Below are 222,916 nucleotides of genomic sequence, written 5' to 3' on the forward strand. Positions count from 1 at the left end.
CTGGCCGAAGCGCGCATACCAGCTCGCCTTCTCGAAATGCAGGTCGGCGACCAGCAGCGCCCGCTGCGCCGGCCAGTAGAGCGCGGCTTCGGGCAGCGCCATGAAAGCGTGGCCTGCGAACGAAAGGGGAACCATCGCCCGGCTATGCGCCTCTACGCCGCGGCTTTCAAGAGGGCGCGCAAAGGCCTATAGGCGCTGGCCATGTCCGCCATCCCATCTATTTACACCGTCGCCGCCCTCTATTGTTTCGCCCGCTTTCCCGATCCGCAGGCGCTGGCCGCAGATCTGCGCGCGCGCTGCGCCGATCTGGGCACGTGCGGCACGCTGATCCTGGCCGGGGAGGGGATCAACGGCACGGTCGCGGGCGATGCGGGCGCCATCATGGCTTTGATCGGGCATATCCGCACCCTGCCTGGCTGCACCGACGCCGACGTCAAATATTCCTGGGCCGATGCCGCGCCCTTCGCCCGGATGAAGGTGAAGGTGAAGGCGGAGATCGTGACGCTGGGCGTGGGCGATCTCGACCCGGCGACGCAGGCTGGCACCCATCTCGACCCGGCCGACTGGAACGCGCTGATCGCCGATCCCGATACCGTCGTCATCGACACCCGCAACGCCTATGAAGTGGCGGTCGGCACCTTCCAAGGCGCTATCGACCCGGAAACCCGGTCCTTCCGCGAATTTCCCGACTGGTTCGACGCCTTCGCCGCGGACCTGAAGGCGCAGGGTCGGAGCCCGAAGATCGCGATGTTCTGCACCGGCGGCATACGCTGCGAAAAATCCACCGCGCTGGTCAAGGCGCGCGGCTTTGCCGACGTCTATCACCTCAAGGGCGGCATCTTGCGCTATCTGGAGGAGATGCCCGAAGCCGACAGCCGCTGGCAGGGCGATTGCTATGTCTTCGACGAGCGGGTCGCGGTCGGCCATGGCCTCCAAGCCGGCGACTATGTCACCTGCCGCGATTGCGGCCTGCCCCATCTGCGCGATGCGGCGCATGACTGTCCGGGCGACGAGTCCGGTGTTTGGCCGCACCGGGGTTAAGCGGACGTCTCCACCAGTTCCGCTATCTCGAAATCATAGCGTTTCCATCCCCGCATCTTCGCCCCTTCCGCTGCGGCGGCGCGCTTCTTCTTCGCCTCCGCCAGCGAGCGGACATGGCCCCAGAAGACCTCGGTCCTGCCATTGTCCAGCACCGCGACGATCCGCCAATAATGGGTGAAGGGATCGGCGGTAGGTCCGATCGTCTTGACATAGCCGTCCGCCATGGTGGCGGTCAGGTAACGCTTCCTGCGGGCCATGCGTCAGCCCCGATAGCGATGCAAGCCCGCGCCATGCGCACGCAGCCATGCCCGCGCCGGGCGCGGGTCCGCGCCATAGATCCGCTTATGCGCCGCATGAAAGGCGGGGCTGTGATCCATGTGCAGCAGATGCGCCAGTTCATGCGCCACGGTCGCCCTGCGCACCTCGGGCGGGGCCAGAATCAGCCGCCAGCTATAGCGGATGGCCCCGGACGAGGCGCAACTGCCCCAGCGGCTGCGGGTATCGCCCACGCCGACCGATGCAACGATCAGCCCATGCTCGCGCGCGATTTCGTGGCTTTCGGTCTCCAGCACCGCCCTGGCGCGGCTGACGAGCCAGCGCTGCACTCGCACCCCCACTGATTCCGCCGCGCCGCCCAGCAGCAGCCGGTCGCCCTCCAGTCGGATCGTGCGGGTCGCGCCCGCGACCCAGTGGATCGTCACCTCGCGCCCCTCCAGCGGGAAGACCGCACCATGGTCGAGCCGCGTGACAGCGGGCTGCCTGGCCATCTGGGCGCGCACCCAGCCTTCATGATCCTGCGCCCAGCCGAGCGCCTTTTTCAGGTTTGCCCGCGCCGGCAGCGACAGGCGCAACGCCCCGCGCGTGCTGTCGATCGTCAGCCGGTAGGCCCGCGCCCGCGCCGATCGGCGCACCAGCACCGGCATGGCCACGCCATCGATCAGGATCGCCGCATCGGGATCAGAGTTCGCGGTCGACAAGATGATTTTCCCAATCGCCCGCATCGGCCTCCGCGATCGTCCAGCCGCGCACCGATTCCTGCGCCCGATGCACCGCTTCCCGGTCGCCGCAGATCAGATAATGCCAGTCGGGCAGCGGCAGTCCCTCTTCACGCAGCCGGTAGGCGCATGTTCTGGGCAGCCAGCCGATCTGCCTGACCTTGGCCGGGGTCAGCCGCACGCAATCCGGGACGAACGTTCGCCGATCCTTGTAATTGCTGCATTGCCCGCTCTGCCGGTCGAGCAGGCGGCAGGCGACATTGGTCGGATAGATCCGCCCCGTCTCCTCATCCTCGGCCTTGTGCAGACAGCATTTGCCGCAGCCATCGCACAGGGCTTCCCACTCGGCCTTGTCGAGCTTGTTAAGCGGTTTTTCCCAGAAGTGCGTCACTTGACCCATTTTTCCAAGAAGGCGACCACCTTGTCCGGCGCGCCTTCATTCACGTCCGCCGTGGCGGGATCATCCACCGGCACGAGCGCAACCGGCTTGCCCTCGCCGTCGAACAGATAGGGGGTGCGGCTGTGGCTGACCATATAATCGCTCGCGCCCCCGGCCTTTCCAGACCCTTCCTCGGGATTATAGATCACCACGAAATCCTTGGCGACCTTGGCGATCTGATCCTTCGTGCCGGTGAGGCCGATCAGGCGCGGATGGAAGGCCGCGACATAGGTTTTGAGCACGGCGGGCGTATCGCGTTGCGGATCGACGCTGATGAGCATCGGCTGGACCCTGGCGGCCAGGGCCGGCCTGTCCTTCTCGAATTGCGCGAACCCTTGCATGATCCGTTGCAGATCGACCGGGCAGACGTCCGGGCAATAGGTATAGCCGAAATAGACCAGCCGATACTGGCCCTTATAATCGTCCCAATGGGTCGGCTTGCCGTCCTGGTTGGTCAGGGTGAAGGGCGCGCCGATCCGCGCGCCGATCAATTCGCCCTGTTCGCTGTCGCCGCTTGATGCATTCCCGCCAGCACCCATATTGCAGGCAGCCAGCAAGGCGAGGAAGGGCAGGGCGATGGAAGGCAGGATGGATGGGGCGACGTCTTTGTTCATGGCATGGCCAGCCATGCCCTGCTAGGACGCGATTTGCAAATGCAACGGGGCGCATGATGAAGACGAAGCTTTTTTCCGCATTGCTGGGTTCGCTGGCGCTGGCGCTGCTGGTTCCCGGTCCCGCCCAGGCGCAATTTTCGGACAATTACAATTTTCTGAAGGCGGTGAAGGACAAGGATGGGGAGAAGGTCACCAACCTGCTCCAGAAACCCGGCTCCACCGTCATCAACAGCCGCGACGTATCGACCGGCGAAAATGCGCTGCACATCCTCGTCGCCCGGCGCGATGGAACCTGGCTGACCTTCCTGTTGTCGAAGGGCGCCAATCCCAACCTGACCGACAATGACGGCAACAGCCCGCTGATGGATGCGGTGCAGGGCCGGTTCGAGGAAGGCGTGCGCACGCTGCTCGCCTACAAGGCGCAGGTCGACAAGGTGAATGACAGCGGCGAAACCCCGCTGATCCGCGCGGTGCAGCTGCGCGACGTCGGTCTGGTCCGCCTGCTGGTGGCGCAGGGCGCCAATCCGGAGAAGCGCGACACCATCGCCGGCATGTCCGCCCGCGACTATGCCAAGCGCGACGGCCGCACCCCCGGCCTCACCGAAGCGCTCGACGCCGCCAAACCCGCAGCCGCGCCCAAGGGGCCGGTACAAGGCCCGGTGTTTTAGGGGACGCGGAAGGTCGGCTTTACCCAACGTCATGCCAGCGAAGGTCGTTAAGAGGCGCGTGACTCTCAACGACCTTCGCTGGAGTTACGACAGTCGGTGACCAAGAATGGTCGTCTATGGCCTTCAACCTCCCCAGCCCAGCTCGGCCGCATGGTCCGGATCGCTGAGCGCCGTCAACCGCCGGGCGGCGCGCCGGGCGAAGCGCAGCGTCTCCGCCTTGCGCCGAGCCGCCGCCAGCGGCTCCACCGGGGCCGGGCGCACCAGTTCGGCGTCATATTGGTCCGCGACGATCAGGCCTGTGCGCGTCGGCCACAGCGCCTCGCTCTCGAACGGGCCAAGGTCGAACCCCGCCGGCACAGCCCAGAAGAAGCGATCGCAATAGTCGAAATAGTCGGGCCATTTCATGTCGCCCAGCAGATCGGCGCGACTGCACTTGATCTCGACGATGGTCAGCCGTCCCGCACCGTCGATCGCCATGATGTCGGCGCGGCGCCCGTTGGGCAACGGCACTTCCAATATACCGCTCATGTCGTGGCGGAAGAAGAGCCGCAGCGTGCCGCGCGCCACCGCCATTGCGGTGCCGTCGGTCAGCGGCGAACAGGTGTCGACAGGGGCGCTATTCATCGGCTCATCTTAGAACAGAAAAGGAACAAATGAAAAGGCCGATTCGGATGAACCGAACCGGCCTGACGCTTTCGCTATCGCGAACCGGCGCGTTCCCGCGCCCGCTCCTCACCGATAGAAGATATGATTGTCGATCATCGCCAGCTTGGCCTTGCCCCAGCCCGGCGAAACCCGGCGGGCGTGGAAGAAGAGCGCGCCTTCCGCGCGGCTGTCCCAGCTGTCGTTCATCGCGATCTGGGCGATGGCGACGGCTTCGCGCCAGCTACGGCTGTCGGCGCGCACGGCCGGCATCGAATGGCCCCGCACGAAGCTGAACTGGCTGGGCTGATAGACGACGCCGCACAGGCTGTCGGCGAAGCGGCCGGACTTGGCCCGGTTGATGATGACGCGCGCGACAGCCAACTGGCCTTCCAGGCTTTCGCCCTTGGATTCGAAATAGACCGCGCCGGCCAGGCAATGCATGTCGCCTTCCAGCTCCTCGGGTGCGCCCTGGGCGTCGACCAGAGCAGCGAGGCTGGTTGCCTGCGTGTCGGAATCGGTGGAAAATTCGGTTGTGGCCTTGTTGGCCGATGCCAGCGGCTGCGTAACTTCACGCGGCGCGGCGAAAATGACGGCGGACTGCGCGCCAGTCGGAGACGTTTGCGGGAACGTCCGGGGGAGAGAGGTGGCCGTGGCGATCGATTCGCCAGCGATCGACATGTCGGACGCCGTGACCGCCGCGGCGGCGGACAGGGCAAAGGCTGCGGCGATGGCAGCTTTCAGACGAAAACTCATTACTACTCAAAAACATGCGGTTATTGGCCAGCAACGTCGTTTTCAACACATATTCTATGACGTTCGGCCGCCCCCCGTCTGCGTGTTTACCGGCCCCGCCCCCCAATGGGCGAATTCGGCAACCTGCGCGTTGGCGTGGGCGGCCTGTGCCCAAACCATTGCGATGAGTCAACGATCAGCAGAGTGTTTCAGCGGCAAACCGTTCCGCTTCCGGGATGTCGAGTTCTATTATCCACAGGTCGGGGTCCGACTTGCGCCGGCGCGCCACATAATCGGCGAGCGCCTCAGTCCCCTCTTCGACCGAAGGACCACAGCGCATCAACGCATGACCCCCGGCAAAGTTCGACACCCGCTCGAAAAGACCCGATTCCTGGCCTTTTTCCAGCGTCTGGACCAGAATCACGCCACTGATCGCGTCGCCTCTGACCAGGATCGTGGCAAAGCCGCCCGCGGCCGCGACCCGCCGCCGCAATGCACCCACCAGCATTGCGCTGGTAAGCCGGGCTTCAGGCGCCATAGCCCGGCAGCGAGGAGAGCGGAAATTGCGATCGCATGAAGGTGCCGGTGCCGCGCCCGACCTCTTCGCCATCGGAATCGATCAGGCTCGCTTCGGCGACATAGACCCGGCGCTTGCCGCTGATCCAGCGGCCCTCGGCGCGAATCCGGCCCGGCGCGATCGGACGGGTGAACAGCAGGTTGAAGGCGGTGGTCAGCAGGAAACGGTCGCTGACCAGGCTGTTGGCGGCGTAGAAGGCCGCGTCATCCAGCATCTTGAAATAGACGGTGCCATGTACCGCGCCCGCGGCGTGGAACTGGCTTTCGTCGACGTCGAAATCGATCACCGAGCGGCCCGGTTCACGGATGGTGAGGTCCGACCGGAACAGCCGGTTGATCGGCGCCGAACGATAGAGATTCTCCAGCGCGCGAAAATGCGCCGCTTCGCCGCTCGCGCCGCTGCCGGGGTGCAGCTCAGGCTGCGTCACGCGCCCCGCCGCCCGCCAGCAGCGCATGGAGCGCGCCGGTCGACTGAGCGCCGCGCAGCCGGGCCACCTGGCCTTCATCGCGCAGATAGCGCGACACGCGCGCCAGGGTCTTCAAATGCTCCGCGCCGCTGTCGACCGGCGACAGCAGGGCGAAGACGACGTCCACCGGCGCTTCGTCCACCGCGTCGAACGGCACCGCTGGATCGAGCAGCACGACTACGCCGCACATCTTGGACAGGCCAGCGATCTTCGCATGGGGAATGGCGACGCCGCCGCCAAAGCCGGTCGACCCCAGCCGCTCACGCTCGAACAGGGCGTCACCGACTTCGTCGGCATCCAGATCATAGGCGCAGGCGGCCAGCCCGGCGATCTTCTGGAACAATTGTTTCTTGCCGTTCGCCGACAGGCCCGTGGCGAGCGCTTCGGGCGAAACGATGTCGTTGAAATGAACCATGGTCAATCCGAAACGGCCGAGCCGCGCGGCATAGTCTTCGCGCTTTCCTCGGACAATGAAAGCCCGGCCCCATAAGCCGCCCGCACCATCAGGTCAACAGGCGGCCGGGGCCGGGCGTGGGGTCAGCCGCGCGGACCGACCCAGTCACCACCCATGGCGTCAGCCACGGGGCTCGACCCATCCAATGGTCCCGTCATGGCGACGATAGACCATGTTATAGGCCGATGTGCCGGCATTAAGGAACAACAGCGCATTGGTGTTGCGCAGGTCCAGCATCATCACTGCGTCCGAAACGCTGGCTTCGGGAATGTCGACGCGGGTTTCCGCCACGATCAGCGGCGCATCGGCGGCTTCTTCCTCGTCCTCCGCATGACCGGCGAAGATGGTGTAGCCGGCGCCGTCGATATCATCGACGCTATAACCGTTGGTCCGCTGTGCTTCGGCTGCGGCCGCCTGACTGCTGCGATCCTTGAGGCGGCGCATATAGCGACGCAATTGCTTTTCGATACGGTCGGACGCCTGGTCGAAGGATGGATGCGCCTCCTGCGCTTCGCCGGCTCCTTTCAGGATCAGGCCGGTCATGACATGGCACACGATATCGCAGTGGAAGGCGCCATGGGGCGCCTTGCGAAAGGTCACATGAGCGGAAATCGTGCGGGAGAAATATTTCTCGGCCATCGCCTCCAAACGGTCGGTGACATGGCTCTTGAGCGCCTCACCCGTTTCGACCTGATGCCCGGAAATGCGAATGTCCATATGCCTTCTCCTTATTCTTGCCGGATCGCCAGGAAGGCGACCCGGTTGGTGTGGAGACATGAGGACCAGTCAGGGACCGGCTTGTCTCAGGCCTCCTCCAGCCAGAGCGGCTTGGTGAGCGTCGCGATGAACGCCGCATGCCGCTCCAGCTCCTGCGCGCTGGCTGTAAAGACGCGTGCAGGACGAACAGGGCGAACCACGGCGCCAGCCGACAGTTCCACCCCGACGATCTCTTTCTCTTCCTCCTGTGCCAGACCCAGGCCGATCTGACGGCCGCCGGTCAGTTCGATATAAAGTTGCGCCAGCAATTCGGCGTCGAGCAGCGCGCCATGCTTGACGCGATGGCTGCGGTCGATGCCGTAACGGGTGCAGAGCGCGTCCAGGCTGTGCTTGGCGCCGGGATGCAGCGTCCGGGCGATCGCCACCGTATCGATCATGCGATCCATCGACACGTCGGCATGGCCGCAGCGCCGCAATTCATGATTGAGGAAGCCGAAGTCGAACCGCGCATTATGCGCGACCAGCGGACTATCCTCCAGAAAGGCGAGCAGGTCGGCGGCGCCGGTGTGGAACAGCGGCTTGTCCGACAGGAAATGGCTCGACAGGCCATGCACCGCTTCGGCGGCGGCGGGCATGTCGCGTTGCGGATTATAATAAGCGTGGAAGGTGCGACCGGACGGCACCCGGTTGATCAGTTCGATGCAGCCGATCTCGACCAGCCTGTCGCCGGACGCCGGATCGAATCCTGTCGTTTCGGTGTCGAAAATGATCTCGCGCATCGCCCTCTTCAATCGACTCTGTGGGCCAACCCTTATCGACCTGTCTGCGCGCCAAGGCAAGCGGCGAGACGCCGCACCTGCGCGCGGGTGTCGGTGAAGGTTGCGCCGGTGTGGATGATATGGTCCGCCCGCCGCCGCTTTTCCGCATCGGGCGTCTGCAACGTCAGAATCTGGCGGAATTTCGTCGCGGTCATGCCTGGCCGGGCCAGGACGCGCTTGCGCTGTTTCCATGCCGGCGCGGTCACGACGATGACGCCGTCCAGCCGTTTCTGCCCCTGGGTTTCGAACAATAGCGGAATGTCTAGGACCACGAATGCGCGCGACCGGTGCCGGCGCAGGAACAGCCGCCGCGCCGCCTGCACCGCGGGATGGACGATCGCCTCCAGCGCCCGCCGCTCCTGCGGATGGCCGAACACCGCCGCGCCCAGTTTCGCGCGATCCACCCCCTTCGGCCCGGTCGTGCCGGGAAAGCGCGCCTCGATCGCGGGGAGCAGCGCGCCGCCCGGTCCCTGAAGCCGATGCACCTGCGCATCGGCATCGAACACGGGCACGCCTTCGCGCCGCAGCATCGCCGCCACGGCCGACTTGCCCATGCCGATCGATCCGGTCAGGCCATAGACTTTCATCAGTCCGCCGCGAGCAGCAGCGCGCGCAATTCCTCGTCCAGATCGCGGGGCGCCTGCGCGTCGAAGAAGATGTCGAAGGCGAGCGCCGCCTGGCCGATCAGCATTTCCAGGCCGTCGAGCGTTTTCAGACCGCGCGCTTTTGCCGCCTTGAGCAACCCGGTTTCCAGCGGCGCATAGACGATGTCATAGACCGTCGCGTCCTCCGCCAAAAGGCTAAGGTCCAGCTCCAGCACCGGCTGGCCGACCATACCGAGCGAGGTCGAATTGACCAGCAGGTCGGCGGTGGGCACCCGGTCATCCATGGCGATCGCCCGACCCGGCGTACCGCTGCGGTCGAACAGCGCCTGCGCCTTGCCGACGTCGCGCGCCATGATACTGATGTCCGGCACGCCCAGACTGGACAGGGCGAACAGGATCGCCCGCGCTGCGCCGCCCGATCCGACGATCACGGCGCTCTGCCCCTTCCACTTGTCGCGCAGCAGCGGCTGGAGGAAGCCACCCGCGTCGGTATTGGTGCCGATCAGCGGCCCGCCGGTTTCGCTGGCGATGGTGTTGACCGCGCCGATCCGTTCCCGCACTCCACCCGGATCGTCGACATAGTCCATCACCGCGATCTTGTGGGGCAAGGTGACGTTGCAGCCCAGCCAGTCGGGATCGCTGCGCCGCATCAGGAAATAGGCGGCCAGCCCCTGCGGCGTCACATGGGTCTTCCTATATTCCGCCTCGATATCCAGCGCATTCAGCCAGAAATTATGGATCAGGGGGGATTTGCTATGGTCGATCGGATCACCGATGACCTCAGCATAGGGGAGGGTATCGCTCATGCCGCCAAAACGCCGCGCACGCGCAGAAAGTCAAGCAGCGGCAGCAACGGCAAGCCCTGAATCGCAAACTGGCTGCCCTCGACCTTGCTGAACAACTGCGCGCCCGGTCCCTCGATCCGGTAGCAGCCCACGCACCAGCGCAGTTCCTCCCAGTCACTATCGAGATAGGCGGCGATGAACGCGTCGGACAAAGGCCGCACCGTCATCCGTACCCGCTCGATATGGCGCCAGATCGGTTCGCCGTTCAGCACCATCACCGCCGCACTGTGGAGATGATGGACCCGGCCCGACAATAGCTGCAATATCCGTGTCGCATCGGCGCGATCCACCGCCTTGTCGATCATGGCGCCGCGATCCGGGCCATCGCCGATACTCAGCGTCTGGTCGCAGCCCAGCACCAGCGCGCCCGGCACCCGGCGCGACACCTTCAGCGCCTTCAACTCCGCCAGCGCATCGGCCAGCGCGCGCGCGTCCAGCCCGTCGGCGCGCAGCGCGTCCTTGGCGGCCTCCTCGTCGACGCCGGGCGAGAGGGTTTCGAACGGCACCTGGGCGGCGGTCAACATCGCCCTGCGGCTCGCGCTCTGGGACGCCAGCACGATCATGCCTCCACGCCTTCCGCCAGTTCGCGATCGTTGAACAGGTTGATGATGGCCGCGGCGGCCTCCTCGATCGATCGCCGGGTCATGTCGATCACCGGCCAGCCATTGTCGGCGAACATGCGCCGGGCGAAAGCCAGTTCCTCCTGCACCTTCTCATTATCGACATAGGCTGTTTCGGGCGCCTGGTTGAGCGAGAGCAGCCGGTTGCGGCGTATCTGGATCAGCCGTTCGGGGCTGACGGTCAGCCCGACGACCATGGGATGCTTGAGGCTATAGAGATTGCGCGGCGGCGGCGATTCCGGGACCAGCGGGATATTGGCGGTCTTGTAGCCGCGATTGGCGAGGTAGATCGACGTCGGCGTCTTGGACGCGCGCGACACCCCGGCCAGCACGATATCGGCCTCTTCCCAATTTTCATGCCCCACGCCATCGTCATGGGCGATGGTGAACTGAATCGCCTCGATCCGAGCGAAATAGGCTTCGTCCAATATATGCTTGCGCCCCGGCCGGGTCCGCGTCTCCTGCCCCAATATGTTGGACAGGGCGTCGGCCACGCTGTCGAGCGCCGCTACATGGGGCAGGCCGAGCGCGCGGCAGCGCGTCTCCAGCCGCTTGCGCAGGGGATGGTTGGTCAGGGTGAAGAGGACGAGGCCGGGATTGGCGCTGATTTCCTCCATGATCCGGTCGAGATGGACATCGGACCGCACCATCGGCCAGAAATGCCGGATCGCCTCGACATTTTCGAACAGGCCGATCGCCGCCTTGGCGATATTCTCCAGCGTTTCGCCGGTGGAGTCAGACAGGAGATGCAGGTGGATGCGCGCCATGGGCCTATCTCTGTGGGCAGGCTGTGGATAAAGCAAGGGATGAAATAGGGGATAAAAACACGCCTTTCCGCCATCCCCGGAGCCGGGAATCTTATCCACATGCCCCCAACAGACCCGTATTTTCATCCACAGCCTGTGGATAGCGTGGATGACCATGGTGACTCGGACGGCAAAGCGCGGCGTCCCTGAGTCAAGCTGTTGGCAAATCCGGGCGCAACGCATAAACCCCGCTGCCAACCGCCCTACTATCTCCATCATCCTTTTTGAATCTTAATAATAAGAGAGACTATAGATGAGCCCCGACGCGCCGAGCGACCGTCCCGCCAAACCGCTCATGGCCGTTCTCAGGGGCGAGCGTCCCGCCGTCCCGCCAATGTGGCTGATGCGCCAGGCCGGACGCTATCTGCCCGAATATCGCGCGCTGCGGGCGGACAAGGGCGGGTTCCTGGAACTGGTCTATGACAGCCCGGCCGCGGCGGAGGTAACGCTCCAGCCCCTGCGCCGCTTCGGCTTCGACGGCGCGATCCTCTTTTCCGACATTTTGATCGTGCCCTATGCCATGGGCCAGGATCTCTGGTTCGAGGCTGGAGAAGGCCCGCGTCTCGCCCCGATCCTTGCCGAAACCGACCTGTCCGCGCTGACGCCCGATTATAGCCGCTTCGAGGCGGTCTACGAGACGGTGCGGCAGGTGAAGGCGGCGCTGGACCCTGCGGTCACTTTCCTGGGCTTTGCGGGCAGTCCCTGGACCGTTGCGACCTATATGGTGGCGGGGCAGGGCAGCAAGGATCATGGTCTCGCCCGCCGCATGGCCTATAAGGAACCCGATCGTTTCGCCGCGCTGATCGACGCCATCGTCGATGCGACCGTCACCTATCTCTCCGGCCAGATCGACGCGGGCGTGGAAGCGGTGCAACTGTTCGACAGCTGGGCCGGCAGCCTGTCGCCCGCGCAATTCCAGCGCTGGGTGATCGAGCCGAACAAGCGCATCGTCGCGCAGCTCAAGGCGCTGCACCCCGATATTCCTATCATCGGTTTCCCCAAGGGCGCCGGCGCGAAACTGGCCGATTATGCCGCCCAGACCGGGGTCGATGCGGTCGGCGTCGACGAAACCATCGATCCGCACTGGGCCAACGCGGCGCTGCCGCAAGGCATGCCGGTGCAGGGCAATCTCGATCCGCTGGCGCTGATCGCGGGCGGGCGCGTGGTGGAGGAATCGGTCGACAGGATCCGCGCCGCCTTCGCCGACCGGCCGCACATCATGAACCTGGGCCATGGCATTTTGCCCGACACGCCCATTGCGCATGTCGAAGCGCTCATTAGCTATGTGCGAAGATCTTGATGTTGCGATTTGCGAGCCGTCTGACGTGACATCGATTAAGGGAGTTTACGCCTGATGGCCTATCTCGGCGCCGCCTATCTCTGGGTGAAGGCCGCCCATGTCATCTTCGTCATCTTCCTGATGGCGGGTCTGTTCATGATGCCGCGCTTCTTCGTCTATCATCAGGAAACCGCGCCAGGCTCGCCCGAGGACAAAAGATGGATCGAGCGCGAGGGACGGTTGCTCAAGATCATCCTCAACCCGTCGCTGGTGCTGGTCTGGCTGTTCGGGCTGATGCTGATGGTGGAAATCGGCGCCTGGCATTTCGGCTGGTTCCACCTGAAACTGCTCTTCGTCCTCGGCCTGTCGGGCTATCATGGCTGGATTGCGGGCTATGCCAAGAAGCTGGCGCGGGGCCAGCGTCCGCTCAGCGACAAGCAGTTGCGCATGATGAACGAAATCCCCGGCATCGCCGCCGCGGTGATCGTCATCGCGGTGATCGTGAAGCCCTTCTAAATCCTCCCCAAAGCTGTTTGGGGAGCGCCACAGCCGCTGAAGGCGGTATAGGCGGGAAGTGCGAAGTTAAGCCGGATCGACCGCGATATTGTCGATCAGCCGGGTCTTGCCCAGCTTCGCTGCGCCCAGCAGCCGCGCCGTGCGGTCCAGCACTGCCATCGGTTCCAGCGTCGCCGCGTCGCACAGCGTCACATAGTCGATCGGATCGAAGCCATGCGCCGCCAGCGTCGCGATCGCCCTGGCCAGCGCGCCATCGACCGGTTCGCCCCTCTCGATCTGTCGCTTCGCCTCGCCCAGCGCGCGGGGCAGGGCCAGCGCCGCCTTGCGCTCATCTTCGCTGAGATAGGCGTTGCGGGAGGAGAGGGCGAGGCCATCCTCGGCCCGCTGGGTCGGCATCCCGACAATCTCGATTCCCAGATCGAGGTCGATCACCATCCGCCGGATCACCGCCAGTTGCTGATAATCCTTCTCGCCGAAAATCGCGACATCGGGCCGCACCTGGTTGAACAGCTTGGCGACGACCGTGGACACGCCATCGAAATGGCCCGGCCGCGCCGCGCCGTCCAGCCCTTCGCTGACCCCCGACACGCCGATATTGGTGGCATAGCCGGCCGGGTACATGACATCGACGGTGGGCATCCACAAGATGTCGATGCCGGCTGCCGCCAGCAACTGCGCATCTTTCGCCTCGCGCCGGGGATAGGCGTCGAGATCCTCGTTCGGCCCGAACTGTCGGGGATTGACGAAGATCGATACGACGACATGCCGTCCGTGCCGCCGCGCTTCCTCCACCAACGCCATATGCCCGTCATGCAGCGCGCCCATGGTAGGCACCAGGACCAGCGGTTTTCCATCGCTTTTCAGCGCATCGACGGCGGCACGAAGGGCGGGCAGGTCACGCAGCGTTTGCACGGAAGGAACGGCTCCGATAAGGGCGACAGGATAGGGGTGTCCTGCTAGGCTCGTGCCGGCGCGACCGTCAACAAACATTGCGACAATCAACGGGGTTATCTGGGGTCAATGGGCAATCCGCAGCCGCATCTCATCGTCTTCGCCAATGAAAAGGGCGGCACCGGCAAGTCGACCACGGCGGTCCACACCGCCATCGCCTTGAGCGCGCTCGGTCATCGCGTCGGCATGATCGACCTCGATCCGCGCCAGCGCACCGTCACCCGCTATATGGAAAATCGCCTCGATACCGCGCGCCGCCGCAGCATCGACCTGCCCACGCCCGATTTCGCCGTCTTCACCGGCGACAGCATCGCCGCGCTGGACGATCAGGTCGTCACGCTGGCGGCGGACAAGGATTTCCTGGTCGTGGACACGCCCGGCCGCGACGATATCTATGCCCGGCATCTCGCGCCCCACGCCAACACGCTGGTCACGCCGATGAACGACAGTTTCGTCGATTTCGACCTGATCGGCCAGGTCGACCCGGAAACCTTCAAGGTCCGTCGCCTGTCCTTCTATTCCGAACTCATCTTCGAAGCGCGCAAGACGCGGGCAAAGGTCGACGGCGTCGCGATCGACTGGGTGGTGCTGCGCAACCGTGTCCAGCATCATGACGCGCGCAACAAGAAGCGCGTGGGCGACGCGCTGATGGAATTGTCCCGCCGCGTCGGCTTCCGCGTCATTCCCGGCCTGTCGGAACGCGTCATCTTCCGCGAACTCTTTCCCTCGGGTCTGACCTTGCTCGACAAGGGGCATCTGGGCGAACTGGGGGTCAGCCATATCGCCGCGCGCCAGGAATTGCGCGAGATGGTGGCGGGGCTCGCCCTGCCGACGCGCGATGGCATGACGTCTGTGGATCTGCTCGGCGCGGCCTGATGGGCATGTTCGCTCTTGCGCTGGCCGCCGTGGCGATCTGGCTGATCTGGACGGGAAAGCTGCAACGCATGACGGCTAAGGATGGCATGGCATTGGGGGCGGCGCTGGTGGGCGCGGTGCTGGCGGCCAAGGGCAAGCCGGTGATCGGCGCGCCCCTGTTGATCGGCGCGGCGCTCTTCTTCGCGAAGCAGGGCAATGCCAAGGCGAAGGTGAAGGTGCGCAAACGCCCCGCAGCGCCCGCCTCACCCCCGCAGGCGGATGCTGACGTCGCGAAAGCGCGCGCCCTGCTGGGCGTTGGTCCCGATGCCGACGCGCCCACGATCCGCGCCGCCCATCGCCGCCTGATCGCCTCGGTCCACCCCGACAAAGGGGGCACCGAAGCGCTTGCCGCCCAGATCAATGCCGCGCGCGACCTGCTGCTCGATGACCAGACCCCGCTTTGACCCATCGTTTCGACCCGACGCTGCTGCGCGACTATGATCTGCGCGGCAGGGTGGGTGACACGCTGCATGTCGCCGACGCCTGGGCACTGGGCCGCAGCTTCGGCACGATCGTCGCCCGCGCCGGCGGACGGCATATCGCGGTCGGTTATGACGGGCGACTCAGTTCGCCGATGCTGGAAAAGGCACTGGTCGCGGGATTGGCCGCGACCGGCATCGGCGTGCGGCGCATCGGCCTTGGCCCGACGCCGATGCTATATCATGCCGAAATGGCGAGCGATGTGGATGGCGGCGTCCAGATAACCGGCAGCCATAATCCCGGCGACCAGAATGGCTTCAAGCTGGTCCACCGTCACGCGCCCTTTTTCGGCGACGATATTCAGCGGCTGGGCGCCCTGGCGGCGGCGGGCGACTGGGAAAGCGGCGCGGGGCATGTCGAAACGGTCGATGTCATCGATGCCTATGTTGCGCGCATGATGCAGGGTTTTGACGGCCCGGCGCTTCGCATCGGCTGGGACGCGGGCAATGGCGCCGCCGGGCCGGTGGTGGAGAAGCTGGCGCAGCTCCTGCCCGGTGAGCATCATCTGCTCTTCACCGATATAGACGGCCATTTTCCCCATCATCATCCCGATCCTTCCCAGGAGCGGAATCTGGCCGATCTGCGCGCGCTCGTCCTTGCCAAACAGCTCGATTTCGGCGTGGCTTTCGATGGTGATGGCGACCGGATCGGCGTGATCGACGGGCTGGGCCGGACAATCGCGGGCGACCAGTTGCTCGGACTCTTCGCGCAGATCATATTGGAAAAGCGGCCGGGCGCGCCGGTCGTGGCGGATGTGAAGGCCAGCCAGACCCTGTTCGACCGCATCACCGCGCTGGGTGGACGGCCCGACATGTGGAAGACCGGTCACAGCCATATCAAGTCCAGAATGAAGCAGATTGGCAGCCCGTTGGGTGGCGAAACCTCCGGCCATCTGTTTTTCGCCGACGAGTATCCCGGCTATGACGACGGCCTCTATGCCGCCGTCCGCCTGATCCGCGCCGTGGGATCGCTGGGGCGGAGCCTGAGCGCGTTGCACGATGGGATGCCGACCAGCGTCATCACGCCGGAATGGCGCTTCCCTGTGGCGGAATCGCGCAAGTTCGCGGTGGTGGCCGATATCCTTGCGCGCCTTCAGGCCGCAGGCGCCGATATCTGCGCCATCGACGGCGTGCGGGTCCGCACCGACGATGGCTGGTGGCTATTGCGGGCATCCAATACCGAGGCTGCGCTGGTGGCGCGCGCCGAATCAGCCGACGAGGCAGGACTGGCGCGACTGATCGCTCAAATGGATGCGCAACTGGCCGATTCGGGTGTCATCCGGGTGGTATCAGCCTGAAAAACGCCTATCGACACCCTATAATTTGGTATCGCTATCAGTTTTTTTCTGCCACTTTCCCTTACGGAAAGCGTGTCAACAGATAACGATTGCAGAAAACGCAATCGTCCTACCATGTTTCGCATTTGCGACAATATGCGCTGCACCGCAAAAGGAACCCGCCTTTCAGGCATCCTCTCCTAAAACTTCAAGGCCGTCCTTCGGGGCGGCTTTTTTTTCGTCTCGCATCGTCCGCTCTCCGGCCCTGTTGCCGTAGCGTCCTGTCGTCCCGACGGATCCGTGGGCGCGGAAATGCGACGAATCGGGCGATCCGCTCACTGGAATTTAACCACAATCCTGATAATCGGGCTGGGTCCAAATAGCCGGTCGAGCGTTCGAACGCCCACGATCAAGGCCAATATCAAGTCCAGTAGAGGATCTGCCATGTTGCTTCGCGGTCGCTTTTTTCCTGCTCTTCTCCTGACCGGCGCCATGCTGGCGTCGACGGCTCCGGCTTTTGCCGGCGGCTTCTATCTGCAGGAACAGTCGCCCAAGGAAACGGGGCGCGCGCTGTCCGGCGGCGCGGCGGCTGGCGACGATCCGTCCACCATCTATTTCAATCCGGCAGCGATGACGCAGTTGTCGGGTATCCAGACCTCGGTCGGCGGCGTCGCGCTGATGGCGTCGGCGCACCAGACCAACCGCGGCACCCGTCGCAGCATCCCCGGCTCGCCCCTGTCGGTCCCGGTCGGCGGCAATGATGGCGGCAATCCGTTCGAAAGCGTCATCCCCATTCCCAGCTTCTACGCCAGTGCGCAGGTCAGTGACCGGCTCTGGGTCGGCCTTGGCGTCAACGCCCCCTTCGGCCTGAAGCTGGAATATGATGACGGCTTCTTCGGCCGCTATGACTCGCTCTACACCGACCTCAAAACCTATAATATCCAGCCCTCGGCTGCCTACAAGCTGACCGACAATCTCTCGATCGGCGGCGGCGTCGACGTGCAATATGTGAAGGCGACGCTGACCAACGCGCTGCCGCAGCTCTCTCCCCTCGTCACCACCGACGGCTTTGCCCAGCTCAAGGGCGACGACTGGTCGGTGGGCTGGAACGCCGGCCTCTTCTACACCACCGGCGACACCAATTGGGGCGTCCATTATCGCTCGGGCGTCAGCCACAAGCTGGCCGGCACCCAGACCGTATCCGGTCTGGTCGGGCCGATCGCGGCAGGCAACGGCGCATTCGCCGCCACCGCCCCGCTGGAACTGCCCGACATCGTCACCGTCTCCATGATGCACAAGCTGACGCCCCAGTTGCGCGCGATGGTCACCGGCAAATGGTATAACTGGTCGCGCTTCAAGGGCATCGCCGTCACCTCGGCCGCCGGCACCACCAACAAGGAACTGGATTATAAGGACAGCTATTCGGTCAGCGTCGGCGGCGAATATGATCTCAGCCCGGCCTTCACCGTGCGCGCCGGCACCATGTTCGACCGGTCGCCGACCAATCCGCAGCATTTGACCACCCGCGTCCCCGATGGCGACCGCGTCTGGCTGACCGGTGGCGCAACCTGGAACATGTCGGACGCCTTCGCGCTGAATCTGAGCTACGCGCACACCTTCGTGGAAAAGGCGAACATCATCCGGCCCGACAGCTATTTCCCGTCGCCCGCGACCGTCACCGCCACCACGCTGGCGCAGACCAGCGGCAATGCGGACCAGGTTGCGGCCTCCGCGACGCTGCGCTTCTGACGGCCTGATTTTCAGGGGGCGCTTCTAACCGTCACCGAAAATCCCTATAGGGGCTTCGTAGCTTACGGAGCCCCTTTTTCATGTCCGATCATAATCCCGGCCTGCGCCCCTGGCGCGACATAGCGCGGCGGCAGTCGCGCCAGATCATGGTCGGCAATGTGCCGGTCGGCGGCGGCGCGCCTGTCACGGTCCAGACCATGACGAACACGCTGACCCATGACGTCAAGGCGACGATCGACCAGATCCGCCGTTGCGAGGAGGCGGGGGTCGACATCATCCGCGTCTCCTGCCCCGACGAGGAATCGACGGCCGCGCTCAAGCAGATCGTCCGCGCCGCGCGCGTGCCGATCGTCGCCGACATCCATTTCCACTATAAGCGGGCGCTGGAAGCGGCCGATGCGGGCGCCGCCTGCCTGCGCATCAATCCGGGCAATATCGGGTCGGAAAAGCGGGTGAAGGAGGTGGTCGACGCAGCCAAGGCCAATGGCTGCTCCATCCGCATCGGCGTCAACGCCGGGTCGCTGGAGAAGGATCTGCTCGAAAAATATGGCGAGCCATGCCCCGAAGCACTGGTCGAATCTGCGCTCGACCATATCAAGCTGCTGCAGGATCAGGATTTCCACGCATATAAGGTCGCGGTGAAGGCCAGCGACGTGTTCCTCGCGGTAGCCGCCTATATGCAGCTCGCCGACGCGGTCGATTGCCCGCTGCATCTGGGCATCACCGAGGCCGGCGGCCTGATCGGCGGCACGGTGAAAAGCGCGATCGGCATCGGCAACCTGCTCTGGGCCGGCATCGGCGACACGATCCGCGTTTCGCTCTCCGCCGAACCGGAGGAGGAAGTACGCGTCGGCTATGAGATCCTCAAATCGCTCGGCATCCGTACCCGCGGGGTGAAGGTCATCTCCTGCCCCAGTTGCGCGCGCCAGGGTTTCGACGTCATCCGCACCGTCCAGGCGCTGGAGGAACGGCTCCAGCATATCCACACGCCGCTCTCGCTCTCGGTGCTTGGCTGCGTCGTCAACGGTCCGGGCGAAGCGCGCGAGACCGACATCGGGCTGACCGGCGGCGGCGCGGGCAAGCATATGGTCTATCTGTCGGGGATCACCGATCACACCGTGCAGGACGAGGGCATGGTCGACCATATCGTCCGTCTGGTCGAGGCCAAGGCGGCGGAAATCGAGGCGGCCAAGGCCGAATCCGACATGACCGATGCGGGCAAGGCGGAGGCGGCGGAATAAGCGGAGCGACGCGGTGCGCCCCACGCCCGGCGGGTTCGCCATTCCCTTCGCCATGTGCTGCATCGGCGTCGCGCTATTCTCTGTGATGGACGCGGCGATGAAGGGGCTCAGCCTTTCCATCGGCCTCTATAATGCGCTGTTCTGGCGCGCCGCGGCGGGCAGCTTGTTAGGCCTTGCGCTGATGCTGCTCACCCGCCAGCGCTGGCCGGACCGCGCCGTGCTGCGCCTGCACCTGCTGCGCGGCTCGGTCGTGGCGCTGATGGCGGCGCTCTTCTTCTGGGCGCTCATGCGGATGCCCCTCGCCGAAGCGATCGCGCTCTCCTTCATCGCGCCGCTGATCGCCCTCTATCTCGCCGCGTTGCTGCTGGGTGAGACGGTCGGGCGGCGGGCGATCGGGGCGTCGCTGCTCGGACTGGTCGGCGTGGGCGTGATCCTGTCGGGCAAATTGCAGGGGCGCTATGACGCCGATGCGCTGCTGGGCGCGGGCGCAGTCCTGTTCTCCGCTTTGCTCTTCGCCTGGAATCTCATCCTCCAGCGGCAGCAGGCGCAGCGCGCCTCGCCGATCGAGGTCGCCTTCTTCCAGCATGTCGTCATGCTGGGCGTGTTCGTGCTGGGCGCTCCGGCATGGGGTGCGCTGCCCGATCGCGCCGCTGTTCCGCTGGTGCTGCTTGCGGCCGGCCTCGCCTTCACCTCGCTGGCTGCGCTCGCCTGGGCCTATGCGCGGGCGGAGGCGCAGCGGCTCATCCCGGTCGAATATAGCGCCTTTCTCTGGGCAGCGCTGATGGGCTGGCTGGCGTTTGGCGAGCGATTGACCCTGACCACGGTGGCCGGCGCATTGCTCATCGTCGCCGGCTGCCTTATCGCCGCCCGCAGCAAAGGGGCTGATGGCGCCCATGTGGAAGCAGGAACGGCATGACCGACATCATCATTCGCGACGCGCAGGCCGACGATATCGGCACCATTCATGACTTCATCCTGGCGCTGGCCGATTATGAACGGCTCGCCCATGCGGTGAAGGCGGACCGCGCCACGCTCGCCCGCTATTTGTTCGGCCCGCGGCCGATGGCGGAGGTGCTGATCGCCGAACATGAAGGCCGGGCGGTCGGCTTCGCCCTGTTCTTCCACAATTTCTCGACCTTCGAGGCGCGGCCGGGCGTCTATCTGGAGGATCTGTTCGTCCTGCCGGACGCCCGCGGCCTGGGCGCGGGCAAGGCGTTGCTCGCCCGTCTGGCGCAACTGGCGATCGAGCGCGACTGCGCCCGGCTCGAATGGTCGGTTCTCGACTGGAACGAACCCTCCATCGCCTTCTACCGCTCGCTCGGCGCGACGCCGATGGACGAATGGACGGTGCAGCGGGTGGACGGCGATACGCTGGCGGCGCTCGCGCGGCTTTGATGTTAGGCGTGGGGATCGGTCGCACGGGACGAGCCGATCCGCCGCGCCCTTGACGCGGACTCGCCCTCGGGTTCATTGTGCCGAAACGGAACATTTGGGGGACAAGCAGGATTATGGCCGTCGGCCGCACCGTGAAACGCACGCCGGAATGGCGCGAGATGTTGAAGCGCAGCCTCATTCGCAGCGGCGCGCTCATCGGCGCGATCACGCTCATGCTGGCGACGCTGTTCTTGGCCCTGGCGCTGCTCAGCTATGCGCCGAGCGACCCGTCGATGAACACCGTCGCGGGCGATCATGTCGCCAACATCATGCAGGCACCCGGCGCCTGGGCCGCCGATTTCCTGCTCTGGCTGCTGGGCGTGCCCGTCGCCCTCATCCTGCCGCTGATGGCGGTCACCGCCCGCCGCATGTGGGGCGACCAGGATATGAGCGGGTGGAAGGGGCAGTTCGGCAAATGCCTGTTAGGCATCGTCCTGATCGGCATTGCACTCGCTTTGTTTCAGAGCGCGCCGCTGGTCGGCCTGCCCGCGGGCTGGGGCGGTGTGATCGGCCTGGTCGTCGCCAAGGGTATCGCCAGCCTGACCGCGCAGGCGCCCGCCGCCGCGCCCTGGATCACCGGCATTCTCATCGTCGTTGCACTGATCGCGGGCCTGTTCGCCAGCTATCGCAGCCTGGCGCTGGAAAAGCCGATCATCGCGCTGCGCCGCCCTTCGCTGCCCAAACTCAACTTGCCGCGCCCCACGCTGGGCTTCGCCGGTCCCTCGGCCGTCGATGTCGATGAGGATGCGGAGGACGAATTGACCGAGCGGGTCATCACCCCACGCAAGCAGGTATCGAACGAACCCAAGCCGCCGATCACCATCCAGTCGCCCAAGCCCGCGCCGGTCCAGCGCGCGATGGCGCCGGTCAGCCAGGACGATCTGTTCGGCCACAGTTCGCTGCCGTCGCCCGATCTGCTCAACCCCATCCCCGCCAATCAGGGCGGCAAGATCGACAAGGCTGCACTGGAACGCAACGCCCGCCTGCTCGAATCGGTGCTCGACGACTTCCATGTGAAGGGCAACATCACCGAAGTCCGCCCCGGTCCGGTCGTCACCATGTATGAACTGGAACCCGCGCCCGGCATCAAGGCGAGCCGCGTGATCGCGCTGGCGGACGATATCGCCCGCAACATGTCGGCGCTCTCGGCCCGCGTCGCGACCATTCCCGGCCGCACCGTGATCGGCATCGAATTGCCCAACGCCCATCGCGAGGGCGTATCCTTCCGCGAACTCATCACCAGCGAACAGTTCATGCAGGAAGCGACCCTGCCGATCATCCTGGGCAAGAATATCTCGGGTGAGCCGATCATCGCCGACCTGGCGCCCATGCCGCATCTGCTGATCGCGGGCACCACCGGTTCGGGTAAATCCGTCGGCCTCAACGCCATGATCCTGTCGCTGCTCTACCGCATGACGCCGGACCAGTTGCGCCTGATCATGATCGATCCCAAGATGCTGGAACTGTCGACCTATGACGACATCCCGCACCTGCTTTCTCCGGTCGTCACCGAACCGGCCAAGGCGATCCGCGCGCTCAAATGGGCGGTGGAGCAGATGGAGGACCGCTATCGCATGATGGCGTCCATCTCCGTCCGCAACCTGGCCAATTATAACGAGAAGGTTCGCGCGGCGAAGGCAAAGGGCAAGCCTCTGGGCCGCCGGGTCCAGACCGGCTACGACCCCGAAACCGGCAAGCCCATCTATGAGGAGGAGCAGCTCGATTTCCAGCCGCTGCCGCAGATCGTGGTGGTGGTGGACGAGCTGGCCGACCTCATGATGACGGCGGGCAAGGAAGTCGAATTCCTGATCCAGCGTCTGGCGCAGAAGGCGCGCGCCGCGGGCATCCACCTGATCCTCGCGACCCAGCGTCCCTCGGTCGACGTCATCACCGGCGTCATCAAGGCGAACCTGCCGACCCGCATCAGCTTCTTCGTCACCAGCAAGATCGACAGCCGCACCATATTGGGCGAACAGGGCGCCGAACAGCTGCTGGGCAAGGGCGACATGCTCTACATGCATGGCGGCAAGGGTCTGACCCGCGTCCATGGTCCCTTCGTCTCGGACGATGAAGTGCGCGTCGTCGCCGATCATTGGCGCGCGCAGGGCCAGCCCGACTATATCCAGGCCGTCACCGAGGAGCCGGAGGAGGGCAGCTTCGCGCTCGACGGCGTGGATCTGGGCGATGACAGCCCCGACGCGCAACTGTTCCGCAAGGCGTGCCAGCTCGTCTTCGAAAATCAGAAGGCCTCGACCAGCTGGCTGCAACGCCAATTGCGAGTCGGTTATAATTCGGCAGCGCGCCTGATCGAACGGATGGAGGAGGAAGGGCTGGTCGGCCCGCCCAACCATGTCGGCCGCCGTGAAGTGCTGCGCGACGAAAATGGCAATCCTCTGTGATACTGGCCTCTGTGACACTGGCCGCTCTGATCCGACCAAAAATGGTTATGATTGCGTATCGTGCAATCGCTCCTGCGGCCTTCGCATTTGCAGCATCAAGCGGGACCGGGCAATAGGATCAGGCCTTTCAGGCATCCTCTCCTAAAACTTTTCGGGCTGGTCTTCGGATCGGCCCTTTTTTTTGTTCGCGAATCGGTCTAGGCGAGTCCCGCTGCTGCCGCGCCGATAACATAATTGGAGCGGTGCCGCCGGTCAGACCGGCAGGGCGAGGCGGGAGCATGGGGGATCGAGCTGTCGCGACCGTCTGCGGATGCTCTCCCCCATCAAGCCCAAAGCTTGCTATTTCGGAACAGCCGGGTTCACAACGGGTTCAAGCCCGACCTTCTACCCCGTAAATTCCTGAACAACCGGAGTTGAACGCCATGCAGCGCAGCCTTGCGCCCCTGATCCTGGCCCTTGCCGCCGCGCCGGCCGCCCTGTCGGTCGTCGTGCCGACCGCGCCCGTCGCCGCGCAGCAGGCCTCGTCCGACCTGACCCAGGTCAATGCCTATATCCGCGGCGTCACCACCCTGACCGCCGATTTCACCCAGACCGACCGCAGCGGCCAGACCCTGACCGGCAAGCTGACCCTGAAGCAGCCAGGCAAGATCCGCTTCCAATATCAAAAGGGCGTGCCGCTGCTGATCGTGGGCGACGGCAAGGCGCTGACCATGATCGACTATGAAGTGCGGCAGGTGCAGCGCTGGCCGATCGGCAATTCGCCGCTGGGCGCCCTGCTCGACCCGAACAAGGATCTGTCGAAATATGGCAAGGTCGTTCCTACCGGCGACCCGTCGATCCTGAGCATAGAGGCGCGCGATCCCAAGCGGCCCGAATATGGCACCATCACCATGATCTTCAAACGCAACGCATCGGGTCCAGCGGGCCTGCAGCTTTACGGTTGGGTGGCGCTCGATTCGCAGAACAACCGCACCGCGGTGCGGCTGAGCAACCATGTCTATGGTGCGCCGGTGGCCGATTCCGCCTTCCGCTGGACCGATCCGCGGCCCAAGGGACGGTCGGCGGGCGGCTGACCCGAGCGCCTTGCAGGACGGATGGAAAAACATCCGACTTCGTTCATCTGACGCTCATATGGCGGCGGCTAATCAAGACCCAAGGCGAGAGACAAACCGGGATTTCCCCCCTGTTACCCGGTCCCCCCTCTCGCCGCGAAGCGCTTCAAGGGCGCGATCGAGACCCCCGTTCCACGCCCCCGGAGCGGGGGTCTTACTTTGTGCGGCCTTCTTTCAGCCGCTTGCGTGTCCGCCTGCGGCCTCCTAGGTGGAATCCCATGGCCGACACCCTCTCTATCTGCTCCTGGAACATCAACTCCGTCCGCGCGCGCATCGACATAGTCGAACAGCTGCTGCGGCTCGAAGCGCCGGACATATTGTGCCTGCAGGAAACCAAGGTGGTGAACGAGACCTTCCCCACCGAAATGTTCCGCCGCATGGGCTATGTTCATCAGGTGCTGAATGGCCAGCGTATGCACCATGGCGTCGCGATCATGAGCAAGGTGCCGGTGCATGAGGATGACCGGTTCGACTGGCAGGCCAATGGCGAAGCGCGCCATGTCGGCGTGCGGCTCGACAATGGCGTGCGGATCGAGAATGTCTATGTGCCCGCCGGTGGCGACATTCCCGACCGTGATCTCAATCCCAAATTCGGCCAGAAGATGGATTTCCTCGAACGGATGATCCAATGGTCGTCCGCGCTAGGCAGCCAACCCGCCATCCTGACCGGCGACTTCAACATCGCCCCGCTGGAATGCGACGTCTGGAGCCACAAACAGTTGCTCAACGTCGTCAGTCACACGCCGGGGGAATGTGAAATCCTCGCCCGGTTGCAGGCGTCGAACGACTGGGTCGATATCGGCCGCCATTTCCATCCCGCGCCGGCGCGCCTCTATACCTGGTGGAGCTACCGCGCGAAGGACTGGGCGGAATCGGATCGCGGCCGCCGCCTCGATCATATGTGGATGACGAAGGACGTGGCGAACAAGGCGACCAGCCATCGCGTGGTCGAACCCGCGCGTAGCTGGATCAAGCCGTCCGACCATATCCCCATCATCACCGAATTCGCTTTCTGATGCCTAGTGTCGCCAACGGGCGCGATGCCGCGCGCGCCATAGACGCGCTGCGTCGCGGCTGGGCCGTGCGCCTGTCCGCGCCCGATGGCGCGATTAGGCTGATGGCGATCGAGGGCGCGGATGCGGTCACGCTGGCGGACTTCGACCCGCGCGGCCAGGCCGACATCCTCATATCCGCCGCCCGCGCCGAAACCTTGAAGCTGGCCAACCAGTTGGCGGCGGCCGACCCCGACCTGCCGGTGCTGGTCGAACGCGCGCCCTGGATCGACGCCGATGTCGCCACCGCCATTTCCGACCCGGTGCTCGATCTCGCCTCGCCGCTGAAAGGGCCGTTTCGTGCCCGCCCGCTGCTTAGCCCCCAGGCCGCCAAGGCGGCGCTGCACCTTGCCCGGCTGGCCGGCATCCTGCCCGCATTTTTCCTGATGCCTGCCGACGGCCCGGTCGAAGCGACGTTGAGCGCCGACGCTATCGCCGCCTATGACGACGCCACCCACCTCGCCATCGCCACCCGCGCCCGCCTGCCGGTGTCGGCCAGCGAGACCGGCGAAATCATCGCCTTCCGCAGCCCCGACGAACCGCGCGAGCATGTCGCGCTGGTGGTGGGCAAGCGCGATAGCTCGCCGCCGGTCATCCGCCTGCACAGCGAATGCCTGACCGGCGACGTGCTGGGCAGCCTGAAATGCGATTGCGGCCCGCAACTGCATGAGGCGCTGCACCGGATCGCCGATGCGCCCTGGGGCATCCTCCTCTATCTTCGTCAGGAAGGGCGCGGCATCGGCCTGGTCAACAAATTGCGCGCCTATGCGATGCAGGATCAGGGGTTCGACACGGTGGACGCCAATGTGCGGCTGGGCTTCGCCATCGACGCGCGCGATTTCTCGGTCGCGGCGCGGATGCTAGATCTGCTCGGCGTGGGCGCGGTGCGGCTGCTCACCAACAATCCCAACAAGGTTGCGGGACTGGAGGCGGCGGGTATTCGCGTGACGGAACGCCTGCCGATCATCCTGCCGACCAACCCGCATAATGAACGCTATCTCGCCACCAAGCGCGACCGAACCGGCCACCAGCTGTGACCGTCCTTCGCGTCGATTGCGGCGCGGGCCGCCTGACCTTCGGCGAACTGGCGATGGATTGCACTATCGGCCGGGGCGGGGCCTGCCCGGCCGCCGACAAGCGCGAAGGCGACGGCTGCACCCCGCTGGGTGTCTGGCCGATCCGCGGCGTGCTGCTCCGTCCCAACAAGATCGAACCGACCGGCCTGCGCCTGCCCTGGCGCTGGGTCCGCGCGAACGACGGCTGGTCGGACGACATCGCCGACCCGGCCTATAACCGCCCGGTTCGGTTGCCCCGTTCTTTCTCCGCCGAAAGCCTGATCCGCAGCGACGGTGCCTATGACGTCATCGTCGTCCTCGGCCATAACGACGCGCCGCCGGTGCCGGGGCAGGGCAGCGCCATCTTCTTCCACCTGTCCGAAGGCCGTCCCACCGCAGGCTGCGTTGCGGTGGACCGCGACGACATGCTGCGCCTGCTCCCGTTGCTCGCGCCGGGCGACGTGGTGGAGATCCTGTAGCTGCCGTGTTCCCGCCTGCGCGGGAACACAAGATATGGTCAAGCCCGCTCCAGCGCCTCGCCCACTTCGCCGCCCGCCGCTTCCAGCAAGCGTCGTTCCAGAGTCTGCAACCGCGCCTTGCTCTCGATCTTCCCGCCCAGCAGGTCGGTGACATAGAAGGTGTCGACCGCGCGCTCGCCATAGGTGGCGACATGGGCGCTGTGGACCGTGACCTTGGACTGGAACAGCGCATTGGCCAGGCTGAACAGCAGCGCCGGCCGGTCGCGGGCGTTCACCTCGACCACGGTGAAGCGGTTCGACGCCTTGTTGTCGATCAGCACGTTCGGCTCGATGCGGAACGCCTCGGCGCGCGTGCGGGGCAGGGGGCGCGCCGACAGCTTGGTGATCATCCGGTGCCGGTTGGACAGCGAATCCTCGATCGCGTTGCGGATGCGCTTCAGCTGGTCGGGGCTGTGGAAGGCGCCGCCCAGCGGATCCTGCACCAGGAAATTGTCGATCGCCACGCCATCGCGCGTCGTATGGATTCGCGCATCGATGATATTGCCACCGGCCAGATGGATGGCGCCTGCGATCCGATAGAACAGCCCCGGATGGTCGGCGGCATAGACCGTCACCAACGTCGCGCCGCGTTGCGGATAATATTGCGCCGCGATCGACAGCGGCGATTCGCCCGCCGCCAGGATATGCTGCGCATTGTGGAAGAGAATGTCCTCGGGCTCGGCGATCCAGTAGGATTCGGGCAGCCGCTTGCTGAACGCCGCGAACGCCGCCTCGTCCAGGCCCAGCGCCTGCCGCAGTCCGTCCTGCTTGGCCGTGACCCGCTCGCTGCGGCCCTTCTGCTTGTGACCCAGCCGCAATACTTCTTCGGCGCTGTCATACAGGTCGCCGAGCAACTGGCGCTTCCAGCTGTTCCACACCCCCGGTCCCACGGCGCGGATATCCACCACCGTCAGGCAGAGCAACAGTCGCAGCCGCTCCGGGCTTTGCACCACATCGACGAAATCGAGGATCGTCTTGTAATCGGCCAGGTCGCGCTTGAAGGCGGTGGCCGACATCAGCAGATGATAGCGCACCAGCCAGGCCACCGTCTCCGTCTCGGCCGGGGTCAGCCCCAGCCGTGGACAAAGCTGCTCGGCCACTTCGGCGCCGAGCAGACTATGGTCGCCGCCGCGCCCCTTGGCGATGTCATGCAGCAGAACCGCCACATAGAGCGCCCGCCGCGACAGCAATTTGCCCATCAGGTCGGTCGCCAGCGGATGATCCTGCGGCAACGCGCCCTTCTCGATCTGCGACAGCAGGCCGACGGCGCGGATGGTATGCTCGTCAACCGTATAGTGATGATACATGTCGAACTGCATCTGCGCGACGACGCGGCGGAAATCGGGAACGAAGCGGCCGAATACGGTCGATTCATTCATCCAGCGCAGCACCGTCTCCGGGTCGCGCGGGGACGTCAGCACCTCCATGAAGGCGGCATTGGCGCGCGGGTCTTTCCGCACCCTGGCGTTGATCAGCCCCGCGTCACGGCTCGCCGCGCGGATGGCGCTGGGGTGGATCTGCAACCCGTGCTTGTCCGCCACGGCGAAGATTTCCAGCAGCCGCACCGGGTCCGCCTGGAAGAAATCGTCGCTCGGCAGGCTGAGGCGCCCGCGTTCCAGCACGAACCCGTCCAGCTTCTTGGGCCGGCGGAAGATGGACGGGATGTAGCGCCGGCCCTTTTCCGCCATCTGGTCGTCCAGATGCGCCAGGAAAACGGCGGTCAGGTCGCCCACGATCTTCGCGTTCAGGAAATAATAGCGCATGAAGCGCTCGACCCCGGACCGGCCGGCGCGCCCGGTGAAGCGCATCCGCGTCGCGGTCTCCAGTTGCAGGTCGAAGGTCAGCCGATCCTCGGCGCGGCCCGTTATGGTGTGCAGATGGCATCGCACCGCCCACAGGAAATCCTCGGCCTTCTGAAACTGGCGCAGCTCGACGTCGGTCAACAGGCCGACATCGACCAGTTCGGCGACCGACTTCACCCGGTTCACATATTTGCCGATCCAGAACAAAGTGTGCAGGTCGCGCAGGCCGCCCTTGCCTTCCTTCACATTGGGCTCGACCACATAGCGGCTGTCGCCCATCCGCTTGTGCCGCTCGTCGCGCTCCACCAGCTTTTCGGTCACGAAGGCGCGGGCATTGCCCTGCATCACTTCGGCGTCGAACCGCACCGACGTTTCCTCGTACAGCGCCCGGTCGCCCCAGACGTATCGCGCCTCCAGCAGGGCAGTGCGCACCGTCAGGTCGGCCTTGGCCATCCGCATCGTCTCGTCGATCGACCGGCTGCTATGGCCGACCTTCAGCCCCAGATCCCACAGCGAATAGAGCATGGATTCGATCACCTGCTCGGTCCAGCCGGTGGGCTTCCACGGGGTGATGAACCCGATATCGACATCGCTGTGCGGCGCCATTTCGCCCCGGCCATAGCCGCCGACCGCGATCAGGGCGATCCGCTCGCCCGTACTGCGATTGCCCGCCGGATAGAGATGATGCGTGGTCGCATCGTAGAGCAGGCGTAAAATCTGGTCGATCAGGAAGGCGAAGGCGGTCACGGATTCGCGCCCGCGCGTCGGTTTCGCCTCCAGCCGTTTGGCGACTTCGGCCCGGCCATGCTCCAGCGCCGCCTTCAATTCCTTGACGATTTCGGCGCGCAGCCGCGTGCTATCGCCCCGATGCTCCGTCGCCAGGGCGTTGATCGTGTCGGAAATCGCGCGCCGGTCGATGATCGCGCGGCGCGATCCCAGCGCGGGGAACTGCATGACCATCTGGTGTCTCTAGTCGGGCCGCCGCTCGGCAGCCAGTTGTTTCAACCGATATATGTGATCGAGCGCCTCACGCGGTGACAGGGCGTCGGCGTCGATCGCGTCGATCGCCGCCAGAAGCGGGTCGGGCGCGGCCTCCGCCTGCACCGCGACCGCCGCGAACAGCGGCAGGTCGTCCAGCCCCGCGGCGATCCCGCCGGTCTTCGCCTTGCCCGCTTCCAGCCGCGCCAGCACATCCTTGGCGCGCTTCAACACCGCTTGCGGCAACCCCGCCAGTCGCGCCACCGCCAGGCCATAGCTGCGATCGGCCGGGCCGTCGCTCAGTTCGTGCAGCAGGACGAGGTCGCCCTTCCACTCGCGCGCCCGCACATGATGCAGCGACAGCGACGACAACGTCTCGGCCAGCCGGGTCAACTCGTGATAGTGCGTCGCGAAGAGGCAGCGACAGCGATTGACCTCATGCACCGCCTCCACCACCGCCCAGGCCAGCGCCAGCCCGTCATAGGTGGATGTGCCGCGCCCGACCTCGTCCAGGATGACGAAACTCCGTTCGGTCGCCTGGCTCAGGATCGCGGCCGTCTCGACCATCTCGACCATGAAGGTCGACCGCCCCTTGGCCAGATTGTCCGACGCGCCGACCCGGCTGAACAGCCGGTCGACCAAAGTCAGCGTCGCCGCCTGCGCCGGGACATAGCCCCCCGCCTGCGCCAATATGACGATCAGCGCATTCTGCCGCAGGAAGGTCGACTTGCCACCCATGTTCGGGCCGGTGACGAGCCATAGCCGGTCGCCGTCGGACAGGCGGCAGTCGTTCGCGACAAAGGGCTGGCCTTCCTTGCGCAGTGCATCTTCCACCACCGGATGCCGCCCGCCGACGATATCCAGGCACGGACCGGCGCCGTCGTCGCCCACGAAATGCGGCCGCTGCCAGCCGCCCTCGGCCGCCCGTTCGGCGAGCGACGCCGCGACGTCCAGCCGGGCCAGCGCATCGGCCGCGCGCGCAATGTCGCTCTTGCGGTCCAGCACCGCGCCGATCAGCTCCTCCAGATGCGCGGCTTCCGCCACCAGCGCATGGGCGCCCGCCTGCGCCACGCGCCCGGCTTCTTCGTGCAGGTCGATCGAATTGAACCGCACCACCCCGGCCAGCGTCTGGCGATGGGTGAAGCCGCTGTCGGGCTGCATCAGCGTGTCGGCGGCGCGGGCGGGCACCTCGACATGATAGCCCAGCACGCCGTTATGCCGGATCTTCAGCGCGGATATACCGGTCTGCGCGCGATATTTCGCCTCCAGCGCGGCGATCGCGCGGCGGCCGTCTCCCGCCATGCGGCGCAGTTCGTCCAGTGCGGGATCATAGCCGTCGGCGATATAGCCGCCACTCGCCGTCTCGGTGGGCGGTGCGGGCACCAGCGCGCGCGCCAGCGCATCGACCAGCGCGCCATGGCCGTCCAGCGCCGGCAATATCCGCGCCAGCAACAGCGGCGGCTCGGCCAGCCGCCCCAGCCGCTCGCGCAGCAAGCGCGCTTCGCCGAGCCCATCGCGCAACTGGCCCAGATCGCGTGGGCTGCCACGTCCCACCGCCACGCGCCCCAGCGCCCGACCGATGTCCGGCAGCGCCCGCAACGCGCCGCGCAACTGATCGCGCAAGGTCGCATCGTCGTGGAATAGCTGCACCAGCCCCAGCCGCGCCTCGATCGTCGCCAGGTCCATCAGCGGCGCGGACAGATCCTGCCCCAGCAGCCGCGCACCCGCGCCCGTCACGGTGCGGTCGATCGCGCCCAGCAGGCTGCCCGCCCGCGCGCCCGCCATGGTCGCCACGATCTCCAGGCTTTCGCGCGTCGCCGCGTCGATCGCCACATGGCCGCCGCTCGCCTTGCGCAAGGGCGGCGCGAGGAAGGGCAGGGTGCCCTTGCCCGCATGATCGAGATAGGCGATCAGCCCGCCCATCGCGGCCAGCTCGGCACGGCCGAACTGGCCGAACCCGTCCAGGGTCGTGACCCCGAACAGGCGCTTCAACGCCTCGTCCGCTCGCGCGCTCGAAAAGGCGGCGCGATCGAAAGGATGGCAATCGGCCACGCCCAGCGTCGATCCCTCCGCTACCACCGTCTCGCTCGGCCGCAGCCGTGCCAGTTCAGCGGGCAGGTCGCCCAGCGGGCAGGTCATCGTCTCGAACCGGCCTGTGGAAATGTCGGCGGCGGCGATGCCGATCTCGCCCGCCTCCTCCCCGCCGACCTGCGCCAGCGCGACCAGCATATTGTCGCGCCGGCTGTCGAGCAAAGTCTCCTCGGTCAGCGTGCCGGCGGTGACGTAGCGCACGATCGCCCGCGCCACCAATGTCTTGCCGCCGCGCGCCTTGGCCTGCGCCGGCGTCTCGGTCTGCTCGGCGATGGCGACGCGATGCCCGCCCTTGATGAGGCGCGCCAGATACCCCTCGGCGCTATGCACCGGCACGCCGCACATCGGGATCGGCGCGCCGCCATGTTCGCCCCGGCTGGTCAGCGCGATGTCCAGCGTCGCCGCGGCTTGTCTGGCGTCGTCGAAGAAAAGTTCGAAGAAATCGCCCATGCGGTAGAAGAGCAGGCAATCCTGCGCTTGGCGCTTGAGCGTCAGATATTGGGCCATCATCGGCGTGGGGGCGGCTGTATCGGTCGAAAGGGCCATGGCACAAGCCGATAGCCTGAACCCCGCACCGAAACCAGAGCTTCGCCCAGACGCCCAGAAAATTGCGCGTCTCGCACTTGCCCACAGGATAATGTTACCGCTAGGGCCGCCCTGTTGTTCCAATATATGGGTGCCGCGATGTCCGATCGATCGAATGTGGAATTTTCCGAGCGCGAGGCGCTGTTCTTCCATTCGACCGGCCGCCCCGGCAAGATCGAGATCATCGCGTCGAAGCCGATGGCGACCCAGCGCGACCTGAGCCTCGCTTATTCCCCCGGCGTCGCGGTGCCGGTGCTGGCGATCGCGAAAGACCCCGCCACCGCCTATGACTATACCGCCAAGGGCAATCTGGTCGCGGTCATCACCAACGGCACGGCGATCCTGGGCCTGGGCAATCTCGGCGCGCTGGCGTCCAAGCCGGTGATGGAGGGCAAGGCCGTGCTCTTCAAGCGCTTCGCCGACGTGGACAGCATCGACATCGAACTCAAGACTGAGGATGTCGATCGCTTCATCGACGCGGTCGAGCTGATGGAGCCGACCTTCGGCGGCATCAACCTTGAAGATATCAAGGCGCCCGAATGCTTCATCATCGAACAGACGTTGAAAGAGCGGATGAACATTCCGGTCTTCCATGACGACCAGCATGGCACCGCGATCATCGCGGCCGCCGGCGTCATCAACGCCGCGCTGCTGACCGGGCGCGAGATGAAGGATATGAAGGTGGTGGTGAACGGCGCGGGCGCCGCCTCCATCAGCTGCACCGAACTGATCAAGGCGCTGGGCGTCCCCCATGAAAACGTCATCATGTGCGACAGCAAGGGCGTGATCTACCAGGGCCGTACCGAGGGCATGAACCAGTGGAAGTCGGCCCATGCGGTCCGCACCGACGCCCGGACGCTGGCGGAAGCGGTCAAGGGCGCCGACGTGTTCCTGGGCCTGTCGGTCGCGGGCGCGATGACGCAGGACATGGTGAAGTCCATGGGGCCAAAGCCGATCATCTTCGCCATGGCCAATCCAGATCCCGAAATCCTGCCGCCCGACGCCCATGCCGTGCGTCCCGACGTGATCGTCGCGACCGGCCGGTCGGACTTTCCCAACCAGGTCAACAACGTCCTGGGCTTCCCGTTCATTTTCCGCGGCGCGCTCGACGTGCGGGCGACCGGGATCAACGAAGCGATGAAGCTGGCCGCCGCCCACGCCATTGCCAATCTGGCGCGCGAACAGGTGCCGGAGGAAGTGGCCAAGGCCTATGGCCGATCGCACAGTTTCGGCCCGGACTATATCATCCCCGCGCCCTTCGACCCGCGCCTGATGGAGGTCGTGCCCGCCGCCGTCGCCCAGGCGGCGATGGAAACCGGCGTCGCGCAAAAGCCGATCGCGGACATGGCGGCCTACCGCCAGTCGCTGAAGGCCCGGCTCAACCCGACCACCACCGTCCTCACCACCGCCTATGAAGTGGCGAAGGCCAATCCCAAGCGCGTCGTCTTCGCCGAGGCGGAAGAGGAAGTGGTGCTGCGCGCGGCGATCCAGTTCCGCGAGCTGGGCTATGGCATCCCGGTGCTGGTCGGCCGTGGCGAGGTAGTCGAAAAGCTGAAGGAACTGGGCGTCCGCGACCCCGAAAGCTTCGAACTGCACAACAGCGTCAATTCGCCGCTGGTGCCCGACATGGTCGACCTGCTCTACGCCCGGCTTCAGCGCCGCGGCTATCTGCGCCGCGATTGCGAGCGGATGGTCAATCGCGACCGCAACATCTTCGGCACCTTGCTGGTCAAGATGGGCGTGGCCGACGCGATGATCACCGGCATGACCCGCCCCTATGCGCAGACGCTGCGCGAAGTGAAGCGGGTGATGGACCCCGCGGCCGGCCGCACCCCGTTCGGCATCCATGTGCTGGTGGCCAAGGACAAGACCGTGTTCCTGGCCGACACCACGGTCAACGAACGCCCCACCGCCGGCGAACTGGCCGACATTGCGGAAGGCACGGTGGCGGTCGCCCGCCGCATGGGGGTCGACCCGCGCGTCGCCTTCCTCTCCTATTCCAATTTCGGCAATCCGCCCGGCGCCTTCCTGGAAAATGTGCGCGGCGCGGTGAAGCTGCTCGATGACCGCGATGTCGATTTCGAATATGAAGGCGAAATGACCGCCGACGTGGCGCTCAACCCCGCCGTCATGAAAAATTATCCGTTCAGCCGCCTGTCCGGCCCGGCCAATGTGCTGGTCATGCCGGGGCTGCAATCGGCCAATATCTCGGCCAAGCTGCTGCGCGAACTGGGAGGCACGTCGATGATCGGGCCGGTTCTGGTCGGCATGGAAAAATCGGTGCAGATCGCCACGATGTCGTCCAACGCGTCCGAACTGCTGACCCTCGCGGTGCTGGCGGCGGGCGGCGTCGCGCTTTGATAGCGCCCCATTCTGCGCGAGAGGGGAAGGCATGAAATATCTCGGGAGCAACGCATGAGCATGGCCAGTTTCGACAGTGCGACTTTCCGGCGGGTGCTGGGCCATTATCCCACCGGCGTCTGCGTCGTGACCGCGGTGGAGGCGGACGGCGCGCCCGTCGCCATGGTGGTCGGCTCCTTCACATCGGTGTCGCTTGATCCGCCGCTGGTGGCCTTCTTTCCCGCCAAAAGCTCGACCAGCTGGCCGCGCATCCAGGCAGTCGGCAAATTTTGCGTCAACGTCCTCGCCAGCGACCAGAAGCCGCTCTGCCGCCAGATCGCCGGCCCCGGTCCGGACAAGTTCGCCGGCATCGCCCATCGCGTATCGGCCAACGGTTCGCCGATCCTCGACGATGTCGTCGCCTGGATCGACTGCACCTTGGATGCGGTGCACGAGGCGGGCGACCATGACATCGCGCTCGGCCGGGTCGTCGCGCTGGAAGTGGATGCGGTGGATGGCTCCCGCTCACGGCATCTAAGTGCCAAGATGGGTTGCTGTCATGCAACCCGAGAAGGAGCCACCCGCCATGGAGATTAGCACGATCGGCCTCGATTTGGCCAAGAACGTTTTTCAGGTTCACGGTATCAGCGCGACCGGTGAGGTCGTCCTTCGCAAGGCGCTGCGGCGATCGCAGATGCTACCGTTCTTCGAGAAGCTGCCGCCGTGCTTGGTAGGCGCCGAGGCCTGCGGCACGTCGCATCACTGGGCACGCGAACTGACCAAGCTGGGTCATGAGGTGCGGCTGATGCCGGCGGCTTACGTGAAGCCTTACGTAAAGCGGGGCAAAAACGACGCCGCCGATGCCGAGGCGATCTGCGAGGCAGTTACACGTCAGACGATGCGGTTCGTGCCCATCAAGTCGCGCGAGCAGCAGGCGGCGTTGTCGCTGCACCGCGTGCGTAGCCTGTTGATCAAGCAGCGCACGCAGCTGGTCAACATGATGCGCAGCGTGCTCGCCGAACTCGGCATCGCCATCCCGGTCGGGATCGTGAAGGCACTCCAGATGGCGCGGCAGATCGTCGACGGAGAGTCTGAGCTCGATCTGCCAACCGAAGCGGCGAACGTCGTCACAGTGCTGGCAGGGCAACTGCTCCAGCTTCACGCCCAGTTACGCAAGCTTGATCTGCGGCTCGCCGCTTTGCAGCGGAGCGACGACCGGGCCCGGCGCCTGGCGACGATCCCTGGTATCGGGCCGATCGGCGCGACCGCGCTCGCCGCGTCGGTGACCGATCCAAGCCAGTTCTCGTCAGGGCGCCAGTTCGCCGCCTGGCTGGGGCTGACCCCTCGGCAGAGCTCGAGTGGCGGCAAGGAACGCTTGGGGCGCATAACCAAGATGGGCGACAGATATCTGCGGCAGCTCCTGATCGTCGGCGCCACCGCGCTGGTCCGATATGCCAAGCAGAAACCCAGCACGGTCGATCCGCGCTTTGTCGCTCTGCTTGCCAGAAAGCCCGCGCGTGTCGCCTCGGTCGCCATCGCTAACAAGATGGCGCGGATCGCATGGGCAGTTATGGCGCGCGGCGGCGTCTTCGAGCGCGGGCATGCGCCTATGCTGGCGGCAGCATAGATCAAAAGCTTAGCTGAGGAGATCAGCTTCACGAGGTTGTGAGAGCGAAGGATGTGATGGCAAAACCGGTCGGACCGGGAACAAGGACAACCCAAGGACGGTCCTAGGCGTAATAGCCTGCAAAGCCGATCGGACCTTGTTCGCGAACCCCATCAGGGCCAGCAGTCTACACCGACTGCATCAACAGGCCGGACAGACGACTGCACCCGACGGAACGTCAGATCATCACTTTATGCTTGCAACGCGGGAGCCATCCACAGAGGACCGTCCGGGCAGTCCGCTGCTCTTCTTCCAGGGCAATTACGGGGAATTTTCCCTGCTCGAATGAAGGATATCGGTGCGGTGCGGCGTCTTCAGGGGATAGCAAGGTTCGGGCGCGCATTATTCGGCAGAAATATCTATCGGACATGCGGGGGAAATATTACCCCTCCTTAACGCAGATTATCTAATGCCCATCATCTAATGTCTTGCCCGTCGCCCCCTGACCGGACCGCCCCCATGACCGCGCTGCTCATTACCGTCGACACCGAACTCTCCTCCTCGCTGCACCAGCGGGGCGTCGGGTTGGCGGATAATGTGGATCGCTCGATCTGGGCGCAGGCGCAGGGCAAACCCTACGGCATCGGCTGGCAGATGGATCTGCTCGATCGCCATGGCCTCAAGGGTGCCTTCTTCCTCGATCCCATGCCGGCATTGGTCCATGGCGCCGATTTCCTGACGCCGATCGTGGGTGCTATCGTGGATCGCGGGCATGAGGTGCAGATGCACATCCACAGCGAATGGCTCGCCTGGGCGAACGACTCGCCGGTCGGTGGCCGACAGGGCCGCAATATCGGCGATTTCTCGTTTTCCGATCAGCTCGTCCTGCTGGGCCTTGCCAAAAGATTGCTGGAACAGGCGGGCGCCCCCGCCATCACCGCTTTCCGCGCCGGCAATTTCGGCGCCAATGACGACACGCTGCGCGCGCTCGCGACCCTGGGCGTCGCCTGGGACAGCAGCGTCAACCCCGCCTATCTCGGCCGCGAATGTCGCATCAGCGCCGACCCCGCGCAGATCGGCGCGACCCGATTGCTCGGCGTCGGCGCATTGCCTGTTTCCGGCATCGCCGACCGTCCTGGCGGCTTCCGCCCGGCCCAGATTTGCGCCATGTCGGCCGCCGAAATGCGCGCCGGGCTGCGCCATGCCGTGCGCGAAGGGCATGACGCGTTCGTCGTCGTCACCCATAGTTTCGAAATGCTCTCGCGCGACCGCCAGCGCCCCAACCGCGCCGTGATGGCCCGGTTCGAGGCGTTGTGCCGCGAAGCCGCCCGCTTGCCCGGCGTGCAGGGCGCGGGGTTCAACGACCTGCCCGCCGACCTGGCCGACCGCCCGGCGCGCCACCTCAGCCGCGCCGCGCCCAGCCAGTGGCGCACCGGCCTGCGCATCGCGCAGCAGGCCTGGGCGACCTGGCGCTACGAACATCGGCTGGTCCCTGCGTGACCGCGTTTCCGGGCGTACTGCTTCTGGGTCTGGAAAATGCGATCGGGCTGACGGTCGCGCGCGAACTGGGCGGTCATGGCGTGCCGGTCCATGGCATCGCCCGCAGCGCCGCCTCGATCGGCACGGCGTCGCGCCATTGCACCGACTGGACGCTGCGCCCCTCTGGTCCCATTGCCGACTGGCTGCCCGACCTGATCGACCGCACCGGGGCGCAAGCGGTGCTGGCGGTGTCGGAATCCGACCTCATCGAACTGGCCGCCCTGCCGCCGATGATCGGCGATTGCCATATTCTCGTCCCACGGCCGGAACCGCTGGAACGGGTGCTCGACAAGTTGCAGACGCTCCATGCGGCCGCTACCGCCGGATTGCGCGTGCCGCAGACCTGGCAGCCGCGCGCGGGCGAGGATTTCGCGGCCCGCGCCGCGCAGATGCGATACCCGCTTGTCGCCAAATGGGCCAATCCGCCTGAAATCATGGCGGTGTTGGAGCAGGCGGGGCTGGAATGGATCAAGACCGACTATGTCCGCACGCCGGACCAACTGGTCGCGCTGCTGGACCGCTACACCCCCGTCGGACGCTGGCCGCTGATCCAGCAATATTGCCGTGGCGTCGGCCTCGGCCAGATGCTCTACATGCAGGACGGCCAGGCCACGCTGCGCTTCCAGCATCGTCGACTGCACGAATGGCCGCCCGAAGGCGGCGTCTCCACCCTGTGCCGCGCCGAACCGACCGGATCGCATCACGCACAGATGGCGCTCTCGGAAAAGCTGTTGCGCGCGCTCGACTGGGAAGGGCAGGCGATGGTCGAATATCGCTACGAGCCCGACAGCGATCGTTATTGGTTGATGGAGGTCAACGGCCGCTTCTGGGGCAGCCTGCCGCTGGCGCGCCATTGTGGCGCCGATTTCGCCTGGGAAGCCTATCGGCGCAAGGTGTTGGGCCAGACCGATGCCGCGCCGCCGCCGCGCGACGATCTGCGCGCGCGCTACATGGTGCCTGAAACGAAGCGGCTGGCGCGCATCCTGTTCGCGCCCGGTCGCATCGGCGATCCGTTCTTCCGCCGTCGCCCGCTGTTCGACCTGGCCAGCTACCTGCTCGCCTTTATCGATCCGCGCGCGCGCTATTATGTCTTCAGCCGCTCGGACATGCGCCCCTGGCTGCGCGACATGGCGCAGATGGTCAGGAAAGCCGTGCGCCGGGAAAGGCGCTGACCAGCCCGTCGATCGCTCGCTCGATGCGGCGCAGACAGGTCGCCATATAGCGGTCGTCCAGTCCATAGGGATCGTGCAGATGCGGCACTATCGGCCGCGTCCAGCGCCCAAGCAAAACCCGTGGTAGACCCGCCAGGCGCGCGTCGGCGGCCAGCCGATGCAATTGCCGCACCTCCATGGCGAGCAACAGGTCGCCGTCTTGCGGCGCATAATCCTGCATGTCGATCGCCTTGTGGTCGGACAGGTCATGGCCCAGCGCCCGCGCCGCCATGATCGCGGGTTCATGCGCGGCCCGCCCGGTGGTGGTGGACAGGCCGAAGGAGGCCGTGTTGAGCCCCGCGCGCCGGCCCGCGACATCGGCAAAGGCGCTGCGACAGATGTTGCCCTGGCACACGAACACCAGCCGCCGCACCTGCGCCGGATCGGGCGCGCGGCTGGCCGACCGGCCGAGCATGAGCTGCGGATAGGAAAGGGCGAGGCGGACAAGCCCGCGAAAGGTGCCGAAGCGGGATCGGATCAACGCACGGAACCTGTAAAAATTGGCGGAGACGGAGGGTTTATAACCATGTCGGAGTCTCGCGATCATTTATCGGAAAATAGCCATTATATTCAGGTTTCTACTCATTCACTGTCCGCCGTCATTCGCCATAGATCGCATTGTGCCAAGTTGATAGTGGGCATCAAAATGGGCATAGTGGGCCATGAGCATTGGGGAGTGATATCATGGCACGGGCGATCAACATATTAACGGCAAGGGCGGTTTCAGCCTTGAAGGAGCCGGGCCGACATTCGGACGGCGGAGGGCTGTACCTTCGGATCACGACCGGCGGGGCGCGCTCTTGGGTGTTCATGTCGGCGGTCGGTGGCAAGCGGGTGGAGATTGGCCTGGGCGCAGCCTCGGCCGTCGGCTTGGCGGTAGCTCGAACCTTGGCCTCGGAGATGCGGGAGGCGGTAGCACTGGGCAATGATCCCCGCACCATTCTTGCCCCGAAGGAGATTGCGGAAGCGGCTCCAGTCAAAACCTTCAGCAGCTTTGCAGAGGATTATATCGCCAGCGTCGAAGGTGGATGGAAGAATCCCGTCCATAGGCAGCAATGGCGCAACAGCCTGCGCGACCATGCTGGCTCGATCCACGACAAGGCGCTCGATCAGATCACGACCGACGACATGCTGGCCGTGCTGCAACCCATCTGGCTGACCAAGCCAGAAACGGCTGGGCGCGTGCGAGGGCGTATCGAGCGGATATTGGATGCGGCTAAGGCAAGAGGCCTGATCCCCCGCGACACCGCTAACCCAGCTCGTTTCAAAGGGCATCTGGATTTCCTGCTCGCTCGCCAGCCCGGCATGGTCAGGGGCCATCATGCGGCCTTGCCTTACAAGGAAGCCCCCAGCTTCATGGTAGCACTGCGCGCCCGACCGGCATTGGCAGCCCGATGCCTTGAGTTCACCATCCTGACTGCCGCCCGATCGGGGGAAGCGCTTGGCGCGACCTGGGGCGAGATCGACCTTGCCGAGAAGCTATGGCGGGTGCCAGCCGATCGCATGAAAGCAGGCGCTGAACATATCGTACCGTTGTCGGATGCGGCCATGGCGGTGCTGGAGACGCTGCGCGTCGACGGTGCCAAGCCCACGGACCGTGCTTTCGTCATCAACGGGGCCACCCGGAGCAACATGGCCATGGCCATGCTGTTGCGGCGGATGAAAATGGACAATGTCACCACCCATGGATTTCGCTCGACCTTCCGCGATTGGGCCGGGGACTGCACCAGCTACCCGCGTGAGATCATCGAAGCGGCTCTGGCCCACACCATCCAGAACAAGGCAGAGGCCGCCTATCGTCGCGGCACCGCCATCGAGCGTCGTCGCCTTCTGATGACCGAGTGGGCGGACTATCTCCGGCAGGGGTAAAAATCGGGGATAGCTGCGGCGGATCTTTGGCGCACAAATAACTGTATTTACATGATAATCTGACATTTTGGCAGTTTTGTGCTACACTGGCATGGCGTTGGCTTGTCCAGCGCCGCGTTTCCCCCAACAGACGGATCAACCTCATGTCCAGACAACCTGCGAAGGTGCTGGAACCCGATGACGTGCGCCTTGCGCTGGCGCATGTCCGGTTCCAGCGTCACCCTGATCGTAACCGAGCCATCATATTACTCAGCTTCAAAGCCGGTCTTCGAGCCTGCGAGATAGCAGGGCTTACCTGGCCGATGGTCCTTGCCACCGACGGCAACATTGCAAGCCATATCAGCGTCACTGGCTCCATCGCCAAATATGGGTCTGGCCGACAAATACCGATCAACCGGCTGCTGCGCGCTGCGCTGGTCACGTTGCACGAAACCGAGGGCTATCCCGGCCAAGGCCCAGTCATCCGATCCGAACGGGGCGCGGCGATGATGCCCGGTGCTATCGTCAATTGGTTCAGCGCCACCTATCGCAGCATGGGGCTGACGGGCTGCTCTTCGCACTCAGGGCGGCGTACCTTCATCACCCGTGCCGCCCGGCTGTTACCCAAGACCGGCGGCTCCCTGCGCGACGTGCAGGAACTAGCCGGGCATCGCGCCATCACGACTACCGAGCGCTACATCCAGGGCGACCGCGACGCCCAGCACAAGCTGATCCGGCTGATCTAGCCGCCAATGCCGCTCCTGCCTGCCCAGGACGCCCAAGCCGCCGCGTCGGCACATTCTCCACCACCCCCTAATTCTATCCCGCTCCGGCACGTCCCGGAGCGCCCTTTGCCACGCCTATGAAAGGAGCATGATATGAACGCACAGGAAGAATCTGGCTATCAAAAGAACAAATCACGAACGATTGAATTGGAGGCCCGCGTTGCCCGCATCCGCGCCCTGAATGACGAACTGCGCGGCTTCCGGCGCGGCGGCTATGTCACGATCACCCCCGGCATACAGGCGCTTGGTCAGGATAGCTTGCAGGCCATCGTCTATAAGGTCGCAACCTTCGACAGCTTTACCGGCGACAACGACCCCCATGGTGAACATGATTTCGGCGCGCTGGAGCATGAGGGTAAGCGGATTTTCTTCAAGATCGACTATTATGACAAGAGCCTCGAATATGGATCGCCCGATCCTGCCAACCCCGATGTCACCGCACGGGTGCTCACCATCATGCTGGCGTCGGAATATTGAGCGAGGAAGCAGCCCTGGCGCTGATGGAAGCCAGACAGGAACTCAAGCCGCTTCGCCAAGGGCAGCTTGATGGTTTTTGCGGTGTCTATGCCGTCCTCAATGCGGTGCGGTTGCTGGCCTATCCAGATCGGCAGCTTCATCCGGCCGAGTTGCGGCGTATGTTTCACAAGGCCGTCCATATCCTCTCACGGCACCGGCTGCTGAAAATGGGGGCGACCTTCGGACTCGATCCCAAGCCATGGCAACAGATGCTCGACAGCCTCCTGCCCGACATCGAACATATTGCGGGATTTGCGATCAGGCAGCGCAAGGTCTTCAAAGCGAAAGCTGGATTGAAGGCATCGACCGCCATCGGCGCGATGCGCAACCAGATCGACCAGGGACGCCCCATCGTGCTGATATTGGATGGTGCCTATGATCATTGGACGGTGATCGCTGGTTACAGTCACCATAGGCTGCACCTGTTCGACAGCGATGGCTATCATTGGATCAACCCGGCATCGGTCGGGCTTGACGATACATTGCCGCACATATTGAGGGCGGACAGCACCTTTGCCTTCGAGCGGTTGCCGCCGCCATAAGCGCTGAGCCGCTCTTGCCAAAGTAACAGCCTACCGCCTAACACAGCTTTGCCTCCGCGATACTCGGGGGCGGGGCGTGAGAACCTCCAGCAAAGCATCTCGGTCACAGACATTTCTGGGGCCGGGTGGCGTGCGCGCATGTCCAGCCGGCAACGGTAAAGGCGCACGCGCCTTGAGCTTTGCCAGGGTTCTCAACATCCGGCTTCGGCCGTCGCCCCGATCGCAAGAAAGGGGCGGCGCCGGGGTGGATGATGATCATGATAAGGGCCGTCCTGCCATGGGATCGCCCGATCCATCCTACAGCATAACAGCCCATCGGGTCGCAGCGCATTACAGCGCACCGATATACTGCGCGCGTTCGGCAAGCGCCGAGCGTGCAATCCTCCACTTCATCGCAAAGGATTTTCCATGCAGGGGCTTCTTGCACTCAAACGCTATGTCCAATTCTTAGGTCGCGCCGACCGGAAGGAATATTGGCAGTTCGTCGGCATCACGTTCGCCGCCTACGCGGTCGCCATCATCGTGGGGAACGGCATCGCTTACATGCAGGTCGGATTGCTGCCGCCGAGCCTGATTTTCACCATGCTCTTCTTCATGCCGCCACTCTATTGCGCGACCATCCGCCGTTTGCATGATCGCGGCATCTCCGGCCTGTGGCTGGCAGCGATCTGGGTATTGAACGGCATCTATTATGCGACCGAGAATCTCCGGCTTCGCACGCAAGGCACAGCGGCCGACACGCCGCTCGCTCTGCTTGGGTACGCCAATGTTCTTCTGACACTGGGCTTTGCGATATGGGTGTTCCTCCACCTGATCCGTGAAGGCGACCCGCAACCCAATGAATTTGGCTCTCCGCCAGTAGAAGGCGATGAGACCACTCGAAACACCGAGTCCAGCCAGTTGGTCAATCAGGCGCTTCTCCGGCTGTTCTCCAGCGATCCCGTCAAGAGCGAACCTAAGCCTTAACGCAAGCGGCTGTCCGGTCCCGATCCAGACGCAGCTTTCCCACTATGCAGAGGAATATGCCTCATGTTTTCTAGCCTTCGCTTGCGGCTCCTGCTGCAACTTTCGCCCCATATCGCATTGCGTCAGATTGCGGCGCGCATTCCCCTTGTCCTCATGTTGGCCGCGACGGCCTGCTCGTCCGCCGATCAGCAGGCATTGGAAAATATCATTCGCGCTCGTGCCATCAATCCCGCCAAGGTGGAGATCAGCGAGGCCATCATCTATCGAGATAAGAACGACGCCCGCATGGCCTGCTTGATGGTCACCGATTATAATCAGTGGGGTGAGGCACTGCCGACGACGCGCGTCAATGCCTGGTATATCTTCAAGTCGCAGAGCTGGCATTTCGACAATTTCTGGGAAATAAGAGACGGCCTGACTTGCGAGAAATATGTTGCCGCTGATAGCAAAGACGGCGCTGGCACTGGGAGCCAGGCATCAAGCGCCGAGCCCACGCCGATGCCCATGCCACCGGCTACTAATGCCCCGGCACCGACAATCGCCACAACGGACCAACTCATCGACGGCTGCTACCATCTGGACAGTTGCACCTATTCCAGAGCGCTGGAAGTCGAGACGGTCAAGGAGCAAGGCGGCGACCGTCTGCTGCGCGCTTTGATCGAAAACGGTGAGGTCAGCGATGCGGCCGGGTCGCCGGATGATCTGCAACGGATACGCTGGAGTGGCGCGTCCTCGACTATCTATGCATTCTGCTCGGCCCGTTCCCCGGCGATCATCTGGTCCAACGGCGGTCCCTACATGGCCGAAGAGTTCGACTTTGCCGGTGGCGGCATTCCCGGTGCCCAGCAGAATAATGCCAACATCTATCAGGCACTATGTCATGGCATCTACGACAATAGCTTGAGCGATAGGGCGGCATCGCTCGGATACCGGCCGCTGGCCGAAACAGGCGGGCGCGGGCAGTTCATCGTCGCCAGTCCCGAGGCGCTATTTGCAGGCAATTGACGCGCGGCCGATCGCCAAAGTCCAGGATGCGCAGCGCCACCTGCTTGGCCTCCAGCGTGGCGACGATGCCCAGCAGGTCCGCCGTGGACCGGGCATGGCGATCAAGCCGGGTCACGACCAGCGTGTCCCCCTCGCGCACGAAGTCCAGTGCTGCCACAAGCTGGTCGCGCTGCGCGACCGAAGACGCCTGTTCGCTGAACAGCTTTTGGCAACCCGTTGCAAGGAGCGACGCCTCCTGCGCCTCCAGCCCCGCCACCTGATCCACCGTCGACGTCCGCGCGTAGCCGATCAACATATCCGCACCTCTCAATCTGATAGATCAAGCTTAGCCGGGTGCCAGGTGCCGTCCAGCATGATCGGCACATCACATTGATATTATTGACATTTTCTCACGGAAGCCTGGAACCGGCGATACTCCGCCTCAATGGCCCCGTTCCCCATGTTGCGAGACACTCCGCGCCCTCCCGGCCCGTTCTCACGGCAGCAGGACCGTGTGAGAAGAATACTTCAGGTGTTTGCGATCTTCAGCATAAACTGCGCCACGTCTCTGGGAGTAGCGATTAAGGCAAAGTCGAAGCCCTTGAAGTCGATCCCCTCCACGTCCAGCCCAAGCCGATCTAAAAGCGGTTCAACCAGATCATCTCTCACCTCTTCCGGCCCCATGGCATAGACCTTGGATAAGCTGTCCTCTGGCTCCGGCCTAAAATCTGGGACAAATGCTTCCTCGCGGAGCATCCCCCATAACAAATGGGCGATCTCGCTAGATCGACCACCGGCCTCCATCCGATTGGCGAACGCATCAGCATCAACATTGAGCCGTTCCTCTCGAAGCCGACTTTGAAGCCGGGAACGGAACGGCGCAATGAAGCGATACAGGGCGAACCTATTCATTCGCTTGCTGTGCAGACAGCGATTGAAGCGGCATCATAGGCCAGAAGCGCCCAACCAAGCACGGGCACTCCGCGTCCCGCTACGCGAGCAATGCTGCTGGTAAACTTCACTCCCACACCCCTACCAACTAACGGAAAACCTGTTAGCGTAGGAACTCGGAAAGGCAGCTTGGCGTCGCCGAACACCGCACTTGCCGCCCTACTTGCCAAAGAAGTGCCTGGTGTCGCCCCGGCGAACTTCCCCCTGGTAGGCAGCGCATTTGCGCCGGAGCCTGCCCCTCCAATCCCCAGAGCGGTCAAGCCAAGTTGATCACCTGCACAATCCTTGAACTTCTCCCACTTGTCCCTAGCGGTGACGACGATCTCCGCCTCCTCCTCCTTTTGCGGCAAACCGGATAGCGGGTCGGCAAACCTTTTTAAATCAGGAGCTTCAGGGAAATACATAAATAGTCCTCCAGTTCCCGAAAAGGAACTACACATGGTTCCCCCGCAACCTGTTACGATGATATGGTTAGGGTCATTGGGGTCAGATGCTAATCCGGTTGGATCACGGAGATTTATCGGATCGCTGCCAACATAATTATACCAATTCATGCCATCGCCATACCCAATCGGATCCGTCTGCATGAACCGTGCAAGCGTCGGTGAGTAGATCCGCGCCTTATAGCTATACATGCCCAGCTCCGGCATCCAGGCCTGGCCGGTATATTGGAACACACCGACATTGCCGCTCGCCGGAATGCCATATTCGTCATAGCTGTTGATCTTTACCACCGCGCCGCTGCTGTTGGTCACAGCCACGATCGACCCCCGCTCGTCTGCGGTGAGGAACTTCTTGACCAGACTGCCAGAGCTATAATCATACCACACCAATGCCTCGTCGTCACCGGGGCCAAAGACATAGCGATGCTGGATAGCCTGAGTCGCGGGCAGACGGTCGGTGACTATGTTGGGGCCGTCATAGTCGAACACCCGTGTCCAGGTCGCTGCGTTCCCGATCATCTTCATCCGGCCGACAGGATCCTGATAAAGCTGCGTGCCATAGCTCGACGTCACCAGTGCGTTGTTGACATTGTAGGCGAAGGTAGCGCCGCCCGCCTGGGTCAGGTTGCCCTTGCCGTCATAGCTAGGCACGATCGAGCCGACCTGTGTATATTGATTGAGGCCGTTAACTTGGTAGCCGCGCGCGGTCTCGACCGCTCCTGTCCAGGCATAAGCATTGTTGGAGCTGTCGCGCGCGATGATCTGCCCTGCAGCGTTGTAGCTGAAACCCAGCTTCTGGTCATAGGCCGTGTTCGTACCCACCAAGTCGATGTCAAAGTCCGACAGGTTGGGGCCGGTATAGCCATAGCTGGTCTTCGCACCATTGCCCAACGTCAAGAGCGAACGCCGACCGAGCGGTTCATAGGCAAAGGTTGCGAGTGACATCGTACCATTTTCGCGGATCGCCGTCATCGCCCCGGTAGCGTCATAATCGTAGGTCACATAAAAACCGTCGCCCCATGTCAGGCGCGTCCGTCGTCCCGCCGCGTCATAGGCCATGCTAAGCGACTGTTGCTGATTGCCCTGGCTCGTAACCCGGCCCAGCGCGTCATAGCCATAGGTCACCACATGAGTGCTGGCATCGGCCGCCTGCTTCAGCTGGCCGAAATTGTCGTAGGTGAAGCTTACATCCTGGTCAAAAAAGTCCGTCCCAGGATAATCAACGTTCGTCACCCGGCCGAGCGCGTCATAGCTATATCTGGTATAGACTGTTTCTGAGCTACCTCTCACCCCCTTTAGCAGAAGCCTTCCGTTATTATTGCCAGATGTGCCATAACCATAGATCACCTTATCTGTGGCGTTGGCATCGCAAGTTGCTGTGTTGAAACAGGTGCGCCGCAAGCGGTCGTGACCGTCATATTCATAAGACGTCGTATTACCTTTGCCGTCAACCATACGGATCACCGACCCGTTTTGGTTGCGCTCATAATGCACATCGTCGCGCTGGATACTCGTGCCATACCCACTGATTGTCCGATCGAGCGCTCCGGCCCATTCCCACATATATTTGGTGATGCGGTCCTCGCCGTTGCTGCCTGCACCGCTGTGCGCGCAGGCAGAGTTCGGAGAGCTTGATCCATATTGCGCGCTGTAGTTGGCGGGGTTCATGCGTTGGGCGACACAGTCCACTCGACCAAGGACGTCGTAGCTGGTTTGAGTCAGCGCATAATCGACATTGTTGGCTTGAATGCGATCGAAAATCTTCCGACCATAGCTGTCATAATAAAGGAAGCGATATTGAAGTGCGGTGAAGCTAGCACCGCTATAGTCAACCGTTCCGAGCGCGATCGAGTCCGGGAGGCCATATGCACCATAGTGGACCTGTTCGATGTAGGGGCGTTTAGAGCCGGCGCCATCCGGATCGGGCGTCCAACGGCTCTCTATCTGACGCGCTTTATTATAGCGCATTTGCGTCAGGTTACCGAGGCCATCACTTTGTGTCCGAAGGTTACCGATATCGTCATAGCTAAACGCGATTGTCTGCGTCTGGGTAGCGTCGTTGTCACCGGAGCGGATCTTAGCTGAGCCCATTAGCATATTGGTGCCACGTGTAGCGGTTTTGCCTTCGTAGGCAAATTCCGTAACTGTCTCGCTTGCGGTGCCCACGCATGCTGGCGTGCCTCCTGCAGCGCAACTCGAGGTGTTTAAGGGCACTCGTGTCACAGCGCTATTATCCAGCACGATCGCATTCGACGAATCTTTGACCCATGCCTGGAGATCAATGAACGTGGTGCGTGTCTCCGGGCGCGCCTGCCCGGTTGCAGGCGCAGGCGCAGTTAGCTTACTCACCAGGCCCGAATTGGCATCATATTCATAATTGGTTACTTTCGACGCTTGATCCGTCGTCGTCGTCGGCTGGTTACAGATTTTCGGATTGCCGCAGCTTGCAGCGAAACTTGCCTGATAAGCCACTAGGGCCGGATTGCCGAAACCCGATTTCGGTGTCAGCGTCGCTTTCGTCCGGTTCCCTCGAGCGTCATATTCATAACTGATTGAATTCGTTTCTGGATACGTGATCTTCTTTAAAAGATTGACAGGACAATTTGCTTCGCTAGCCCCGCAATATTCGTAGTTGGTCACATGACCATTCTCGTTGGCTCTTGAGGATATTAGCAGCGAGCTGGTATTAAAGGCTATCGAACGTGTGTGCGTCAAAGGATCTGCCACGCTAGTGCTGCCGGAACCATAGCTATATGTCCAAACTTGACCGCCACTCTTGATAGTATTTACTTTTCCGTTACTTAAGTATGAAATTTCCGACGTATTGATGCTAGCGCTTGGCAATTTAATCGACGAAAGCCCGCCGGGGACATATGCGTAAGTCGTTATTCTGCCTTCCGCATCCGTTGCTGTCGAAATCAGACGCTCCTGATTTACACCATAGCTCGCGCTTGGCCAAAAACTTGACGGAGTGCAGGGGCCTGTTGGAGAGCAATATTCAACGGCATTATTTATAGCTGTCACTTTTAATACAGTAGACCATTCTTTCAGCAAGGTATCGTCGAGCTGCCCACTATACATGTATTCCATCCTCAGCTGATATCCAGTTGAGCTGGTTACAGACGAAAGCCTAGAGATGTAACGAATACACCCCTGGCATGAAACAAGCCAATAACTGGCTGTCGTGTAGTGAAAATTGCGCTTGGTCCCATCCGGATAAGTTATCTTTTTTGCTTTACCTAAATTTGATTGAACAGTATATAAATCAGAACCCGTTTCAAATTCAACAACAGTTCCATTTGAAGAAGTATAAAATTTTCTATCTTGTGTTAAAGATGAACCGTCCTGTTCATCTGCAACATAAGATGATCCGTTCCACGAAAAATCTTTTGATTGCCCGTCAAAACTAATGGTCAGTGAGGCAGTGCTGCCACTTATTACTGGCACAAAAGATTGCCGCCATTGCGACGCAACCCACTGCCTAGTATATTGCAGTCCATGGTAATTATCGGGCCCGATCGAAATGTCGGTGGCGCTAGTAATGAATTTTCCTGTCGTCAAATTAACAGATTTGTCATCAATACTCGGCCGACTAGGCGGTGGGGGGGCTCCATCTTGCGCGTGCGATATAGACGCGAAAACAAAGCTCACTCCGATTAGACCAATAAGATAGCGTCCCATTGATTTAATACCCTCCCGCACTGCAATCATAGCGTCCCTCAGCTGAAAAATTTCAGTATCGTCATGATTTATTTCGACTTTTGGCGGGCCACCTCTTGATCTATCATCGAAGCTACTGATATTTTTACTTGATGAATTTCAATGTTATCTTCCGAATCGAGATGAGCGGTGATAATGCTTTCAGAAGCAAATTTCGAAAGGTCAACGGCCATTCCGTCGAGTCCAACTTCAGGTACCCTGCCGCTTTGGCGAGCCAAATCCCCAGTGACATTTTCGAGGAAGGCCGTGCCATCCTCGAGTGGGCGAACGACCAATACTTTGATGGAAGCGCCGCCCTTTATGACGACAGCTGCGCTTCCCGTTGCGACATGAACCGCGCTTTCGAAGCTTGTAACGGTTCCTAGCACTATCGCGCTTTTATCGCAGACGCCGATGAGACGGGTGCCGTCCCCGTGTTCGGTCCTCTCAGAAACAACCCTACATGATGCGGGTGGCAATGTCGCGGCTGCACCTAATGCCTGCGCGACAACCATCAAAAAAAAACCTAGCATGCTTCCCCCTTTTCGAGCGTACCGTTTTTGAGAATGGCACTCGATCAAAGTGCACAACGAAGTTTTTCACGCAATAAAATAATTTATTCGTCTGTTTCCATTCCTTGCGATTGAGGTGTCATTGCCACGGAGGCATTGACGCCTGGGCGATTCTCGTCGAAACATTTAAAACCAAACAGAGCCACGTGACAGATTTCGCGAAGCTCGCGGGCCGATTGCTAAGGGAAGGTATGCGAATTGATCGTCATGTACTGCTGGCATTCGGCCTCATGCCTATGTCGATGGAGCGAGCAGAGGGTGAGGCACTCTCATTTGCTTATGACGAACTGTACATCGTCGGATAGTTGCGCGGGGGAAAGATGCGGAATTTGTCGGGGGCGCTCCTAAGCGCCGCATTGTTGTTAGCGTCTGTCACCCCGGAAGCTTTCAGCTATGCCTATGACGAGCTAGGACGCCTCATTGGGCCGTTGCAGTCACAAGTGCGACGAAGATCGCTACGTCCATCTATCGTTATGACAATGCCGACAACCGCTCTATCGTCTGGGTGGCTAAGGCTGACGGGACCAAAAATCCTGTTTTCCGCATCTTCACAGTCGAGCGAGGGCATTTTTACACCACCGGCTTCATGGAAGGTTATGCCGGAGGCCTGGATGCGGAAGGCCCTAACTTCAATCTGTACACTTCTGGGGGAACGGGGCTGCAAACCTTTTATCGCTGCTATGGGGCCTCCACTGTTGATGATTTCATCTCGACGTCTAGCAAATGCGAGGGGCAAGCCGTCAATGGCGTGTTAGGCTATGCATCAACTGCGAGTGGCACTGGGCTGACCCAATTGCATCGATGTTATCGAACAAGCGATATGGATCATTTGATCACGAAAAACATGTCGGAATGCACGAACTACGGCTACACTTACGAAATGTCTTTGGGCTATGTGCCTTGAAGCACTGAACTCTGTGGAATGCCGCATTTGGCAGAGTTCGAGGCATGTAATAGCTGTTCTGTAGTGTTTCGGGTGCAGCGAGGGCGTTTGGCGCCTATCGTGCACAGTGAATGAAGGCCGAGGTTTCCTAATGTTTCGTGTGTCACGCTGGTCGAATTTCCTTGTTCGCCTTTGTTCGATCGTCCCGATTTTTTCGGCCTTCCCGGCACTGGCGCAGGCTGATTTTAGCGACCCCGCTGGCTCCGGCCCGATCGTAGGCGCGCTGCAATGGCTCCAGGGAACGATGCTCGGCACGGTCGCGACCGTCGCGGCGGTCATGGCAGTCGCTGCCGTGGGCTTCATGATGCTGACCGGCCGGATGAACTGGCGCTATGGCGCGGTCGTGATCCTCGGCTGCTTCATCCTGTTTGGCGCGGCTAGCATCGTAGGCGGCATCCAGTCCACCGCGTCGGCCGGTTACTGAGGTGAGCCATCTCGACCGCGACACTTTGTTCGTGGCTCTGGCACGTCCGCAAATGTTCGCAGGCGTCACCTACAGCTTCTTCGTCATCAATGCGGTCGTCACCACCGAGCTGTTCCTCGTCCTGAAGTCAGTCTGGGTGCCGCTGGCAGCGGTGATCATCCATATCACCGGCTATCTCGCCTGCCTGCGCGATCCGCACATCTTCGAGCTATGGCTGGTCAAGGCCGCCCGCTGCCCCCGCATTCCCAACCATCGGCGCTGGCGTTGCAATTCCTATCATCCCTGAGCGCAAGCGAGAAGGCGGCAAAGCGCGAGCGGTCGGTCGGCAGCAGGCTCCCCTATGCCGCGCAGGTCGATGACCACACGCTGCTGACCCGCGACGGCTTGCTGATGCAGGTTGTCCATCTGGGCGGCTTCCTGTTCGAGACCGCCGACACCGACGAGCTTAATTATCGCAAGGGTCTGCGCGATGCGATGCTCCAGGCGATCGGCTCCTCGCGTTTCGCCCTCTATCATCACATCATCCGCAGGCGTGTAGATACGTCACTGGAGGCGGACTATCCCGACAGCTTCAGCGCCCGGCTAGACGAGGCCTGGCGCGCGCGGCTTGGTTCGCGGCATCTCTATGTGAACGATCTCTTTGTCACCATCGTGCGCCGACCCATGCAAGGGCGCAGCGGCATCGCCGATCGCCTGTCACGCAAGCTGACTGGCAGCAGCACGATGGCGGCCGATCGCGCTGGAGATAAGCGTGCGCTCGACACAGCGACCGAGCAGATCGTCGCGGCGCTGGGCCACTATAAGCCGCGCGTCCTCAGCGTCTATGACACCGATCGCGGCCCTTGCTCGGAGCCGCTAGAATTTCTCTCGATGATCCTCAATGGCGAGATGCGCCCGGTGCGTTTGCCTGAGGGCGATGTCGGCGAGTATCTCCCCTACCGCCGGATCAGCTTCGGCCAGGACATGGTCGAGCTGGCGGCGGCCGGTGACATGCCCCGCGAGTTTCAGGCCATCCTTTCGATCAAGGATTATCCCGGCCAGACTACACCAGGGATGCTCGATGACCTGCTGCGCCTGCCTGCCGAGATGGTGGTGAGTCAAAGCTTCGGCTTCGTCGATCGCCAGGCTGGGCTTGGCCGCATGAACCTGGCGCTGCGTCGTATGCGTGCGTCGGATGATGAGGCGCTCAGCCTGCGCGGCGAACTGGGCGGGGCCAAGGATGATCTGGCTGCAGGACGGGCCGCTTTTGGCGAACATCATCTCACCATCGCCGTGCGCGGCACGGACATGAATGTCGTCGATGCCCATGTCGCCGAAGTGCAATCAGCCCTGACCGATCTTGGCCTGATCGCTGTGCGCGAAGAGATCGGCCTGGAAGGCGCTTATTGGGCGCAGTTCCCCGGCAACTTCCCCTACATCGCCCGGCGCGCGCTGATCTCGTCGCGCAATTTCGCAAGCCTGGCGAGCTATCATAATTTCCCCAGCGGCCGGGCCACCGGCAACCATTGGGGCGACGCCGTCACCATCTTGGAATCGACCGCCGCCGGTCCCTATCATTTCAACTTCCATCAGGGCGATCTGGGCAACTTCACCGTCATCGGGCCATCGGGTTCGGGCAAGACCGTGGTGCTCAACTTCCTGCTCGCCCAGGCGCGCAAGTTTGCGCCGCGCATCATCTTCTTCGACAAGGATCGCGGGGCTGAATTGTTCATCCGCGCCATCGGCGGGGTTTACGACATATTGCGCCCCGGCATGTCGGCCGCGCTCAACCCGCTCCAGATCGACGACAGCCCGGAGAACCGCCGTTTCCTCATCGACTGGATCGGCCGCCTCGTGACGCTGCCCGGTACGCCACTGACCCCGCAGGAACTGCTCCACATCCAGGAAGCGGTCGATGCCAGCTATGCCGTGCCAAAGTCGCATCGCCGTCTGCGTCATGTCGCCCAGCTGTTTCGGGGCAGCGAGCGGCCACACGCCAATGATCTCTGGTCTCGCCTACGTCCCTGGTGGGGTGAAGGCGAACATGCCTGGCTGTTCGACCATGCAGAGGATCGCACCGACATTGCTGCCATGACCGTGGGTTTCGACATGACCCGCATCCTCGACACGCCGACCTTGCGCACGCCCGCGATGATGTATCTCTTCCATCGGGTGGAAGAGCGACTGGATGGCACCCCGGCGATCATCGTCATCGACGAGGGCTGGAAAGCGCTCGACGACGATATCTTCGTCCACAAGATCAAGGACTGGGAAAAGACGATCCGCAAGCGAAACGGCATTGTCGGCTTCGCCACGCAGAGCGCTGAGGACGCGTTGTCGAGCAAGATCGCCAGCGCCATCGTCGAGCAGGCGGCGACCCAGATCTTCATGGCCAATGCCAAGGCACGTCGCGAGGATTACTGCGACGGCTTCGGTCTTACAGCCCACGAATATGATCTGGTCCGTAGCCTTGCCGACAATGCCCATTGTTTCCTGATCAAGCATGGCAATGACAGCGTGGTCGCGCGGCTCAACCTTTCGGGCGAGAGCGATATCCTGACCATCCTTTCGGGTCGTGAACGCACCGTCCGCCTACTCGACGAGATACGCGACCGCGTGGGCGACGACCCGCAGGCCTGGCTGCCCGAACTGCTCAAGGTCGCCTGATGGAGAGCTGCGCACCCTTCGACGCGGCCCAGGGCTATGCGATGGCGCTTACCCGCTATGTCGATTGCCAGGCCGCACTGCTGGGCGAAGGCGGCTATGCCGCGCTGTCGGCCAGCAACTCGCCGATCATCATTGCGCTGGGTGGGCTTCTCACCATCCTCATCGCGTTCCAGGGTTATCGGCTGCTTTTGGGCGAGCAACTGGTTCTGCGCGATGGCATATTGCTGGCCGCCAAGATCGGCCTCGTGCTGGCCTTTGCGACCCAATGGTCCGCCTATCGTTCGGTCGTTTACAATCTTGCCATCGAAGCGCCGCAGGAAGTGATGGCGTTGCTGCCTGGTGCTGGCGGCGGATCGGGGCGCAGCTTTCCTGCGCGGCTCCAGACCAGCTATCAGACCATCGCGGAACTGACCCGGCCGTCTCCCAATCCCGCTCCTATCGCGGTCGCACCACCTCAAGAAGGGGCGGCTGTAGCGCCAATTGCGACAGCATCGCCGCCGATCCTGTCTTACTCGCTCGCCGGTAATCCGTTGCTCACCACGGCAGGCATCCTGCTGCTGGTGTCGGGCCTTGTCGTCCTCGTCACGGTCCGGCTGGTCGCAGGCTTGCTCCTGGCATTGGGACCGCTCTTCTTTGCCTGCCTGTTGTTCGACGCAACACGCGGCCTCTTCGAAGGCTGGGTCCGCGCCCTGCTCGGAACGGCGATCGCCAGTGTCGCGACTGGCGTGTTGTTGGGCATCGAGATGTCGATCGTCGAGCCGCAGCTTGCCAATGTGATCGGGGCGATGATGGCGGGCACTCTGCCGGTGCTGGCCCCCGGCGAGATATTGGCGACCATCTTGATCTTCACCCTGGCAACCCTGATCGCGCTGGCCATTGCCCTGAAGATGGGGGCTGGCTTTCGCTTTCTGGAGCGCGGCTGGGCCTTGGGCGCTAGAATGTCGGAACGCTGGCGTGCCATGGCTCCAGCAGCCGCGCCAAATGCAGTGACGCTCACCAATCCTGCACGCTCGCAGGAAGAAGGCCGTTCGCGCGCTGCAATGATGTCGGACGCGATAAAGATTAGTGACCAGTGGGGGATGCGGCCCGCCCTTGCAGGAACGGGACCGGACCCGACGCGGAGGATCGAGATATCTGATCGGGGCGCTATCGAACCACGACCAACGCCCCTTGGGCAGAGCTACAGGCGCACAGGCAATCAGCGCAGGACGAAGAGTATGAGCCAGCGGAATGGCCGGACATGAACGACAAGATCAAGAAGACCGACCAGCCGGCATCTGACCGTCAGGTCTATTATGCACGGGCTGCAAGCTGGGCGGACGACAGCCAGGAGACGCTGCGCCAATCGCGCCGGATCGCCTGGATCATTGCGGGTATCGCCTGCGGCGTCGCTGCCTTTGCGGTCGTTGCCATCGCGCTCATGATGCCGCTCAAGACGATCGTTCCTTATACGCTGCTGGTGGATCGCACGACAGGCTACGTCCAATTGCTAAAGGGCGATGGCCGTCAGGCACTGGCCCCTGACGAGGCGCTGCTCAAATCGCTGCTGGCCCAATATGTGATCGCGCGCGAAGGGTTCGACATCACCAGCGTCCAGTCCGACTATCGCAAGGTCGGCCTTTGGTCGGCCGAGCGCGCGCGCAGCGACTATATGGCGATGATGCCCGCCTCCAATCCGGCCAGCCCCTTCCAGCGCTATCCCCGCACCACTGTACTTGCCGTCCATATCAAAAGCGTCTCGCCGCTTGGTCCGGGCACGGCGCAGGTGCGGTTCGAGACGGAGCGACAGGATCAGGGGCAGGTCGAAGGACCGCGTGACGCTTGGGTCGGGATTGTCCGTTACCGTTTCATCGACGCTGCCATGTCGATGGAGGATCGGTTGATCAATCCGCTGGGATTCCAGGTGGTCCATTATCGCAAGGATCAGGAGGCCATGCCCCAGCCGGTGGTCCAAACCGTACCGGTCCAGCAAGGCGCGACCGTCCAGCCTACGACCATGCTGCCAGCCTCGTCCTCAGCGGCAAGGATGCCGCAGCAATGATCCGCGCCGTCGTGCCTCTTTTGCTGTTGCTGCTTTGCGCGCCTGCCCAAGCAGAGGTGCTGCCACAGGCTTCTCCGGGCGACCCTCGCATTCAGACGGTTGATTATGACGCGGATCAGGTCGTGCGACTGCCTTTGCAGATGGGTTATGCGCTCAGCATCGAGTTCGCGCCGGACGAACGGATCGAGAATGTCGCAATCGGCGAAAGTGGAGGCTGGCAGGTCACGCCCAACAAGCGTGCGGATCACCTGTTCATCAAGCCGACCGAAGGCGCGATGGATACCAATCTCATCGTCCTGACCGATGCGCGCCGCTACAGCTTCCTGCTCGCGCCTGGATCGGCCGTTGGCATCAGTCCCTATGTGGTCCGATTCCGCTATGCCGGTATCGATATGGCTCCGCCGACCGTGGTCAGCGAAACCCGCAGCGCCTATCGCGTCAAAGGCGCGAAGGAGTTGATCCCATCCGAGATGTCCGACGATGGTCTGGCGACGATCATCCGCTGGCCGGCCGATGTCGCCATCCCGGCCATCTATGCGGTCGATGCGCAGGGTGATGAGACTTTGATCAATGGCGCTATGCGCGAGGGCATATTCGTGGTGGATTCCATCGCGCCGCGCTTCGTGTTCCGGTCGGGCAAGCGCAAGGCGGTAGCCGTGCGCCAGATTGCCAAGGGGCAGCTCTGATGCAGGACGGCGTGGATCCGAGGAGCGAGATGGATGACCGCACCGTCGAGCCGGTTGTTCGCATGCCATCAGCGGGATTGTCAGCTACTGCCATTGCCATCATCTGCGTCGTCTTGGGGATTGGGTTGTTTCTGATCCTCGACGGCAATCGCCGCCGTAACGCGCAGGCCAGTGCCAAGGCTCCACCCACTGAGGCCATGCTGGTCGCGCCGCAACCGCTGGCGGTGCCGCTGCCAATGCTCGAACCAGTGCAGGCCGTTGTGATGCCCGACAGCGCCGCGAGTCCGACCCCGCCCGTGCCGCCCGTGGTCGAGCGGTCGCAGCCCATGGCTTCAGGGCCGGTCTACATGCCACCGATGCCGCCAATGCAGACGGAAACATCGCCCCCCGCGCGAGCAAGGGCGCAGGGCAGTGATTCGCCGCTGATCATTGATCTGGCTTCGGGCGATGGCTTGGGCAATGCGGCTGCCGCATCCGGCGCAGCAGGCGATGATCAGGCCGTCCGCGCCAGCGTCATCCGCAATCGCGCCAATCTCGTACCCCAGGGATCGATGATTAGCGCCGTGCTGGAGACGCCGATCGACAGCCGCAGGCCTGGCCTGGTGCGCGCCATCGTGTCGCGGGATGCGAGAGGTTTTGATGGGACGCGCGTGTTGATCCCGCGCGGTAGCCGGTTGATCGGTGAGGCGGCAGGGGACTCGAAGCCGGGGCAAAGGCGGGTTCTGGTGACCTGGAACCGACTTATCCGACCCGATGGCGTCGCCATCCGTATCGGCTCCCCTGCTGCCGATGTGCTGGGCGGCGCTGGCATCCGCGGCAAGGTCAACAACCATTTCATCGAGAGGTTCGGCAATGCCGTGCTGCAATCGGCGCTGACCATCGGGGTCAACATTGCTTCGCAGCCTAAGAGCAACTCGGTGATTGTAGGGCTGCCTGGGCAGATTGGCGCGACGGGTCAGAATTTCCTGCCCAATGTCGATCCGTCGCCGACCATCAAGGTGGCCTCGGGCGCTGAGATATCGGTGTTCGTGGCGCGGGATCTGGACTTTAGCGGCACTGGGCTGCGCCGGTGAGTGAGCAGCATAGGTCGATCGACGCAGCGCCAGAAGGTGCGACCCTCTCGGACTTTCCGTTTCTGGACGCCTATCTGGCTCCCATCTCCGGCGTGCTGGTCCAGCCCGATGTCACCGACATCTATATCAATCATCCCGGCGAAATCTGGATCGAGCGACTGGGCGGCGGCATCGAACGGGAGGAAGTCCCTGCGTTAACCGAGGCAGGGCTTTGGCGGCTTGCTCGGCAGATTGCCAGCCTCTCGCATCAGGGCATCAATCGGGAGCATCCCTTGCTGTCAGCACGGCTCCCCGATGGATCGCGGGTTCAGATCGTTGCGCCTCCTGCGACGCGGGGACCGCTCGCCATGGCGATCCGTCGCCATGTATCGGCCAGCCTCACGCTGGAGGATTATGCCAGGAGCGGTGCGTTCGACGAACCGGAGCCGGAAGCGGCAGAGCTGCCAGCTATTAGTCGCGACGATCGGGTGTCGATGCTGGCTGACGCTGTGCGGCAGCGCAAGACGATCCTGATCTCAGGGGGCACTTCTACGGGTAAGACCACGTTCCTCAACGCCTTGATGCGCGAGATCCCGCGCGAGGAGCGGCTGATCCTGATCGAGGACACGCCGGAATTGCAGGTCGATCATCCCAATGTGGTCGGATTGGTGGCGGTCAAAGGGGAACTGGGTGAGGCCAAAGTCAACGCAGACGATCTTCTCCAGGCATCGCTGCGGATGCGGCCTGATCGTATCATCCTGGGCGAGCTGAGAGGCACGGAGGCCTATACCTTCCTGCGCGCCATCAATACCGGGCATCCCGGTTCGATGACCACCATCCATGCCGACAGTCCCGCCAAGGCGATCGAGCAATTGGCGCTAATCATCCTGCAATCTGGCACGCGGCTCACTCGGGACGACATTGCCCATTATATCCGTGGCACGGTCGATCTGTTCGTTCAGTTGGAAAGGCGCGGCGGCAAGCGGTTCATCCACACGATCGCAGACAAGGACGCGCTGTAGCAGTTACCAGCCGGGCGGTAGCGCCGCACCGGCATAGGGATCATAGTGTTGTGGCGCGCGGGGCGTCGGTGGCGTCACGAGGGGCTCCTCGCTGACCTGTCGCTTGGCAATCATGTTTGTTGACGCCGCACCCATCAGCCCGCCCGCGATAATAGGAGCGCCAAAAATCAGGAAGCAGCCCATGATAGTTGCTGCGCTACGCCTCCAATCAAAGCGACCACTGAACATCAGAAAGCCCAGCACGGCGATGGCAAGGGTAGCAATCGCAGTCGCCATGCTCCCGGTCATCAGATCGCTGATCCAAGCGGTGCTGGCGGTCAAACCCGATGGTGACAACGGTGCTTCCCCACTCACTGCGCGGTATTGGTAGCCCAGACCGCGACGTTATCGCCTGAGACGATTACGAGATTTCCATCATTTTGCATTTGCAGGCGAGCGCAGCGATTTCCGCCTGTGTTTGAGGCCCAAACAGGGATGCCGGCACCATTATAGACTACCAAATTTCCATCGCCCTGAAATTTGACAAACGATCCGGTTCCCACCGTGTTAGACGCCCATATTGCACCTGCCGGACCATAGAGAACGAGATTGCCATCGGATTGCATGCTCAGAACATATAGCCCGTTGGGGGAGGTATAAGTCTGTCCTGCGTTTAGTCTCATGCCCAGCAGAATGGACTTATAGTTCGTCCGGTTATCGGCCTGATCATAAGCGATATCGACGTCACGGCCGTCCTGCGTCGCCGAGTTGTATATGCAGCTTTCTGTCAAACGTCCCAATGCGTCATAGCGATAGCCGACGCTGTCGGCGGAAGCAGGGTTAGCTCCGATCAGCGGTGCAATCACTATCAACAGGTTGCGGACAGTCTTCTTGCTCCAAGCCATGGCTCCAACTCCCCCTAGTGGTTACCCTATCTTCCTCTAAGATCAGGTACCGATGGTCAAGGCACGGAATGGCATGCGCACCAGATACACCGTCATTCCCAGCGATTTAGACCCAACATATGGCAAATTCACACATTCGCCACCAGTCGCGGTTGGTCGACTTGGTTCGTACACGTTCGCTGAAGACCGTTTGGCGCGTATCGTCGGTTTTCAGGATGAATTGAGCTGTCGTAGCCGGTCCGTTTTATGGCGAGGGTGGGACAATTGCGACTGTCCGGAATCAGAATGGCACTTACGGTAAGCGGACATTGGACTGACTAGACACCCGTCAGCTGCTTCACGCCTTCGATCTTGGTCAGGTGCCTGCGGACAAACTCAAATAGGCCTATGACTGTTGCGATGAGACGCTCATGCGCCGTTATCGCACCGATTTTAAGACCCAAATGCGTACGCCCAAGTGAGCCCGCACAACTTTTGCGAGACGCATACTTGGCTAAGTGCCGCTTTTAAGTCGTAGACCGTCAGCCACTTTGCGCGACCTCTGGATTGTGTTGCGAGAAACGGCTTGCCTTGCGCCACGGAAGCGCTTAGAACATATCAAGAACGACTAGTTGCCTTTCGCAGCCCCTTGGGTCCAGCGTCGATCGCCGCAGCTTGGCTACTCTTGCGGATCGGCGGTCATTTTGTCATGCGATCGCGGCTTGGCTGTCGCATCGGGATATGACAATCTGACTTGCTCGGGGCGTATAGTCGCTTTGCTTCGGGAGGACCTGGGAGGCCATGACGGCGATCATTGCAAGTACTCCAGATCGCCGCCGCATCAATTCCTGGGCCGGATCGTGACCAGCCGTTTTCGTCTCGCGTTGCTTCCCGCTTCGGATGGCGATTGCATGATCTTGAGCTGGGGCCAAGATAGCGCTCTGCATCACATGGTAATCGACGGGGGACGATCAGGCACTTATCCGGCCTTGTTCGACCGGTTGGAGAGCATGGCGCAAAGGTGCGAAACCCTCGATCTGTATGTCCTCACATGTGGATCGGCGTGCAAAAAGGACCCCGTTAGCGGGGTGATCGGCGTCTAAAAGGGACCCCTCATTTCGATGGTTTAAGCAGCCGGCTGGATTTTCAGGCGGCGAGATCGGGATGTTGGTTTTGGAGACAGTTGTTCGGATCCGGCGCGAGTATGCCGGAGGCAAGGCGATCAAGGCGATCGCACGGGATCTGCATGTGTCGCGGAAGGTCATCCGCAAAGCGGTCCGAGCGCCGGAGGGCGCCTTTGATTATCAGCGCAAGGTTCAGCCGCTGCCCAGGATCGGTCCGTTCCAGGAGCGCCTGAACACGCTGCTGGAAGAGAACGAGCTGCGCGGCAGGCGTGACCGGCTGCGGATGACGCGGATCCATGACCTGCTGGTGCGAGAAGGCTTTGAGGGTTCTTACGATGCGGTGCGGCGCTATGCGACGCGCTGGAAGATCGAGCGGCGCAAGGATGCTGGCGATGGCGTCATCGCCTTCATCCCGCTGATGTTCAGGCCAGGCGAGGCCTACCAGTTCGACTGGAGCCACGAAGATGTTGAGATCGCCGGGGCACCGATGCGGGTGAAGGTCGCACATATGCGCCTGTGTGCGTCGCGCGGGGTCTATGTCCGGGCCTATCCTCGCGAGAGCCAGGAGATGCTGTTCGACGCGCATGCGCGCGGCTTTGCCTTCTTCGGCGGCGTGCCAGGGCGCGGCATCTACGATAATATGAAGACGGCTGTGACGAGCGTATTCACCGGCAAGGAACGCGTCTTCAACCGGCGGTTCCTGATCATGACCGACCATTATATGGTCGAGCCCACGGCCTGCTCGCCTGCGGCGGGATGGGAGAAGGGTCAGGTCGAGAACCAGGTGCAGACGATCCGGGGTCGCTTCTTCCAGCCCCGGTTGCGGTTCGCCAGTCTCGAAGAGCTCAATGGCTGGCTGGAGGCCGAGTGTCGGCGCTGGGCGGAACGGCAGCCCCATCCCGAGCAGGGCGAGCTGACCGTGGCGCAGGTGCTGGAGATAGAACGATCTGCGCTGCAGCCGATGCTGGGACCGTTCGACGGCTTCAATGAGAGCGAGCATGCCGTGACCGGCACCTGCCTGATCAGCTTCGACCGCAACCGCTACTCGGTGCTCTCGACGGTGGCACGACGCACCGTACAGGTCCGCGCCTATGCCGATCGCATCGTCGTTCGCTGCGGCGAAGAGGTTGTCGCGGAACATCCTCGCTACTTTGGGCGCAACCGCACAATCTATGATCCCTGGCATTATCTGCCGGTGCTGGCCCGCAAGCCAGGCGCGTTGCGGAACGGTGCCCCCTTCCAGGACTGGGATCTGCCACCGGCGCTTGCCCGCCTGCGCCGCAAGCTGGGTAATGGCGACGATGCTGATCGCCGGTTCGTCCGTGTGTTGTCGGCCGTACTGACCGATGGCCTGGAGCCTGTCGAAGCCGCTGTGCGTGAGGCACTGGCGACGGGCACGGCGAGCGACGACCTGATCCTCAACATCCTGGCACGACGCCGGGAACCGCCGCGTCCGCTGACGATCCTCACCTCCGAGGATGGGGCTCTGCGCCATCCCCCGATCGCCGACTGCGCCCGTTACGACCAGCTGAGGACCTTCGATGCAGCGGCATGATATGATCGAGGCCATGCGCGGGCTTGGACTCAAGGGCATGGCGGGCGCGTTCGACGATGCCGTCACCACAGGCCTTCAGCGCCAGCGCACCACCATGGAGATACTGACCGACCTCCTGCGAGCGGAGGCGACGCATCGTCATGCCGCGTCGATCCGATACCGGATGGCCGCTGCCAGGCTGCCAGTCGTGAAGGACATCGATGCCTTCCGGTTCGAGGGTGCCCCGATCAACGAGGGGCTGGTGCGTTCATTGCACAGCGGCGCGTTCCTGCCCGCACGGCGCAATATCGTCCTGGTCGGCGGCACAGGCACAGGAAAGACCCATCTGGCCATCGCCATCACCGCCAATGTTGTGCGCTCAGGCGCCCGGGGCCGCTACTTCAACACGGTCGATCTGGTGACCCGCCTCGAAGAGGAGGCCAGGATCGGCAAGAGTGGCGCTCTCGCCGCCCAGCTATCCCGTCTCGATCTGATCGTACTCGACGAACTGGGCTATCTGCCGTTCGCCCGATCAGGCGGCCAGTTGCTGTTCCACCTGATCAGCAAACTCTATGAGCAGACCAGTGTCATCATCACCACCAACCTCGCCTTTGGCGAGTGGCCCACCGTGTTCGGCGATCCCAAGATGACCACCGCGCTCCTCGACCGCGTCACCCATCATTGCGACATCGTCGAGACCGGCAATGACAGCTGGCGCTTCAAAAACCGCAGCTGATCCGCCCCAGCGGGCATCAATTAGAAGATGCCTTGCGCTGCGCGCGGCGTAGGGAGGGCGTAGCCCTCCCTACGCCGCGCGCAGCGCAAGGAAGCCCGTCACATCAACCGTGCGCAATCCAGACAGGGGGTCCCTTTTGCGCGCCGATAAGGGGTCCCGTTTGCACGCCGATTGACAGACATCGAGGAATATGGCGCCGAGCGGTGGCTGGCGGAACTGGCGCTTGCGCTCAGGGAGGAGACGTACCAGCCGGAACCGATCAGACGTGTCTACATACCAAAAGCCAACGGCAAACTCAGGCCGCTGGGCATTTCCACCGTGCGGGATCGGGTCTGCATGACAGCAGCGATGCTGGTGCTTGAGCCGATCTTCGAAGCCGACCTTCCACCGGAAATCTATGCCTATCGCGCCGGGCGCAATGCCCAGCAGGCCGTGGTTGAGGTGGAGGAGCAGCTGTTCCGTGGCCGTCCGGATGTCGTGGACGCCGACCTTGCCGACTACTTTGGCACCATCCCACACCTGGAGTTGATGAAATCAGTGTCGCGCCGGATCGTCGATCCGCGCGTGCTGCATCTGATCAAGTCCTGGCTGGAATGCGCTGTCGAGGAAACGGACGACAGGGGCCGGAAGAAGCGAACGACGCAGGCGCGCGATCAGCGGCGCGGTATCCCGCAAGGATCACCCATCTCACCGCTGCTGGCGAATATCTACATGCGCCGGTTCGTGCTGGGATGGCGGAAGCTCGGCCTTGGGCAACGCCTTGGCTCGCGGCTCATCACCTATGCCGACGACCTCGTGATCCTGTGTGAGAAGGGCAACGCGGAAGCTGCGCTCGATCACATGTGCGGGCTCATGGAGAAGCTGAAGCTGACGGTGAACGAGGAGAAGACACGCATCTGCAAGGTGCCGGACGAAACGTTCGATTTTCTGGGATACACGTTCGGTACGATGTACTCCGCGAAAACCGGCAAAGCCTATATGGGCCACCGGCCATCAAAGAAAAGCATTCAGCGCGTGATCGCAACGATCCACGAACTGACGGACCGAGCGCGTACATGGCAGGATACCACATATCTGGTGGCCAAGATGAACCGGGTGCTGCGCGGATGGGCCAACTACTTCTCGGTTGGCACTACCAGCAGAGCATATCGGGCCGTCGACAGCTACGCAGTGGTGCGGTTGCGTCGGTGGCTGCGCGCCAAATACAAGACCAGACGACGGCGAGAGGGAGCCTATCACGACCCTGAGCTATACGAGCGCTTCGGCCTCGTGCGTCTGGCTAACGTGGCCGCGGCCCGCCGTGGGTGAAGGCGTGATGTCTTGTCCGAGAGCCGGATGCGGGAGATCTGCACGTCCGGTTCGATGAGCAGGGAGTGGAAACGGACCGTCTGGCAAGCCCCACAGGCGCGCCGCACGACACCGCGCCACTTCCTGACTCTACCGGAAGGAGAAATTCCGGGTGACCGATTCGGTCACCCGGGATGCAAGTCAATCAACCAACGAAAGAACCGTTGGAAGACGGGCCGGACCTGGCATGACCTTTTCGTATTCGAATAAGCGCTGGGGTCCGGAGACGTCTAATTTTGATGTCCAACCGCCGCCGTAGTCGAAGTTCAGCGTCCAGTCCTCGTAAAATACCATGTGGATAGCATATTCTTCGGTGCGTACGATCCCAAGAGTCTTCCAATTGACGTAGCCGCCCGGTTCTACGAGCTTGATTTTCAGCCTCCATCCCTGATGGCAGATAATCGCAGGACGCCTCCGGAAGGGCAAAACGCCCTTAGGCATTTCGGCGCCCAACTGTAGCGATGCGGTGCCAGCATGACGACCATAGATCGGGTAGGCCTCGTGCTGCAGGTCAACGTACGAAAAAGGCGGTCGATGTTGTCCCTGACGTAGCTGAACAGCGAACTTTCCATGCGGTCGATTCACCACCCAGTAAGGCGTATGTTCGGAGTCCGTGGAGACAAATAGACCCGTCGGCGTGTAACAACCTAAGGGTTGAACTGATTCGAATGCGTCGGTCATAGGAAAATCCTTTGTCGGCTATTTGGATCAAAGCTTGTAGGCGGCACTCAGCGAGAGCTTCCGTGTGCGCGCGCTGGGCTGCCTTCGTTTGGGTTGGGCATAACGGTCGTTATCCGGCTGGAATTTGCTTCATCTGCGCCATCACTTGCCGCCGGACTGCCTTCGCCTCAGCACCGCTGATCATCATCAACTGCTTGATCTGCACCGACGACAGCATCCGGCACATGGCTACCGACAGATGCGGTGGAACATGTTTGAGGACATGGTAGAGGCAGTACCGGCCTCTGTTGGCGTCGAAGCTGCGGGACTTGCACTGGTACGGCGGCTTCAGAAGGTAGTAGCAGAGGTGGCTGAGGGTATGCCGGTGCTGTATCCGTCGCCCAGCCACGGTCATTGCCCCCATATCGCAGGTCAACCGCTCTGATGCCGCCAGACGAGCAGCCAGGTCCGATGGCCTCCAATCCTTCTCGGTCCAGGCAATCATATGGACATGGGGTAGCAGCCAACGGTCTTTGCCCGTCCGAGGCACGTTCTTCAGCGCATCGACCTCAATGATCGCTATCCATTGCAAGCCCTTGCCGTGCATCACGTTGCGCATCCGGGTGCAGATATCTTTAAGTGGCAAGACCGGTTCATTGCTCAGGCGGTGCCAGCCATCGTGGATGAAGGTCAGGAAGTAGAAGTTGAGGTGCCGGTTGCGTCGAAAGAACCGGCGCATCACCGTCGCCAGAGCAAACATCAGGTTCGCCCGCGCATCCAGGTCACAGCCACGTAAATCGCCGGTCCTCAAACCCAGCTGGGTATCCAGTTGCCGAGCATCATGCGGGGATAACCCATGCCGGTATCCTGCTATCCGCTCCTCCAATATCCTGCTGCTGATGGAACAGAGGTGCTCCGCCCTCCCGGGATTGCGAGCACGGGCGCATGTGCCGAATTGGATCTTCTTCTCCCGCTCGGCAGGAGTAAGGTCATCCCACCGCAGACCAGCCTCTAGGCTATATTGCCGTAGCATCGATTCCCGCTGCTCGCGTTCCTCCCGAGCGCGTGGAGGCCGGGGATAAATGATGGCGCGCGGCAATTTGCGCTTACGCTCGGGCGATGATTCCTTCTTGGCAGTTTCAGATTCACACGGAGGGGTATCAGCATGGATAGGTCCATGCTGTGGTGCGTATTTTCCCATGAGGCAGATTCCTCGATCTACCCCACCAACACCCATCATAAGGTAGGTAATAGGGGTATATTAGTGGGGGTATGGTAGTGCATAGTGCTCACCCAGCTTGGATAAGCAGGCGGGCATAGACGCATCGATGCTATGAGCATGGACGCGCACATGCTGATTTACAGGCCGCGTTTGCCGATCCGGGCACCCGGTGACCGTTTACGACGCGCGGCAACCGATATGTTCCGACGCACTTTCCTGCGGCGTGCGGCCAGTGCCTTATCGCTCAGCTTCGGCTTAGGTCTGGCAACCGGCACTGACGCGCGCGGTCCCTTCTCGAGAGCACGGCGTCGCTGGACCTCCTGGCTCCCGCCGATCTGATGGAGAAAGCCACCCACGAAGCGACTGGGCACACCGGCGTCGTAGGCATATTGGAGCTTGTGCGCGATGTGCCTGATCTGGTTGCGACGCGTCTTGCGCGTTTCGCGTGATCGCGGGCACTGATTTCATCTGATCGCGGGCAGCGATTTCACGGGAAGCCGGGCACCTATTTCACACGATCGCGGGCACTGATTTCGCGCGATCGCGGGCAGGCATGACCAACGAACTGCAGTTACTCCGCCTCCTGAAACACAGGAGGATTGGAATGCCGACAGGACGTTTGACCATGCGCCGTATTCGCGACGTTTTGCGATTGAAGTTTGCCCAAGGGCTGAGTGAGCGGGCGATTGCGTCCTCGCTTGGGCTTGGGAAAGGGAGTGTGGGCACGTACCTGCGGCGCGCCCGGGATGCTGGACTGGGCTGGCCCCTGCCGGAGGGGCTGGATGATGACAGCCTTGAGCTGCTGCTATTCCCGAACGCTTCAGACGTGGCCGATCCAGACCGGCCAGTTCCGGATTGGGCCGTAATTGATCAGGAACTGCGCAAGCGCGGGGTCACGCGCATGTTGCTGTGGCAGGAATACCGGGCACAGCACCCCCACGGATTTGGCTACACATGGTTTTGCACCCACTTTGACGCGTGGAAAGGCCGTGTACGGCCGAGCATGCGGCAAACGCATGTGGGCGGCGAAAAGGTGTTTGTCGACTTCTCCGGCGACACGATCGAGATCGTTGACCCGGCAACCGGTGAGGTGAAAGCGGCCAAGCTGTTCGTCGCAGCGATGGGGGCCTCAAGCTATACCTACGCCTTGGCTGTTGCCAGCGAAGGGCTGGAGGATTGGATTGCGGCCCATGTGGGGATGTTTGCCTATCTGGGCGGTGTGCCGAAGGTGGTCGTACCCGACAACCTGAAATCGGCTGTGATTAAGCCGGACCGCTATGATCCCGGCTTGAACCGGACCTATGCTGAAATGGCCGGGTACTACGGCACAGCAATCCTGCCGGCGCGCGTGCGAAAGCCAAAAGACAAGGCCAAAGTCGAGGTAGCCGTGCAAGTCGCCCAGCGCTGGATCCTGGCAAGGTTGCGCAATCGCAGGTTCTTCTCACTAGCCGAGCTGAACACTGCCATCCGGCCATTGCTCGACGAATTGAACATGCGCGTCATGCGTGACTATGGCGCCAGTCGCGCTGATTTGTTCGCCACATTGGATCGTCCGAACTTGCAGCCGCTGCCCGCCGATCCCTATGTCTTTGCGCGCTGGAAACGGGCCCGTGTCGCCCCCGATTATCACATCGAGGTAGATCGCTGCTGGTATTCTGTGCCGTTCAACTTGATCCGGCAGGACGTGGACGCGCGGGTTACTCATGCCACGGTAGAAATCTTCCATCGTGGCAAACGCGTCGCTAGCCATCTGCGCGATCCCGGACGGCGTAGTCATGTCACGGCGGCCGAGCATATGCCGTCGGCGCACCGCCGCTATGCCGAATGGTCCGCGACGCGCATTCTGAACAGCGCCGCAAAGCTGGGGCCCTCCGTGGCTGCGTTTTGCGATATCGTAATGCAGGACAGGCCGCACCCCGAACAAGGCTTCCGAACCTGCCTGGGCGTGCTGTCGTTGGCCAAAAGCTTCGAGCCCCGGCGGATCGATGCCGCATGCCGCCGGGCCGTCGCCATCAAGGCCCGATCGGTCGCATCCATCCGCTCGATCCTGAAGACCGGTCTTGATCAGGCTTTCCTGGAACCAGACCCCGAAGAGCTGCCGCTGCAACACCGCAACATCCGCGGCCAGAACTATTACCACTGACAGAGGAGATTACTGTTGCTGTCCCATCCCACTTGCGACCGTCTGGAGGCTATCGGGCTTTCCGGTATGGCAAAGGCACTTCATGAACAGCGGCGCGTTGGCGCGACGTTTGAAAGCCTCAGCTTTGAAGAAAGGCTGGGATTGCTCGTCGATCGCGAAGCTGCAGAGCGTGACGCCAAGAAGCTGGCTACGCGGTTACGTTTTGCCGCCCTGCGCCACGCGGCCTGTGTTGAAGATATCGACATGCGCAGCCCTCGCGGCATTGATGTCGCGGTGATGGCGCATCTGATCGATGGCAGCTGGATCAACCGGCACGAAAATTTGCTGATCACAGGGCCAACAGGGTTGGGCAAAAGCTGGATCGCCTGCGCACTGGGCAACAAAGCTTGCCGTGATGGTCGCCGGGTTGTCTATCATCGCGTGCCCCGCCTGTTCCAGATGTTGGCCATAGCCAAAGGCGACGGACGACATGCCCGCGTTCTCAAAGCCATCGAACGTACGGAACTGCTCATCCTTGATGATTGGGGGCTCTCAGTCCTGACGGCAACAGAGCGACGCGATCTGCTGGAAATCCTCGACGATCGACAAGGTCGGGGCTCCACCATCGTCACCAGTCAGCTTCCGGTGGATCAATGGTTCGAGGTTATCGGCGATCCCACCCTGGCAGATGCGATCCTCGACCGCCTGGTCCACAACGCTCACCGCCTAACCCTGAGCGGCGACAGCATGCGAAAAAAGATGAGCACCATGAAATTGCTTGACCAAAGCCTTCAGCCCTGACTCAATAACACCCGTTGGCCAGCCTGCCCGAGGGCGCGAAATGGCTGCCCGCGATGCCGTGAAACGCGTGCCCGAGATCGCGCGAAATCACTGCCCAACTTCCGCGAAATGCGCAGCGTCTTGGTGATCTCGCCCAGCATTCCGAAGAAGGCTGTCGCTAACCAAGCGAAGGCCATTGCTTGAAGCTCAGGCCCCGGCGACCAGCCTCTTCCGCTGGCATCTGTGATGAAGGATTGCAGTTCGACCGGGCGACGAATTGCTTGCCTCCCGACGCGGTTGATCATCCTATCGGCGTATCCGTTTGCCTTCTCCTGTGGGGCGCGAAAGCGGGGGTCTTTTGGATTGTCAATCCGGTGCTGATACTCTCGGGTATAATCGGCGAGCGCATCCATCAGGCTGCGACGCATTCTTCCAAATTTTCGAGACATGAGATGCTCCTGTCCGCCGCTCCGCACCCATTCGTAGGGCGCAAAAATGCATCTCCTGAACCCGGCGAGGGATCGGAGCGGCGCATATTGAAGGTGAAGGAATAGCGCGGGTTGCGCGCCGGAACGGGTGGCTAGGAGAGCCTAGCCGCCGGTCAAGGATTAGCTCTTCCGCGCAGCAGGATCAGCAGCACCTTGCGCAACCTCGCGCACACTTTCGACCGTGACGAATGTGCGCCGGCCAATCTTGACGCGCTTCAGCTTGCCCTGATTTATAAGAGCAAAAAAACTCGTATTGCCAATCCCGCCAAGGGCAGATCGGGCATCTTTGTTGTTGAGTAGCAGTTCCATACTTTCCTCCATCCCGCATGGCCGGAATGGCCTGCGGACGAGGGACGTAGTGCGCGACACGCAGCGAATTCGGCTGACCCTAGAACGACCCCATTCTGGCACGAATTGGCACTAATTCAGTAAGCACAGACCAATATGATGGTTTCAGTAGGAGGACACCGCGTGAACGGCAGGGGTTATTGGCACTGCCAGTTCAGGCTTTGAAGGTGATCCGATCAACCACTCGAACGCTGACGTTGGTCTTTCACATATTTGTCCCAGATCATGCGAACATCGGTACGAATAGCCCGTTCGCCAAAAGCAAAACCCATGTTTTCTCTAATTTCTAATGACAGCTCAGCCTGACTCGAAAATATGTCTCGATTCAACCTATCTTCACGCTCCAGATCAATCACCGCATGCCAAAAGCTTCGCCATTTTAACTCATCCCGTTTCGCGCCCCGGCGGCTGGCAATTTGGGAATCATCATCGTTGGACGCGATCAGCGCCATGACATCATTCAGAAAAAAATGAACGCCCTCGTAAAGATGAATCCAGCGAGGCTTCAAAGTTTCAGTGATGGAGAATTTGTCGACCGGCCATCGCCATTCCATTTGGTCGCTCGCCCACCTTTTGCTTGACCGCCATGTGAGCGCCGGAAGTTCGACATCATGTTCTAAAGTTTCGTCATCTAAAGCAGGCTGGCCCTTCCATGCAGCAACGATAGTATGTTCATCGGAGATCCAGCCTCGTCGAGCAGCGGACCTGACATGCCCATCTCGCAATTGGTCCGCCAGAATATCTTTGGCTTGGACAGAACCACCAAGCTGGCGCTCGACGAGCTTGAGGGCTTTAGATGCAGGAACCCAACTTTCGTCGAAGCAAACTGAATTGCTTTCTCCGCCGTCCGACATGCGTTCCCTCCAGGCAAAAGCTCCTGGCTGAAGTCAATATGAGAAGATTCTGGATTGGCAATGCAGAATTAAAATTTCGAGCGAGCGAAAGCCAGATCAGCGTCTACGTCCGTCAGTGATCGCCCAAAGCCAAACCAAAAGTGGGCATAAAAATGGGCATAGCTCCGCCGAAGCGGAAATTATCTAGCAAAATCAACGAAAAATGGCGGAGACGGAGGGATTCGAACCCTCGGTGGCCCCTTAAGGCCACGACGGTTTAGCAAACCGCTGGTTTCAGCCACTCACCCACGTCTCCGCACGAAATTTGCCCACCCAGACAGGAGAGCAATGGCTGGCAGGGGCTATAGCGAGGGCTTTGCAGCATGGCAACGGGCTGATTGCGGAATTTTCGCAGCCTTTCGTCTTTCGTTCCGGCGCGGAATCGACTCGGGTCGCCGTTCGTTCATTGTCGTTTCAGCTTGCTGGTCGCAATGCCCTATGATGACTAGGAAGCGGGCTTTTCGGGGAGTAACGGGCATGATCGGCATCAAAGGGCAGAGGGGCGGCCGCATCGCGCGCGCCACGGCGCTGGTCGCGGCGCTGGCGGGCATGGCGCTGACGCCGCTCGCCGCCTCCGCACAGGTGAAGACGATCGATCCCAATACGGCGATCGATTCCGACCTCGCGCCGCCGCCGCCGGCCAACACCACCCCCACCGATCCCGGCGTCGACGCGAGCGTCACCCCCGGCGTCGCTCCCTATGAGCCGCAGGCGGGCAGCGCCGCCGGCAACACCGCCACCGGGGCGCCGGTCACGACCAACTCGCCGCCCGCCGCCCTCTCGCCCGCCGAATCCTATCAGGAAGACGACTTGATCGGCGCGGCGGAAGGCGTGTTCGGCAAGGGCGCCGAAGGCCTCGCTGGCCTCATCGAAAAAGTGCTGAAGGATCAGGGCCGCCCCAACGCCTATATTTCCGGGCGCGAAGCGTCGGGCGCCTTCGTCGTCGGCCTGCGCTACGGCTCTGGCACCCTCAACCACAAGGTGGAGGGCAAGCGCGAAGTCTATTGGACCGGCCCGTCGATCGGATTCGACGTTGGCGGCAATGCGGCCAACACCTTCGTCCTCGTCTATAATCTCTACGACACCCAGGAACTCTACCACCGCTTCCCCGCGGCGGAGGGCACCGCCTATCTGGTCGGCGGCTTCACCGCTTCCTATCTGCGCTGGGGCAATGTCGTGCTGATCCCCATCCGGCTGGGCGTCGGCTATCGCCTGGGCGTCAACGCGGGCTATATGAAGTTCAGCGAAAAGCGGACCTGGTTGCCTTTCTAAAGCAGACTTAACACCCTTTCCGCCTGCGCGTAGCGCGTCAGTCGCAGCAAGGTGGGCACGGCGCGCGTCTACAATCCCAGCGCCAGTTGCCCGCCCTGCGCCGCGTTCTCTTCCTCCCCCTCCAGATTATGCACGCCCAGTCCCAGCAGCCGCGCCCCCATGCGCAGCGGCAGCTGCGCGACCAGCAGTTCCCGCCCGGCCTGCGCCAATTTGTCGGGCGACCGCACCGGCGTCGAGAAACTCCGCGACCGGGTGATGATCCGGAAATCGGCGAACTTCACCTTCAACACCACGGTCCGGCCCCAGGCCTGCGCTTTCTCGATCCGGGTCCAAAGGCTCGCCGCGATCCGCTCGATCTCCGCCACCAGCGCCGCTTCCTCGACCAGATCGTCGAAAAACGTGTCCTCCACGCTCACCGACTTGCGCCCCTCGCGCTCGCGCACCGGCCGATCGTCCTCGCCCCGCGCCGCGCGATAATAATAGTCCGCCGCACTGCCGAAATGCGCCTGCAGGAAGCGCATGTCGCGCGCGCGTAAATCCGCGCCCGTCTCGATCCCCAGCGCCTGCATCCGCTTCGCCGTCACCGGCCCCACGCCATGGATGCGCCGCACCGGCATCGCCGCGATGAAGGCCGGCCCCTCGTTCGGCCGCACCACGCACACGCCGTCGGGCTTGTTCTGGTCCGACGCCAGCTTGGCGATCAGCTTGTTGTAGGACACGCCGGCCGACGCGGTCAGCCCCGTCTCTTCCCGGATCATCCGCCTGATCTCTTCCGCCACCTGGGTCGCCGACGCGATGCCCGGCTTGTTCACGGTCACGTCGAGATAGGCTTCGTCCAGCGACAACGGCTGGACGATATCCGTGAAGCGGCTGAAAATCTCCCGCACCTGTCCCGACACCGCGCGATACACCTCGAACCGCGGCTTCACGAAGATGAGGTTGGGGCAAAGCCGCCGCGCCCGCGCGCCCGGCATGGCGGATCGCACGCCGAATGTGCGCGCCTCATAACTGCATGTCGCCACTACTCCGCGCGGCCCGCCGCCGCCCACTGCGATCGGCAATCCTCGCAACGAAAGATCGTCGCGCTGCTCAACCGACGCATAAAAGGCGTCCATGTCGACATGGATGATCTTGCGCAGCAGCGGCGGCGAGGCGTCCATGCGCCGCCTATGCCATAATCAGGAACGAAAGGGAAACAGAGTCGGCTGCGTCAATCCTGGAGGCGCAGATTGTCGAGCAGCGTCTCCAGATGGGCGCGGCTGATCCGGCTCCACACATTATAGGTGCAGCGCTGCCCGTCGATCCGCAGATATGCAAGCGACTGCGAGCCCTTGCCCTCCGGATTGGCCGCCGGATACGGTTCCGCGCCGATCAGCCCATAGCCGGCGAAGGCGGGGCCGGGCAGGGCGGCCAATGTGCGCCTGTACGGCCATTGCCTGTTCAGCCGCGCCCGCTGCGCCGCATCCGGCTCGGCATCCATGGGGATGATGCCGGGCCCGGCAAAGCCATAGGCGCTCCGTTTCCCCGGCAGGTCGAACGCGACCGCCCAGCCGCCGCTGAAATCGGCTGCGCGCGCCTTGCCCTTGGCGCCGCCGTCGGACAGCAGCGCCAGCGGCGCGCATTGCGCCCGATTCTCCGCCATGTCCCACTGGACCCGAGCCACATCCTCACCGATCATGGGCCGCGCCTGTGCCCCACCCGCGGCGCTCGCCAGCATGAGTGCGACCAGAATGGCGGACATGGGGAAATCCTATTCCTTGCCCTTGAGCGCCAGCAGCGCCGCGAACGGGCTGGCCTGTTCCTCGCTCAGCACGCCTGCCTCCTTCAGATAGGCGTCCGCGTCGGGCGCGCGGGGAAAGGGCGTCATCGCCAGCGCCATCGTCTCGGCCACCGCTTCGCCCATGTCGATGACATGGCCGTCATAGCCGATCGTGTCGCAATCCTCCGCGTCCAGCTCCAGTTCGTCGGCCGCTTGAACATCTTCGCTCTCGACCACGAAGCGCAGTATGAAATCGCTGTCGATCGTTTCGGGCACCGGCACGCCCGTCGCGACGCAGGGCTGGGCCAGTTCTGCGCGCACCCGGCCGCGCGCGACGATCGCGCCATCCTCGTTCGCCACGCCATAATCGGCCTCCAGCCGATCGAGCGCCGCTAGGCCGAATCGCTGCGCCAGCGCGTCGCGCTCCGGCTGCTTCGCCGCGATATGCAGCTTGCCCGCCAGCCGCGCGATCTGGTCGACCTTGTGGGTCCGCGAAAATTCGGGGGCCAGATTGGGGGAAGGATTGATGCTCATCCGATATCTCCCGTCAGCAGAGCGTCGCGCGATACGCAGCCCAGCCGTGTCCAGCGCGCCCGCAGCGCGCCCTCGACATGGGCGATCGCGGCGTCCTCCACATCCGCGCCGCGATAGAGGTTGCGCCGTAGCGCGTCCGCCAGATCGGCCTCGCCCGCCAGCGCCGCGCGATAGGCGCTGATCCGCCCGCCCAGCGCGCTCATCATCCGGCCGACATGTTTGCCGACGACGACGTCGCCAATGCCTTCCTGCCGCAACTGCCCGTCCATGTCGTCGACGAACAATTCTGTCAGCCACACGCTCTCCTGCGCGCCATTCTGCTGCTCCAGCCGGATCAGCACCTGCGCCAAAATCGCGACGATCATGTCGAATCGCCCGTCCAGCGTGTCGGGCACCGCGCCCTCGACATACCAGTGCGGCTGCCGTCCCTCCCGGATCACGGCGTTATAGAGCGGGCGCAGCCCCTCTTTGGGATCGGTGCGGCCAAAGAGGCGCTGGAGGAAGGAGGGGGAAGCGGACATCGGGCAACAGCTTTTCGTGACGGATCGGACGGCGACGCGCCGTCCGATGTTTTGCGCCCCTTGCCGGGGCTTGCGCATTTCCATATTGATCGCTGCGTCGCCCAATGCAATGGCGACATCAGTTTCTTGGGTTCGCGGGACGGCCCCCCGCAGGAGAAGTTCATGCGTCAGTTCAGCCGTCATTCGCCACGCGGGCGTATCCTGCTCGCGATCGGCCTCAGCGCGCTGGTGCTGGGCGCATCGGGCTGCACCCGCATCCGCACGCATCAGGGCTATTCGATCGACAAGCTGCTGGTCGATTCGGTCCAGCCCGGCATCGATAACCGCGCCTCGGTGGAAGGGACGCTAGGTCGCCCCAGCTTCGTGTCGCAGTTCGGCGAGCAGGACTGGTATTATGTCTCGCGCGAAATGCGCGCGCTCGCCTTTTCCAATCCCAAGCCGGTGGAACAGACCGTGCTGCGCGTCCGCTTCGACCCCGCAGGCAATGTCGCGGCAGTCGATCGCATGGGTCTGGACCAGGTCGCCCACATCTCGCCCATGGGCGACAAGACCCCGACGCTGGGCCGCAACCGCAGCCTGTTCGACGAGATTTTCGGCAATATCGGCGCGGTCGGCGCCGGCGGCATGGGCGGCGGTGGTGGCGGCAGCAACACCGGCGGCGGCCCGAACGGCAGCTAAAATCTCGCCGTTACCTCTCTCCCGTTCGGGCTGAGCCTGTCGAAGCCTGTTCTTCCTTTTGCCCTGTTCTTGCTTTTGCGACGTCGAAAGAAAGAATAGCCCCCTGCGACTGCCTGCCTGCGGCTGTCGCTCAGGACAGGCTTCGACAGGCTCAGGGCGAACGGGTTTACTTCAAACTCGATGCTTTCAATAGGCCGATCCAGCGACCGGCTTCACTCCCAGCCGCCGCCCAGCGCCAGGAAGATCGCAATCTGGTCCTGCACCAGTTGCGTCCGCGCTGCCGCCGCGGTGACCTCCGCACTGGCCAGGCTGCGTTGCGCGTCCAGCAGCGACAGGAAATCGCCCCGTCCGAATCGGAACAGCTTGCCCGCCTGGCTTGCGGACAGCGCCGCGCTGTCCCGCGCCCGGTCCAGCGCCGCCGCCCGCTCGGCATCGCGGCGATAGCTTTCCAGCGCCGTCTCGGTCTGGCGTAGCGCCTCCAGCACCGTACCGTCGAACCCGGCCAGATCGCCCTGTACCGCGGCATCGGCCTGCGCGATGCTCGCCCGCACCACCGGCCGGTTGGGGAAGCTCCAGCTGATGAGCGGCCCCAGGCTGAAGCCGAATCCCGTGCCCGAACCCAGATCCTTGAGCGGCCCCGACAGGCCGACCGACCCGCCAATGCTGATCTGCGGATAGAGGTCGGCGGTCGCCACCCCCAGCCGCGCGGTATCCGCCGCGATGGCGCGCTCGGCCTGGCGGATGTCGGGTCGCCGCCGGATCAGCGCCGCGCCGTCCCCGACGGGCAGGGCCATGCGCAAGGACGGTAGCGCGGCGCAACTCTCGACATCGCGTGGATAATCGGCGGGCGGTCGCCCCAGCAGGGTCGCCAGCAGGTAAAGCCCATTCTGCCGCTGCGCCTCGAACGCCGGCAGCGCCGCCGCGCTGCTGTCCACCGCAGCCTGCGCCCGGCTGACGTCAAAGGCGGTGCCGCGCCCGCCCTTCGCCAGCCGCCGCGTCGCGTTCAGCGTATCGCGCTGCAACGCCACCACCCGCCGGTTTACGCCCAGGCTGTAATTGGCCGCGCATATCTGCGCATAGGCCCGCGCGGTCGCCGCCGCGACGCTGACCCGCACATAGTCGCGCGCCGCCGCGCTCGCCTCGACATCCGCGCCGCTCGCCTCGATCGCGCGCTTGATCCGGCCGTTGAGGTCCAGCGGATAGCTGGCGGACAGGCCCAGATCATAGCCGACCACGCCCGGCAGGCTGTAGCCGGTGCTGGATGGCCGCGACAGCGACAGGCCGCTGCCGCTGACGCTGGTCGTGACGGTGCGCCCGGCCTCCGCCTCCCGCAATACCGCCTGTGCCTGGGCCAGATTGGCGTCGGCCTGGCGCAGGTCGGTATTGGCGGCCAGCGCCTGCGCGATCAGCGTATCGAGTTGTGGATCGGCATAGAGACGCCACCAATGGTCGGGCAGGTCGGCCTGGCTATATTGCCCGCCCTGCGCCGAATGAAACGCCCCGGTCGCGGCCGGCGTGGTGGCGGCGGACCGGGCCGGCGGGCGATAATCCGGCCCGGCGGTCGCACAGGCGGACAGGGCCAACACCAACAGCGCGCCCCCCAAACCCTTATGCGGTCCCGCGCAGGCGGGAACAGGCCGTCTTTTGGCCCGGTTAGCCTTAGCCATGACGGCAAACCCCCGCCTTGCCATCCTTGTCCCCATTTTTCTCAGGCGCCGCGGGCTGCACCGTCACCGTTGCGGTCCGGCCCGAAATCAGCCGCAACCCCGCCGGCGCCTTGTCCAGCTTCACCCGCACCGGAATGCGCTGGGCCAGCCGCACCCAACTGAAGGTCGGCTCGACGGAGGGGAGGAGGTTGCCGCTGTTGCTCCGGCTGTCGTCGTCGATGCCGAAGGCGATGCTCTCGACCCGGCCGTGCAGATCCTGCGCCTCGCCCATCAGTCGCACCGTCACCGGCGCGCCGATGCAGATCAGCCCCAGCTTGGTTTCCTCGAAATAGCCCTCGACCCGCATCGAATCGCTGTCGATCAGGGCCAGCGCCTGGCTCCCCGCGCCGACATAGTCGCCCGGATGCAGGTCCAGGTTCGTGACCACGCCATTGACCGACGCCAGCACCCGCGTCCGTTGCAGGTTCAGCGCCGCGCCCTCGCGCGCGCTCATCGCCTCGGTCAGCGCGGCCTGTGCCGTCTCGACCCGCGCGACATTCTGCTCATGCGTCTCCGCCGCCACCAGGTCGCCCAGCGCCAGGTCGCGCCGCGCCTCGCGCCGCGCCTGCGCCAGCGTCGCCTGCGCACTGGCGATCTGCGACCGGGCCTGATCCAGCGCCAGTGCGTAACGCGGCGTGTCGATCACGAACAGCAGGTCGCCGGCCTTCACCTGCTGGTTGTCATGCACCGCGACCGACGTCACCAGCCCGCTGATGTCGGGCGTCACCCGCACCACATCGGCGCGCACCCGCCCGTCGCGGGTCCAGGGGCTGCGCTCATAATGATTCCACATCCAGATCGCGACAAGCGCCGCGGCGATGACGAGCAGGATGGTGGCGGCGCTGCGGACCAGCCCCTTCCAAAACGGCGAATCGGACAGGCGGTTCATAGACGGATTCCAAAGGTGGGGACGAGCAAGGCGAGGCCGCCGAGCAGGAGGATGAAAAGGCTGAGGTCCACCGCCGCGCGATAGGCCAGGAAGCGATAGAGGCCGAAGGCGGCGATCAGCCGGGTCAGCGCCCAGCTCAGCACCAGCGCGACCAGCGCCAGCAGCAACAGGGTGGGGATGAAGATGCCCCCTAGGGCAATTTCGCCGGTCATGCGATGGCTCTCCGATAGGCATGGGCGTCGGGGAAGAGGTTGCGGCGCAGGCTCACCAGCCCCAGCACGCCCTCGCGGCGCACCGGCAGGCGGGGATGGGCGCTCAGCGCGTCGATGGCGCCGTCGATATCGTGGAGCAGTGCGGGGTCGGCGGGCACCGGCTTGTCCGGGTCCAGCCCGCGATAATGGCGGCTCACCCCGCCCAGCACCGCGGTCAGCGGAGCGCCTTCTTCCGGGGGCAGGTCCAGTCGCAACTGGCGCAGTTCGCCGATCGCGACGCCTGTACGCAGGTCGCGCAGGGCGTCGTAGAGCGGCTTGCCGCTGTCGGCACGGGTCGCCGCCAGCCGCGGGGCGAGCAGGGCGATGCGGTCGAGCATCCGGTTGATCCAGCCGCGCACGTCGGGCGGGCTCATCAATGTCGCGCGATTGGCGATGTCGGTCCAGCCGGCGCGCAGCGTGCGGCGGATCGCGCGTTCGACCCCGGCCGACTGCAACAGCCCGGCCATCAGGATCGCGAACCAGATGCCGACGATCTGCGCCACCGCGCCGTTGATATAGCTGCCAAAGGCGCTGACATAGCTGCTCGACAGCAGCACAGGACTGCCCAACCCCAGCAGGGTAGGCAGCGCAATCCCCGCCCAGCGCGGCGACGCCATCATCGCGCCCAGCAGCAGCAAAGCGGGCGCATAGGCCAGCGCCAGCATCAGGAAGCCGTCCAGCCGCGGCATGATCGCATAGCCGTACAGCGCGCCCAGCGCCGACGCCGCGACCGTGCCGACCATGAAGCCCCTGAGCGGGGCCAGCGGATTGTCGACCGCTGCGAACAGCGCCAGGAACACGCCCGCCAGCATCACCGCGGTGCCGCCATCCTTCCAGCCGCTCAATATCCAGATCGCGCAGCCCAGCGCCACCGTGACGAAGGCGCTGAACGCGCCGCGCGCTGCGCTGGCATAGTCGCGGTGCAGTTCGCGGTTGCGCCGGCCCTCCAGCAGTTGCGCGATGCGCGGCGTCACTGCGGCGCGACTGTGCGTCGCCATCTGGTCGTGCAGGTCGCGGCAGTCGCGATGCGCCGCGATCAGCGTGGCCAGCCGGGCGTAGAGGCTCAGGCGCATCATGTCGGCCCAGCCCATGTCAGGCGTCGCCGCGGGCTCAAGTCCGGCGCAGCGGTCGATCAGCGCCTGGGCCAGCCGCGCCCGGCTGTCATTGTCGACCGCCGGCGAATCCAGCCAGTCGCGGACATCGGCGATCAGCCTCTCGACCTGCGGCGGCACGGTTCCGCCATTGGCGGCCTTTAGCTGCGCCAGCCGGTCCTCCGCCGCCGCGCCCAGCGGCAGCAACAATGACAACTGGTCCTGCAACGCGCGAACCGTCCGCACCCGCGGCGCCAGGCGGCTGATGTCGAAGGGCAGGTGGACCGACATCTGGTGCAATTCGGTGACGTCCTGCGCCAGCCGGCGGCGCTCGGCATCCAGCCCCGCTACCGGTTCCGTCGCGATCGCGTCGCGGGTCCAGCGTTCCGCGTCGCGCAGCATCGCTTCCACCCGCGCCAGCAGCACGCTGCTGATCGATCCGGGCAGCACCACGCTATGGACCAGGCTGCCGCAGGCGATGCCGATCAAAATCTCCTGGACGCGCAACGACGCCACGGTGAAGATGGTCTGCGGCGTATCGACGTCAGGGAAGACGATCAGGCAGGCGGTATAGCCCGCCAGCACGAACATATAGGATCGCGGCGTGCGGTCCATCAGCGACACGAATACGCACAGCGCCAGCCATGATGCCATGGCCAGCACCAGCAATTCGGGCGCATTGACGAGCGGCGGAACGATGGCGACGGCGAACATCGCGCCGACCAATGTGCCGATGGCGCGAAAAACCGCCTTGGAAATCACCGCACCGGCCATCGGCTGGGCGACGATATAGCTGGTCAGGAATGCCCAATAGGGCCGCTCCAGCCCGATGCTGAACGCGAGGTAGAGCGCCAGCATGGCCGCAACCAGGCATTTGAGGGAAAAGAGCGCGACCGGTACGCCGAAGCGTTCGCCGAAGATCTTGCCGCTCATGGCCGGATGCTCACGCCGCGCTCTTCCGTTCGGCGATGCGCAGGCTCAGCAGGTCCAGCAGCCATACTGCGACCTCGATCGCCTCTTCGGGCACGTCCTTCAGCAACTCGGCCCGCAGGGCGTCGAGCTTCGCTTCGATCCTGCCGACCAGATCCCGCCCCGCCGGAGCCAGCCCGACAATATTGGATCTCTTGTCGTCGGGATGTTGCGCCCGCGTCACCAGTCCGCCGGTCTGCAACTGGTCCAGCGTGCGGACCAGCGATGGCTGGCTGATATCCAGCGACTCGGCCAGCGCGCTTTGCCCTACCTCGCCACCCAGCCGATCGATATGGATCAGGCACCATCCGGCGCTGTTGGATACGCCGAATTCCGCCAGGGCCGTGTCGGCCAGTTGCCGCCAGGCGCGGGCGACCGGAGCCATCTTGTGCGCCAGTGCGCGCTTGGGTTCTGACAGGGGCATTTCCATTAGATAGCTAACTAATGGAAATTGTCAACGGCGTATTGCTGTCTCGCTCGCTGTCGCGGATAGGAAGGTCGCGCCGCGATTATTAAAGCCAGAACCGGGCTCCCGCGCAGGCGGCAGCCCGGTTCTGTCGTCTGAACTACACGCCGCGCTTTAGCGGGAACCCGCTGCCGACGGCGGACGATGCCTAAGCCCGGCGCGTCCCGTTGAAGGCCGACGCGCCGAATGCGCCGAGCTGCATCGTGCCGGTGATGGCATCGCCCGCCACGTCGGCCTCGCATTCGAGCGTCATCGGCATGGGCATGGTCATTTCCATCTTCCATGTCAGCTTCGCGCCATCGACCTTGCCGTCGACCACATCCAGCGACCCCATCATCCCGGCAAAGGTGCCGTTGAAGCGGTCGCCGCTGCTGATGACGGTGAAGACCCCCTTCTGGTCGCCCATCGGCGTTTTGGCCACGCAATCATAAGCGCCATCCACTGCAGCCATCTCGATTCTCCTTTACGTTGGCGTCAATCAGCCAATGTGCCCATTTCCACCGGCAGCCCCACCGCGTCAAGCTGCGGTCGCACCAGCTTGGCGTCGCCGACCACGACCCAGATCAGCCGGTCGGGGTTGATGGCCTCGCGCGCGGCCTTGTCGAAATCGGCGGCGGTCATGGCGCGATAGGTTTTGGGCAGCGTCTCGTAATAATCGTCCGGCCGCCCGATCAGGTCGTTGCGCATCATCGCGCTCAAAAGGTCGGAGGACGTTTCGAAACTGCCGGGCAGCGACAGGATCTGGCTGTTGATCGTCTGGTTGCGCTCCGTCTCGGTCGTGCCCTTGGCGGTCAGGAAATCGCTGATGTCCTTGCGCGCGGCGACGATCGACTCGCCGGTCTTGTCGGTCTGCACCGGGGCGTAGACCAGCAGAGGGATCGTTTCCTTGACGCCGGGTAGCGCGGACCCGGCATAATAGGCCCAGCCCTTGGTTTCGCGCAGGTCCATGATCAGGCGCGAGGAGGATGATCCGCCCAGCACCTCATTGGCGGTCTGCAACGTCACGGGATTGTCGGTCCCGCTCTTGTTGGTCAGCAGCCCGGCCAGGATCATCGACTGCGGGCTTTGCGGCTTGTCGACCAGCACGATCCGCGACGGGCGCATCATCCGGTCCATGCGGAACGTCTTGACGCCCTTCGCCACGCCGGGGGCTTTCCAGTCGCCGAAGCGCTTTTCCAGCAGCGGCATCAGTTCGGCCAGCGTCGTATCGCCCGCGACGAAGATGGTCGCATTGTCGGGCCGCAGCCAGGCATCGTGGAATCCGGTCAGGTCCGCCCGCGTCACCGCCTTGACGCCCGTCTCCGTGCCGGACCCGGTGAAGGGAATGCCATAGGGATGGGCCTGCCCATAGAGCAGCGGCGGCAACATCCGCTGGGCGATCGCCATCGGCTCGGTCTTCTCCGACGCGATCTTGGTCAGCATCTGGCTGCGCAGCCGCTCCACCTCCGCCGGGGCGAAGGCGGGATTGCGGATCACATCGGCCAGCAGGTCCAGCGACGCGTCCAGATTGGGCTTGAGCGCGAACAGGCCCACCGTGGTCCGGTCCATGCTGTTGGCCGCGCTGATCGACGCGCCCAGCCGCTCCTGCTCCTCGGCGATCTGGATCGACGACCGCGTCCTGGTCCCTTCGTCCAGCAGCGCGGTGGTCAGCCCCGCCGTGCCCAGCTTCGCCTTGTCATCGGCCGCATTGCCGGCATCGAACGCCACCGACACGCGCACCGTCGGCACCGTAGTGCGTCGCGCCAGCGCGACCTTGATGCCGTTCTTCAACGTCGCATGTTCGATATCGGGAAAGTCCAGATCCTTGACCGGCTCGATCGGCGGTTCGGCGATCTTCGTCGGGGCCGCCAAAGTTCCTGCTCCCGTCGCGGCTTTGGGCGGGGCGGCGTCGGGATTGCGGAAGAAGGCGGGCTTGTGGGTCGCATTGCCCGCCAGCGCATTGTCAGCGGCCGACCGCTCGCCCGGCGCGACGGTCAGGCGCAACACCGGCCTTCCCAGCCATTTGCGCGCGGCGGCGCTCACGCTCTGCGGCGTCGCGGCGGCATAGACGGCCAGATCCTTCTTATATTTGGCCGGATCGTTGGAATAGACCGCCCCCTCGGCCAGCGTCACCGCCTTGCCGCTAAAGCCGCCGACCTTCTCCAGCCCCGAAATCGTCCCCGCCGCCTGGCCCGTCGCCGCGCGCAGCACCTCGTCCGCGCTCGGTCCCTTGTCCAGATAGTCGGCCAGCAGCTGGTCGAGCCTTTTGCCCACCGCGACCGGGTCCGCGCCGGGCTTCACGTCGACCGTGATCTCCGCGATCGACAGCTTCTCGAAAGGCTGGATGCTGGCCTTCACGCCCACCGCGACCTTCTCGTCACGCACCAGCGCATTGTCGAGGCGGGAGGATTTCAGCCCGCCGAACACCGTCATCGCCAGGTCCAGTTGCTGCAATTCGTCGGAATTGACCCCAGGCACGATCCAGTTGCGATAGAGGCGCGTCGCCGCGACATTGTCGTGCATCACCTTCTCGACATCCTTGTCGAGTGTCGGCACGGTCGCGTCCACATCCTTGGGCGCGGGGCCGGCGGCGATATTGCCGAACCACTTCTCCACCTTCGCCTTGGCCGTGGCGGCATCGATATCCCCGGCCAGCACCAGCACGGCGTTGTTCGGGCCATAATGGGTCTTGAACCAGCTCTGCACGTCGGCCAGGCTCGCGGCGTTCAGGTCCGCCATCGACCCGATGGTGGAGTGGCGATAGGGGTGGCCCGCGGGCAGCATCGCATCGAGCTGGGCATATTCGACCAGGCCATAGGGCTCATTCTCGCCCATCCGCTTTTCATTCTGGACGACACCGCGCTGGGTATCCAGCTTGGTCTGCGTCACCGCGCCCAGCAGATGGCCCATCCGGTCGGATTCCAGGAACAGCGCCCGGTCCAGCGCGCCGGTCGGCACCGTCTCGAAATAATTGGTGCGATCGAACCAGGTCGTCCCGTTCCAGTCGGTCGCGCCGATATCCTCCAGTCGTCCGAAGAAGGGACCATCGGCATTTTCCGACCCATAGAACATCAGATGCTCGAACAGATGGGCGAAGCCGGTCTTGCCGGCCGGTTCGAACCGCGATCCGACATGATACCAGACCGACACCGCCACCACCGGGGCCTTGCGGTCGGTGTGGACGATGACGCGCAGCCCGTTCTTCAGCGTAAATTCCTCATAGGGAATATCGACCTGCGACACGAGGCTGGCGACCGGGGCGGGAGCCGCCGCCGCAACGGGTTTGGCAGCCTGCGCCATCGGCGACAGCGCCAGGACGGACAGGCCCATCATCAGGGACAGGCGGCGCGACATCGGGGAAAGGGCCATGAGAACCTCATGAAAAGGGGGACTTTGCAGCGACAGAACACGGCCGCTGCACATAAGGCTGCAGCATAGCGGGCCGTTTTAGACGTGCAATACGCTTATTGCTGGACAGGGCGGGGGCAGGGCGGCAATCCTCCGCCCATCCCGCCATCCAGTGGACAGATATCTCCATGAAAACCCCCTTCGCCCTTGCCGCCATGACGGCGCTGCTGTTGCCCGCCGCTCTCCCGGCCCGGAGCGCCGCCGATCCGGTCTTCACCGCCGCCGCCATGCGCGCCCATGTCGAATTTCTCGCTGACGACCTGCTCCAAGGGCGTGATACTGGCAGCGAAGGGCATGAGATCGCGGCGCGCTACGTCGCCAGCCAGTTTGACGGCCTCGGCCTCAAGCCCGCCGGGGATGCAGGCGGCTGGCTCCAGCGCATCGCCTTCCAGCAGACCGAACGGACGAACATTCCCGCCGTCCTGACACTGACCGGGCCCGCCGGTGACAAAAGCTGGACTCACGGCACCGACGTCATCGTCGGCCTGAACCCCGACGAACCCAAAGTCGATCTGTCCGCGCCGCTGGTCTTCGTCGGCTATGGCATCGAAAATGCCCGCATGGGCCTCAACGACTATGCCGGTCTCGACGTGAAGGGCAAGATCGTCGTCACCCTGCGCGGCTATCCCAAGGGGCTGCCGAGCGAGGAGGGTGCGCATCTCTCCGCGACCAAGGCGAAGGTGGCGGAGGCGCACGGCGCGGTCGGCATGCTCTCGGTCGCCACGCTGCAATCGATGAAAGCGCGGCCCTGGGCGCGGATGCTGACGTTCGCCAACGAACCCGATTTCACCTGGGTCGATACCGACGGCCAGGCGCATGTCGATGCGCCCGGCATCCGCGCCGCCGCATCCGTGAACGAGCCGGTGGTCGCAGCGCTGTTCGCCGGCGCGCCCCAGTCGATCGCCGCCATCCGCAAACAAGCCGACAAGCCGGGCGGCAAGCCCAGAGGCTTCGCGCTCAAGGGCAGCGCCCGCATCCAGGTGGAAAGCGTGGGCAAGCGTGTCGCCAGTCCCAATGTCGTCGGCATCCTGCCGGGCAGCGACCCGGTGCTGCAGCGTGAATATGTCGTTCTGTCCGCCCATCTCGACCATATCGGGATCAGCGAGGCGAAGCCCGACGACAAGCCAGATACCGATCGCATCAACAACGGCGCGCTCGACAATGCGGCGGGTATCGCGACCCTGCTGGAGGTTGCCCGCGCCATGGCCCTGTCACCCGAAAAGCCGCGCCGCTCGATCATCTTCCTCGCCTCCACCGGCGAAGAAAAGGGTCTGCTCGGCGCGGATTATTTCGCCCGCCATCCGGCGGTGCCTGTCAGGCAGATCGTCGGCAATGTCGATCTCGACATGCCGTTGCTGCTCTATCCCTTCACCGACGTCATCGCTTTCGGCGCCAACCATTCCACCCTCGGGCCGATCGTGGCGAACGCAGTCGCACCGATGACCATCAAACTTTCGCCCGACCCGATGCCGCAGGAAGGCATCTTCGTGCGGTCGGATCATTATATGTTCGTGAAGCAGGGCGTGCCCGCCGTCTTCCTCGCCACCGGCTTCGCCAATGGCGGCGAAAAGGCGTGGGGCGATTTCCTGGGCGGCGCCTATCATCATCCGGGCGACGATATGAACCAGAAGATAGACTGGAACGCAGGCGCTCGTTTTGCGGAAGCCAATTACCGCATCACCCGCGCGCTGGCCGACAGCGATGCCGCGCCCCTTTGGTATCAGGCGGATTTCTTCGGCGACACCTTCGCGCCCAATGCGAAGAAAGCGGCGCATTAGGATAATCATGCGCCACCCCTTGTGTGCTTTTTAAGCAACACTACATCAATCCCGTCATATTGGGTGGACGTACATGAACATCGAAAAATTCACTGACCGCGCTAAAGGTTTCCTCCAGTCGGCGCAAACCGTCGCGATCCGCATGAGCCATCAGCGGATCGGCCCGGAACATCTGCTGAAGGCTCTGCTGGAGGACAGCGAGGGCATGGCGTCCGGCCTCATCAAGGCGGCGGGCGGCTCGGCGCAAGTTGCGCTGCGCGACGTCGACGCGGCGCTGGCCAAGGTGCCGGTCGTATCGGGCAGCGGCGCGCAACAGACCCCCGGCCTGGACAATGACGCCGTGCGCGTCCTCGACAGCGCCGAGCAGGTCGCGGCGAAGGCGGGCGACAGCTACGTCACCGTCGAGCGCCTGCTGCTCGCGCTCACCCTCGCCACCACCACGACGGCGGGCAAGGCGCTCGCCGCCGCAGGCGTAAAGCCCGAAGCTCTGAACGCCGCGATCAATGCCTTGCGCGGTGGCCGCACCGCCGACACGGCGGGTGCGGAGGATCGCTACGATGCGCTCAAGAAATTCGCCCGCGACCTCACCGAAGCGGCGCGCGCGGGCAAACTCGACCCGGTCATCGGCCGCGACGAGGAAATCCGTCGCACCATCCAGATCCTCGCCCGCCGGACCAAGAACAACCCGGTCCTGATCGGCGACCCCGGCGTCGGCAAGACCGCGATCGCCGAAGGTCTCGCGCTGCGCATCGCCAATGGCGACGTGCCCGATACGCTCAAGGACCGCACCCTGATGGCGCTCGACATGGGATCGCTGATCGCGGGCGCCAAATATCGCGGCGAGTTCGAGGAACGGCTGAAGGGCGTATTGGACGAGGTAAAGGGCGCCGATGGCCAGATCGTCCTCTTCATCGACGAGATGCACACGCTGATCGGCGCGGGTAAAAGCGAAGGCGCAATGGACGCGGGCAATCTGCTCAAGCCCGCTCTGGCGCGCGGCGAACTCCATTGCATCGGCGCGACCACGCTGGACGAATATCGCAAATATGTCGAAAAAGACCCCGCGCTCCAGCGGCGCTTCCAGCCCGTCTTCGTCGGCGAACCCACGGTCGAGGACACGATCTCGATCCTGCGCGGCCTCAAGGAGAAATACGAACTTCATCACGGCGTACGGATCACCGACGGCGCGCTGGTCAGCGCGGCGACGCTCTCCAACCGCTATATCACCGACCGCTTCCTGCCCGACAAGGCGATCGACCTGATGGACGAGGCCGCCTCGCGCCTGCGCATGGAGGTGGAATCCAAGCCGGAGGAGATCGAAAATCTCGACCGCCGCATCATCCAGCTCAAGATCGAGCGGGAGGCGTTGAGGAAGGAGACCGACAAGGCATCGGCCGACCGGCTCGACACGCTGGAAGAGGATCTCGCCAATCTGGAGGAGCAATCCGCCTCGCTCACCCAGCGCTGGCAGTCGGAAAAGGACAAGATCGCCGGCGAAGCGAAGGTCAAGGAGCAACTCGACGCCGCCCGGCTCGAACTGGAACAGGCCCAGCGCGCGGGCGACCTCGCGAAGATGAGCGAACTGTCCTACGGCACCATCCCCGCGCTGGAAAAGCGCCTCGCCGAAGCGGCAACCGCCTCGGAAGGGGCGATGCTGCGGGAGGAAGTGACGGCGGAGGATATTGCTGGGGTCGTCGCGCGCTGGACGGGCATCCCGGTCGAGCGGATGATGACCGGCGAGCGCGAAAAGCTGCTGGCGATGGAAGAAACGCTGGGCAAGCGGGTGATCGGCCAGGCCGATGCGGTCAAGGCGGTATCGACCGCCGTGCGCCGGTCACGCGCGGGTCTGCAAGATCCCAACCGGCCGCTCGGTTCCTTCCTCTTCCTGGGGCCAACCGGCGTTGGCAAGACCGAACTGACCAAGGCGCTGGCAGGATTTCTGTTCGATGACGACAGCGCCATGGTGCGCATCGACATGAGCGAGTTCATGGAGAAGCACAGCGTCGCCCGCCTGATCGGCGCGCCGCCGGGCTATGTCGGCTATGAGGAAGGCGGCGTCCTGACCGAAGCCGTCCGCCGCCGCCCCTATCAGGTCGTGCTGTTCGACGAGGTGGAGAAGGCGCATGGCGATGTGTTCAACATCCTGCTCCAGGTGCTGGACGATGGCCGCCTGACCGACGGACAGGGACGCACGGTGGACTTCACCAATACGATCATCGTGCTGACGTCGAACCTGGGCAGCCAATATCTCACCGGCCTGGCCGATGACGAGCCGGTGGAAAAGGTCGAGGATCAGGTAATGGACATCGTCCGCGCCCATTTCCGCCCGGAGTTCCTGAACCGGCTGGACGAAGTAATCCTGTTCCACCGTCTGGGCGCGGCCCATATGGCCCCGATCGTGGATATCCAGGTGGCGCGTATCGGCAAGCTGCTCAAGGATCGCAAGATCGTGCTCGATCTGACCGACGAGGCGCGTGCCTGGCTCGGCCGGGTCGGCTATGACCCGGTCTATGGCGCACGCCCCCTGAAGCGCGCGGTCCAGCGCTATCTGCAGGATCCGCTGGCCGACCTGATCCTGCGCGGCGAAATCCCCGACGCATCGACCGTCCGGGTCGAGGATGGCGACGGGGCGTTGAGGCTGGAGGTCGTGTAATGCACGCTCAAAGCCCTTTTGGTCTCGCCGGAGGCATTGATCGGAAAAGGCTGCGCGTCGATTACCAGCGTAATGGGCATGTCCGTATTGATCCGTTCCTGACGGATGCGGCCGCTTACGCGTTGATCGGCCATTTGGCGGCGCGCAAGGAGGATTGGCGAATCGTCCTCAATTCAGGTGAAAAGGTCTTCGAGATCGACCATACGGCTGCGGCCGCGATGAATGTAGCGCAACACACGGCGCTTGATAATGCCGTGCAGGAGGCGGCGCGCCACGGCTTCCAGTTCCGCTATAGCGCGATACGCGTGCCGGACGCTGCTGAAGCGCGGGTGCGATCGGCGCATTTGTTGGATAGTTTCGTCGCCTTCCTTTCCAGCCCGGCGACGCTAGACTTGATCCGCTTCATTACCGGCCAAGATGCGATTGCTTTTGCCGACGGGCAGGCGACTCGCTATTGCGGGGGAGATTTCCTGACGGCGCATGATGATGATGTCGCCGGTAAGAACAGGCACGCCGCCTATGTTCTAGGTCTGACCGAGCAATGGCGCGCCGAATGGGGCGGGCTGCTGCTATTTCACCATGACGATGGTGGCCTCTCCTGCACTACTCCTGCTTTCAACACACTAGATTTGTTCCGCGTTCCACAACTGCATAGCGTAAGCTATGTGGCACCTTCTGCCGGCGCGTCCCGCACCTCGGTAACGGGCTGGTTCAGGTCCGCCTAGGCATAAAAAGGGAGGAAAACGGGATGTCCGCCTTCCTCCCTTTTTACTGATAGATGGCCGACTGTCATATTAGGACGGTCGGCCTTCCCAATTTTAAAACTTCATGGTTGCGCTCATGAAGAAACGGCTACCCAAAACATCGTATAGTGTCGGGAAGGTATTGGTCTGTTCGCCATTACCACCGTTTTGCGTGCTGGCGGCCAAGCGCGGCTTGGTGTCAAACATATTCACGACGCCACCGCGCAGGGTGAAAATGTCGTTCACATGGAAGGCTGCCGACAGGTCAAAATAGTTGATCGCCTTGAAATGCTCTGAAGCATAAACGGCATCTGGATCGTCGTCATTGGCCGAACCGACATAGCGCCACAGCAGCGACAGGTCGAACTTCTCGGTCTGGAACGTCGTTCGCAACGTTGACCGCCACTTCGGCGTAGGAACGCCGCAGTTCGCACCGAACGCACCGGCACACTTATAGGTCAGGTCGATGCCAACGACGGGTGTGAAGTTGTTCTTGATGAGGCGCGTGCCATCAAAGGCGAAGATCAGGTTTGCGTCGTCTGCTCCAAGAACCGGGCCAAGGCCAAACTTATAATTGGCAGTAACGTCGATGCCGGAGGTCTTGAGACCACCGCTGTTGACATAACCATCGGTGAACGTATCGATTTCACCAATCGAGTTACGTGCGATCGCGTTGCAATAGTCTTGGTTGAACTGGGTGAAGCACAAGGTGCCGATGGCATCCGTACCTACGCCCGCAGTGATGTAATTGTCGATCTTGATATTATAGTAATCGACTGTGGCCGAGAAGCCTGGCAGGCTGGACGGTGCAACTACGACACCCAGCGTGTAGGTCTTGGCCGTTTCTTCACGCAGATTTGAGTTGCCGCCGATGAAAGTCAGAGGATTGACGTTGTTGGCGTCTTGAATTGCGGGATTGCCGATGTTGGACAAGGGGGCACCGGCCGCATTGAACTGCGCAACACAGATTGCATTGAGCTGACCGGAAGTCGCCGCAGCAGTGCCGCACTGATCGGCATTGCCGTTGAAGCTGACCGTCGAACCCAAGAACAGTTCGTTGACGCTCGGGCCGCGGACCGCTTTCTGATATTGACCGCGCAGCGTGATGCCGCGTACCGGCTCCAGTTCGGCGCCACCTGACCAGGTGAACACGTTACCGGGCGCATTGGAATATTTCGAGAAGCGGGCAGCGCCGCTCAGGTCGAACCGGTGGACGAAACTTTCCCGAAGAAGAGGAACGCGCGTTTCACCGAAGAATTCCGTTACGCTGTAAGATCCACCCGTGGCTTGGCCAGGATTAAAGCCAGCCACGTTGCCGCTGGCGAGATAAGTGTCGGGATCAACCGATCCTGCTTCTTTGCGATACTCGGCGCCCAAAGCAATGCCAACGCCGCCCGCGCCCAAATCGAATAGGCTGGAGTTAGTCACTGCGAAGGAAGCCACCTGCGTGGTGTATGTCTCGACGTTGGTAGCGGTGATGCCCAGATAATCGATCGCAGCCTGCGACAGATTATTAAGACCAAAAATATTGGCCGGAACGCAACCGGCGTCACGGGCAGACTGGCTGGAGCAAACCAGTTCCCCATCGACTAGCGTGTTGTTGGTCGCGTTGAGGAACCGATCAATGGCAATGTTACCGGCTTGGCGCTGCGTGTTTTTAGTACGAGCATACATATAATAGCCGTCATAGCTGAAACCGGCGCCGATATCGCCTTTCATGCCAGCAACAAATCGATAAGCGTTGCGGTCATCAAAGTTCGAGCGCGCACCGACTTGAACCGTCCGGTAATTGAAGTTTGCGTTGACGTAACCGTTGCCGTCCGTGTCCAGAGACCGGAGCGCGTTTTGGAACGCAGCCGTGAAATAGGGCGAATTTACATAGATTGGAAGTTGCCCAATCACGCCGTCGCCATAAGGGGTGCCGTTGCTGATGGGCGTCGCTGCCAACTGCGCGCTAACCCGATTGTTGACGAACTGAGCTTCCACATAAGGCTGGAAATTATCGTTGATTTCGTATCGAGCCTGCGCCGACATGACGAAACGCTCTTGTGGAACCTGTAGATAGTTGACCGGCGCATAATTATAGGCGTCCGTCGCGCCGACATAGCAGCTGTTCACATTGCCGGTAAAATCCTGAATGTCGCAACCCAGACCGGTCGCGGCACCGAGGCCAGGGATGTTCAGACGACCCTGCGGTACCGAGGGCGAACCGCCAAGAACGAAACCGCCTTCGCCGTCATCGACCAATGCGTCCTTGCCGAAACCGCGGGCACCGGCAAACACCGCTTTGCGCTTCGTGTAACCCACAAAAACGGTAGCGTTGCCGCGGTCGTCGTCAAAATTGCCGCCGATAACACCGTTGACGTCCCACACAGCGCCGTCGCCGCGGCTGGTGAGGTCGTAACTTGAGTTCAACTCCACGCCAGAAAAGTTCTTTTTCAGGATGAAGTTGACCGCGCCGGCGATGGCGTCGGAACCATAGACGGCGGATTGACCACCGGTGACTACATCAACCCGCTCGATCAGAGCGGAAGGAATTGTGTTCAAATCGACGATCTGTTGGACGTCGTATGACATGTAGCGACGGCCATCGACCAGCACCAATGTGCGCTGCGAGCCTAGGCCGCGAAGGTTGACGGTTGCGACGCCGCCGCCCGGATTGTTCGACGCCGATGTCGATGTCGCGGTAACTTGCGGTAAGTCATTGAGGACGTTCTCAATGTTTGCTGACCCGCCCTTCATAGCAATGTCGCTTGCGTTCACGACGTTCAATGGGCTGCTGCTCGACAGGTCGGGCCGCGCGATGCGCGAACCCGTAACGATGATGGTGTCGCCGGCATCGGCTTCCGCCGTCTGCGGCGCGTCCTGCGCGAATGCAGCCGTCGCGATCAGCGACGCGCCCAGGATCGCCGGTGCGGCGCTGGCACGCAATAGTGCCCTCTTCGAAAATATTTTCACGGTTCCAGTCCCTTGCTCTGGAGTTTGGCAGATAGCCTGCCACATAAGTGGCCCGTACGAAGGGATATGGTGCCCGACAGCGATCCCCCCGTATGGATGCGACGAAACTGCGCGGGCTTCGGGGCGCTGTAAAGCGGGGGAAAAGGGACATGGCCGCTTTTGAAGGCGGCTGTATCATAAATGCAACAAGGTGGGCGCGCCGCTGTTTTACGGCCGTATTGCAAGAAAATTACACGAAGTTACAAAAGGATGTAGCAATCATACATCATGAAGTGGATAGCCGACCTATTGTGGCGTTTGAGACGTCCGGTATCGGCGAAGACTGTCATATTGACGTCATATGCCGCGGGTGCATGTTAGTGGCGACACAGGGTTCGGAAGAGGAAGCACGAATATGAACGGCAAGCAGGGCTGGATTTTCGTAACCATGCTGTGCCTTGTAGCGGGGGCGGCCCAGGCGGCGCCACAGCGGCAGCAGCCCCGGCCGGAAATCTTCACCAACCTGCTCCAGTGTCGCGCCATAACGGACAATGCGGAGCGGCTCGCCTGTTTCGATCGGCAGGTCGGCGCGATCGACGCTGCTGCCCAGCGCGACGAGGTGGTGGTGCTCGACAAGAGCGAACTCAACAAGACGCGCAAGACGCTGTTCGGCTTCTCTTTCCCCAAACTGCCTTTCCTCGGCGGCGGCGATGACGACGGCGGCGACAAGCCGCAGGAAGAGGGCGTCACCCATATCGATGCGGTGATCGCGTCGGTCCGGAGCCTGGGCTATGGCAAGTGGCAGATTGTCCTGGAAGACGGTGCCCAATGGATGACGACCGAAGCGGTGACCGGGCGCGAACCCAAGCCCGGCCAGAAGATCGAATTGAAGCGCGCCGCCATGGGCAGTTTCATGGGCAAGCTCGAGGGCGGGCGAGCAATTCGTATGAAGCGGGTCAGTTGACGCTTGTTGCCGCCAGCGGGGGCCGACGACGGCTTGCTGCGCGCCGAATCTAAAGCCCGTTCGGCATCGGCCCGGCGAGCAGCATCGGGTCGATCCGCGCCTCGTTCCATTTCATTCCCCAATGAAGATGCGGTCCGGTTGCGCGCCCCGTGGCGCCGACCGCGCCGATGCGTTGCCCCTGGGCCACATGGTCGCCGACCCTTACGTCGATCCGCGACAGGTGCAGGAAGGCGCTGTTGAGGCCATGGCCATGATCGACCATCAGCAAATGTCCTTCCAGCGTGAAGGGTGTGTTGGCGGCGGCGAGGATTACCACGCCGTCAGCGGGGGCCACCACTGGAACGCCAGTCGCGCCCGCCACATCAACGCCGCCATGATAGGCGCCGGGCGTTCCCTGATAGACGCGCTGTGATCCGAACAGCCCGGATATTCGCCCTATTCTCGGCCAGATGAAGCGCTGCCGCCAGCCCTGCGCGTCGGTTACCATCGCGCGCGCGTTGGTGATCGCCTCCAGCTCCGGCTTGCGCAGCGCCAGAAACGCCTCTGTGCTCTTGGTGGGCCGCATCGGCGCGTCGATCCGCTCGATCCGCCAGGCGCGTGGCCCGACGGTCAATGCGCGTTCGATCGTCCGTCCATCAGGCAGGCGCGCAGTGAGGCGCGCGATCGGCGGGGCATCCCGGTCGAAGGCGATCAGGAAGCGGCCGTCGGCGTCCACTGGCACCAGTTGCGCATCCAGCTTCAGCGCGACCGTACCGGACGGCGCGGTGCCGACCAGCGTGCCGCCCTGCGTCGCCGTGCCGGTCAGCTGAAAATCGGTCTGCATCGTCCCGGAACGGGGGCCGGGCTGCGCGACGGCCGTTCCGGCGCAGGCCAGCAGCAGCGCCAGGCCGATCCGCCTCATCGCGGCCCAAGCGCCTTCAATTCCGCCTGTACCGACGCATCGGCATTGGCATAGGGTTCCTGCCGGGCGATGCTCCAGTAGCGCAGATCCTCCAGCGCGATCTTTCGCCCGGTCACGGCGCACAGGACATGGTCGCCCGCCTGCAGCACACGGAAACTATAGGGCATGTAGTGGAGCCGGGCGATCCGGTCGCGATTGGACATCAACATGGGTCAGGCCTTTCTTCGCTCGATCAGGAAAATAGATCCTGCTGCGGCGTTTCGTTCGCCTCGCGCGGCTTGCGGGCGGGCCGCGGTGATGATGGGGATATAGCGACGGGCGGGCGCTTCTCAAGCGGCGGCTTATCGCCGATGGCGGCCTCCACCGTCCCGTCCTTGAAATGCAGCGTCACCTGGCCAGCCGTCTGCGCTGCGGCCACCGACTGCACCAGCCGCCCCTGCGCCATCACCCGCGCATAGCCCTTTTGCAGCGGCCGGTCGGGATCGAGCGAGGCGAAATGGCGCGACATCCGGTCGAAGGCGATCGCGCGATCGGACAAAGCGCGTTGCAGATAATCGGGACGCAGCTTCAGCCGGTCGAGCCGTTCGCCCGCGCGCTGGACATGCTGGCGCAGCAGGGCCGGCCGCAATGCGCCGCCCGCTTGCCCCAGATGCGCGCGCGCATCGGCCAGCCGATGGCGCAACCCGCTCACCAGCCCGTCGGACAACTGATCCAGCTTTTGCCGCTGGGGGCTGAGCAGCATATCGGGCGTCGGCATCAACCGCGCCTGCATCTCCAGCCGTTCCCTGGCCTGCGCCGCGCCACGACGCACCGCGCGTCCGGCCCGCAAACCCATCTCGCCGAGGCCCGCCAGCAATTCCGCCCGTACCGGAACCGCCATTTCGGCGGCTGCGGTCGGCGTGGGTGCGCGCCGGTCGGCGGCATAGTCGCACAGGGTCGTGTCCGTCTCATGCCCCACCGCCGAAATAATCGGAATCGTGCAGTCGGCGACAGCGCGCACGACGATCTCTTCGTTAAAGCTCCACAGATCCTCGATCGACCCGCCGCCGCGTGCGACGATCACAAGGTCCGGCCGGGGCGTTGGCCCGCTGCCGTCCATCGCACTGAAGCCCCGCACCGCCCGCGCCACCTGTTCCGCCGCGTCCTGACCCTGCACCAGCACCGGCCACACGAGGACATGGGTCGGGCAGCGATCGGCGAGCCGGTGAAGGATGTCGCGGATGACGGCACCGGTCGGCGACGTCACGACGCCGATCGTGCGCGGCAGGAAGGGCAGCGCCTTCTTGCGCTCGACCGCGAACAGCCCTTCGCCCGCCAGCTTGGCCTTCAGCTTCTCCAGCAGCGCCATCAGCGCGCCTTCGCCGGCCAGTTCCATCCGTTCGATGACGATCTGATATTTGGACCGGCCGGGATAGGTTGTCAGCTTGCCGGTGGCGATCACCTCGACGCCGTCCTGCGGGGAAAAGGCCAGCCGCTGTGCGCCACCCTTCCACATCACCCCGTCCAGCACCGCATTCTCGTCTTTCAACGCCAGATAAAGATGCCCCGACGCCGCTCGCTTGAAGCCCGAAATCTCGCCGCGCAGCCGGACATGGCCGAATCGATCCTCGACCGTGCGCTTGAGCATGCCCGACAATTCGCTGACGCTGAGCGGCGGCGCGTTGTCCCCTGCGCGTTCCTCCGCTAACAGGCGGCCCGAACTGTCATAGGCATCAAATTCCGGGGACATGGGCGACATGAACATCCTTCTGCTTGGCGGCGGCGGCCGCGAACATGCGCTGGCGTGGAAACTGGCGCAATCGCCCCGGCTCGATACGCTCTACGCCGCGCCGGGCAATCCGGGCATAGCCGAGCATGCCACGCTGGTCGACCTCGACGCGACGGATCATCGCGCGACGATGGATTTCTGCATCCGCCATTCGATCGGGCTGGTGGTGATCGGGCCGGAAGCGCCGCTGGTCGATGGCCTTGCCGACAACCTCCGCACCATGGGGGTGCCCGTTTTCGGTCCCAACAAGAAAGCCGCGCAGCTTGAGGGGTCGAAGGGTTTTACCAAGGATTTGTGCCAGCGCGCGAACATCCCCACCGCCGCCTATGTCCGGGTCAGCAGCAAGGATGGCGCGCTCGCAGCGCTCGACGATTTCGCGCTGCCGGTGGTCATCAAGGCGGACGGGCTGGCCGCGGGCAAGGGCGTCATCATCGCCGAAACCCGCGACGAAGCGGTCGAGGCGCTGGACACCATGTTTTCCGGCGCGTTCGGCGCGGCGGGTGAGGAAGTGGTGCTCGAAGAATTCATGACCGGCGAGGAAGCCAGCTTCTTCGCGCTGACAGACGGCAGCGCGATCCTGCCCTTCGGATCGGCGCAGGACCACAAGCGGGTGGGGGATGGCGACACCGGCCCCAATACCGGCGGCATGGGCGCCTACAGCCCGGCCCGCGTGCTGACGCCGGAACTGGAGCGCCAGGTGATGGAAACCATCATCCGCCCGACCGTCGACACCATGGCGGCCGAAGGCATGCCCTATTCGGGCGTTCTCTATGCCGGGCTGATGCTGACCGTCGAAGGGCCGAAGCTGATCGAATATAATGCCCGGTTCGGCGATCCCGAATGCCAGGTGCTGATGACCCGTTTCGACGGCGACCTGATCGACCTGCTGCTTGCCGTGGCGCAGGGCCATCTGGCGGAACAGGGGCCGGTCCAGTTGGCGGACCGCGCCGCGCTTACCATCGTCATGGCGGCCAACGGTTATCCCGGCACGCCCGACAAGGGCGGCGCGATCGACGGGATCGACGCCGCGGAAAAGGACGGCGCGAAGATTTTCCACGCCGGCACCACGGAAAAAAATGGCGTGCTGATCGCCAATGGCGGGCGCGTCCTCAACGTCACCGCGACCGCAGATACGGTCGGCGCGGCACAGGTCGCGGCTTATGCCGCGGTCGACGCGCTCGACTTCCCGACCGGCTTCTGTCGTCGCGATATAGGCTGGCGGGAGGTCGCGCGCGAGGCGCAATAGGCCATGCCCTTGCAGCGCGTGGCAAACCGTCCTTAAATAGCGTCAGGATTTGGCAGGGGAGACGGAGCGCGATGCAGGAATTCTTCATGGACTATGGACTGTGGCTGCTGGTCGCGCTGCTGGTCATCATCGCGCTTGTCTTCCTGCTGTCGGGCAAACGCAAGGCGGAGCAGCCGGTCGAACCGGCCGCGCTACCCGCTCCGGTGGCCGCCCCCATCGCCGCACCGCCCCCGACGCCGACGCCCTTCGTCGATCCGATCATCGCGGCGCCGGTCGCTGCGGCCCCGGTCGTGGTGGAGCCTGTCGCCCCGGTGGTCCCCACAGAACCGGTCGTGCCAGTCACGTCCGTCGATCCGATTGTCGAGCCGGAGCCCATTCCCGTGTCGCCTGCCGTCGCGGCGGTCACGGATGAGCCTGACGACCTTCTTCGCCTCAAGGGCGTTGGCCCCAAGCTCAAGGCGTTGCTCGTCGAACTGGGCGTCACCCGCTATGCGCAGGTCGCGGCCTGGGGCGATGCCGATATCGCTGCGATCGACGCGAAGCTGGGCAATTTCAAGGGCCGCCCGGTGCGCGATCAGTGGGTCGATCAGGCCAAATATCTCGCCGCCGGCGACATTGCCGGCTTCGAAGCCAAATATGGCAAGCTCTGACATGATCTGAGGTGGGCGGGCCTGAATCAGGCCGGCTGCGGCGCGGCGTCCGACGGTTCCGGCGCGACCATGTGTATGCGCGGCGCGGGCGCGCTGCCGACCAGCCGACGAATCAGCGTGCTTGGCGCGAACAGGCGGCTGGCGAGCAGCAAGATCAGGATCGAAAGCGCCAGCGCCGCCATCGCGCTGACTCCGCCCGCCAGCGCGGCCCCCATCACCAACGGGTGCCAGAGGTAGAAGAACAGGCTGTCCCGGCCGATCCGGTTGAGTGGGGCGAAGGACAGGCGCAATGCCGACAGGCGGGGCAGCAGCGCGATCAGGCCCAGGCACATCATCAGCCGCGCGGGAACATAGGCCAGCCCGTTGCCGCTGCCCCGCAGGCCTGCCCACCAGGTGAGGCCCAGCGCCATGACGAGCAGCGCGATGCCCAGATAGCGCGTCGGCAATCCCTTCTCCGCCATCAACATACCGAAGAAGAAATAGACCGGAAAACGCAGGAAACGGCTGTCGGGAGACATCAGGCTGATCCCGACCGGGCCGTGGTCAAGACCAAAGCCATACATGGTCGCCAGGCTGATCGGCGCGCCGATCGCCAGCAGCAGCAGCGGCGGCAAGGGAAGGAGGCGCGTCACCAGGATCAGGAAGAAGAGAACCGGCACATACCAGAGGTGGAAAGGCGGGCGCAGCATCAGGTCCAGCGGGGTGATCCAGGACACGGACCAGCCGCTCACCAGCAGATAGACGATGAGGGCGACCAGCCACGGCAGCAACATGCGCTCGCCATAGCGGCCCAGCAACACCCCCGTCTGTTCTGTGCGGGTGCGGGTGAGGTTCAACAGATAGCCTGATATGCCGATCATCAACGGCATCCGGAATCCCGCGCCGATCCACAGCGCCAGATGCTGCTGATGGGCAAGCTCCATGGCGTGCCCGGCCATCACCAGAAGGATCAAGACCCCCTTGAGAAGGTCGATCGACGGATTCTTGCCCACGCTGATAAACCCCCGGCCCCGTATGAGCCTGCGCCATCTGTACTTGCAAACGCTTTAAAATATGTGGTGAACGGATAATGTGCCGAACCGTTGTGGATGGTGTTTCCGCCGAAATAGCGCCATTCCGCCCGCTACTTGGAGGTTGTCCTATTGCGAAGCATCGATTCCTCGCCTCTCGCCAAGCTCCTGACGGCGCTGCTCGTCTTCGCCGTGATCCTTGTCGGGTGGCGGCTCTATGGCCGCTATCGAGAATCCACGGCGACCCTGCCTGACAACATGGCCGCAGCGGGCAATTGCACGCTTTGGTTCGTCGGCAGTTCCTCGATCCATCGCTGGACCAGCCTCGATCGGGACATGGCGCCCTGGGCGACGGAAAATCGGGGAATCAACAGTGCGACGCTGGCGGACATTCTGCCGCGCTTCGCCAATATCAAGCCCCGCGAGGGGCGCCCGCGCGCACTGATTTTCTACGTCGGCGAAAATGACATCGCCAATGGCGTGCCCGTCCGCACGGTGATGCGCCAACTCGCCAGCCTGTTCGATCTGCGCGACCGGCTCTTGCCCGATGTGCCGGTACTGCTGCTGTCGGCGAAGCCCAGCCCCGGCCGGGCGACCTTCCTGCGCGAACAGCGCCTGTTCAACGCGGCGGCGCAGCAATTTCTGCCCCATATGCGGGTGGCCTATTATGGTGACATCACGACACCGCTCTTTGCCGGGGGCGTAATGGGCGACAATTATCAGCGTGATGGGGTACATATGAATGCGCGGGGCTATCGCATCTGGGCCGAAGTCGTGCGCCAACGCCTGCGTGACATCCTTCCCCCCCACGTGACGCACAATTGCGCGCCATAGCGCGGCAGCGGGGGCAGGAACCAGCGATTCACCCACCGTTTCGCGGAAGCAATAGCAGTCGTTCTTGGGATCACAGGCAGCTTGGCCTTGCCGAACGTGCCTTGCGGCTGGGCGAAAGGGGAAGTGCCGGCGCTAAGTAGATTGTTCGAGCCCGCTCAGCCGATCGCGTCCACCAAGGCACGCGGGATGCGCAGCAACGATCCGTGACGTGCGCCCGTCGGCATGGCCAATCGCGCGCTGACATCGGTCCACCGCATCATGTCGCGAGTCATCGCCGCGCCCCAGCGACCTTCCTTGTAGATATCATAATAGCAGAGCAGCGCGTCGCCGATCCGGGCCGTCATGGGCCCCTCGACCCAGGCGGGAGAAAAAGGCGGGGACAACGGGCCGAAGGGGCCGGTGGGGCTGTCCGCCTTAGCGACCTGCAGCCATTTGCGCGGTGGATCGACCGTCTCGTCCTTCACCACCAGCCAGAGGTCGCCTGCAGGCCCCCGCGTGAAGCTGCCGTCGATCACGCTGAAACCGGGGTCGTAGAGCGGTTGGGCCGGGGCGAACGTCTCGAAATCCGTCGTGCTGCTGTACCAGAGTCGATGATTATAGGCGGATTCGGATGTACCGGCGGTTTCGGTGAAGCGGCCGGTGACGGTGCTGGACCAGAAGATGTCGTATCGCCCGGTGCGGGGATCGCGGATCGCCTCGGGCGCCCAGCAATTGCGCGCGCCGGGTACGTCCGCCATCACCGGAATGGCCCTTTGCGCCGACCAGTGGACCAGATCGGCGCTGGTCGCATGGCCGATCGTCACGCCTTTCCAGGCCGTGGTCCACAACAGATGATAGGTCCGGCCGTCATGGAAGAGAAAGGGATCGCGCAGCAGTTTCTTCTCGCCCACCTGCGGAACCAGCAAACTGCGCCCGCCCGCCAGCGGACGAAAGGCGAAGCCGTCGTCGCTGACGGCGAGTTTCAGCCCGTCGGCTTCGCCCGTTAGGCCGGTAGTGAAATAGGCGAAGACCAGCGGGTCCTTGTCCTGTGCCATGCGCCGGGTGGCGCAACTCGTCAGCGCCAGCGCGCCAAGGCCCAGAGCGAAATCGCGCCGCCTCACCGGTAATCCTTCGCCATTTGGCGGTAGATATCCAACAGCGGATTGGCGACATAATCGCCACCATGGCCCATCGGACCAGTCGGTTCCGGCTGGAGCGCCACTGCCTGCTGCCCGGCGATGCCGCCGGGTGCTTCGGCGCTGTTCAGCCCTTGCGCAATCAGGTCTGGCTTGGCCCCTTCGCCGGCATTTTGGCCGTCCTGGTCGAAGATGGCCTCCTGATGCCGGGTCGGCTCCCAGATGAAGGCGCCCCAGCCATGTCTGGCCGGCAGGGCGTGGACCAGATCGTTGATATAGCGCTTGCGGCTGGAATATTCCGCGACCAGCAACCCCTTGTCGGGATAGCGTTTTACGAACTGCGCGAAGGTCGTCGCCCAGTCGCCCTGCGCGCGTTGCTGGTAGCAGGAAAAGCCGATGACGTCGAAATCGACCTTCCGCGCGACCAGCGCGTCGGTCCATTCGCGTACGATCGGCCAATGGCGGCCCAGATGATTATGCAACTGGATCGCAATCGCCGGTTCGGCCCGCCGCGCCCCGGCGATTCCGGCGCGCAGCAAGTACGCAAAAGCGTCGAACCCGCCGACTGCGCCGACGTTCGCATGATTGGCGTCGGTGACCGGATTGCCGGTGGGGGTGGATAATTGCACCCGGCCATGCGGCCAGAGGATGCCGAAGGTCGTTTCATTGCCGATCACCGCCATATCGACCGGCGCGCCGCCCGCGCGCATCGCGACCAGCGTGTCATGGGTGTGGGTGTCGACTGCCTTGGCAAGCTGCCCGAGATCGTAGCCTTCCCAGGCCGCGGGGACGCCCTGATGCTCGGGGTCGGCCCATATGTCGCTATAATGGAAACTCAGGACCAGATAGAGGCCGGCCTCCCGAATGCGCCGCCCCAGCATGATGGTTTGGGCCAGGCCGGCCCAGGCCTTGTCCGGCTCGCGCTTGGCATAACCCTTCGCCGGATCGACGAAGATGCGCAGCCGGATCGCGTTGAACCCGGCATCGCGCAGCAGCAGGATCGGGTCTTTCTGTACGCCATCCACGAAATAGCGCGCGCCCGCGGCCTCATCCTCGGGAATCCAGCTAATGTCCGCGCCGATCAGATAGGGGCCGGGACGGGCGCCCCGGCGCGTCGCCGCCTTGGTCGGCAACGTCAGCCCAAGGCTCGCAAGTCCCGCCGTAGCCAGCGCCGTTCGCCGGTCGAATGAGGGCATCGTTTCTCTCCTTTGCTGTGGACGGGGCAAGTCCTCCTCCCGACAAGCCGTGCTCCTGCGCAGGCAGGAGCCGAGTTCCAATCTCGCTGCCTGCCCAGGCAGGCGCGCCCCTTCAGCGCGCCAGCCAGCCGCCATCGACGGCCAGCACATGTCCATGAATATAGCCCGCTGCGCTGGATGAGAGGAACACGGCGGCTCCGCCGATGTCGCTGGCCTCGCCCCAACGCCCTGCCGGGATGCGCTCCTGAATCTGTCGATTGCGCTGTTCATCGGCCTGCAGGGCGGCGGTGTTGTTGGTGGCGATGTATCCGGGCGCGATTGCGTTCACATTGATGCCCTTGGACGCCCATTCATTCGCCAGCAGCTTGGTCAGGCCCGCCACGCCACTCTTGGCCGCGGTATAGCTCGGCACCCGGATACCGCCCTGGAAGGACAGCAAAGAGGCGATGTTGACGATCTTGCCCGATCCTTGGGCGATCATATGTCGCCCCGCTGCCTGACATAGGAAGAACAGCACTTTGAGATTCGTGTCGATCACTGCGTCCCAGTCCGACTCGGTGAAGTCGACGCTGTCGGCGCGGCGGATGATCCCGGCATTGTTGACGAGGATGTCGAGCCCGCCCAGCGCTGCAATCGTCTCGTCCACCACGCGTTGCACCGGCTCGATATTGGAAAGGTCGGCGGAGACGATCTCCGCCCTGCGGCCGAGCGCACGGACCTGCGCGACGGTCGCTTCCGCGGGCGTGCGGCCCACCGCGGCGATGTCGGCGCCTGCGGCGGCCAGCGACAGCGCGATCGCCTGGCCGATGCCGGTATTGGCGCCGGTAACGATGGCGACTTTGCCGGTGAGGTCGAAGGGGGTGGTCATAGAGATCCTGTTCCCCCTCCCTTCAGGGAGAGGCTAGGGGAGGGCGTGTCGGAAAGGGGCTTCATGGACATGCCCTTCCCCGATTCCTCCCCGAAGGGAGAGGAGATTCAGGCCAGCTGGCAGATATCCAGCACGTGCATGTCGGTATAATCCTGATTCTCGCCCGCCATCGCCCAGATGAAGGCATAGGCTCTGGTACCGCTGCCCATATGCACCGACCAGGGCGGGGAGATCACCGCTTCCTCATTGGCCATGACGATGTGGCGCATCGCTTCGCCCTCACCCATATAGTGAAAGACGCGGTCGGCCGGGCCGTCCAGCTCGAAATAAAAATAGATTTCGCTGCGCCGCTCATGGATGTGTGGCGGCATGGTGTTCCACACGCTGCCTGGCTTCAGCACGGTCAGCCCCATGACCAGCTGCGCGCTGTCGCAGATGCCGGGGATGACGAGCTGGTAGATGGTCCGCTCGTTCGATTCCTCCAGGCTGCCACGCTCCAGCGCATTGGCGTCGGCGATGCCCAGCTTGCGGGTCGTGAACGCTTTGTGCGCCGGGCAGGAGGCGAGATAATAGCGCGCGCCCGTACCGGCGAACTCAACGTCCTTCGCGCCCATGGTGACATAGAGGCAATCCTTGTTGCCGAGGGTGAAGACTTCACCATCGACGGTCACCATGCCTTCTGCACCGCTCACATTGACGATCGCCAGTTCGCGCCGCTCCAGAAAGGGATGGCCCGCCGCCGACGCCGGCTCGCTTTGCACCGGCAGCTTCACCGGCGTATCGGCCACCGAAACGCCGCCGATCACGAACCGTTCGGCATGGGTGTAGTTCAGGACGCATTCCCCGTCGCGGAACAGGCCGCCGATCAGATAGCGGTCGCGCAATTCCTCGTTCGATACGCACTCCATCATGTCCGGGTGCGTCGCATAATAGGTCTTGTCGAACATCGGGGGACTCCATCGCAGGCATTTTGCCCCCTTATAGCGGTCGACGATCCAAAAGTAAGTGTTTATTCCCTGAATGTGGAATTGAGGTCCGACATGCGGTCAATTCTGCAAGAGAATGACATGCAGGAAGCGCGGGCCGTGCGCGCCGCGGACATAGGTGCCTTCGATATCGGTGGTGCCCGATACGCCGGTGACCCAATAATGGGCGCGGGGTTGCGGGCCGGCCAGCGGCGCATCTTCAAGATAGGGCGCGATGTCGCGGACGGCCAGCAGCACGATATGGTGCAGCGCCAGGAAATTGGGCAGCATCGGCGCAGTCGGGCTGGTCTCGAAAATCAGTGATCCGGTCTCGGCGATCCCCTTGCGCGCGATGGCGAGGACGGCGGCTTCGTCGGCCGTGGCGCTTGCGTGGAGGGCGAACCCCTTCCAGTCGATAGCTTTCAGGCGCGGATCGGGTGGCAGGCAGAGTGTGAGCGCTTCACCCTGTTCCGCAAGATAGCGGGCAATGGCGGCGGGCAGGTCCGCCATTGCCCTGATGACGTCATGGCTGGCATTGACACTGGGCAAGGCGAGCCGGGAGAGAAATTCCGCTTCCAGCGCCGTTTCGTCCACTGCCGGACGCTCGGGCGCGACCAGCAGCAGCGCCATGGCTTCCGCCCGGTCGGGCGCCGGCCCTTTCAACCGGCCGAGGATCGTGCCGCGGGCGTTCATGGGCGGCGTTCCTTCTGATATTGCGCCATGAAGGTCCGGGCGGCGGGCTTGGGCATATCGCGATCACGGGTCCAGCCGCCGGCCAGCGGAAGTTTCGCGATCCAGCCCTTCGTCCCCAGCAGCCGCAGCGCCCGGACGGCGATGCCGGTGCCCAGCCGATAGAGCCGCGGCCGCATGGCGACCCAGGCCCACAGGCCCAGCCCTGCGCGGATCGATGCCGGCTCCAGCCCTTCGCGCCAGCTTTTCTCGCGCCAGCCTTTCAGCAGGGTGGGCAGCGGGATGCGCACCGGGCACACCTCCTGGCACTTGCCGTTGAGGGTGCAGGCATGGGCCAGGTCGCGATTGGGCGCCAGCGCGTCCAGCGCCGGAGTCAGCACCGCGCCCATCGGCCCCGGATAAGTGCCGCCATAGGCATGGCCGCCAATCTGGCGGAAGACGACGCAATGATTCATGCACGCGCCGCAACGAATGCAGCGCAGCATCTCCGCCAGCCCTTCCTCGCGCATCTTCGTGCGGCCATTATCGACCAGCACGATATGCATCGCGTCCGGCCCGTCGCGGTCGCCCGCGCGCTTCGGTCCGGTATAGAAGGTCGTATATTGGGTCAGCGCCGCGCCGGTCGCCGAACGCGCCAGCATGCGCAGCATATGGATGGCGTGCGGCGTGGACGGCACGATCTTCTCGATCCCCGCCGTCACGATATGGACGCGCGGCGGCACCAAAGACAGTTCGGCATTGCCTTCATTGGTGACGGTGCAGACCGCGCCGCTATCCGCGATCAGGAAATTCGCGCCCGATATGCCGACGTCCGCGCCCAGCATCTGCGTGCGCAGTTCCCGCCGGGCGCTTTCGGCCATGGCGGCGATCGTCTCTTCCTCATGCGGACTGCGATGCCTGGCCTTGAACAGCGCCGACACCTGTTCGCGAGTCTTGTGCATGGCGGGCCAGATGATGTGCGACGGGCGCTCGTCGGCCAGTTGTATGATATGCTCGGCCAAGTCGGTTTCGACGCGGTCGATCCCGGCCTCGGCCAGCGCATGGGGCAGGCCGATTTCCTCGCCCAGCATCGATTTGGATCGCGCGACGCTCCCTGCGCCTGCCGCCTTGCAGATATCGATGACGATCTTGCAGGCTTCGTCGGCGGTTTCGGCCCAATGCACCTTTGCTCCCGCAGCGATCGCATTCGCCTCGAACTGCTCCAGATACGCGCCCAAATGGGCGATCACATGGTCCTTGATTGCTGCGGCGCGGGTTCGTGCGGCCTCGAAATCGGGAAAGGCATCGATGGCGATCATACGCTTCGTCTCGGCCGTGCCCGTCGTGCGTTCGACCGCGATCTTGAGGATCGGATCAGCCAGCGCCGCATCGGCGCGCTCCTTGAAACCGCTCACGCCTCTTCTCCGATCGCCGGCCCGTCGCCCATGCCGGCGATCAGTTCGATCGCATGATAGGCGCGCACCTTGCTGCCCTTGCGATGCAGCTTCCCCGCGATGTTCATCAGGCAGCCCAGATCGCCTGCCAGCAGCAGGTCGACCCCGGTCGCGTCGATCGCGTCCGCTTTCTCGCCGACGATCGCGTTGGAAATGGCGGGATATTTGACGCAGAAGGTGCCGCCGAAGCCGCAACATGTCTCCTCGCCGGCCAAGGGCGCGAAGGTCAGGCCGTCGATGGTCCTGAGCAGCCGGCGCGGCTGCGCCTTGATACCCAGTTCGCGCAGTCCCGAACAGCTATCATGATAGGTCGCCCTTGCATCGACGCTGACGCCCTGGGGCTTCCAGCCGCAAATCTGGTCGAGATAGGCCATGACCTCCCATGTCTTCGCCGCCACCGCCTGCGCCCGCGGCAGCCAGACGGAGTCATGCGCGAAAATCTCGGGATAGTGGCAGCGGATCGTCCCTGCGCAGGAGCCGGACGGGATGACGACAGCTTCATAAGGTTCCAGCGCTGCGATCGTCTGCTTCGCCAGCGCAGCGGCATGGTCCCGGTCGCCGCTGTTGAGCGCGGGTTGGCCGCAGCAGGTCTGCCCCTCGGGCACGACCACGGCGCACCCTGCCGCCTCCAGCGCGCGGATCGCGGCGAACCCGATGCGCGGCCGCATCATGTCGACAAGGCAGGTGACGAAAAGGGCGACGTTTTTGGTCATATTATGTGGCGTTTCGCGAAATCGAGGAACAGGTCCGGCCAGGGCGCGGGCGCGGCGGGCGAGGCGGCCAGCCCGAAGCCATGGCCGCCATTTTCGAACAAATGGCATTCGGCCGCTATCTTGCGTGCGCGCAGCGCCGCCAGCATCGCCAGGCTGTTCTCGACCGGCACGGCAGGATCGTCGATCGCATGGGCCAGGAACACCGGCGGCGTGTCTGCGCTCACATCCTGGTCGAGCGAATAGGCTCGCATCCGCGCTGGGGAGGGATCAGCGCCCAGCAACTGGGTACGCGATCCCTGATGGACGAACGGGCCCTCCATCTGAATGACGGGGTAGAGATAGGCCGCGACCGCCGCCTTGATCGGCTCCCGGTCGGCGGAATCGACCGGCTTGTAGCTCTCCACCGGCGCGCGGCTGGTGAGCCAGGCGGCGAGATGCCCACCCGCCGAAAAGCCCATCACCCCGACCCGGTTCGCCTCGAAGCGCTCGCGGACACCCAGCGCCCGCACCAGCCGCAGCGCGCGCTGGGCATCCTGCAACGGGGCCTCCGCTCCCGCCGCCCATCCGTCGCCGGGCAGGCGGTAGAGCAGCGAGAAGCAGGCATAGCCCGCCTCCGCGAAGCGCCGGGCCACATTATATCCCTCATGACCGATGGCGACCCGGCTATATCCTCCGCCGGGGATCAGCAATATCGCCGCGCCATTGGGATTCTCCGGCCGCAGCAGCGTCAGAGTGGGCGTCACGACATGGGCGAAGACGCCATCGTCCGGGCCGCTGTCGGGCTGGCGCAGCGTCTCAACCTCCTGCACTTGGACGGTATCGCCGCCGGGCGCCCGGTCCGGCCAGATCGGGAAACGTTCGAACCCCGCGGGCAGCGGGAAGGGACCGGTCTTCACCGTCTGGCCCAATGCCGGACTGGCCAGTCCGGCGCTCGCCATGGCGCCGGCGATCAGGGTGCGGCGGTCGATCGGGTTCATGGCCAGTCGGCCCCTTCCAGCAGCGGCACGACGCGCCTATTGCAGATTCACATACATGCCGCCGTCCACCAGCAGCGCAGCGCCGGTGACATAGGCGGCCATGTCCGACGCCAGGAAAACGATCGGCCCGGCCAGATCCTCCGGCGCCCCAAGGCGACCGAGCGGCGTGCGCGCCTCCATATATTGACGCTTCTCGACATCGGCCAGATCATCCTTGTTGATCTCGGTCAAAATGGTGCCGGGCAGCACGCTGTTGCAGCGGATGCCATGCTTGCCCAGCGCAATCGCCGTGGACTGCATCAGCGAATGTACGCCGGCCTTGGTCGGGGTGTAATGGGTCTGGAACTCGCCGCCGACCAGCGCCGAGATGGAGGATACTGCGACGATCGACCCGCCATGACCCTGTTTCACCATCTGCTGTGCCGCCGCCTGCACCATGAAATAGGCGCCATGCAAATTCACCCTGAAGGTCCGCTCCACCACATCGACCGGCATGTCCAGAAACGCGTGGAAGGGGCAGATGCCTGCATTGCTCACCATCACGTCGACCTTGCCGAACGCTTCGACCGCCTTTGCCACGAAATCCTGCGCGGTCTGCGGATCGGCGACGTCGCCCTTCACCGCGATGGCGCGCTGGCCGAGCGCCTCGATCTCGGTCACGCAGCTTGCGGCTGGACCATCGCTGTTCGCATAGTTGATGACGACATCGGCGCCGTGCCGGGCCGCGCCGATGGCGGCGGCGCGGCCGATGCCGGTCGATGCGCCGGTGACGAGGACGGTCTTGCCTTCAAGCAGCTTCATGGGGCGGATTTTCCTTCGATGGTTAGCGCCGCGCCGGGCGGCGGGGGGATTTGACGCCGGGGGTCCAGCCCAGATCGGCGCTGACCTTGTGCGCGGCGGCGCGGACATCCTCGCTCAGCGCCGCCATGCGATCGTCGTCCATATATTGGGCGGCGCTCGACAGGCTGATGGCGGCGATGATCGCGCCCGACGCATCGCGGATCGGCGCGGCGACGCAGCGTATCTGGTCTTCATTCTCTTCCAGGTCGAATGCGCGGCCCGCGGCGGCATAGGCGCGCATCCGCTCCAGCCAGCCGTCATAGTTCTGCTGGTGGGTGCCGGTGGCCTGGTCTGCGTCGAACAGCCTGCGCCAATTGGCTTCCGCATCGTCGATCAGCAGCGCCTTGCCCAGGCCCGTGGAGGTCAGCGGATGGCGGTCGCCGATGCGGCTGCTGATCTCCACGCGGCGGCGGCCGGGAATCTTGTCGAGATAGAGGGCCTGGTCGCCATCGAGCCGGCCCAGATGCACCACATCCTCGCTCGCCGCGGCCAGCGCCTCCAGATGCGGCCGGGCGATCTGCACCACATCGGCCTGCGATTGCGCCAGAAAGCCGAGTTGCAGCAGCTTCGGCCCCAATTGATAGCCCTCGCGCGGCAGGAAGGTCAGGAAGCCGCGCTCTACCATGGCGTTGGCCAGCCGATGCGTGGTCGAGCGCGTGAGCCCCATCCGCTCCGACAGATCGGCCAGCTTGATCGGGCCATCGATCACCTGGTCGAGCAGGTCCAGCCCGCGCTGCAAGGTCTGCGACCCGCCCGCCTTCGCCTTTTCCTCTCGCCCCAAATTTTCCGGTGCGTCCGATTCCGGGTTTGACGTTTTCTGTCTCATCTAATAACACTCTATCCCACAAAATGAGAAAAACAAGGGTGATGGAGAGGCTGGGCATTGATTCTTGCGATCAAACTCCTCCCCAGATCCAACTTTATCGGTTTTTTATCATATGTTGAAATTTTCTGCCGAATATTCCCACATATTGGGTATCGGCGTGACTCAGGGAGTGTATGCGTGCCGATCGTGACGTTGCCGAAGATCAAGCATGTCCGTGCCTTCACCGTGCGCGGCGGCGGGGCGGATTATCATGACCAGGGCGAAGGCCACTGGATCGACGACCATATCGCGACGCCGATGTCGAAATATCCCGAATATCGCCAGTCACGGCAGAGCTTCGGGATCAACGTGCTGGGTACGCTGGTCGTGGAGATCGAGGCGGAGGACGGCACCGTCGGTTTCGCGGTAACGACCGGCGGCGAACCGGCCGCCTATATCGTGGAAAAGCATCTCGCCCGCTTCCTGGAAGGCCGCTCGCCGACCGATTATGAGAAGATCTGGGATCAGATGTATTTCTCGACCCAATATTATGGGCGCAAGGGTCTGGTCGTGAACGCGATTTCCGGTGTCGACCTCGCGCTCTGGGATTTGCTCGGCAAGCTGCGGCAGGAGCCGGTCTATCATCTGCTGGGCGGCGCGGTGCGCGACGAACTGCAATTCTACGCCACCGGCGCGCGGCCCGACAAGGCGAAGGAATTCGGCTTCATCGGCGGCAAGATGGCGCTGCACCACGGCCCTGCCGAGGGTGTCGAGGGCCTGAAGAAGAATATCGCCGAACTGGCCGACATGCGCGCGAAGGTGGGCGAGGATTTCTGGCTGATGTGGGATTGCTGGATGGCGCTCGACGTCAATTATGCCACCCGCCTCGCCATCGCCGCGCACGACCTTGGCCTCAAATGGATCGAGGAGGCGATCAGCCCGGACGATTATTGGGGCTATCAACAGCTCAAGCGCAACGTGCCCAAGGGCATGCTGGTCACCACCGGCGAGCATGAGGCGACCCGCTGGGGCTTCCGCATGTTGCTGGAAATGGACTGCTGCGACATCGTCCAGCCCGACGTCGGCTGGTGCGGCGGCGTCACCGAATTGCTGAAGATCAGCGCGCTCGCCGACGCCCATGGCAAGATGGTCGTGCCGCATGGATCGTCGGTCTACAGCTATCATTTCGTCATCACCCGCCACAACTCGCCCTTTGCCGAGTTCCTGATGATGCATCCGGGGCCGACCGAAGTGGTGCCGATGTTCCATCCGCAATTGCTGGGCGAACCCGTGCCGGAAAATGGCCGCCTGAAGGTGAGCGCGCTCGACAAGCCCGGCTTCGGCGTCGACCTCAACCCCGACATCGCGATGCACCGCCCCTATACCCATTGATTGCCGTAAAAGAGAGACTGATCCCATGAAATTCGTTCGTTTCGGCCAGCCTGGCCAGGAAAAGCCCGGCGTCATCGATACCGATGGCAACATCCGCGATCTGTCGGGCGTCGTCCCCGAATTGACCGTCGCAACGCTGGCCGCCGCCAAGGCCGCCGACATCGCATCGCTGCCGGTCGTCGAGGGCGAACCCCGCTACGGCGTGCCGGTCAAGGGCATCGGCAAGATCGTCGCCATCGGTCTCAATTATGAGGATCATGCGATCGAATCGAACCTGCCGATCCCGACCGAGCCGGTCATGTTCATGAAGGCGCTGTCGTCGCTGAACGGCCCGAACGACGAAGTGATGTTGCCCAGGAACAGCACCCATGGCGACTGGGAAGTCGAACTGGGCGTGGTGATCGGCGAAACCTGCCGCTTCGTCAGCGAAGAGGACGCCCTGTCGAAGGTCGCGGGCTACACCCTCGTCAACGACGTATCGGAACGTTTCAACCAGAAGCAGCGTGGCACCCAGTGGAGCAAGGGCAAGGGGCATGACACTTTCTGCCCCGTCGGTCCCTGGCTGGTGACACCCGATGAGGTCGGCGACCCGCAGGATCTGGACATGTATCTCGACGTCAATGGCGAGCGGATGCAGACCGGCAACACGAAGACGATGATCTTCAACGTCGCGCAGTTGATTGCCTATGTCAGCGAATATGTCACCCTCTATCCGGGCGACCTGATGATCACCGGCACCCCGCCGGGCGTGGGCGAGGGCAAGAAGCCCGACGCCATTTATCTGAAGGCCGGCGACGTCATGGAACTGGGCATCGCCAGGCTCGGCACCCAGAAGCAGCAGGTATCGGAATGGCGTCACCTCGGCGACGTGGTGCTCGGATGAGCGTCTATGCCGGCCGTTTCGCAGGCCGCAACGCGATCATCACCGGCGGTGCGTCGGGCCTGGGCAAGCAGGTCGCCGCGCGCATCGTCGCCGAAGGTGGTCAGGTGGCGCTATGGGATCTCAATCCCGATGTGCTCGCGGCCACCAGCGCCGAGATCGGTGCAGCGCATGTCGTGGCGCTCGACGTCAGCGACTATGCCGCCGTCGCCGCCGCCGCGAAGGAAACCGCCGCCGCGCTGGGCAAGGTCGATATCCTCATCTGCTCGGCCGGCATCACCGGCGCGACCGCGACGGTCTGGGACTATCCGGTCGACAGCTTCCAGCGGGTGATCGACATCAACCTCAATGGCCTTTTCTACTGCAATCGGGAAGTCGCGCCCTTCCTGCTCGAAAACGGCTATGGCCGGATCGTCAATCTCGCCTCCGTCGCGGGCAAGGAAGGCAATCCCAACGCCAGCGCCTATTCTGCGAGCAAGGCAGGCGTGATCGGCTTCACCAAGAGCCTTGGGAAAGAACTGGCCGGCAAGGGTGTCATCGCCAACGCGCTGACCCCCGCGACCTTCGAAAGCCCGATTCTCGCCCAACTGCCGCAAAGCCAGGTCGACTATATGCGCTCGAAAATCCCGATGGGCCGGCTCGGTCTGGTCGAGGAATCGGCGGCCATGGTCTGCTTCATGGCCAGCGAGGAATGCAGCTTCACCACCGCGTCGACCTTCGACACGTCGGGGGGGCGCACCACCTTCTGATATGAGAAGTTGCGCGGCGCGACTGGTCCCAGAGCCAGCGCGCCGCTTTGATCGGGGAGAGATGCCGTTGACGCCGATCCATGACCGCCGCGCGATGCTGACCGTCCTGCTCGGTTCGGCCTGCGCCATGGGCGTGGCGGATGTCTCTCTGGCCAATAGCCCCATGCGGCGCATCCAGCGCCCTTTACCGGAGAGGTCGATGATCCCCTTTGTCGATGCCCATATCCACCTGTGGGATCTCAAACATGTCCGCTACGACTGGCTGAGCGCTCCTTTCTCCGACGACGGACCGAACGGCAGCGTCGAAGCAATCGCTCATGACTATGGCGTCGCGCAATATCGCGCCGACCTTGCTCGCTGGAATGTCGTCGGCGCGGTCCATGTCGATGCCGGTGCCGCGGCGGACAGCGCCTTGCGCGAAACCCAGTGGCTCGACGGCCTCGCCGTGGTCGAAGGCCTCCCCACCGGCTTCGTCGCCTTCGCCGCCCTCGACGATCCCGATGTCGATGCCCTGCTCGCCGCCCAGGCGGCGCACCCGCGGGTCAAGGGCATCCGCCATATCGTCAACTGGCACCATGATCCCCGGCGCACCTATGGTCCGGTCGACCTGACCGTCGATCCGCAATGGCAGGCGGGCTATGCGTTGCTGGCCAAGCATGGACTGTCCTTCGACCTGCAATGCTATCCGGGACAAATGCCGGGCCTCGCTGCGCTGATCGCGCGCCATCCCGATATTCCGGTCATCATCAACCATATGGGCATGCCGGTCCTGACCGATGTCGATGGTCTGGAGGACTGGCGCAAGGGCATGAAGGCGCTCGCCACGCTGCCCCATGTCGCGGTCAAGCTGTCGGGCATGGGTTTCATCCGACGCGACTGGACCCGCGAGACGATCGAACCGCTGGTCCGCGAGACCATCGATCTCTTCGGCCCCGATCGCTGCGCCTTTGCCAGCGACACCCCGACCGACAAGCTGTTCGGCCCGATCGACCGTTACATGGACGCCTATCACGCCATCGTCGCGGACCTGCCCGATACCGACCGCCGCGCACTCTTCGCCGGCAACGCCAACCGCCTCTATCGCCTGGGACTTGACCTATGATCGGAAATCCATTGCTCGGCGTGCTGTTCCATTGGTTGGGCGGCCTGGCCTCGGCCAGCTTCTACGTTCCCTATCGCGGCGTGAAGCGCTGGAACTGGGAAATCTTCTGGCTCACCGGCGGTATCTTCTCCTGGGTGATCGCACCCTGGTTCTTCGCCTCCATCCAGACCAGCGACCTGATGGGCGTGATGCGACAGGTGCCGTCCTCGGTCGTCGGCTGGTGCGTCTTTTTCGGTTTCCTCTGGGGCTTTGGCGGCCTGACCTATGGCCTGACCATGCGCTATCTGGGCCTGTCGCTCGGCATGGCGGTGGTGCTGGGCCTGTGCACCGTCTTTGGCACGCTGATCCCGCCGATCGTCGACGGCAGCTTCATGACGGAGATCGTCGGCACCCTGCATGGCAAGATCGTGCTGCTGGGTCTGGCCGTCACCCTGCTCGGCATCATCGTCGTCGCCATGGCCGGCGCGCGCAAGGATGAGGCGCTGTCGCCCGAACAGAAGGCCGCCGCCGTCGCCGAGTTCGATTTTAGGAAGGGCATCGCCGTTGCCATCTTCTCCGGCATCATGTCCTCCTGCTTCGCCTTCGGTCTGGCGGCGGGGCAGCCGGTGAACGAACTCAGCCGCGCCGCGGGCACCGGGCCGCTCTGGGTCGGTCTCCCGACCCTGTGTATCGTCATGTTCGGCGGCCTCATCACCAACGCGCTCTGGTGCGGCTGGCTGATCGCCAAGAACAGGTCGGCGGGCCAATGGGTGGGTGGGCCCGACGCCAGTGGACAGCGGCCGGCACTGCTGCCCAATTTCCTGCTTTGCGCGCTGGCTGGCACCGCCTGGTATTTCCAGTTCTTCTTCTACACGATGGGGGAAAGCCAGATGGGCCGTTTCGGCTTTTCCAGTTGGACGCTGCACATGGCGTCGATCATCATCTTCGGTACCTGCTGGGGCTTCGCGTTCAGGGAGTGGAAGGACGCCGCCCCTGCCGTCCGCCGCATGGTGTGGAGCGGGGTCGGCCTGCTGATCTTCGCTACCCTCATCATCGGCTACGGCAATCGCCTCGCCGTCTGATGGTCCGGCCCGGCGTCAATGCCGGGCCGGCACCGCGTCCGACTGGCGGCGGATCAGCTGATAGTCCAGCTTCACCTTGCCGATGACTCCGTCCGCCCCTTCATCCTGGCTGCGGAAGCGCATCGCCAGCAGCCCGATCGCCTCGCGGCTCATGTCACGGATCGGCTGGCGGATGGTGGTCAGCGCCGGCCAGATCGCGCTCGCCAGCGGCGTATCGTCGAAACCGCAGATGCTGATCTCGGCCGGCACATTGATCCGGCGCTGGTGCGCGACGGTGATTGCCGCGGCGGCCATGTCGTCGTTGCAGGCGAAGATCGCGCTGGGCCGCGCCTCTAGGCTCATCAGCCGCTCGGCCGCGTCCAGCCCCGACCGATAGCTATAGTCGCCCGGCACGACAAGCTGGTCGTCATGCTCCAGCCCATGATGGAGCAGCGCATCGCGAAATCCCTGCAACCGCCGCGCGCTCGACCGGTGGCGCACATTGCCCTCTATGAAACCGATGCGCCGATGCCCCAGTTCGATGAGATGCCGGGTCAGGTCATAGGCGGCGTGGCGGTCGTCGGTGCCCACCGCCAGCATGTCCGGCTCGTCCTGGTCCGGCGCGATTGCGACGATGGCGATATCGCGCGCCGTCAGTCCGGCGATCAACTCCGGCCAATCGCACAAGGGTGGTGGCAGGATCACGCCGGCGACATTGGCATGGGCAACCTGCTCGACGATTTCTTCCGCGAAGGCGCCGGGCGCGCACTGTTCGACCACCAGATGCAGGTGTCGCTGCGGTGCTTCGCCCAGCGCACCCAGCAACAATTCCCCCAGATAAGCGGACGTGGTCGAGTTGCTGTGCAACAGTGCGACCCGCCGGTCGGCGCTGCCGGCCAACGCGCGGGCCGACGCATTGGGGATATAGCCCAGTTCCTTGACCGCCAGTTCGACCGCGCGCCGCGCTTTGGCGCTGACCAGCGCTTTGCCGTTGACCGCGCGCGACGCGGTCATGACCGACACGCCCGCACGGGCGGCGACTTCCTTGATCGTGGGCGGCTTCTTCTTGGGATCGCTCTTCTGCATCCCCTCTTCCCTAGCCGCTTTTACGGCCAAGGAAAATCGCCGGGATTCAGGGCGTCAGCCGGACCCGCGCCGGCGCGTTGCGGTCTACGCTGACGACCCCGTCCTTTTCCTTCAACTCGGCGATCTGCAATACGCTGCGCCGCTTCCAGTCGGGATTGGCCTTCGCTTCATCCTCGCCCTCCTGATGGACGAAATAGATGATATAGGCGCGCTCGCCCGCCACGATGATGTCGGGATGCTGGCCCTTGGCCCGATCGGTCGGATGAATACCGGGCTGACTCAATATATGATCCGGCTGCGTCGTCCAGTGCGCCGCATCGTCGGATCGCATCACCAGCACGCCTTGCCATGCGTCGGATATCAGCCAGTATCGTCCCTTCCAGCGAAATGCCTTGGGGCCTTCCCCCGGCGTTTCCGTCAACCGCTCGCCGACCGTCCAGTGGACCAGATCGTCGCTGTCGGCGGCACGGATCGCCTTGTTCATTCGCTCGTCATTGAAGAAGAGGCGATAACCGCCGCCCGGCAACGCCATTATACTGGCATCGATCACCCGGTCGGAGCCGAGGTCGAGCCGCTCGCCGCAAGTCCAGCGCGTCAGGTCCGGGCTGGTCAGATGGACGATGAAGCGTGGCGCGTTCCAGTCGCGATAGACGCCCGGCACCACCGTCAGCCACATATGCCATTGTCCCGCCAGCCATTGCACCTCGGGCGCCCACAGCGTGTCGCCGGTGCAGCTTTTGGGAATGTCGGCAGTTCCGCCATAGGTCCAGCGCGCGCCATCCTTCGACCGCGCGACGCCGATTGCGGTGCCATGCACCCAGCGCGAGTCCTTCGGGTCTTCTGGCGGAAGGTCGGCGCGGCGATTGGTGTAGAACATGACCCATTCGCCGCTCCGCGTGTCGCGCACGGTCGAAGCATCGGCCGCGCCGTCATGCACCGGATCGCGGAACAGCGGCTTGGGCGCGACGGGACCGCTGGCCGCGGCGCCGATGAGCAGCAGCGCGCCGATCATCGCGCCAATCCCGCGACCGGATTATTGCCCCATAGCTGGTCGTAGCGCCACCCCGACAGATCCTCGACCACCAGCGCCGCGCCGGGCGAACTGGGCGTGCGCGCGCCGCTGCGCAGATGCTCGATCTCGCGCATCAATATGTCGTGGGTCGCGGGGCTCAGGCGGAAGCGTCTCGACACCCACAGGCCGAACATCAGGCAGCCGACCGTTCCTATCCCCAGCAGCAGCGCCATGGTGAGAATCGCGCCATGGCTTTGCACCGGCGCGCCCGATATGAAGCCACCCGCCTGCATGATGAAGCCCACGCCCGCGACCGCGGCGGCCTGGGTCGCCTTGCGCACGAAGGTCATGACCCCGGCGAAGCTGCCCTCGCGCCGCTGACCGGTCACGATCTCGTCGACGTCAGCCATATAATTATAGGTGGCCCAGGGAATATAGTTGAGCGCGCCGCGCCCCAGCCCCGCCAAAATGATCGGCGCCCATATCCAGGGGGAGGTGGCCGGCACGCCGAGCAGCCACAGGCCGATCAGGGCGAACACCCCCACCGCAAAATCGGCGGCGGCGACCTGATAGGCGCGGCTGGGGGACGCGCGCAGCGCCAGGTTGATGGCGATGATCACCGCCACGAACTGGACGATATACATCGTTCCCAGCAGCCCCGATGCTTGTCCCATCGATCCCGACAGCGCGAAGATGACGAAGAAGGTGAAGGTCGCGTTGAAAATATCCTGGCTGATATAGCCGCCCAGATACATGCCCAGATGCAGGCGAAAGGCGCGAATGCGCATGGTCGAGAAGAGGTTGCGATAGAGCGCGCTCAACGCCTGCCCTGCGCCGCCGGCCGCCAGCCTTTCGGCGGCTACCGCCGGTCCACCCGGCATATGCCGTTCCCAGCTGAACAAATAGAGCAGCCCCGCAGTCACCATGAACAGGGCGGCGAAGATCAGGCCCATATAGAAGAAGGTGTCGGCGCTGTCCCGGCCCAGCGCGTTGATCAGCCAGAGCGGCAGGAAGCCCGCCAGGATCGCCGACGCCTGGCCGAAGAGGATGCGCGATCCCGCGAATTTGGCCTTGGTGCGATAGTCGCTCGACATTTCGGCGGCGAGCGTCTCGAACGGGATGATCTCCATCGCATAGACCAGTTCGAACAGCACATAGCTGACGAGATAGTACCAGAATCCTTGCCCGGGCAGCCACATCAGCGCGAAGCTCGGCAGCAGCGGGATGGCGGCGAGGATGAAGAAGCGGCGGCGGCCGAATGTGCGACCAAGCCAGGTCGATCCGAAATGATCGGAGATATAGCCGATCATCGGCGAGGCGAAGGCGTCGAGGATGCGGGCCACGGCGAAGATCGTCGCCGCCTGACCTGCGCTCAGGCCGCAAAACTGGGTGTAGAAGATCAGCACCCAGCCCGAAATGACCGCCATCGCCCCCGCACCCAGCACATCGTTGGAGCCATAGGCGAGATAATTGGGCAAGCGGACGGGTCGGATCGGCGCTGCTTCAGGCATGTTCGGCTCCTCAGCCCATCTTATCATTGTTGGTCCGCGGACGGCGACGCTCCTTCCATGATCGCCGCCGTCCGCGTCCGCCTGCGTCAGATATAGGTGCGCAGGAATTCACCCAGCGCGCAGATGGCCAGGCTCTGGCCATAGGGCATGGAGGTGAGCGCGATATCCTTGTAGAATTGCTGGGTGTCGCCCATCGCGGTGCCGAAGCTGACCTGCTGCAACTCGCCCGCTTCATCGATATTGGCGAGCACGCCCTGCACGGCCTTGATCCCCACCTCCTCATAGGCGCGCGGCAGATAGCCCTTCCGCACCGCCTTCAATATGCCATAGGCGAAGCCGGCGGTGGCCGACGCCTCCAGATAGCTGGTCGGATCGACGATCAGCGTGTGCCACAGGCCGCTGTCGGCATCCTGCGTTTCGCTCAGCGTCTTCACCTGCGCCGCCAGCGTGTCGATCAGGAAGGTGCGGAAGAAATCGCCTTCGGGCAGGTCCAGAATCTCGATGATCTCGGGGATCGCGATCGTCACCCAGCAATTGCCGCGCGCCCACAGCGCCTGCGCGAAATTATGGCGGCCATTGAAGTCCCAGCCGTGGAACCACAGGCCCGTCTTCGTATCGAACAGATATTTGATGTGGACCAGGAACTGGCGCTTGGCTTCCTCGATATAGGCCGGGCGGTTCAGCAGCAAGCCGATCTTGGCCAGCGGCAGCACCGACATCATCAGCGTGTCGTCCCACAGCTCGCCCGGATTCTCGTCATTATAGACGATATGCTGGAACCCGCCTTCCTGCGTCTTGGGCAGGCCGTCGGGGGCCATCAGCCATTCCGCCCAGCTATCGAGATAGGGAATGTAGCGCGGGTCCGGCTCATGCTCATAGAGGTAGGCGAGCGTGATGAAGGGGGCCATCGTGTTGATATTCTTGGTCGGGGTGCCTTCGGCGAAGCGATCCTCGAACCATTGTTTGATGATCGCCAGCGCCATGGCGTCGCCGGTCTGTTCATAATAGCGCCATATGCCGAACAGGCCGACGCCATGGGTCCATTCCCATCCGGCCCAGCCCTTGGTGTCGATGATCCGCCCATCGTCCAGATGGAGCAGGAATTCGCCGGTCTCGTCCTGGATATTGACGAGATTGTCCATCAGGCGATCGATGGCGTCGATCACCTGCGGGCGAGGGACGTCATGAGAGAGAGCGGCCACTGATATTACTCCTTGAGATCTGAAGGTGCGTTTGGCGCGGCAACCATCTGCACTGGCAGACCGCCTTTCATGGTATGAAGGGTGACGAGGCGCACGCTTTCCAGCGCGTCGCCCGGCTGGCCATCGGATGTGACGGCCAGCGCGACATGATTGCGGCCCCGGTGGTTGAGGATGCCTTCGGGGATGGGGAAGGTCCGTTGCGGGCCGACATGGGCGATGAACTGGCCCATGTTCCAGCCGTTGACGAAGATCAGCACGCGATACCGAACCGGCGAGCGCGGTATCCTGGCGTCACCGAAACTGAGCGCGATGGTCGCGTCCTGGCCCTTGGGCACGGCGAGATTGAAGGCGGTGCGATACCAGTTGGTGCCCGCCTGCGCCTGCGTCGCGGGTACGCTGGCCCTGGCCCATGCGCTGTCGTCGAAGCCCGGCAGGTGCCAGCCCATCCGCTCGCCATATTGGCCGCCATTATTGGCGGGCCCGCGGGCGACGTCAGGCAGGTTTTCGCCGCCCTGTTTACCCTGGATCTTCCATGCGATCGGCACGGCGAAGCTGCGTCCGCCCGGTCCCCCCTCGAGCGAGGCGGAGATCAGGCCGCGCGCTTCCTTGTGGAAATCGTCGCTGTCCAGATCCCAATTATGGCCATTATTGCGCACCATGACGGAGACGACATGCTCGCCCGATCGCGCACCGGCGGGCAGGGCGAAGCGCGCCGTGCCGGTGGTGATGGGGCGTGGCAGGCCTGCGGGCGTTTCGCCTTCGCCCAGGAACTGGCCGTCGACCCAGGCCTGCACCAGCCCCGACCCACCCGCGCCATAATAGAGCGAAAGCGCCCTGGCGTCGGGCGTGCCGGTAAAGCGGCCGCGATACCAGACGTCGCCGTCATGGAAGCCATAGGCGTCCATGCCCATGTTGGGCTGGCCGTCGGGCCGCGCCGTGATGCTGGCGGAGGGGCGATTGTCGATCGCCTGCCATGCGCCGTCGTCGAAGGCGGGGTCGGCTTCGGGTGCCCCCTTGGCGACGCGCCAGTCGGTCAAGGCGGGCAAGGCGATGTCGGCTGGCCCGGCCAGCGGCTGCAAGGCGGTGTAGCTGCCCGCAACCCCGGCTTTCGTCGCAACCTTTGCGCCATTCCATGTGACCGCGCGGACCGCCTTGGGCGCCCAGATTGCGAGCAGGCTGGCCTCGGCCGTATCGCCGGTCAGCGCCAGCGTGCCGTCCTTGACCGTAGCGCTGCGCACCAGCGCCGGGCCGCGCACCAGCGCGTCCTCCTGCCGCCAGTAGCGGGCGCCTTCGGCTTCGTCGGCGAGGATCAGCGTCAGCGGCGGTCGTCCGCCGCCTTCGATCCGCAGCACGGCGCGGCCCTGATGGCTGTAATCGAGCTTGAGGTCACCCTTCGCCGCGTCGAAGGCGCTGGTGGCGCTGCCTTCCAGCACCGTCACCTTCGGGGCGGAGGCATAGCGCAGCACCGTCTGGCCCGGTTCCCCGGCGCGGCCGTAGAACAGCATGAGGTCCGCTCCGTCCATCACCTGCGCGGACTGGAGTTCGGAGGTCGAATAGACCAGCCGATGCCCGCCCAGCGCCACGCCGGCAACGAGCCATTTGGCGTCGAAGCCGTTCAACTGCATCGGCACGCTATAGCGGCCATCGGGCAGGTCGGCGGTGAAGCGGAAGACGTCGCTGGTCTGCCCGTTGGACGGCTTGTGCGCCACCATCAGGAAGCGCGCATCCGTCTCCGGGTTTTTATTGTGGTAAATCTGGATATTGGGCGAGGAAATCTCCACCGCGCCAGCCGGGATCATCCCCGCCAGGTCGGGGACTGACGCAATCAGCCCGCCCAACTGCTTCATCTCCAGCGCCTTTTCGCGCAGTGCGCGCGGTTCGGAGATGGCGGCGCCATAATCATAGCTGGTGAACACCACCGGCGCGGGCAACCAGCCCCAACTGGTGCCGCCATAGGTCATGTAAAAGCTCTGGATGCCGATCCCGTTGGCGAGGTTGGTGCCGTAGAAGACCCGCTGGAAGCGCTTGCCGCGCTGGATCGCGTTGCAGGCATAGCCGCCGTTCGATCCCCAATAGTCGAACCAGCCGCCACCGAACTCCGCCAGGAAGCCGGGGGTGTCGGGGGAAGCGGATGCGCCGCCCTTCGCCCCGCCGGGACCATAATAGCCCCAGTCGGGCGCGGCGACATCGCGGGTCGGCTTGCCCTCGACCGTGCAGGTGCCGCCGGGATAGCCGTCGAACGCATAGAGGTCGTTGGGGCCGGTCACGACCTTGTCGATCTTGCTGCTTTCGGGCGTCCAATATCCGTTGCGGCCCTGATCATTATGGAACAGCGGTATGGTGATGCCATCGGCCCGCGCCTTGGCGGCCAGATGGTCCATGTAGCGGCGCTGCGCCGGGGTGGTCAGCGCCAGCTCATTTTCGATCTGGTGCAGGATGACGCCATAGCGGCGGCTGGGATCGGCATTGATCTGATGCTTCGCGACGATCGCATCGACTTGGGTCAGCCATTCGTCCACGGCAGCCAGATAGGCGGGATCGTCGGTGCGGGCGCGGGCGCGCTGGTTGACCAGCCAGCCGGGAAAGCCGCCGCGCGACAATTCGGCATTCACATAGGGACCGGCGCGGGTGATGACGTAGAGGCCTTCCTCTTCCGCCATGGTCAGCAGCCGGTCGATGTCGCGGATACCGCTGAAATCATACACGCCCTGTTTCGGGCTGTGATAGCCCCAGTCGAAATAGAGGGCGACCGTATTGAAGCCGCCCGCCTTCATCTTCTGGAGAATGTCGCGCCACAGGTCGGGCGACGGCAGGCGGAAGGGGTGGAATTCGCCGCCCCAGATCACCAGCCGCTGGCCGTCCACCATCAGCGATCGCGCGTCATACGACACGCGGCCAAAGCGCTTCACGGGCGCGGACAGATTGGCGGTCTGCTTCGCCTCCTGCGCGGGGAGGGGCGTAGCCAGGGCGGAGCCGAGCAGCAGGGCGGCGATCAGCGAACGCATGGGATCAATCCATGTGAAACAGCAGCGGGAGCGGCCATTCCTTGGGCTGGCTGCCGGGCTGCACCTCCATCAGCGGGGCCATATGGTCCCACCAGCGCTGCATCACCGGATGGCCGGGCAGCGCATCGCGCTGATTCTCGTCCCGCAGCTTGAGCACCGCAAACAGGCTCAGCGTCCCTTCGTCCAGAAAGATCGAATAGTCATATATGCCCGCCTGCGACAGCAAGTTGGACAGTTCTGGCCAGATTTCATCATGGCGCTTGCGATACTCGTCCACCACGCCGGGCTTGAGTTGCATCTTGAAGGCGTGGATGGACATCGGCGCTCCGTAATATCCATATTGTGGAACTTGCTACCTATATTTGGTAGCACTGTCCCGGAGGATCGTCAACGCCAGAGCGGGGTGTCGCGCACCGAAACATGGCGCACATCGTCGAACGCGAACGGCGGGCGCTGGTCCGGCGCGATGGTTTCGGCGCGCAGCCGGTCGATCGTCAGCCGTTCCACATGGCGCGCCCATAGCGCCCAGCTTGGCAGCAGGCCGAACATGCTGGGTTCGGGATAGGCGTCGGGCAACTCCGCCGGAACGCGCGCCGCATCGGTCGCCGTGCCGCCGCCGCGATAGAGAAGATGGATGTCGCGCAGTGTCACGTCGCGGATCGGCTGCCCCGGCAGACCGGCGATGGCGACGGGGAAGCGATGGTCGATGCCGCGGGCATCGACCTCGCCGATCGCGACATCGCGAATCGCGCCGACGCCGGTTCCGTCCGGCCCGCGCCGCCGGTCGCCGAGCCGCAGGAAAAGCGGTGCGGTGGTGACATCGCGCATCGTCAGGCGGCGGGCGACGATATGTTCCATAACGCCGCCGTCCACCGTCTCCAGCGCCAGGCCGCGGCAGCGGCTGAAGCGGCAATCCTCGATCCGCACATTGCGATAGCCGCCATTGCTTTCGGTGCCGAGCTTGATCCGGCCCGTCACCCTGTCGCGGTCGGGTGCGACCTCCTGCGTGGTTCGCTTCGTGCCGTCGACCAGCGATCCCATGTCGTAGCCCGACACGTCGCAGTCGCGGATCACTATGTCCTCCGATGCGATCGCCCGGCCCAAGGCAAAGCTGCTTTTGACCACGATGCCGTCGTCATTGGGCGAATTGACCCGGCAGTGCTCCACCACCACATCGCGTACGCAGTCCAGGTCGATCCCGTCGCGATCGGTGTCGATCGTCAGCCCGTCGATCCGCAATTCCCGCGTGCCGGTGGCCAGGACCGCGAAATGCCCGCCTTTCAGGATGGTGAAGCCCGACAGGCGGATGTCGCGCCCGTTCTTCAGCGCGATCGCCTTGTTGCCCAACCCCTGCATCGCCACGGCGTCCGGTTCCAGATGACCGATCTCCGCCGCGCTCATGCCCTGCATCGACAGCGGCCGTTCGCCCGCCTGCTTCTTCCAGCGCGCACCGGGGCCATCACGGGTCAGGCCCAGCCCATGGATCAGGCCGGGGCCAACGATCGCGACCTGCTCGACATCCTCGCCCCAGATCAGGCTGTTGCGCCAATGGCTATGGCCGAAATCCTGGTAGAGTTGGTCTACGTCCGTTTCTGGCAGGTCGTAGCGCCCGGCGTGGCGCGCCGGATCGGCCGCCTCGATCACCGCGCCCTCGGCCAGCAGCAGCGTCACCCGGCTCCTGAGCCGGATCGAAAAGCAGAGATAGCGCCCGCGCGGCAGGACGACCGTGCCGCCCCCTGCGGCGGAGGCGGCCTCGATCGCGGCGTTGATCGCGCCACTGTCGATCGCGATCCCATCCCCGTGCGCGCCATGGCCGCGGACGTCATAGTGGCGCGCGGCATGGGCCGGGAAGACGGGCAGCAGGGCGCTCGCCAGGCCCAGCGTCAGATCGCGGCGGGTCAAGCGCATCAATTGCCCGCCGGCCGCTGATCGCTGCGGATCAGGCTGGGGGCGATGGCGATCGCATCCGCTGCGGGTGGCCGGTTGGGGGTAAAGGCGGGCATCGTCACATGCGTCGCCAGCGCGGGAATCTGCATGCGAATCCGTTCCGCCACTGCGCTGGCCAGCAGCCAGGCGCCATAATTGTCATGGTGCGTCCTGTCCTTGCCGCCATCGTTGAAAGCGGTCGGCGCGACCGCCGGCCCCAATGCCTCATAGATGGCCCGGCTGTCGGCATTGAGGTCGATCAGCGGCACCTGCTCTTCCACCGCGAGCTTGCGCGCCGCCGCCGCATAGGCGCCCAGCGTATCGAGAATCTTCCCCTGCGCATCGAAATTGCGCCGTTCGGGCGACGTCACCAGCACCGGATGCGCGCCGCGCCGCCGCGCTTCGGCGATATAGGCGCGGAGCCAGGCGACATAGCCCGTCCCGGCATCGAGATAGGTTTGCGGCCATTCCTTCTTCTGGTCGTTATGGCCGAACTGGATGAACAGCCAGTCGCCGGGCTTCATGCGCGCCAGCAACTTGTCGAGGCGCAGGTCAGTCAGGAAGGATTTGAGCGTCGCGCCCGACTTGGCATGGTTGGCGACCACGATCCCGTCGTCCAGCATCGCCGGCAGCATCTGGCCCCAGCTTGCGGCCGGTTCGGCATATTGGTCGGTCACGGTCGAATCGCCGGCCAGGAAGAGCGTGGGTGCGATCACGGGTTCGATCCGTACCGATTGCACCGCCGGCCGGCCGAGAAATTCCAGCGTCAGCTTCTCGTCCCAGGTCGCTTCCTGCGCTTCGCGCGCGTCGATCCGCACCGCGCGGCCGCCCGGTGCATTGGGCGGCGGGGGCGTCAATGCGGGGGTGCGGATATTGACCAGGAAGCTGCGTTCGACACTCTCGCCCCGGCGCGTGACGATATGGTTCAGCATCAGCCGCCGCGCTTCCGCCTTGACGCTGGTGTCGCCTGTTTGGCGGGCATCGCCCAGCCGCACCGTAACGCGATAATCACCTTCGGGCAGCGCTGCCGAAAAAAGGAAGCCCTGCGCGCCGCCGCCTGGTTCCACGCCATGGCCGCCATGCACATAGGGATGCCGCCATTCCGCCGATCCGGCACGCAGGTCGAAACTCTGCACGGCTGGGAGGGCAGTGGCGGTCAGCATCCATGCGAGGGAAGTGGAAAGCGGCATGAAGCGAAGCATCCCATCGGATAAGAAGAGGGAACGCCGCGGCGCCACAGCGCTCCCCCAGATCAAACCGCCCGTGCAGAGGCGGCTGGATAAAAATCCCATTAAATAGATTATCGATCCATATATAGGGATACACTGATGGTCAATCGGCTTTGGCGGTTGAGGAACTGAGCGTGCAGATGGCCCACATTGTGGACATGAAAATCACATGATGATTTTTCTGGCAATTGTCAGACTAGCGATATAGGATGATACCTCAGTTCACATAGTGGGACACGATGGACGTCATAAGCGATGGCGCCCGTGACAAATGGGGAGGATTTATGTTGCACACCCGTTCCGCGTTCGCCCGCCGCAGCTCGGCCCTTGCGATCGCCTCCATGCTGCTGGTTGCTGCGCCGGCGATCGCCCAGGAACAGCCGGCGGTCGATCGTCCGGCCGCGGATCCGGGTGTCGCCGACATCGTCGTCACCGGCTTCCGCGCTTCGCTCAGCAGCGCGCTTGGCATGAAGCGCAAGGAAGCCGCGGCGATCGATTCGATCGTTGCGGAGGATATCGGCAAATTTCCCGACTCCAATCTCGCCGAATCGATGCAGCGCGTGCCCGGCGTAGCGCTGGCGCGCGGCGATGGCGGCGAGGGGCGCAATATTTCGGTCCGTGGCCTGGGCGCCGGCTTCACCCGGGTCCGCATCAATGGGATGGAAGGCACGGCGCAGACCGGCTCGTCCGACATTTACGGCGCGGGCAACAACGGCCGCAGCTTCGACTTCAACGTCTTCCCGACCGAAATCTTTTCGGCGCTTTCGGTCCGCAAGACGCCCTCGGCCGATGTGGAGGAAGGCTCGCTGGGCGCAACCGTCGACCTGACCGCCCCCAAGCCGTTCGACCAGAAGGACGATTTCGTCCTCTCCATGACCGCGCGCGGCGTCTATAACGAGCTGTCCAAGAAGGTCGATCCGCGCGCCTCGCTGTTGATCTCCAAGCAATTCGGCGACAGCGGCTTCGGCATCCTCGGCTCGGTCGCCTATCAAAAGCGCCACATCCGCGAAGTCGGCTATTCGGCGGTCGATATCCTGTCCGCCAACACCAATGGCGGTTTCTGTTCGCCGATCGGCTTCGCGCCGCAAAATCCGGCGGACAATGCGATCAAGGGGGCCGATGCACTCAACTGCTCGACCGGCAATCCGCGCACCAGCACCAACGCCGCCTATCAGGCCATCCAGGATCTACGCCGCGACGACCTGTCCGGCGTGGCGGGCAGCGGCGCCTTCCTGCCGCGCATCCCGCGCTACCTCAACAGCGAGCAAAATCAGGAACGGATCGGCGGATCGCTGACACTGCAATTCCAGCCCGACGACCAGACCGACATTTCCGTCGATTTCCTCTATTCCCGCTTCGAAGTGACGCGGCGCGACAATTATATCGCCGCCATCTCCTTCGCCCGGTCGGCCGCCAATAACGGCCAGCCGATGACGTCGGTGCGCGACATCGCATTCGACGAAAACGGCTCGCTGGTTCATGGCGTGTTCGACGGCGTGGACGTGCGGTCCGAAGGGCTTGTCGACCATTTCGTGTCCACCTTCAAACAGGCCAATGTCAACTTCAGGCGCCAGCTGAACGACAGCCTGGAGGTGAGCGGCATCGTCGGCTTCAACCGCTCGATCTGGGACGGGAAGAAGCGGCTCCAGACCTTCATGGACGCGATCGACACCGATAATTTCACGATCGACTTCCGCGACGGCGGCACCACGCCAAAGCTCGGCTTCGGCATCGACGTCAACGATCCGGCCAGCTTCACCTATGGTCCGGGTCGCGCCGACGGCACCGTGCTGGGGGGCTTCAGCTTCCAGGGCAAGCCATCGCGCAACAAGACCGACAATCTGACCGCCGAGGCCAATCTCAAATGGACCGTCAGCGACGCCTTCTCGATCCGCGCCGGCGCCCAATATCGGCGCAGCGACTTCCTGTCCACCTTCCTGCGTCCCTATACCGCCGACACCGTGGTCCGCGCGCTGCCCGCCGGCACGAGCCTGGCCGACATCACCCGTACGATCAGCGGTGTCGACAAGCTATGGGGCAATGGCGCGCCGGCCAGTTGGGTCGCGATCGATCCGGAAAAATGGGCCAGCACTTTCGGGTTCGATTCGGTCCGCTATTGCGGGGTCGAATGCGGCGGCGGACGCAGCCGGGTGCGCGAAGAGGTGAGCAGCGCCTATCTGATGGCCAATTTCGACCTGGAGGATGCGATCGGCATCGGCATCCGCGGCGATGCTGGCCTGCGCTACGTCAAGACCGACATGCTGTCGTCGGGCTATGTCACGGTGGCCAGCGCCGCTTCGCCCACCGGCCTCACCGGCCAGTTCGCGGCGGCCAAGAACAGCTATGACGACTGGCTGCCGTCGGCCAATATCGTGGTCGAGCCGATGGACAATCTGCTGCTGCGCTTCTCCGGCGCCAAGGTGCTGGCGCGGCCCGAACTGGGCCTGCTGACCCCGACCAGCGGGGTCAATCCGGTGACCCGTGTCGGCAACGTCAACAATCCCTTCCTCGACCCCATTCGGGCGACCACCTTCGACGTGGCGGTCGAATGGTATTTCCGCCCCGGCTCGCTGCTCTCGGCCGCCTTCTTCTATAAGGACATCAAGAGCTTCATCCAGAATGTGAACAGCCAGATCCCATTCAACCAGCTCGGCCTTCCAGATGCGCTGCTGGAAAACAGCAATACCCTGCCGACCGAATTGTTCACCGTGTCGCAGCCGTTCAACACGCCGGGCGGCAAGCTCAAGGGCATCGAGCTGAACGCCCAGATCCCCTTCACCTTCTTCGACGGGTTCCTCGGCAATTTCGGCTTCCTGGGCAATTACACCCGCGTCACGTCGAAGATCGAATATATCCTCGCCAGCGTGAACGGCGTGCCGACCGTGACGACCACGGCGGACCTGGTCGGCCTGTCCAAGAACACGGCGTCGGCAACGCTTTATTATGAGGATGAGAAATTCTCGATCCGCACTACCGGCAATTTCCGTGACAAGTTCATCCGCGGCATCCCCGCCTCGCCGGGCAGCGACCTGCAGGGCAATGCCAAAACCTTCTTCATGGACGCGTCGGCCAGCTATAATGTCACCGACCGGCTGAAGATCATGGTGGAGGCGACCAATCTGACCGACGAGCAGAACCGGCTCTATATCGATAGCCAGCGGCAGGACACCTTGTTCGAGACCCGGATCGGCCGGACCTTCACCTTCGGCGTCACCTACCGGATGTAATGCGCCTAAAGCTCCTCCCCCAACCTCAAGGGCGCGGCCACCCCGGTGACCGCGCCCTTATTGTGTCCAGCGATCGGGCGCGCCAATCCTATCGGCGCGGTCCGCTATAACCCACTGCGGCGCCGATCTGCTCGGCCGACCGCATCACCTCCTCGGCCAGCCCCGGCCGCAGGGCGTCGGTCAGATAATGGGCGGCGCTGGCGATCGAGATGGCGATGCAGATCTGCCCCCTGGCGTCACGGATCGGCACCGCGATCGACCGCACGCCATCGCCCAGTTCGCTGTCATGCAACACTTCGCCGCGCGCCTTGTGCGCGCGCATCTCGGCGACATAGGCCTGGATCTGCGCCGGCGTCGCCTTGCCGTCCCTGGCCTCGACATAGAGGCGCTCCCATGTCTCTTCCGTCTCGTCCAGCAACAGCGCCTTGCCGAGGCCCGTCTCCGCGATCGGGCGGCGATCGCCCGGCGCGGTGGCGACGCGCAGCCGCTGGGTGCCGGTCACCCGGTCCAGATGGCGCGACCAGTCGCCCTCGCGCTTGCCGACGAAGACGCAAAATCCGGTGCGTTCGGACAGGAGTTCCATGAAGGGGCGGGCAAGGCGGACATAATCGATCTGCTCGGTCGCCAGCACGCCCAGTTGCAGCAGCTTGGGACCGAGCGCGAACCCGTCGCGCGTCACCGCGAGATAATTGCGCGATTTGAGCGCCTGCACCAGCCGATGCGCGGTGGTCTTGCTCATGCCCAGCTTGCGGGCCAGGTCGGCGGCGCGGATCGGACCGTCGATCACCTCGTCCATGATGTCGAGCGCGCGCATCAACGTCTGCGTGCCCTTCACTGCTTCCTGCTTCTCGTCGCCGTCCTGCATGATGCCTTCGTCCACTTACCGTCCCACATAATGGGCGCGTTCCATATAGCGGAAGCATATCGGCCAAATTGGGCAGTTTGTCAGCCGCTTTGTGGTCGCCATGCAAAAGCCCGCCGGTCATCTCCACCGGCGGGCTTTTCAGCCATGCGAAGGCCAGCGGATCAATATTGGATGGTGACGGTCACCGCGCGGCGATTCTGCGCCCAGCTTGCTTCGTCCGAGCCCAGCGCTGCCGGCCGTTCCTTGCCATAGCTGACGGTGGTGATGCGGCCGGGCGCGATGCCCAGCGAGGCGAGATAGTTTTTGGCCGCATTGGCGCGGCGTTCGCCCAGCGCGATATTATAGTCGCGGGTGCCGCGTTCGTCGGCATGACCCTCGATCGTCACGCGCACCGACGGATTCTGCTGCAACCATGCGGCCTGGCTCTGCAACGTCGCCTGGTCCTCGGCATCGACATCATATTGGTCGAGGCCGAAGAAGATGCGGTCCGACGATACCGACGCGACGAAATCCTCCTGGCTGCCCTTGACCGGGCCGCCGGAACCGACCGGCCCGCTAGGGGCGGTCGTGCCACCGGTGCCGCCAGGGGCAGGGGGCAGTTCGGCCGGCGGCTTTTTCGAACAGGCGGCCAGCGCGATGATGGCGGTCGCCATCAACAGAGTCCGGGACAGTTTCATGGGGGTCTCCTTCGATATTCTCTATGCCGCCCGCTGGTGGTCCGATTCTGACATTTGCAGACCCATCCCAACCGTCAGGGGATGCAAATGTCAAAATCAATCCGTTAAGACAGTCATCAGGGTCCGTGATGTTCGTTACGCTGTCAAGACGACTAGGTTCCCCAATGGGCAAAGGCGCCTGAACGCAAGATTACGGCAGCAACGGCCCCCAGGCCGGGTCGGACCCGCTCAGCGGTGTCGGAATCCGCCGTTCGTTCACCCCGGTCAGGTCGACCTGCCACACCTGGCTGCTGCCCTGCTTGCCCGGCGTCGTGCGGAAGAATTGCAGCACGCGGCCATTGGGCGACCAGGTTGGCTGCTCGTCCTGCCAGCCATTGGTCAGGATACGCTCATTGTCGCCGCTAGGCGTCATCACCGCGACCTTGAAATCGCCCGACAGCTTGGTGAAGGCGATGAGGTCGCCGCGCGGCGACCATTCGGGGGTCGCATAGCGGCCGCCGCCATGGCTGATACGGCGCTGGTTGGACCCGTCGGCGTTCATCACATAGATTTGCTGGCCGCCCGACCGGTCGCTTTCGAACACGATCTGGCTGCCGTCGGGCGAATAGCTGCCGCCGACGTCGATGCCCGGCGACGTGGTCAGCCGCACCGGCGTCCCGCCATTGGCCGACACGCGATAAATATCGGTATTACCCGCCACCGCCATGGAAAAGAGGATGGAACGGCCGTCGGGCGACCAGCGCGGCGCGAAGGTCGCGTTACTGCTTTCGGTCACCAGCTTCTGCTGCCCCGCGCCTATGTCATAGATATAGAGGCGCACGCGGCTGCCCAGATAGCTGACATAGAGGATCGACTTATAATCGGGCGAGAAGCGCGGGGTCAGCGCCATCGACTGGCCGTTGGTGATGAAGCGGTGGTTCGCCCCGTCCGAATCCATGATGGCGAGGCGCTTGACGCGCGCACCCTTGGGACCGCTCTCGGCGATATAGGCGATGCGGCTGTCGAAGAAGGGGCTTTCGCCCGACAGGCGGGCATAGATGGCGTCGGCGCATTTATGCGCAGCCCGGCGCCAGTCGCGCGGCGCGACGACATAGCCCTGCCGCGTCAGTTCCTGCTTGAGCGCCACGTCATAGAGATAGCAGCCGACCGTAATGTCGGCCTCGCCCCCGGTGGTGCGCACGAACCCCTGCACCAGCGCCTGATAGGCGCCCCATTTGTCATAGACCGGGTTGGTGACTTCGGGGAAGGCGACCGCTGGCATCCCGCCAGGCCCCGACGGATCGAACAGGCCGGAGCCTTTGAGGTCGGACGCGATCACCTCGGCCACCTTGCGGCCCAGTTCGCTGGCGGTGCCGGCCGGCGTCGCCACATCCTGCTGCGCGGGCATGGCGGGGACGGCGACCTTGACGTTGCTGTCCACTTCGCCGGTCACATCGACCGACAATTGCGCCATGGCGGGCGCGGACAGGATGGCGGCAAGCGCGACGGTCGCCAGAGAGATGCGGCGAAGGAAGTTGGTCTTCATCGGTTCAGCCTCGCGTCAAAGCGGAGTGGCCGGAGCCATTTCCATTGGTCATAATATTCAGGCGGTAAATTCCGGAAGGGTGCGGCGAGTTTCACCGCCTGGATCGCGCGCTCCGCATGCAGCTTAGCCTGTGGCCGGTTGCTGGCGGTGACGCCGGTCTGGTCGATCACTTCGGGCGCGCCGATCAGCGCGCCGCTCTTGTCCAGCCGCACTTCCAGCAATGTCACGAGCTGATCCGCGTCCGCGCCCGAAGGCGGCCGCCAGTGCGGCTTCAACTGGCGGCGGATTTCGGCGTCCAGCGCGGCCTTCTGCTGCGGCCCCATGGCGGCGGCAGGCGGCGGCGCAGGGGTGCGCGGCGCGTCATCCTTGGTGTCGATCCCTTTCAGGAAATCCTTGCCCAGCAACGACCCCTTGGGCTTGTCGGCCTTGCCTGCGCCGGATGCCCGCGCAGCCGCATCGGCCTTGGCCTTGGCATCGCTCTTGGCTTTAGCGTCGCTTTTCGCCTTGGCGTCGGCCTTGGCTTTCGCATCCGCCTTGGCTTTGGCCTCACTCTTCGCCTTGGCGTCGCTCTTCGACGGCACCGCCGCGGCTTTTGGCTTTTCAGGCGCAGGCTTGGCCTTGGGCGCGGGTCTCTCCGGCGCTGTCTTGGGCTTGGGCGCCGCCTTAGCCACATCCTTCTTCGGCGGCACTGGCTTGGGCTTGGCCGGGGCCTCCTTCACGACCGGCTTTGGCGGCGTCGGCTTGGGAACCGGCTTCGGCTCTGCCTTGGGCGGCGGCGGCGCGGGCGTCGGCTCCGGTGCGGGTTCAGGGTCCGGCGCGGGCTTGGCGTCTTCCGTCGGGCCTTCTTCCGGCGCGACGCTGGGCGGCGGCGGCTGGGTCGAAATCTGGGGCGCGGTCGATTGCAGCGCGACTTCGTCCACCAGGCTTACGTCCATCGGCGGCGACTTCAGCTTCAACGGATTGGGGGTAGCCAGGAATCCGGCCGACAGCAATCCGAACAGCAGGACATGTCCCGCCGTCGCGACGCCAAGGCCGATCTTTTCCGCGCGCTCCATATGGCTGACCTATGGTCCCTATTCTGAACCGTCGCTGGCCGACCCGGTATCCGATCCGGTGCTGACCAGCGAAACCTTGTTCAGGCCCGCGCGATTAAGCTCGCCCATCACCCGCATCACCCGGCCATAGTCGAGCGCGGTGTCGGCGCGCAGAAAGATTTGCGGCGGCTCAGGCTGGCCCGCATGGGCGGCGGCGATTTCCGCCAGCCGGTTAGGCAGGTCGGCATCGCTGATCTGCGCCTCGTCGATGAACAGCCCGCCGTCGCGGTCGATGGACAGGATGGTCGGCTTGGCGTCCGCGTCCAGTCCCTTGGCGCGGGTTTCGGGCAGGTTCACCGGCACCCCGGTCACCAGCAGCGGCGCGGTCACCATGAAGATGATGAGCAGCACCAGCATGACGTCGACCAGCGGCGTCACATTGATGTCGGCCATCGGCGCGCGCCCGCGCCCGCGACGGGCGGAAGGAGGACCGGACATCGCCATCAGCGCGCATCCTTCTTTGCAGCGATGCCCAAGATCATCGCTGCGACTCCAACTCACGGCTCAGCGTGGAATAGAAGCTGTCGGCAAAGCGGGTCAGGCCCGCTTCCAGCCGGTTGATGCCATGGCTGAACCGGTTGTAGGCGATCAGCGCCGGGATCGCCGCGAACAGGCCGATGGCGGTGGCGAACAGCGCCTCGGCGATGCCCGGCGCGACGACCGCGAGCGAGCTGTTCTGCTCTGCCGCGATCGAGGTGAAGGCGCGCATGATGCCCCATACCGTGCCGAACAGGCCGATGAAAGGCGCAGCCGACGCGACCGTCGCCAATATGTTGAGTCGGTCGGACAGGCGATCGACCTCGGACGCGATGACGCTCGACATCGACGTCCCCAGCCGGTCGCGCGTGCCGTCGCGGTCGATCACCTTCTGTGCGGTCGATCGCCGCCATTCGGTGACGCCGGCCGCCATGACCTTGGCCGCGGGGAATTCCGCCTTGCCGCGGGCCTCATAGAAGCGGTCGATATCCTCCGCCTTCCAGAAATCGGCCTCGAACTTGCGGCTTTCCTTGCTCGCCTTGCGCAGGCTGACGCTGAAGCTGATGATGATCGCCCAGGTCCAGATGCTGGCCAGCAGCAAGCCCAGCATCACGCCCTTCACGACGATGTCGGCCTGGAGGAACAGGGCGAGCGGGGATATGGTCGCGGCGTCGGTCATGGCACCGGCAGGCAGGTTGAGGGTCATGGGTGAATGTCTTCCCCTTGGCAAAGGCGGGTGAAAATTTCGGTCCAGGCTTTGGGTTGGCGCTGCGGCCGGCCCTGGGGCGTCAGCCATGCGACGGTGATGGCGGCGTCCGTCAACTCTTCTTGACCCCGCATGACTCTCTGATGAATGGCGCAGCTCGCCGCGCGCACATCGGTGACGCGGCTCGCCACCATCAGGTCGTCGTCCAGCCGCGCCGGGCGGCGATAGCGAATGGCAAGGTCGGTGACGGCATAGACGCCCGCACCGTCTTCATGGTTGGCGCGCTGGTCGATGCCGGCGATACGCAGCATGTCGGACCGGGCGCGCTCCATATAGCGCAGATAATTGGCGTGATAGACCAGCCCCGACAGGTCGGTATCCTCGAAATAGACGCGCAGCGGGAAATGATGCACGGCGGCAAGGAAGCGTCCGGTCGCCGGCGCGGGCATCAGGTCTGAAACGGACATCGCGCGCTTTTAACCATGGCGCAGCGCCCACGCAAAGCCGGAAATGGCGGATGAACCCGCAATCCGTCCGCCAGTCGCGCACGATCCATCGCCTGCCCGATTGCATAGCTGTCCGATACTGGTCGTCGGCCCCGCGCCCCGCTAAGGGAGAAACGACGATTCATGAGGGAGAGCAAGGCATGACGGATATTCGCACGGTAGGCGTGATCGGCGCGGGACAGATGGGGGCGGGGATCGCCCAGGTCGCAGCGCAGGCTGGCTATGCCGTCATTCTGTCGGATATCGACCTGCCCCGCGCGGAAAAAGGGTTGGCGGGCATCGCCAAGCTGCTGGCCAAGGCGGTGGAGAAGGAAAAGATCACGCAGGCCGACGCCGACGCCGCGCTCGCCCGGATCACGCCGGTGGGCGACATCGCCCCGCTGGCCGACGCCCAACTGGTGATCGAGGCAGCGACCGAGCGCGAGGAAGTGAAGCGTGCCATCTTCGCCAATGTCGGCAAGATATTGGCGGCCGACGCAATCCTCGCGACCAACACATCCTCGATTCCCATCACCCGTCTGGCGCAGGCCGCGCCAGACGCGGGGCGTTTCGTGGGCGTCCATTTCTTCAATCCCGTGCCGGTGATGGTGTTGGTGGAGGTCATTCGCGGCCTCGCCACCACCCCCGAAACCGTCGCTGCGGTGGAAGGCTTTGCCGCGAAGATCGGCAAGACTACGGTTCACGCCTTCGACGCGCCCGGCTTCGTGGTGAACCGCATCCTGCTGCCGATGCTGAACGAGGCGGTGTTCGTGCTGGGCGAGGGCGTGGGCAGCGTCACCGATATCGACCAGGGCTGCAAGCTCGGCCTCAATCATCCGATGGGGCCGCTGACCTTGCTGGACTTCGTCGGCCTGGATACCGCGCTGGAAATCCTCAACGTCTTCCTCAGCACCACCGGCGATCCCAAATATCGCCCCGCGCCGTTGCTGGTCAAATATGTCGAAGCGGGCTGGTATGGCCGCAAGACCGGCAAGGGCTTTTACGATTATAGCGGCGCGGAGCCGGTGCCGACGCGCTGATTGCCCATCGAGCGCGGGCTGTTCAGCCCGCGCTCAACCCATGTTTCTTCATGCAGTGGCGCAACTGGTCGTAGGTCAGGCCCAGCCCCTTGGCGGTCGCGCGCTGGTTGTACCGAAATCGCTCCAGCGCGGCGCGGATGATCGCCGCCTCGTGCCCGTCCACGGCGGCGCGCAGGTCGCTAATCTCTTCATAGGTCATGGTGGGTGCTGACGGTGCGGCAGGGGCGTCACACGGTGCCGCCTCGGCCCGTTTCATCATTGACTTGGGCTTCCACGGCGAGGCGAAGGGGTCGAAGGTGATCTGGCTGATCGGCCGCCCCGGCTCGTTCCAGCGATAGACCGCGCGTTCGACCACATTGCGCAGCTCGCGCACATTGCCCGGCCAGCCATAGCCTTCCAGCTCCGCTGCGCAGGCCGCCGTGAAGCCGGGCCATTGCGGCCAGTCGCGCTCGGCCGCCATGCGCCGCCCGAAATGATCGGCCAGCACGGTGATATCGCCCTCGCGCGCGCGCAAAGGGGGCAGGGTGATGACCTCGAAGCTCAACCGGTCGAGCAGGTCGGGACGAAAGCGCCCGGCATCGGCGGCGGCAGGCAGATCCTCATTGGTCGCCGCTACGATCCGTACGTCCACCCGCTGCGGCCGCGACGCGCCGATCCGCGTCACCTCGCCATATTCCACGACGCGCAGCAGCCGCTCCTGCGCCGCCATCGACAGCGTGCCCAGTTCGTCCAGGAACAGGGTGCCGCCATCGGCCTCCTCGAACCGGCCGGGCCGCGCCTTGGTCGCGCCGGTGAACGCGCCCTGTTCATGGCCGAACAGTTCCGTCTCGATCAGCGTTTCGGGCAGCGCGGCGCAGTTCATCGTGATCAGCGGCTCGCCCCAGCGCGGCGACAGATGGTGCAGCCGCTCGGCGATCAGCTCCTTGCCGGTGCCGCGTTCGCCGATCACCAGCACCGGCCGGTTGAGTTCGGCCGCGCGCCCCGCCTGCTCGACCGCGTCGAGAAAGGCGAAGCTCTGGCCGACAAATTGCGTATTTTTCTCCATGCGCCAAATTATGGTGAAATTTCCCACTCCTTGGCAAGTGGCATATTGGCCCGGCGGCCCGCAACGGCTCAAAAAGCCCAGAAAATCGGCCATTTTTCGAAACTGGCACGGCCTCTGCAAAGCTCAGGGCAATCCGCAAATAATCGCGGAACCTATGAAGGCCAAGTTTCAGGGAGTATGACGATGACCAACCAGACCAACAGCGTTCGCGAAATCAGCCAGCTGATGTCGGCCGCCATCGCCGCCCTGCTGTTCGGATCGACCATGATCCTTTCGGCGGTCGGTCCGGCCCGCGCCAGCGAAGCCCCGATCCTTGCGACGCACGATACCCCCGCGGCCTTGCGCTACCTCGCATAAGGCGCAAGCCCTGGCCGGGGCGGGAGTGCCCCCTCTCGCCCGCCCCGGCCCCCAACAAGACGATAAGACCAGGAGTGACGTTCAAATGGGTATTTTCTCCCGCACCCGCGACATCATCGCCGCCAATGTGACCGACCTGCTCGACAAGGCCGAAGATCCCGCGAAGATGATCCGCATGATCATCCTCGAAATGGAGGAAACGCTGGTCGAGGTCCGCGCGTCGGCTGCTCGCACCATCGCCGACCAGAAGGAAATGCGCCGCCACATCGCCAAGCTGACCGCCTTGCAGGATAGCTGGACCGAAAAGGCGCAGCTTGCCTTGTCGAAGGACCGCGAGGATCTGGCCAAGGCCGCGCTGGTCGAGCGCCAGAAGGCGACCGACATGGCCGATCATCTCGCCCACGAGATCGAGACGCTGGACGACGCGCTCAAGGCGTCGGAAGAGGATATCGCCAAGCTGCAGGGCAAGCTGCGCGAAGCCCGCGCCCGCCAGAACAGCCTGGTCACCCGGATGCAGAGCGCGGAAAACCGCCTGCGCGTCCGCGAAGCCTATGCCGGCGAGAAGGTCAACGACGCCTTCGCCCGCTTCGACATGCTCGAACGCCGCGTGGACATGGCCGAAGGCCGCGCCGACGCCGCCACGCTGGGCGGCGTCCCCAAGACGCTGGAGGAGGAGATTGCGGAACTGAAGTCGGCCGACAAGGTCGATGCCGATCTCGCCGCGCTCAAGGCGTCCATGAACGCCGACAAGACCGGGGGAGCCTGATCCGATGGAAGACGTGTTCCTGCCGATCATGGTCTGCGGCATGCTGTTCATCGGCATGCCCTGGCTGATCTTCCACTATGTCACCAAGTGGAAGCAGGCGCCCAAGATCACCGACGAGGACGAGAAGCTGCTGGACGACCTCCACCTTCTCGCCCGCCGGCTCGAAGAACGGCTCCAGACGGTCGAACGGATCGTCGCCGCCGACAACCCCGATTTCCGCCCCTCTCGCCCGTCGGCCGACGACGGCTATGAACTCGACCGGAGGAACTGACATGACCGCCCGCCGCACGAAATTCTACCTCGACAAGAAGAATGGCAAATGGATGGGCGTGTGCTCCGGCATCGCCGACTATAGCGGAATCGACGTGACCTGGGTCCGGGTCGGCGCGGTGCTCGTCACCCTGATGGGCGCCTTTCCCTGGACCCTCATCGCCTATGTCGCCGTCGCCTACTTTGCCGAAAACAAGCCGCTGGGCCTCTATGCCGATCGCGACGACGAGAAATTCTGGCAGGGCGTGCGCACCAACCCGACCCGTTCGACCCGCGACGTCCGCTCCAAGTTCCGCGACATCGATCGCCGCCTGGCCGACATCGAAATCCACTATACCAGCCGCAACACCCGCCTCGCCGACGAAATCGACAGCCTGCGCTGAGGCGCATGGCAGAGGGGATTAGAGGGAGCCAAGGATCATGAGCTTCGCAGGACCAAGCTTCATCGTCGCCATCGTCGCCCTGTCCATGGGCGCCTGGGTCATCACCACCTGGATGCGGGCGCGCTACGGCTATCCGCTGACCGACGACAACGGAAATACCGTTCATCGAAGCGATCCCGACGCCGGTCGAAAAATCGACCTTCTTTCCAACGAAAACGAAAAGCTGGTGGGCCGCATCAGCCGCCTCGAAGACCGCATCGCCGTGCTGGAGAGGATCGCCACCGATCCCGCCGCCCGCACCGCGCGCGAAATCGACGCGCTGCGCTGATACCGGCCGACCAAGGGGAGTATCATCATGTTTCCATTCGAAGCCTTCGCCCCGGTGGCCGTTATCGTCGGATCGCTGGCGGTCGGCGGCTGGGTGTTCACCACCTGGTTGCGCATCCGCCACGGCTATCCGCTGGAAAATAGCTGGGGCAAGGCCGTCTATCCGCAGAAGAACGAGGAAATGGTCGAGCGCATCAAGCTGCTGAGCCAGGAAAACGCCCAGCTGCGCGCCGAGATCGGGTCGATGAAGGATCGGCTCGCCGTGGTCGAACGCATCGTCACCGACGAAAGTCACCAGCTGACCCGTGAGATCGAACAGCTGCGCGGCCCGGCCAACTGAGCGCACGATATAATCAAGGGACAAAACAGATGATCGACAATCCTTTTTCCATGGTCGTCCTTATCGTGGCGATCATCGCAATCTCGCGGGTTTTGCAGGCCAAATATGGCGTCGTTCGCCGGCACAAGGGCGAAGAGTTCATCCAGCGCGGTCCCGATCCGGATACGGAAAGGCTGCGCGCGGAAATGAAGGCGCTCAAGGATCGCGTCGCCGTTCTGGAACGGCTGGCGACGGACGGCTCCACCGCGCTGGAGCGGGAATTCGAAAAGCTCCGGGATCGCGACTGAGCGCGGTCTGACCGGACAGGGAGGCTTATATGCAAGACCCCTATCTCTATATCACCCTGGCGGCGGCTGGCCTGATCGGTCTCGCCATCATCGCGGCGGCGGCCTTGCGCGGCTGGAGCGGCTGGCTGGAGCTGAAGCGCGCCGAACTGGGCCGCCGCTTCGAAGAGGCTGCACCGCCGAGCGCTTCCGCCCGGATCGAGGTCGCCGACCTCAAGGAACGCATCCGCAAGCTGGAAGCGATCGCCGCGGGCGTGGATCTGTAGGGCGGTTGAGAGGGTAATTACCCTCTCAACCGTTCGGGCTGCGCCTGTCGAAGCCCTGTTCCTGTCAATGCAAAAGGGCGCGGTGATCGTTCACCGCGCCCCTTTTCATGACTTCGAAGAGAGTGTTCAGCCGCGCAGGCTTCCGCCCAGCTTCTGTGCGGCCTTGACCACTGCGGCGCTGATCGCCTCCAGCTCTTCCTGGGAAAAGCTCTTCTCGCCCGGCTGCAACGTCACTTCTATGGCCAGCGACTTGAAGCCATCCTCCACCCCCGGCCCGACGAAGACGTCGAACAGACGCACATCGACGATGCTCTTCTTGTCCGCACCCTTGACCCCCCGCACCAGCGCATCGGCCTCGACCATGTCCGGTACGAGGAAGGCGAAGTCGCGCTTCACGGCCTGCAATGCGGGGGGCGCATAAGGCGCGCGCATGAAGCCGCTCTTGCGCTTGCCCGGAATCGCATCGAGGAAGATTTCGCCGGCGACCACGGTGCCGGTCAGGCCGAACTGCTTGGCCAGCGACGGGTGCAGCACACCATATTCGGCCAGCACCGCCTTCGGCCCCAGCCGCAGCGTGCCAGACTGGCCGGGATGATAGGCGGCCGAAGCCTCCCCGAAATTCTGGAGATTGCCGACCGGCGCGCCGGCGGCGGCCAGCAACGCAATCACTTCCGCCTTGGCGTCGAACGCGTCGAAGCCCTGCGCCTTGCCGCTCTGCCAGCCCCGCGCCAGCTTCTCGCCCGCCAGCACGAATCCGACGGTCGCCCGCTCGCCTTGCTTGAAATAGCGGCGGCCCAGTTCGAACAGGCGAACGGAGGTCGCGCTGCGATCGACATTGCGCTTCGTCGCCGACAGCAGGCCGGGCAGCAGCGATGGCCGCATGACCTTCAGCTCTTCGGAGATCGGGTTCGCCAGCGTCCAGTCGCCCCCGCCCACGGCGGTGGCTTCCTTCTGCGAAATGAAGGACCAGTTGATCGCCTCGGCCAGCCCGCGCGCGGCGGCAGTGCGGCGCACCCGGCGCTCGACCATCTGCTCGGGCGTGGCGGTCGGGCGAGCGACGCCCGGCACGCGCGGCAGCGGGGTGGAGGGCACATGGTCGAGACCGACGATGCGCACCACTTCCTCCACGATATCGGGCCAGCCATCGACGTCGCGGCGCCAGGTCGGGACCATGATCGTCCAGCGACCCGGCACCGTCACCGGCATCCCATCTTCATATTCGACGCGGCTCGCTTCGCCGCTGACGCCGAAGCCCAGGCTTTCAAGGATATGCTTCTGTTCATCGGCGGGCACCTGCACGCCGGCCAGGGCCAGGCACTGGTCGGGCGCATAGGCCACGGTCCGCGGCGTCGCGGGCGGGGTGCCGGCGCGGGTCGCCTCGCTGGGCGTGCCGCCGCACAGGCTGACGACCAGGCTGGTCGCGATCGACAGGCCGTCGTCCAGGAACGCCGGGTCGACCCCCCGTTCGAAGCGGCCGCGCGCGTCGGAGGTCAGGGTCAGCTTCTGCCCCGTCACCGCGATCCGCTCCGGCGTGAAATAGGCGCATTCGATCAGCACGTCGGTCGTGGCGCTCGTCGCACCCGAATGTTCGCCGCCCATGATCCCGCCGATATCATGCACGGCTTGCATGTCGGCGATGACGGTCATCGTCTCGTCGACGGCGTAGCTCTTGCCGTTCAGCGCCAGCACTTCCTCGCCGGCCTTGCCCTTGCGCGCCACAAGGCCGCCTTTGAGCGTCGCCATGTCATAGACATGCAGCGGCCGGCCGAGATCAAACATGATGTAATTGGTGATGTCGACCAGCGCGCTGATGGGCTTCTGGCCGATGGCCTTGAGCCGCTTGCTCATCCATTCGGGCGAAGCGCCATTGGTGACGCCGCGCACGGTGCGCGCGAAGAAGGCCGGGCAGCCGTCCACATCGTCCGTACGCACATCCGGTCCCGGGCCCACGCCTTCGATCTCCGGCACGATGATGGCATTGAGCGTGCCGAGGCCCGCCGCCGCCAGATCGCGGGCGATGCCGCGCACGCCCATGCAATCCTGCCGGTTGGGCGTGATGCTGACGTCGATCACCGGATCGTTCAGCCCCGCCCAGTCGGCATAGACCTGCCCGACCGGCGCCGCTGCATCCAGTTCGATGATGCCGTCATGATCGTCGCCCAGCTCCAGCTCGCGCGTGGAACACATCATGCCGTTGGATTCGACGCCGCGGATCGCGGTCTTCTTGAGCACCATGCCGTTGACCGGCACCACCGCGCCCTCGACCCCGAACACGCCGATCAGGCCAGCGCGCGCATTGGGCGCGCCGCACACGACCTGCAGCGGCGATCCGTCGCCATGATCGACGCTCAGCACCTGCAATTTGTCGGCCTGCGGATGGCGCTCCGCCGTCAGCACCCTGGCGATCTTGAACCCGCCGAGCTTTTCGGCCGGATTCTCGACGCCCTCGACCTCCAGCCCGATGGCGTTCAGCGTCTTGAGGATCGTCGCCAGGTCGGCATCGGTGTTGAGATGCGTCTTGAGCCAGCTCAGGGTGAATTTCATGCGCCCACTCCTCCGCTCAGCGTGGGCACGTCGAGTGCCGAGAAGCCATAATGTTTCAGCCAGCGCAGATCGCCGTCGAAGAAGGCCCGCAAGTCGTTCATCCCATATTTGAGCATGGCGAGGCGATCGACCCCGGTGCCGAAGGCGAAGCCCTGCCATTCGTCCGGGTCCAGTCCGCACGCCTCGATCACGCGGCGGTTGACCATGCCGCTGCCCAGCACTTCCAGCCAGCCGCCGCCCGCCGCATCGCCATCGCCGCCGATGACGCGCTGGCCATTGGTCAGCGTATAGCCGACATCGACCTCGACCGACGGTTCGGTGAAGGGAAAATAGCTGGGACGCAGCCGCAGCACGATGTCCTCGCGCTCGAAGAACGCCTTGAGGAAGGTTTCCAGCGTCCATTTCAGGTGGCCGAGCGTAATGCCCTTGTCGATCACCAGACCTTCGATCTGGTGGAACATCGGCGTGTGCGTGGCGTCGCTGTCGCTGCGATAGACGCGGCCGGGCGCGATGATGCGGATCGGTGGCGGCGTGCCGTTCATCATCGTGCGGATCTGCACCGGCGAAGTATGGGTGCGCAGCAACATCTTCTTCGCGCCTTCCTCGTCCGGGAAGTAGAAAGTGTCGTGCATCGCGCGCGCCGGGTGCGTCTCGGGAATGTTGAGCGCGGTGAAATTATGCCAGTCGTCCTCGATCTCCGGCCCGGTGGCGACGGAAAAGCCCAGGTCCGCGAAGATTTCCGCGAGTTCGTCCATTACCTGAGACACGGCATGGACCGATCCCTGTGCGCCAAGATCGGCGGGCAGGGTCATATCTACCTTCTCCGACGCCAGCTTGGCATCGAGCGCGACCTGCTCCAGCGCCGCCTTCCTGTCGGCCAGCGCCACCGTCACGCTCTCGCGCAAATCCTGGATCGGCGGCCCTTTGTCCATCCGCTCTTCCGGCGACATCGGCCCCAGCGTCTTCAATAGCCCGGTCACGACCCCGCTCTTGCCCAGCGCGCCGACCCGCAGCGCCTCTAGCGCGTCGAGCGTGTCGGCCGCGACGATGTCGGCGATCAGGCCGGCTTTCAGATTGGCAATTTCAGTCATAAATCTTCCAGAGCCAGTGGTGGCGGATGCATGTCCGCGCCTTAGCGGGGCATGGCGATCAAGGAAAGGGGCGGGCCAGGAAAGGGTTAGGCCCTTGCCCCCAGCAACGCGCCGCCAAAACCGATGAACAACAGTCCGGTGCCACGGTTGAACAGTTTCTGCCGATTGGCGGGCTGCAACCAACGGGCCAGGCTGAGGCCGCCCAGCGCATAAACGGCATACCAGAAGCTTTCGATCACAACGAAACTGGCGATCAGGATTGCCAGTTGCAACCAGAAGGGCCGGTGCAGGTCGATGAACTGGGGGAAAAGCGCCGCTGCGAAGATGATCAGCTTGGGATTGGACAGTCCCGTCAGCATGCCCGTGCCATATAAGGCACGCAGCGACCGCGCCCGGGTCGCGCCCATCGCGCCAATATCGTCCACCGGCGCGCGCCACGCCTTGACCCCCAGCCACAGCAGATAGGCCACGCCCGCATAGCGCAATATGGCAAACAGCCCCGGCGACGCCTTGAGCAGCGCGCCAAGCCCCAGCGCCGAGGCCGTCAGGCACAGCAGCACCGCGCTCATCAGGCCCGCCATCGTCGCGGTCGCCTTGCGCGGGCCATGGGCAATGCTCTGCGTCATGACATGCAGCATGTTCGGTCCCGGCGTGGCCGAGATCAGGAAGACTGCCGTGACGTACAACCACCACAGATGCAGCGACATGGGATTAATCCCCTCAGATGTCCGGCCACCCCTCAATCCGTTCGGGCTGAGCCTGTCGAAGCCCCACCCTCGTACAAACGAACGGAGGCCGGAAAACAAAAAGGGCGCCGGAAGCATCTGCCCCGGCGCCCTTTTGACGATCTTGCGATCAGTCCGCTCAGGCTGCGGGCAGCGCAGCCTTCGCCTGGGCGATGATGGCGCTAAACGCCTCGCCTTCGTGCATCGCAATGTCGGCCAGGACCTTGCGGTCCAGTTCGACACCGGCCAGCTTCAGACCGTGCATGAACTGCGAATAGGTCAGGCCTTCGGCGCGGACACCCGCGTTGATGCGCTGGATCCACAGACCACGGAACGAACGCTTCTTAACCTTGCGGTCGCGATAGGCGTACTGGCCGGCCTTTTCGACGGCCTGGCGAGCGATACGGATCGTATTCTTGCGACGGCCATAATAGCCCTTCGCCTGATCCAAAATCCGCTTATGCTTCGCCTTGGTGGTTACACCACGTTTTACGCGTGCCATTGTCCTCTACTCCTTACTTCAGGCCGTAGGGTGCCCAGAGGCGGACGTGCGCCACGTCGGCATCGGACAGCACGGAAGTGCCACGGTTCTGGCGAATATATTTGGCGTTGTGGCTGATCAGGCGGTGACGCTTGCCAGCGACGCCGTGCTTGACCTTGCCGGTCGCGGTGAACTTGAAGCGCTTCTTCACACCGCTCTTGGTCTTCATCTTGGGCATTTTCGTCTCCTTGTCTGGCGCGACGATTACAGACAGCCCCGGCAGCCCTAGTTAGCCGGGCGGTCTCACTGAATATCGCGAACGGCGCGCATAGGCGGGCATCGGCCGGAAAGCAAGACGATTCGGACCTAAAGCATGTGCGCGGCGTTACCCCTGCCATGGCCGACATCGATTACCCCCCTAATGTTGCGCCATCGGACGGACTCCATGCCCATGTCCGCCGCGCCCGCGACCGCTGGCGGCGTTTGCCGCTGCCGGTGCGAATCATTCTGGGGATCGTCGGTATCCTCTTCGCCTTGTGGCTGATCCTCTTCATCACCAAGGGCCGTTTCCTCAAGGGACCGTTCGAACGCATCCTGACCAGCCGGCTGGAACGGCAGGTGCGCGTGGGCGGCGACTTCCAGCTCTATTTCGCGCCCCTTGCCATCAAGTTCCGCGCCGAAGGGTTGCACGTCGCCAACCTGCCCTGGGCCAGCCGCCCCGACCTGTTCCGGGCCGAGCTGATCGACAGCCGCATCGCCCCGCTCAGTCTGATCTTCGGCGCCAAATATCGTGTGCCCTGGCTGGAACTGCGGGGCGCCGCCGTCGATCTGGAATGGTCGCGCGATCACAAGAGCAACACATGGACCTTCGGCGACCCCGACCGGAAGGGCGAGCCGCTCAACCTGCCGTTGATCCGGCGCGCGCTGCTGGCTGGCACGACGCTGCGCTATCGCGACCCCGTGCTGCAACTGGCAACCGACATCGGGTTCGAGACGGTGCGGGCGCAGGACACGCGATTTGCGCAGGACATCCGCTTTTCCGGCCAGGGTATGATGCGCGACCGGCCCTTCACCCTGACCGGCGGGTTGCTGTCCCCGAACCAGACGATCAGCCGTGGCAAGAACGCCCTGGCCGCGCGGGCGGTGGCGGGCGCGACCGTGCTGGAGGTCAGCGGCACCTTGCCCGGCGCGACCGAACTGGAGGGCAGCGACCTGCGCCTCGTCACCCACGGCCCCAATCTCGGCCTGTTGTTCGATTTCCTGGGCGTCGCCATCCCCGACACCCGTGCCTATCGCTTCACATCGGCCCTGACCAAGGCCGGCGAAGAATGGCGCTTCACCCATTTGAAAGGCCATTTCGGCGACAGCGACCTCGCCGGGAAGATGACCGTGTCGCTGCCCAGGGCGCGGCTCCTGATCGACGCCGACCTCGCCACGCAGAAGCTCGACATCATCGATGTCGGCCCGTTCATCGGCTATGACCCCGATCGTCTGGCGGCGCAGGGGGCGGCCGGCGCGGTGGAGACGGTCGGCGGCGCGCCCCGCATCCTGCCCGACGCCCCGCTGCGGGTCGAAGCGATCCGCAATTTCGACGCCAATGTCCGCTACACCATGCGCACCATCCGCGCGCCCAACCTGCCGGTGTCCAACGCAGCCGTCACGGTGAAGCTCGACCATAGCCTGCTCACGCTGTCGCCCTTGACCTTCGACATGTCCGGCGGTCATGTCGCGTCGGACATAGAGATCGACGCGCGTCATCGCCCCGTCCGCACGACCTACGACATCCGCCTGTCGCCCACCCCGATGGGCAAGCTGCTGGCGCGCTGGGGGGTGGAGGAATCGGGCACCAGCGGCACGGTCAAGGGGCGGGTGCAGATGACCGGGCTGGGCGATACATTGCATGATTCGCTCGGCACCGCGAACGGCCGCATCGCCATCATCCTGCCCGCCGGCTCGATGTGGGCGCGCAACGTCCAGCTGTCCGAACTGGATGTCGGCACGTTCGTCACCAAGATGTTTTCCGGCAAGTTGAAGCAGCCTGTGGAGATCAACTGCGGCCTGATCGCCTTCACCGTGCGCAACGGCGTGGCGGCGGCCGATCCGATCCTGATCGACACGAAGAAGAATGTGATGATCGGCCGCGGCGGCTTCTCGTTCAGGAATGAAAGCCTCGATCTTGCCTTCCGCGCCGACGGCAAGAAGATCAGCCTCTTTTCCGGCCAGTCGCCCGTCGGCATCAACGGCTATTTCGCAAAACCGGGCATCGCCGTGGTCAGCCCCGAACTGCTGACCCGTGGCGGCGCGGCGCTGGCGCTGGGCGTGGTCGGCACGCCGATCGCGTCTTTGCTGGCCTTCGTCGATTCCGGGGATGCCAAGGGCGCGGCCTGTGGCCCGATCCTGGCGGGTGCCAGCGCGCAGGCGCAGCGCACCAAGGGTGGCCAGCCGCGCGACGATGTCGGCCGCGGAACCACGGCCAAGGATGAGAAGGGCCGGGGCAGCAAGGGCGAGCAGAAGCGCCAGGACAAGAAATTCCTCGGCATCTTCTGATCGGCTTCTGATCGGCTTCTGATCGGCTTCTGATCGGCGGTGCGCAGGTTTATCCTGCGCGGACAACGACTCGAAGAGGAGAAGGCCATGAGCGACGCACCCTTCGTCATGCCGGGGGTCACCCCGCATCTCACCATCGCCGACGGCCGGGCGGGCGAAGCGATCGCCTTCTACGCCACAGCCTTCGGCGCGACCGAACAATCGCGCCACATGGCCGACGACGGCGTCCGCATCATGCACGCCCACCTGATCGTCAACGATGGCGGGCTGATGCTGAACGACCATTTTCACGAGATGAGCCATGGCGAGGCCGTGCCGCCGCCGGCCGGGGTCACGCTGCATCTGGAAGTCGATGATGCCGATACATGGTGGACCCGCGCGCTCGACGCCGGCGCGACCATTCGCTTTCCGCTCGACAACCAGTTCTGGGGCGCACGCTACGGCCAGGTGATCGATCCGTTCGGCCATATCTGGTCGATCGGCGGCCCGGTGAAGGACTGACGCAATGATCGTCGGCGCGACCCGCTGGGATGTGGTGACGGGCGACATCACAAGCTGCGCGACCGACGCGATCGTCAACGCCGCCAATAACAGCCTGCTGGGCGGCGGCGGGGTCGACGGCGCCATCCACCGCGCCGCCGGGCCGGACCTGCTCGCCGAATGCCGCACCATCGGCGGCTGTCCGACCGGGGAGGCGCGGATTACCCGCGGCCATGGCCTGCCCGCCCGCTATGTCATCCACACGGTCGGGCCGGTCTGGCAGGGCGGGGGGCAGGGCGAATGCGGGCTCCTGGCCAACTGCTATGCCCACGCACTCGGCCTGGCGCGGCATCATGCCCTGCGTAGCATCGCCTTTCCGGCCATCTCGACCGGCATTTACGGTTTCCCCAAGCCCCTTGCCGCCGCGACGGCCGCCGATGCCGTGCGGGACGCGTTGCGCCTGCATCCCGATGCGTTCGACCATATTCTCTTCGTCTGCTTCGACGAATCGACCACCGGCCTGTTCGACCTCGCCGTCAGGAACGCCGCCCCGATCGATTAATGCCCGATCGATTAATGCCCCGTCGATTAATGGTCGTGATGATGATGCTCCGGCGCGCTGCCCAGCGCCTCCAGCACATCCTCCAGCCGCGCCGGATCGCCCAGCGCCAGCACATGGCCTTCGCTCTCGGCTGTCAGCGGCTCGCCGTTCCAGTCGCACATCAGCCCGCCAGCCCCCTCGACCACCGGCACCAAAGCGGCGAAGTCGTAGCTTTGCAGGCCCGATTCGATGACGATGTCGAGGAATCCCGACGCCAGCAGGCCGTAATTATAGCAGTCCCCGCCATAGACCGGACCCTGGCGCGGCGAGCCACCCGACACCGCGGCGACCAGCGCCATATAATGGGGCACGTCGCCCTCGCCGAACAGATGCGGGCTGGTGGTGGCGATGCCTGCGCCCTCCAGCGCCTTGCACGCGCGGGTGCGCACCGGCTTGCCGTTGAAGGTGGTCGGCTGCCCGCTCATCCCGGCCCAGCGTTCCCGCGCGATCGGCTGGTCGATGATGCCGATGGTCGGCCACCCCGCCTGCGTCAGCGCAATCAGCGTGCCGAAGATCGGCCGCCCGGCGATGAAGCTGCGCGTGCCGTCGATCGGGTCGAGTATCCACACCCGCTCGGCATCCTCGCGCACCGATCCATATTCCTCGCCGATGATGCCGTCGCCCGGCCGTTCCTGTTCCAGGATCGCGCGGATCGCGGCTTCGGCGGCGCGGTCGGCCTCCGTCACCGGCGATTTGTCCGCCTTGATCTCGGTGTCGTAGCGGGCGCGGAAAAAGGGACGGATGGCGGCGCCGGCGGCGTCGGCAAGGCGGTTGGCGAGGGCCAGGTCGTCGCGGGTGGTCATCCCCTTCGCCTAGCGACTTGGACCGCGATACGCTAGACTGAACCACCGACGAGACAAGGAGAGGAAGATGCCCGGTTCGCCCGTCATCCCATGCCTGCGCTATGCCGACGCCCCCGCCGCGATCGATTTCCTGTGCGCGGCCTTCGGCTTTGCGCGCCACGCCGTCTATCCCGACGAGGCCGACCCCGCCATCATCCATCATGCCCAGTTGGTGCTGGGCGACGGCATGGTGATGCTGGGCAGCGTCAAGGACATGGAGGGCGAGTCGCTCTACACCTGGTCCACCGTCCGCGACCTGGGCGGCATCACGGCCTGCGTCTATGTCGTCGTGCCCGATCCCGACGCCCATTGCCTCCACGCCCGCAACGAAGGCGCGGTCGTGGTGCAGGAGCCGCAGGACAATGACGGCTATCCCGGTCGCGGCTACACCGCGCTCGATCCCGAAGGCAATGTCTGGAGCTTCGGCAGCTACGATCCCTGGACGCCGATCCCCGATTAAGGCTTCGGCAACCCGACCGTTCTAGCCTGCGACGCAAAGGGGGCACGCATGGCGCTGCTGGGTTGGATATTGAGCTTCATCACCCTGTTCGCGGGCCTCGCCCTGCGGCAGGATATGCCGATCGGCGGCTCGGCGACTTTGTCCAACATGGCGATCGGCTTCGCGCTGCTCGCCTGCCCGATGCTCTGGCGCGAAAAGCCGCTCGGCATCTCGCGCGGCCAGCGCATCGTCGTCGCGCTGGTCATGATCCTGACGGTGCCGCTGGTGATGCTGCCCGCGGCCTGAGCGCCGCCAGCCCATTCTCCTTTCAGTCGAACAGGCTGGACACCGAACTCTCGTCCGCGATGCGCTTGATCGCTTCGCCCAGCAGCGGGGCGATGGGCAGGTGGCGGATGCGCTGGGACGTGTTCACCGCCTCGGTGCCCTGGATCGAATCGGTGATGACCAGTTCCAGCAGTTCCGACGCATCGACGCGTGCGACTGCGCCGCCCGACAGCACGCCATGGCTGACATAGGCGATCACGCCCTCTGCGCCCTGCGCCTTGAGCGCGGCGGCGGCGTTGCACAGGGTGCCGGCCGAATCGACGATATCGTCGATCAGGATGCAGAAACGGCCCTTCACGTCGCCGATGATGTTCATCACTTCCGATTCGCCGGCGCGCTCGCGGCGCTTGTCGACGATGGCGAGCGGGGCGTTGTCGAGCCGCTTGGCCAGCGCGCGAGCGCGCACCACGCCGCCCACGTCGGGGGACACGACCATGATATTCTTGTCGCCGAAGCGCGCCTGGATGTCGGCCGACATCACCGGCGCGCCGAACAGGTTATCGGTCGGAATGTCGAAAAAGCCCTGGATCTGCCCGGCGTGCAGGTCGACCGACAGGACGCGGTCGGCGCCGGCGGTGGTGATGAGGTTGGCGACCAGCTTGGCGCTGATCGGGGTGCGCGGGCCTGGCTTCCGGTCCTGGCGGGCATAGCCGAAATAGGGGACGACGGCGGTGATTCGCTTGGCCGACGCGCGCTTGAGCGCATCGATCATGATCAGCAATTCCATCAGATTGTCGTTGGTCGGATAGGCCGTCGACTGGATCACGAACACGTCTTCGCCGCGGACATTCTCATGAATTTCCACGAAAACTTCTTCGTCGGCGAAGCGACGGACGCTGGCGTCGGTCAGGGGGATTTCGATATAGTCGGCGATGGCGGCCGCAAGCGGCTTGTTCGAATTGCCGGTCATGAGTTTCATGGCGAAAAACCCCAAACTAATTGGCGTGACGAATTGATGACGATGCGCGAAACGCGGCCCCTTTAGCGGCGCAAGTCCCATGTGGAAAGGCGCTTTTGCGCCGTGGGGCAAAATGGACATGCGCATTTTCAGGACGTGCGCGCAGCGGATGTCCGGTTCGAAAATGCGGTATCGAAAAACAGAGCATTTTCGCAAGCGGCGAAAATGCTCTAGGGCGCCGGACCATGACCGACAAACTCGTGATCGCGCTTGCGCAGATGACCCAGTCCGTGGGCGACCTGAAGGCCAATGCCGACGCCATGCTGGCATGGCGCGCCCGCGCGCAGGGCGCCGACCTCATTGTCTATCCCGAACTCCAGTTGATCGGCTACCCGCCCGAAGATCTGGTGCTCAAGCCCGCCCTGGTCGACCAGGCCAATTACCAGCTCGACCGGCTGGCGCAGGAAACCGCCGATGGCGGCCCGGCGATGCTGGTCGGCACGGTGGTCGCTTCGCAGGGCGTTCTCTTCAACGTCGTCGCCCTGCTGGACAATGGCGCGGTCACCGCGATCCGGCAGAAGCGCGAGCTGCCCAATTACGGCACCTTCGATGAAAAGCGCCTGTTCGCCCCCGGACCGCTGCCCGCGCCGATCGATTTCAAGGGCGTAAAGATCGGCGTGCCGATCTGCGAGGATATCTGGTTCCCCTTCGTCACCGCGCATCTGCGCAGCGAAGGCGCCGAAATCCTCATCAGCCCCAATGGCAGTCCCTATGAGGTGGATAAGGACGATCGCCGTCTGAACGCCGTCGCCGGCACCCGCGTGCGCGAAACCGGCCTGCCGCTCGTCTATCTCAACCGCGTCGGCGGGCAGGACGAACTGGTGTTCGACGGCGCCTCCTTCGTGATGAACGGCGACCTGACGCTCGCCCAGCAGCTCCCCGACTGGGAAGAGGCGCTGGTGCTGACGCAATGGGAGAAATGGGACGGCCAGTGGGTCTGCCTGCCCGGCGAGCAGCATGACCTCGATCCGCGCCCGGCCGACATCTACAACGCCATGGTCCTGGGCCTGCGCGACTATGTGAACCGCAACCGCTTCCCCGGCGTGGTGCTGGGGCTTTCGGGCGGCATCGATTCCGCCTTGTCCGCCGCGGTCGCCGTCGATGCGCTCGGCCCCGACCGGGTCTGGTGCGTGATGATGCCTTCGCGCTTCACCAGTCAGGACAGCCTGGACGACGCCGTAGAATGCGCCCGCCTGCTCGGCGTCCGCTATGACACCATCCCGATCGAACCCGCCGTCACGGCCTTCGACACGATGCTGGCACCCGTCTTCGAGGGTCGCCAGCGCGACCTGACCGAAGAGAATATCCAGTCGCGCATTCGCGGTGTGACGCTGATGGCCCTGTCCAACAAATATGGCCATATGCTGCTGACCACCGGCAACAAGAGCGAGATGTCGGTCGGCTATGCCACCATCTATGGCGACATGGCGGGCGGCTATTCGGTACTGAAGGACGCCTATAAGACCACCGTTTTCGACCTGTGCCGCTGGCGCAACGAAAATGTCCCGTCGCTCGGTCTTGGCATCGGGCCGGAAGGTCCGGTGATGCCCGAACGGGTCATCACCAAGCCGCCCAGCGCCGAACTGCGCGACAATCAGCGCGATGACGACAGCCTGCCGCCCTATGAGATTCTCGATCCGATCCTCTACGGACTGGTCGAGGAGGAATTGTCGGTCGACAAGCTGGTCGAGCGCGGGTTCGAGAAGGAAACGGTCGCCCGGATCGAGCGGCTGCTCTATATCGCCGAATATAAGCGTCGCCAGTCGCCGCCCGGCGTGAAGCTAGGCATCCGCAATTTCGGCCGCGACCGTCGCTACCCGATCACCAACGGCTTTCGTACGATATAGGCAACAAAAAAGGCCGTTCGGGCCGAGCGAAGTCGAAGCCCTGCACTGAGCGAAGCGAAGTGACTATGCTAGGCGCGAACCGAACGGGTTTAGGACCAATCATGACCGTCATCACCCGCTTCGCCCCGTCGCCGACCGGCCACCTCCATGTCGGCAATATCCGCGCCGCGCTCCACAACTGGCTGTGGGCGCGCAAGAGCGGCGGGCAATTCCTGCTGCGCCTCGACGACACCGACCTGGAACGCTCGCGCCCGGAATATGCGGACTCGATCAGGGCCGACCTCACATGGCTCGGCCTCCACTGGGACGGCGAAGAAAAACAGTCCGATCGTTTCGCCCTCTACGAAGCGCGGTTCGAGGCGCTCAAGGCGTCGGGCCATGTCTATCCTGCCTATGAAACCAGCCAGGAACTGGACCTGCGCCGGAAAATCCTGCTCGGCCGGGGCCTGCCGCCGGTCTATGACCGTGCTGCCCTGTCGCTGACCGCCGCTCAGATCGCCGCGTACGAGGCCGAAGGTCGCACGCCGCACTGGCGTTTCAAGCTGGACCATGACCAGCCGATCGTCTGGACCGACCTGATCCGGGGCGACCAGCGCTTCGACCCGAAATTGCTGTCCGACCCGGTGATCCGCCGTGCCGACGGTAGCTGGCTCTACATGCTCCCTTCGGTGATCGACGATATCGCCATGGGCGTCACCCATGTCCTGCGCGGCGAGGATCATGTCTCCAACACCGCCACCCAGATCCAGATGTTCACGGCCCTGGGCGCACCGCTCCCGGCCTTCGCCCATGAAGCGCTGCTGACCGGCAGCGAGGGCAAATTGTCGAAGCGCCTCGGCTCGCTCGGCGTCGCCCATTTCCGCGAAATCGGCCTCGAAGCCATGAGCGTCGCATCCCTGCTCGCCCGCCTCGGCAGTTCGCAGCCGATCGAGCCGTTCGCCGCCATGCAGCCGCTGATCGACAGTTTCGACTTCGCCCATTTCGGCCGCGCGCCCGCGCGCTTCGACGAAGGGGAACTGGCGACCCTCAACCAGAAGATCGTCCATCTCCTGTCCTATGACGCGGTGGCCGACCGCCTGCCTGTTGGCGTGGACGCTGCCGCATGGGCCGCGATCCGCCCCAATCTGGAGACGGTGGCAGGCGTGGCGGACTGGTGGCGGATCGTCACCGGACCCGTGGATGCGCCTCCGCCAGCGGAAGAGGACCGCGATTTCCTTGCCGCCGCCCACCGCATCCTTGCCGATGCCCCCTTCGACGCCGACATCTGGCGTACGCTGACGGGCGCGCTCAAGGATGAAACCGGACGCAAGGGCAAGACGCTCTTCCTTCCCCTGCGCCGCGCGCTGACCGGACTGGATCACGGCCCCGACATGGGGCAGCTTCTGCCGTTGATCGGCAAGGATGGGGCATTGGCGCGCCTCCGACGCTGACCACGGATTCGATCAAAAACGGGCTTCTTCGCTCCCTGCCCCGCAAGGTAGAAGACCGTCTTTAATCGACGTCTCAGGCGGTGGCCCACTCCGCCTGTGTCACGCCACAAACCGCTTCCAATGTAGGATTTCGTCTGATCTATCCGGGGTCGTGGACCGGCTTGTTCGCCTCCCGCCGCTTCGGGCCGTGTTGTCGCGCGACAGGCATGGCACTGTCGCCACACCGGCGTGTCGGCATCGCGAGGGCGTGATCTATATGCCGCCTTGCCGTGACCTGACCGTGGCTTCGCAGGGGCCTTACCGTGGCTATTGGCCCGGCAGGCCCGACAACGGTGTGAACTTCGCCGTTCGCTTCACGAATCGGTCATTTCGCCTGCAACGCCGTCGCACAGGCAGCAGGATCGACATCCGTCCCGGCCGGGCTGCGCGCATCGACATGCGTGACAACCGGCTCCTTGCCGCGCGCCGGCGCGTAGAGATAGGCATCGAGGATGCAGCGGCCGTTGGCGAACTGCAATTTGCGCACCGTGGTTTCGCGGATGTCGAGCCGGGGCTGGCCGAACATCTGGGTCAGCGCGCGCGCGTCCGACCCCATCAACGGCCCCTGCTTCATGAAGGCGCTGGCGGGAGGACCGGCCGGCGATGGGGTGTAGCCGGTCCTGGGCACGACGCCACCGCCGCAGGCGGCCAGCGGCAGGCACAGCGCCGCCGTTACAAAAGATCGGAAATTCATGCGGATGTCTTTCGCCCGAGCAACATATGCACGGCCATAGCCGCGGTCCAGATCGGCGCAAGCAGGTTGACCAGCGGGATCAGGAACGCAAGCGCCGAAACGAGCCCCAAAAGCCACCGGCTGCTCCGCGGGATCGGCGGAAGGGCGGGATGACGCGGCTCGACCATGTCGGCCATGTCGCGGCCCAGCAGATAGGCGTTCAGAACCAGGAACAGCCCGATGGTCCCCACCCCCGTCACCAGCAACAGCATATAGGCGGGCAACGCCAGCAGGTTCCAGCCCAGCGTGCGCGCCAGCGAGGCCAAGGCGAAGCGCAGGCTGCGCGCCCAGCCGACCGGCCGGGCGGCGAGCGCCGCCTGCGGATAACTGTCGCGCTCCACCGCTTCGACGATGTCGTCGGCGAACAGGCCCATCACCGCCATCGCCACTGCGCGGAACAGCAGCCACCCCGCGCCGACCACCAGCAGCGCCGTGGCGGTCGCTTCGGCAAAGCCGCCGCCGCCCCAGCCCAAATGGAGCCGCAGGGCATGAAAAGCGGCCCAGAGCGCGGCGCCCAATCCTGTGAACAGGAACAAAGTCAGCACCAGCGTCTTGAACAGGAGACGCAGCGCCGCGCCGTGAAAAATGGAAGGAAAGGCGCGCAGGGCGGCGGTCAGGACCATGGCTCCGTCTATCCTCCCGCATGGACGCAAGGTCAATCAGCGCCGTTGCATGGGCGGGCGCGGACCGATAAAGGCGACGAAATTTTATTTCCATTTCAAGATAAGGATATTGCGTGACCGCTTCCGCACAGGTTCCGCCCCCGGCGCTCGACGTTGTCGCGATCGGCAATGCCATCGTCGATGTGCTCGCCCGCAGCGACGACGCCTTCCTGGCCGAACATGCGCTGACCAAGGGCGGGATGCAACTGATCGACGCCGACATGGCCGAGGCCCTCTATGCCGACATGCCGCAGGCCAAGGAGATCAGCGGAGGCTCCGCCGCCAACACGCTGGCGGGCCTTGCCGCGCTGGGGATGAAATGCGGTTTCATTGGCCAAGTCAATGACGATCAGCTTGGTGCAGTGTTCGCCCATGACGTCCATGCCCTGGGCATCCGCTTCGACACAGCGGTGATGCATGGCGAAGTGCCGACCGCCCGTTGTCTGATCCTCGTGACCCCGGACGCCCAGCGGACGATGAACACATTTCTGGGCGCGTCGCAATTCCTGCCCGAAACGGCGGTCGATTTCGACCTGATCCGGTCGGCCAAGATCCTCTATCTCGAAGGCTATCTGTGGGATCCCGAGCAGCCGCGCGCGGCGATGCGGGCAGCGATCGACGCGGCGCGCGGGGCGGGCCGCAAGGTCGCTTTCACCCTGTCCGACAATTTCGTGATCGACCGCCATCGCGGCGACTTTATCGACCTGATCGATCAGGGGATGATCGATATCCTCTTCTCCAACGAGGGCGAGATTCAGTCGCTCGCCCAGATCGACGATTTCGACAAGGCGCTGGCCCGTTTCGCCGACAAGGTGCCGGTGCTGGTGTCGACCCGCAGCGAAAAGGGCGCCGTGGCGATCGTGGATGGCGTGCGGCATGAAGCGCCGGCCGCGCCGGTCGCGCAGATCGTCGACACGACCGGCGCGGGCGACCTGTTCGCCGCCGGCTTCCTGGCCGCCCATATCGACGGCCGCAGCGTCGAGGATGCGCTGGCGCTGGGCGCGGCCGCGGCCGCCGAGGTGATCTCGCACTGGGGCGCGCGGCCGGAAGCCGACCTCGTCGTGATCCGCGACGCGCTGTTCGCCTGACTGGGAAAAGGCCCGCCTCTCGTTAGGGAAGCGGGCCTTTCTATCGGGTCACTCCGCCTTCTGCTTGCGGAACAGGGCGCGGTCGTCGGACCCGAAGCCCCAGCGCCAGATGACGAGGCCATAGGCCCCCAATATCGCCCAGACGCCGACTGCCAGCTCGACCCATTCCAGCCGTGGCGGCAAGGCGACGAAACCCGCGCCGACGATGCAGGCGACACCCGCGGCGCTCAGCAGCGGCCAGCGCCAGGCATTGATCGGCGCGTCGAGCAGCCGGGCGAGCAGTCGCGCCTTGACGAAGGCGCCGACCGCCAGCGCCAGGCAGAGCGCCAGCGCCGGCGCCGCCGCCACCCACATCACCGGCATGGCCAGCCGGCGGGCCAGCAGGATCAGCGCAAAGCTGAAGCCCGCCTGCAATCCGATCATGACCAGCGAGATCATCAGGTTGCGGTGGCGGGCGATGTAGACCAGCGCCGATTCGCTGACGACCGCGGTGGCCGCCACCACTTCGGCGAGCAGCAGGAAGGCGAGCGCGCCGGTGCCGCCGACGAAATGCGGGCCGACCAGCCCCATCACCGCTTCGCCGGGGATGCCGAGCGCGAGCGCGATGCCCGCCTGCGCCGCGATGATCCAGAAGCCGACCTGACTGACCTGGCGGGCGATCGCGGCCAGGTTGTTTTCGGCCAGGTTGCGGGTGATGACGGGCCCCAATATGGGGTCGAAACTCGTCTTGAGCTTTTGCGGCAGCGAGGCGACCTGCTGCGCGACATAATAGATGCCGATCACCGCCGGGCTGACGAACAGGCCCAATATCGCCATGTCGAGCCGGCGCGAACCCCATTCCACGCCGTCCGCCGCGGCGAGCGGCAGGTTGCGTCGCGCAAGCCGCCACAGCCGCCCGGCATCCGGCTTCCAGCCGCGTGGGCGGCCATAATGGCGCGCCATGGGAATGATTGACGCCACCATCGCGGCGATCATCGAGACCGCATAGGAAAGGATGAGGCCGTCGCGCGTCGAGTAGAAAGCGAAGACGAAGGCGCCGATGCTGATTGCCCAGGGTTCGATGATCGATCGGGCGCGCACGGTCGCGCCGACATCGAAGCGATAGGCGCAGGCCGCCAGCGCCACGTCCGACCCCGCCACCGCGATCACCACCAGCGCCAGCAGCCGGTCGAGGCCGTTGATGCCGCTATTGGGGAACATCGCCTGGGGAAAGGCGACCAGCAGGCCCGCGCCGACCAGCGCCGCGAGCAAGGTGACGACCATGGCGTCGGTCACGACATGAGCATGGGGCCGTTCGGTCTGGCTCAGCGCGCCGGCGAGGCCGCGTTTCAACCCCAGCGTGGCGAGTTGCGCCACGAACTCGACCACCAGCACGGCATAGGCGAAACGGCCCAGCGCGTCCGCCCCGTACCAGCGTCCCGCGATGAACAGGAAGGGCAGGCGCGCGGCGAGCCGCAGCAGAAAGCCGAATATGTTGGTGCGCCCACCCTTGGCCAGGGCGGCGATGTCATCCTGATCCTTGGATGCGGATGCCTGTGTCGCCAAAGAACCCTGAACCCCCTGCGTCATCACGTTTCTATTATCTGTTCTAGGCGCAATGCGGCGGCGGCGCGACGGCTTATTCGGGCCGCAACGGCCGCGCGAGCAGCGCGTCGATCACGGCGCCGAGCGGCGCGGCGTCGGCGAGCAGCGCACACACCGCCTCCACCACCGGCATTTCCACGCCCGCCGCGCGCGCGGCATCGCGCAGCACCGGCGCGGTGAAGGCCCCTTCCGCCACGGTGCGGCGGTTGGCGAGCAGGTCTGCGGCGCTTGCACCTTCGCCCAGCCCCTTGCCGAGCGAGAAGTTGCGCGAATTGGTGGAGGAGCATGTAAGGACCAGGTCGCCCAGACCCGACAGGCCACCCAGCGTTTCGGGGCGGGCGCCGCGCGCCAGGCCGAAGCGGGTCATTTCCGCGAAACCGCGGCTGATGAGCGCGGCGCGGGCGTTGAGGCCAAGACCTGCGCCCTCGGCGACGCCGCAAGCGATCGCGAGTACATTCTTGACAGCGCCGCCAATTTCCGCGCCGATGACGTCGTCGGACAGATAGGGGCGGAAGGACGGGCGGGCGATGCGGGCGGCGAGGCGCTGGCCCAGCGTCCGATCCTCGCAGGCGAGCGTGATGGCGGTCGGCAAGCCCTTCGCCACTTCATGGGCGAAGGTCGGGCCGGACAGGACCGCGATGGGCGAGGTCGGCTGCGCCTGCTGCGCGACTTCCGACATCAGCAGGCTGGTGCCCGCCTCGATCCCCTTGGAACAGAGAACAAGCGGCACGCCGGCGGGGGCATGGGCGACGACGCTGCGCAGATGCTGGGCGGGGCTGACGACCAGCAGCAGGTCGCAGGTCGCGAGGTCGGTCATGGCGCCCGTCGCCCGGATCGAGGCGGAGAGCGGAATATTGGCGAGATAGAGCGGGTTCTCCTGCCGCCCGTTGATCGCGTCGACCACGTCCGGCTCCAGCGCCCAGAGCGCGACCGGCTGGTCATCACTGGCCAGCAATTGCGCCAGCGCCGTGCCCCAGGCGCCCGCACCGATGACTCCTGCCTTCATGCTTTCACTCCTGCGCCGCGCGCCTTTTCGGCCGCCGGGTCGAGCGGCCAGCGCGGCCGGGCGGGGACGGTGAGATCGTCGATCAGGCCGACCGCATAGCGTTCCGCTCCGGCCCAGGCGATCATCGCCGCATTGTCGGTGCACAGCCACAGCGGCGGTGCGACGAAGGGCAGGTCGTGGGCCGCGGCGAGCGCTTCGAGCGCGGCGCGGACCGAGCTGTTGGCGGCGACCCCGCCCGCCACGACCAGCGCAGTGATGCCCTCGCTCTGCCCCAGGGCGCGGCGGGTGCGGTCGATCAGGCAGTCGATCACCGCCTGCTGGAAGCTCGCGGCGATATCCTCGGTCGTATATTGGCCCGACTGGACCGCACGCATCACCGCGCTCTTGAGGCCCGCGAAGGAAAAATGCGGCTCTTCGGTATGGATCAAGGGGCGAGGCAGAGGAACGGCCTTGGCATGACCCAGCGCCGCCGCCTTTTCCACCTGCGGGCCGCCGGGATAGCCCAGGCCGAGCAGCTTAGCCGTCTTGTCGAAGGCTTCGCCTGCGGCATCGTCGATGGTTGTGGCGAGACGGACATAGGCGCCCGGCCCCTGCACATGGAGCAACTGGCAATGGCCGCCCGACACCAGCAGCAGCAGATAGGGGAATTGCAGCGTCGGATCGGCGAGGCGGGGCGAGAGCGCATGGCCTTCCAGATGGTTGACCGCGATCAGCGGCTTGCCCGCGGCATGGGCGAGCGCCTTGCCGGTGACGAGGCCGACCATGACCCCGCCGATCAAGCCTGGTCCGGCGGTGGCGGCGATGACGTCCACGTCCGCCAGCGTCATCTTCGCATCGGTCAGCGCCGCTGCGATCAGGGGACTGAGCGCCTCGACATGGGCGCGGGCAGCGATTTCGGGGACGACGCCGCCATAGGGGCGGTGCGCCTCTTCCTGCGTGGCGAGGCGATGCGCGAGAATCCGGCCGTCGGCACTCACCAGCGCCGCCGCGGTTTCATCGCAGCTCGATTCCAGGCCAAGGATGATTGTCATTGCCGCTTCCATCTAATGCCCGTGGTCATTAGAGCAAGCCGCATATGCTTTTGTCCGATCGACCGTTGCGCCTCGGCACCAGAGGATCGCCCCTGGCGCTGGCCCAGGCCCGCATGACCGCCCGCGCGCTGTGCGCCGTCCATGGCTGGCCCGACGAGGCGGTGACGATCGTCACCGTCCAGACCAGCGGCGACCGGATACAGGACCGGGCGCTGGCCGAGATCGGCGGCAAGGCGCTATGGACCAAGGAACTGGACCGGGCTCTGGTCGAGGGCGAGATCGATTTTGCGGTGCACAGCATGAAGGATGTGGAGACGCTGCGGCCGGATGCGATCCGTATCGCCGCGATGCTGCCGCGCGCCGATGTGCGCGACCGGCTGGTGGGCGCCGATGATTTCGCCGCCCTGCCCGCCAATCCGGTCGTCGGCACCAGCTCGCCGCGCCGCGCCGCGCAGGTCAAGCGGCTACGCCCCGATGCGACCATCACCCTGTTCCGCGGCAATGTCGCGACCCGGCTGGCCAAGCTGGCGTCGGGCGAGGTCCATGCCACGCTGCTGGCGGCGGCGGGGCTGGACCGGCTGGACCAGCCGGATGTCGGCGCGACCGTGGCGATCGACGTCATGCTCCCCGCGCCGTCGCAAGGCGCGGTGGGGATCGAAACGCTGGGCGACAATGTCGCCATGATCGAGGCGCTGGGCGCGATCAACGACCGCGACACCTGTGACGCTGTAATGGCCGAACGGGCTGTGCTGAAAGCATTGGGCGGCACCTGCCATTCCCCGATCGCCGCGCTGGCCCGGGTTGACGGCGAAAACCTGCACCTGATCGCGGAGATCATCAGCCCGGACGGGCAGGAAACGGTCCGCGAAGAGACGCGGCTGGCGCGCGGCGACGACAAGGCGGCGCAGGCGGTCGGTCATGCGCTGCTGGGGCGGGCCAGTCCGGCGTTGCGGGCGCTGTTCGACACGTGAACCGCGTCCTCATCCTGCGCCCCGAACCGGCGGCGGGCAGGACGGCGGCCAAGGCGGCGGCGCTGGGCCTGGACGTGCGGGTGCATCCGCTGTTCGCGCCGCAGCCGGTCGACTGGACGTCCCCGCCAGCCAGTCATTTCGATGCCCTGCTGCTGACCAGCGCCCATGGCGTGCGCCTGGCCGGACCGGGGCTGACCGCCTATCGGGGACTGCCGACCTATGCCGTGGGGGAAGCGACCGCGCAGGCGTTGCGCGAAGCGGGCTTTGCCGACGTGGTGGCGGGCGCTGGCGACGGCACCGCCATCGCGGCGCGCATCGCGGCGGATGGGCATCGGCGGTTGCTCCATCTGGGCGGGACCACCGTCGCGCCGATGGCGGCGGAGGCGATCGACGTGACGCGGGTCGCGGTTTACAGCATGATCGCCCTGCCGCCGGACCCGGCGCTGGTCGCCGACGCGGCGCCCGGATCGGTGCTGCTGGTCCATTCGCCGCGCGCGGGCGAAAGGCTGGCTGAGCAGATGGAGCAGGACAGGCGCGCGTCGCTGCACATTGTCGCGATCAGCCCGGCGGCGCTTGCCGCCTGCGGCGAGAGCTGGGCGAGCGGGCAGGCGTCTGCGCTGCCGGTCGATGACGAGATGCTGGCTCTCGCCGCGCGATTGTGCGAATGACGGGCATAATGACAGACGAAAGGGCCAGCATGAGCGATGAGGATGGGGTCGGCCACGCGACCGTGACGGCGCCGCGCCGCCGCACGATCCTCCCGCTGCTCATCCTGATCCTGCTTGCTTTTGCCCTGGGCGTCGCGCTCACCGTCTGGGCCTGGCCCCAGATTCAGCGTCGCTGGGGCGATCCGCAACCGCAGCCGACCGCCCCGACGCAACCGCAGGGCCTGATCACCGGCACCGGCGCGAGCGCGACCGTCCGGCCGCTGACCGCCGATGCGGCGCAGATGCTGGATACGCGCGTCATCCAGTTGGAAGAGCGGCTCAACCGCATCACCGTGGAGGCGCAGGCGGCGTCGGGCAATGCCGCCCGCGCCGAAGGGCTGCTGGTCGCCTTCGCCGCGCGCCGCGCGCTCGATAGCGGGACGCCGCTCGGCTATGTCGAAGGGCAGTTGCGGCTGCGCTTCGGCCAGGCGCAGCCGCGCGCCGTCGCCGCCGTCATCAATGCGGCGCGCGAACCGATCACGCTAGCCGACCTGCGCGGCGGACTGATGGACGTCGCCACCCGCATCACCACGCCCCCCGCCGACACCGGCTGGTGGGATGCGCTGGAGCATGAGGCGCGCGAACTCGTCACCATCCGTAAGGCATCGACCCCCTCACCCCGGCCGCAGGCGGCGATGGACCGGGCGCTGCGCTATATCGACGGCGGCCGGGTAAGCGCCGCGCTGGGCGAGGTGGAGCGGATGCCGGGCAAGGCGGCGGCGGACCGGTGGATGCAATATGCCCGCCGCTATCTGGAAGCACGGCGCGCGCTGGACCTGATCGAGACGGCCGCGATCCTGGAACCGCGCCAGTTGCGCGGGACCGAGGGCGCGACCGTGGCCCAGACGTCGCCGTTGGCGCCCTGAACGCCGCCACCAGGCAGTGTCACAAACGACGAACCGTTGATCGCATGCGGCGAAACCGATAGACGCGTGCAGCGTTGTCACGATAATGTCATCGTTTCCGGTCGCGCAACCTGCGGCGGGGTTCAAGGATATCATCGTCGTGCCGCCTTACGCTCAAGCTGTCAGCAGTTTCTGGAAAGACCGCTTAGCGCCCGGACCACGCGCGGCACAGCTTCCGCCTTTGCAACAGTTGCTGGGCAATCTGACCGTTCCCTTCGACCTCAGCCGCACCCGTGCGCAGGCCGCCTTGCTCACCGGCCAGATGCAGGGCGACGGCCGGTCGGTGCTGCTTATTCCCGGACTGATGGCGTCGGAACAACGGATGGGCTGGTTGCGCGACATATTGAACGCGGCGGGCTATGACGCGCATGACTGGGGCATGGGCCGCAATTTCGGGCCGAAGCCCGACAGCCTGGACAAGATCGATCGGCGGGTGGACGCGATCCGCAAGCGGACCGGCGCGCCGGTGACGCTGGTCGGCTGGAGCCTGGGCGGGCTTTATGCCCGCGAATATGCCAAGTTCGCCGCCCACAAGGTCGGCGGCGTGGTGACGATGGGTACGCCCTTTTCGGGCGACCCGCGCGCCAATCACGCCTGGCGTCTGTACCAGTTGGTATCGGGCTTTCCGGTCGATCGCCCGCCTTTCCCTTGCACCCGCGAGGCCAAGCCGCCGGTGCCGACCGTGGCCTTGTGGTCGCAGCGTGATGGCGTGATCCTGCCGGAATGCGCGCGGGGGCGCGCGGGGGAGCGCGACAAGGCGATCGAAGTGGATTGCACCCATATGGGCTTCGCCGCGGCGCCGGAGGGGATTGCGGCCGTGGGGAAAGCGCTGGAAGCGATCGGGCGCGCCTGAGACGATCCTTCTTCTGTCGATCCGGTCTGGCGATCGACACAGGCACAGGGGCGAAGGTCATTCCGTTGCAGGACTTGTCTAAGGTAAAGCCCCTGCCAACGCTCGTGCGACGACGCGGTCTATGGCGTATCGGGAGGGTGCGTGCCGGAAGGAGGGGTGAATGGCGGACTGTCTGCTTCTTACCTCTCCTCCCTCTTTCAGGGCAGGGGCCAAGAGCGGCCGATATCGGTCGCCCCAAGACAGGCTGTTTTCTTGCCGATCGCCAAGCGGGCACGTTCCGCCTGCCTATGGATTGATCGGTCGGGCATGATGGCCAGAGGCGCCCTGCGCGCCCCTGAACCCCGCACATATCAGGGCCACGATGCTTGACGCCGGTTTGCGCCGATCATAGCATTGTCGCAGGCTGGCCCGACATGCGGAGGCATTCCCATGGAAGATATCCCCGAGGAGCGCGCGCCCGGATATCGCTACTCCCGGCGTGGCACTTTGCCGCTGATCCGGCAATTGTCCGTCATCGACAACCGCCGCAACGCGCTGCTGCTGCTCCTGCAATGGGCGATCGCAATCGCAGCGGGCGCGATCGCGATCCATGTCGATCGAATTCCCGTCTATATTCTGGCCGGATTCGTTATCGGATCGCGCATTCAATGCCTGGCGGTGATGATGCACGACGCCTGTCACGGGATGTTTTTCAGCAATCGTCGCCTCAACGATCTGATCGGCGACCTTTTCGTCGCCTATCCGCTGGGTTTCAGCATCCATCTGTACCGCGCCAACCATATGCACCATCACCGTCACACCAATACGCTGCGGGATCGCGACTATCGCGTCCAGCGGCGGGACCCCGACCAGCATTTTCCGAAGAGCTGGGCCGCCATGGCCTGGCTGCTGGTTCGCAGCGTGGCCGGCCTCAACTATTATCGCATGGCGCGAGACAGCCGGGTCTGGGCGCCCATCGCCAATTTCCACAATCCCCGCCGCTTCGGCTATATTATAGCCTGTCGTTGCGGCTCCGCTATGTCGCCTGGGCCGTGCTGTTCTACGGCGTGATGCTGTGGTCGCCCTTACGCTGGCAGCTATTGGGCCTTGTCCTGATCCCGCAATTCATCTGGGCGAACGTCATCAATCGGATTCGGTCGATGGCCGAGCATAATGGCGTCGCCGACGAGAGGGAGCTGAACGGTACGCGCACCGTCATCCCCACCTTGCTCGACAGGTTCATGATCGCGCCGCTCAATGTGAGCTATCATCTGGAACATCATCTGTTCCCGTCGGTGCCCTGGCACCATCTGCGCCGGCTGCACGTGCATCTGATGACCGATCCGGCCTATGCGGCGGATGCGCATATCACGCAGGGCTATTGGGGCGTCATCCGGGAGTTGATGCCGCCGTCCGTCTTGCCCGCCACGACCATGCCCTCTACCCGCGCCGCAGCGAAGCGCTGACGCCAGCCGTCAGGCATCACGGCGCGTCAGCTCATCCGGAGAGCTTGCCGATCGCCCAGGTCGCCGCTTCCGCCACCACCGGGTCGTCATCGCCGATCAGCGCTTCCAGCCGGCCCAGCAACCGCGCATCACCGCTGTTGCCGGCCGCAATCGCGGCGTTCCGGACCAGGCGGTTGCGGCCGATCCGCTTGATCGGCGAGCCTGAGAAAATCTCGCGGAAGCCGGCATCGTCCAGGTCGAGCAGGTCGGCGATGGCCGGCGCGGCCAGTTCCGCCCGGCCGACAAAGGCGCGGTTCGCCGCCGCGGCGTCGGCGAACTTGTTCCAGGGACAGACCGCCAGGCAATCGTCGCAGCCATAGACGCGGTTGCCGATCCCGGCGCGCAGTTCCTCAGGGATCGGCCCCTTATGCTCGATCGTCAGATAGGAGATGCAGCGGCGCGCATCGACGACATAGGGCGAAGGGAATGCGTCGGTCGGGCAGGCGTTGAGGCAAGCGGTGCAGCGGCCGCAATGGTCGGTTTCGCCGTCGTCCGGCGCCAGCGCCATTTCGGTATAGATGGCGCCCAGGAACAGCCAACTGCCATGGTCGCGGCTGACGAGGTTGCTGTGCTTGCCCTGCCAGCCGAGGCCCGCGCCCTGCGCCAGCGGCTTTTCCATCACCGGCGCTGTATCCACGAACACCTTCAGGCTGCCGGGCTGTTGTTCGACCAGCCAGCGGGCCAGCGCCTTGAGCGCTTTCTTGACGACGTCATGATAATCCTTGCCCTGGGCATAGACCGAAAAGCGCGCCCGGTCCGGCACATCGGCCAGCGCCAGCGGATCGCGCCCCGGCGCATAGCTCATGCCCAGCATGATGACGCTGCGCACGTCGGGCCAGAGGCCCTTGGGCGATCCGCGTTGTTCGGCGCGCTCCTCCATCCACAGCATGTCGCCATGATGGCCCGCGTCCAGCCATTGGCGCAGCCGATCGCCGGCCAGCGGCGCGGCGTCGGCGGGCGCGATACGGCAGACGACGAAGCCCAGACGCGCCGCTTCCGCCTTCAGGCGCTGTTCCAGGGGTTCGGCCAAGGTTTCTATAGGCACGGGCATGGGTCCAGACTATCAGGACGGGATGATCGGCGACACCCCGGCTCCATCCTTCATGTCCGCGCCCGTTCCGGCGGCCTCCTATGCCGTCGAGGGCCATGGCCTTGTCAAGACATTCGGCAGCTTTCGCGCGGTCGACGGGATCGACATCGCCGTGCCGGCGGGCGCCATCTATGGCGTGCTCGGCCCCAATGGCGCGGGCAAGACCACGCTGTTGCGCACCTTGCTCGGCATCATCGACCCGGATGAGGGGCATCGTACGCTGCTGGGTGACGCGCAGCCGCTGCGCATGGCGCGACAGGTCGGCTATTTGCCGGAGGAGCGTGGCCTTTATCCGTCGATGAAGGCGTTCGAAGCGATCGCCTTCATGGGTGCACTGCGCGGATTGCCGCTCAGGCAAGGCCGCGAGCGGGCGCGGGCGTTGCTGGAGGGACATGGCATGGGCGCGGCGGCGGACAAGCCGATCCGGCAATTGTCCAAGGGCATGGCCCAGACGGTGCAATTGTTCGGCACCATCATCCACCAGCCCCGTCTGATCGTGCTGGACGAGCCGTTTTCGGGGCTGGACGCAATCAACCAGGAGAAGCTGGAGGCGCTGATCCGGGAACAGGCGCGGCAAGGTGTGACGATCCTCTTTTCGACCCATGTCATCGCCCACGCCGATCGATTGTGCGAGCGGATCGCCATTGTAGCGGGCGGCCGCATCCGCTTCGAAGGGACACCGGGGGAGGCGCGCGACCAGTTGCGCCCGCAGGTGCGGCTGCGCACGCGCGTCAGCGACGGGGCCTGGCGGCGCGCACTGCCGGCCGATACGGTGGCGGAGGACGGCGCCTGGCATTTCGCCCTGCCCGACGAAGGGATAGAGCCGCTGCTGCGGGCGCTGCTCGACGGGCAGGCGGGCATAGAGAGCCTGTCGATCGAGCGGCCCGGCCTGCACGACGCCTTCGTCGCGATCGCCGGGGCGGCCGCCGCCAAACAGATGCAGGGCGAGCCGGCGCCGGAGGAGGACGCATGAGGGAATTGCTCCGCGCGGCGCTGGTCATCGCCCGGCGGGATTTCACCGCGGTCGTACTGTCGCGCACCTTCATCCTGTTCCTGCTGGGGCCGTTGCTGCCGATCCTCATCGGCTTCGCCTTTGGCGGCCTGGGCGACAAGATTTCCAGCACCGACCTGCGTCCTGTCGTCGGTGTCGCCATGTCCCCAGCGGACACGGCAGCGCTGGAGCGGGCGCACGACCGGCTGGCCGAGCGGATGGGCGACCAGACCCTGCCACGCCTGCGCCCCGTGCGCGCCAGCCCCAGCCCGCGCGTCCAGCTCGTCCGGCCGGATTCCGAAGTGGTGGCGATCCTGTCCGGCTCGCTGCTGCACCCCGTGCTGACCGGCAAGGTGGAGGATCTGGACAAGTTGCAGGGCGACATCAGCCTCTTGTCCACAGCCGCGCTGGCCGAGCGCACGCTCCGGTTCGTCACCGTCGAACGACAGGAAGTGACCACCAGCCTGGGCGCACAGGCGCAGGCGCGGCTGCTGATCGGCCGGGCGGCGCAGGTGGTGATGTTCTTCCTCACCATATTGCTCGCCGGCATGATCCTGTCCAACCTGGTCGAGGAAAAGACCAACAAGATCATCGAGATTCTTGCCGCCGCCGTACCGATCGACGCGATCTTCCTCGGCAAGCTGATGGCGATGCTGGCGATGAGCTTCGTGGGCATCGCCTTCTGGGGCGGGACCGCCTTCGCCATCTTCCTGGCGCTGCATGGCGGCGGCGGGGCGCTGCCCGCGCCGGCGGTGGGCTGGCCGATGTTCCTGCTTCTGGCGGTGCTCTATTTCGCGATGGCCTACACGCTGCTCGGCTCGCTGTTCCTGGGGATCGGCGCGCAGGCCGCGACGGTGCGCGAGGTCCAGACGCTCAACATGCCGGTCACCATGGGGCAGATGCTGATCTTCTTCTTCGCCAGCTATGCGGTGGACCATATGGGATCGCCGGCGGAGGTCGCGGCCTGCATCTTCCCGTTCAGTTCGCCCTTCGCGATGATCGCCCGCGCGGCGCAGGACGGGGCGATCTGGCCGCATCTGGTGGCGCTGGTCTGGCAGGGGGCGTTCGTTGCCCTCATCATCCGCGTCGGCGTGCTGCTGTTCCGCCGCCATGTCATGCAGTCGGGCGGCCGCTGGTGGAAGCGGCTGTTCAGGCCCGCGACAGGCTGAGGCGCGTACGTCCGGCGGGATGGACAGACGGCATTTCCTGGGTGGCGTCACGACTGGCGCAGTGGCTTTGGCCTTGTGGCAATTGCTGCCCGAAAAGGCGCAGGCGGCCTATCCTTTCGCCTTGAGCGATGCGGAATGGAAGAAGCGGCTCAGCCCCTGGGGCTATAAGGTGCTGCGCCAGCAGGCGACCGAATATCCCGGCAGCAGTCCACTCAACGACGAGCATCGCGCCGGCATCTTCGCCTGCGCCGGCTGCGACCAGAAGCTTTTCAGTTCCAGGACCAAGTTCGACAGCGGCACCGGCTGGCCCAGTTTCTGGGCGCCGCTGCCCAGGGCGGTCGGCACCAGTCGCGACGGCCTGCTGGGCTATGCCCGCACCGAAGTCCATTGCGCGCGTTGCGGCGGCCATCTGGGCCATGTGTTCGACGATGGGCCGCGGCCGACCGGCAAGCGTTACTGCATGAACGGCGTGGCGATGACGTTCAGTCCCGCCTGATCCGCCATATGCGGAGCGGGCTTTTCGCGGGGAGCGGCTGCAGCCAGTCGGGCGGCGATCCTTTTGCCAGCAGCGCCGCCAGACCCTGTCCATTCTCCTGCCCATAAAGCCGATATTCGGTCAGTCCTTCGCAGGTGACGACATAGGCCGCGCTCGTCCGCGCGATGACGGCGCGGGCCTGGGCCGGCGCATCGACGAACCCCTCGATCACCGCGGTAATGCCCGCCGCATTGCGATGATGCGCGGTGCCGATGACGCTATGGCGCGTCTGGACGAGGATGTCGGGGCCAAGGTCGAGCGGCGCGAACAAGGTGGCGGGCGGTAGCGCCTTTAGCGGCGCCAGCACGCTGGCGGCGCGGCAGTTGGCGCTTGCCGCCTTGGCCGGTTCGGGCTTGGCCGCCACCGCCACCCAGGCGGCGCACAGGCCCGCCGGAGTCAGCAACACCAGCGCCACCGATCCCGTCACCCGCACCAGCGCGGCGCGCGATGACTGCACTTTGAGGAACAGCCGCGCCACGAGCCAGGCGATGCCCGGCAGCGCGAAGACATGGGCGACCGACAGCGCCCGCATCACCAGCAGCGCCACCAAGGTCGACCCGGCGAGCAGCAGCGCCAGCACCAGCCAGCGCATCCGCGCATCGCCCCGGTGCGCGCGTGCGGCGATCAGGCTGGCATAAAGCCCCAGCAGCGAGGGCAGCAGGATCACCCCCTGCATCGACAGGCTCTGTTCCCAGATCGGCCGTCCCTCCATCACCTGCAGATACCAGAGCTTGTAGGCGATTGGTCCCAACGCGGCGAAGGGGTCGCCCGACAGGCACGGCCCGCCGGTCACGAGGAAGGTCGCCAGCGCCGCGCCGCCGCCCATCGCGGCAATGCCCAGGCGATGGCCTGCGGTCGCTGCGCCGATCAGTCGCGCTGCGATCGCCGTCGTCAGGGCCAGCGCCACCAGCGGCCAGAGATAGACGAAGGACAGCGCGTCGCACTTTCCATCGAACAGCGCCTGCGGCCCGCGCAGCAGCGCCAGCAATATGAGCGCGGCCCCACCCAGCACGGCCGCAAAGCCGATGAAGCGGGGCGCCTGCTCCCGCGCCATCCAGTGGCGCAGGGCGAAGGCGCTTGCGAACAGCACCGCATACGGCAGCGCCTCGCTCGAAATCTGCAGCCAGAGCGCCAGCGCGAGACCCGCGACGATCCCGCCGCGCGCCGGCCGCGCATCGAGCGCGCCGCACAGCGCCAGCGTCGCCAGCGCGATCTGCCAGCCATGATGGTCGATCCGAAGCGGGGTGAACTGCACCAATATGCTGGGGCTGGTCAGCAGGAGGGCGACGCCGAGCAAGGCGATGCCGCGACCCGCTACCCGCCGCGCCGCGACGAACAGCGCGGCGGTCAGTGCGCCGAGCAGCAATAATGGCACGACCGCGCAGGCGACCAGTTCCGCGCTGCCCAAGCCGATCATCGGCCGCAGCAGCAGGATCAGCGCCGCGATCGGCATATCGACGATCCGCGACCAGTGCATCGGCCCGCCGACGGGCGGATTCACCCGGTGCTGGCTGACGTCCCAGAATGCCTGCCCGCCGATCCAGTCGCGTATCTGCGCCAGCCGCATCGCATCGTCGGGATCGCGAAAGGCAAGTGTGGCAAAATCGCCGTGGAACAGCCAGAGCATCGCCATGCTGCACAGCAGCCAGGCGAGCAGCGCCGACAGCGCGGCGCGCGGCGCGTCAGCCGCGCGCGAATATGCCATATTTTCGGATCGCATAGACGGACAGGAAGCTGACCGGGACCGACGCCAGCTTGGCGAGGGCCGGCGACAGGCCAAGAGCGCTGAGCGCGCCGACCAGCGCCATGGTGATGCCCATGCCGATCATCGCGCTGGCGATGAAGCCGATGCGCTGGCTGTGCGTGGGGCCGTCCCCCAGGTCGAAGACGAAGCGGACGGAGATGATCCAATGGACGATGAGGCCGACCGTATAGCCGCCCAGCGCCGCGACCACCGGCCAGGCGCCGCTATGATCCAGCGCCAGAAAGGTGGCGAAGTCGCTTGCCAGCGCGGCGATGCTCGCCAGCAGATAGCGGGCGAACATCAGCCGCGCGACCAGCGCGCCAATCCGCTCCGCCATGGGGATCAGGCCGCCTTCAGCCGCGATGGCACGGCGCGGACGCTGGTCAGCGCGGCCTGCGCGTCGGCGTCCTGGCCTTCTTCGCCCGCCTCATGATATTCGGCATCCTCATTGACCTGCCACACGTCATGGACGCGCGCGCCCGCGACGATGTTGCGCACGGTCAGCATCGCCGTCATCATCGCATGGTCCTGATTGTTGTAGCGGTGCATGCCGTTGCGGCCGACCAGATGCAGCGTCGGATAACGCGCTTCCAGTTCGCTGCGCATCGCCAGCACATTGGCGGCATAGTCGTCGTCGTAGACGGGATAGGCCTTTTCCTGCCGCACTACGGCGCCGCCGACGACATCGTCGGGGCTGCACAGGCCGAGTTGCGCCATCTCGCGGGTGGCGAGCGCGATCAAATCCGCATCGGCCGCGGCCCAGAGGCCGTCGCCCTCGAAGCAGAAATATTCCAGGCCCACGCAGGCGAGCGAGGGATCGGGCACCATTTCGGGCGACCAGCTACGGAAATTCTGGATGCGGCCGACCTGCACCTTGCTGTCGTGGATATAGATCCAGTTATCGGGGAAGATATCCTCCCCCTTCACCATCAGCGCGACGGTCAGGAAGTCGCGATATTTGAGGTCCATCGCCTGGGGCAGCGTGTCAGGCAGCGGGTGGATGCGCCCGGCCAGTTCGCGCATTGGCGCCGACGAGATCACATGGGCGGCGTTGATGACGACATCGCCCTCCGGCCCCTGCGCCACCAGGCGCCATGCGCCGTTCGCCTGATCTTCCTCCAGCCGCTTGAAGCTGTGCGCCATCAGTATCTGGTTGCCGCCCTCGACCACCCGGTCGCGCGCGGCTTCCCACATCATGCCGGGGCCAAGGCGCGGATAGCGGAACGTCTCCAGCAGCGTCTTGGTCGCCATGCCGTCATTGGGCCGCTTGTTGAGGCCGAGCGAGCGCTTCAGCCCGTCGACCACCGCGCCCCAGAGCGACAGGCCCTTGATCCGCTGCGCCGCCCAGTCGGCCGACATTTCGTCGCAGGGCATGCCCCACACTTTTTCGGTGTAGGTCTTGAAGAAGATGGAAAAGAGCTTGTGGCCGAAGGCGTTGACGGTCCAGTCCTGGAAGGAGCGGACGTTGCGATTGGGGAACAGTCTGGCCTTGGCGAAGCTCGCCATGCACAGGGTGGAGCGCCAGACGCCCAGATTCCACAGCGCCTCGAACGCGCGCAGCGGATAGCTGTAGAATTTGCCTTCATAATAGATACGGCTCATCCGCGGACGCTGGATGAAGTCGTCGGGCAATATCTCGTTCCAAAGGTCGACGACCTGCTGCGACTTGGAAAAGAAGCGATGCCCGCCAATATCGAATCGGAACCCGTCCAGCTCGACCGTGCGGCTGATGCCGCCGACATAGACCGGGTCTTTTTCGATCACCGTGACGCGCAGCCCCTGCTTGGTCAGCAAATAGGCGGCGGTCAGGCCCGCAGGGCCGGCGCCGATGATGGCAACGTCGACGCTTTGATCGGTACGCGGCATGGCAGGCTATTCCCCCGAAAGATCGTTCGTGCCTGCCGGAGTGAAGGAAATCCTCTAAGGAGTGGTTAATGCACGGTAAGCATGTGGCGTGCGCCGGATGCCCGACATGACAAAGGGCCGCCCCACTTGCGTCGAGCGGCCCCCTGCAGTTCCCCTTCGTGCGGGGAAGGCGCTATGATGTCAGCTCCGGCGCTGGGCCAGCGTACTGAGGTCGCTGCGCGCGCCGTCGATCGCACTGCCGAAGCAGCTCCGATAATCGTCGGTCGCGGGCAGGATCGATCCGTTGACCCAGCCGCACACCTGCTTGGAGGCGCGGACAAGGCGCGAATCGGCGCGGCGCATACCGTTGGTGCTGGCGAGGTTGAGGTCGGCCACCGACACGGCGAGAGTGCGCGTTTCCGTGCCGGCATGGCCGTCCACGATCACATCCATGTCATTGCTGCCGGCGCTCGCCACGCCGGGCAGCGCAAGGGCCATCGTGGCGGCCAGCGCCACCCACGTCTTTCTGGTCATCCAAGTCTCCTGTCGAACATGTTTTCTAATTGTCTGCCCCACGTCTGACGTGGAAGTAGGGTCTTGTCCTAAATAGGCCTTGCCGGTGCGGATGAAAAGAGGCCAATTGATAAAAATTGGCGGTTTTCCGCGATTTTGCGGGTGCGAAGGGATTGGCTTCGCACCCGCATCAACCTTAGTGGCGGAAGTGGCGCATCCCGGTGAAGACCATCGCCAGACCGGCCTCGTCCGCGGCCGCAATCACCTCGTCATCGCGGATCGACCCGCCCGGCTGGATCACTGCCGTGGCGCCGGCTTCCACCGCCGCCAGCAAGCCGTCGGCGAAGGGGAAGAAGGCGTCGGAAGCGACCGCAGACCCGATCGTGCGCGGCGTGGTCCAGCCGGCCTTTTCGGCGGCGTCCTTCGCCTTCCACGCGGCGATGCGCGCGGATTCGAGGCGGTTCATCTGACCCGCGCCCACGCCCGCGGTGCTGCCGTCCTTGGCATAGACGATGGCGTTCGACTTCACATGCTTGGCGACGGTCCAGGCGAAGAGGCAATCCTTCAGCTCCTGCCCCGTCGGCGCGCGCTTGGTGACGAGCTTGAGCGCATCTTCCGTCACCTGACCGTTGTCGCGGCTCTGGACCAGCAGGCCGCCGGCGATGCTCTTGATCTGCAGGCCGGGGCGGGCCGGATCGGGCAGGTCGCCGGTCAGCAGCAGGCGCAGATTCTTCTTCTTGGCGAAAATCGCCTTGGCTTCGTCATTCGCGTCGGGCGCGGCGACGACTTCGGTGAAGATGCCGCTGATCGCTTCGGCGGTCGGGCCGTCGAGCGGGCGGTTGACGGCGATGATGCCGCCAAAGGCCGACACGCTGTCGCAGGCGAGCGCGGCCTCATAGGCCTCGATCAGCGTCTCGCCGGTCGCCACGCCGCAGGGGTTGGCGTGCTTGACGATGACGACCGTGGGCGGGCCATCGCGAAACTCGCTGACCAGCTCCAGCGCGGCGTCGGCGTCGTTATAATTATTGTAGCTCAGTTCCTTGCCCTGGATTTGTTGCGCCTGGGCGATGCCCTTCGCCGACGGACCGGTGGGCAGATAGAGCGCGGCGGACTGGTGCGGATTTTCGCCGTAGCGCAGGGTCGTGCCCAGCCTGCTCGCCACCGCCAGCGTGTCGGGGAACATCGTGCCCTGGTCGGCGAAGGCGAACCAGCTGGCGATCATCGAATCATAGGCGGCGGTGGCGGCATAGGCCTTGGCCGCGAGCATCCGGCGGAAGTCGTAGCTGGTCGCGCCGCCCTTTTCCGCCATCTCGGCGATCAGCCGGGCATAGTCGGCCGGATCGGTGACGATGGCGACGCTTTCATGATTCTTGGCCGCGGAGCGCACCATCGACGGACCGCCGATGTCGATATTCTCGATGATCTCCTCGCGCTCGGCGCCCTTGGCAACGGTCGCAGCGAAGGGATAGAGATTGACGACCACCAGGTCGATCGCGCCGATTGCATGTTCGTCCATCGATGCGACATGCTCGGGATTGCCCCGCACGGCGAGCAGGCCGCCATGGACCTTGGGATGCAGCGTCTTGACGCGGCCGTCCATCATTTCGGGGAAGCCGGTGAGGTCGGAAATATCCATGACCGCCAGCCCCGCCTCGCGCAACGCCTTGGCGGTGCCGCCGGTCGACACCAGTTCGACGCCATGCTGGCCCAATGCCCGGCCCAGTTCGATCAGGCCGGCCTTGTCGGACACGGACAGGAGGGCGCGCTTGATGGGGACGTCGGTCATGGACAGGGGCTTTCTACAGGCAAAGGGCAGGACGGCTTTGCGCCAGCCCCATAAGCCCCGGCAGCGTAAAAATACAGTACGAAAGCGCGATTCCGCTTGGCTTGGGACACCGCGTCGATAGTGTCCTGCCACGCTATCACAGTTGGGGGAGTCACCATGCGCCGTCTGCTTGCCGCCACCGCCTTGCCGTTGCTCATGGCGCTCCCCGCCGCGCACCCCGCCATCGCCCAGATCGCCACCCCCCACCGCCCCGTCACCGATCCCGCCAGCCTGCAATCGCCCGTCAATCCCAAGGCGCGCGCCGTACCGGTGGCGGACATCGGCGCATCGCGCACCCTGGGCAGCGTGGCGTGGAGCATCGACGGCAAGCAGATTTTCGTCGCGACCAACCTGACCGGGCGCACCAATATCTGGCGGACCGACACGGCGGGTAGCTGGCCGGTCCAGCTCACCCAGTCCGACGACGCGCAGACCGGCCTCACCGCATCGGCGGACGGCCATTATGTCTATTTCCAGCAGGATGTCGGCGGCAACGAATATAGCGACATCTATCGCGTGTCGGTAGACGGCGGCGCGGTCGAGAATCTGACGAACACGCCCGACAGGCGTGAGAGCGGGATGCTGCCCGGCCCGGTCGGCGGGCTGGTCGCGCTGTCGACGAAGCTCAAGTCGCAGGGCCAGACCAATGTCGCGGTGATGGACGCGACCGGCGCGGTGCGCGTGCTGACGCAGGAGGCCGACCCGCAATATGGCTGGACGCCGATCGCCTGGATCGATGGCGGCAAGGCGCTGATCGCCAATCGCGACCGTATCGATTCCAAGGTGGGCGAAGTGTGGCGGATCGACGTCGCGAGCGGCGCCGCGACCAAGCTGATCGCCAAGGCCGATACGGTCTATGATGCGGCGGACGCGACCGCCGACGGCAAATGGATCGCGGTCAACACCGACGTCGGCACCGGCCAGATTCATGCCGGGCTGTATGATGTCGCCGCCAAACGCTGGACCTGGCTGAAACCCACACCATGGGAGCAGACCGCCAGCCTTTTCACCCGCGACGGCAAGACGCTGATCTTCGGCACCAACGCCGATACCCGCAGCATGCTCTACGCCTATGATCTGGCGACCGGCGCGGAAACTGCGCTGCCGATCCCGCCGGGCGTCAATTATCCCGTCGGCCGCGAACCGCGATCGCCTGACGGCCGCACATTGATGGTCAATCATTCGGGCGCGGATTCGCCGGCCAACCTCTATCTCTACGATCTGGCGACCGGCGGGTCGCGGCCCGCGACCCAACTCGCCATCGCCAGCCTCCAGCCCGACGTGCTGCCCAAATCGACCGTCGTCACTTACAAGAGCTTCGACGGCACGCTGGTCAGCGCGATTGTCACCATGCCCGCCAATCTGAAGCGCGACGGCGGCAATCCCGCGATCGTACTGCCCCATGGCGGCCCCACCGGGCAGGCGCAGGATGGCTACAGCCGCTACGCCACCGCCTTCGCCAGCCGCGGCTATGTGGTGATCCAGCCCAATTTCCGCGGCTCGACCGGCTATGGCAAGGCGTTCCAGGACGGCAATTACAAGGATCTGGGCGGCGGCGACCTGAAAGACACGATCGCGGCCAAGGATTTCCTGGTGAAGACCGGCTATGTCGATGCCAAGCGCGTCGGCATCTTCGGCGGCAGCTATGGCGGCTTCATGACGCTGATGGCGATCGGCCGCGCGCCCGACGAATTCGCGGCTGCGGTGCAATGGTTCGGCATCATCAACTGGCGCACCATGTATCGCGACCAGGACGAAGAGTTGAAAGCCTATCAGCGCGGACTGCTCGGCACGCCGGAAAGCGACCCCAAAGTCTATGACGCGGCGTCGCCGCTCACCTATATCCGTGCCGCCAAAGCGCCGCTGCTGACGATCCAGGGCGAAAACGACATTCGCGTGCCGCGCGGGCAGGCGCAGGAAGTGCATGACATATTGAAGGCGAAGGGGAATGTGGTCGAAACCATCTTCTACCCCGCCGAGGGCCATGGTTTCCAGAAGCGCGAGAACCAGCTCGATTCGCTGACGCGGACGGTGGCGTGGTTCGACAGATATTTGAAGCCCGCTGCGGGGCAGTGACGGGGAGCGCCAAGGCAAAAGTGCCTGACTCTTGGTGGTGAACCTGCAGAGATATGGCCGATTTGGGTGGTCAGGCGCCCGTCAGGTTTTCGAAAAAATTCACCGATAGCAGACGTTATCCGCTTACACGGAAGGGATGCTGGGGATTGCGGCGAATGAAGTCCTCAACGTCGCGTAGTCGTTCTGGCATAGCCTCGATATCTCGCCATCGGGTATGATTGATGAAGCGAAATCCCGCGTTCCAGAGCGCTTGGACCTTGGCCCATTGCTCAACGTCCGATTTTCGAGGCACCTTAAATGCACGCCCCATCCAATGGAGGTTAGCCCTGCATTCCGGGCATATAGCGCTCGCTTCCTCAGTCAGCTTCCATGACTTCCGGCATTCGAAGCAAGCATGTGGCCAGAGGCATTCCGGGCCACGATGCCGAGGCGGCACATATGGCTCATGAACAACTCGGTTTCCCAACGCTCGCCGCAGTTCCATGCGTTCAGATTTAGACAGATCGGCCATTATCTGAATTTGAACTATGCACAGAACGTCGGCAATCAAGAATTACAGCACACGCGACGACTGGCAATTTCTGGTCGTTTTCAGACGACCCGCGATCCAACCGGCCTCACCCGACCCGCTTGAAAATCCAGCCGATGCTCGATCCGCCGGGCAGCGCTTCGCTGGTCACGACCAGTTGTTTGGTCGGATGGGGGCGGCCGTCGCCGTCGACCCACAGGCTGTCCTCGATGCTCAGCACGCCCGCGCCGGTACGATATTGCCAGAGTGCGCCCAGATCGATGCGCAGCAGTGCGCCCTGGCTGTCCGCCGTCAGCGTCGGCTCGACGCCCGGCGCGAGGTGGAAGCGCAGTTGTACCGGCTGTTTCGCGGGCTTGCGCCGCCGCTGCGCCGGGGTCAGCATATCCTCGCCGCGGATCTCCTTGCCGTCGCCGCTCATCATCAGCAGGCGGCGGTGGACATAGCCCAGCCGTCGGACATAGCCGTCATGCGACAGGTCCAGCCGGCTGCCATTGTCCAGCTCCTGCCGGTTCAGCTCGACCTCGGTCACGCCCTTGCCCAGCGTCCCGTCGGGCAGCAGCGCGGTCGAATTATTGTCGTTGAGGATCAGCGTGCTGTGCGCCGCGGTGGTACGCAGTCCCTGGGCCAGGTCGGACGGTATCCACGCCCCTTCCAGCGCTGCGCCGCCGCAATTGACCACCAGCCGCAGAGGGCCGTCGCTGATCTCGATCGCGCCGGTCGATGCGCAGCCCGCCTCGGCGAGGCGCGCGACCGGGGGCGGGGCAGCGTCGATCTGCAGCACGGTCGATCCCGCTGCGATCCGTTGATAGCCCCAGTCGCGCGCCTGGCGCAGCGGTCGGGCGCGCACCTGGCTCGCCGCGACCACGGCGGACACCAGGTCGGGGTCGATCGCGCCGGAACCCTGCCAGTTGCCCAGGCCACCATCGCCATGGGCGAGGCCCAGCAGCGCCGGGACCGCGCGGTTCAATCCTTCGGTCAGGCAGGCCGGGGGGGCTTCACGCCGCACGTCATAGACGGCGCGCAGCATGGATAGCAGCATCACCGCTTCCAGTTGCGCCAGCGGGGAGCGCGACACGATGCCGCCGTCAGGGTGGAAGCCGCTGTCGATCGCGCGCTTCAGGCCGGCTTCGCCGAACAGCTTGCGTGCCGCCCCGCCGGGGATCAGCAGCGCGGCGGCGACGATGCCGCACCAGGCGACCAGCCGGGGCAGGCCCATCGGCGCCTTGTCGGCGCTGCGGTCGAGGTGGCGCGCGGTGCGGGCGATGCAGTTCAGCACCAGCGAGCGATAGACGAGGTCGCTGGACGAAAGGATCAGCGGCGCGTGGGCGGTCCAGAAGAGCAGCCGCCAGCCGGCATTGTCCGCGCGCCAGGCCGGTTCGCTGGGCGTTTCGTGATGGGCCGCCAGCCATTTGCGCATGATGTTTTCGGCGATCGGCGCACCCTGTTCGCGGGTCGCGCTGCTGGCAAGGTCGCGCAGCCAGCGGAAGCCGTGGAGATAGTCGGCAAAGGCCGGGCCGACCGACAATTTGGCGAAATCGAGCGTATCGACCGGCAGCTTGTGGCCGCGGAACAGGAAATAACCCGCCCGCATCGCCGCGCCCGCCCGGCCGTCGCCGGGGATGGCGTCGTCGGGCACCGCCAGCAGCTTCAGCGGATATTTGCCGCGCAGCTTGCGGCCGTGGATCGGCGTCTTCCAGCTGAGTAGATAGAATTGATTGGCGATCTTCTGGGCCAATGACAGCCCCTTGTCATCCGCGACGCGGATGAGACGCTTGCCTTGCTCTATGCCATCGTCGCCGGCTTCCGGTGCAGCGTCGGGGGTGGAGCGGCTGGCGATGCGCCGATAGTCGTTCACCCGCCCCGCAGCTTCCTGATATTGTCGGCATAGGCGGAGGGGCCGCCACGGAAGGTGGCGGTGCCGGCCACCAGAACGTCCGCGCCCGCGTCGATCGCCTTGGGCGCGGTGGTGAAATCGATGCCGCCGTCGACCTGCAGATGGATATCGCGGCCCGACTTGTCGATCATCTTGCGGATCGCCTCGATCTTGCGCAGCTGGTTTTCGATGAAGCTCTGCCCGCCGAAACCGGGGTTGACGCTCATCACCAGGATCAGATCGACGTCATCGATCAGATAGTCGAGCATCTTGGCCGGGGTGCCGGGGTTCAGCACCACGCCCGCCTTCACGCCCAGCGACCTGATATGCTGGACGGTACGGTGGATGTGCGGCCCGGCTTCGGGATGGACGGTGATGATGTCGGACCCGGCGGCGGCGAAGGCTTCGAGATACTGGTCGACCGGAGAGATCATCAGATGGACGTCGAAGACCTTCGTCGTGTGCGGGCGCAGCGCCTTCACCACGTTCGGGCCAATGGTGATATTGGGGACGAAATGCCCGTCCATGACGTCGATATGCACCCAGTCGCAGCCCGCTTCGTCGATGGCGCGGACCTCCTCGCCCAGGCGGGCGAAGTCGGCGGAGAGGATGGAGGGCGAGATGAGAATGGAACGGGTCATTAACCGTTCGCCTTAATCGCCACCGCAGGCGAGGGCAACGGACATTTGCAGGCGATTCGCGATTGTTTCCGGCAGGCATCCGCTGCCCGTCAGAGCATCACGAAAATCGTGGGGTCCAGCCGTTGGGATGCGGGCGCGCCGCGGGGCAGCAACTGCTTGACGCCATGCAGTCCGACCACGATCCCGTCATCGTCCAGCACCGGCGCGGCGATCAGTCGCATGGCGCATTGGCCCGCGCCGTCGATCTGGTTGATATCGACGTCGAGGGTGAAGCCGCGCTTGTGGCGGATGGCGTAGGCGCGCAACCGCTCCATCGCGTCGCGCGATTCCGGGGCATAGAGCGAGACGGACAGCGGACGGGAGACCGCACTGTCCCGTTCCAGCCCGAATATGTCATAGACCCCGGCGGTCCAGCTCAGTGCGTTGTCGGCCAGGTTGCAATGCCACAACCCAAGCCCGCGTTCCGCCAGCGCCGCATCGTTGCGGGCGATGCTGGAATCGAGCAGCACCGGCGCAAGATGTTCCCGCAGGTCGTAGAGCGGCCAGCTATGATTCAGAGGAAGAGGCTCGATCGGACGCACAGGGCACCTTTAACGCGGGAAAATCCTCTCTAAGCTCCTCATGGTTAATGCTTAGTTCGCCTTCTTTGCAAGCCTCGCGATGAAAAATCCGTCCGTCCCGCCCTCGGCCGCCAGCGTGTCCGGCAATGTCCGCAACCAGCCCTGCTCCGCAGGCGCGATGCCCTCGGGCGTTTCGCCGGGTTCGACCGGCAGCAGCATCCAGTCGGGGCGGGCGGCCAGGAAGCGTTCGACCTGTTCTTCGCCCTCGGCCCGCTCCAGCGAACAGGTGGCGTAGATGAGCCGGCCGCCCGGCTTCAGCCAGTCGGCGGCGCGGGCGAGCAGTGCGCCCTGCACCTCGGCCATCTCCGCAATCTGGCGCGGGCCGATGCGGTGCAGCACGTCGGGATGGCGGCGATAGATGCCGGTCGCGGTGCAGGGCGCGTCGAGCAGGATCGCGTCCACCGGTGCATCCGGCTCCCATGTCCGCAGATCGGCGGTCGTAACCTCGGCGGTCAGGCTGGTGCGCGCGAGATTTTCGGTCAGCCGCTCCAGCCGCTTCTTTGACTGGTCGATCGCGGTAACGCGCCAGCCGGCCGCGGCCAGTTGCATCGTCTTGCCGCCCGGCGCGGCGCACAGGTCCAGCACGGCACGGTCGTCGCCCGGCCCCAGCAGGCGCGCGGCGCAGGCGGCGGCGACATCCTGCACCCACCAGGCGCCTTCCGCGAAGCCGGGCAAGGCGGGTATGGCCGCGCTTTCGGACAGGCGCACATGGCCGGGGGCGAAGGACGCGCCATTGAGTTGGGCTGTCCATGTCGCTGTCTCGGCCGGATCGCGCAAGCTGATGTCGATCGGCGGCCGGATCGCATAGGCGTGGGCGGCGGCCTGCGGCATAGCCTCGCCCCATTGAGCGCTCCAGCGTTCGGCGACCTGCGCGGGCAGGGTCGGGGGCGAGGGCAGGGCGGGGTCGCCGCGCGTCACTGTGCCGAACACGCCATGGACCAGCTTGCGCGGCCCGCCATCGACCAGCGGCAGCGCCGTGGCGATGGCGGCATGGGCCGGGGTGTCGAGCACCAGCGTCTGGACGAGCGCGATGCGCAGCACCATCCGCGCCTTCGCATCAGGCGGCAAAATCTGCTTGGTCGCGCCGTCGATCAGCGCGTCGAGATCGGGCAGGTGGCGCAGCGTTTCGGCCGCGATCGCATGGACCAGCGCGCGGTCGGCCGGGGCCAGGCCCTGCGCCGCGCCATGCAGCGCCAGCTCCAGCGGATCGCCCCGGCGCAGCACCGCATCGAGCAGTTTGAGCGCCGCGCGGCGGGCGGGCAGGCCGGGGACATCTTCGGGGCGGATTGCGGGACGGCGGGACATGGGCGGCCCCTACGCGCTTTCGCCATCAAAGAAAATGGGAGACGCCAAAGCCCAGCCCCAGGAACAGCGCGATCCAGGACAATATGCCGACCCAGAGCGCCAGCCAGTCCGACCGGCGCGGGCGTGCGGACACGCCCTTGGGCACGGTTCGCAGTGAGGAAGGAATGCGGCAGCGCCCGACCGTCACCACCGCGATCAGCCGCCGGCCCACGCCATGGAAGAAGCGTGCGGTGTGACGGGAAAAGACATGATCGACGGTCAGATCGACGACAAAGCCACCGGCATGGCGCAGGACCGCGCCCGCCACATCGACGACGACCTCGCCGATTTCGTCGACCATATTAGCGCCCGTGCGGGTCGAGCGCGCTGCGGCGGCGTGGGGGCGGCGCTACCGGAGAAAGCGCGGAGGCGCGCGGCGCGGGCGTCATCGCGGGCGCGCCCATCTCCGCCGCCATATCCTGCAGCGCGGCGATGCGTTTTTCCGTGGCAGGGTGGGTGGAGAAGAGTTCGCTGACATGGGTCGGCACGATATAAAGCTGCGCCGCGGCCGGATTGCGCTCCGCCACCGGATTGGGGATGCGTTGCGCCTGCCCGGCAATCTTGGCGAGGGCGGAGGCGAGGGCACGGGGATTGCCACTGATTTCCGCCCCGGCCCGGTCGGCGCCATATTCGCGGGTGCGGCTGATCGCCATCTGCACGATCATCGCGGCGAAGGGGGCGACGATTACCGCCATCAGGCTGGCGATCATATTACCATGGCCCTCTTCCCGGCCGCCGCCGCGGAAGAACAGGCCGAAATTGGCCAGCATCGATATCGCGCCCGCGATCGTCGCGACCATCGTCATGATGAGGGTGTCGCGATTCTGCACATGGCCCAGTTCATGCGCCATCACGCCCGCCACCTCGTCGCGGCTCAGCGTCGCCAGCAGGCCGCTGGTGGCGGCGACGGCGGCGTTTTGCGGGTTGCGCCCGGTTGCGAAGGCGTTGGGCGCATCCTGGTCGATGATATAGACGCGCGGCATGGGGAGTTGCGCCCGCTGCGCCAGGTCGCGCACCAGATTGTAGAAATCGGGGGCGCTTTGCGCATCGACCTCGCGCGCGTCATGCATCCGCAACACGATCTTGTCGGCGTTCCAGAAGGTGAAGAGGTTCATGCCCGCCGCTGCCAGCAGCGCGATCACCGCGCCCCCGCTGCCACCCAGCGTATAGCCCAGCGCCATGAATAGCGCGGTCAGCGCCGCCAGCAGCATGGTCGTCTTCATGCCATTCACTTGCACTTGCCTCCTTGTCGGCCCAGATAGCCTGTCAGTCCTGAATATGGGGGTGATATCGCCCCGTCGCAATCGAAAGGCCGCCACCATGGGAACCTTCAACGGCCAGCGCCCCGCGCATGTGAAGCCGCCCGCCCATCTGTCCAAGAATCCGCCCGTACCCCAGCCCGATCCGCTGGACCGTCCCACGCCGCATGACGAGGCGATGAGCCCGGTGCGATATGGCGATTGGGAGCGCAAGGGCATCGCGATCGATTTCTGACGACCGGCACCCGGCGAAACCGCCTGTCGCCCGCCTGTCGACCGCCTGTCGATCGCCCCGGTCGTGCGGCTCTAAACCCTTGATCCCGCTGGCCCGACTCGGCTCGCCGTCGATTTTGCACGGCTGCCGATGGCCCGTGCCGCCGCTGCGGGGAGCCAACGCCATCCCTCTGGTCTTTTGCCCCGCAAACCCGGAAGGCTTGGGCCAAGAGGAGATATCGGGGCGTGGGCGTACAATTGGTTTCTGACGTGAATGTGAAGGCGGTTTCGGATTATGCGCCGGAGGATGCGGCGCTGCTCTGCGCGGTGGGGCGTCTGGTGTGCGCCTGGACGATGCTGGAACAGAGTCTGGAGGCGAAGATCGGCCTGCTGCGCGACGCCATGGGCGACGTGCGCACCGTAGGCGCCCGGACCCGGCCGAGCATGGCCAAGCTGATGACCGAATTGCGCACGATGGTGGCGATGCGCGACCGGCGCAACGCCAGCGCGCTGACCGAAATTTCCGCGATCGAGCGCGACATGCAGCGGATCGATCGCTTTCGGGCGCTGATCATCCAGGGTTTTCACCAGCCAGAACCGGGCGGTTTCACCTGTCGCGACAGCCGCAACAATATCCAGCATGTCGCGTTTGATTATCTCGATGGCGAAATCGCGGCGCTGGAAGGCGTCGCCAGCCGTCTCCTCGCCGTATAGGGCGGTGATCGATCGATCTTGATCGGTCGCGGCCTTTCTTGTCTTTGTCTTTCCATCCTGCACGCTTCGACTGTTCAGTCGGCGTCAGAAAGCTCTAACATATGCGCGGCGCTTGACCTTTTTTGCACGGGCGGCAATCCAAGGCCCGATCGCGTCCGCGTGAAGGGGATTCCAACTTGACCAAGCCGATTCGTAAAGCCGTTTTTCCTGTCGCCGGCCTTGGCACGCGCTTCCTGCCCGCCACCAAGGCGGTGCCCAAGGAATTGCTGCCGGTGGTCGATCGCCCGCTGATCCAATATGCGGTGGACGAGGCGCGCGAAGCGGGGATCGAGCAGTTCATCTTCGTGACCGGTCGCGGCAAGGGCGCGATCGAGGATTATTTCGACATCGCGTTCGAATGCGAGACCTTGCAACGCGAGCGCGGCAAGGATCTGTCGGCGCTGGAGGGGACGCGGCTCGATCCGGGCAATGCCGTCTTCCTGCGCCAGCAGGAATCGCTGGGCCTGGGCCACGCCATCTGGGTGGCGCGCGACATCATCGGCGACGAACCCTTCGCCATCCTGCTGCCCGACGAGTTCATGAAGGGCGCGCCGGGCCATGGCTGCATGAAGCAGATGGTCGACGCCTATGACAAGGTCGGCGGCAATCTGGTCTGCGCGCTGGAAATCCCGATGGACCAGACGCCCAGCTATGGCGTGATCGATCCGGGCGCGCGCGACGGCGTGCTGACCGAGGTGAAGGGCCTGGTCGAAAAGCCCAAGCTGGGTACTGCGCCGTCCAACCTGATCCTGCCGGGCCGCTATATCCTCCAGCCCGAAGTCATGAAGATCCTGGAAACGCAGGAAAAGGGCGCGGGCGGCGAAATCCAGCTGACCGATGCGATGGCGTCGCTGATCGGCAGCCAGCCCTTCCACGGCGTGACCTTCGACGGCCGCCGCTTCGACTGCGGGTCGAAGGCGGGCTATATCGAGGCCAATCTGGCGCTGGCGCTGGAGCGGGACGATCTGGGCGACCATATCCGCGCCTTCGCGACGGAAGAACTGGCGCGCTGACCGACGCAGGACAGGCCATGAAAAAGGGCGGCTTCCCATGGGAAGCCGCCCTTTTTCATGGCTATAGGCGATGCGCTCAGAACGGCACTTCATCGTCCAGATCATTGTCGAAATTGGGGCTGCCCGCCCGGCCGCCGCCAGCCGCGCCGCCGCCCTGCGAGCGTCCGCCACCAAAGCCGCCGCCCTGGCCACCACCGGCGCCGCCGCCGAAATCGTCATAGTCGCCGCCGCCAAAGCCGCTCGACCCGCCCTGCCAGTCGCTCACGCCCTGCTGCGACCGGCCACCGCCACCGCCGCCCTGGCTGCCGCCCGGCGCGCCGTCCAGCATGGTCAGCACCGCGCCCGGACCCGACAGTGCCACCTCGGTCGTGTAGCGGTCGTTGCCCGACTGGTCCTGCCATTTGCGGGTACGCAACTGGCCCTCAACATAGATTTTGCTGCCCTTGCGCAGGAAGCGCTCGGCCACGCCGACCAGGCCTTCGCCGTTGATCACGACATTATGCCATTCGGTGCGCTCCTTGCGCTCCCCGGTCATGCGATCCTTCCAGCTTTCGGACGTCGCAATGCGCAGATTGCATATCTTGCCGCCATTCTGGAAGCTCTTGACCTCCGGGTCGGCGCCCAGATTGCCGACCAGAATGACCTTGTTGACAGACCCTGCCATGATTCCTCCGAAAGCTTATAAAGCCGCTCTTATAGACTCGCCGCTTTCGCCGTCTAGGCGGAAGAAGCTATCCCAAACCCAACGCCGTCGCGGTCCAGTAGGTAATGCCCGCCGCGACATAGGCCAGGGCGAATAGATAGCCGACCATGAACAACGGCCATTTCCAGCCGTTCGTCTCGCGCCGGGTCACGGCGATGGTGGATATGCACTGGGGCGCGAAGATGAACCAGGCGAGGAAGGCGAGCGCGGTGGGCAGCGGCCACTGGTCCTTCAGCCGGTCGCCGAGACTCCGTTCCAGCAGCGCCTCGTCATCGCCCGCGTCGATCGAATAGACGGTGGCCAGCGCCGACACCGCGACCTCGCGTGCCGCCATCGCCGGGATCAGCGCCAGCGAAATGTCGCGGTTGAAGCCGATCGGCTCCAGTATGACGTTGAGGCCGCTGGCGATCCGGCCGGCGATCGAATGGTCGACCTGGCTGGTGGGATCGCCGTCGGGCACGCGCGGGAAGCTCAGGAGCAGCCACAGGATCACGGTCGAGGTGAAGATGATCGTGCCGGCGCGCTTGAGGAAGATCACCGCGCGCTGCCACAGGCCGAGCAGGATATCCTGCGGCCGGGGCCATTGATATTTGGGCATTTCCATCAGAAAGCCGCCACTTGCGCCCTTGGTCACGGTGAGGCGAAGCACCAGCGCCACCAGCATCGCGCCGACGATACCGGCGAGATAGAGGCAGAAGAGGACGAAGCCCTGCAGGCCGACGCCCGGAAACACGTCGCGCGCGGGGATGAAGGCGCCGATGATGACGGCATAGACCGGCAGTCGCGCCGAACAGGTCATCAGCGGCGCGATCAGGATCGTGGTCAGCCGGTCCCTGGGGTCGGCGATGGTCCGCGTCGCCATGATGCCGGGAATGGCGCAGGCGAAGGAGGACAAGAGCGGGATGAAGGCGCGGCCGGACAGGCCGACCTTGGCCATCAATCCGTCCATCAGGAAGGCGGCGCGGACCATATAGCCGGTCGCTTCCAGCATCAGGATGAAGAAGAAGAGGATCAGGATCTGCGGCAGGAACACCACCACCGATCCGACGCCGTTGATGACGCCATCGACCAGGAAGGAGCGGAAGATGCCGTCGGGCAGGGCGCCGCGCACCATATTGGCTATGGCTTCGGCCACGCCCTCGATCATCGCGATCGGCGCTTCGGACCAGCTATAGACGGCCTGGAACATGACGAACAACAGGCCGAGCAGCAGCAGCAGCCCGAAAACGGGATGCAGCGCCACCCGGTCGACTGCGGCGGTCAGCCGGCGCGAGGGCGTTTCGCGCACGATGGCTGCGCGGGCGATGCGGCCGGCCTCCTTGCGCACCGCGTCGAAGCCCCGTTCGGGTCCGGTCGGATAGGTCGGCGGCGCGCCGTTCAGCACCCCTTCCAATTCCTGGCGCAGATGGTCGAGGCCACGCTTGCGCACCGCCACGGTCGATATCACCGGCACGCCCAGTTCGCGCGACAGCACGGTGGCGTCCAGTTCCAGCCCGTCGCGGGTGGCAAGGTCGACCATGTTCAGGGCGACGACGGTCGGCAGGCCGAGCGCCAGCAATTCCAGCGTGAAGCGCAGATGATTGTCGAGATTGGCGGCGTCGACCACGATCACCAAGGCGTCCGGCCGCTTTTCGCCCGCCTGCTTGCCCATCACGACGTCGCGCGTGACCTGTTCGTCCGGGCTGTTGGGGTCGAGGCTGTAGGTGCCGGGCAGGTCCACCAGTTCGACCGGGCGGCCGTCGGGCAGGGCCAGCCGCCCCGCCTTGCGCTCGACGGTGACGCCGGGATAATTGCCCAGCTTTTGCCGGGCGCCGGTCAGGGCGTTGAACAGCGCGCTCTTGCCGGCATTCGGATTGCCGACCAGCGCGACGAGCGGCAGCGCGCTCATGCGGCCTTCTCCGGCCCAATAGCCTCCGGTCCGGTGCGTACCGTCACCGCGGCGGCATGGCTGCGCCGCATGGCGATGGTCATGCGGCCGATGCGGCAGGCGATCGGGCCTTTCAGGATCATGCCGCCATGGTGCAGCGCCTCCACGCTCGCCCCTTCGCACAGACCGAATTCGCGCAGGCGCTGGCCTTCGGACGGGGTGATGGCGGACCAGTCGATCAGGTCGACATAGGCGGGCTGGCGCAACGGCAGGTCGGTCAAACGCAAGGGGATGATACTCGCAGGCTATTTCTGCGAGTGACTATCAATACCTTTACCAAATGACCAGCGCGAATCGCCTGCGGCCACGGCAGATCACACCGCGGGATAACGCAGCCGGCCGATGAAGCGCGACAGGCTCAGCCGCTCGCCACCGCCCGCGCCCTTGACCTTCGCCTTGAACTTTTCGAAGCGCATCACATCCTCGATCCGGCGGGCCAGGAAGGCGCGGCTGTCCGCATGGTCCTCGCTCTCGTCATCCACGAACACCAGCAGGGTGGCGGCATAGACGGCGGTCAAGGTCGTGCGCTTGCTGTAATGGGCCAGATCGGTGGCGCTATCGCCCGCCGCGCGCCACATGACGTCGGCCGCGCGCCAGCCCAGTTTTCCAGCGCGGACCGCGTTGGTCGGCAGCGCCAGGATCGCGATCGCGCGGCGCAGCGCCTCCCGATCGGGCGCCAGCAGCGCCAGTCGCGCTTCGACCAGCGCCATTATCTTTTTGCGGATCGACAGCGCCGCCAGCGCGTCTGCCGGCAGCGCCTCGACCATGCGCGCATCGATGCTGGCGAACCAGGCGTCGATCATGTCGATCGCGCCATCGGCGAAGGCGAGGGCGGCGATGTCCGCATCGATGCCCTGTTCCGCCGCGGCCATCGCCACCGCCGGAGGCCGCCAGCCATCGAAGGCGGCGTGGCGCGGCAGGGCCGGAGCCAGAAGCGCGCGGATTTCGTCGAGGGTGCGGTCCGATGTTTCGCTCATAAAGCGTATCTAGGCCCGCGACGGCAGGCGCACAAGCACCAGCGCCGCCGCGACCGCCGCCGTGCCGACCATGTCGATCGGGCTGAGCCATTCGCCAAACAGCAGCCAGCCCAGCGCCGCCGCGACCGCCGGCTGCAGCAGCAGGCTGACGCCCAGCACCAGCGGGGAGAACCAGCCGATCGCATAGGTCAGCAGCCCCTGGCCGATCAGCTGGCTCGACAGCGCCAGCACAATCAACGGCGTCCAGTCGCCCGGCATCACCTTTTCGCCCAGCGCCAGCGCGCATAGCAGCAGCGCCGGCGCGCTCACCACGCTCGACACCGTCAGCACCGACCAGCTGTCCAGCCGCCCGCGCACCCGCTGCACGATCAGCAGATAGGCGGTGTAGAGGATGCCTGCGACCAGGCAGAGCAGGTCGCCTTTCAGATTGCCGATCGACAGCTCATAGCTGCCGCCCATCATGACCAGCGCCCCGGCGCCCGCCAGCGCCAGCGCGGCCGCTTGCAGGCCGCGGGGTTTCTGGCGCAGCACCAGCATGCCCCAGACGGGCAGGAACAGCCCGCTCATATTGCCGAAGATCGTGGCATTGGCGACCTTTGTATAGAGAATGCCGACATGCCAGGCGGCGAGGTCGGCGGCGAAGACCAGGCCCGCCAGCACCAAAGCCATCCATTCGCCCCGCGTCGGCGGCGTGCGTCGGATGCCTGGTCGCGCCAGCAGCAGCAGGAAGGGCAGGGCCAGCGCGAGCCGCCAGAAGGCCGCCGCCACCGGTCCGACATCGGACAGGCGCACCAGCACCGGACCCAGCGGCAAAATCAGATTGGCCAGCACCAGCGCCGGAAAGGCGAGGCGCGGCATATCGATCCGCGCGACGGGGGTTGAACTCGACATGCCGGCTCCCTAGCTGGCTTTACGCATCAAGTCCCGTTGCAAATTGCAACTATGATGGAGGAGATTTTCATGACGACCCTGTTCGATCCCGTCCAGATCGGCGCCGTCGATGCGCCCAACCGCATCCTGATGGCTCCGCTGACCCGCGGCCGCGCCACCCGCGACCATGTGCCCACCCCGATCATGGTGGACTATTATCGCCAGCGCGCCTCGGCGGGCCTGATCATCAGCGAAGCGACCGGCATTTCGCGCCAGGGACTGGGCTGGCCCTATGCGCCGGGCATCTGGTCCGACGAGCAGGTTGCCGCATGGCGGCCGGTGACGCAAGCCGTCCATGATGCGGGCGGACGGATCATCGTCCAGCTCTGGCATATGGGGCGTCAGGTTCATAGCAGCGTGACGGGCGAACAGCCGGTATCGTCCAGCGCGACTGCAACCGCCGGCGACGCGCATAGCTATGAGGGCAAGAAGCCGTTCGAAACCGCACGGCCGCTCGGCCTGGACGAAATTCCCGGCCTGATCGACACTTATGTCCGCGCCGCGCACAACGCGATCGCTGCCGGGTTCGACGGGATCCAGATACATGCCGCGAACGGCTATCTGATCGACCAGTTCCTGCGCGACAACGCCAATTTCCGCACCGACCAATATGGCGGCGGCGTCGAAAATCGCGTGCGGCTGCTGGCGGAAGTGACCCAGGCGGTGGTGGATGCGATCGGCACCGATCGGGTATCGGTGCGCCTGTCCCCCAATGGCGAGAGCCAGGGCGTGAACGACAGCGACCCCGCCAGTCTGTTCGCCCATGCCGCCGCTGTGCTGGACGCGATCGGCATCGCCTCGCTGGAATTGCGGGAGCCGGGGCCGGACGGCACCTTCGGCCGGACCGACGTGCCGCGCCAGTCGCCGCTCATTCGCCGGCATTTCAAGGGGCCGCTGATCCTGAACAGCGATTATGACATCGACCGGGCGCAGGCGGATCTGGCCAGCGGCCTCGCCGACGCGATCAGCTTTGGCCGCCCGCTGATGGCCAATCCCGATCTGGTCGAACGGTTCCGCATCGGCGCCCCGCTCAACCCGACGCAGCCGATGGCGACATGGTACGGGCAGGGCGAGGCAGGCTATACCGACTATCCGACGCTGGCGCAGGAAAAGGCGGACGCCTGAACCCCGCACGCCTACCGAAGAAAAAAAGGGGGCTCGTTAAGGAGTCCCCTTTTTTGTCACATGCCGAAGCGTTCGCGCAAGGCCAGCATGGCGATCGCCGCCTTGGCCGCTTCGCCGCCCTTGTCCTTTTCGGTCGGCTTCGCGCGGGTCAGCGCCTGCGCTTCATTCTCGACCGTCAAAATGCCGTTGCCGATCGCGATCGCATCCATGCTCAGCGCCATCAGGCCGCGCGCGCTTTCGTTCGACACCACTTCGAAATGATAGGTTTCGCCGCGGATCACCACGCCGATCGCGACGAAGCCGTCATAACGGCCGCTTTCCGCAGCCAGCGCGATCGCGCCGGGGATTTCCAGCGCGCCCGGCACCGTCACCACATCATATTTATGGCCTGCCTCGTCCAGCGCGGCTTTAGCGCCTTCGATCAACAGGTCGTTCAGATGGTCGTAGAAGCGGGCTTCGACGATCAGGAATTTTGCCATGGCGATATATCCTTTTACAGCTCGATCGGGCGCTGGCCAACCACGGCCAGGTCATAGCCGTCAAGCGCGATCAGGCTGTGATGGCTGTTGGTCAACAGGATCATGTCGTGCACGCCCAGATCCGCCAGGATCTGCGCGCCCGCGCCATAGTTGCGCAATTCATCCATGTCGCCCTGCACGATGCCGGCATTATGCTGTAGCATCCGGGTCAGCATGTCGGGTTCGTCGCCGCGCAGGATGACGATGATGCCCGCGCCTTCCTCACCGATGATTTCCATGCATCGGGGCAGCAGGCCGGCGCGCGCGCCCAGCTTGCCGAACGTGTCGCTCAGCGGCGACATCTGATGCATCCGCACCAGCGTCGGCTTGTCGGGATCGACATGGCCCTTCTGCAGCACCAGCTGCTCGGTCTGGGTCGCCTTGTTATAGAAGCTGATCGCCTTCCAGTCGCCGCCCCAGCGGCTGTCGAAGCTGGTTTCGGCGCGCCGCTCGATCATATGGTCGTGGCGGCGGCGATAGGCGATCAGGTCGCGGATCGTGCCGATCTTCATCTTGTGTTTCTGGGCGAAGGGGATGAGGTCGTCGAGACGCGCCATCGTGCCGTCGTCCTTCATCACTTCGCAGATGACGCCCGACGGGTTGAGGCCGGCCAGCCGCGCGACGTCCACCGCCGCCTCGGTATGGCCGGTGCGCACCAGCACGCCGCCATCCTTGGCGATCAATGGGAAGACATGGCCGGGCGTGACGATATCGACCTTGCCCTTGGACCCGTCGATCGCCACGGACACGGTGCGGGCGCGGTCGGCCGCGCTGATGCCGGTCGTCACGCCTTCGCGCGCCTCGATCGACACGGTGAAGGCGGTTTCATGCCGGGTGCCGTTGTTGCGGCTCATCAGGTCCAGGCCCAGTTCCTCGGTCCGGCTCTTGGTCAGCGCCAGGCAGATGAGGCCGCGGCCGTGCGTGGCCATGAAATTGATCGCGTCGGGCGTCGCCATCTGCGCGGGGATCACCAGGTCCCCCTCATTCTCGCGATCCTCGTCGTCGACCAGGATGAACATGCGGCCGTTGCGGGCTTCGTTGATGATTTCTTCCGGGCTGGCGAGCGCGGTGCCGCCCTCGCGCTTGAGCAGGTAGGATTCCAGCTTGCCCAGCGTGTCGGCAGTCGGGTTCCAGTCGCTTTCGCCCAGCTTGCGCAGCGAATTGGCGTGCAGCCCGGCGGCGCGCGCCAGACCGGAACGGGACATGCCGCCGTCGGTGACGAGATTGCGGACGGTATCGATAAGGGCAGAGGACATGGAACGACTCCTTCCCACAAGCGGGATGGCGTCGCATATCACACTGTAGTGTGATTAATTCAAGCTATAATCACATGCTGCGGTTGCGAAGGCTTTGCATCCGGTCGAGATACCGCGCCAGCACGTCGATCTCCAGATTGAAGGTCCGATCCTCCGGCAGCGCATCCAGCGTGGTCGCGGCGGCGGTGTGCGGGATGATGTTCAATCCGAAATGCACGCTGCCGTCGGCCTGGTCGTCGACGCTGTTGACCGTCAGCGAAATGCCGTCCAGCGTGATCGATCCCTTGGCGGCGAGCGCGGCGGCGAGGTCGGCGGGCGCCTTGATCGTCAGCCGGGTCGAATCGCCTTCGCGTACCGCCGACACCAGATGGCCGATGCCGTCGACATGGCCGGTCACGATATGCCCGCCCAGTTCGTCACCGACCTTGAGCGCTCGTTCCAGATTCAGCCGGCCGCCCTCGTCCCACAGGCCGGGCGCGGTGCGCGCGACCGTTTCGGCCGACAGGTCCACCGCGAACCAGTCCACACCCTTTTCCACCACCGTCAGGCAGGCACCCGAACAGGCGATCGACGCGCCGATGGCGACGCCGTCCATATCATAGGCGCTGCCGATGACGAGTCGCAGGTCGCCGCGCTGTTCATGGCTGCGGATGGTCCCGATGTCGGTGATGATGCCGGTGAACATGTTGCCCCAATCCAATCTTCCGTTCGCCCTGAGCGAAGTCGAAGGGTGCGGCCGACCATGGGAGGCCACTTCGCTTCGCTCAGTGATAGGCTTCGACTTCGCTCAGCCCGAACGGGTGAGTTTGGGGCTGATCTAAGCGCTCCGAACCGCCTCGTAAACCTCCAGCCGATCGACCCCCAGCGCACGGCTGTCGGTCATGCGCCAGCGGCCATGCGCATCGGCCAGATCGAACAGCCCGATGTCGCCGATCCCGGCCAGCCCCGACCCGATGACGATCGGCGCGCGATAGAGCAGCAGCCGGTCGACCAGCCCGGCGCGCAGGAAGGCGGCGGCCGTCTCCGCCCCGCCCTCCACCAGCAGATGATCGACCCGCTCCAGCGCCGCAATCTCCTCCGGCGCGCCGATCCGCGTCCAGCCATCCGGCGCATCGCCCCGGCTCATCAGCACGCGGCGCGGCGACCGCGCTTCCAGCCCCGCCAGCCGTACGTCCAGCTTCGGGGCATCCGCCCTTAAGGTGCCGCCGCCCACCAATATGGCGTCATGCCGCGCCCGCTCCATATGGGCATGGGCGCGCGCGTCCGGCCCGGTGATCCATCGGCTCGATCCGTCCGCCAGCGCGATTCGCCCGTCGAGCGAGAGGCCGAGCTTCAGCGTAACATGCGGCCGCCCCAGCGTCTGGCGCAGCACGAAACCGGCCATGGCGCGCGCGGCGTCGTCCGCCATCAGGCCCATCTCCACCTTGACGCCCCGGTCGCGCAGCCAGGCCGCACCCTGTCCGTCGGTGCGCGGATCGGGATCGCGCAGGGCGATTACCATGCGGGCGATGCCGGCGCGCGCCATCAGGTCGGCGCAGCGCGGCCCACGCGGAGACAGATGAAAACACGGCTCCAGCGTCACATAGGCGGTCGCGCCGGCGGCCCGGTCCATCGCCTGGTCCAGCGCCTGCGCCTCGGCATGGGGGCGGCCGCCCTTCTGGGTCCAGCCGCGCCCCACGATCCTGTCATCGTGGACGATCAGACAGCCGACATTGGGATTGGGGGTGGAAAGGCCGCGCCCGCGCCCCGACAGAGCGATGGCGGCGCTCATATAGCGCCGATCCTGAGCGGGCGTTACCTGTGGGTGTGGGGACGCGTCGTTCAGGGCCGGGCGGCTCCCGCCGGCGCAACGATCGGCGTCTTCTCGGTCGCTTCGGCCTTGGCCAGTCGCTCGTCCAGCAGCGCGTCGATCTGCTTGACCGCTTCCTTCCGGCGGGCGGTGTTGCGGGCTTCCTCGTCGCGCCATTCAATGCCGAAGGCGTCGGCGAAGCCCTGCATCTTCTTCTGCTGCTTCTGCAGCGCGGCCTCCCGCTTGGCGAAGTCGATCTTCTGCTGCAGGATGATCGCGGCGTCGGACCGGTTCGCGTCCCAGCTCTGGACATAGATGATCTTGTTGCGCGTCGGCATCGTGTTGGTGTTCGCATCGACCACGAACGTCCAGATGATGACATAGGTCAGCGCAACGGACACGCCCAGCAACGGCCATTTATGCTGCCGCTGCTGCTTGAAATAGCCCCAGAAATCGCCAAGCGCATTTTTGGGGGAAACGGGACGGGGAAAGATCGCCATGCCGCCCTTATAGGACAGGGCGGGCGCAGATGCAAAATGGTCCATGATGCGTCCCTTCATTGAGCGGAGAAGCGTAATGTCGAGAGGTCGCTTTCAGCAGAAATCGACGGTCATAAGCGTGGGGTGTGCGGATTTGCGCGCGATCTGGTTTGCCTGATCCCGGTCGATCCGGGAAAAGGCGGTGATCGTCACAAGCTTGACACCGCGTCCTTTTCGCTGGCCGGTGCCAGCGATCCGCCACAGCGACAGGCCGCATCTACCTTGCGCGCCCGCCTGCCAACTTTTCCTTGCGAAGTTCCGATAAGTATCCGGCCCATCCTCGACCATAGCCCAGTCCGTGAACCGGGCATCGGCCGAGAAGACGCCGACGCGGCCGACTTGCGCCAGATAGCCACTGACCGGCACCGTGGACGTTCCACAGCCTGCCACGGCGCAGGAAAGGGGAAGAAGAAGGTAGCGCATATCTTCCCCTTTACGGTACTGGCCCATCACCAGCTATGGGCTTATCGCGGCGGCCTTCCCCTATCGCTCCGTCAGGGTGAACCGCACCGTCAATATCTTGGTCGAACCGATCGCCACGCCGTCGCGGGTCGCGGGGCGGAAGCGCCATTTGCGCAGGGCGTGGCGCTGGGTCGCCACCCAGAAGCTCTCGTCCGTGGCGGAGACTTTCTCGATCGCGGTGACGCGGCCCTCGGGGCTGATGGTGACGCGCACCGTCACTGTGCCTTCCAGCCCTTGCCGGATCATCGCGCCGGGATAGTCGGGCTGGAACGCGCCCATTGCGCGGGGATCGATCGCCGGTTCGGTCAGCACCGGCGGGCGGGGTGGATCGATCGGAGGCAGGATGATCGGCTTGACCGGATCGAGCCCGCTGTCGGTGCTGCCGATAACCACCGGATCGCCCTTAGGCAGGATGATTTCGGGATCGGTGGCGGTGGGCCGTTGCGGCTGGGGCTGGGTCGGAAGCTTGGCATCGACCTGCGATTCCGGCGTCTGTTCGGGTGGCGGGGGATCTTCCGTCACCGGATAGGTGATGATCGGTGGCGTGGGCGTGACGAACTGGATCACCTCCTTGGGAATCAACAGGAAGGCGCCGATCAGCAGCGCATGGACCGCCACCGTGCCGCCCAATCCCAGCGGCGATTTGCGCCCGGCGCCATAGCGCGATGGCCCGCCCGCGTCCGTCGTCCGATTCGCTATAGTCTGTCCCATTGCCGATAGGGTCATGAGTCGCATCGTCTCGCTCCTCGTCTGTCGCATCCTCTCGCCGATGCCGGCTCTTCTTGCCCGAACCAGTCTTCGTCGATGACATGATACAACATCATTTAATGATATGTTGCAACATCATTTTTTACGGTCTGCAACATTGCCGCTGCATCGCGACATATGGCGGCAAAGCGCAGGTGCGAGGAGAAGGGGAATCCCGCTTCCAGGAGCCTCCATGCCTTTGCGTCATTGCCTTTCTACTGTCTCGCTCGCTGTCTCGCTTCTGGCCTCTGCGCCGCTTCCGGCGCAGCCGCCCGCTGCTCCCGAAACCGGTCCCTGGGCCGCCGATGCCGATGGCGACGGCCGGATCACCCGCGACGAGATGCGCGCCTATATGGAGCGCCGCTTCGGCCTGATGGACCAGGACAGCGACGGGCTGGTGCCGGTTCAGGCGATGCAGCGGATGTTGGGCCATGAGCGGCAGGCGCGCGCCCCTGCAGAGGACAGCACCGGGAAAGAAGGCGGGTCCGGCAAGAGGCATGGCGGTCCCGGTGGTGGTCGAGAAGGCCCTGGTGGCGCAGGCGGTCCGCCGCCCGGTGGCCGTCCGCCTCGCGGCGATCGCGCCGATGCGGCACCGCCGCCGCCAGGCCGCGCCATGCCCTGGCCCGAGGACAGCAATGACGATGGCCAGATCGATCGCGCCGAATTTCTCGCCCCCGCGCTTGCCCTGTTCGCCGATCAGGACCGCAGCGGCGATGGCGTGCTGACTGCAGACGAACTGCCCCCGCCGCCCGGTAGCGAGGCGCGTCGCGAAGACTGAGTTTACCAGTCAGGAATCGGCCGCCTCTCTCTCCTCTGCGCGGCCGGTTCCGCCGGGGCGTGTCGTTTGGCCCGACGCGCCCCGGCACATCGGCCGAAGCGCATGCCAGGACGGTACGGCCCTCCTAAAAAAACCGATCGACCGTATGGATCGCCAGGCCGACCAGCCCGCCGACCAGCGTGCCGTTGACGCGGATATATTGCAGGTCGCGCCCGACCGCATTTTCCAGCCGGCTGGTGACCGTGCCCGCATCCCATCCGCGCACCGTGTCGCTGACCAGCCGCACGATCGCATCGCCATAGGTGGCGGTCGCGCCGACCGCGGCGCGACGTACGAAGCGGTTGATGACCAGCCGCAACCGCGCTTCCTGCTGCAACGTGCCGCCGAGCTGGCGCAGGGCTTCGCCCAGTCGCCCTGCCATCGCCTTGCCCGGATCGCGCACCGCGCGCAGCAGGCCGGCGCGCGCCTGTTCCCACATCCCCTCGATCCAGCGCTGCATCGCCGGATTATCGACGATCTCGTCGCGGATCTTGGCGACCTTGGCCTGCATCTCCAGGTCGAACTGCAGGTCGAAGGCCAGCTTGGCCATGCCTTCTTCCGCCTTCAGGCGCAGGCTGTGGCCCGGATCGGCGGCCATCTCCGCCAGCATCTTGCGCAGGCCCGACAGGATGGCGTTGGCCAGATTCTCGTCCAGACCGGTCCAGCGCAGCACCTTGCCCGCCCGTTCCTGCACCATCTGGCGGATCAGATGCTCGTTCGCTTCCAGCGTGCGGTCGGCCCAATGGATGATACCGTCCATCACCGGGGCGTGGCGACCGTCGCGCATCGCCGCCTCGATCGCCTGCCCCGCCAGCGGGCCGACGTTGATCGCGCGCAGCCGCTGGCCGATCGCGCCCTTGACCATGCCGCCCAGCCGTTCCTGGTCCAGCGCTTCCAATATGTCGGCGATCAGGCGCGATGCACCCTCGCGCAATCGCCCGTCGCCTTCGGACGGACTGGCCAGGAAGCGGCCGGCGGCGGCGGCGACGTCCATGCCGCGCATCCGCCGCGCGACGACGGCGGGGGTCAGGAAATTGTCGCGCAGGAACAGGGCCAGCGTGTCGCCGATCCGGTCCTTGTTGCGCGGGATGATGGCGGTATGCGGGATGGGCAGGCCCATCGGGTGCCGGAACAGGGCGGTGACCGCAAACCAGTCGGCCAGCCCGCCGACCATCGCCGCCTCGGCAAAGGCCTGGACGAAGCCGATGGCGGGGTGGAGGTGGATGGTGGCGCGCGCGGTGATGAACACCACCGCCATCGCCACCAGCATCCCCGTCGCCACCAGCCGCATCCGCCGCGCGGGGTGCGGTGCGAATTCGCCTCTGGGCCGGGGGATGCGAAGCAGCGTCATGGCCGTCCAACGGTTACGCCGCCGTTTCGTTCAGGCAAAGCCTTCTTTTACCGGCCTCACTCGGCGGGGTGCGGATGCCCCGGCCGGTCCTTGTCGTCGCCCGCCTTGTAGGTCAGCAGGCCCCGGCCCAGCCGCGGTCCGATCCAGCTTTCGATCCCGACCGCCAGGCTGAAGGTCGCCGGCACGATCACCAGCGTCAGCACCGTCGACAGCAGCAGGCCGCCGATCACGGTGATGCCCATCGGCGCGCGCCAGGCACCGTCGCCCGACAAAGCGAGCGCAGTCGGCACCATGCCCGCGACCATCGCCACCGTGGTCATGACGATCGGCTGTGCGCGCTTGTGCCCGGCATCGACGATGGCGTCGAACTTGGGCACGCCCTTCTCCATCTCCTCCAGTGCGAAGTCGATGACGAGGATCGAGTTCTTGGCGACGATACCCAGCAGCATCAGCAGGCCGATCAGCACCGGCATGGAAATGGGTTCTCCGGCGATATGCAGCGCCAGCGCGCCGCCCAGCGGAGCGAGCAGCAACGAGCCCAGGTTGACGAAGGGCGGCATGATCCGCTTGTACAGCAGCACCAGCACCGCCAGCACCAGCAGAATGCCGGATGCGACCGCGATCATGAAATTGGTCAGCATTTCCGCCTGGAACTTGCTGTCGCCGGCATTGATCTTCTGGATGCCCTGGATCTTGCCCTCATTGATCGCCTTCATCAGCGGCAGTGCGTTGATCTTTTGCGTCGCCTGGCTGGTGACGATGCCCGGCGCCAGATCCGCGCCCACGACGATGCGGCGGATCTGGTTGTAGCGGCGGATCTGCGTCGGCCCTGCGCCGAAATGGATGTCGGCTACGACCTTGAGCGGCACCGATCCGCCACTGACGGTCGGCACCGGCATGTTCTGGATCGTCGCGATATCCTTCCGACTATCCTCGGCGATCGACACGCGGATCGGGATCTGGCGGTCGGACAGCGAGAATTTGGCGCTGTTCTGGTCGATATCGCCGATTGTCGCGATGCGGATGGACTGGCTGAGCGCGGCCGTGGTCACGCCCAGGCTGGCGGCCAGGTCGAGGCGTGGCGTGATGATGATTTCGGGCCGCTGCATGTCGCCCTGCACGCGCGGCGCGCGCAGTTCTTGGATGCGCGCCATCTCCGCGACGAGCTGGTTGGCCGTGCGTTCCAGCTTTTCCGGGTCGTCCGACCCGAACATCATGATGATGTCGCGGCCAAAGCCGCCGCCCGACTGCGACTGGAAATTGACCCGCGCGTCGGCGACGGTCTGGAATTGCGGCGCGATCTTACGCTCCCAGTCGACCGAACTGATCGGGCGCGTCTTCTTGAGCGTCAGGAAGATGTCGGCCGTGGTCGGCTCGATATCGGCGAAGGCCGCCTCAACGACGTCGGTATCGGCGGCCAGCATGTCGGCGACCTTGCGGGTGATGGCGGTGGTCTGCGCCAGCGTGCTGCCCGGCACCGTTTCGATCTTCACCTGGCTGAAATCGGTGTTGGTCGTCGGCTGGAACGTCATCGGCAGCGTGGCGAAGGCGATGATCGTGGCGATGAACGCCAGCGCGCCGATGCCCACCGTCCACATCCTGTGATCCAGGAAGATGGCGGTGAAGCGTCGCCAGCCACCCCGCGCGCGATGGGCGATCGCCCGGCGCTCGTCGAGCGACCAGCGCAGCACGCTCATATAGCGGTCCATCATCCAGCCTTCGCCATGGCTTTCCTCGCCATGGGCTTTGAGGAAATAGGCGGCGATCATCGGCGTGATGAGGCGGGCGACCGCCAGGCTCATCAGCACCGACACGACCACGGTCATCCCGAACTGGATGAAGAACTGGCCCGATATGCCGGGCATCAGCGCAACCGGCAGGAATACCGCGACGATCGCCATGGTGGTGGCCAGCACGGCCAGGCCGATCTCGTCCGCCGCGTCGATCGACGCCTGATAGGCGGATTTGCCCATGCGCATGTGGCGTACGATATTCTCGATCTCCACGATGGCGTCGTCGACCAGCACGCCCGCGACCAGGCTGAGCGCCAGCAGCGAAATGCCGTTCAGCGTGAAGCCCATCATCTCCATGAACCAGAAGGTCGGGATCGCCGACAGCGGGATCGCCAGCGCCGAAATCATCGTCGCGCGCCAGTCGCGCAGGAACAGGAAGACGATGACGACCGCCAGCACCGCGCCCTCGATCATCGCGGCCATGGCCGAATGATATTGTTCCTTGGTATAGCCGACGCTGGTGTAGAGTTCCTTGAACTGAACTTTGGGATTTTCGACCTTCAGCTTGTCCAGCACCTTCATCGCATTGTCGTAGACGGTGACGTCGGAAGAGCCCTTGGCCTTTTCCATGCTGAAGCTGGTGACCTGCCGCCCGTTCATCAGCGACAGGTTGCGCTGTTCGGCATACATGTCGCGCACGTCGGCAATGTCGGCCAGCTTGACCGTGCGGCCGCCGCTGATCGCGATCTGGGTCGCGCCCAGGTCGCGGGCGTTGCGGGCGTTGCCCAGCACGCGGATCGACTGTTCGGCGCCGGCGATCTCGGTACGGCCGCCCGCGGCGTTCAGGTTCACCTGCTGCAACTGGGCGTTCACCTGCGCCGCGGTGATACCGAATGCCTGAAGCTTGGCCGGGTCCAGGATGACGCGGATTTCGCGGCTGACGCCGCCGCCGCGATTGACCGCCGCCATACCGCTGACCGACAGCAGCCGCTTGGCCACGGTGTTGTCGACATACCAGGACAGTTCCTCCAGCGTCATGTCGGTGGCCTCGGCGCTGAAATAGGCGATGGGGCCGCCATCGATGTCGATGCGCTGGACCTGCGGTTCCAAAATGCCGTCGGGCAAGTCGCTGCGGATCTGGTCGACGGCGTTCTTGACGTCGTTGACCGCGCGATCGACCGGGGTGCCGATCTGGAACTGGACATTGGTCAGCGACCGGCCTTCGGACGCGAAGGAGGTGATTTCGTCGACGCCGCTGATGCCGCGCACCGCCGCCTCGACCCGCTGGGTGACCTGCGTCTCCAGCTCGGTCGGCGCCGCGCCCGGCTGTAATACGGTGACGCTGACCATCGGGAAGCTGATGTCGGGGTTGTTGTTGACGTCCATGCGCATGAAGCTGACGATGCCCGCCAGCATCAACGCGGCGAACAGCACCAGCGGCGTCACCGGGTTGCGGATCGCCCATGCGGAAATGTTACGAAAATTCATGACGGGCTTCCTTCACCGGACGCGCTGGCGCGTCCGTCCAACCTGTGCCGGACGCAGCAGCGCGTCCCTTCGACCTGTTCGGCGCGTCCATGGCGCGCATTCTGCCGTCCGGGGGACGCGCGCGGCCGGCGTCGGCCGCGCCGTTTCCTAGCGGCCTTTCAACAATTCCGGCTTCACCTTCTGCCCCGGCGCCAGGAAAGCGCCGGCGGAGGTGACGATGCTTTCCGTGCCGTCGATGCCGCTGGTCACGGCAACGCCGGCGTCGGACACCTGGCCGACGCTCACGCTGCGGCGCTCGACCTGATTCTTGGCGTTGACCACATAGACATAGCTGCCCTTGGCGTCGCTCTGCACCGCCGATTCGGGCAGCAGGGGGGCGCTGCCCGATCCGCTGGTGATGGTCGCGGAGGCGAAGCCGCCCGGCCGGATCGCCGGATTATAGGCGATGGCGATGCGGGCGATACCCTGGCGCATCTGGGGATCGACCACCGGCGATACCTGCCACACGCGTCCGGCGAACTGGTCGCTATGGCCGATCGGCGTCACGGTCGCGCTGTTGCCCGGGCGCAGCGTCGCCAGATCACCCTCGGCCACCTGCGCCTGCAACTCCATCTCGCCATCCTTGGCCAAACGGAAGAGCACGCCGCTGCCCGCCTGGACGATCTGGCCCGGCTCGACCGCGCGGGTCAGGACCAGGCCGGATGCCGGGGCGCGAATGTCCAGCCGCCCGGTGCGGGCGCGCTGTTCGGCGAGTTGCGCCGCGGCGACGTTCACGCGCGCCACCGCCGCATCGCGGGTCGCGGTGCGCTGATCGATGTCGGCGGCGCTGATGAAGCCGCGACTGACCAGCGCCTTGGCGCGGTCGAGCTGGGCCTGGGCGAGCTTGGCGTCCGCGCGGGCCACGTCCACCTGCGCGGCGAGCGAGCGCACCTGTTCCACCTGGACCGACCGTTCGATGATCGCCAGCGGCTGGCCAGCGCGTACCCAGTCGCCCGGTTGCACCAAAACCCGCGTGACCATGCCGCCTTCGCCGACAACGCCGACCGGCATGTCGATCCGCGCCGCGAGCGATCCCGTCGCGCTGACGGTGCGCGACACGACCGACTGGCCGGGGCGGATCACGGTCACGACCGGCACCTGCGCCGCAGGAGCGGTGGGGGCGGCGGCGGTGTCGCCGCGCATCGATATCCAGGCGGCCGCGGCGACCAGCAGAGCGGCCACGCCGCCGCCGATCAGCAGCAGGCGTTTGCGCCGCCGGCGCGCCTCATCTTCGTCGATGACGACCATCGAGTCGCCCACCAGCTGGGTTTCGTAATTCATGCCGCTTCTCGTCTCTCCGGCGCATCGCCATTTCGGCAACTGTGTTATATGAATATAGCACCGCTCTCAACCCCCAATATCATGGTTCAAAGGCGGACGGCAAAGCGATTATGCGCGATGGAAAGGGCCGGAATGGCGATATGTCGTTGTCATCCCTCCCCTTGGACCACATTGACTTGCCAAAGGCTCAGGATTGTGGCGCAATGATCGCCCGCGCGGCATCCGCCGCCGAGGAGCGCGCCATGGACTTGCTGGGATGGATCGTGGTCGGCCTGCTTGCGGGCGCTATCGCGCGGCTGATAATGCCCGGCCGTGATCCGGGCGGCTGCGTCGTCACCATATTGCTGGGCATTGCCGGGGCGTTGTTGGCCGGGTTCGTCGGTCGGCTCGCCGGCTTTTATGCGACCGGCGAGCGCGCTGGCTTCGTCGCCGCCATCGTCGGCGCGATCGCGGTGCTGGCGCTCTACCGGTTTTTCGCGGCGCGCCGCTGAGTGGACGCAAAAAAAGGGCCGCGCCGTGGCGCGACCCTTTTGGTTGAGTGGGATTTGCGTTTAACGCATCGACCCGCGGCGAACCAGATTGACGATTGCCAGCAGGATGATCGCGCCGACCAGCGACACCAGGAAGCTGTACAGCGTCAGCCCTTGGTTGATCGATCCGCCGCTGAAGATCAGGCCGCCGATGAAGGCGCCGACGATGCCGACCACGATGTTAAGCAGGATGCCCTGCTGTGCGTCGGTGCGCATGACCATGCTGGCGAGCCAGCCGATGATGCCGCCGACGATAAGCCACAAGATGATGCCCATATTACTCTCCTTGACCACGCCCCCAGCGGGTTGGGTGCTGCATTCAACGGAGGAGAGAGCGTCCCGTTCCATGTGTGTAAAAATGATTCCGGACTGGAAACCATCTTGGCTTTGCGCCGTTTGAACGCCCCCGGCGGTCGATTTCCCGCTCGCAGAGCCAAAGGGCCGCCGGATTTGCATCCGGCGGCCCTTTGGCTCCATCCTGACGGCGTGATCGCCGGTCAGTATTTCTGCTGGCGCTCGTAGAGCGACTTATAATATTGGATGCGGGTGACGCGCAGGCCATGCATGCCCGACCGGTCGACCGCCCGCTGCCAGCCGGCAAATTCCTCCAGCGTCAGATTGTAGCGCGAACACGCTTCGTCCACGCTCAGCAGGCCTCCATTCACCGCTGCGACGACTTCCGCCTTGCGCCGCACCACCCAGCGTGTGGTGTCGGCCGGCGGCAGGCTGTCCAGGGTCAGGGGTTCCCCAAGTGGCCCGACGACCTGAGCCGGCTTGATTTTCTGGTTCTCGATCATTCTTACCCTCAAAGTGCGGCACTGGCGTTACCGAATTCAACAGTGAAACCCTTATCTGCTTCAGCCCTGAAGAACGGCTAAAGCGCCACGGTAAACACTGCCTTCATCATTCCTGCCCCCTGGCTAAACGGCTCGCGATCAACGGGTTGAAACTTCCCGCGAGACGCACGGCTTCGATCTTGCCGCCGGAACGTGGCGCGAAAATGCCCGCCAGTTCCTGGATCCAGTCGTCGCTTCCGCCCTGCCCCCGCAGGACGCCCGCCACCGCCTGCGCGGTCGGACTGGCCGCCTGCGCCGCCGCCGTAGCGGCCCGCAGAAACGGCCAGGCCGGCACGCGCGGCCGGCTGAGGGGTCTGGGAGTGCCGGGCTTCAGCCCGCCACCCCGAAGGAAACTCAGATCCATGCCCCCTGTGTAGGGGGTAATGAATAAGGGTCGGTAAACTCGAAGACGCTTTCGTGACTCGTCCGGCCCCCGTTTCGCGTCGATCCGTCCCGATTATGGGCAAAGCGGCGCTACCTTTTGTTAACTTTTGCGCCGCGGCCGTCGCTGCATTATAGGGCCGCCCATGCAGCCTCAGTTTCAGCTCCCCCAATTCCAGCTTTCTGGCCCGCTCGCCGAGCGGCGCATCGTCGTCGCCATGTCGGGCGGCGTGGACAGCAGCGTCGTCGCCGCGCTCGCCGCCAAGACCGGCGCCGAAGTGATCGGCGTCACGCTCCAGCTTTACGACCATGGCGCGGCGGTCGGCCGCACCGGGAGCTGCTGCGCCGGGCAGGATATCCGCGACGCCCGCGCGGTCGCCGACCGGATCGGCATCGCGCACTATGTCTTTGATTATGAAACGGCCTTTCGCGATTCGGTGATAGCCGACTTCGCCGATGAATATATGGCCGGGCGCACGCCCATCCCCTGCGTGAAGTGCAATATGGGGGTGAAGTTCACCGACCTGTTCCAGATCGCGCGCGACCTGGGCGCCGACTGCCTGGCTACCGGCCATTATGTACAGCGGGTCGAGGGCGTGGCTGGCGCGGAACTGCACCGCGCCGCCGATCCCGCCCGTGACCAGAGCTATTTCCTGTTCGCCACGACTCAGGCGCAGCTCGACTATCTGCGTTTCCCGCTAGGCGGATTGCCCAAGCCGATGGTGCGCGAGATTGCCGCCGAATTGGGTCTTTCGGTGGCGCTCAAGCCCGACAGCCAGGACATCTGCTTCGTGCCGGACGGCGACTATGCCAAGATCGTGCGCAAGCTGCGCCCCGATGCGGACGAGGGCGGCGACATCGTCCATATCGACGGTCGCGTGCTCGGCCGGCACAAGGGGATGATCCATTTCACCGTCGGCCAGCGCAAGGGGCTGGACATTGGCGGCCAGCCCGACCCGCTCTATGTCGTGCGTCTGGATGCGGCGGCCAAGCGGGTGATCGTGGGGCCGCGGGCGGCGCTGGCGGTATCGGGCGCGGCGTTGAGCGACATCAACTGGCTGGGCGGCGACTTCACCGGCCCGCTGACTGCCAAGGTGCGGTCGATGGCGAAACCCGTCCCCGCGCGGCTGGATGGCGACCGCCTGCTGTTCGACGCCCCCGAATATGGCGTCGCGCCGGGGCAGGCGGCGGTGTTGTATGCGGGCGAACGCATATTGGGCGGCGGCTGGATCGCCAGCACCCAGGCGGCTATGGCGGAAGCGGCCTGACTTTCGAAGGCAGATATATGAGCGCTCCGAAAACCCGCATCATGTATATCGAGGATAATAGCGGCAGCCTGAATGGATCGGCGCGGATAGGTCGCGTCACACTGTCGAAGTCCGGGCAATCGCTGCATTATGATGGACACACCTTCCAGCGGCTGGGCGGACGTGGCGTCAAAGCCAATTATTTCGACGTCGAGACCGGAAGCCATTTCTGGATATCCGGTCCCAGGAAAGACGGTCGCGACCGCCTTTACGAGAACAGCGCAAAGCCTGTCGCCATCGACCCTGATGTCATGGATGAATATTGGCGTGATATCAGGGGTGCGCAGCTTCCGCTTGTCTGAAGCCTCCTTAGGCAACTGCGGCATGCTCCCCCAAACCTTGCCCTTTCGCGCCCCCGCGCGTAAGGCCCGCGCGTCATGACTCGCCCGCTCACCTTCGCCATCCCCAAGGGCCGCATCCTCGATGAAGCGCTGCCCCTGCTCGCCAAAGCCGGTATCGAACCGGAGGCGGAGTTTCACGACAAGAAGAGCCGCGCGCTGCGCTTCGCCACCAACCGGCCCGACGTGTCGATCATCCGCGTGCGCGCGTTCGACGTCGCCACCTTCGTCGCCCATGGTGCCGCGCAGATCGGCATCGTCGGTTCCGACGTGGTGGAGGAGTTCAACTATTCCGAACTCTACGCGCCGGTCGACCTCGACATCGGCCATTGCCGCCTGTCGGTGGCCGAACCGGTCGACGCCGCCGACGAGGATCAGGCCGCGATGAGCCATGTCCGCGTCGCCACAAAATATCCGCACCTCACCCGCCGCTATTATGAAGCGCGCGGCCTCCAGGCCGAATGCGTGAAATTGAATGGCGCAATGGAACTCGCCCCTTCGCTTGGCCTGTCGCGCCGCATCGTCGATCTCGTCTCGTCGGGCGCGACGCTGAAAGCCAATGGCTTGGTCGAAACCGACATCATCATGCAGATCAGCGCCCGCCTGATCGTCAACCGCGCCGCCTACAAGATGCGCTCGGCGGAACTCTCGCCGCTGGTCGAGGCGTTTCGCGCCGCCGTGGGGGTGAAAGATGCCGCTTAGGCTCGACAGTCGCGACGCCGGTTTCGCCGCCGCCTTCGCCGCCTTGGTCGATGACCGCCGTGAAGCGGACGAGGATGTCTCGCGGGATGTCACCGCGATCCTGAAAGCCGTGCGCGCCGGAGGCGACGCCGCGCTCGCCGACTATACCCAGCGGTTCGACCGGCATGACCTGGATGTCAGCGGCTGGGCCGTTACCCCTGCGGAAACCCGCGCCGCACTCGACGCCCTCTCCACGGAACTCCGGGACGCGCTGGAACTCGCCGCCGCGCGCATCACCACCTATCACGAAAAGCAGCGCCCGCAGGACAGCGACGGCGTGGACAGCGCGGGCGTGCGCCTCGGCGCGCGCTGGAGCGCGGTCGATGCCGCCGGCCTCTATGTGCCGGGCGGCCGCGCCGCCTATCCCAGCTCGCTGCTGATGAACGTGATCCCCGCCAAGGTTGCGGGCGTCCGCCGCATCGCCATGGTGACGCCGACGCCGGGTGGCGCAATCAACCCGCTCGTCCTGGCCGCCGCGCAGATCGCCGGGATCGAGGAAATCTGGCGGGTCGGCGGCGCGCAGGCCGTCGCCGCGCTCGCCTATGGCACCGATCGGATCAAGCCGGTGGACGTCATCACTGGCCCCGGCAACGCCTGGGTCGCCGAAGCCAAGCGCCAGCTTTACGGCGTGGTCGGCATCGACATGGTCGCCGGCCCGTCCGAGATCGTCGTCGTCGCGGACGGCAAGAACGACCCGGAATGGACCGCCGCCGACCTGCTCAGCCAGTCGGAACATGACCCGACCAGCCAGTCGATCCTCTTCACCGACGACGCGGCCTTCGCCGATGCCGTCGCGCAAGCGGTCGATCGCCAGATCCCGGCGCTCTCCACCAGCGCCGTCGCCCGCACCAGCTGGAACGCCAATGGCGCGATCATCCTGGTCTGCGACTTGGACGAGGCCATGCCGCTGGTCGACCGGCTCGCGCCTGAACATCTGGAACTCGCGGTGGACGATCCCGATCGCTATTTCGCGCAGGTCCGCCATGCCGGATCGGTTTTCCTCGGCCGCATGACGCCCGAAGCGGTGGGCGATTATGTCGCCGGGCCGAACCATGTGTTGCCCACCGGCCGTCGCGCCCGTTTCTCATCGGGCCTGTCGGTGCTCGATTTCATGAAGCGCACCAGTTTTCTCAGCCTGGACGCCGCCGCAGTTCGTGCGATCGGCCCCGCCGCCGTCGCGCTGGCGCAGGCGGAAGGGCTGCCCGCGCATGCCGCTTCTGTGGCGCTGCGCCTCAAACATCATTAGGAATATCCCATGAACGACCGCTCCAAATCCCGCTCCGCCGCGCGCCTTGCCGCGGTCCAGGCGCTCTACCAGCTCGAAATGGAGGGCACGCCCGTCCATGTGCTGCTGCATGAATTCCACCAGCATCGGCTGGGCGCGACGATCGAGGACGTCACCTACGCCCCGGCGGAGGAGCCGTTCTTCGACGATGTCGTGACCGGCGTGGACAAGCGCCGCGATGAGATCGACGCGCTGATCGCCGCCCGCCTGTCGAGCGGCTGGAGCCTTGACCGGCTCGACAAGCCGATGCGCCAGATCTTGCGCGCGGGCACCTATGAGCTGCTCGCGCGGCAGGATGTCGGCACCGGCACCGTCATCAGCGAATATGTCGACGTCGCCCACGCCTTTTACGACAAGCGCGAATCCGGCTTCGTCAACGGCCTGCTCGACGGCGTGTCGAAGGACGTGCGGAAATAAGCGTGGCAGGCTCCTGCGTAGGCAGGAGCAGGCTGATCGGCTAGGCATCGGCCATGTCCGGCGAATCCCGCTTCCTCACCCTGTTGCGCCTGCTGGCGAACGACCCCGCGGCGCAGGGGCTGGCCGACGATGTCGCCATCCTGCCGGTCGGCGACGCCCGCCTGATCCTGACCAGCGACACGATGGTCGAGGGCGTCCACTATCTTCCCGCCGATCCGCCCGCCGACATCGGCTGGAAACTCGCCGCGGTGAATCTGTCCGATCTCGCCGCCAAGGGCGCGAAGCCGGTCGGTTGCCTGCTGAACTACGCCTTGTCCGGCAACGATGCGTGGGATGAGGCCTTCGTCGCGGGGCTGGGCGAGGCGCTCGACCGCCACGCCATGCCGCTGCTGGGCGGGGACACGGTCAAGATGCCCGCCGGATCGGCCCGCAGCTACAGCCTGACCGCGATCGGCGAGGCGACTGGTGCCGTCCCCACCCGCAACGGGGCGCAACCGGGCGACCGGCTCTATCTCACCGGCCCGGTCGGCGACGCTGGCATTGGCCTCGCCCTCGCCAGCGCCGATCCGGCAGCGACCGGGCCGTTGGTGGAGGCCTATCGCCGCCCGCGCCCGCGCCTGGCCGAAGGCGCGCTGCTCGCGCCCCATGCGACCGCGATGATGGATGTGTCGGACGGCCTGCTGATCGACGCATCGCGCATGGGCCAAGCGAGCGGCGTCGCGATCACCATCGACCACATTCCGCTGTCCCCTGCGCTGGAGCGGGTGCGCGGCGCCAGCACCGCGGTCCAGATCGCCGCGGCGCGCGCGGGCGACGATTATGAACTGCTCTTCACCCTCCCGCCGGGGCTGGCGCCGCCGGTGCGCGCCATCCCGGTCGGCCATGTCGCGACGGGTTCAGGCCTGACCCTCAGGATCGACGGCGCGGTCATCCCGCTGCCCGACAGTCTGGGTTGGGAACATGATTGAGTCTCAGCCGCCGCCCAGCACATTGATGGTGAAAGCCAATATACCGAGGTTGAACAGGAAGGCCGCCAGGCACTGGAACAACACCGTACGGCGCATCGCGGTCGCCGTGATCGACACGTCGGACGTCTGGAATGTCATGCCCAGCGTGAAGGCGAAATAGAGGAAATCCCAATAGCCCGGCTCGTCCTCGTCCGGGAAATCCAGCCCGCCCCGGTCCTTCCCCACCTTGTCGGGCAGATAGAAGATATGCGCATAATGCATCGCATAGACGAGGTTCGAAAAGAGCCAGGCGATCAGCAAAGTCGCAAGCAGCAGCGCGATCATCGCCCCGTTCGGCCCGCCATGCTGGCTGATCGCCACTCCCACCGCGACCAGGATCACCAGGCTGACGATCCCGGTCAGCAACAGCATCAGTTCCCGGTTGGCGTCGTTCGCCGCGGCCTTGCGCCGCATCGACGCGGCGTCGGCATCGATCAGCGGCACGACCGAGATCATGAAGGCAAGGGCCGCGAGGTCGAACCCCGCCATCACCGCTTCATGCCAGGGCATCCACAAGGCCAGTGGCGCAGCCAGCGCCAGCAGCACCAGGAACATGCCATAGCGCCAGGGGAAGAGGGACGAGGACCGCATGGCCCGCATCAAAGGCGCAGCCGCGCCATCTGGCAAGCGCTTATAGCACCGCCGCGATCAGCCCCAGCGCCTGCGCCTCGTTCGCCTCCATATACCAGTTTTCCGGCGCCCGCTGGAGCAGTTGCTCCATCGTCACCTGCGACCCCAGGATCAGGTTCGCAAACCCCTCATTCTGGATCGCGATCGACGATTCGATCTCGTTCAGCGTCGCCTTCAGGGTCGCGATGCAGGTGGAGAGCGGCCCGGCGAGCTGGATATTCTTGGTGATGACGCGTTCGTGGATCATCAGCCGCGTGCCGCGCGTCAGATAACGGTTTTCGGTCGCGAAGAAGCTCATGAAGGTCGCACCCGCCGAATAGACCGCGGTCCGGCCCAGAAACACCAGCCGCCGGTCGGGATAGAGTTCGGAATGGAAGCGAATATCCTCGCCCATCAGCCGGGCGATCTCCGGATCGCCGCCCAGCGTGGCCAGTTCCACCACCACCAGCCCCTGTTGCGGTGCGGTGGACAGGCAGTTCTTGAAATGCAGATACATGCCATGGTCGACCACGCCCGACAGCATGATCGCAGGAAATTCGAAATCCTTCGGCGAAAGCATCGGGGCCGTCATCAGCATCCATAGGTCCTTAAGTGGGTGAGGTTGCGCTGCTCTACGCACGGGACAGCAAAAGGTGCCGCGCTTTTGACTGGCGCGGGGCGCGACAGGCTGTAAAGAACAGATCATGACCATAGGGCGGGACGCCGAAGGGCAGGGCAGATGATCTCGAAACTCAAGGGCTTGCTGGACAGCACGGGCATCGACCACGCCGTCATCGACGTGGGCGGGGTCGGCTATCTGGTCGGCGCGTCGTCGCGCACGCTGGCGGCCCTGGGGTCGGTCGGCGAAGCGGTGACGATCCATACAGAAATGCTGGTCGCGGCGGATTCGATCCGGCTGGTCGGCTTCGCCCGCGCCGAGGAACGCGACTGGTATCGGCTGCTCACCCATGTGCAAGGGGTGGGATCGCGCGTCGCGCTGGCGATCCTCTCCGCGCTCGAACCGCTGGAACTGCACCGCGCCGTGGCGATGGGTGACAAGGCGATGATCGCGCGCGCCAACGGCGTCGGCCCGAAACTCGCCCAGCGCATCGTCAATGAATTGAAGGACAAGATCGGCGCGGCCCCGGCCGGCAGTCCGATCGGCATCGGCGGCGTAGTGGCGCTCCCGACCGGCAGCTTCGCCGCCGACGCTTTGTCCGCGCTCCAGAATCTGGGCTTCAAGCCGCATGAGGCCAGCACCGCCGTCGCCGCCGCCGAAGAGGAACTGGGTGACAATGCCAGCCTCGACGCGCTGGTCCGGCTTGCGCTGCGGAAGGCGGCGAAGTGACCGACGACGACCGCCTCATCACCCCCGCGCGTCGTCCCGAGGATGTCGATGCCGCGCTGCGCCCGAAATCGCTCGACGAATTTATCGGCCAGCAGGCCGCGCGCGAAAATCTGCGTATCTTCATCCAGGCGGCCCGGTCGCGTGGCGATGCGCTCGACCATGTGCTGTTCTTCGGGCCGCCGGGCCTGGGCAAGACCACTTTGGCGCAGATCGTCGCCAAGGAAATGGGCGTCGGTTTCCGCGCCACCTCCGGCCCGGTGATCGCCAAGTCGGGCGATCTGGCTGCCTTGCTCACAAATCTGGACGAGGGCGACGTGCTGTTCGTGGACGAAATCCATCGGCTCAATCCCGCGGTCGAGGAAGTTCTCTATCCCGCGATGGAGGATCGCGCGCTCGACCTGATGATCGGGGAGGGGCCGTCCGCCCGCTCTGTCCGCATCGATCTGCCGCCCTTCACCCTGGTCGGGGCGACGACGCGGCAGGGGCTGCTCACCACGCCGCTGCGCGACCGATTCGGCATCCCGGTGCGATTGCAATTCTACACGGTGGATGAACTGGAACTGGTCGTGCGCCGCGCCGCGCGGCTGCTCGATCTCGCCATCACCCCCGATGGCGCGGTCGAAATTGCCCGCCGCTCGCGCGGCACGCCGCGTATCGCCGGGCGTTTGCTGCGCCGCGTGCGCGACTTCGCCAATGTCGCCGGCGTGGCCGCGGTCGACGCGAAGGTTGCCGACGCATCGCTGATGCGGCTGGAGGTCGATCATCTCGGCCTCGACCTGATGGATCGCCGTTACCTGATGATGATCGCCGATATCTATCGCGGCGGGCCGGTCGGCGTCGAAACGCTCGCCGCGGGTCTTTCCGAAGCGCGCGACACGATCGAGGAAGTGGTCGAGCCCTATCTGATCCAGCTCGGCCTCATCGCCCGCACGGCGCGCGGCCGCTGTCTCAATGGTCCCGGCTGGAAGCATCTGGGCCTCAATCCGCCGCAGGATGTCCAGAACGGGCTTTTCGACTAGGAAACCCTTCAAACCTCTTGGCCGTTACGGCAAGGCACCGTTATAGCCTTGCCAGGAGCATTTCCGAGCCGGGGCTTCGTCCGGCGACTTTGGAAATGCGGCAAACAATGGACATTCAGGCGCGCATCAGATGCGCCGGAAACCGCAGGAGTCGAGCCTTGAGGGCCATCGAGAAATTTCCCAACCTCGTCACCATGTTCTTCGCCCGCGCCCAGGAAAAGGGCGACGCGCCCTTTCTCTGGCGCAAGAGCGGCGGCACCTGGCACAGCCAGAGCTGGGCTGAGATCGCGCGCCAGGTCGCGTCGCTCGCCGCCGCCTTGAAGGCGCAGGGTCTGAAGCCCGGCGATCCGGTGATGCTGGTCAGCGAAAACCGGCCCGAATTTTGCGTCGCCGACCTGGCGATCATGGCGGCGGGGTGTATCACCGTGCCGACCTACACCACCAATACGACGCGCGATCACCAGCATATATTGACAGACAGCGGCGCCCGCGCGGTGATCGTGTCGACCGCCAAGCTGGCGCAGGCGCTGATGCCCGCGGTCGTCCGGTCGCAGGCCAGCTTCGTCATCGGCATGGAGCCGTTGCGCGGCGCGCAGGGGACGTCCACCTGCCATCTGTGGAGCGACCTGATCGCTGCGTACCCGGCCGATGTGGACGCGATCGCCGCCGCGCAGACCGCAACCCGCAATGATCAGGCCTGCATCATCTACACCAGCGGCACCGGCGGCGCCCCGCGCGGCGTGATGCAGCATCATGGCGCGATCCTCGCCAATGTGGAGGGCGCGGGCAAGGTCGTGGCAGAGGATTTCGGCTGGGATGACGAGGTGTTCTTGTCCTTCCTGCCGCTGTCCCACGCCTATGAACATAGCGGCGGCCAGTTCCTGCCTATGCTGCTGGGCGGGCAGATCTATTATGCGGAAGGGCTGGAAAAGCTCGCCTCCAATATCGAGGAAGCCCGCCCGACCATCATGGTCGTCGTCCCGCGCCTGTTCGAAGTGCTGCGCACCCGCATCATCAAGTCGATCGAGAAACAGGGCAAATTCCCGACCTATCTGCTCGGCCAGGCGCTGCGCATCGCGGCAAAGGAGCAGGCGGGCAAGGGATCGATCCTCGACCTGCCGATGAAGGCGCTGCTGTCGCGCACGTTGATCCCCAAAATCCGGGCGCGTTTCGGCGGGCGGATGAAGGCTTTGGTGTCGGGCGGGGCTCCGCTCAACCCGGACGTCGGCCTCTTCTTCCATGCCATGGGGCTGACGCTGTTGCAGGGCTACGGCCAGACCGAGGCCGGCCCGGTGGTGAGTTGCAACCGCCCCGCAGCCGGCATCGCGATGGACACGGTCGGCCCGCCGCTCGACGGGGTGGAGGTCCGCATCGCCGAGGATGGCGAAATCCTCGTGCGCGGCGAACTGGTCATGCACGGCTATTGGCGCAACCCGGCCGAAACCGAAAAGGCGTTGAAGGACGGCTGGCTTCACACCGGAGACATTGGCGAGTTCGACGCCAAGGGCCGCATCCGCATCACCGACCGCAAGAAGGATCTGATCGTCAACGACAAGGGCGACAATGTCTCGCCGCAGAAGGTCGAGGGGATGCTGACGCTGCAAAGCGAGATCGGCCAGGCGATGGTCCATGGCGACCGCCGCCCCCATCTGGTCGGCCTGGTCGTCCCCGACGCCGAATGGACCCGCGAATGGGCCGCGGCGCAGGGCGTGGCCGTGGACGGCGTCGCGTCGAACCCGGCCTATATGGCGGCGCTCCGCGCGGCGGTGGACCGGGTGAATGACGACCTGTCGGTACTGGAACGCGTCCGCCGCTTCATCCTGGCCGACGAACCCTTCACGATCGAAAATGAGGAAATGACGCCGTCGATGAAGATCCGCCGCCATGTGATCCGCAAACGCTATGCCGACCGGCTGGACGCGCTGTATAAGGGATGAGAGGTCAGGCGGCGCGGCGCGTTATGCGGTCTAGGTCATCACCATGGGCGCGCCGCTCTTCCTCCAGATCGTAATCGATCTGAAGGCCAAGGAAAAATCCTTCGCTTACACCGAAATAGCGGGCAAGCCGCAAGTCGATATTGGCGTCGATCGGCGCAATTTCCGCCAAAATTGCTTCTAGCCGGTCATGCGTGATGCCAGCCCCTTTGATGACTTCATCGATAGGGACATCGCTGCCGATCATAAAATCCTCGCGCAAGATGGAGCCGGGATGGATATTGTCCAGCCGGTCATCATCCTCTGTGATAGTCCTCGATCCGGACATTCTCTGCGCCTCCATCTGACCAGCCGAACGTGATGCGCCACTGGTCGTTGATCCGCAGACTATATCGTGAAGGGGTAAAGCCTTTCAACTGCTCAAACCGATTTCCCGTAGGCACGCGCAGATCGTGGAGGTTGAGTGTCCGGTGGATTTGCCGCAACTTCCGCCGCGCCGTCTGCTGAATGTCTGGCGGCAGCTTGCGGCTGCGTTGGCCAAGCCAGACTTTTTCAGTTTCAGGGTCGGCGAATGAGCGGATCATTTCTCATTCTCGACGCGCAGAGCCCATTTTCCTCCGCCAATTCCTTCGACAGCTCGGAACCAGTCGCGGCTACCAGTGAATGCGCTAGCATCAGAACTATTATATTCAAGCTCTCTTCTTATGATGGCGTCTGTATTGAGGGGGAGGCTTCGGCCCGCAGAAAGGCGCATTTTCCGAACCTCTGCATATATCTCACGTAATGAAGCCGCACCGCCCAACATTTCCAATGCCTGCCGAACATCGTCACGCCATAGGATTTTACGCTTCACCTTGAGCAGTTTTGGTTTGGTATTGTGCAGTTTTGTGGGGTGGGTATCTTGCACGCCAAGCAACCGCTGGAGAATCTGATTCTCGCTTTCTTCACCATTAGTCCGCTGCGCCCAAATCTTTGCAAAAACGTCTGTGCTGATCTCGATCGTGCGCATTGGTCCATCCCATTCTGATTTCAATCTTATCAGAACAGTTTTGATCTTTCCAGAAAAAGTTCTAGAATTTTACCGCCCGAACTTCTTCTGCACCTTCCCGTACCGCAATTTCCGCGTCCCCGGCTTGCCCTCGGTCGCGCGTCCGCGCGGCGCGGCAACCTGCTCATGCGCCGGCAGCCCAAGCTCCTCCGCTTCCAGCTTCCTGATCTCGTCGCGAATCCGCCCGGCTTCCTCGAACTCCAGGTCCGCCGCTGCCGCGCGCATCTTCTTTTCCAGATCCTCGATATAGGCGCGCAGATTATGGCCCACCAGATGCGGCCGATCGTCCAGCCCGGTATCGACCGTCACCTGATCGCGGCTCGACACATGGGCGATGATGTCGCCGATATTGCGTTTTATCGTGGTCGGCGTGATGCCGTGCTCCAGATTATAGGCTTCCTGCTTCTCGCGCCGCCGCCCGGTTTCGTTGAGCGCGCGCTCCATGCTGCCGGTGATGCGATCGGCATAGAGGATCACCCGCCCCTCGACATTACGCGCCGCGCGGCCGATCGTCTGGATCAGTGAGGTTTCGGAGCGCAGGAACCCTTCCTTGTCCGCATCCAATATCGCCACCAGCCCGCATTCGGGAATGTCCAGCCCCTCGCGCAGCAGGTTGATGCCGATCAGCACGTCATAGACGCCCAGCCGCAAATCGCGGATCAGTTCGATACGCTCCAGCGTCTCGACGTCGCTGTGCATGTAGCGGACCTTGATCCCCGCCTCGTGCATGAACTCGGTCAAATCCTCGGCCATCCGCTTGGTCAGGGTGGTGACGAGCGTGCGATACCCCTGCGCCGCCACCTTGCGGCATTCGTTGATCAGGTCGTCGACCTGGTCCTCGACCGGCTTGATCTCGACCGGCGGGTCGATCAGGCCGGTGGGGCGGATCACCTGCTCGCTGAACACGCCGCCGGTCTGGTTCATCTCCCACGGGCCGGGGGTGGCCGAGACGCTGACCGTCTGCGGCCGCATCGCGTCCCATTCGTTGAAGCGCAGCGGCCGGTTGTCGATGCAGCTTGGCAGGCGGAAGCCATATTCGGCCAGCGTGATCTTGCGCCGATGGTCGCCGCGTGCCATCGCGCCGATCTGCGGCACGGTCTGGTGGCTTTCGTCTACGAACAGCAGCGCATTTTCGGGCAGATATTCGAACAGGGTCGGCGGCGGCTCGCCCGGCAGGCGACCGGTCAGGAAGCGACTGTAATTCTCGATCCCCGCGCAACTGCCGGTGGCCGCGATCATCTCCAGGTCGAAATTGGTGCGCTGCTCCAGCCTCTGCGCCTCCAGCAGCTTGCCCTCCGCCTCCAGTTCCTTCAGCCGCTCGGTCAGTTCGAAGCGGATCGCCTCCATCGCCTGCTTCAGCGTCGGGCCGGGCGTCACATGGTGGCTGTTGGGAAAGACCTTCACATAGTCGAGGCTCGCCACCTTCTTGCCGCTCAAGGGATCGAACTCGACAATCTCCTCAATCTCGTTGCCAAAGAAGCTGATGCGCCAGGCGGTATCCTCATAATGGGACGGGAAAATCTCCAGATTGTCGCCCTTTACGCGGAAATTGCCGCGCGCGAAGCCCGCATCGTTGCGCTTATACTGGAGCGCGACCAGCTTGCGGATGATCTCGCGCTGGTCCTCGATCCCGCCCTTCTTCATCGAAAAGGTCATGGCCGAATAGGTTTCGACCGATCCGATGCCATAGAGGCAGGAAACGGACGCGACGATGATGACATCGTCCCGCTCCAGCAGCGCGCGGGTCGCCGAATGGCGCATCCGGTCGATGCTCTCGTTTACGCTGGATTCCTTCTCGATATAGGTGTCCGACCGCGCGACATAGGCTTCGGGCTGGTAATAGTCGTAATAGCTGACGAAATATTCGACCGCATTGTCTGGGAAGAAGCTCTTGAACTCGCCATAGAGTTGCGCCGCGAGAATCTTGTTCGGCGCCAATATAAGCGCAGGCCGCTGCAACGCCTCGATCACCTTGGCCATGGTGAAGGTCTTGCCGGAGCCGGTGACGCCCAGCAGCACCTGGTCCTTCTCACCGGCCAGCGCCTGCTCCACCAGTTCGGGGATCGCCGTGCGCTGGTCGCCCGAGGGCTCGTAATCGCTCACCAGGGTGAATGGCCGGCCGCCCTCGCTCTTTTCGGGGCGGGCCGGGCGATGGGGCACGAATCCTTCCCCGGTTTCCGGTTCATCGAGCGTGGTGCGGATCTGAATGGCCATGGGACGAATATGGTGCCTTTGCGCGCAGGCGCAATCGGGATCAGGGCTTCAGTTCAAACGCGGTCTTGGGCATCGGCGGATAGACCACCGGCTTGTCGCCGAAACGGGCGCGTAGGGCGGTCTGGCGGCGTTCGTCATCGATCACTTCGACATCCACCTCGTCGGGATAGCGGTAGTTGATCTCGAACTTTCCATCTTTGATCTCATATTCCAGGATCGACCAGCGCTTGATCCCGCCTTCCTCCGACTCAGCGGACAAGGCTTCCCAAAGAAGATCGGAAAGAAGCCTGCTACCGTCGATATTCCGGATCTGATGTCCTTCATCCTTGAAGACATTGGGGCTGATCCATCGGTCACCGACTTCCACGTAGAGGAAAATGCCATCGGGATCGCCGCCGACGAGGTGAACAGCTCCACGCCGATTTCGTTGTAAAGCGGTCCCAGAATGTCGAACTTATCTTTTGGCATCTTCGGCGCCTTTCGCTTCGTTCGGGAATTCTTTGAAGGACTTTCTACCATCGACGTACCATGCGACGATAAGGTGATAGGGCCGTTGCGAAGTTCCTTCATAAAGTGGTTCGATATCCACGAACACCTTATGCCCGGCGTGCAATTCCTTAGCCCATGAATCTTCCATGACGCGATAGCTGCCACGGTTGAAGTTTGCATTCTGGGCGAAATGATTGAAGCTGTCGCTGGGCCCATTGAAGCGAGCAGCGATGAAATGACCCCCATCATCATCGCCAAGCCGGTCGGGCTTGCCAGCCTGTGCCTGAAAGACGTCAGTTCGCCCGGCGAAGTCCGCCGCATCAAAACTCTCCCTAAAGCTAGACGCCGTTGCTGTAGCAGGCCAATAGGAACAAATAAAGAACAAATAACCCTTGCGTCCCGTCATTGAACCTGCGCGTGGCGCTGTTATGATCGGCGTAAGAACACGGAAACAGGGAGGAATGATGATGCGCCGGACATTTTTGACGCTCCTGCTGGTGACCGCCAGCGTCGCCGCCTGTAGCGACAAGCCCGGCGACAAACCCGGCGACAAGACGGGCGAGATCGCAGCCACCGACGCCATGAGCAAGCAGGAGGTGAAGGCGCAGGTCGATAAGGTGCAACTCAGGCCCGGCCAGTGGGAGGGCCGCTTCACTGTCAAGGATCTGGACCTTGGCAACATGCCCGGCGCCCCGGCGAACATGAAGGATCAGATGAAGAGCGCGATGAACCAGACATCGCTCAAATATTGCGTCACGCCCGAGCAGGCCGCCAATCCGAGCGGAGAAATGTTCGCCGGACAGGAGAATGAGAACTGCACCTATGGCGGCTTCGAGGCGAAGGGCGGCACGGTGAAGGGGCAGGTGTCGTGCAAGTCGCAGGGCGGCACGATGAACGCGACCATGTCCGGCGTCTATGCGCCTGAAACCTATGCGATGGACATGGATATGAAGATGGTGGGCGGCCCGCAGGGCATGACCATGGCGATGACCGCCCGGTCGGAGGGCAAATGGATCGCGGACCGTTGCACGCAGGGCGAATGAGACGGCGATTGGCGGCTTGCGCGTCCGCCACCTTGTGGCTCGCCGGGCTGGCGTCTGCCGCCGCTTCGGCCCAGCCGGCCCAGGATGGCGACATGATCGTGGTCGAGGGCCAGCGCCTGACCCGCGAGCAAGTCCGCGCCAAGGCCAATGATTTCGTGCGCAAGCTGGGCGTTGTGCAGGGCGACCGCAGCGTCGCCCGCTGGGTGGAAGGCATCTGCCCCAAGGTGATGGGCCTGTCGCCGGATCATGGCCGGATCGTGACCGACCGGCTGCGCGCGACCATCAGGACGATCGGCGCGCCGCTGGCGAAGACGGATTGCGACACCAATTTGCTGGTCGCCTTCGTCAGCGATGGCAAGGATATGGTCGCCATCATCAACGACAGGCGTCCCAGCCGCATGGCGCAGGTGGAGGGGCCGGAACGCCGCGCGCTGCTGGAAAGCGATGCGCCGATCCGCTGGTGGTATACGATCGGTATCGGGTCGGGCGACGGCGCAATGACCGGGGCGACCCCGTCTCCGGTCACGGGCGGCAATAGCGAATCGGGGTCTTCCATGCTGCCCGACGGCGTGCCGATGGGCGGCTCCTTCGCCTCCAGCCTGATCCGTACCCAGGCGGTCCGCATCCTGTCAGCCGCGACCGTCGTCATCGATGTCCATCGCGCGGAGGGCGTGTCGCTCAATGCCGCCGCCGACTATGCCGCCTTCGTCGGATTGGCCGAAGTGCGGGGCAAGGCGCAGCCGCCGGTGCCGTCCGTCCTCAACCTGTTCGCGCTACAGGACCGGGCGCGCAATCTTACCGATTGGGACCGGCGCTTTCTGATCGAACTGTACGACCTGCCGCTCAACCGGTTCGGCCGCAGCCAGCGCGGCCATCTGGTGAAGGCGCTGGTGGACGAGGATGGGACCGGCCCTGCCGACTGAGGCGCCCGCCGCCTGCTGGCTCTGCGCCCGTCCGCTGGGCCGCCGGGTAGAGTGGCACCATCCGCTGCCCAAAAGCCGGGGCGGGCGCGACACGGTGCCGCTCCATCCGATCTGTCATCGCGTCATTCACGCGACCCTGCCCAACGCCGATCTGGCACGCGCCTATGGCGATGCCGCCGCCCTGCGCACGCATCCCGCCATCGCCCGCTTCCTGGCCTGGGTCGCCGACAAGCCAGCCGATTTCCACGCCCCCACCCACCGCCGCCGATAATCGCGCGCAGGCGTCATTTCCGCTTGCGCTTTGGCGTCGGCGGGTAGAGCCTCCTGCCGTTCCGATCAGAGAACGGCGTCAAAAACAGGGGACGAGGATATGCGCATGAAACTGCTGGCGGCGGTGCCGCTCGGATTGGCCCTCGGCCTTGGCGCCTGTGGCGGCGATCCGGTCCCCGCGCCCCAGGCGGAGGAAGCGCCGGTGCTGATGCAGGCGGGCGAATGGACGATCACCCGCAAGACCACCGGCTACAACACCCCCACCGTCACGCCCGCCGAATATCAGGCGGCGCTCAAGCAGATCGGCGAGGAGAAATTGTGCATCGCCGTGGACGCAAAGGGCTTGCCCGACGCGAACGCGCTGGCGGGCAAGGAAGGCACGGCCTGCAGCTACAAGGACCAGATGGTGCGCAAGGGGCGGTTGATCGCCACCCTGTCCTGCACCGCCGGGACCGGCACCTCGGAAATCGTGGTGGAGGGCAATTATACCGCCGACACGCTGACCCTGGGCACCACGATGACCAAGATGCAGGGTGGCAGCGCGGTGTTGCGCACGACGCATGACGTCACCGGCAAGCGGGTGGGGGATTGTCCCAAGGCCGGCTGACGGCCCGTTAGGCTTTCGGTAATCGCCCGCCCCCACTGTGCATCGGCCAGATGAGGGGAAGGGCGATGCGGCGGGTCGGATGGACGTTGATGGCAGGGCTGCTGGCGACCGGCGCCCTGACGGACTGCGCGCGCCAGGTGGACGATCCCGACAATCCGCCGCGCCTGGGCCATTGGCGCGACGAGACGCGGGCGATCGGGGTGACGCTGGACGATCGTTCGGTGCCGCTGGAGGATGTGCCGCCAGGCCTGCACGCGCAACTGGCGCAGGCGACCAGGACGGAGGAGCTGTGCGGCGAACCGCGGCTGCGCAATCGGGACGAGGCGACCCGGCTGATCGCGGCGCGCCTGCCCGATTGCAGCCTGGAGGAATGGACCCTGGAAGGGCATAGCGTATCCGGCCTTGCCCGCTGCGCGCCGCGCACTTGGGGCGCGACCGCGGTGACCCCGACCGTCCGGGTCGAAGGCGCGATGGGCGCGACCTATATCCGCCTCGACATCCAGAGCATCGCGCGCATTCCCGAACCGTCGGGCAACACCCATAGCGCCGTCTTCCGCCTGCGCCGCACGATCGAACGCACCGGGGACTGCTGATCCTCATTCCAGCGCCCGGATCGCCCGTTCGTCGCATCGCTTCGGCCCGATCGGCACCGGGCTGACGGTCGGCACCGGCAGCGACTGGCCGATGCGCAGCGGGGCGAAGCGCTTGCGCGCGATCCCCGCGCAGCGCAGCGCCAGTTCCAGCATCCGGGGCGGCGTGTCCCATTGTTCGTAGGACAGGCGGAACGTGCCCCAGTGGATCGGGATCGCGGTCGACGCGCCCAGTCGCCGGAATACGTCCACCGCCTGCAATGGGCCGATATGCGCGTCCGACTGCATCTGCCCCTTCCAGAACCGGAATGCGCCGATCGGGATCAATGCCAGCCGGATCGGGCCATAGCGCCGCGCTTGCATGGGCCAGCCCATGTCGCCCGCGCCGGTGTCGCCGGCGAAGAAGATATTGCCCGCCCGCGTTTCGATCACGAAGCTCGACCAGAGCGCCCGGTTGCGGTCCGTGCCCCAGCGGCTGCCCCAATGATGGTTGCGGGTCACATGCACCTGATAGTCGGGACAATGTTCGTAACTGCCGCACTGGATCACCGCTTGCGGCGCCAGTCCGTTCAAGGCCGCGCCGCTGA

The 222,916-nt window shown here is 64.6% G+C and carries 227 protein-coding genes and 1 tRNA gene (2 of these 228 only partly in view); 103 read left to right on the top strand and 125 right to left on the bottom strand.

All coding sequences use genetic code 11. From position 1 onward, the window contains the following. On the bottom strand, window positions 1–135 hold the 5' end (the start) of the coding sequence (gene pdeM, locus SBA_RS02785) for a ligase-associated DNA damage response endonuclease PdeM (protein WP_224546625.1). 525 nt of this gene lie to the left of the window's left edge; the window shows 135 of its 660 coding nt (coding positions 1–135); the start codon lies at window positions 133–135; its stop codon lies beyond the left edge, outside the window. Between the two features lie 66 nt (window positions 136–201). On the opposite strand from pdeM, the gene trhO reads away from it, so the two are divergent. Next, complete coding sequence (gene trhO, locus SBA_RS02790; protein WP_261935815.1) at window positions 202–1,041, top strand: oxygen-dependent tRNA uridine(34) hydroxylase TrhO; 840 nt, start codon at window positions 202–204, stop codon at window positions 1,039–1,041. On the opposite strand, the gene SBA_RS02795 is transcribed toward trhO, so the two are convergent. From SBA_RS02795 to SBA_RS02810, 4 genes are read right to left on the bottom strand one after another with little or no spacing between them, the layout of a single operon-like run. Continuing rightward, on the bottom strand, window positions 1,038–1,298 hold the full coding sequence (locus tag SBA_RS02795) for a hypothetical protein (protein ID WP_129925484.1): 261 nt from the start codon (window positions 1,296–1,298) through the stop codon (window positions 1,038–1,040). The two genes, trhO and SBA_RS02795, sit on opposite strands and share 4 nt — an antisense overlap. A gap of 3 nt (window positions 1,299–1,301) precedes the next feature. Next, complete coding sequence (locus SBA_RS02800; protein ID WP_390902370.1) at window positions 1,302–2,042, bottom strand: M48 family metallopeptidase; 741 nt, start codon at window positions 2,040–2,042, stop codon at window positions 1,302–1,304. Then, the gene (locus SBA_RS02805) at window positions 1,999–2,436 is read right to left on the bottom strand and encodes a YcgN family cysteine cluster protein (RefSeq protein ID WP_129925486.1); all 438 of its coding nucleotides are present in this window, start codon (window positions 2,434–2,436) and stop codon (window positions 1,999–2,001) included. The genes SBA_RS02800 and SBA_RS02805 overlap by 44 nt, the downstream gene beginning before the upstream one ends. Further along, the gene (locus SBA_RS02810; protein ID WP_261935817.1) at window positions 2,424–3,104 is read right to left on the bottom strand and encodes an SCO family protein; all 681 of its coding nucleotides are present in this window, start codon (window positions 3,102–3,104) and stop codon (window positions 2,424–2,426) included. Before SBA_RS02810 ends, SBA_RS02805 begins: the two co-directional genes overlap by 13 nt. 38 nt (window positions 3,105–3,142) lie before the next feature. On the opposite strand from SBA_RS02810, the gene SBA_RS02815 reads away from it, so the two are divergent. Then, entirely contained in the window at window positions 3,143–3,757 is a 615-nt protein-coding gene (locus tag SBA_RS02815; protein ID WP_390902371.1) for an ankyrin repeat domain-containing protein, read from the top strand. A 123-nt stretch (window positions 3,758–3,880) separates the two neighbouring features. Here the strand turns inward: SBA_RS02815 and SBA_RS02820 are convergent, their stop codons facing one another. The 11 genes from SBA_RS02820 to SBA_RS02870 all read right to left on the bottom strand — a co-directional run bounded on the left by SBA_RS02820 (window position 3,881) and on the right by SBA_RS02870 (window position 11,003). Further along, window positions 3,881–4,381, bottom strand: a complete 501-nt coding sequence (locus tag SBA_RS02820; protein ID WP_224546619.1) for an MmcB family DNA repair protein — start codon at window positions 4,379–4,381, stop codon at window positions 3,881–3,883. A 108-nt stretch (window positions 4,382–4,489) separates the two neighbouring features. Further along, window positions 4,490–5,155, bottom strand: a complete 666-nt coding sequence (locus tag SBA_RS02825) for a cell wall hydrolase (protein ID WP_261935818.1) — start codon at window positions 5,153–5,155, stop codon at window positions 4,490–4,492. Between the two features lie 175 nt (window positions 5,156–5,330). Further along, the gene (locus SBA_RS02830) at window positions 5,331–5,672 is read right to left on the bottom strand and encodes a DUF1491 family protein (RefSeq protein WP_261935819.1); all 342 of its coding nucleotides are present in this window, start codon (window positions 5,670–5,672) and stop codon (window positions 5,331–5,333) included. Then, on the bottom strand, window positions 5,662–6,165 hold the full coding sequence (locus SBA_RS02835; protein WP_224546615.1) for a PaaI family thioesterase: 504 nt from the start codon (window positions 6,163–6,165) through the stop codon (window positions 5,662–5,664). Before SBA_RS02835 ends, SBA_RS02830 begins: the two co-directional genes overlap by 11 nt. After that, window positions 6,125–6,592, bottom strand: a complete 468-nt coding sequence (locus SBA_RS02840) for a PTS sugar transporter subunit IIA (RefSeq protein WP_224546613.1) — start codon at window positions 6,590–6,592, stop codon at window positions 6,125–6,127. The genes SBA_RS02835 and SBA_RS02840 overlap by 41 nt, the downstream gene beginning before the upstream one ends. A gap of 159 nt (window positions 6,593–6,751) precedes the next feature. Continuing rightward, window positions 6,752–7,348, bottom strand: a complete 597-nt coding sequence (hpf, locus tag SBA_RS02845; RefSeq protein WP_224546612.1) for a ribosome hibernation-promoting factor, HPF/YfiA family — start codon at window positions 7,346–7,348, stop codon at window positions 6,752–6,754. An 86-nt stretch (window positions 7,349–7,434) separates the two neighbouring features. Continuing rightward, entirely contained in the window at window positions 7,435–8,127 is a 693-nt protein-coding gene (gene dnaQ, locus SBA_RS02850; RefSeq protein ID WP_224546611.1) for a DNA polymerase III subunit epsilon, read from the bottom strand. Window positions 8,128–8,159: 32 nt separating this feature from the next. Continuing rightward, the gene (gene coaE, locus SBA_RS02855; RefSeq protein ID WP_261935820.1) at window positions 8,160–8,753 is read right to left on the bottom strand and encodes a dephospho-CoA kinase; all 594 of its coding nucleotides are present in this window, start codon (window positions 8,751–8,753) and stop codon (window positions 8,160–8,162) included. Beyond that, window positions 8,753–9,577: a shikimate dehydrogenase gene (aroE, locus tag SBA_RS02860; RefSeq protein WP_261935821.1), complete on the bottom strand. Its 825-nt coding sequence runs from the start codon at window positions 9,575–9,577 to the stop codon at window positions 8,753–8,755. Before aroE ends, coaE begins: the two co-directional genes overlap by 1 nt. Beyond that, a complete protein-coding gene (locus SBA_RS02865) occupies window positions 9,574–10,179 on the bottom strand; it encodes a Maf family protein (protein WP_261935822.1) in 606 nt (201 codons plus the stop codon). The genes aroE and SBA_RS02865 overlap by 4 nt, the downstream gene beginning before the upstream one ends. Then, window positions 10,176–11,003, bottom strand: a complete 828-nt coding sequence (locus tag SBA_RS02870) for a pyruvate, water dikinase regulatory protein (RefSeq protein WP_224546607.1) — start codon at window positions 11,001–11,003, stop codon at window positions 10,176–10,178. The genes SBA_RS02865 and SBA_RS02870 overlap by 4 nt, the downstream gene beginning before the upstream one ends. A 292-nt stretch (window positions 11,004–11,295) precedes the next feature. Here SBA_RS02870 and hemE point away from each other — a divergent pair, with 292 nt between their 5' ends. Continuing rightward, window positions 11,296–12,342, top strand: coding sequence for a uroporphyrinogen decarboxylase (hemE, locus tag SBA_RS02875; RefSeq protein ID WP_261935823.1), 1,047 nt, complete (start codon window positions 11,296–11,298; stop codon window positions 12,340–12,342). A gap of 54 nt (window positions 12,343–12,396) precedes the next feature. Then, on the top strand, window positions 12,397–12,837 hold the full coding sequence (locus SBA_RS02880) for a CopD family protein (RefSeq protein WP_261935824.1): 441 nt from the start codon (window positions 12,397–12,399) through the stop codon (window positions 12,835–12,837). 66 nt (window positions 12,838–12,903) lie between these two features. On the opposite strand, the gene panC is transcribed toward SBA_RS02880, so the two are convergent. Further along, entirely contained in the window at window positions 12,904–13,749 is an 846-nt protein-coding gene (gene panC, locus SBA_RS02885) for a pantoate--beta-alanine ligase (RefSeq protein WP_224546604.1), read from the bottom strand. Window positions 13,750–13,857: 108 nt separating this feature from the next. On the opposite strand from panC, the gene SBA_RS02890 reads away from it, so the two are divergent. The 12 genes from SBA_RS02890 to SBA_RS02945 all read left to right on the top strand — a co-directional run bounded on the left by SBA_RS02890 (window position 13,858) and on the right by SBA_RS02945 (window position 26,980). Next, window positions 13,858–14,664 carry a division plane positioning ATPase MipZ gene (locus tag SBA_RS02890; RefSeq protein ID WP_224546602.1) on the top strand — a complete coding sequence of 269 codons (807 nt, stop codon included), beginning with the start codon at window positions 13,858–13,860 and terminating at the stop codon, window positions 14,662–14,664. Further along, window positions 14,664–15,107 (top strand): J domain-containing protein, encoded by a 444-nt coding sequence (locus tag SBA_RS02895; RefSeq protein ID WP_224546601.1) that lies wholly within the window; start codon window positions 14,664–14,666, stop codon window positions 15,105–15,107. Before SBA_RS02890 ends, SBA_RS02895 begins: the two co-directional genes overlap by 1 nt. After that, on the top strand, window positions 15,104–16,480 hold the full coding sequence (pgmG, locus tag SBA_RS02900) for a phosphoglucomutase/phosphomannomutase PgmG (protein WP_261935825.1): 1,377 nt from the start codon (window positions 15,104–15,106) through the stop codon (window positions 16,478–16,480). The genes SBA_RS02895 and pgmG overlap by 4 nt, the downstream gene beginning before the upstream one ends. Before the next feature lie 423 nt (window positions 16,481–16,903). Continuing rightward, complete coding sequence (locus SBA_RS02905) at window positions 16,904–18,208, top strand: OmpP1/FadL family transporter (protein WP_261935826.1); 1,305 nt, start codon at window positions 16,904–16,906, stop codon at window positions 18,206–18,208. 80 nt (window positions 18,209–18,288) lie between these two features. Further along, a complete protein-coding gene (ispG, locus tag SBA_RS02910; RefSeq protein WP_261935827.1) occupies window positions 18,289–19,449 on the top strand; it encodes a flavodoxin-dependent (E)-4-hydroxy-3-methylbut-2-enyl-diphosphate synthase in 1,161 nt (386 codons plus the stop codon). Window positions 19,450–19,501: 52 nt separating this feature from the next. After that, a complete protein-coding gene (locus tag SBA_RS02915) occupies window positions 19,502–20,365 on the top strand; it encodes a DMT family transporter (RefSeq protein ID WP_261936664.1) in 864 nt (287 codons plus the stop codon). Then, complete coding sequence (locus SBA_RS02920) at window positions 20,362–20,844, top strand: GNAT family N-acetyltransferase (protein WP_261935828.1); 483 nt, start codon at window positions 20,362–20,364, stop codon at window positions 20,842–20,844. The genes SBA_RS02915 and SBA_RS02920 overlap by 4 nt, the downstream gene beginning before the upstream one ends. Window positions 20,845–20,957: 113 nt before the next feature. After that, window positions 20,958–23,282, top strand: coding sequence for an FtsK/SpoIIIE family DNA translocase (locus SBA_RS02925; protein ID WP_261935829.1), 2,325 nt, complete (start codon window positions 20,958–20,960; stop codon window positions 23,280–23,282). A gap of 422 nt (window positions 23,283–23,704) precedes the next feature. Then, window positions 23,705–24,355 carry a LolA family protein gene (locus tag SBA_RS02930; protein WP_224546595.1) on the top strand — a complete coding sequence of 217 codons (651 nt, stop codon included), beginning with the start codon at window positions 23,705–23,707 and terminating at the stop codon, window positions 24,353–24,355. Between the two features lie 257 nt (window positions 24,356–24,612). Then, window positions 24,613–25,410 (top strand): exodeoxyribonuclease III, encoded by a 798-nt coding sequence (locus SBA_RS02935; RefSeq protein WP_066607182.1) that lies wholly within the window; start codon window positions 24,613–24,615, stop codon window positions 25,408–25,410. Next, window positions 25,410–26,483 carry a GTP cyclohydrolase II gene (ribA, locus tag SBA_RS02940; protein ID WP_261935830.1) on the top strand — a complete coding sequence of 358 codons (1,074 nt, stop codon included), beginning with the start codon at window positions 25,410–25,412 and terminating at the stop codon, window positions 26,481–26,483. Before SBA_RS02935 ends, ribA begins: the two co-directional genes overlap by 1 nt. Then, complete coding sequence (locus tag SBA_RS02945; protein WP_224546593.1) at window positions 26,480–26,980, top strand: L,D-transpeptidase family protein; 501 nt, start codon at window positions 26,480–26,482, stop codon at window positions 26,978–26,980. Before ribA ends, SBA_RS02945 begins: the two co-directional genes overlap by 4 nt. Window positions 26,981–27,018: 38 nt before the next feature. Here the strand turns inward: SBA_RS02945 and SBA_RS02950 are convergent, their stop codons facing one another. Together SBA_RS02950 and mutS are read right to left on the bottom strand one after the other, a co-directional pair. Next, window positions 27,019–29,781: a [protein-PII] uridylyltransferase gene (locus SBA_RS02950; protein WP_261935831.1), complete on the bottom strand. Its 2,763-nt coding sequence runs from the start codon at window positions 29,779–29,781 to the stop codon at window positions 27,019–27,021. A gap of 9 nt (window positions 29,782–29,790) precedes the next feature. Then, window positions 29,791–32,436 (bottom strand): DNA mismatch repair protein MutS, encoded by a 2,646-nt coding sequence (gene mutS, locus SBA_RS02955; protein ID WP_261935832.1) that lies wholly within the window; start codon window positions 32,434–32,436, stop codon window positions 29,791–29,793. Window positions 32,437–32,574: 138 nt separating this feature from the next. Between mutS and SBA_RS02960 the strand changes: the two genes are divergently transcribed. The 5 genes from SBA_RS02960 (at window position 32,575) to SBA_RS02980 (ending at window position 39,132) form a co-directional block, all read left to right on the top strand. Beyond that, complete coding sequence (locus SBA_RS02960; RefSeq protein WP_261935833.1) at window positions 32,575–34,836, top strand: NADP-dependent malic enzyme; 2,262 nt, start codon at window positions 32,575–32,577, stop codon at window positions 34,834–34,836. A gap of 54 nt (window positions 34,837–34,890) precedes the next feature. Then, window positions 34,891–35,412: a flavin reductase family protein gene (locus SBA_RS02965; RefSeq protein WP_261935834.1), complete on the top strand. Its 522-nt coding sequence runs from the start codon at window positions 34,891–34,893 to the stop codon at window positions 35,410–35,412. Continuing rightward, window positions 35,402–36,442 (top strand): IS110 family RNA-guided transposase, encoded by a 1,041-nt coding sequence (locus tag SBA_RS02970; protein WP_261934893.1) that lies wholly within the window; start codon window positions 35,402–35,404, stop codon window positions 36,440–36,442. Before SBA_RS02965 ends, SBA_RS02970 begins: the two co-directional genes overlap by 11 nt. A gap of 498 nt (window positions 36,443–36,940) precedes the next feature. After that, window positions 36,941–37,921, top strand: a complete 981-nt coding sequence (locus tag SBA_RS02975; protein ID WP_224546587.1) for a polysaccharide deacetylase family protein — start codon at window positions 36,941–36,943, stop codon at window positions 37,919–37,921. Next, window positions 37,918–39,132, top strand: coding sequence for a carboxylate--amine ligase (locus SBA_RS02980; RefSeq protein ID WP_261935835.1), 1,215 nt, complete (start codon window positions 37,918–37,920; stop codon window positions 39,130–39,132). Before SBA_RS02975 ends, SBA_RS02980 begins: the two co-directional genes overlap by 4 nt. Here the strand turns inward: SBA_RS02980 and SBA_RS02985 are convergent. Then, window positions 39,101–39,652 (bottom strand): arsenate reductase/protein-tyrosine-phosphatase family protein, encoded by a 552-nt coding sequence (locus tag SBA_RS02985; protein ID WP_261935836.1) that lies wholly within the window; start codon window positions 39,650–39,652, stop codon window positions 39,101–39,103. The genes SBA_RS02980 and SBA_RS02985 overlap by 32 nt on opposite strands. A gap of 203 nt (window positions 39,653–39,855) precedes the next feature. Here SBA_RS02985 and SBA_RS02990 point away from each other — a divergent pair, with 203 nt between their 5' ends. The 6 genes from SBA_RS02990 to SBA_RS03015 all read left to right on the top strand — a co-directional run bounded on the left by SBA_RS02990 (window position 39,856) and on the right by SBA_RS03015 (window position 44,833). After that, window positions 39,856–41,040, top strand: coding sequence for a tyrosine-type recombinase/integrase (locus SBA_RS02990; RefSeq protein ID WP_261935837.1), 1,185 nt, complete (start codon window positions 39,856–39,858; stop codon window positions 41,038–41,040). A gap of 143 nt (window positions 41,041–41,183) precedes the next feature. After that, entirely contained in the window at window positions 41,184–41,765 is a 582-nt protein-coding gene (locus tag SBA_RS02995; RefSeq protein ID WP_261935838.1) for a site-specific integrase, read from the top strand. A gap of 132 nt (window positions 41,766–41,897) precedes the next feature. Continuing rightward, the gene (locus tag SBA_RS03000; RefSeq protein ID WP_261935839.1) at window positions 41,898–42,281 is read left to right on the top strand and encodes a DUF3768 domain-containing protein; all 384 of its coding nucleotides are present in this window, start codon (window positions 41,898–41,900) and stop codon (window positions 42,279–42,281) included. Next, on the top strand, window positions 42,278–42,862 hold the full coding sequence (locus SBA_RS03005; RefSeq protein ID WP_261935840.1) for a hypothetical protein: 585 nt from the start codon (window positions 42,278–42,280) through the stop codon (window positions 42,860–42,862). Before SBA_RS03000 ends, SBA_RS03005 begins: the two co-directional genes overlap by 4 nt. A 408-nt stretch (window positions 42,863–43,270) precedes the next feature. Continuing rightward, on the top strand, window positions 43,271–43,828 hold the full coding sequence (locus tag SBA_RS03010; protein ID WP_261935841.1) for a DUF805 domain-containing protein: 558 nt from the start codon (window positions 43,271–43,273) through the stop codon (window positions 43,826–43,828). A gap of 63 nt (window positions 43,829–43,891) precedes the next feature. Beyond that, window positions 43,892–44,833 carry a hypothetical protein gene (locus SBA_RS03015; protein ID WP_261935842.1) on the top strand — a complete coding sequence of 314 codons (942 nt, stop codon included), beginning with the start codon at window positions 43,892–43,894 and terminating at the stop codon, window positions 44,831–44,833. Here SBA_RS03015 and SBA_RS03020 read toward each other — a convergent pair. The 4 genes from SBA_RS03020 to SBA_RS03035 form a co-directional block, all read right to left on the bottom strand. Beyond that, complete coding sequence (locus SBA_RS03020; RefSeq protein ID WP_261935843.1) at window positions 44,793–45,128, bottom strand: recombinase family protein; 336 nt, start codon at window positions 45,126–45,128, stop codon at window positions 44,793–44,795. The genes SBA_RS03015 and SBA_RS03020 overlap by 41 nt on opposite strands. Window positions 45,129–45,340: 212 nt before the next feature. Continuing rightward, on the bottom strand, window positions 45,341–45,724 hold the full coding sequence (locus tag SBA_RS03025; protein WP_261935844.1) for a hypothetical protein: 384 nt from the start codon (window positions 45,722–45,724) through the stop codon (window positions 45,341–45,343). Continuing rightward, complete coding sequence (locus tag SBA_RS03030) at window positions 45,721–49,887, bottom strand: RHS repeat domain-containing protein (protein ID WP_261935845.1); 4,167 nt, start codon at window positions 49,885–49,887, stop codon at window positions 45,721–45,723. The genes SBA_RS03025 and SBA_RS03030 overlap by 4 nt, the downstream gene beginning before the upstream one ends. A 68-nt stretch (window positions 49,888–49,955) precedes the next feature. Further along, window positions 49,956–50,438, bottom strand: a complete 483-nt coding sequence (locus SBA_RS03035) for a hypothetical protein (RefSeq protein WP_261935846.1) — start codon at window positions 50,436–50,438, stop codon at window positions 49,956–49,958. A 544-nt stretch (window positions 50,439–50,982) separates the two neighbouring features. Here SBA_RS03035 and SBA_RS03040 point away from each other — a divergent pair. The 9 genes from SBA_RS03040 (at window position 50,983) to virB11 (ending at window position 59,291) form a co-directional block, all read left to right on the top strand. Further along, window positions 50,983–51,381, top strand: a complete 399-nt coding sequence (locus tag SBA_RS03040; RefSeq protein ID WP_261935847.1) for a hypothetical protein — start codon at window positions 50,983–50,985, stop codon at window positions 51,379–51,381. Between the two features lie 130 nt (window positions 51,382–51,511). Then, window positions 51,512–51,844 (top strand): TrbC/VirB2 family protein, encoded by a 333-nt coding sequence (locus tag SBA_RS03045; protein WP_261935848.1) that lies wholly within the window; start codon window positions 51,512–51,514, stop codon window positions 51,842–51,844. Window position 51,845: 1 nt separating this feature from the next. Further along, complete coding sequence (locus SBA_RS03050) at window positions 51,846–52,130, top strand: type IV secretion system protein VirB3 (RefSeq protein ID WP_261935849.1); 285 nt, start codon at window positions 51,846–51,848, stop codon at window positions 52,128–52,130. After that, on the top strand, window positions 52,103–54,490 hold the full coding sequence (locus SBA_RS03055; protein ID WP_390902429.1) for a VirB4 family type IV secretion/conjugal transfer ATPase: 2,388 nt from the start codon (window positions 52,103–52,105) through the stop codon (window positions 54,488–54,490). The genes SBA_RS03050 and SBA_RS03055 overlap by 28 nt, the downstream gene beginning before the upstream one ends. Beyond that, window positions 54,490–55,734: a type IV secretion system protein gene (locus SBA_RS03060; protein WP_261935850.1), complete on the top strand. Its 1,245-nt coding sequence runs from the start codon at window positions 54,490–54,492 to the stop codon at window positions 55,732–55,734. The genes SBA_RS03055 and SBA_RS03060 overlap by 1 nt, the downstream gene beginning before the upstream one ends. Beyond that, window positions 55,731–56,531 carry a virB8 family protein gene (locus tag SBA_RS03065; protein WP_261935851.1) on the top strand — a complete coding sequence of 267 codons (801 nt, stop codon included), beginning with the start codon at window positions 55,731–55,733 and terminating at the stop codon, window positions 56,529–56,531. The genes SBA_RS03060 and SBA_RS03065 overlap by 4 nt, the downstream gene beginning before the upstream one ends. Then, the gene (locus tag SBA_RS03070) at window positions 56,528–57,217 is read left to right on the top strand and encodes a TrbG/VirB9 family P-type conjugative transfer protein (protein WP_261935852.1); all 690 of its coding nucleotides are present in this window, start codon (window positions 56,528–56,530) and stop codon (window positions 57,215–57,217) included. The genes SBA_RS03065 and SBA_RS03070 overlap by 4 nt, the downstream gene beginning before the upstream one ends. Next, window positions 57,217–58,290: a TrbI/VirB10 family protein gene (locus SBA_RS03075; RefSeq protein WP_261935853.1), complete on the top strand. Its 1,074-nt coding sequence runs from the start codon at window positions 57,217–57,219 to the stop codon at window positions 58,288–58,290. The genes SBA_RS03070 and SBA_RS03075 overlap by 1 nt, the downstream gene beginning before the upstream one ends. Next, window positions 58,287–59,291 carry a P-type DNA transfer ATPase VirB11 gene (gene virB11, locus SBA_RS03080; RefSeq protein ID WP_261935854.1) on the top strand — a complete coding sequence of 335 codons (1,005 nt, stop codon included), beginning with the start codon at window positions 58,287–58,289 and terminating at the stop codon, window positions 59,289–59,291. Before SBA_RS03075 ends, virB11 begins: the two co-directional genes overlap by 4 nt. A gap of 3 nt (window positions 59,292–59,294) precedes the next feature. Here virB11 and SBA_RS03085 read toward each other — a convergent pair whose 3' ends face one another. Further along, on the bottom strand, window positions 59,295–59,567 hold the full coding sequence (locus SBA_RS03085; RefSeq protein ID WP_390902372.1) for a TrbC/VirB2 family protein: 273 nt from the start codon (window positions 59,565–59,567) through the stop codon (window positions 59,295–59,297). 74 nt (window positions 59,568–59,641) lie between these two features. After that, window positions 59,642–60,175 (bottom strand): hypothetical protein, encoded by a 534-nt coding sequence (locus SBA_RS03090; protein WP_261935856.1) that lies wholly within the window; start codon window positions 60,173–60,175, stop codon window positions 59,642–59,644. A gap of 1,143 nt (window positions 60,176–61,318) precedes the next feature. On the opposite strand from SBA_RS03090, the gene istA (SBA_RS03095) reads away from it, so the two are divergent. The 3 genes from istA (SBA_RS03095) (at window position 61,319) to ltrA (ending at window position 64,856) form a co-directional block, all read left to right on the top strand. After that, on the top strand, window positions 61,319–62,833 hold the full coding sequence (gene istA, locus SBA_RS03095; RefSeq protein ID WP_261935857.1) for an IS21 family transposase: 1,515 nt from the start codon (window positions 61,319–61,321) through the stop codon (window positions 62,831–62,833). After that, window positions 62,820–63,548: an IS21-like element helper ATPase IstB gene (istB, locus tag SBA_RS03100; RefSeq protein WP_261935858.1), complete on the top strand. Its 729-nt coding sequence runs from the start codon at window positions 62,820–62,822 to the stop codon at window positions 63,546–63,548. Before istA (SBA_RS03095) ends, istB (SBA_RS03100) begins: the two co-directional genes overlap by 14 nt. Before the next feature lie 171 nt (window positions 63,549–63,719). Then, window positions 63,720–64,856: a group II intron reverse transcriptase/maturase gene (gene ltrA, locus SBA_RS03105; protein ID WP_261935859.1), complete on the top strand. Its 1,137-nt coding sequence runs from the start codon at window positions 63,720–63,722 to the stop codon at window positions 64,854–64,856. Between the two features lie 180 nt (window positions 64,857–65,036). On the opposite strand, the gene SBA_RS03110 is transcribed toward ltrA, so the two are convergent. Together SBA_RS03110 and SBA_RS03115 are read right to left on the bottom strand one after the other, a co-directional pair. Next, window positions 65,037–65,576, bottom strand: a complete 540-nt coding sequence (locus SBA_RS03110) for a hypothetical protein (RefSeq protein WP_261935860.1) — start codon at window positions 65,574–65,576, stop codon at window positions 65,037–65,039. A gap of 109 nt (window positions 65,577–65,685) precedes the next feature. After that, on the bottom strand, window positions 65,686–66,756 hold the full coding sequence (locus SBA_RS03115; RefSeq protein ID WP_261935861.1) for a hypothetical protein: 1,071 nt from the start codon (window positions 66,754–66,756) through the stop codon (window positions 65,686–65,688). A 625-nt stretch (window positions 66,757–67,381) separates the two neighbouring features. Between SBA_RS03115 and istA (SBA_RS03120) the strand changes: the two genes are divergently transcribed. Then, the gene (gene istA / locus SBA_RS03120; RefSeq protein ID WP_007200412.1) at window positions 67,382–68,920 is read left to right on the top strand and encodes an IS21 family transposase; all 1,539 of its coding nucleotides are present in this window, start codon (window positions 67,382–67,384) and stop codon (window positions 68,918–68,920) included. Between the two features lie 15 nt (window positions 68,921–68,935). Further along, window positions 68,936–69,700, top strand: a complete 765-nt coding sequence (istB, locus tag SBA_RS03125) for an IS21-like element helper ATPase IstB (RefSeq protein WP_006956108.1) — start codon at window positions 68,936–68,938, stop codon at window positions 69,698–69,700. On the opposite strand, the gene SBA_RS03130 is transcribed toward istB (SBA_RS03125), so the two are convergent. The 4 genes from SBA_RS03130 to SBA_RS03145 all read right to left on the bottom strand — a co-directional run bounded on the left by SBA_RS03130 (window position 69,691) and on the right by SBA_RS03145 (window position 71,664). Further along, window positions 69,691–70,128: a hypothetical protein gene (locus SBA_RS03130; RefSeq protein WP_261935862.1), complete on the bottom strand. Its 438-nt coding sequence runs from the start codon at window positions 70,126–70,128 to the stop codon at window positions 69,691–69,693. The two genes, istB (SBA_RS03125) and SBA_RS03130, sit on opposite strands and share 10 nt — an antisense overlap. 159 nt (window positions 70,129–70,287) lie before the next feature. Next, window positions 70,288–70,476, bottom strand: a complete 189-nt coding sequence (locus SBA_RS03135) for an excisionase (RefSeq protein ID WP_261935863.1) — start codon at window positions 70,474–70,476, stop codon at window positions 70,288–70,290. A 215-nt stretch (window positions 70,477–70,691) separates the two neighbouring features. Then, the gene (locus tag SBA_RS03140) at window positions 70,692–71,369 is read right to left on the bottom strand and encodes a hypothetical protein (protein ID WP_261935864.1); all 678 of its coding nucleotides are present in this window, start codon (window positions 71,367–71,369) and stop codon (window positions 70,692–70,694) included. 203 nt (window positions 71,370–71,572) lie between these two features. Further along, a tRNA-Ser gene (locus tag SBA_RS03145) sits at window positions 71,573–71,664 on the bottom strand. A gap of 221 nt (window positions 71,665–71,885) precedes the next feature. Here SBA_RS03145 and SBA_RS03150 point away from each other — a divergent pair. Continuing rightward, the gene (locus SBA_RS03150; protein ID WP_261935865.1) at window positions 71,886–72,680 is read left to right on the top strand and encodes a DUF1134 domain-containing protein; all 795 of its coding nucleotides are present in this window, start codon (window positions 71,886–71,888) and stop codon (window positions 72,678–72,680) included. Window positions 72,681–72,748: 68 nt separating this feature from the next. Here the strand turns inward: SBA_RS03150 and dinB are convergent, their stop codons facing one another. Genes dinB through SBA_RS03170 form a run of 4 tightly spaced genes read right to left on the bottom strand, consistent with a single transcriptional unit; the run spans window position 72,749 to window position 75,494 of the window. Continuing rightward, the gene (gene dinB / locus SBA_RS03155) at window positions 72,749–73,840 is read right to left on the bottom strand and encodes a DNA polymerase IV (protein WP_261935866.1); all 1,092 of its coding nucleotides are present in this window, start codon (window positions 73,838–73,840) and stop codon (window positions 72,749–72,751) included. 50 nt (window positions 73,841–73,890) lie between these two features. After that, complete coding sequence (locus SBA_RS03160; RefSeq protein WP_261935867.1) at window positions 73,891–74,421, bottom strand: hypothetical protein; 531 nt, start codon at window positions 74,419–74,421, stop codon at window positions 73,891–73,893. Between the two features lie 9 nt (window positions 74,422–74,430). Next, window positions 74,431–74,973 (bottom strand): DUF177 domain-containing protein, encoded by a 543-nt coding sequence (locus SBA_RS03165; RefSeq protein ID WP_261935868.1) that lies wholly within the window; start codon window positions 74,971–74,973, stop codon window positions 74,431–74,433. Further along, window positions 74,970–75,494 (bottom strand): ubiquinol-cytochrome C chaperone family protein, encoded by a 525-nt coding sequence (locus SBA_RS03170; RefSeq protein ID WP_261935869.1) that lies wholly within the window; start codon window positions 75,492–75,494, stop codon window positions 74,970–74,972. Before SBA_RS03170 ends, SBA_RS03165 begins: the two co-directional genes overlap by 4 nt. Window positions 75,495–75,656: 162 nt before the next feature. On the opposite strand from SBA_RS03170, the gene SBA_RS03175 reads away from it, so the two are divergent. Then, a complete protein-coding gene (locus SBA_RS03175; protein WP_224546576.1) occupies window positions 75,657–76,172 on the top strand; it encodes an outer membrane protein assembly factor BamE in 516 nt (171 codons plus the stop codon). Window positions 76,173–76,384: 212 nt separating this feature from the next. Here the strand turns inward: SBA_RS03175 and SBA_RS03180 are convergent, their stop codons facing one another. The 7 genes from SBA_RS03180 to SBA_RS03210 all read right to left on the bottom strand — a co-directional run bounded on the left by SBA_RS03180 (window position 76,385) and on the right by SBA_RS03210 (window position 84,892). Further along, the gene (locus tag SBA_RS03180; RefSeq protein ID WP_261935870.1) at window positions 76,385–77,761 is read right to left on the bottom strand and encodes an efflux transporter outer membrane subunit; all 1,377 of its coding nucleotides are present in this window, start codon (window positions 77,759–77,761) and stop codon (window positions 76,385–76,387) included. 70 nt (window positions 77,762–77,831) lie between these two features. After that, entirely contained in the window at window positions 77,832–78,767 is a 936-nt protein-coding gene (locus SBA_RS03185) for an efflux RND transporter periplasmic adaptor subunit (RefSeq protein ID WP_224546575.1), read from the bottom strand. After that, window positions 78,764–78,979, bottom strand: coding sequence for a DUF1656 domain-containing protein (locus SBA_RS03190; protein WP_261935871.1), 216 nt, complete (start codon window positions 78,977–78,979; stop codon window positions 78,764–78,766). Before SBA_RS03190 ends, SBA_RS03185 begins: the two co-directional genes overlap by 4 nt. Next, complete coding sequence (locus tag SBA_RS03195) at window positions 78,976–81,042, bottom strand: FUSC family protein (protein ID WP_261935872.1); 2,067 nt, start codon at window positions 81,040–81,042, stop codon at window positions 78,976–78,978. The genes SBA_RS03190 and SBA_RS03195 overlap by 4 nt, the downstream gene beginning before the upstream one ends. Window positions 81,043–81,052: 10 nt before the next feature. Further along, the gene (locus SBA_RS03200) at window positions 81,053–81,502 is read right to left on the bottom strand and encodes a MarR family winged helix-turn-helix transcriptional regulator (protein ID WP_224546571.1); all 450 of its coding nucleotides are present in this window, start codon (window positions 81,500–81,502) and stop codon (window positions 81,053–81,055) included. Between the two features lie 190 nt (window positions 81,503–81,692). Continuing rightward, a complete protein-coding gene (locus tag SBA_RS03205) occupies window positions 81,693–81,995 on the bottom strand; it encodes a hypothetical protein (RefSeq protein WP_224546570.1) in 303 nt (100 codons plus the stop codon). Between the two features lie 23 nt (window positions 81,996–82,018). After that, a complete protein-coding gene (locus SBA_RS03210; RefSeq protein ID WP_261935873.1) occupies window positions 82,019–84,892 on the bottom strand; it encodes a M16 family metallopeptidase in 2,874 nt (957 codons plus the stop codon). Window positions 84,893–85,059: 167 nt separating this feature from the next. Between SBA_RS03210 and SBA_RS03215 the strand changes: the two genes are divergently transcribed. The 3 genes from SBA_RS03215 (at window position 85,060) to SBA_RS03225 (ending at window position 90,087) form a co-directional block, all read left to right on the top strand. Continuing rightward, window positions 85,060–86,709: a M28 family metallopeptidase gene (locus SBA_RS03215; protein WP_261935874.1), complete on the top strand. Its 1,650-nt coding sequence runs from the start codon at window positions 85,060–85,062 to the stop codon at window positions 86,707–86,709. A 73-nt stretch (window positions 86,710–86,782) separates the two neighbouring features. Next, complete coding sequence (gene clpB / locus SBA_RS03220) at window positions 86,783–89,362, top strand: ATP-dependent chaperone ClpB (protein WP_261935875.1); 2,580 nt, start codon at window positions 86,783–86,785, stop codon at window positions 89,360–89,362. Then, the gene (locus SBA_RS03225) at window positions 89,362–90,087 is read left to right on the top strand and encodes a 2OG-Fe(II) oxygenase (protein WP_261935876.1); all 726 of its coding nucleotides are present in this window, start codon (window positions 89,362–89,364) and stop codon (window positions 90,085–90,087) included. The genes clpB and SBA_RS03225 overlap by 1 nt, the downstream gene beginning before the upstream one ends. A 93-nt stretch (window positions 90,088–90,180) precedes the next feature. Here the strand turns inward: SBA_RS03225 and SBA_RS03230 are convergent, their stop codons facing one another. After that, window positions 90,181–93,063, bottom strand: coding sequence for a TonB-dependent receptor domain-containing protein (locus SBA_RS03230; protein WP_261935877.1), 2,883 nt, complete (start codon window positions 93,061–93,063; stop codon window positions 90,181–90,183). Window positions 93,064–93,457: 394 nt separating this feature from the next. On the opposite strand from SBA_RS03230, the gene SBA_RS03235 reads away from it, so the two are divergent. Next, window positions 93,458–94,006: a type VI secretion protein gene (locus tag SBA_RS03235; RefSeq protein WP_224546562.1), complete on the top strand. Its 549-nt coding sequence runs from the start codon at window positions 93,458–93,460 to the stop codon at window positions 94,004–94,006. 49 nt (window positions 94,007–94,055) lie between these two features. On the opposite strand, the gene SBA_RS03240 is transcribed toward SBA_RS03235, so the two are convergent. From SBA_RS03240 to xseA, 3 genes are read right to left on the bottom strand one after another with little or no spacing between them, the layout of a single operon-like run. Further along, window positions 94,056–94,907: a M23 family metallopeptidase gene (locus tag SBA_RS03240; RefSeq protein WP_390902373.1), complete on the bottom strand. Its 852-nt coding sequence runs from the start codon at window positions 94,905–94,907 to the stop codon at window positions 94,056–94,058. Continuing rightward, a complete protein-coding gene (locus tag SBA_RS03245) occupies window positions 94,904–95,116 on the bottom strand; it encodes a DUF2093 domain-containing protein (RefSeq protein WP_224546560.1) in 213 nt (70 codons plus the stop codon). The genes SBA_RS03240 and SBA_RS03245 overlap by 4 nt, the downstream gene beginning before the upstream one ends. Before the next feature lie 23 nt (window positions 95,117–95,139). Then, the gene (gene xseA, locus SBA_RS03250) at window positions 95,140–96,636 is read right to left on the bottom strand and encodes an exodeoxyribonuclease VII large subunit (protein WP_261936667.1); all 1,497 of its coding nucleotides are present in this window, start codon (window positions 96,634–96,636) and stop codon (window positions 95,140–95,142) included. Between the two features lie 7 nt (window positions 96,637–96,643). Here xseA and purD point away from each other — a divergent pair, with 7 nt between their 5' ends. Both purD and SBA_RS03260 read left to right on the top strand, forming a co-directional pair. Then, window positions 96,644–97,921, top strand: coding sequence for a phosphoribosylamine--glycine ligase (gene purD / locus SBA_RS03255; protein WP_261935878.1), 1,278 nt, complete (start codon window positions 96,644–96,646; stop codon window positions 97,919–97,921). A gap of 71 nt (window positions 97,922–97,992) precedes the next feature. Continuing rightward, window positions 97,993–98,571 (top strand): hypothetical protein, encoded by a 579-nt coding sequence (locus SBA_RS03260; RefSeq protein ID WP_261935879.1) that lies wholly within the window; start codon window positions 97,993–97,995, stop codon window positions 98,569–98,571. A gap of 26 nt (window positions 98,572–98,597) precedes the next feature. Here SBA_RS03260 and SBA_RS03265 read toward each other — a convergent pair whose 3' ends face one another. Then, window positions 98,598–99,563, bottom strand: coding sequence for an acyltransferase family protein (locus tag SBA_RS03265; protein WP_224546716.1), 966 nt, complete (start codon window positions 99,561–99,563; stop codon window positions 98,598–98,600). Window positions 99,564–99,713: 150 nt separating this feature from the next. Between SBA_RS03265 and SBA_RS03270 the strand changes: the two genes are divergently transcribed. Further along, window positions 99,714–100,415: a GDSL-type esterase/lipase family protein gene (locus SBA_RS03270; protein ID WP_261935880.1), complete on the top strand. Its 702-nt coding sequence runs from the start codon at window positions 99,714–99,716 to the stop codon at window positions 100,413–100,415. A gap of 155 nt (window positions 100,416–100,570) precedes the next feature. On the opposite strand, the gene SBA_RS03275 is transcribed toward SBA_RS03270, so the two are convergent. The 10 genes from SBA_RS03275 to SBA_RS03320 form a co-directional block, all read right to left on the bottom strand. Next, a complete protein-coding gene (locus SBA_RS03275) occupies window positions 100,571–101,515 on the bottom strand; it encodes a glycoside hydrolase family 43 protein (RefSeq protein WP_261935881.1) in 945 nt (314 codons plus the stop codon). Beyond that, complete coding sequence (locus tag SBA_RS03280) at window positions 101,512–102,726, bottom strand: arabinogalactan endo-1,4-beta-galactosidase (protein ID WP_261935882.1); 1,215 nt, start codon at window positions 102,724–102,726, stop codon at window positions 101,512–101,514. The genes SBA_RS03275 and SBA_RS03280 overlap by 4 nt, the downstream gene beginning before the upstream one ends. 112 nt (window positions 102,727–102,838) lie before the next feature. After that, on the bottom strand, window positions 102,839–103,594 hold the full coding sequence (kduD, locus tag SBA_RS03285; protein WP_261935883.1) for a 2-dehydro-3-deoxy-D-gluconate 5-dehydrogenase KduD: 756 nt from the start codon (window positions 103,592–103,594) through the stop codon (window positions 102,839–102,841). Between the two features lie 107 nt (window positions 103,595–103,701). Continuing rightward, window positions 103,702–104,541: a 5-dehydro-4-deoxy-D-glucuronate isomerase gene (gene kduI, locus SBA_RS03290; RefSeq protein ID WP_261935884.1), complete on the bottom strand. Its 840-nt coding sequence runs from the start codon at window positions 104,539–104,541 to the stop codon at window positions 103,702–103,704. 99 nt (window positions 104,542–104,640) lie between these two features. Continuing rightward, window positions 104,641–105,252 carry an LUD domain-containing protein gene (locus tag SBA_RS03295; protein ID WP_261935885.1) on the bottom strand — a complete coding sequence of 204 codons (612 nt, stop codon included), beginning with the start codon at window positions 105,250–105,252 and terminating at the stop codon, window positions 104,641–104,643. Further along, complete coding sequence (locus SBA_RS03300; protein ID WP_261935886.1) at window positions 105,249–106,643, bottom strand: lactate utilization protein B; 1,395 nt, start codon at window positions 106,641–106,643, stop codon at window positions 105,249–105,251. Before SBA_RS03300 ends, SBA_RS03295 begins: the two co-directional genes overlap by 4 nt. Next, entirely contained in the window at window positions 106,640–107,395 is a 756-nt protein-coding gene (locus SBA_RS03305; RefSeq protein ID WP_261935887.1) for a (Fe-S)-binding protein, read from the bottom strand. Before SBA_RS03305 ends, SBA_RS03300 begins: the two co-directional genes overlap by 4 nt. Next, entirely contained in the window at window positions 107,392–108,372 is a 981-nt protein-coding gene (locus tag SBA_RS03310) for an alpha/beta hydrolase (RefSeq protein WP_261935888.1), read from the bottom strand. Before SBA_RS03310 ends, SBA_RS03305 begins: the two co-directional genes overlap by 4 nt. A gap of 36 nt (window positions 108,373–108,408) precedes the next feature. Next, window positions 108,409–109,173 (bottom strand): SDR family NAD(P)-dependent oxidoreductase, encoded by a 765-nt coding sequence (locus SBA_RS03315; RefSeq protein ID WP_224546537.1) that lies wholly within the window; start codon window positions 109,171–109,173, stop codon window positions 108,409–108,411. 22 nt (window positions 109,174–109,195) lie between these two features. After that, window positions 109,196–110,038, bottom strand: coding sequence for an IclR family transcriptional regulator (locus SBA_RS03320; RefSeq protein WP_261935889.1), 843 nt, complete (start codon window positions 110,036–110,038; stop codon window positions 109,196–109,198). Between the two features lie 186 nt (window positions 110,039–110,224). On the opposite strand from SBA_RS03320, the gene rhmD reads away from it, so the two are divergent. From rhmD to rhaT, 5 genes are all read left to right on the top strand, one after another. Next, window positions 110,225–111,409: an L-rhamnonate dehydratase gene (gene rhmD, locus SBA_RS03325; RefSeq protein WP_261936668.1), complete on the top strand. Its 1,185-nt coding sequence runs from the start codon at window positions 110,225–110,227 to the stop codon at window positions 111,407–111,409. 25 nt (window positions 111,410–111,434) lie between these two features. Beyond that, window positions 111,435–112,292, top strand: coding sequence for a fumarylacetoacetate hydrolase family protein (locus tag SBA_RS03330; protein ID WP_129925526.1), 858 nt, complete (start codon window positions 111,435–111,437; stop codon window positions 112,290–112,292). Next, window positions 112,289–113,038 carry an SDR family NAD(P)-dependent oxidoreductase gene (locus tag SBA_RS03335; protein ID WP_261935890.1) on the top strand — a complete coding sequence of 250 codons (750 nt, stop codon included), beginning with the start codon at window positions 112,289–112,291 and terminating at the stop codon, window positions 113,036–113,038. Before SBA_RS03330 ends, SBA_RS03335 begins: the two co-directional genes overlap by 4 nt. Window positions 113,039–113,237: 199 nt before the next feature. Further along, window positions 113,238–114,140, top strand: coding sequence for an amidohydrolase family protein (locus tag SBA_RS03340; protein ID WP_261936669.1), 903 nt, complete (start codon window positions 113,238–113,240; stop codon window positions 114,138–114,140). After that, entirely contained in the window at window positions 114,137–115,201 is a 1,065-nt protein-coding gene (gene rhaT, locus SBA_RS03345) for an L-rhamnose/proton symporter RhaT (RefSeq protein ID WP_261935891.1), read from the top strand. The genes SBA_RS03340 and rhaT overlap by 4 nt, the downstream gene beginning before the upstream one ends. A 15-nt stretch (window positions 115,202–115,216) precedes the next feature. On the opposite strand, the gene SBA_RS03350 is transcribed toward rhaT, so the two are convergent. The 8 genes from SBA_RS03350 to SBA_RS03385 all read right to left on the bottom strand — a co-directional run bounded on the left by SBA_RS03350 (window position 115,217) and on the right by SBA_RS03385 (window position 126,112). After that, window positions 115,217–116,266, bottom strand: coding sequence for a LacI family DNA-binding transcriptional regulator (locus SBA_RS03350; RefSeq protein WP_261935892.1), 1,050 nt, complete (start codon window positions 116,264–116,266; stop codon window positions 115,217–115,219). A 46-nt stretch (window positions 116,267–116,312) separates the two neighbouring features. Continuing rightward, window positions 116,313–117,278, bottom strand: a complete 966-nt coding sequence (locus SBA_RS03355) for a glycoside hydrolase family protein (RefSeq protein ID WP_261935893.1) — start codon at window positions 117,276–117,278, stop codon at window positions 116,313–116,315. After that, window positions 117,275–118,789 carry an MFS transporter gene (locus SBA_RS03360; protein ID WP_261935894.1) on the bottom strand — a complete coding sequence of 505 codons (1,515 nt, stop codon included), beginning with the start codon at window positions 118,787–118,789 and terminating at the stop codon, window positions 117,275–117,277. Before SBA_RS03360 ends, SBA_RS03355 begins: the two co-directional genes overlap by 4 nt. 86 nt (window positions 118,790–118,875) lie before the next feature. Then, window positions 118,876–119,991: a beta-galactosidase BglB gene (gene bglB, locus SBA_RS03365; protein ID WP_261935895.1), complete on the bottom strand. Its 1,116-nt coding sequence runs from the start codon at window positions 119,989–119,991 to the stop codon at window positions 118,876–118,878. Window positions 119,992–119,996: 5 nt separating this feature from the next. Further along, on the bottom strand, window positions 119,997–122,996 hold the full coding sequence (locus SBA_RS03370; RefSeq protein ID WP_261935896.1) for a glycoside hydrolase family 35 protein: 3,000 nt from the start codon (window positions 122,994–122,996) through the stop codon (window positions 119,997–119,999). A gap of 4 nt (window positions 122,997–123,000) precedes the next feature. Next, a complete protein-coding gene (locus SBA_RS03375) occupies window positions 123,001–123,315 on the bottom strand; it encodes an L-rhamnose mutarotase (protein WP_261935897.1) in 315 nt (104 codons plus the stop codon). A 68-nt stretch (window positions 123,316–123,383) separates the two neighbouring features. Next, window positions 123,384–124,904: a rhamnogalacturonidase gene (locus tag SBA_RS03380; RefSeq protein ID WP_261935898.1), complete on the bottom strand. Its 1,521-nt coding sequence runs from the start codon at window positions 124,902–124,904 to the stop codon at window positions 123,384–123,386. After that, complete coding sequence (locus tag SBA_RS03385) at window positions 124,904–126,112, bottom strand: rhamnogalacturonan acetylesterase (RefSeq protein ID WP_261935899.1); 1,209 nt, start codon at window positions 126,110–126,112, stop codon at window positions 124,904–124,906. Before SBA_RS03385 ends, SBA_RS03380 begins: the two co-directional genes overlap by 1 nt. A 323-nt stretch (window positions 126,113–126,435) precedes the next feature. Between SBA_RS03385 and SBA_RS03390 the strand changes: the two genes are divergently transcribed. Beyond that, a complete protein-coding gene (locus tag SBA_RS03390; RefSeq protein WP_261935900.1) occupies window positions 126,436–129,378 on the top strand; it encodes a TonB-dependent receptor in 2,943 nt (980 codons plus the stop codon). Between the two features lie 88 nt (window positions 129,379–129,466). Here SBA_RS03390 and SBA_RS03395 read toward each other — a convergent pair whose 3' ends face one another. The 7 genes from SBA_RS03395 to SBA_RS03425 all read right to left on the bottom strand — a co-directional run bounded on the left by SBA_RS03395 (window position 129,467) and on the right by SBA_RS03425 (window position 135,189). Beyond that, the gene (locus SBA_RS03395) at window positions 129,467–130,258 is read right to left on the bottom strand and encodes an IclR family transcriptional regulator (RefSeq protein ID WP_261935901.1); all 792 of its coding nucleotides are present in this window, start codon (window positions 130,256–130,258) and stop codon (window positions 129,467–129,469) included. A gap of 146 nt (window positions 130,259–130,404) precedes the next feature. Beyond that, complete coding sequence (gene pal / locus SBA_RS03400; RefSeq protein ID WP_261935902.1) at window positions 130,405–130,920, bottom strand: peptidoglycan-associated lipoprotein Pal; 516 nt, start codon at window positions 130,918–130,920, stop codon at window positions 130,405–130,407. A 190-nt stretch (window positions 130,921–131,110) separates the two neighbouring features. Continuing rightward, window positions 131,111–132,445 carry a Tol-Pal system beta propeller repeat protein TolB gene (gene tolB / locus SBA_RS03405; protein ID WP_224546512.1) on the bottom strand — a complete coding sequence of 445 codons (1,335 nt, stop codon included), beginning with the start codon at window positions 132,443–132,445 and terminating at the stop codon, window positions 131,111–131,113. Continuing rightward, window positions 132,442–133,500 (bottom strand): cell envelope biogenesis protein TolA, encoded by a 1,059-nt coding sequence (locus SBA_RS03410; RefSeq protein ID WP_261935903.1) that lies wholly within the window; start codon window positions 133,498–133,500, stop codon window positions 132,442–132,444. Before SBA_RS03410 ends, tolB begins: the two co-directional genes overlap by 4 nt. 18 nt (window positions 133,501–133,518) lie before the next feature. Further along, on the bottom strand, window positions 133,519–133,983 hold the full coding sequence (locus SBA_RS03415; protein WP_261935904.1) for an ExbD/TolR family protein: 465 nt from the start codon (window positions 133,981–133,983) through the stop codon (window positions 133,519–133,521). A 34-nt stretch (window positions 133,984–134,017) separates the two neighbouring features. Then, window positions 134,018–134,722: a protein TolQ gene (tolQ, locus tag SBA_RS03420; RefSeq protein ID WP_224546509.1), complete on the bottom strand. Its 705-nt coding sequence runs from the start codon at window positions 134,720–134,722 to the stop codon at window positions 134,018–134,020. Further along, entirely contained in the window at window positions 134,719–135,189 is a 471-nt protein-coding gene (locus SBA_RS03425; RefSeq protein ID WP_315975793.1) for a YbgC/FadM family acyl-CoA thioesterase, read from the bottom strand. Before SBA_RS03425 ends, tolQ begins: the two co-directional genes overlap by 4 nt. Before the next feature lie 179 nt (window positions 135,190–135,368). Here SBA_RS03425 and SBA_RS03430 point away from each other — a divergent pair, with 179 nt between their 5' ends. Continuing rightward, window positions 135,369–136,247: a 3-hydroxybutyryl-CoA dehydrogenase gene (locus SBA_RS03430; RefSeq protein ID WP_261935905.1), complete on the top strand. Its 879-nt coding sequence runs from the start codon at window positions 135,369–135,371 to the stop codon at window positions 136,245–136,247. 22 nt (window positions 136,248–136,269) lie between these two features. On the opposite strand, the gene pspF is transcribed toward SBA_RS03430, so the two are convergent. Further along, on the bottom strand, window positions 136,270–137,292 hold the full coding sequence (pspF, locus tag SBA_RS03435; protein WP_261935906.1) for a phage shock protein operon transcriptional activator: 1,023 nt from the start codon (window positions 137,290–137,292) through the stop codon (window positions 136,270–136,272). Between the two features lie 183 nt (window positions 137,293–137,475). Between pspF and SBA_RS03440 the strand changes: the two genes are divergently transcribed. The 8 genes from SBA_RS03440 (at window position 137,476) to SBA_RS03475 (ending at window position 140,285) form a co-directional block, all read left to right on the top strand. Continuing rightward, complete coding sequence (locus SBA_RS03440; protein ID WP_224546506.1) at window positions 137,476–137,649, top strand: hypothetical protein; 174 nt, start codon at window positions 137,476–137,478, stop codon at window positions 137,647–137,649. 85 nt (window positions 137,650–137,734) lie between these two features. Then, window positions 137,735–138,415 (top strand): phage shock protein PspA, encoded by a 681-nt coding sequence (pspA, locus tag SBA_RS03445; RefSeq protein WP_261935907.1) that lies wholly within the window; start codon window positions 137,735–137,737, stop codon window positions 138,413–138,415. Between the two features lie 4 nt (window positions 138,416–138,419). Then, window positions 138,420–138,686, top strand: coding sequence for an envelope stress response membrane protein PspB (gene pspB / locus SBA_RS03450; protein WP_261935908.1), 267 nt, complete (start codon window positions 138,420–138,422; stop codon window positions 138,684–138,686). A 1-nt stretch (window position 138,687) separates the two neighbouring features. Further along, window positions 138,688–139,068 carry an envelope stress response membrane protein PspC gene (gene pspC, locus SBA_RS03455; RefSeq protein WP_224546502.1) on the top strand — a complete coding sequence of 127 codons (381 nt, stop codon included), beginning with the start codon at window positions 138,688–138,690 and terminating at the stop codon, window positions 139,066–139,068. A 37-nt stretch (window positions 139,069–139,105) separates the two neighbouring features. Further along, window positions 139,106–139,396 (top strand): hypothetical protein, encoded by a 291-nt coding sequence (locus SBA_RS03460; RefSeq protein WP_224546501.1) that lies wholly within the window; start codon window positions 139,106–139,108, stop codon window positions 139,394–139,396. A gap of 27 nt (window positions 139,397–139,423) precedes the next feature. Continuing rightward, on the top strand, window positions 139,424–139,735 hold the full coding sequence (locus SBA_RS03465) for a hypothetical protein (RefSeq protein WP_224546499.1): 312 nt from the start codon (window positions 139,424–139,426) through the stop codon (window positions 139,733–139,735). Between the two features lie 29 nt (window positions 139,736–139,764). Further along, window positions 139,765–140,022, top strand: a complete 258-nt coding sequence (locus tag SBA_RS03470) for a hypothetical protein (protein ID WP_224546497.1) — start codon at window positions 139,765–139,767, stop codon at window positions 140,020–140,022. A 29-nt stretch (window positions 140,023–140,051) separates the two neighbouring features. Further along, a complete protein-coding gene (locus SBA_RS03475; protein ID WP_224546495.1) occupies window positions 140,052–140,285 on the top strand; it encodes a hypothetical protein in 234 nt (77 codons plus the stop codon). Window positions 140,286–140,411: 126 nt separating this feature from the next. Here SBA_RS03475 and pheT read toward each other — a convergent pair whose 3' ends face one another. From pheT to rpmI, 5 genes are all read right to left on the bottom strand, one after another. Beyond that, window positions 140,412–142,829, bottom strand: a complete 2,418-nt coding sequence (gene pheT, locus SBA_RS03480) for a phenylalanine--tRNA ligase subunit beta (RefSeq protein ID WP_261935909.1) — start codon at window positions 142,827–142,829, stop codon at window positions 140,412–140,414. Beyond that, window positions 142,826–143,920 carry a phenylalanine--tRNA ligase subunit alpha gene (gene pheS / locus SBA_RS03485; RefSeq protein ID WP_261935910.1) on the bottom strand — a complete coding sequence of 365 codons (1,095 nt, stop codon included), beginning with the start codon at window positions 143,918–143,920 and terminating at the stop codon, window positions 142,826–142,828. The genes pheT and pheS overlap by 4 nt, the downstream gene beginning before the upstream one ends. A gap of 86 nt (window positions 143,921–144,006) precedes the next feature. Further along, window positions 144,007–144,627, bottom strand: a complete 621-nt coding sequence (locus tag SBA_RS03490; RefSeq protein WP_224546489.1) for a LysE family translocator — start codon at window positions 144,625–144,627, stop codon at window positions 144,007–144,009. A gap of 157 nt (window positions 144,628–144,784) precedes the next feature. Further along, on the bottom strand, window positions 144,785–145,147 hold the full coding sequence (gene rplT, locus SBA_RS03495) for a 50S ribosomal protein L20 (protein WP_224546488.1): 363 nt from the start codon (window positions 145,145–145,147) through the stop codon (window positions 144,785–144,787). A 13-nt stretch (window positions 145,148–145,160) separates the two neighbouring features. Continuing rightward, window positions 145,161–145,364, bottom strand: coding sequence for a 50S ribosomal protein L35 (rpmI, locus tag SBA_RS03500; protein ID WP_007711873.1), 204 nt, complete (start codon window positions 145,362–145,364; stop codon window positions 145,161–145,163). 158 nt (window positions 145,365–145,522) lie between these two features. Here rpmI and SBA_RS03505 point away from each other — a divergent pair, with 158 nt between their 5' ends. The 3 genes from SBA_RS03505 (at window position 145,523) to SBA_RS03515 (ending at window position 148,715) form a co-directional block, all read left to right on the top strand. Further along, a complete protein-coding gene (locus SBA_RS03505) occupies window positions 145,523–147,673 on the top strand; it encodes an AsmA family protein (protein WP_261935911.1) in 2,151 nt (716 codons plus the stop codon). 87 nt (window positions 147,674–147,760) lie between these two features. After that, window positions 147,761–148,174 (top strand): VOC family protein, encoded by a 414-nt coding sequence (locus SBA_RS03510; RefSeq protein WP_224546486.1) that lies wholly within the window; start codon window positions 147,761–147,763, stop codon window positions 148,172–148,174. Between the two features lie 4 nt (window positions 148,175–148,178). Beyond that, window positions 148,179–148,715 carry an O-acetyl-ADP-ribose deacetylase gene (locus SBA_RS03515; protein ID WP_261935912.1) on the top strand — a complete coding sequence of 179 codons (537 nt, stop codon included), beginning with the start codon at window positions 148,179–148,181 and terminating at the stop codon, window positions 148,713–148,715. A 26-nt stretch (window positions 148,716–148,741) separates the two neighbouring features. Here SBA_RS03515 and SBA_RS03520 read toward each other — a convergent pair whose 3' ends face one another. Further along, window positions 148,742–149,557 (bottom strand): inositol monophosphatase family protein, encoded by an 816-nt coding sequence (locus SBA_RS03520; RefSeq protein ID WP_224546484.1) that lies wholly within the window; start codon window positions 149,555–149,557, stop codon window positions 148,742–148,744. Between the two features lie 67 nt (window positions 149,558–149,624). Between SBA_RS03520 and SBA_RS03525 the strand changes: the two genes are divergently transcribed. Both SBA_RS03525 and SBA_RS03530 read left to right on the top strand, forming a co-directional pair. Beyond that, window positions 149,625–150,056, top strand: a complete 432-nt coding sequence (locus tag SBA_RS03525) for a VOC family protein (protein WP_224546483.1) — start codon at window positions 149,625–149,627, stop codon at window positions 150,054–150,056. Window positions 150,057–150,104: 48 nt separating this feature from the next. Beyond that, a complete protein-coding gene (locus SBA_RS03530; protein ID WP_224546711.1) occupies window positions 150,105–150,341 on the top strand; it encodes a hypothetical protein in 237 nt (78 codons plus the stop codon). Between the two features lie 22 nt (window positions 150,342–150,363). Here SBA_RS03530 and SBA_RS03535 read toward each other — a convergent pair whose 3' ends face one another. Next, a complete protein-coding gene (locus SBA_RS03535; RefSeq protein ID WP_224546482.1) occupies window positions 150,364–151,299 on the bottom strand; it encodes a ribose-phosphate pyrophosphokinase in 936 nt (311 codons plus the stop codon). Between the two features lie 224 nt (window positions 151,300–151,523). On the opposite strand from SBA_RS03535, the gene SBA_RS03540 reads away from it, so the two are divergent. Together SBA_RS03540 and gltX are read left to right on the top strand one after the other, a co-directional pair. After that, complete coding sequence (locus SBA_RS03540; RefSeq protein ID WP_224546481.1) at window positions 151,524–153,185, top strand: NAD+ synthase; 1,662 nt, start codon at window positions 151,524–151,526, stop codon at window positions 153,183–153,185. 101 nt (window positions 153,186–153,286) lie between these two features. Then, window positions 153,287–154,615: a glutamate--tRNA ligase gene (gltX, locus tag SBA_RS03545; RefSeq protein WP_261935913.1), complete on the top strand. Its 1,329-nt coding sequence runs from the start codon at window positions 153,287–153,289 to the stop codon at window positions 154,613–154,615. 364 nt (window positions 154,616–154,979) lie between these two features. On the opposite strand, the gene SBA_RS03550 is transcribed toward gltX, so the two are convergent. Both SBA_RS03550 and SBA_RS03555 read right to left on the bottom strand, forming a co-directional pair. Continuing rightward, entirely contained in the window at window positions 154,980–155,348 is a 369-nt protein-coding gene (locus SBA_RS03550) for a hypothetical protein (protein ID WP_224546478.1), read from the bottom strand. Then, entirely contained in the window at window positions 155,345–156,010 is a 666-nt protein-coding gene (locus SBA_RS03555; protein ID WP_261935914.1) for an EI24 domain-containing protein, read from the bottom strand. The genes SBA_RS03550 and SBA_RS03555 overlap by 4 nt, the downstream gene beginning before the upstream one ends. 113 nt (window positions 156,011–156,123) lie before the next feature. Between SBA_RS03555 and SBA_RS03560 the strand changes: the two genes are divergently transcribed. Then, window positions 156,124–157,137 carry an adenosine kinase gene (locus SBA_RS03560; protein ID WP_224546474.1) on the top strand — a complete coding sequence of 338 codons (1,014 nt, stop codon included), beginning with the start codon at window positions 156,124–156,126 and terminating at the stop codon, window positions 157,135–157,137. A gap of 48 nt (window positions 157,138–157,185) precedes the next feature. Here SBA_RS03560 and SBA_RS03565 read toward each other — a convergent pair whose 3' ends face one another. From SBA_RS03565 to tsaD, 3 genes are read right to left on the bottom strand one after another with little or no spacing between them, the layout of a single operon-like run. Then, the gene (locus SBA_RS03565) at window positions 157,186–158,706 is read right to left on the bottom strand and encodes a lipopolysaccharide biosynthesis protein (RefSeq protein ID WP_261935915.1); all 1,521 of its coding nucleotides are present in this window, start codon (window positions 158,704–158,706) and stop codon (window positions 157,186–157,188) included. Window positions 158,707–158,755: 49 nt separating this feature from the next. Then, entirely contained in the window at window positions 158,756–159,727 is a 972-nt protein-coding gene (locus SBA_RS03570; RefSeq protein WP_261935916.1) for an NAD(P)H-dependent glycerol-3-phosphate dehydrogenase, read from the bottom strand. Further along, window positions 159,724–160,758, bottom strand: coding sequence for a tRNA (adenosine(37)-N6)-threonylcarbamoyltransferase complex transferase subunit TsaD (gene tsaD / locus SBA_RS03575; protein WP_224546469.1), 1,035 nt, complete (start codon window positions 160,756–160,758; stop codon window positions 159,724–159,726). The genes SBA_RS03570 and tsaD overlap by 4 nt, the downstream gene beginning before the upstream one ends. A gap of 44 nt (window positions 160,759–160,802) precedes the next feature. Between tsaD and hemC the strand changes: the two genes are divergently transcribed. The 6 genes from hemC to SBA_RS03605 all read left to right on the top strand — a co-directional run bounded on the left by hemC (window position 160,803) and on the right by SBA_RS03605 (window position 165,639). After that, window positions 160,803–161,729, top strand: coding sequence for a hydroxymethylbilane synthase (hemC, locus tag SBA_RS03580; RefSeq protein ID WP_261935917.1), 927 nt, complete (start codon window positions 160,803–160,805; stop codon window positions 161,727–161,729). After that, complete coding sequence (locus SBA_RS03585; RefSeq protein WP_261935918.1) at window positions 161,726–162,397, top strand: uroporphyrinogen-III synthase; 672 nt, start codon at window positions 161,726–161,728, stop codon at window positions 162,395–162,397. Before hemC ends, SBA_RS03585 begins: the two co-directional genes overlap by 4 nt. An 8-nt stretch (window positions 162,398–162,405) precedes the next feature. Beyond that, a complete protein-coding gene (locus SBA_RS03590; RefSeq protein WP_261935919.1) occupies window positions 162,406–163,302 on the top strand; it encodes a hypothetical protein in 897 nt (298 codons plus the stop codon). Between the two features lie 139 nt (window positions 163,303–163,441). Further along, on the top strand, window positions 163,442–164,194 hold the full coding sequence (locus SBA_RS03595; RefSeq protein ID WP_315975805.1) for an alpha/beta fold hydrolase: 753 nt from the start codon (window positions 163,442–163,444) through the stop codon (window positions 164,192–164,194). Between the two features lie 429 nt (window positions 164,195–164,623). Beyond that, window positions 164,624–165,244, top strand: a complete 621-nt coding sequence (locus SBA_RS03600; RefSeq protein ID WP_261935921.1) for a fatty acid desaturase — start codon at window positions 164,624–164,626, stop codon at window positions 165,242–165,244. Beyond that, a complete protein-coding gene (locus SBA_RS03605) occupies window positions 165,199–165,639 on the top strand; it encodes a fatty acid desaturase (RefSeq protein ID WP_261935922.1) in 441 nt (146 codons plus the stop codon). Before SBA_RS03600 ends, SBA_RS03605 begins: the two co-directional genes overlap by 46 nt. Window positions 165,640–165,670: 31 nt before the next feature. Here the strand turns inward: SBA_RS03605 and queG are convergent, their stop codons facing one another. Further along, the gene (queG, locus tag SBA_RS03610; RefSeq protein WP_224546460.1) at window positions 165,671–166,729 is read right to left on the bottom strand and encodes a tRNA epoxyqueuosine(34) reductase QueG; all 1,059 of its coding nucleotides are present in this window, start codon (window positions 166,727–166,729) and stop codon (window positions 165,671–165,673) included. A gap of 22 nt (window positions 166,730–166,751) precedes the next feature. Between queG and SBA_RS03615 the strand changes: the two genes are divergently transcribed. The 3 genes from SBA_RS03615 to msrB are packed head-to-tail and all read left to right on the top strand — an operon-like array spanning window position 166,752 to window position 169,424. Then, the gene (locus tag SBA_RS03615; RefSeq protein ID WP_261936671.1) at window positions 166,752–167,741 is read left to right on the top strand and encodes an ABC transporter ATP-binding protein; all 990 of its coding nucleotides are present in this window, start codon (window positions 166,752–166,754) and stop codon (window positions 167,739–167,741) included. Next, on the top strand, window positions 167,738–168,928 hold the full coding sequence (locus SBA_RS03620; protein WP_261935923.1) for an ABC transporter permease: 1,191 nt from the start codon (window positions 167,738–167,740) through the stop codon (window positions 168,926–168,928). Before SBA_RS03615 ends, SBA_RS03620 begins: the two co-directional genes overlap by 4 nt. Window positions 168,929–168,947: 19 nt before the next feature. After that, window positions 168,948–169,424, top strand: a complete 477-nt coding sequence (gene msrB, locus SBA_RS03625; RefSeq protein ID WP_224546458.1) for a peptide-methionine (R)-S-oxide reductase MsrB — start codon at window positions 168,948–168,950, stop codon at window positions 169,422–169,424. Here msrB and SBA_RS03630 read toward each other — a convergent pair. The 5 genes from SBA_RS03630 to purH all read right to left on the bottom strand — a co-directional run bounded on the left by SBA_RS03630 (window position 169,411) and on the right by purH (window position 175,351). Then, the gene (locus SBA_RS03630; RefSeq protein ID WP_261935924.1) at window positions 169,411–171,168 is read right to left on the bottom strand and encodes a hypothetical protein; all 1,758 of its coding nucleotides are present in this window, start codon (window positions 171,166–171,168) and stop codon (window positions 169,411–169,413) included. The genes msrB and SBA_RS03630 overlap by 14 nt on opposite strands. Next, window positions 171,146–171,544, bottom strand: a complete 399-nt coding sequence (locus SBA_RS03635; protein ID WP_261935925.1) for a GtrA family protein — start codon at window positions 171,542–171,544, stop codon at window positions 171,146–171,148. The genes SBA_RS03630 and SBA_RS03635 overlap by 23 nt, the downstream gene beginning before the upstream one ends. 5 nt (window positions 171,545–171,549) lie before the next feature. Then, window positions 171,550–173,073 (bottom strand): NAD(P)/FAD-dependent oxidoreductase, encoded by a 1,524-nt coding sequence (locus SBA_RS03640; RefSeq protein ID WP_261935926.1) that lies wholly within the window; start codon window positions 173,071–173,073, stop codon window positions 171,550–171,552. A 180-nt stretch (window positions 173,074–173,253) separates the two neighbouring features. Continuing rightward, window positions 173,254–173,586, bottom strand: a complete 333-nt coding sequence (locus tag SBA_RS03645; RefSeq protein ID WP_224546454.1) for a UrcA family protein — start codon at window positions 173,584–173,586, stop codon at window positions 173,254–173,256. A 175-nt stretch (window positions 173,587–173,761) separates the two neighbouring features. Continuing rightward, complete coding sequence (gene purH, locus SBA_RS03650; RefSeq protein WP_261935927.1) at window positions 173,762–175,351, bottom strand: bifunctional phosphoribosylaminoimidazolecarboxamide formyltransferase/IMP cyclohydrolase; 1,590 nt, start codon at window positions 175,349–175,351, stop codon at window positions 173,762–173,764. Window positions 175,352–175,507: 156 nt separating this feature from the next. Here purH and SBA_RS03655 point away from each other — a divergent pair, with 156 nt between their 5' ends. Beyond that, window positions 175,508–177,466: a S9 family peptidase gene (locus SBA_RS03655; RefSeq protein WP_261935928.1), complete on the top strand. Its 1,959-nt coding sequence runs from the start codon at window positions 175,508–175,510 to the stop codon at window positions 177,464–177,466. Window positions 177,467–178,083: 617 nt separating this feature from the next. Here SBA_RS03655 and SBA_RS03660 read toward each other — a convergent pair. The 6 genes from SBA_RS03660 to htpX all read right to left on the bottom strand — a co-directional run bounded on the left by SBA_RS03660 (window position 178,084) and on the right by htpX (window position 183,705). Continuing rightward, window positions 178,084–179,850 (bottom strand): heparinase II/III family protein, encoded by a 1,767-nt coding sequence (locus tag SBA_RS03660; protein ID WP_261935929.1) that lies wholly within the window; start codon window positions 179,848–179,850, stop codon window positions 178,084–178,086. Continuing rightward, window positions 179,847–180,509 carry a ribulose-phosphate 3-epimerase gene (gene rpe, locus SBA_RS03665; RefSeq protein WP_261935930.1) on the bottom strand — a complete coding sequence of 221 codons (663 nt, stop codon included), beginning with the start codon at window positions 180,507–180,509 and terminating at the stop codon, window positions 179,847–179,849. Before rpe ends, SBA_RS03660 begins: the two co-directional genes overlap by 4 nt. 89 nt (window positions 180,510–180,598) lie before the next feature. Then, complete coding sequence (locus SBA_RS03670; protein ID WP_224546445.1) at window positions 180,599–181,090, bottom strand: diguanylate cyclase; 492 nt, start codon at window positions 181,088–181,090, stop codon at window positions 180,599–180,601. A 51-nt stretch (window positions 181,091–181,141) separates the two neighbouring features. Continuing rightward, the gene (locus SBA_RS03675; protein WP_261935931.1) at window positions 181,142–182,434 is read right to left on the bottom strand and encodes an RsmB/NOP family class I SAM-dependent RNA methyltransferase; all 1,293 of its coding nucleotides are present in this window, start codon (window positions 182,432–182,434) and stop codon (window positions 181,142–181,144) included. Between the two features lie 25 nt (window positions 182,435–182,459). Then, window positions 182,460–182,774: a hypothetical protein gene (locus SBA_RS03680; RefSeq protein ID WP_224546443.1), complete on the bottom strand. Its 315-nt coding sequence runs from the start codon at window positions 182,772–182,774 to the stop codon at window positions 182,460–182,462. 1 nt (window position 182,775) lies between these two features. After that, on the bottom strand, window positions 182,776–183,705 hold the full coding sequence (gene htpX / locus SBA_RS03685; RefSeq protein ID WP_261935932.1) for a zinc metalloprotease HtpX: 930 nt from the start codon (window positions 183,703–183,705) through the stop codon (window positions 182,776–182,778). Between the two features lie 88 nt (window positions 183,706–183,793). On the opposite strand from htpX, the gene SBA_RS03690 reads away from it, so the two are divergent. The 3 genes from SBA_RS03690 (at window position 183,794) to SBA_RS03700 (ending at window position 185,711) form a co-directional block, all read left to right on the top strand. Beyond that, entirely contained in the window at window positions 183,794–183,967 is a 174-nt protein-coding gene (locus SBA_RS03690) for a DUF1674 domain-containing protein (RefSeq protein WP_224546441.1), read from the top strand. Between the two features lie 224 nt (window positions 183,968–184,191). Next, the gene (locus tag SBA_RS03695; RefSeq protein ID WP_224546440.1) at window positions 184,192–184,659 is read left to right on the top strand and encodes a hypothetical protein; all 468 of its coding nucleotides are present in this window, start codon (window positions 184,192–184,194) and stop codon (window positions 184,657–184,659) included. Window positions 184,660–184,835: 176 nt separating this feature from the next. Next, window positions 184,836–185,711, top strand: coding sequence for a UTP--glucose-1-phosphate uridylyltransferase (locus SBA_RS03700; protein ID WP_224546439.1), 876 nt, complete (start codon window positions 184,836–184,838; stop codon window positions 185,709–185,711). Between the two features lie 76 nt (window positions 185,712–185,787). Here SBA_RS03700 and ssb read toward each other — a convergent pair whose 3' ends face one another. The 5 genes from ssb to SBA_RS03725 form a co-directional block, all read right to left on the bottom strand. Continuing rightward, the gene (gene ssb / locus SBA_RS03705) at window positions 185,788–186,375 is read right to left on the bottom strand and encodes a single-stranded DNA-binding protein (RefSeq protein ID WP_263499443.1); all 588 of its coding nucleotides are present in this window, start codon (window positions 186,373–186,375) and stop codon (window positions 185,788–185,790) included. Between the two features lie 67 nt (window positions 186,376–186,442). Next, the gene (gene feoB, locus SBA_RS03710; protein ID WP_261935933.1) at window positions 186,443–188,302 is read right to left on the bottom strand and encodes a ferrous iron transporter B; all 1,860 of its coding nucleotides are present in this window, start codon (window positions 188,300–188,302) and stop codon (window positions 186,443–186,445) included. Continuing rightward, a complete protein-coding gene (locus SBA_RS03715) occupies window positions 188,299–188,568 on the bottom strand; it encodes a FeoA family protein (RefSeq protein ID WP_224546436.1) in 270 nt (89 codons plus the stop codon). Before SBA_RS03715 ends, feoB begins: the two co-directional genes overlap by 4 nt. An 87-nt stretch (window positions 188,569–188,655) precedes the next feature. Continuing rightward, the gene (locus tag SBA_RS03720) at window positions 188,656–189,318 is read right to left on the bottom strand and encodes a COQ9 family protein (protein WP_261935934.1); all 663 of its coding nucleotides are present in this window, start codon (window positions 189,316–189,318) and stop codon (window positions 188,656–188,658) included. 9 nt (window positions 189,319–189,327) lie between these two features. Next, a complete protein-coding gene (locus tag SBA_RS03725; RefSeq protein WP_261935935.1) occupies window positions 189,328–190,209 on the bottom strand; it encodes a DMT family transporter in 882 nt (293 codons plus the stop codon). A 69-nt stretch (window positions 190,210–190,278) separates the two neighbouring features. Here SBA_RS03725 and SBA_RS03730 point away from each other — a divergent pair, with 69 nt between their 5' ends. Next, window positions 190,279–191,373 (top strand): alkene reductase, encoded by a 1,095-nt coding sequence (locus SBA_RS03730; protein ID WP_261935936.1) that lies wholly within the window; start codon window positions 190,279–190,281, stop codon window positions 191,371–191,373. A 56-nt stretch (window positions 191,374–191,429) separates the two neighbouring features. Here the strand turns inward: SBA_RS03730 and ribH are convergent, their stop codons facing one another. The 7 genes from ribH to SBA_RS03765 form a co-directional block, all read right to left on the bottom strand. After that, window positions 191,430–191,852, bottom strand: a complete 423-nt coding sequence (gene ribH, locus SBA_RS03735) for a 6,7-dimethyl-8-ribityllumazine synthase (protein WP_224546430.1) — start codon at window positions 191,850–191,852, stop codon at window positions 191,430–191,432. A gap of 14 nt (window positions 191,853–191,866) precedes the next feature. Further along, window positions 191,867–193,147: a 3,4-dihydroxy-2-butanone-4-phosphate synthase gene (ribB, locus tag SBA_RS03740; protein WP_224546429.1), complete on the bottom strand. Its 1,281-nt coding sequence runs from the start codon at window positions 193,145–193,147 to the stop codon at window positions 191,867–191,869. Window positions 193,148–193,217: 70 nt separating this feature from the next. Further along, window positions 193,218–193,832 (bottom strand): riboflavin synthase, encoded by a 615-nt coding sequence (locus SBA_RS03745; RefSeq protein ID WP_261936672.1) that lies wholly within the window; start codon window positions 193,830–193,832, stop codon window positions 193,218–193,220. A gap of 132 nt (window positions 193,833–193,964) precedes the next feature. Next, window positions 193,965–194,918: a bifunctional diaminohydroxyphosphoribosylaminopyrimidine deaminase/5-amino-6-(5-phosphoribosylamino)uracil reductase RibD gene (ribD, locus tag SBA_RS03750; RefSeq protein ID WP_224546428.1), complete on the bottom strand. Its 954-nt coding sequence runs from the start codon at window positions 194,916–194,918 to the stop codon at window positions 193,965–193,967. 50 nt (window positions 194,919–194,968) lie between these two features. After that, on the bottom strand, window positions 194,969–195,481 hold the full coding sequence (locus SBA_RS03755) for a hypothetical protein (RefSeq protein ID WP_261935937.1): 513 nt from the start codon (window positions 195,479–195,481) through the stop codon (window positions 194,969–194,971). A 48-nt stretch (window positions 195,482–195,529) separates the two neighbouring features. Then, complete coding sequence (locus SBA_RS03760) at window positions 195,530–195,928, bottom strand: hypothetical protein (protein ID WP_261935938.1); 399 nt, start codon at window positions 195,926–195,928, stop codon at window positions 195,530–195,532. Between the two features lie 30 nt (window positions 195,929–195,958). Further along, the gene (locus SBA_RS03765) at window positions 195,959–196,663 is read right to left on the bottom strand and encodes an energy transducer TonB (RefSeq protein ID WP_261936674.1); all 705 of its coding nucleotides are present in this window, start codon (window positions 196,661–196,663) and stop codon (window positions 195,959–195,961) included. A gap of 214 nt (window positions 196,664–196,877) precedes the next feature. On the opposite strand from SBA_RS03765, the gene SBA_RS03770 reads away from it, so the two are divergent. Beyond that, window positions 196,878–197,462 carry an EF-hand domain-containing protein gene (locus SBA_RS03770; RefSeq protein ID WP_261935939.1) on the top strand — a complete coding sequence of 195 codons (585 nt, stop codon included), beginning with the start codon at window positions 196,878–196,880 and terminating at the stop codon, window positions 197,460–197,462. A gap of 124 nt (window positions 197,463–197,586) precedes the next feature. On the opposite strand, the gene SBA_RS03775 is transcribed toward SBA_RS03770, so the two are convergent. The 3 genes from SBA_RS03775 to SBA_RS03785 form a co-directional block, all read right to left on the bottom strand. Beyond that, window positions 197,587–198,852: a DUF445 domain-containing protein gene (locus SBA_RS03775; protein ID WP_261935940.1), complete on the bottom strand. Its 1,266-nt coding sequence runs from the start codon at window positions 198,850–198,852 to the stop codon at window positions 197,587–197,589. 56 nt (window positions 198,853–198,908) lie between these two features. Beyond that, a complete protein-coding gene (locus tag SBA_RS03780; RefSeq protein ID WP_261935941.1) occupies window positions 198,909–202,073 on the bottom strand; it encodes an efflux RND transporter permease subunit in 3,165 nt (1,054 codons plus the stop codon). Window positions 202,074–202,220: 147 nt separating this feature from the next. Beyond that, window positions 202,221–203,393, bottom strand: a complete 1,173-nt coding sequence (locus tag SBA_RS03785) for an efflux RND transporter periplasmic adaptor subunit (RefSeq protein WP_261935942.1) — start codon at window positions 203,391–203,393, stop codon at window positions 202,221–202,223. A gap of 242 nt (window positions 203,394–203,635) precedes the next feature. Between SBA_RS03785 and SBA_RS03790 the strand changes: the two genes are divergently transcribed. Beyond that, entirely contained in the window at window positions 203,636–203,884 is a 249-nt protein-coding gene (locus SBA_RS03790) for a GlsB/YeaQ/YmgE family stress response membrane protein (RefSeq protein ID WP_261936675.1), read from the top strand. 60 nt (window positions 203,885–203,944) lie between these two features. Here SBA_RS03790 and SBA_RS03795 read toward each other — a convergent pair whose 3' ends face one another. The 3 genes from SBA_RS03795 to SBA_RS03805 form a co-directional block, all read right to left on the bottom strand. Further along, on the bottom strand, window positions 203,945–204,199 hold the full coding sequence (locus SBA_RS03795; protein ID WP_224546418.1) for a GlsB/YeaQ/YmgE family stress response membrane protein: 255 nt from the start codon (window positions 204,197–204,199) through the stop codon (window positions 203,945–203,947). A 221-nt stretch (window positions 204,200–204,420) separates the two neighbouring features. After that, window positions 204,421–204,720 (bottom strand): CtrA inhibitor SciP, encoded by a 300-nt coding sequence (gene sciP / locus SBA_RS03800; RefSeq protein ID WP_261935943.1) that lies wholly within the window; start codon window positions 204,718–204,720, stop codon window positions 204,421–204,423. A gap of 106 nt (window positions 204,721–204,826) precedes the next feature. Beyond that, the gene (locus SBA_RS03805) at window positions 204,827–205,123 is read right to left on the bottom strand and encodes a hypothetical protein (protein ID WP_224546416.1); all 297 of its coding nucleotides are present in this window, start codon (window positions 205,121–205,123) and stop codon (window positions 204,827–204,829) included. A 163-nt stretch (window positions 205,124–205,286) separates the two neighbouring features. Here SBA_RS03805 and mnmA point away from each other — a divergent pair, with 163 nt between their 5' ends. The 6 genes from mnmA to thiL all read left to right on the top strand — a co-directional run bounded on the left by mnmA (window position 205,287) and on the right by thiL (window position 210,196). Next, complete coding sequence (gene mnmA / locus SBA_RS03810; protein WP_261935944.1) at window positions 205,287–206,408, top strand: tRNA 2-thiouridine(34) synthase MnmA; 1,122 nt, start codon at window positions 205,287–205,289, stop codon at window positions 206,406–206,408. A gap of 17 nt (window positions 206,409–206,425) precedes the next feature. After that, on the top strand, window positions 206,426–206,749 hold the full coding sequence (locus tag SBA_RS03815) for a 1-deoxy-D-xylulose-5-phosphate synthase (protein ID WP_261935945.1): 324 nt from the start codon (window positions 206,426–206,428) through the stop codon (window positions 206,747–206,749). A 75-nt stretch (window positions 206,750–206,824) separates the two neighbouring features. Further along, window positions 206,825–207,487 (top strand): ATP phosphoribosyltransferase, encoded by a 663-nt coding sequence (hisG, locus tag SBA_RS03820; RefSeq protein ID WP_261935946.1) that lies wholly within the window; start codon window positions 206,825–206,827, stop codon window positions 207,485–207,487. Next, complete coding sequence (gene hisD / locus SBA_RS03825) at window positions 207,477–208,772, top strand: histidinol dehydrogenase (RefSeq protein ID WP_261935947.1); 1,296 nt, start codon at window positions 207,477–207,479, stop codon at window positions 208,770–208,772. Before hisG ends, hisD begins: the two co-directional genes overlap by 11 nt. A gap of 9 nt (window positions 208,773–208,781) precedes the next feature. After that, window positions 208,782–209,228 (top strand): transcription antitermination factor NusB, encoded by a 447-nt coding sequence (gene nusB, locus SBA_RS03830; RefSeq protein WP_224546407.1) that lies wholly within the window; start codon window positions 208,782–208,784, stop codon window positions 209,226–209,228. A 53-nt stretch (window positions 209,229–209,281) separates the two neighbouring features. Next, window positions 209,282–210,196, top strand: a complete 915-nt coding sequence (gene thiL, locus SBA_RS03835; RefSeq protein WP_261935948.1) for a thiamine-phosphate kinase — start codon at window positions 209,282–209,284, stop codon at window positions 210,194–210,196. Window positions 210,197–210,199: 3 nt separating this feature from the next. On the opposite strand, the gene SBA_RS03840 is transcribed toward thiL, so the two are convergent. Both SBA_RS03840 and SBA_RS03845 read right to left on the bottom strand, forming a co-directional pair. After that, entirely contained in the window at window positions 210,200–210,826 is a 627-nt protein-coding gene (locus SBA_RS03840) for a DUF1345 domain-containing protein (RefSeq protein ID WP_261935949.1), read from the bottom strand. A gap of 40 nt (window positions 210,827–210,866) precedes the next feature. After that, window positions 210,867–211,442, bottom strand: coding sequence for a Clp protease/crotonase-like domain-containing protein (locus SBA_RS03845; protein WP_224546403.1), 576 nt, complete (start codon window positions 211,440–211,442; stop codon window positions 210,867–210,869). Between the two features lie 141 nt (window positions 211,443–211,583). Here SBA_RS03845 and ruvA point away from each other — a divergent pair, with 141 nt between their 5' ends. The 3 genes from ruvA to SBA_RS03860 all read left to right on the top strand — a co-directional run bounded on the left by ruvA (window position 211,584) and on the right by SBA_RS03860 (window position 215,148). After that, the gene (gene ruvA, locus SBA_RS03850) at window positions 211,584–212,192 is read left to right on the top strand and encodes a Holliday junction branch migration protein RuvA (protein ID WP_261935950.1); all 609 of its coding nucleotides are present in this window, start codon (window positions 211,584–211,586) and stop codon (window positions 212,190–212,192) included. After that, the gene (gene ruvB, locus SBA_RS03855) at window positions 212,189–213,211 is read left to right on the top strand and encodes a Holliday junction branch migration DNA helicase RuvB (RefSeq protein ID WP_261935951.1); all 1,023 of its coding nucleotides are present in this window, start codon (window positions 212,189–212,191) and stop codon (window positions 213,209–213,211) included. Before ruvA ends, ruvB begins: the two co-directional genes overlap by 4 nt. 194 nt (window positions 213,212–213,405) lie before the next feature. Next, window positions 213,406–215,148, top strand: coding sequence for an AMP-dependent synthetase/ligase (locus SBA_RS03860; RefSeq protein ID WP_261936676.1), 1,743 nt, complete (start codon window positions 213,406–213,408; stop codon window positions 215,146–215,148). A gap of 4 nt (window positions 215,149–215,152) precedes the next feature. Here the strand turns inward: SBA_RS03860 and SBA_RS03865 are convergent, their stop codons facing one another. From SBA_RS03865 to SBA_RS03890, 6 genes are all read right to left on the bottom strand, one after another. Continuing rightward, on the bottom strand, window positions 215,153–215,488 hold the full coding sequence (locus SBA_RS03865; RefSeq protein ID WP_315975794.1) for a HigA family addiction module antitoxin: 336 nt from the start codon (window positions 215,486–215,488) through the stop codon (window positions 215,153–215,155). Beyond that, on the bottom strand, window positions 215,442–215,729 hold the full coding sequence (locus tag SBA_RS03870) for a type II toxin-antitoxin system RelE/ParE family toxin (protein WP_261935952.1): 288 nt from the start codon (window positions 215,727–215,729) through the stop codon (window positions 215,442–215,444). The genes SBA_RS03865 and SBA_RS03870 overlap by 47 nt, the downstream gene beginning before the upstream one ends. Further along, window positions 215,726–216,154: a hypothetical protein gene (locus SBA_RS03875; RefSeq protein ID WP_261935953.1), complete on the bottom strand. Its 429-nt coding sequence runs from the start codon at window positions 216,152–216,154 to the stop codon at window positions 215,726–215,728. Before SBA_RS03875 ends, SBA_RS03870 begins: the two co-directional genes overlap by 4 nt. Window positions 216,155–216,223: 69 nt before the next feature. Continuing rightward, window positions 216,224–218,407, bottom strand: a complete 2,184-nt coding sequence (gene uvrB / locus SBA_RS03880) for an excinuclease ABC subunit UvrB (protein ID WP_261935954.1) — start codon at window positions 218,405–218,407, stop codon at window positions 216,224–216,226. Window positions 218,408–218,447: 40 nt separating this feature from the next. After that, window positions 218,448–218,666, bottom strand: a complete 219-nt coding sequence (locus SBA_RS25200) for a hypothetical protein (RefSeq protein WP_315975795.1) — start codon at window positions 218,664–218,666, stop codon at window positions 218,448–218,450. Window positions 218,667–218,861: 195 nt separating this feature from the next. Further along, a complete protein-coding gene (locus SBA_RS03890; protein ID WP_261935955.1) occupies window positions 218,862–219,302 on the bottom strand; it encodes a DNA/RNA non-specific endonuclease in 441 nt (146 codons plus the stop codon). A gap of 61 nt (window positions 219,303–219,363) precedes the next feature. Between SBA_RS03890 and SBA_RS03895 the strand changes: the two genes are divergently transcribed. From SBA_RS03895 to SBA_RS03915, 5 genes are all read left to right on the top strand, one after another. Further along, on the top strand, window positions 219,364–219,939 hold the full coding sequence (locus tag SBA_RS03895) for a DUF3617 domain-containing protein (protein WP_261936677.1): 576 nt from the start codon (window positions 219,364–219,366) through the stop codon (window positions 219,937–219,939). A gap of 8 nt (window positions 219,940–219,947) precedes the next feature. Next, the gene (locus tag SBA_RS03900) at window positions 219,948–220,862 is read left to right on the top strand and encodes a hypothetical protein (RefSeq protein WP_261935956.1); all 915 of its coding nucleotides are present in this window, start codon (window positions 219,948–219,950) and stop codon (window positions 220,860–220,862) included. After that, a complete protein-coding gene (locus SBA_RS03905; RefSeq protein ID WP_224546395.1) occupies window positions 220,840–221,133 on the top strand; it encodes an HNH endonuclease in 294 nt (97 codons plus the stop codon). The genes SBA_RS03900 and SBA_RS03905 overlap by 23 nt, the downstream gene beginning before the upstream one ends. Window positions 221,134–221,232: 99 nt before the next feature. After that, window positions 221,233–221,739: a DUF3617 domain-containing protein gene (locus tag SBA_RS03910; protein ID WP_261935957.1), complete on the top strand. Its 507-nt coding sequence runs from the start codon at window positions 221,233–221,235 to the stop codon at window positions 221,737–221,739. A 65-nt stretch (window positions 221,740–221,804) separates the two neighbouring features. After that, window positions 221,805–222,332, top strand: a complete 528-nt coding sequence (locus tag SBA_RS03915; protein ID WP_224546393.1) for a hypothetical protein — start codon at window positions 221,805–221,807, stop codon at window positions 222,330–222,332. Between the two features lie 3 nt (window positions 222,333–222,335). Here SBA_RS03915 and SBA_RS03920 read toward each other — a convergent pair whose 3' ends face one another. Beyond that, a protein-coding gene (locus tag SBA_RS03920) for an MBL fold metallo-hydrolase (RefSeq protein ID WP_261935958.1) crosses the window boundary here: on the bottom strand, window positions 222,336–222,916 show its 3' end. Its footprint extends 637 nt past the window's final position; only the last 581 of its 1,218 coding nucleotides appear in the window; the start codon falls outside the window, past its right edge — the gene reads right to left on this strand; its stop codon occupies window positions 222,336–222,338.

It is taken from the genome of Sphingomonas bisphenolicum (assembly GCF_024349785.1).
Lineage (GTDB): Bacteria > Pseudomonadota > Alphaproteobacteria > Sphingomonadales > Sphingomonadaceae > Sphingobium > Sphingobium bisphenolicum.

What these genes read in the sequence shown, in the direction of transcription:
- trhO (WP_261935815.1), top strand. Translation starts at nt 202, where the DNA reads ATGTCCGCCATCCCATCTATTTACACCGTCGCCGCCCTCTATTGTTTC.
- SBA_RS02795 (WP_129925484.1), bottom strand. Translation starts at nt 1,298, where the DNA reads ATGGCCCGCAGGAAGCGTTACCTGACCGCCACCATGGCGGACGGCTAT.
- SBA_RS02800 (WP_390902370.1), bottom strand. Translation starts at nt 2,042, where the DNA reads ATGCGGGCGATTGGGAAAATCATCTTGTCGACCGCGAACTCTGATCCC.
- SBA_RS02805 (WP_129925486.1), bottom strand. Translation starts at nt 2,436, where the DNA reads ATGGGTCAAGTGACGCACTTCTGGGAAAAACCGCTTAACAAGCTCGAC.
- SBA_RS02810 (WP_261935817.1), bottom strand. Translation starts at nt 3,104, where the DNA reads ATGGCTGGCCATGCCATGAACAAAGACGTCGCCCCATCCATCCTGCCT.
- SBA_RS02815 (WP_390902371.1), top strand. Translation starts at nt 3,143, where the DNA reads ATGATGAAGACGAAGCTTTTTTCCGCATTGCTGGGTTCGCTGGCGCTG.
- SBA_RS02820 (WP_224546619.1), bottom strand. Translation starts at nt 4,381, where the DNA reads ATGAATAGCGCCCCTGTCGACACCTGTTCGCCGCTGACCGACGGCACC.
- SBA_RS02825 (WP_261935818.1), bottom strand. Translation starts at nt 5,155, where the DNA reads ATGAGTTTTCGTCTGAAAGCTGCCATCGCCGCAGCCTTTGCCCTGTCC.
- SBA_RS02830 (WP_261935819.1), bottom strand. Translation starts at nt 5,672, where the DNA reads ATGGCGCCTGAAGCCCGGCTTACCAGCGCAATGCTGGTGGGTGCATTG.
- SBA_RS02835 (WP_224546615.1), bottom strand. Translation starts at nt 6,165, where the DNA reads ATGCGCTGCTGGCGGGCGGCGGGGCGCGTGACGCAGCCTGAGCTGCAC.
- SBA_RS02840 (WP_224546613.1), bottom strand. Translation starts at nt 6,592, where the DNA reads ATGGTTCATTTCAACGACATCGTTTCGCCCGAAGCGCTCGCCACGGGC.
- hpf (WP_224546612.1), bottom strand. Translation starts at nt 7,348, where the DNA reads ATGGACATTCGCATTTCCGGGCATCAGGTCGAAACGGGTGAGGCGCTC.
- dnaQ (WP_224546611.1), bottom strand. Translation starts at nt 8,127, where the DNA reads ATGCGCGAGATCATTTTCGACACCGAAACGACAGGATTCGATCCGGCG.
- coaE (WP_261935820.1), bottom strand. Translation starts at nt 8,753, where the DNA reads ATGAAAGTCTATGGCCTGACCGGATCGATCGGCATGGGCAAGTCGGCC.
- aroE (WP_261935821.1), bottom strand. Translation starts at nt 9,577, where the DNA reads ATGAGCGATACCCTCCCCTATGCTGAGGTCATCGGTGATCCGATCGAC.
- SBA_RS02865 (WP_261935822.1), bottom strand. Translation starts at nt 10,179, where the DNA reads ATGATCGTGCTGGCGTCCCAGAGCGCGAGCCGCAGGGCGATGTTGACC.
- SBA_RS02870 (WP_224546607.1), bottom strand. Translation starts at nt 11,003, where the DNA reads ATGGCGCGCATCCACCTGCATCTCCTGTCTGACTCCACCGGCGAAACG.
- hemE (WP_261935823.1), top strand. Translation starts at nt 11,296, where the DNA reads ATGAGCCCCGACGCGCCGAGCGACCGTCCCGCCAAACCGCTCATGGCC.
- SBA_RS02880 (WP_261935824.1), top strand. Translation starts at nt 12,397, where the DNA reads ATGGCCTATCTCGGCGCCGCCTATCTCTGGGTGAAGGCCGCCCATGTC.
- SBA_RS02890 (WP_224546602.1), top strand. Translation starts at nt 13,858, where the DNA reads ATGGGCAATCCGCAGCCGCATCTCATCGTCTTCGCCAATGAAAAGGGC.
- SBA_RS02895 (WP_224546601.1), top strand. Translation starts at nt 14,664, where the DNA reads ATGGGCATGTTCGCTCTTGCGCTGGCCGCCGTGGCGATCTGGCTGATC.
- SBA_RS02905 (WP_261935826.1), top strand. Translation starts at nt 16,904, where the DNA reads ATGTTGCTTCGCGGTCGCTTTTTTCCTGCTCTTCTCCTGACCGGCGCC.
- ispG (WP_261935827.1), top strand. Translation starts at nt 18,289, where the DNA reads ATGTCCGATCATAATCCCGGCCTGCGCCCCTGGCGCGACATAGCGCGG.
- SBA_RS02915 (WP_261936664.1), top strand. Translation starts at nt 19,502, where the DNA reads ATGTGCTGCATCGGCGTCGCGCTATTCTCTGTGATGGACGCGGCGATG.
- SBA_RS02920 (WP_261935828.1), top strand. Translation starts at nt 20,362, where the DNA reads ATGACCGACATCATCATTCGCGACGCGCAGGCCGACGATATCGGCACC.
- SBA_RS02925 (WP_261935829.1), top strand. Translation starts at nt 20,958, where the DNA reads ATGGCCGTCGGCCGCACCGTGAAACGCACGCCGGAATGGCGCGAGATG.
- SBA_RS02930 (WP_224546595.1), top strand. Translation starts at nt 23,705, where the DNA reads ATGCAGCGCAGCCTTGCGCCCCTGATCCTGGCCCTTGCCGCCGCGCCG.
- SBA_RS02935 (WP_066607182.1), top strand. Translation starts at nt 24,613, where the DNA reads ATGGCCGACACCCTCTCTATCTGCTCCTGGAACATCAACTCCGTCCGC.
- ribA (WP_261935830.1), top strand. Translation starts at nt 25,410, where the DNA reads ATGCCTAGTGTCGCCAACGGGCGCGATGCCGCGCGCGCCATAGACGCG.
- SBA_RS02950 (WP_261935831.1), bottom strand. Translation starts at nt 29,781, where the DNA reads ATGGTCATGCAGTTCCCCGCGCTGGGATCGCGCCGCGCGATCATCGAC.
- mutS (WP_261935832.1), bottom strand. Translation starts at nt 32,436, where the DNA reads ATGGCCCTTTCGACCGATACAGCCGCCCCCACGCCGATGATGGCCCAA.
- SBA_RS02960 (WP_261935833.1), top strand. Translation starts at nt 32,575, where the DNA reads ATGTCCGATCGATCGAATGTGGAATTTTCCGAGCGCGAGGCGCTGTTC.
- SBA_RS02965 (WP_261935834.1), top strand. Translation starts at nt 34,891, where the DNA reads ATGAGCATGGCCAGTTTCGACAGTGCGACTTTCCGGCGGGTGCTGGGC.
- SBA_RS02970 (WP_261934893.1), top strand. Translation starts at nt 35,402, where the DNA reads ATGGAGATTAGCACGATCGGCCTCGATTTGGCCAAGAACGTTTTTCAG.
- SBA_RS02975 (WP_224546587.1), top strand. Translation starts at nt 36,941, where the DNA reads ATGACCGCGCTGCTCATTACCGTCGACACCGAACTCTCCTCCTCGCTG.
- SBA_RS02990 (WP_261935837.1), top strand. Translation starts at nt 39,856, where the DNA reads ATGGCACGGGCGATCAACATATTAACGGCAAGGGCGGTTTCAGCCTTG.
- SBA_RS02995 (WP_261935838.1), top strand. Translation starts at nt 41,184, where the DNA reads ATGTCCAGACAACCTGCGAAGGTGCTGGAACCCGATGACGTGCGCCTT.
- SBA_RS03000 (WP_261935839.1), top strand. Translation starts at nt 41,898, where the DNA reads ATGAACGCACAGGAAGAATCTGGCTATCAAAAGAACAAATCACGAACG.
- SBA_RS03010 (WP_261935841.1), top strand. Translation starts at nt 43,271, where the DNA reads ATGCAGGGGCTTCTTGCACTCAAACGCTATGTCCAATTCTTAGGTCGC.
- SBA_RS03015 (WP_261935842.1), top strand. Translation starts at nt 43,892, where the DNA reads ATGTTTTCTAGCCTTCGCTTGCGGCTCCTGCTGCAACTTTCGCCCCAT.
- SBA_RS03020 (WP_261935843.1), bottom strand. Translation starts at nt 45,128, where the DNA reads ATGTTGATCGGCTACGCGCGGACGTCGACGGTGGATCAGGTGGCGGGG.
- SBA_RS03025 (WP_261935844.1), bottom strand. Translation starts at nt 45,724, where the DNA reads ATGAATAGGTTCGCCCTGTATCGCTTCATTGCGCCGTTCCGTTCCCGG.
- SBA_RS03030 (WP_261935845.1), bottom strand. Translation starts at nt 49,887, where the DNA reads ATGGGACGCTATCTTATTGGTCTAATCGGAGTGAGCTTTGTTTTCGCG.
- SBA_RS03035 (WP_261935846.1), bottom strand. Translation starts at nt 50,438, where the DNA reads ATGCTAGGTTTTTTTTTGATGGTTGTCGCGCAGGCATTAGGTGCAGCC.
- SBA_RS03045 (WP_261935848.1), top strand. Translation starts at nt 51,512, where the DNA reads ATGTTTCGTGTGTCACGCTGGTCGAATTTCCTTGTTCGCCTTTGTTCG.
- SBA_RS03060 (WP_261935850.1), top strand. Translation starts at nt 54,490, where the DNA reads ATGGAGAGCTGCGCACCCTTCGACGCGGCCCAGGGCTATGCGATGGCG.
- SBA_RS03065 (WP_261935851.1), top strand. Translation starts at nt 55,731, where the DNA reads ATGAACGACAAGATCAAGAAGACCGACCAGCCGGCATCTGACCGTCAG.
- SBA_RS03070 (WP_261935852.1), top strand. Translation starts at nt 56,528, where the DNA reads ATGATCCGCGCCGTCGTGCCTCTTTTGCTGTTGCTGCTTTGCGCGCCT.
- SBA_RS03075 (WP_261935853.1), top strand. Translation starts at nt 57,217, where the DNA reads ATGCAGGACGGCGTGGATCCGAGGAGCGAGATGGATGACCGCACCGTC.
- SBA_RS03085 (WP_390902372.1), bottom strand. Translation starts at nt 59,567, where the DNA reads ATGGCGACTGCGATTGCTACCCTTGCCATCGCCGTGCTGGGCTTTCTG.
- SBA_RS03090 (WP_261935856.1), bottom strand. Translation starts at nt 60,175, where the DNA reads ATGGCTTGGAGCAAGAAGACTGTCCGCAACCTGTTGATAGTGATTGCA.
- istA (WP_261935857.1), top strand. Translation starts at nt 61,319, where the DNA reads ATGTTGGTTTTGGAGACAGTTGTTCGGATCCGGCGCGAGTATGCCGGA.
- istB (WP_261935858.1), top strand. Translation starts at nt 62,820, where the DNA reads ATGCAGCGGCATGATATGATCGAGGCCATGCGCGGGCTTGGACTCAAG.
- SBA_RS03110 (WP_261935860.1), bottom strand. Translation starts at nt 65,576, where the DNA reads ATGACCGACGCATTCGAATCAGTTCAACCCTTAGGTTGTTACACGCCG.
- SBA_RS03115 (WP_261935861.1), bottom strand. Translation starts at nt 66,756, where the DNA reads ATGGGAAAATACGCACCACAGCATGGACCTATCCATGCTGATACCCCT.
- istA (WP_007200412.1), top strand. Translation starts at nt 67,382, where the DNA reads ATGCCGACAGGACGTTTGACCATGCGCCGTATTCGCGACGTTTTGCGA.
- SBA_RS03130 (WP_261935862.1), bottom strand. Translation starts at nt 70,128, where the DNA reads ATGTCTCGAAAATTTGGAAGAATGCGTCGCAGCCTGATGGATGCGCTC.
- SBA_RS03135 (WP_261935863.1), bottom strand. Translation starts at nt 70,476, where the DNA reads ATGGAACTGCTACTCAACAACAAAGATGCCCGATCTGCCCTTGGCGGG.
- SBA_RS03140 (WP_261935864.1), bottom strand. Translation starts at nt 71,369, where the DNA reads ATGTCGGACGGCGGAGAAAGCAATTCAGTTTGCTTCGACGAAAGTTGG.
- SBA_RS03150 (WP_261935865.1), top strand. Translation starts at nt 71,886, where the DNA reads ATGATCGGCATCAAAGGGCAGAGGGGCGGCCGCATCGCGCGCGCCACG.
- dinB (WP_261935866.1), bottom strand. Translation starts at nt 73,840, where the DNA reads ATGGACGCCTCGCCGCCGCTGCTGCGCAAGATCATCCATGTCGACATG.
- SBA_RS03160 (WP_261935867.1), bottom strand. Translation starts at nt 74,421, where the DNA reads ATGTCCGCCATTCTGGTCGCACTCATGCTGGCGAGCGCCGCGGGTGGG.
- SBA_RS03165 (WP_261935868.1), bottom strand. Translation starts at nt 74,973, where the DNA reads ATGAGCATCAATCCTTCCCCCAATCTGGCCCCCGAATTTTCGCGGACC.
- SBA_RS03170 (WP_261935869.1), bottom strand. Translation starts at nt 75,494, where the DNA reads ATGTCCGCTTCCCCCTCCTTCCTCCAGCGCCTCTTTGGCCGCACCGAT.
- SBA_RS03175 (WP_224546576.1), top strand. Translation starts at nt 75,657, where the DNA reads ATGCGTCAGTTCAGCCGTCATTCGCCACGCGGGCGTATCCTGCTCGCG.
- SBA_RS03185 (WP_224546575.1), bottom strand. Translation starts at nt 78,767, where the DNA reads ATGAACCGCCTGTCCGATTCGCCGTTTTGGAAGGGGCTGGTCCGCAGC.
- SBA_RS03190 (WP_261935871.1), bottom strand. Translation starts at nt 78,979, where the DNA reads ATGACCGGCGAAATTGCCCTAGGGGGCATCTTCATCCCCACCCTGTTG.
- SBA_RS03195 (WP_261935872.1), bottom strand. Translation starts at nt 81,042, where the DNA reads ATGAGCGGCAAGATCTTCGGCGAACGCTTCGGCGTACCGGTCGCGCTC.
- SBA_RS03200 (WP_224546571.1), bottom strand. Translation starts at nt 81,502, where the DNA reads ATGCCCCTGTCAGAACCCAAGCGCGCACTGGCGCACAAGATGGCTCCG.
- SBA_RS03205 (WP_224546570.1), bottom strand. Translation starts at nt 81,995, where the DNA reads ATGGCTGCAGTGGATGGCGCTTATGATTGCGTGGCCAAAACGCCGATG.
- SBA_RS03210 (WP_261935873.1), bottom strand. Translation starts at nt 84,892, where the DNA reads ATGGCCCTTTCCCCGATGTCGCGCCGCCTGTCCCTGATGATGGGCCTG.
- SBA_RS03215 (WP_261935874.1), top strand. Translation starts at nt 85,060, where the DNA reads ATGAAAACCCCCTTCGCCCTTGCCGCCATGACGGCGCTGCTGTTGCCC.
- clpB (WP_261935875.1), top strand. Translation starts at nt 86,783, where the DNA reads ATGAACATCGAAAAATTCACTGACCGCGCTAAAGGTTTCCTCCAGTCG.
- SBA_RS03225 (WP_261935876.1), top strand. Translation starts at nt 89,362, where the DNA reads ATGCACGCTCAAAGCCCTTTTGGTCTCGCCGGAGGCATTGATCGGAAA.
- SBA_RS03235 (WP_224546562.1), top strand. Translation starts at nt 93,458, where the DNA reads ATGAACGGCAAGCAGGGCTGGATTTTCGTAACCATGCTGTGCCTTGTA.
- SBA_RS03240 (WP_390902373.1), bottom strand. Translation starts at nt 94,907, where the DNA reads ATGAGGCGGATCGGCCTGGCGCTGCTGCTGGCCTGCGCCGGAACGGCC.
- SBA_RS03245 (WP_224546560.1), bottom strand. Translation starts at nt 95,116, where the DNA reads ATGTTGATGTCCAATCGCGACCGGATCGCCCGGCTCCACTACATGCCC.
- xseA (WP_261936667.1), bottom strand. Translation starts at nt 96,636, where the DNA reads ATGTCCCCGGAATTTGATGCCTATGACAGTTCGGGCCGCCTGTTAGCG.
- purD (WP_261935878.1), top strand. Translation starts at nt 96,644, where the DNA reads ATGAACATCCTTCTGCTTGGCGGCGGCGGCCGCGAACATGCGCTGGCG.
- SBA_RS03260 (WP_261935879.1), top strand. Translation starts at nt 97,993, where the DNA reads ATGCAGGAATTCTTCATGGACTATGGACTGTGGCTGCTGGTCGCGCTG.
- SBA_RS03280 (WP_261935882.1), bottom strand. Translation starts at nt 102,726, where the DNA reads ATGCCCTCATTCGACCGGCGAACGGCGCTGGCTACGGCGGGACTTGCG.
- kduD (WP_261935883.1), bottom strand. Translation starts at nt 103,594, where the DNA reads ATGACCACCCCCTTCGACCTCACCGGCAAAGTCGCCATCGTTACCGGC.
- kduI (WP_261935884.1), bottom strand. Translation starts at nt 104,541, where the DNA reads ATGTTCGACAAGACCTATTATGCGACGCACCCGGACATGATGGAGTGC.
- SBA_RS03295 (WP_261935885.1), bottom strand. Translation starts at nt 105,252, where the DNA reads ATGAACGCCCGCGGCACGATCCTCGGCCGGTTGAAAGGGCCGGCGCCC.
- SBA_RS03305 (WP_261935887.1), bottom strand. Translation starts at nt 107,395, where the DNA reads ATGACCAAAAACGTCGCCCTTTTCGTCACCTGCCTTGTCGACATGATG.
- SBA_RS03310 (WP_261935888.1), bottom strand. Translation starts at nt 108,372, where the DNA reads ATGAACCCGATCGACCGCCGCACCCTGATCGCCGGCGCCATGGCGAGC.
- SBA_RS03315 (WP_224546537.1), bottom strand. Translation starts at nt 109,173, where the DNA reads ATGAAGCTGCTTGAAGGCAAGACCGTCCTCGTCACCGGCGCATCGACC.
- SBA_RS03320 (WP_261935889.1), bottom strand. Translation starts at nt 110,038, where the DNA reads ATGAGACAGAAAACGTCAAACCCGGAATCGGACGCACCGGAAAATTTG.
- SBA_RS03330 (WP_129925526.1), top strand. Translation starts at nt 111,435, where the DNA reads ATGAAATTCGTTCGTTTCGGCCAGCCTGGCCAGGAAAAGCCCGGCGTC.
- SBA_RS03335 (WP_261935890.1), top strand. Translation starts at nt 112,289, where the DNA reads ATGAGCGTCTATGCCGGCCGTTTCGCAGGCCGCAACGCGATCATCACC.
- SBA_RS03340 (WP_261936669.1), top strand. Translation starts at nt 113,238, where the DNA reads ATGATCCCCTTTGTCGATGCCCATATCCACCTGTGGGATCTCAAACAT.
- rhaT (WP_261935891.1), top strand. Translation starts at nt 114,137, where the DNA reads ATGATCGGAAATCCATTGCTCGGCGTGCTGTTCCATTGGTTGGGCGGC.
- SBA_RS03350 (WP_261935892.1), bottom strand. Translation starts at nt 116,266, where the DNA reads ATGCAGAAGAGCGATCCCAAGAAGAAGCCGCCCACGATCAAGGAAGTC.
- SBA_RS03355 (WP_261935893.1), bottom strand. Translation starts at nt 117,278, where the DNA reads ATGATCGGCGCGCTGCTGCTCATCGGCGCCGCGGCCAGCGGTCCCGTC.
- SBA_RS03360 (WP_261935894.1), bottom strand. Translation starts at nt 118,789, where the DNA reads ATGCCTGAAGCAGCGCCGATCCGACCCGTCCGCTTGCCCAATTATCTC.
- SBA_RS03370 (WP_261935896.1), bottom strand. Translation starts at nt 122,996, where the DNA reads ATGCGTTCGCTGATCGCCGCCCTGCTGCTCGGCTCCGCCCTGGCTACG.
- SBA_RS03375 (WP_261935897.1), bottom strand. Translation starts at nt 123,315, where the DNA reads ATGTCCATCCACGCCTTCAAGATGCAACTCAAGCCCGGCGTGGTGGAC.
- SBA_RS03380 (WP_261935898.1), bottom strand. Translation starts at nt 124,904, where the DNA reads ATGCGCTTGACCCGCCGCGATCTGACGCTGGGCCTGGCGAGCGCCCTG.
- SBA_RS03385 (WP_261935899.1), bottom strand. Translation starts at nt 126,112, where the DNA reads ATGCCGCTTTCCACTTCCCTCGCATGGATGCTGACCGCCACTGCCCTC.
- SBA_RS03390 (WP_261935900.1), top strand. Translation starts at nt 126,436, where the DNA reads ATGTTGCACACCCGTTCCGCGTTCGCCCGCCGCAGCTCGGCCCTTGCG.
- pal (WP_261935902.1), bottom strand. Translation starts at nt 130,920, where the DNA reads ATGAAACTGTCCCGGACTCTGTTGATGGCGACCGCCATCATCGCGCTG.
- tolB (WP_224546512.1), bottom strand. Translation starts at nt 132,445, where the DNA reads ATGAAGACCAACTTCCTTCGCCGCATCTCTCTGGCGACCGTCGCGCTT.
- SBA_RS03410 (WP_261935903.1), bottom strand. Translation starts at nt 133,500, where the DNA reads ATGGAGCGCGCGGAAAAGATCGGCCTTGGCGTCGCGACGGCGGGACAT.
- SBA_RS03415 (WP_261935904.1), bottom strand. Translation starts at nt 133,983, where the DNA reads ATGGCGATGTCCGGTCCTCCTTCCGCCCGTCGCGGGCGCGGGCGCGCG.
- tolQ (WP_224546509.1), bottom strand. Translation starts at nt 134,722, where the DNA reads ATGACCCTCAACCTGCCTGCCGGTGCCATGACCGACGCCGCGACCATA.
- SBA_RS03425 (WP_315975793.1), bottom strand. Translation starts at nt 135,189, where the DNA reads ATGTCCGTTTCAGACCTGATGCCCGCGCCGGCGACCGGACGCTTCCTT.
- SBA_RS03430 (WP_261935905.1), top strand. Translation starts at nt 135,369, where the DNA reads ATGACGGATATTCGCACGGTAGGCGTGATCGGCGCGGGACAGATGGGG.
- pspF (WP_261935906.1), bottom strand. Translation starts at nt 137,292, where the DNA reads ATGGAGAAAAATACGCAATTTGTCGGCCAGAGCTTCGCCTTTCTCGAC.
- SBA_RS03440 (WP_224546506.1), top strand. Translation starts at nt 137,476, where the DNA reads ATGACCAACCAGACCAACAGCGTTCGCGAAATCAGCCAGCTGATGTCG.
- pspA (WP_261935907.1), top strand. Translation starts at nt 137,735, where the DNA reads ATGGGTATTTTCTCCCGCACCCGCGACATCATCGCCGCCAATGTGACC.
- pspB (WP_261935908.1), top strand. Translation starts at nt 138,420, where the DNA reads ATGGAAGACGTGTTCCTGCCGATCATGGTCTGCGGCATGCTGTTCATC.
- pspC (WP_224546502.1), top strand. Translation starts at nt 138,688, where the DNA reads ATGACCGCCCGCCGCACGAAATTCTACCTCGACAAGAAGAATGGCAAA.
- SBA_RS03460 (WP_224546501.1), top strand. Translation starts at nt 139,106, where the DNA reads ATGAGCTTCGCAGGACCAAGCTTCATCGTCGCCATCGTCGCCCTGTCC.
- SBA_RS03465 (WP_224546499.1), top strand. Translation starts at nt 139,424, where the DNA reads ATGTTTCCATTCGAAGCCTTCGCCCCGGTGGCCGTTATCGTCGGATCG.
- SBA_RS03470 (WP_224546497.1), top strand. Translation starts at nt 139,765, where the DNA reads ATGATCGACAATCCTTTTTCCATGGTCGTCCTTATCGTGGCGATCATC.
- SBA_RS03475 (WP_224546495.1), top strand. Translation starts at nt 140,052, where the DNA reads ATGCAAGACCCCTATCTCTATATCACCCTGGCGGCGGCTGGCCTGATC.
- pheT (WP_261935909.1), bottom strand. Translation starts at nt 142,829, where the DNA reads ATGAAATTCACCCTGAGCTGGCTCAAGACGCATCTCAACACCGATGCC.
- pheS (WP_261935910.1), bottom strand. Translation starts at nt 143,920, where the DNA reads ATGACTGAAATTGCCAATCTGAAAGCCGGCCTGATCGCCGACATCGTC.
- SBA_RS03490 (WP_224546489.1), bottom strand. Translation starts at nt 144,627, where the DNA reads ATGTCGCTGCATCTGTGGTGGTTGTACGTCACGGCAGTCTTCCTGATC.
- rplT (WP_224546488.1), bottom strand. Translation starts at nt 145,147, where the DNA reads ATGGCACGCGTAAAACGTGGTGTAACCACCAAGGCGAAGCATAAGCGG.
- rpmI (WP_007711873.1), bottom strand. Translation starts at nt 145,364, where the DNA reads ATGCCCAAGATGAAGACCAAGAGCGGTGTGAAGAAGCGCTTCAAGTTC.
- SBA_RS03505 (WP_261935911.1), top strand. Translation starts at nt 145,523, where the DNA reads ATGGCCGACATCGATTACCCCCCTAATGTTGCGCCATCGGACGGACTC.
- SBA_RS03510 (WP_224546486.1), top strand. Translation starts at nt 147,761, where the DNA reads ATGAGCGACGCACCCTTCGTCATGCCGGGGGTCACCCCGCATCTCACC.
- SBA_RS03515 (WP_261935912.1), top strand. Translation starts at nt 148,179, where the DNA reads ATGATCGTCGGCGCGACCCGCTGGGATGTGGTGACGGGCGACATCACA.
- SBA_RS03520 (WP_224546484.1), bottom strand. Translation starts at nt 149,557, where the DNA reads ATGACCACCCGCGACGACCTGGCCCTCGCCAACCGCCTTGCCGACGCC.
- SBA_RS03525 (WP_224546483.1), top strand. Translation starts at nt 149,625, where the DNA reads ATGCCCGGTTCGCCCGTCATCCCATGCCTGCGCTATGCCGACGCCCCC.
- SBA_RS03530 (WP_224546711.1), top strand. Translation starts at nt 150,105, where the DNA reads ATGGCGCTGCTGGGTTGGATATTGAGCTTCATCACCCTGTTCGCGGGC.
- SBA_RS03535 (WP_224546482.1), bottom strand. Translation starts at nt 151,299, where the DNA reads ATGAAACTCATGACCGGCAATTCGAACAAGCCGCTTGCGGCCGCCATC.
- SBA_RS03540 (WP_224546481.1), top strand. Translation starts at nt 151,524, where the DNA reads ATGACCGACAAACTCGTGATCGCGCTTGCGCAGATGACCCAGTCCGTG.
- gltX (WP_261935913.1), top strand. Translation starts at nt 153,287, where the DNA reads ATGACCGTCATCACCCGCTTCGCCCCGTCGCCGACCGGCCACCTCCAT.
- SBA_RS03550 (WP_224546478.1), bottom strand. Translation starts at nt 155,348, where the DNA reads ATGAATTTCCGATCTTTTGTAACGGCGGCGCTGTGCCTGCCGCTGGCC.
- SBA_RS03555 (WP_261935914.1), bottom strand. Translation starts at nt 156,010, where the DNA reads ATGGTCCTGACCGCCGCCCTGCGCGCCTTTCCTTCCATTTTTCACGGC.
- SBA_RS03565 (WP_261935915.1), bottom strand. Translation starts at nt 158,706, where the DNA reads ATGACGCAGGGGGTTCAGGGTTCTTTGGCGACACAGGCATCCGCATCC.
- SBA_RS03570 (WP_261935916.1), bottom strand. Translation starts at nt 159,727, where the DNA reads ATGAAGGCAGGAGTCATCGGTGCGGGCGCCTGGGGCACGGCGCTGGCG.
- tsaD (WP_224546469.1), bottom strand. Translation starts at nt 160,758, where the DNA reads ATGACAATCATCCTTGGCCTGGAATCGAGCTGCGATGAAACCGCGGCG.
- hemC (WP_261935917.1), top strand. Translation starts at nt 160,803, where the DNA reads ATGCTTTTGTCCGATCGACCGTTGCGCCTCGGCACCAGAGGATCGCCC.
- SBA_RS03590 (WP_261935919.1), top strand. Translation starts at nt 162,406, where the DNA reads ATGACAGACGAAAGGGCCAGCATGAGCGATGAGGATGGGGTCGGCCAC.
- SBA_RS03600 (WP_261935921.1), top strand. Translation starts at nt 164,624, where the DNA reads ATGGAAGATATCCCCGAGGAGCGCGCGCCCGGATATCGCTACTCCCGG.
- queG (WP_224546460.1), bottom strand. Translation starts at nt 166,729, where the DNA reads ATGCCCGTGCCTATAGAAACCTTGGCCGAACCCCTGGAACAGCGCCTG.
- SBA_RS03615 (WP_261936671.1), top strand. Translation starts at nt 166,752, where the DNA reads ATGATCGGCGACACCCCGGCTCCATCCTTCATGTCCGCGCCCGTTCCG.
- SBA_RS03620 (WP_261935923.1), top strand. Translation starts at nt 167,738, where the DNA reads ATGAGGGAATTGCTCCGCGCGGCGCTGGTCATCGCCCGGCGGGATTTC.
- msrB (WP_224546458.1), top strand. Translation starts at nt 168,948, where the DNA reads ATGGACAGACGGCATTTCCTGGGTGGCGTCACGACTGGCGCAGTGGCT.
- SBA_RS03630 (WP_261935924.1), bottom strand. Translation starts at nt 171,168, where the DNA reads ATGGCATATTCGCGCGCGGCTGACGCGCCGCGCGCCGCGCTGTCGGCG.
- SBA_RS03635 (WP_261935925.1), bottom strand. Translation starts at nt 171,544, where the DNA reads ATGGCGGAGCGGATTGGCGCGCTGGTCGCGCGGCTGATGTTCGCCCGC.
- SBA_RS03640 (WP_261935926.1), bottom strand. Translation starts at nt 173,073, where the DNA reads ATGCCGCGTACCGATCAAAGCGTCGACGTTGCCATCATCGGCGCCGGC.
- SBA_RS03645 (WP_224546454.1), bottom strand. Translation starts at nt 173,586, where the DNA reads ATGACCAGAAAGACGTGGGTGGCGCTGGCCGCCACGATGGCCCTTGCG.
- purH (WP_261935927.1), bottom strand. Translation starts at nt 175,351, where the DNA reads ATGACCGACGTCCCCATCAAGCGCGCCCTCCTGTCCGTGTCCGACAAG.
- SBA_RS03655 (WP_261935928.1), top strand. Translation starts at nt 175,508, where the DNA reads ATGCGCCGTCTGCTTGCCGCCACCGCCTTGCCGTTGCTCATGGCGCTC.
- rpe (WP_261935930.1), bottom strand. Translation starts at nt 180,509, where the DNA reads ATGACCCGTTCCATTCTCATCTCGCCCTCCATCCTCTCCGCCGACTTC.
- SBA_RS03675 (WP_261935931.1), bottom strand. Translation starts at nt 182,434, where the DNA reads ATGTCCCGCCGTCCCGCAATCCGCCCCGAAGATGTCCCCGGCCTGCCC.
- SBA_RS03680 (WP_224546443.1), bottom strand. Translation starts at nt 182,774, where the DNA reads ATGGTCGACGAAATCGGCGAGGTCGTCGTCGATGTGGCGGGCGCGGTC.
- SBA_RS03690 (WP_224546441.1), top strand. Translation starts at nt 183,794, where the DNA reads ATGGGAACCTTCAACGGCCAGCGCCCCGCGCATGTGAAGCCGCCCGCC.
- ssb (WP_263499443.1), bottom strand. Translation starts at nt 186,375, where the DNA reads ATGGCAGGGTCTGTCAACAAGGTCATTCTGGTCGGCAATCTGGGCGCC.
- feoB (WP_261935933.1), bottom strand. Translation starts at nt 188,302, where the DNA reads ATGAGCGCGCTGCCGCTCGTCGCGCTGGTCGGCAATCCGAATGCCGGC.
- SBA_RS03720 (WP_261935934.1), bottom strand. Translation starts at nt 189,318, where the DNA reads ATGAGCGAAACATCGGACCGCACCCTCGACGAAATCCGCGCGCTTCTG.
- SBA_RS03725 (WP_261935935.1), bottom strand. Translation starts at nt 190,209, where the DNA reads ATGTCGAGTTCAACCCCCGTCGCGCGGATCGATATGCCGCGCCTCGCC.
- SBA_RS03730 (WP_261935936.1), top strand. Translation starts at nt 190,279, where the DNA reads ATGACGACCCTGTTCGATCCCGTCCAGATCGGCGCCGTCGATGCGCCC.
- ribH (WP_224546430.1), bottom strand. Translation starts at nt 191,852, where the DNA reads ATGGCAAAATTCCTGATCGTCGAAGCCCGCTTCTACGACCATCTGAAC.
- ribB (WP_224546429.1), bottom strand. Translation starts at nt 193,147, where the DNA reads ATGTCCTCTGCCCTTATCGATACCGTCCGCAATCTCGTCACCGACGGC.
- SBA_RS03745 (WP_261936672.1), bottom strand. Translation starts at nt 193,832, where the DNA reads ATGTTCACCGGCATCATCACCGACATCGGGACCATCCGCAGCCATGAA.
- ribD (WP_224546428.1), bottom strand. Translation starts at nt 194,918, where the DNA reads ATGAGCGCCGCCATCGCTCTGTCGGGGCGCGGGCGCGGCCTTTCCACC.
- SBA_RS03755 (WP_261935937.1), bottom strand. Translation starts at nt 195,481, where the DNA reads ATGGACCATTTTGCATCTGCGCCCGCCCTGTCCTATAAGGGCGGCATG.
- SBA_RS03765 (WP_261936674.1), bottom strand. Translation starts at nt 196,663, where the DNA reads ATGACCCTATCGGCAATGGGACAGACTATAGCGAATCGGACGACGGAC.
- SBA_RS03770 (WP_261935939.1), top strand. Translation starts at nt 196,878, where the DNA reads ATGCCTTTGCGTCATTGCCTTTCTACTGTCTCGCTCGCTGTCTCGCTT.
- SBA_RS03775 (WP_261935940.1), bottom strand. Translation starts at nt 198,852, where the DNA reads ATGACGCTGCTTCGCATCCCCCGGCCCAGAGGCGAATTCGCACCGCAC.
- SBA_RS03780 (WP_261935941.1), bottom strand. Translation starts at nt 202,073, where the DNA reads ATGAATTTTCGTAACATTTCCGCATGGGCGATCCGCAACCCGGTGACG.
- SBA_RS03785 (WP_261935942.1), bottom strand. Translation starts at nt 203,393, where the DNA reads ATGAATTACGAAACCCAGCTGGTGGGCGACTCGATGGTCGTCATCGAC.
- SBA_RS03790 (WP_261936675.1), top strand. Translation starts at nt 203,636, where the DNA reads ATGGACTTGCTGGGATGGATCGTGGTCGGCCTGCTTGCGGGCGCTATC.
- SBA_RS03795 (WP_224546418.1), bottom strand. Translation starts at nt 204,199, where the DNA reads ATGGGCATCATCTTGTGGCTTATCGTCGGCGGCATCATCGGCTGGCTC.
- sciP (WP_261935943.1), bottom strand. Translation starts at nt 204,720, where the DNA reads ATGATCGAGAACCAGAAAATCAAGCCGGCTCAGGTCGTCGGGCCACTT.
- SBA_RS03805 (WP_224546416.1), bottom strand. Translation starts at nt 205,123, where the DNA reads ATGGATCTGAGTTTCCTTCGGGGTGGCGGGCTGAAGCCCGGCACTCCC.
- mnmA (WP_261935944.1), top strand. Translation starts at nt 205,287, where the DNA reads ATGCAGCCTCAGTTTCAGCTCCCCCAATTCCAGCTTTCTGGCCCGCTC.
- SBA_RS03815 (WP_261935945.1), top strand. Translation starts at nt 206,426, where the DNA reads ATGAGCGCTCCGAAAACCCGCATCATGTATATCGAGGATAATAGCGGC.
- hisG (WP_261935946.1), top strand. Translation starts at nt 206,825, where the DNA reads ATGACTCGCCCGCTCACCTTCGCCATCCCCAAGGGCCGCATCCTCGAT.
- hisD (WP_261935947.1), top strand. Translation starts at nt 207,477, where the DNA reads ATGCCGCTTAGGCTCGACAGTCGCGACGCCGGTTTCGCCGCCGCCTTC.
- nusB (WP_224546407.1), top strand. Translation starts at nt 208,782, where the DNA reads ATGAACGACCGCTCCAAATCCCGCTCCGCCGCGCGCCTTGCCGCGGTC.
- thiL (WP_261935948.1), top strand. Translation starts at nt 209,282, where the DNA reads ATGTCCGGCGAATCCCGCTTCCTCACCCTGTTGCGCCTGCTGGCGAAC.
- SBA_RS03840 (WP_261935949.1), bottom strand. Translation starts at nt 210,826, where the DNA reads ATGCGGTCCTCGTCCCTCTTCCCCTGGCGCTATGGCATGTTCCTGGTG.
- SBA_RS03845 (WP_224546403.1), bottom strand. Translation starts at nt 211,442, where the DNA reads ATGCTGATGACGGCCCCGATGCTTTCGCCGAAGGATTTCGAATTTCCT.
- ruvA (WP_261935950.1), top strand. Translation starts at nt 211,584, where the DNA reads ATGATCTCGAAACTCAAGGGCTTGCTGGACAGCACGGGCATCGACCAC.
- SBA_RS03860 (WP_261936676.1), top strand. Translation starts at nt 213,406, where the DNA reads ATGTTCTTCGCCCGCGCCCAGGAAAAGGGCGACGCGCCCTTTCTCTGG.
- SBA_RS03865 (WP_315975794.1), bottom strand. Translation starts at nt 215,488, where the DNA reads ATGGAGGCGCAGAGAATGTCCGGATCGAGGACTATCACAGAGGATGAT.
- SBA_RS03870 (WP_261935952.1), bottom strand. Translation starts at nt 215,729, where the DNA reads ATGATCCGCTCATTCGCCGACCCTGAAACTGAAAAAGTCTGGCTTGGC.
- SBA_RS03875 (WP_261935953.1), bottom strand. Translation starts at nt 216,154, where the DNA reads ATGCGCACGATCGAGATCAGCACAGACGTTTTTGCAAAGATTTGGGCG.
- uvrB (WP_261935954.1), bottom strand. Translation starts at nt 218,407, where the DNA reads ATGGCCATTCAGATCCGCACCACGCTCGATGAACCGGAAACCGGGGAA.
- SBA_RS03890 (WP_261935955.1), bottom strand. Translation starts at nt 219,302, where the DNA reads ATGACGGGACGCAAGGGTTATTTGTTCTTTATTTGTTCCTATTGGCCT.
- SBA_RS03895 (WP_261936677.1), top strand. Translation starts at nt 219,364, where the DNA reads ATGCGCCGGACATTTTTGACGCTCCTGCTGGTGACCGCCAGCGTCGCC.
- SBA_RS03905 (WP_224546395.1), top strand. Translation starts at nt 220,840, where the DNA reads ATGGGACCGGCCCTGCCGACTGAGGCGCCCGCCGCCTGCTGGCTCTGC.
- SBA_RS03910 (WP_261935957.1), top strand. Translation starts at nt 221,233, where the DNA reads ATGCGCATGAAACTGCTGGCGGCGGTGCCGCTCGGATTGGCCCTCGGC.
- SBA_RS03915 (WP_224546393.1), top strand. Translation starts at nt 221,805, where the DNA reads ATGCGGCGGGTCGGATGGACGTTGATGGCAGGGCTGCTGGCGACCGGC.